The organism is Microbacterium sp. C5A9 (assembly GCF_022627955.1).
Taxonomy (GTDB): domain Bacteria; phylum Actinomycetota; class Actinomycetes; order Actinomycetales; family Microbacteriaceae; genus Microbacterium.
Window position 1 is genome coordinate 112655 of sequence record NZ_JABXGD010000004.1, and the last position, 225203, is coordinate 337857.

General features: G+C 69.8%; 211 protein-coding genes and 1 tRNA gene (2 of these 212 running past the window's edge). 73 read left to right on the plus strand and 139 right to left on the minus strand.

The features are described 5' to 3' along the window. Both HWD99_RS09155 and HWD99_RS09160 read left to right on the plus strand, forming a co-directional pair. On the plus strand, positions 1-238 hold the 3' end of the coding sequence (locus HWD99_RS09155; RefSeq protein ID WP_241795936.1) for a hypothetical protein. It extends 809 nt beyond the left edge of the window; only the last 238 of its 1047 coding nucleotides appear in the window; the start codon falls outside the window, past its left edge; the stop codon is at positions 236-238. Then, on the plus strand, positions 235-651 hold the full coding sequence (locus tag HWD99_RS09160; RefSeq protein WP_241795937.1) for a GntR family transcriptional regulator: 417 nt from the start codon (positions 235-237) through the stop codon (positions 649-651). Before HWD99_RS09155 ends, HWD99_RS09160 begins: the two co-directional genes overlap by 4 nt. A gap of 13 nt (positions 652-664) precedes the next feature. Here the strand turns inward: HWD99_RS09160 and HWD99_RS09165 are convergent, their stop codons facing one another. Beyond that, the gene (locus HWD99_RS09165; protein WP_241795938.1) at positions 665-1726 is read right to left on the minus strand and encodes an enoyl-CoA hydratase/isomerase family protein; all 1062 of its coding nucleotides are present in this window, start codon (positions 1724-1726) and stop codon (positions 665-667) included. Positions 1727-1848: 122 nt separating this feature from the next. Here HWD99_RS09165 and HWD99_RS09170 point away from each other — a divergent pair, with 122 nt between their 5' ends. Beyond that, positions 1849-3501, plus strand: a complete 1653-nt coding sequence (locus tag HWD99_RS09170) for an ATP-binding cassette domain-containing protein (protein WP_241795939.1) — start codon at positions 1849-1851, stop codon at positions 3499-3501. 81 nt (positions 3502-3582) lie between these two features. Here the strand turns inward: HWD99_RS09170 and HWD99_RS09175 are convergent, their stop codons facing one another. Beyond that, entirely contained in the window at positions 3583-4032 is a 450-nt protein-coding gene (locus HWD99_RS09175; RefSeq protein ID WP_241795940.1) for a hypothetical protein, read from the minus strand. A 145-nt stretch (positions 4033-4177) separates the two neighbouring features. Here HWD99_RS09175 and HWD99_RS09180 point away from each other — a divergent pair, with 145 nt between their 5' ends. Beyond that, positions 4178-5647: an HNH endonuclease signature motif containing protein gene (locus tag HWD99_RS09180; protein WP_241795941.1), complete on the plus strand. Its 1470-nt coding sequence runs from the start codon at positions 4178-4180 to the stop codon at positions 5645-5647. 130 nt (positions 5648-5777) lie between these two features. On the opposite strand, the gene HWD99_RS09185 is transcribed toward HWD99_RS09180, so the two are convergent. The 10 genes from HWD99_RS09185 to hemE form a co-directional block, all read right to left on the minus strand. Next, positions 5778-7103, minus strand: a complete 1326-nt coding sequence (locus HWD99_RS09185; protein WP_241795942.1) for a glutamate-1-semialdehyde 2,1-aminomutase — start codon at positions 7101-7103, stop codon at positions 5778-5780. A gap of 33 nt (positions 7104-7136) precedes the next feature. Beyond that, the gene (gene hemB, locus HWD99_RS09190; RefSeq protein WP_241795943.1) at positions 7137-8114 is read right to left on the minus strand and encodes a porphobilinogen synthase; all 978 of its coding nucleotides are present in this window, start codon (positions 8112-8114) and stop codon (positions 7137-7139) included. Beyond that, entirely contained in the window at positions 8111-8905 is a 795-nt protein-coding gene (locus HWD99_RS09195; protein ID WP_241795944.1) for a uroporphyrinogen-III synthase, read from the minus strand. Before HWD99_RS09195 ends, hemB begins: the two co-directional genes overlap by 4 nt. Continuing rightward, positions 8902-9915 carry a hydroxymethylbilane synthase gene (gene hemC / locus HWD99_RS09200; RefSeq protein ID WP_241795945.1) on the minus strand — a complete coding sequence of 338 codons (1014 nt, stop codon included), beginning with the start codon at positions 9913-9915 and terminating at the stop codon, positions 8902-8904. Before hemC ends, HWD99_RS09195 begins: the two co-directional genes overlap by 4 nt. An 8-nt stretch (positions 9916-9923) precedes the next feature. Continuing rightward, a complete protein-coding gene (gene hemQ / locus HWD99_RS09205) occupies positions 9924-10601 on the minus strand; it encodes a hydrogen peroxide-dependent heme synthase (protein ID WP_241795946.1) in 678 nt (225 codons plus the stop codon). 87 nt (positions 10602-10688) lie between these two features. Next, positions 10689-10994 carry a hypothetical protein gene (locus HWD99_RS09210; protein ID WP_241795947.1) on the minus strand — a complete coding sequence of 102 codons (306 nt, stop codon included), beginning with the start codon at positions 10992-10994 and terminating at the stop codon, positions 10689-10691. Continuing rightward, positions 10981-11388, minus strand: coding sequence for a phage holin family protein (locus HWD99_RS09215; RefSeq protein WP_194762451.1), 408 nt, complete (start codon positions 11386-11388; stop codon positions 10981-10983). Before HWD99_RS09215 ends, HWD99_RS09210 begins: the two co-directional genes overlap by 14 nt. 1 nt (position 11389) lies before the next feature. Further along, positions 11390-11812, minus strand: coding sequence for a hypothetical protein (locus HWD99_RS09220; protein ID WP_241795948.1), 423 nt, complete (start codon positions 11810-11812; stop codon positions 11390-11392). Between the two features lie 179 nt (positions 11813-11991). After that, positions 11992-13602 (minus strand): NAD(P)/FAD-dependent oxidoreductase, encoded by a 1611-nt coding sequence (locus tag HWD99_RS09225; protein ID WP_241795949.1) that lies wholly within the window; start codon positions 13600-13602, stop codon positions 11992-11994. A 17-nt stretch (positions 13603-13619) separates the two neighbouring features. After that, positions 13620-14642, minus strand: coding sequence for a uroporphyrinogen decarboxylase (gene hemE / locus HWD99_RS09230; protein ID WP_241795950.1), 1023 nt, complete (start codon positions 14640-14642; stop codon positions 13620-13622). Between the two features lie 63 nt (positions 14643-14705). Between hemE and HWD99_RS09235 the strand changes: the two genes are divergently transcribed. The 4 genes from HWD99_RS09235 (at position 14706) to HWD99_RS09250 (ending at position 17677) form a co-directional block, all read left to right on the plus strand. After that, complete coding sequence (locus HWD99_RS09235) at positions 14706-16013, plus strand: glutamyl-tRNA reductase (RefSeq protein ID WP_241795951.1); 1308 nt, start codon at positions 14706-14708, stop codon at positions 16011-16013. Positions 16014-16159: 146 nt separating this feature from the next. After that, the gene (locus HWD99_RS09240; protein ID WP_241795952.1) at positions 16160-16645 is read left to right on the plus strand and encodes a hypothetical protein; all 486 of its coding nucleotides are present in this window, start codon (positions 16160-16162) and stop codon (positions 16643-16645) included. 37 nt (positions 16646-16682) lie between these two features. Beyond that, a complete protein-coding gene (locus tag HWD99_RS09245) occupies positions 16683-17255 on the plus strand; it encodes an HhH-GPD-type base excision DNA repair protein (RefSeq protein WP_241795953.1) in 573 nt (190 codons plus the stop codon). Further along, positions 17252-17677 (plus strand): DUF1801 domain-containing protein, encoded by a 426-nt coding sequence (locus HWD99_RS09250; protein ID WP_241795954.1) that lies wholly within the window; start codon positions 17252-17254, stop codon positions 17675-17677. The genes HWD99_RS09245 and HWD99_RS09250 overlap by 4 nt, the downstream gene beginning before the upstream one ends. A 22-nt stretch (positions 17678-17699) precedes the next feature. On the opposite strand, the gene HWD99_RS09255 is transcribed toward HWD99_RS09250, so the two are convergent. The 4 genes from HWD99_RS09255 to HWD99_RS09270 all read right to left on the minus strand — a co-directional run bounded on the left by HWD99_RS09255 (position 17700) and on the right by HWD99_RS09270 (position 21185). Beyond that, positions 17700-18182 (minus strand): hypothetical protein, encoded by a 483-nt coding sequence (locus tag HWD99_RS09255; RefSeq protein ID WP_241795955.1) that lies wholly within the window; start codon positions 18180-18182, stop codon positions 17700-17702. Positions 18183-18238: 56 nt separating this feature from the next. Then, positions 18239-18991 carry a hypothetical protein gene (locus HWD99_RS09260; protein ID WP_241795956.1) on the minus strand — a complete coding sequence of 251 codons (753 nt, stop codon included), beginning with the start codon at positions 18989-18991 and terminating at the stop codon, positions 18239-18241. Positions 18992-18996: 5 nt separating this feature from the next. Beyond that, positions 18997-20382: a glycine--tRNA ligase gene (locus HWD99_RS09265; RefSeq protein ID WP_241795957.1), complete on the minus strand. Its 1386-nt coding sequence runs from the start codon at positions 20380-20382 to the stop codon at positions 18997-18999. A 113-nt stretch (positions 20383-20495) separates the two neighbouring features. After that, a complete protein-coding gene (locus HWD99_RS09270) occupies positions 20496-21185 on the minus strand; it encodes a GNAT family N-acetyltransferase (RefSeq protein WP_241795958.1) in 690 nt (229 codons plus the stop codon). A 91-nt stretch (positions 21186-21276) separates the two neighbouring features. Here HWD99_RS09270 and HWD99_RS09275 point away from each other — a divergent pair, with 91 nt between their 5' ends. Further along, entirely contained in the window at positions 21277-22740 is a 1464-nt protein-coding gene (locus tag HWD99_RS09275) for a peptide MFS transporter (RefSeq protein WP_241795959.1), read from the plus strand. A 59-nt stretch (positions 22741-22799) separates the two neighbouring features. Continuing rightward, positions 22800-24242, plus strand: a complete 1443-nt coding sequence (locus tag HWD99_RS09280; RefSeq protein ID WP_241795960.1) for an MFS transporter — start codon at positions 22800-22802, stop codon at positions 24240-24242. A 19-nt stretch (positions 24243-24261) separates the two neighbouring features. Here the strand turns inward: HWD99_RS09280 and HWD99_RS09285 are convergent, their stop codons facing one another. From HWD99_RS09285 to HWD99_RS09300, 4 genes are all read right to left on the minus strand, one after another. Continuing rightward, positions 24262-24657, minus strand: a complete 396-nt coding sequence (locus HWD99_RS09285; protein ID WP_241795961.1) for a hypothetical protein — start codon at positions 24655-24657, stop codon at positions 24262-24264. 37 nt (positions 24658-24694) lie between these two features. Further along, positions 24695-25618, minus strand: a complete 924-nt coding sequence (locus HWD99_RS09290) for a serine hydrolase (protein WP_241795962.1) — start codon at positions 25616-25618, stop codon at positions 24695-24697. Between the two features lie 179 nt (positions 25619-25797). Then, complete coding sequence (locus tag HWD99_RS09295; RefSeq protein WP_241795963.1) at positions 25798-27762, minus strand: M13 family metallopeptidase; 1965 nt, start codon at positions 27760-27762, stop codon at positions 25798-25800. 49 nt (positions 27763-27811) lie between these two features. Beyond that, entirely contained in the window at positions 27812-28369 is a 558-nt protein-coding gene (locus tag HWD99_RS09300; RefSeq protein WP_241795964.1) for a DUF1992 domain-containing protein, read from the minus strand. Between the two features lie 108 nt (positions 28370-28477). Between HWD99_RS09300 and HWD99_RS09305 the strand changes: the two genes are divergently transcribed. Continuing rightward, complete coding sequence (locus HWD99_RS09305) at positions 28478-29797, plus strand: MATE family efflux transporter (RefSeq protein WP_241795965.1); 1320 nt, start codon at positions 28478-28480, stop codon at positions 29795-29797. A 30-nt stretch (positions 29798-29827) separates the two neighbouring features. Here HWD99_RS09305 and HWD99_RS09310 read toward each other — a convergent pair whose 3' ends face one another. Next, on the minus strand, positions 29828-30487 hold the full coding sequence (locus HWD99_RS09310; RefSeq protein WP_241795966.1) for a TrmH family RNA methyltransferase: 660 nt from the start codon (positions 30485-30487) through the stop codon (positions 29828-29830). 69 nt (positions 30488-30556) lie between these two features. Here HWD99_RS09310 and HWD99_RS09315 point away from each other — a divergent pair, with 69 nt between their 5' ends. Beyond that, a complete protein-coding gene (locus HWD99_RS09315; protein ID WP_241795967.1) occupies positions 30557-31852 on the plus strand; it encodes an Nramp family divalent metal transporter in 1296 nt (431 codons plus the stop codon). Positions 31853-31968: 116 nt separating this feature from the next. On the opposite strand, the gene HWD99_RS09320 is transcribed toward HWD99_RS09315, so the two are convergent. Beyond that, a complete protein-coding gene (locus HWD99_RS09320) occupies positions 31969-34554 on the minus strand; it encodes a rhamnogalacturonan lyase (protein WP_241795968.1) in 2586 nt (861 codons plus the stop codon). A 146-nt stretch (positions 34555-34700) separates the two neighbouring features. On the opposite strand from HWD99_RS09320, the gene HWD99_RS09325 reads away from it, so the two are divergent. The 5 genes from HWD99_RS09325 (at position 34701) to HWD99_RS09345 (ending at position 37282) form a co-directional block, all read left to right on the plus strand. Then, entirely contained in the window at positions 34701-35003 is a 303-nt protein-coding gene (locus HWD99_RS09325) for a hypothetical protein (RefSeq protein ID WP_241795969.1), read from the plus strand. A 14-nt stretch (positions 35004-35017) separates the two neighbouring features. After that, positions 35018-35650 (plus strand): metal-dependent transcriptional regulator, encoded by a 633-nt coding sequence (locus tag HWD99_RS09330; RefSeq protein WP_241795970.1) that lies wholly within the window; start codon positions 35018-35020, stop codon positions 35648-35650. A gap of 87 nt (positions 35651-35737) precedes the next feature. Continuing rightward, the gene (locus HWD99_RS09335) at positions 35738-36547 is read left to right on the plus strand and encodes an HAD-IIA family hydrolase (protein ID WP_241795971.1); all 810 of its coding nucleotides are present in this window, start codon (positions 35738-35740) and stop codon (positions 36545-36547) included. A 1-nt stretch (position 36548) separates the two neighbouring features. Continuing rightward, positions 36549-37118 (plus strand): YdeI family protein, encoded by a 570-nt coding sequence (locus HWD99_RS18670; protein WP_241795972.1) that lies wholly within the window; start codon positions 36549-36551, stop codon positions 37116-37118. Then, positions 37115-37282 (plus strand): hypothetical protein, encoded by a 168-nt coding sequence (locus HWD99_RS09345; protein ID WP_241795973.1) that lies wholly within the window; start codon positions 37115-37117, stop codon positions 37280-37282. Before HWD99_RS18670 ends, HWD99_RS09345 begins: the two co-directional genes overlap by 4 nt. Positions 37283-37317: 35 nt before the next feature. Here the strand turns inward: HWD99_RS09345 and HWD99_RS09350 are convergent, their stop codons facing one another. After that, on the minus strand, positions 37318-38475 hold the full coding sequence (locus HWD99_RS09350; protein ID WP_241795974.1) for an anhydro-N-acetylmuramic acid kinase: 1158 nt from the start codon (positions 38473-38475) through the stop codon (positions 37318-37320). 116 nt (positions 38476-38591) lie between these two features. On the opposite strand from HWD99_RS09350, the gene HWD99_RS09355 reads away from it, so the two are divergent. Further along, positions 38592-38750 carry a hypothetical protein gene (locus tag HWD99_RS09355; RefSeq protein ID WP_241795976.1) on the plus strand — a complete coding sequence of 53 codons (159 nt, stop codon included), beginning with the start codon at positions 38592-38594 and terminating at the stop codon, positions 38748-38750. Here the strand turns inward: HWD99_RS09355 and HWD99_RS09360 are convergent. Together HWD99_RS09360 and pyrE are read right to left on the minus strand one after the other, a co-directional pair. After that, complete coding sequence (locus HWD99_RS09360) at positions 38719-39621, minus strand: ROK family protein (protein WP_241795977.1); 903 nt, start codon at positions 39619-39621, stop codon at positions 38719-38721. The two genes, HWD99_RS09355 and HWD99_RS09360, sit on opposite strands and share 32 nt — an antisense overlap. Next, positions 39618-40178, minus strand: coding sequence for an orotate phosphoribosyltransferase (pyrE, locus tag HWD99_RS09365; protein WP_042541265.1), 561 nt, complete (start codon positions 40176-40178; stop codon positions 39618-39620). Before pyrE ends, HWD99_RS09360 begins: the two co-directional genes overlap by 4 nt. 37 nt (positions 40179-40215) lie before the next feature. On the opposite strand from pyrE, the gene HWD99_RS09370 reads away from it, so the two are divergent. Both HWD99_RS09370 and HWD99_RS09375 read left to right on the plus strand, forming a co-directional pair. Next, on the plus strand, positions 40216-41064 hold the full coding sequence (locus HWD99_RS09370) for an exodeoxyribonuclease III (protein ID WP_241795978.1): 849 nt from the start codon (positions 40216-40218) through the stop codon (positions 41062-41064). Between the two features lie 5 nt (positions 41065-41069). After that, positions 41070-41894 carry a Cof-type HAD-IIB family hydrolase gene (locus HWD99_RS09375; RefSeq protein ID WP_241795979.1) on the plus strand — a complete coding sequence of 275 codons (825 nt, stop codon included), beginning with the start codon at positions 41070-41072 and terminating at the stop codon, positions 41892-41894. Here the strand turns inward: HWD99_RS09375 and HWD99_RS09380 are convergent. Next, positions 41891-42517, minus strand: a complete 627-nt coding sequence (locus HWD99_RS09380) for a dihydrofolate reductase family protein (protein WP_241795980.1) — start codon at positions 42515-42517, stop codon at positions 41891-41893. The two genes, HWD99_RS09375 and HWD99_RS09380, sit on opposite strands and share 4 nt — an antisense overlap. A gap of 12 nt (positions 42518-42529) precedes the next feature. After that, positions 42530-42970 carry a VOC family protein gene (locus HWD99_RS09385; RefSeq protein WP_241795981.1) on the minus strand — a complete coding sequence of 147 codons (441 nt, stop codon included), beginning with the start codon at positions 42968-42970 and terminating at the stop codon, positions 42530-42532. Between the two features lie 304 nt (positions 42971-43274). On the opposite strand from HWD99_RS09385, the gene HWD99_RS09390 reads away from it, so the two are divergent. The 6 genes from HWD99_RS09390 (at position 43275) to HWD99_RS09415 (ending at position 49884) form a co-directional block, all read left to right on the plus strand. Further along, a complete protein-coding gene (locus tag HWD99_RS09390) occupies positions 43275-44570 on the plus strand; it encodes a sensor histidine kinase (RefSeq protein WP_241795982.1) in 1296 nt (431 codons plus the stop codon). Next, a complete protein-coding gene (locus HWD99_RS09395) occupies positions 44567-45277 on the plus strand; it encodes a response regulator transcription factor (protein WP_241795983.1) in 711 nt (236 codons plus the stop codon). Before HWD99_RS09390 ends, HWD99_RS09395 begins: the two co-directional genes overlap by 4 nt. Before the next feature lie 25 nt (positions 45278-45302). Further along, entirely contained in the window at positions 45303-46499 is a 1197-nt protein-coding gene (locus HWD99_RS09400; protein WP_241795984.1) for a benzoate/H(+) symporter BenE family transporter, read from the plus strand. Between the two features lie 69 nt (positions 46500-46568). Then, on the plus strand, positions 46569-47789 hold the full coding sequence (locus HWD99_RS09405) for a hypothetical protein (protein ID WP_241795985.1): 1221 nt from the start codon (positions 46569-46571) through the stop codon (positions 47787-47789). 104 nt (positions 47790-47893) lie between these two features. After that, positions 47894-48790 (plus strand): ABC transporter ATP-binding protein, encoded by an 897-nt coding sequence (locus tag HWD99_RS09410; RefSeq protein WP_241795986.1) that lies wholly within the window; start codon positions 47894-47896, stop codon positions 48788-48790. A gap of 38 nt (positions 48791-48828) precedes the next feature. Then, complete coding sequence (locus HWD99_RS09415) at positions 48829-49884, plus strand: ABC transporter permease (protein ID WP_241796151.1); 1056 nt, start codon at positions 48829-48831, stop codon at positions 49882-49884. A 92-nt stretch (positions 49885-49976) separates the two neighbouring features. On the opposite strand, the gene HWD99_RS09420 is transcribed toward HWD99_RS09415, so the two are convergent. Next, positions 49977-53441 carry a bifunctional proline dehydrogenase/L-glutamate gamma-semialdehyde dehydrogenase gene (locus tag HWD99_RS09420; protein ID WP_241795987.1) on the minus strand — a complete coding sequence of 1155 codons (3465 nt, stop codon included), beginning with the start codon at positions 53439-53441 and terminating at the stop codon, positions 49977-49979. A 150-nt stretch (positions 53442-53591) separates the two neighbouring features. Between HWD99_RS09420 and HWD99_RS09425 the strand changes: the two genes are divergently transcribed. Next, on the plus strand, positions 53592-54500 hold the full coding sequence (locus HWD99_RS09425; RefSeq protein ID WP_241795988.1) for a LysR family transcriptional regulator: 909 nt from the start codon (positions 53592-53594) through the stop codon (positions 54498-54500). An 8-nt stretch (positions 54501-54508) separates the two neighbouring features. On the opposite strand, the gene HWD99_RS09430 is transcribed toward HWD99_RS09425, so the two are convergent. Further along, positions 54509-55150, minus strand: a complete 642-nt coding sequence (locus tag HWD99_RS09430) for a hypothetical protein (protein ID WP_241795989.1) — start codon at positions 55148-55150, stop codon at positions 54509-54511. A 150-nt stretch (positions 55151-55300) separates the two neighbouring features. Between HWD99_RS09430 and HWD99_RS09435 the strand changes: the two genes are divergently transcribed. Next, positions 55301-55888 (plus strand): nitroreductase family protein, encoded by a 588-nt coding sequence (locus tag HWD99_RS09435; RefSeq protein ID WP_241795990.1) that lies wholly within the window; start codon positions 55301-55303, stop codon positions 55886-55888. Positions 55889-55971: 83 nt separating this feature from the next. Further along, a complete protein-coding gene (locus HWD99_RS09440; RefSeq protein ID WP_241795991.1) occupies positions 55972-57477 on the plus strand; it encodes an amino acid permease in 1506 nt (501 codons plus the stop codon). 82 nt (positions 57478-57559) lie between these two features. On the opposite strand, the gene HWD99_RS09445 is transcribed toward HWD99_RS09440, so the two are convergent. Both HWD99_RS09445 and coaBC read right to left on the minus strand, forming a co-directional pair. Next, the gene (locus HWD99_RS09445) at positions 57560-59758 is read right to left on the minus strand and encodes an ATP-dependent Clp protease ATP-binding subunit (protein ID WP_241795992.1); all 2199 of its coding nucleotides are present in this window, start codon (positions 59756-59758) and stop codon (positions 57560-57562) included. 76 nt (positions 59759-59834) lie between these two features. Beyond that, positions 59835-61049, minus strand: coding sequence for a bifunctional phosphopantothenoylcysteine decarboxylase/phosphopantothenate--cysteine ligase CoaBC (gene coaBC, locus HWD99_RS09450; protein WP_241795993.1), 1215 nt, complete (start codon positions 61047-61049; stop codon positions 59835-59837). A 78-nt stretch (positions 61050-61127) separates the two neighbouring features. On the opposite strand from coaBC, the gene HWD99_RS09455 reads away from it, so the two are divergent. Further along, positions 61128-61829: an NRDE family protein gene (locus HWD99_RS09455; RefSeq protein WP_241795994.1), complete on the plus strand. Its 702-nt coding sequence runs from the start codon at positions 61128-61130 to the stop codon at positions 61827-61829. 51 nt (positions 61830-61880) lie between these two features. Here HWD99_RS09455 and HWD99_RS09460 read toward each other — a convergent pair whose 3' ends face one another. Continuing rightward, complete coding sequence (locus HWD99_RS09460; RefSeq protein ID WP_241796152.1) at positions 61881-62855, minus strand: GlxA family transcriptional regulator; 975 nt, start codon at positions 62853-62855, stop codon at positions 61881-61883. Positions 62856-62945: 90 nt separating this feature from the next. On the opposite strand from HWD99_RS09460, the gene HWD99_RS09465 reads away from it, so the two are divergent. Together HWD99_RS09465 and HWD99_RS09470 are read left to right on the plus strand one after the other, a co-directional pair. After that, complete coding sequence (locus tag HWD99_RS09465) at positions 62946-63107, plus strand: hypothetical protein (protein WP_241795995.1); 162 nt, start codon at positions 62946-62948, stop codon at positions 63105-63107. Between the two features lie 69 nt (positions 63108-63176). After that, positions 63177-63707: a hypothetical protein gene (locus HWD99_RS09470; protein WP_241795996.1), complete on the plus strand. Its 531-nt coding sequence runs from the start codon at positions 63177-63179 to the stop codon at positions 63705-63707. Positions 63708-63731: 24 nt separating this feature from the next. Here HWD99_RS09470 and HWD99_RS09475 read toward each other — a convergent pair whose 3' ends face one another. Further along, positions 63732-64949, minus strand: coding sequence for a glycosyltransferase (locus tag HWD99_RS09475; protein ID WP_308220706.1), 1218 nt, complete (start codon positions 64947-64949; stop codon positions 63732-63734). Beyond that, complete coding sequence (locus HWD99_RS09480) at positions 64946-66160, minus strand: glycosyltransferase (protein WP_241795997.1); 1215 nt, start codon at positions 66158-66160, stop codon at positions 64946-64948. The genes HWD99_RS09475 and HWD99_RS09480 overlap by 4 nt, the downstream gene beginning before the upstream one ends. A 120-nt stretch (positions 66161-66280) precedes the next feature. Between HWD99_RS09480 and HWD99_RS09485 the strand changes: the two genes are divergently transcribed. Continuing rightward, entirely contained in the window at positions 66281-66871 is a 591-nt protein-coding gene (locus tag HWD99_RS09485; RefSeq protein ID WP_241795998.1) for a hypothetical protein, read from the plus strand. A 52-nt stretch (positions 66872-66923) separates the two neighbouring features. On the opposite strand, the gene HWD99_RS09490 is transcribed toward HWD99_RS09485, so the two are convergent. Then, positions 66924-68495 (minus strand): HNH endonuclease signature motif containing protein, encoded by a 1572-nt coding sequence (locus HWD99_RS09490; protein WP_241795999.1) that lies wholly within the window; start codon positions 68493-68495, stop codon positions 66924-66926. A gap of 232 nt (positions 68496-68727) precedes the next feature. On the opposite strand from HWD99_RS09490, the gene HWD99_RS09495 reads away from it, so the two are divergent. Both HWD99_RS09495 and HWD99_RS09500 read left to right on the plus strand, forming a co-directional pair. Next, complete coding sequence (locus HWD99_RS09495) at positions 68728-69186, plus strand: MarR family winged helix-turn-helix transcriptional regulator (RefSeq protein WP_241796000.1); 459 nt, start codon at positions 68728-68730, stop codon at positions 69184-69186. Then, positions 69183-69839 (plus strand): hypothetical protein, encoded by a 657-nt coding sequence (locus tag HWD99_RS09500; RefSeq protein ID WP_241796001.1) that lies wholly within the window; start codon positions 69183-69185, stop codon positions 69837-69839. Before HWD99_RS09495 ends, HWD99_RS09500 begins: the two co-directional genes overlap by 4 nt. Here HWD99_RS09500 and HWD99_RS09505 read toward each other — a convergent pair whose 3' ends face one another. Together HWD99_RS09505 and HWD99_RS09510 are read right to left on the minus strand one after the other, a co-directional pair. After that, positions 69840-70250, minus strand: coding sequence for an MmcQ/YjbR family DNA-binding protein (locus HWD99_RS09505; protein WP_241796002.1), 411 nt, complete (start codon positions 70248-70250; stop codon positions 69840-69842). 76 nt (positions 70251-70326) lie between these two features. After that, a complete protein-coding gene (locus tag HWD99_RS09510) occupies positions 70327-73320 on the minus strand; it encodes a glycoside hydrolase family 38 C-terminal domain-containing protein (RefSeq protein WP_241796003.1) in 2994 nt (997 codons plus the stop codon). A 165-nt stretch (positions 73321-73485) separates the two neighbouring features. Between HWD99_RS09510 and HWD99_RS09515 the strand changes: the two genes are divergently transcribed. Further along, positions 73486-74517 carry a LacI family DNA-binding transcriptional regulator gene (locus HWD99_RS09515; RefSeq protein ID WP_241796004.1) on the plus strand — a complete coding sequence of 344 codons (1032 nt, stop codon included), beginning with the start codon at positions 73486-73488 and terminating at the stop codon, positions 74515-74517. Positions 74518-74530: 13 nt separating this feature from the next. Here HWD99_RS09515 and HWD99_RS09520 read toward each other — a convergent pair whose 3' ends face one another. Next, entirely contained in the window at positions 74531-75841 is a 1311-nt protein-coding gene (locus HWD99_RS09520; RefSeq protein ID WP_241796005.1) for a glycosyl hydrolase, read from the minus strand. A 210-nt stretch (positions 75842-76051) separates the two neighbouring features. Between HWD99_RS09520 and HWD99_RS09525 the strand changes: the two genes are divergently transcribed. Genes HWD99_RS09525 through HWD99_RS09540 form a run of 4 tightly spaced genes read left to right on the plus strand, consistent with a single transcriptional unit; the run spans position 76052 to position 82457 of the window. After that, entirely contained in the window at positions 76052-77353 is a 1302-nt protein-coding gene (locus HWD99_RS09525) for an ABC transporter substrate-binding protein (protein WP_241796006.1), read from the plus strand. Between the two features lie 3 nt (positions 77354-77356). Then, entirely contained in the window at positions 77357-78283 is a 927-nt protein-coding gene (locus HWD99_RS09530; RefSeq protein ID WP_241796007.1) for a carbohydrate ABC transporter permease, read from the plus strand. Then, positions 78280-79215 carry a carbohydrate ABC transporter permease gene (locus HWD99_RS09535; protein ID WP_241796008.1) on the plus strand — a complete coding sequence of 312 codons (936 nt, stop codon included), beginning with the start codon at positions 78280-78282 and terminating at the stop codon, positions 79213-79215. The genes HWD99_RS09530 and HWD99_RS09535 overlap by 4 nt, the downstream gene beginning before the upstream one ends. Before the next feature lie 5 nt (positions 79216-79220). Next, positions 79221-82457, plus strand: coding sequence for a GH92 family glycosyl hydrolase (locus HWD99_RS09540; protein ID WP_241796009.1), 3237 nt, complete (start codon positions 79221-79223; stop codon positions 82455-82457). 19 nt (positions 82458-82476) lie between these two features. Here the strand turns inward: HWD99_RS09540 and HWD99_RS09545 are convergent, their stop codons facing one another. The 7 genes from HWD99_RS09545 to HWD99_RS09575 all read right to left on the minus strand — a co-directional run bounded on the left by HWD99_RS09545 (position 82477) and on the right by HWD99_RS09575 (position 88998). Beyond that, on the minus strand, positions 82477-83442 hold the full coding sequence (locus HWD99_RS09545) for an endo-beta-N-acetylglucosaminidase H (RefSeq protein WP_241796010.1): 966 nt from the start codon (positions 83440-83442) through the stop codon (positions 82477-82479). A gap of 149 nt (positions 83443-83591) precedes the next feature. Next, positions 83592-85289, minus strand: coding sequence for a long-chain-fatty-acid--CoA ligase (locus HWD99_RS09550; RefSeq protein WP_241796011.1), 1698 nt, complete (start codon positions 85287-85289; stop codon positions 83592-83594). Between the two features lie 57 nt (positions 85290-85346). Beyond that, positions 85347-85946, minus strand: a complete 600-nt coding sequence (locus tag HWD99_RS09555; protein ID WP_241796012.1) for a hypothetical protein — start codon at positions 85944-85946, stop codon at positions 85347-85349. 551 nt (positions 85947-86497) lie between these two features. Continuing rightward, a complete protein-coding gene (locus tag HWD99_RS09560) occupies positions 86498-86950 on the minus strand; it encodes a hypothetical protein (protein WP_241796013.1) in 453 nt (150 codons plus the stop codon). An 11-nt stretch (positions 86951-86961) separates the two neighbouring features. Beyond that, a complete protein-coding gene (locus HWD99_RS09565) occupies positions 86962-88374 on the minus strand; it encodes a hypothetical protein (protein ID WP_241796014.1) in 1413 nt (470 codons plus the stop codon). A gap of 4 nt (positions 88375-88378) precedes the next feature. Beyond that, positions 88379-88660: a WXG100 family type VII secretion target gene (locus HWD99_RS09570; protein WP_241796015.1), complete on the minus strand. Its 282-nt coding sequence runs from the start codon at positions 88658-88660 to the stop codon at positions 88379-88381. Continuing rightward, positions 88660-88998, minus strand: coding sequence for a WXG100 family type VII secretion target (locus tag HWD99_RS09575; RefSeq protein ID WP_241796016.1), 339 nt, complete (start codon positions 88996-88998; stop codon positions 88660-88662). Before HWD99_RS09575 ends, HWD99_RS09570 begins: the two co-directional genes overlap by 1 nt. Positions 88999-89192: 194 nt before the next feature. Here HWD99_RS09575 and HWD99_RS09580 point away from each other — a divergent pair, with 194 nt between their 5' ends. Genes HWD99_RS09580 through HWD99_RS09595 form a run of 4 tightly spaced genes read left to right on the plus strand, consistent with a single transcriptional unit; the run spans position 89193 to position 93036 of the window. After that, on the plus strand, positions 89193-90353 hold the full coding sequence (locus HWD99_RS09580; RefSeq protein ID WP_241796017.1) for a PP2C family protein-serine/threonine phosphatase: 1161 nt from the start codon (positions 89193-89195) through the stop codon (positions 90351-90353). Further along, on the plus strand, positions 90350-92311 hold the full coding sequence (locus HWD99_RS09585) for a glycosyltransferase family 2 protein (RefSeq protein WP_241796018.1): 1962 nt from the start codon (positions 90350-90352) through the stop codon (positions 92309-92311). The genes HWD99_RS09580 and HWD99_RS09585 overlap by 4 nt, the downstream gene beginning before the upstream one ends. Next, the gene (locus HWD99_RS09590) at positions 92295-92627 is read left to right on the plus strand and encodes an STAS domain-containing protein (RefSeq protein WP_241796019.1); all 333 of its coding nucleotides are present in this window, start codon (positions 92295-92297) and stop codon (positions 92625-92627) included. The genes HWD99_RS09585 and HWD99_RS09590 overlap by 17 nt, the downstream gene beginning before the upstream one ends. After that, the gene (locus tag HWD99_RS09595; protein ID WP_241796020.1) at positions 92617-93036 is read left to right on the plus strand and encodes an ATP-binding protein; all 420 of its coding nucleotides are present in this window, start codon (positions 92617-92619) and stop codon (positions 93034-93036) included. The genes HWD99_RS09590 and HWD99_RS09595 overlap by 11 nt, the downstream gene beginning before the upstream one ends. On the opposite strand, the gene HWD99_RS09600 is transcribed toward HWD99_RS09595, so the two are convergent. Further along, positions 93029-93469 (minus strand): DoxX family protein, encoded by a 441-nt coding sequence (locus HWD99_RS09600; RefSeq protein ID WP_241796021.1) that lies wholly within the window; start codon positions 93467-93469, stop codon positions 93029-93031. The two genes, HWD99_RS09595 and HWD99_RS09600, sit on opposite strands and share 8 nt — an antisense overlap. Positions 93470-93684: 215 nt before the next feature. Between HWD99_RS09600 and HWD99_RS09605 the strand changes: the two genes are divergently transcribed. Then, positions 93685-94329 (plus strand): Pr6Pr family membrane protein, encoded by a 645-nt coding sequence (locus tag HWD99_RS09605; RefSeq protein ID WP_241796022.1) that lies wholly within the window; start codon positions 93685-93687, stop codon positions 94327-94329. A gap of 7 nt (positions 94330-94336) precedes the next feature. Here HWD99_RS09605 and HWD99_RS09610 read toward each other — a convergent pair whose 3' ends face one another. Next, positions 94337-95770, minus strand: a complete 1434-nt coding sequence (locus HWD99_RS09610) for an FAD-dependent oxidoreductase (protein WP_241796023.1) — start codon at positions 95768-95770, stop codon at positions 94337-94339. Between the two features lie 174 nt (positions 95771-95944). On the opposite strand from HWD99_RS09610, the gene HWD99_RS09615 reads away from it, so the two are divergent. Then, positions 95945-96346, plus strand: coding sequence for an apolipoprotein A1/A4/E family protein (locus tag HWD99_RS09615; protein ID WP_241796024.1), 402 nt, complete (start codon positions 95945-95947; stop codon positions 96344-96346). A gap of 79 nt (positions 96347-96425) precedes the next feature. Here the strand turns inward: HWD99_RS09615 and HWD99_RS09620 are convergent, their stop codons facing one another. Genes HWD99_RS09620 through dnaK form a run of 4 tightly spaced genes read right to left on the minus strand, consistent with a single transcriptional unit; the run spans position 96426 to position 100400 of the window. Then, complete coding sequence (locus HWD99_RS09620; RefSeq protein ID WP_241796025.1) at positions 96426-96857, minus strand: heat shock protein transcriptional repressor HspR; 432 nt, start codon at positions 96855-96857, stop codon at positions 96426-96428. 45 nt (positions 96858-96902) lie between these two features. Next, positions 96903-97886: a DnaJ C-terminal domain-containing protein gene (locus HWD99_RS09625; RefSeq protein WP_241796026.1), complete on the minus strand. Its 984-nt coding sequence runs from the start codon at positions 97884-97886 to the stop codon at positions 96903-96905. Between the two features lie 7 nt (positions 97887-97893). Continuing rightward, positions 97894-98535: a nucleotide exchange factor GrpE gene (locus tag HWD99_RS09630; RefSeq protein WP_241796027.1), complete on the minus strand. Its 642-nt coding sequence runs from the start codon at positions 98533-98535 to the stop codon at positions 97894-97896. A gap of 2 nt (positions 98536-98537) precedes the next feature. Beyond that, positions 98538-100400, minus strand: a complete 1863-nt coding sequence (gene dnaK / locus HWD99_RS09635; protein ID WP_241796028.1) for a molecular chaperone DnaK — start codon at positions 100398-100400, stop codon at positions 98538-98540. Positions 100401-100720: 320 nt separating this feature from the next. Here dnaK and HWD99_RS09640 point away from each other — a divergent pair, with 320 nt between their 5' ends. Together HWD99_RS09640 and HWD99_RS09645 are read left to right on the plus strand one after the other, a co-directional pair. Next, positions 100721-101650 carry an NAD(P)/FAD-dependent oxidoreductase gene (locus HWD99_RS09640; protein WP_241796029.1) on the plus strand — a complete coding sequence of 310 codons (930 nt, stop codon included), beginning with the start codon at positions 100721-100723 and terminating at the stop codon, positions 101648-101650. 50 nt (positions 101651-101700) lie between these two features. After that, the gene (locus tag HWD99_RS09645; RefSeq protein WP_241796030.1) at positions 101701-102399 is read left to right on the plus strand and encodes a hypothetical protein; all 699 of its coding nucleotides are present in this window, start codon (positions 101701-101703) and stop codon (positions 102397-102399) included. A 9-nt stretch (positions 102400-102408) separates the two neighbouring features. Here HWD99_RS09645 and HWD99_RS09650 read toward each other — a convergent pair whose 3' ends face one another. Further along, the gene (locus HWD99_RS09650) at positions 102409-102870 is read right to left on the minus strand and encodes a DUF3817 domain-containing protein (protein WP_241796031.1); all 462 of its coding nucleotides are present in this window, start codon (positions 102868-102870) and stop codon (positions 102409-102411) included. Between the two features lie 71 nt (positions 102871-102941). Here HWD99_RS09650 and HWD99_RS09655 point away from each other — a divergent pair, with 71 nt between their 5' ends. After that, complete coding sequence (locus tag HWD99_RS09655; protein WP_241796032.1) at positions 102942-103859, plus strand: helix-turn-helix transcriptional regulator; 918 nt, start codon at positions 102942-102944, stop codon at positions 103857-103859. Positions 103860-103864: 5 nt separating this feature from the next. On the opposite strand, the gene HWD99_RS09660 is transcribed toward HWD99_RS09655, so the two are convergent. Beyond that, positions 103865-105070, minus strand: a complete 1206-nt coding sequence (locus HWD99_RS09660) for an MFS transporter (protein ID WP_241796033.1) — start codon at positions 105068-105070, stop codon at positions 103865-103867. A 277-nt stretch (positions 105071-105347) separates the two neighbouring features. On the opposite strand from HWD99_RS09660, the gene HWD99_RS09665 reads away from it, so the two are divergent. Beyond that, positions 105348-106235, plus strand: coding sequence for a serine protein kinase RIO (locus HWD99_RS09665; protein WP_241796034.1), 888 nt, complete (start codon positions 105348-105350; stop codon positions 106233-106235). 25 nt (positions 106236-106260) lie between these two features. On the opposite strand, the gene speB is transcribed toward HWD99_RS09665, so the two are convergent. Genes speB through HWD99_RS09685 form a run of 4 tightly spaced genes read right to left on the minus strand, consistent with a single transcriptional unit; the run spans position 106261 to position 111873 of the window. Beyond that, a complete protein-coding gene (gene speB, locus HWD99_RS09670; protein WP_241796035.1) occupies positions 106261-107211 on the minus strand; it encodes an agmatinase in 951 nt (316 codons plus the stop codon). Positions 107212-107213: 2 nt separating this feature from the next. Next, the gene (locus tag HWD99_RS09675) at positions 107214-108851 is read right to left on the minus strand and encodes a thiamine pyrophosphate-binding protein (RefSeq protein WP_241796036.1); all 1638 of its coding nucleotides are present in this window, start codon (positions 108849-108851) and stop codon (positions 107214-107216) included. A gap of 14 nt (positions 108852-108865) precedes the next feature. Next, positions 108866-110554: an amidohydrolase gene (locus tag HWD99_RS09680; RefSeq protein WP_241796037.1), complete on the minus strand. Its 1689-nt coding sequence runs from the start codon at positions 110552-110554 to the stop codon at positions 108866-108868. Beyond that, positions 110551-111873 (minus strand): MFS transporter, encoded by a 1323-nt coding sequence (locus HWD99_RS09685; protein ID WP_241796038.1) that lies wholly within the window; start codon positions 111871-111873, stop codon positions 110551-110553. Before HWD99_RS09685 ends, HWD99_RS09680 begins: the two co-directional genes overlap by 4 nt. A 222-nt stretch (positions 111874-112095) precedes the next feature. Between HWD99_RS09685 and HWD99_RS09690 the strand changes: the two genes are divergently transcribed. Beyond that, positions 112096-113001, plus strand: coding sequence for an Lrp/AsnC family transcriptional regulator (locus HWD99_RS09690; RefSeq protein ID WP_241796039.1), 906 nt, complete (start codon positions 112096-112098; stop codon positions 112999-113001). A gap of 78 nt (positions 113002-113079) precedes the next feature. Beyond that, positions 113080-114492 (plus strand): MFS transporter, encoded by a 1413-nt coding sequence (locus HWD99_RS09695; RefSeq protein WP_241796040.1) that lies wholly within the window; start codon positions 113080-113082, stop codon positions 114490-114492. A gap of 24 nt (positions 114493-114516) precedes the next feature. On the opposite strand, the gene HWD99_RS09700 is transcribed toward HWD99_RS09695, so the two are convergent. The 8 genes from HWD99_RS09700 to HWD99_RS09735 all read right to left on the minus strand — a co-directional run bounded on the left by HWD99_RS09700 (position 114517) and on the right by HWD99_RS09735 (position 124560). Further along, positions 114517-115872, minus strand: coding sequence for an NtaA/DmoA family FMN-dependent monooxygenase (locus HWD99_RS09700; RefSeq protein ID WP_241796041.1), 1356 nt, complete (start codon positions 115870-115872; stop codon positions 114517-114519). Between the two features lie 27 nt (positions 115873-115899). After that, on the minus strand, positions 115900-117252 hold the full coding sequence (locus HWD99_RS09705; protein WP_241796042.1) for an NtaA/DmoA family FMN-dependent monooxygenase: 1353 nt from the start codon (positions 117250-117252) through the stop codon (positions 115900-115902). 46 nt (positions 117253-117298) lie between these two features. After that, complete coding sequence (locus HWD99_RS09710) at positions 117299-118135, minus strand: ABC transporter ATP-binding protein (protein WP_241796043.1); 837 nt, start codon at positions 118133-118135, stop codon at positions 117299-117301. Next, a complete protein-coding gene (locus HWD99_RS09715) occupies positions 118128-119000 on the minus strand; it encodes an ABC transporter ATP-binding protein (RefSeq protein WP_241796044.1) in 873 nt (290 codons plus the stop codon). The genes HWD99_RS09710 and HWD99_RS09715 overlap by 8 nt, the downstream gene beginning before the upstream one ends. Next, a complete protein-coding gene (locus HWD99_RS09720) occupies positions 118997-119911 on the minus strand; it encodes an ABC transporter permease (protein WP_241796045.1) in 915 nt (304 codons plus the stop codon). The genes HWD99_RS09715 and HWD99_RS09720 overlap by 4 nt, the downstream gene beginning before the upstream one ends. 1 nt (position 119912) lies before the next feature. Continuing rightward, positions 119913-120959 (minus strand): ABC transporter permease, encoded by a 1047-nt coding sequence (locus HWD99_RS09725; RefSeq protein ID WP_241796046.1) that lies wholly within the window; start codon positions 120957-120959, stop codon positions 119913-119915. Between the two features lie 76 nt (positions 120960-121035). Next, positions 121036-122568 carry an ABC transporter substrate-binding protein gene (locus HWD99_RS09730; RefSeq protein ID WP_241796047.1) on the minus strand — a complete coding sequence of 511 codons (1533 nt, stop codon included), beginning with the start codon at positions 122566-122568 and terminating at the stop codon, positions 121036-121038. A gap of 201 nt (positions 122569-122769) precedes the next feature. After that, positions 122770-124560, minus strand: coding sequence for an FAD-dependent monooxygenase (locus HWD99_RS09735; protein WP_241796048.1), 1791 nt, complete (start codon positions 124558-124560; stop codon positions 122770-122772). Between the two features lie 190 nt (positions 124561-124750). Here HWD99_RS09735 and HWD99_RS09740 point away from each other — a divergent pair, with 190 nt between their 5' ends. Continuing rightward, a complete protein-coding gene (locus HWD99_RS09740) occupies positions 124751-125584 on the plus strand; it encodes a DUF1684 domain-containing protein (protein ID WP_241796049.1) in 834 nt (277 codons plus the stop codon). A gap of 42 nt (positions 125585-125626) precedes the next feature. Next, the gene (locus tag HWD99_RS09745; RefSeq protein WP_241796050.1) at positions 125627-126565 is read left to right on the plus strand and encodes a cation diffusion facilitator family transporter; all 939 of its coding nucleotides are present in this window, start codon (positions 125627-125629) and stop codon (positions 126563-126565) included. A gap of 98 nt (positions 126566-126663) precedes the next feature. On the opposite strand, the gene HWD99_RS09750 is transcribed toward HWD99_RS09745, so the two are convergent. Further along, a complete protein-coding gene (locus tag HWD99_RS09750; protein WP_241796051.1) occupies positions 126664-127230 on the minus strand; it encodes a MarR family winged helix-turn-helix transcriptional regulator in 567 nt (188 codons plus the stop codon). A 105-nt stretch (positions 127231-127335) separates the two neighbouring features. Between HWD99_RS09750 and HWD99_RS09755 the strand changes: the two genes are divergently transcribed. Next, entirely contained in the window at positions 127336-128211 is an 876-nt protein-coding gene (locus HWD99_RS09755; protein ID WP_241796052.1) for a hypothetical protein, read from the plus strand. A gap of 150 nt (positions 128212-128361) precedes the next feature. Here the strand turns inward: HWD99_RS09755 and HWD99_RS09760 are convergent, their stop codons facing one another. Genes HWD99_RS09760 through dcd form a run of 3 tightly spaced genes read right to left on the minus strand, consistent with a single transcriptional unit; the run spans position 128362 to position 129635 of the window. After that, on the minus strand, positions 128362-128589 hold the full coding sequence (locus HWD99_RS09760) for a DUF2283 domain-containing protein (RefSeq protein WP_241796053.1): 228 nt from the start codon (positions 128587-128589) through the stop codon (positions 128362-128364). Continuing rightward, the gene (locus HWD99_RS09765; RefSeq protein ID WP_241796054.1) at positions 128582-129028 is read right to left on the minus strand and encodes a hypothetical protein; all 447 of its coding nucleotides are present in this window, start codon (positions 129026-129028) and stop codon (positions 128582-128584) included. Before HWD99_RS09765 ends, HWD99_RS09760 begins: the two co-directional genes overlap by 8 nt. A 1-nt stretch (position 129029) precedes the next feature. Continuing rightward, entirely contained in the window at positions 129030-129635 is a 606-nt protein-coding gene (dcd, locus tag HWD99_RS09770; RefSeq protein WP_241796055.1) for a dCTP deaminase, read from the minus strand. Between the two features lie 93 nt (positions 129636-129728). On the opposite strand from dcd, the gene HWD99_RS09775 reads away from it, so the two are divergent. Then, positions 129729-129802: transfer RNA gene (locus HWD99_RS09775), tRNA-Gly, on the plus strand. Between the two features lie 139 nt (positions 129803-129941). After that, positions 129942-130463 (plus strand): hypothetical protein, encoded by a 522-nt coding sequence (locus HWD99_RS09780; RefSeq protein WP_241796056.1) that lies wholly within the window; start codon positions 129942-129944, stop codon positions 130461-130463. Between the two features lie 714 nt (positions 130464-131177). On the opposite strand, the gene HWD99_RS09785 is transcribed toward HWD99_RS09780, so the two are convergent. Continuing rightward, positions 131178-132032, minus strand: coding sequence for an FRG domain-containing protein (locus HWD99_RS09785; protein ID WP_241796057.1), 855 nt, complete (start codon positions 132030-132032; stop codon positions 131178-131180). A gap of 466 nt (positions 132033-132498) precedes the next feature. Next, the gene (locus HWD99_RS09790; RefSeq protein ID WP_241796058.1) at positions 132499-133530 is read right to left on the minus strand and encodes a hypothetical protein; all 1032 of its coding nucleotides are present in this window, start codon (positions 133528-133530) and stop codon (positions 132499-132501) included. 273 nt (positions 133531-133803) lie between these two features. Between HWD99_RS09790 and HWD99_RS09795 the strand changes: the two genes are divergently transcribed. The 3 genes from HWD99_RS09795 (at position 133804) to HWD99_RS09805 (ending at position 138051) form a co-directional block, all read left to right on the plus strand. After that, positions 133804-135195: a hypothetical protein gene (locus tag HWD99_RS09795; protein ID WP_241796059.1), complete on the plus strand. Its 1392-nt coding sequence runs from the start codon at positions 133804-133806 to the stop codon at positions 135193-135195. An 85-nt stretch (positions 135196-135280) separates the two neighbouring features. Next, positions 135281-137110, plus strand: a complete 1830-nt coding sequence (locus HWD99_RS09800) for a long-chain fatty acid--CoA ligase (protein WP_241796060.1) — start codon at positions 135281-135283, stop codon at positions 137108-137110. A 17-nt stretch (positions 137111-137127) separates the two neighbouring features. Further along, entirely contained in the window at positions 137128-138051 is a 924-nt protein-coding gene (locus HWD99_RS09805; RefSeq protein WP_241796061.1) for a DUF1295 domain-containing protein, read from the plus strand. Here HWD99_RS09805 and HWD99_RS09810 read toward each other — a convergent pair. From HWD99_RS09810 to HWD99_RS09850, 9 genes are all read right to left on the minus strand, one after another. Next, complete coding sequence (locus HWD99_RS09810; protein WP_241796062.1) at positions 138017-138979, minus strand: DUF4862 family protein; 963 nt, start codon at positions 138977-138979, stop codon at positions 138017-138019. The genes HWD99_RS09805 and HWD99_RS09810 overlap by 35 nt on opposite strands. Further along, complete coding sequence (gene nagB / locus HWD99_RS09815) at positions 138976-139752, minus strand: glucosamine-6-phosphate deaminase (RefSeq protein WP_241796063.1); 777 nt, start codon at positions 139750-139752, stop codon at positions 138976-138978. The genes HWD99_RS09810 and nagB overlap by 4 nt, the downstream gene beginning before the upstream one ends. After that, the gene (locus HWD99_RS09820) at positions 139752-140435 is read right to left on the minus strand and encodes an N-acetylmannosamine-6-phosphate 2-epimerase (RefSeq protein WP_241796064.1); all 684 of its coding nucleotides are present in this window, start codon (positions 140433-140435) and stop codon (positions 139752-139754) included. The genes nagB and HWD99_RS09820 overlap by 1 nt, the downstream gene beginning before the upstream one ends. Then, on the minus strand, positions 140432-141376 hold the full coding sequence (locus HWD99_RS09825; protein ID WP_241796065.1) for an ROK family protein: 945 nt from the start codon (positions 141374-141376) through the stop codon (positions 140432-140434). Before HWD99_RS09825 ends, HWD99_RS09820 begins: the two co-directional genes overlap by 4 nt. After that, positions 141376-142323: a dihydrodipicolinate synthase family protein gene (locus tag HWD99_RS09830; RefSeq protein ID WP_241796066.1), complete on the minus strand. Its 948-nt coding sequence runs from the start codon at positions 142321-142323 to the stop codon at positions 141376-141378. Before HWD99_RS09830 ends, HWD99_RS09825 begins: the two co-directional genes overlap by 1 nt. 16 nt (positions 142324-142339) lie before the next feature. Beyond that, the gene (locus HWD99_RS09835) at positions 142340-143140 is read right to left on the minus strand and encodes an ABC transporter ATP-binding protein (protein WP_241796067.1); all 801 of its coding nucleotides are present in this window, start codon (positions 143138-143140) and stop codon (positions 142340-142342) included. After that, entirely contained in the window at positions 143137-145191 is a 2055-nt protein-coding gene (locus HWD99_RS09840; RefSeq protein WP_241796068.1) for a dipeptide/oligopeptide/nickel ABC transporter permease/ATP-binding protein, read from the minus strand. The genes HWD99_RS09835 and HWD99_RS09840 overlap by 4 nt, the downstream gene beginning before the upstream one ends. Position 145192: 1 nt before the next feature. Continuing rightward, complete coding sequence (locus tag HWD99_RS09845) at positions 145193-146098, minus strand: ABC transporter permease (RefSeq protein ID WP_374205462.1); 906 nt, start codon at positions 146096-146098, stop codon at positions 145193-145195. Between the two features lie 126 nt (positions 146099-146224). Next, a complete protein-coding gene (locus HWD99_RS09850; protein WP_241796070.1) occupies positions 146225-147820 on the minus strand; it encodes an ABC transporter substrate-binding protein in 1596 nt (531 codons plus the stop codon). Positions 147821-147948: 128 nt separating this feature from the next. Between HWD99_RS09850 and HWD99_RS09855 the strand changes: the two genes are divergently transcribed. After that, positions 147949-148671 (plus strand): FadR/GntR family transcriptional regulator, encoded by a 723-nt coding sequence (locus HWD99_RS09855; protein WP_241796071.1) that lies wholly within the window; start codon positions 147949-147951, stop codon positions 148669-148671. A gap of 63 nt (positions 148672-148734) precedes the next feature. Here HWD99_RS09855 and HWD99_RS09860 read toward each other — a convergent pair whose 3' ends face one another. From HWD99_RS09860 to HWD99_RS09905, 10 genes are all read right to left on the minus strand, one after another. After that, positions 148735-149541, minus strand: a complete 807-nt coding sequence (locus HWD99_RS09860; RefSeq protein ID WP_241796072.1) for an anti-sigma factor — start codon at positions 149539-149541, stop codon at positions 148735-148737. Beyond that, positions 149528-150085, minus strand: coding sequence for an RNA polymerase sigma factor (locus HWD99_RS09865; RefSeq protein WP_241796073.1), 558 nt, complete (start codon positions 150083-150085; stop codon positions 149528-149530). Before HWD99_RS09865 ends, HWD99_RS09860 begins: the two co-directional genes overlap by 14 nt. Positions 150086-150118: 33 nt before the next feature. Next, positions 150119-150598, minus strand: a complete 480-nt coding sequence (locus tag HWD99_RS09870) for a class F sortase (RefSeq protein ID WP_241796074.1) — start codon at positions 150596-150598, stop codon at positions 150119-150121. 215 nt (positions 150599-150813) lie between these two features. Beyond that, a complete protein-coding gene (locus HWD99_RS09875; protein ID WP_241796075.1) occupies positions 150814-151638 on the minus strand; it encodes a DUF4397 domain-containing protein in 825 nt (274 codons plus the stop codon). Positions 151639-151741: 103 nt separating this feature from the next. After that, positions 151742-152605 (minus strand): siderophore-interacting protein, encoded by an 864-nt coding sequence (locus HWD99_RS18675; protein ID WP_241796076.1) that lies wholly within the window; start codon positions 152603-152605, stop codon positions 151742-151744. After that, the gene (locus tag HWD99_RS09885) at positions 152602-153396 is read right to left on the minus strand and encodes an ABC transporter ATP-binding protein (protein ID WP_374205463.1); all 795 of its coding nucleotides are present in this window, start codon (positions 153394-153396) and stop codon (positions 152602-152604) included. The genes HWD99_RS18675 and HWD99_RS09885 overlap by 4 nt, the downstream gene beginning before the upstream one ends. 106 nt (positions 153397-153502) lie before the next feature. Beyond that, a complete protein-coding gene (locus HWD99_RS09890) occupies positions 153503-154567 on the minus strand; it encodes an iron chelate uptake ABC transporter family permease subunit (RefSeq protein WP_241796077.1) in 1065 nt (354 codons plus the stop codon). Beyond that, positions 154564-155622: an iron chelate uptake ABC transporter family permease subunit gene (locus HWD99_RS09895; protein WP_241796078.1), complete on the minus strand. Its 1059-nt coding sequence runs from the start codon at positions 155620-155622 to the stop codon at positions 154564-154566. Before HWD99_RS09895 ends, HWD99_RS09890 begins: the two co-directional genes overlap by 4 nt. Then, a complete protein-coding gene (locus HWD99_RS09900) occupies positions 155619-156554 on the minus strand; it encodes an ABC transporter substrate-binding protein (RefSeq protein ID WP_241796079.1) in 936 nt (311 codons plus the stop codon). The genes HWD99_RS09895 and HWD99_RS09900 overlap by 4 nt, the downstream gene beginning before the upstream one ends. 125 nt (positions 156555-156679) lie before the next feature. Continuing rightward, a complete protein-coding gene (locus HWD99_RS09905) occupies positions 156680-157411 on the minus strand; it encodes an alpha/beta fold hydrolase (RefSeq protein WP_241796080.1) in 732 nt (243 codons plus the stop codon). A 235-nt stretch (positions 157412-157646) separates the two neighbouring features. On the opposite strand from HWD99_RS09905, the gene HWD99_RS09910 reads away from it, so the two are divergent. Beyond that, entirely contained in the window at positions 157647-158999 is a 1353-nt protein-coding gene (locus HWD99_RS09910; RefSeq protein WP_241796081.1) for an MFS transporter, read from the plus strand. A gap of 12 nt (positions 159000-159011) precedes the next feature. Here HWD99_RS09910 and HWD99_RS09915 read toward each other — a convergent pair whose 3' ends face one another. The 11 genes from HWD99_RS09915 to HWD99_RS09965 form a co-directional block, all read right to left on the minus strand. Further along, on the minus strand, positions 159012-160904 hold the full coding sequence (locus HWD99_RS09915) for a helix-turn-helix domain-containing protein (protein ID WP_241796082.1): 1893 nt from the start codon (positions 160902-160904) through the stop codon (positions 159012-159014). Positions 160905-160943: 39 nt separating this feature from the next. Then, positions 160944-161753, minus strand: coding sequence for an enoyl-CoA hydratase/isomerase family protein (locus tag HWD99_RS09920; protein ID WP_241796083.1), 810 nt, complete (start codon positions 161751-161753; stop codon positions 160944-160946). Further along, complete coding sequence (locus HWD99_RS09925; RefSeq protein ID WP_241796084.1) at positions 161753-163018, minus strand: CaiB/BaiF CoA-transferase family protein; 1266 nt, start codon at positions 163016-163018, stop codon at positions 161753-161755. Before HWD99_RS09925 ends, HWD99_RS09920 begins: the two co-directional genes overlap by 1 nt. Continuing rightward, positions 163015-164358 carry an MFS transporter gene (locus HWD99_RS09930; protein WP_241796085.1) on the minus strand — a complete coding sequence of 448 codons (1344 nt, stop codon included), beginning with the start codon at positions 164356-164358 and terminating at the stop codon, positions 163015-163017. Before HWD99_RS09930 ends, HWD99_RS09925 begins: the two co-directional genes overlap by 4 nt. 154 nt (positions 164359-164512) lie before the next feature. Then, the gene (locus HWD99_RS09935) at positions 164513-165709 is read right to left on the minus strand and encodes a M20 family metallopeptidase (protein ID WP_241796086.1); all 1197 of its coding nucleotides are present in this window, start codon (positions 165707-165709) and stop codon (positions 164513-164515) included. Then, complete coding sequence (locus HWD99_RS09940; RefSeq protein ID WP_241796087.1) at positions 165709-166476, minus strand: ABC transporter ATP-binding protein; 768 nt, start codon at positions 166474-166476, stop codon at positions 165709-165711. The genes HWD99_RS09935 and HWD99_RS09940 overlap by 1 nt, the downstream gene beginning before the upstream one ends. After that, complete coding sequence (locus HWD99_RS09945) at positions 166473-168290, minus strand: dipeptide/oligopeptide/nickel ABC transporter permease/ATP-binding protein (protein WP_241796088.1); 1818 nt, start codon at positions 168288-168290, stop codon at positions 166473-166475. Before HWD99_RS09945 ends, HWD99_RS09940 begins: the two co-directional genes overlap by 4 nt. A gap of 3 nt (positions 168291-168293) precedes the next feature. Continuing rightward, a complete protein-coding gene (locus HWD99_RS09950; protein ID WP_241796089.1) occupies positions 168294-169337 on the minus strand; it encodes an ABC transporter permease in 1044 nt (347 codons plus the stop codon). A gap of 1 nt (position 169338) precedes the next feature. Then, positions 169339-170931, minus strand: a complete 1593-nt coding sequence (locus HWD99_RS09955; RefSeq protein WP_241796090.1) for an ABC transporter substrate-binding protein — start codon at positions 170929-170931, stop codon at positions 169339-169341. Between the two features lie 46 nt (positions 170932-170977). After that, positions 170978-172552 carry a hydantoinase/oxoprolinase family protein gene (locus HWD99_RS09960; RefSeq protein ID WP_241796091.1) on the minus strand — a complete coding sequence of 525 codons (1575 nt, stop codon included), beginning with the start codon at positions 172550-172552 and terminating at the stop codon, positions 170978-170980. After that, positions 172549-173655, minus strand: a complete 1107-nt coding sequence (locus tag HWD99_RS09965) for a DUF917 domain-containing protein (RefSeq protein WP_241796092.1) — start codon at positions 173653-173655, stop codon at positions 172549-172551. The genes HWD99_RS09960 and HWD99_RS09965 overlap by 4 nt, the downstream gene beginning before the upstream one ends. Positions 173656-173729: 74 nt before the next feature. Between HWD99_RS09965 and HWD99_RS09970 the strand changes: the two genes are divergently transcribed. Beyond that, positions 173730-175208, plus strand: a complete 1479-nt coding sequence (locus HWD99_RS09970; RefSeq protein ID WP_241796093.1) for a CdaR family transcriptional regulator — start codon at positions 173730-173732, stop codon at positions 175206-175208. Between the two features lie 41 nt (positions 175209-175249). Here the strand turns inward: HWD99_RS09970 and HWD99_RS09975 are convergent, their stop codons facing one another. The 8 genes from HWD99_RS09975 to HWD99_RS10010 are packed head-to-tail and all read right to left on the minus strand — an operon-like array spanning position 175250 to position 184384. After that, on the minus strand, positions 175250-176839 hold the full coding sequence (locus HWD99_RS09975) for an amidohydrolase (protein WP_241796094.1): 1590 nt from the start codon (positions 176837-176839) through the stop codon (positions 175250-175252). Continuing rightward, on the minus strand, positions 176836-178305 hold the full coding sequence (locus tag HWD99_RS09980) for an amidohydrolase (RefSeq protein WP_241796095.1): 1470 nt from the start codon (positions 178303-178305) through the stop codon (positions 176836-176838). Before HWD99_RS09980 ends, HWD99_RS09975 begins: the two co-directional genes overlap by 4 nt. Before the next feature lie 48 nt (positions 178306-178353). Next, the gene (locus tag HWD99_RS09985) at positions 178354-179382 is read right to left on the minus strand and encodes an ornithine cyclodeaminase (protein WP_241796096.1); all 1029 of its coding nucleotides are present in this window, start codon (positions 179380-179382) and stop codon (positions 178354-178356) included. Then, on the minus strand, positions 179379-180032 hold the full coding sequence (locus tag HWD99_RS09990) for an FMN-binding negative transcriptional regulator (RefSeq protein WP_241796097.1): 654 nt from the start codon (positions 180030-180032) through the stop codon (positions 179379-179381). Before HWD99_RS09990 ends, HWD99_RS09985 begins: the two co-directional genes overlap by 4 nt. A gap of 38 nt (positions 180033-180070) precedes the next feature. Next, positions 180071-180901, minus strand: a complete 831-nt coding sequence (locus tag HWD99_RS09995) for a MaoC family dehydratase N-terminal domain-containing protein (RefSeq protein WP_241796098.1) — start codon at positions 180899-180901, stop codon at positions 180071-180073. Beyond that, positions 180898-182127: a CaiB/BaiF CoA-transferase family protein gene (locus HWD99_RS10000; RefSeq protein ID WP_241796099.1), complete on the minus strand. Its 1230-nt coding sequence runs from the start codon at positions 182125-182127 to the stop codon at positions 180898-180900. The genes HWD99_RS09995 and HWD99_RS10000 overlap by 4 nt, the downstream gene beginning before the upstream one ends. Continuing rightward, positions 182124-183107 carry a hydroxymethylglutaryl-CoA lyase gene (locus HWD99_RS10005; RefSeq protein WP_241796100.1) on the minus strand — a complete coding sequence of 328 codons (984 nt, stop codon included), beginning with the start codon at positions 183105-183107 and terminating at the stop codon, positions 182124-182126. The genes HWD99_RS10000 and HWD99_RS10005 overlap by 4 nt, the downstream gene beginning before the upstream one ends. Further along, the gene (locus HWD99_RS10010; protein WP_241796101.1) at positions 183104-184384 is read right to left on the minus strand and encodes a hydroxymethylglutaryl-CoA reductase, degradative; all 1281 of its coding nucleotides are present in this window, start codon (positions 184382-184384) and stop codon (positions 183104-183106) included. The genes HWD99_RS10005 and HWD99_RS10010 overlap by 4 nt, the downstream gene beginning before the upstream one ends. 210 nt (positions 184385-184594) lie before the next feature. On the opposite strand from HWD99_RS10010, the gene HWD99_RS10015 reads away from it, so the two are divergent. Together HWD99_RS10015 and HWD99_RS10020 are read left to right on the plus strand one after the other, a co-directional pair. Then, positions 184595-185443 carry an alpha/beta fold hydrolase gene (locus tag HWD99_RS10015; protein WP_241796102.1) on the plus strand — a complete coding sequence of 283 codons (849 nt, stop codon included), beginning with the start codon at positions 184595-184597 and terminating at the stop codon, positions 185441-185443. Positions 185444-185528: 85 nt separating this feature from the next. Beyond that, a complete protein-coding gene (locus tag HWD99_RS10020) occupies positions 185529-187430 on the plus strand; it encodes a GAF domain-containing protein (RefSeq protein ID WP_241796103.1) in 1902 nt (633 codons plus the stop codon). 9 nt (positions 187431-187439) lie between these two features. Here the strand turns inward: HWD99_RS10020 and HWD99_RS10025 are convergent, their stop codons facing one another. The 12 genes from HWD99_RS10025 to HWD99_RS10080 form a co-directional block, all read right to left on the minus strand. After that, the gene (locus tag HWD99_RS10025; RefSeq protein ID WP_241796104.1) at positions 187440-187865 is read right to left on the minus strand and encodes a cupin domain-containing protein; all 426 of its coding nucleotides are present in this window, start codon (positions 187863-187865) and stop codon (positions 187440-187442) included. 24 nt (positions 187866-187889) lie between these two features. Beyond that, positions 187890-188663: an ATP-binding cassette domain-containing protein gene (locus tag HWD99_RS10030; RefSeq protein WP_241796105.1), complete on the minus strand. Its 774-nt coding sequence runs from the start codon at positions 188661-188663 to the stop codon at positions 187890-187892. After that, positions 188660-189529 (minus strand): ABC transporter ATP-binding protein, encoded by an 870-nt coding sequence (locus HWD99_RS10035; RefSeq protein ID WP_241796106.1) that lies wholly within the window; start codon positions 189527-189529, stop codon positions 188660-188662. The genes HWD99_RS10030 and HWD99_RS10035 overlap by 4 nt, the downstream gene beginning before the upstream one ends. 106 nt (positions 189530-189635) lie before the next feature. Next, on the minus strand, positions 189636-191210 hold the full coding sequence (locus HWD99_RS10040; protein WP_241796107.1) for an ABC transporter substrate-binding protein: 1575 nt from the start codon (positions 191208-191210) through the stop codon (positions 189636-189638). Continuing rightward, positions 191207-192172, minus strand: coding sequence for an ABC transporter permease (locus HWD99_RS10045; protein WP_241796108.1), 966 nt, complete (start codon positions 192170-192172; stop codon positions 191207-191209). The genes HWD99_RS10040 and HWD99_RS10045 overlap by 4 nt, the downstream gene beginning before the upstream one ends. Further along, a complete protein-coding gene (locus tag HWD99_RS10050) occupies positions 192169-193119 on the minus strand; it encodes an ABC transporter permease (protein ID WP_241796109.1) in 951 nt (316 codons plus the stop codon). Before HWD99_RS10050 ends, HWD99_RS10045 begins: the two co-directional genes overlap by 4 nt. A 13-nt stretch (positions 193120-193132) precedes the next feature. Continuing rightward, positions 193133-194260 carry an N-methyl-L-tryptophan oxidase gene (gene solA / locus HWD99_RS10055; protein ID WP_241796110.1) on the minus strand — a complete coding sequence of 376 codons (1128 nt, stop codon included), beginning with the start codon at positions 194258-194260 and terminating at the stop codon, positions 193133-193135. 274 nt (positions 194261-194534) lie between these two features. Next, positions 194535-195842: an MFS transporter gene (locus tag HWD99_RS10060; protein WP_241796111.1), complete on the minus strand. Its 1308-nt coding sequence runs from the start codon at positions 195840-195842 to the stop codon at positions 194535-194537. Between the two features lie 21 nt (positions 195843-195863). Continuing rightward, positions 195864-196796 (minus strand): amidohydrolase, encoded by a 933-nt coding sequence (locus tag HWD99_RS10065; RefSeq protein WP_241796112.1) that lies wholly within the window; start codon positions 196794-196796, stop codon positions 195864-195866. Then, on the minus strand, positions 196789-198084 hold the full coding sequence (locus HWD99_RS10070; protein WP_241796113.1) for an MFS transporter: 1296 nt from the start codon (positions 198082-198084) through the stop codon (positions 196789-196791). The genes HWD99_RS10065 and HWD99_RS10070 overlap by 8 nt, the downstream gene beginning before the upstream one ends. After that, positions 198084-199097: an amidohydrolase gene (locus HWD99_RS10075; protein ID WP_241796114.1), complete on the minus strand. Its 1014-nt coding sequence runs from the start codon at positions 199095-199097 to the stop codon at positions 198084-198086. The genes HWD99_RS10070 and HWD99_RS10075 overlap by 1 nt, the downstream gene beginning before the upstream one ends. Further along, a complete protein-coding gene (locus tag HWD99_RS10080; RefSeq protein ID WP_241796115.1) occupies positions 199094-200392 on the minus strand; it encodes a homoserine dehydrogenase in 1299 nt (432 codons plus the stop codon). Before HWD99_RS10080 ends, HWD99_RS10075 begins: the two co-directional genes overlap by 4 nt. 164 nt (positions 200393-200556) lie before the next feature. On the opposite strand from HWD99_RS10080, the gene otnK reads away from it, so the two are divergent. The 3 genes from otnK to HWD99_RS10095 are packed head-to-tail and all read left to right on the plus strand — an operon-like array spanning position 200557 to position 203251. Continuing rightward, a complete protein-coding gene (gene otnK / locus HWD99_RS10085) occupies positions 200557-201804 on the plus strand; it encodes a 3-oxo-tetronate kinase (RefSeq protein ID WP_241796116.1) in 1248 nt (415 codons plus the stop codon). Next, a complete protein-coding gene (locus tag HWD99_RS10090) occupies positions 201788-202444 on the plus strand; it encodes a class II aldolase/adducin family protein (RefSeq protein ID WP_241796117.1) in 657 nt (218 codons plus the stop codon). The genes otnK and HWD99_RS10090 overlap by 17 nt, the downstream gene beginning before the upstream one ends. A 12-nt stretch (positions 202445-202456) precedes the next feature. Further along, positions 202457-203251, plus strand: coding sequence for a DeoR/GlpR family DNA-binding transcription regulator (locus HWD99_RS10095; RefSeq protein ID WP_241796118.1), 795 nt, complete (start codon positions 202457-202459; stop codon positions 203249-203251). Here the strand turns inward: HWD99_RS10095 and HWD99_RS10100 are convergent. The 8 genes from HWD99_RS10100 to HWD99_RS10135 all read right to left on the minus strand — a co-directional run bounded on the left by HWD99_RS10100 (position 203248) and on the right by HWD99_RS10135 (position 207044). Continuing rightward, positions 203248-204123 carry a hypothetical protein gene (locus tag HWD99_RS10100; protein ID WP_241796119.1) on the minus strand — a complete coding sequence of 292 codons (876 nt, stop codon included), beginning with the start codon at positions 204121-204123 and terminating at the stop codon, positions 203248-203250. The genes HWD99_RS10095 and HWD99_RS10100 overlap by 4 nt on opposite strands. Before the next feature lie 87 nt (positions 204124-204210). Next, positions 204211-204384, minus strand: coding sequence for a CsbD family protein (locus HWD99_RS10105; RefSeq protein ID WP_053098095.1), 174 nt, complete (start codon positions 204382-204384; stop codon positions 204211-204213). A gap of 100 nt (positions 204385-204484) precedes the next feature. Next, positions 204485-204697, minus strand: a complete 213-nt coding sequence (locus HWD99_RS10110) for a hypothetical protein (RefSeq protein ID WP_241796120.1) — start codon at positions 204695-204697, stop codon at positions 204485-204487. Positions 204698-204747: 50 nt separating this feature from the next. Further along, positions 204748-205362: a hypothetical protein gene (locus tag HWD99_RS10115; RefSeq protein ID WP_241796121.1), complete on the minus strand. Its 615-nt coding sequence runs from the start codon at positions 205360-205362 to the stop codon at positions 204748-204750. Beyond that, positions 205359-205943 carry a DUF6286 domain-containing protein gene (locus HWD99_RS10120; RefSeq protein ID WP_241796122.1) on the minus strand — a complete coding sequence of 195 codons (585 nt, stop codon included), beginning with the start codon at positions 205941-205943 and terminating at the stop codon, positions 205359-205361. The genes HWD99_RS10115 and HWD99_RS10120 overlap by 4 nt, the downstream gene beginning before the upstream one ends. Then, on the minus strand, positions 205940-206335 hold the full coding sequence (locus HWD99_RS10125) for a hypothetical protein (protein WP_241796123.1): 396 nt from the start codon (positions 206333-206335) through the stop codon (positions 205940-205942). The genes HWD99_RS10120 and HWD99_RS10125 overlap by 4 nt, the downstream gene beginning before the upstream one ends. Further along, positions 206335-206523: a DUF2273 domain-containing protein gene (locus HWD99_RS10130; RefSeq protein ID WP_194762314.1), complete on the minus strand. Its 189-nt coding sequence runs from the start codon at positions 206521-206523 to the stop codon at positions 206335-206337. The genes HWD99_RS10125 and HWD99_RS10130 overlap by 1 nt, the downstream gene beginning before the upstream one ends. Then, positions 206520-207044, minus strand: a complete 525-nt coding sequence (locus HWD99_RS10135) for an Asp23/Gls24 family envelope stress response protein (RefSeq protein WP_241796124.1) — start codon at positions 207042-207044, stop codon at positions 206520-206522. Before HWD99_RS10135 ends, HWD99_RS10130 begins: the two co-directional genes overlap by 4 nt. A 213-nt stretch (positions 207045-207257) precedes the next feature. Between HWD99_RS10135 and HWD99_RS10140 the strand changes: the two genes are divergently transcribed. Further along, positions 207258-207830 (plus strand): isochorismatase family protein, encoded by a 573-nt coding sequence (locus HWD99_RS10140; RefSeq protein WP_241796125.1) that lies wholly within the window; start codon positions 207258-207260, stop codon positions 207828-207830. Between the two features lie 37 nt (positions 207831-207867). Then, positions 207868-208773: an SDR family NAD(P)-dependent oxidoreductase gene (locus HWD99_RS10145; protein WP_241796126.1), complete on the plus strand. Its 906-nt coding sequence runs from the start codon at positions 207868-207870 to the stop codon at positions 208771-208773. 68 nt (positions 208774-208841) lie between these two features. Here HWD99_RS10145 and HWD99_RS10150 read toward each other — a convergent pair whose 3' ends face one another. The 3 genes from HWD99_RS10150 to HWD99_RS10160 form a co-directional block, all read right to left on the minus strand. Beyond that, positions 208842-209657: a suppressor of fused domain protein gene (locus HWD99_RS10150; RefSeq protein WP_241796127.1), complete on the minus strand. Its 816-nt coding sequence runs from the start codon at positions 209655-209657 to the stop codon at positions 208842-208844. A 42-nt stretch (positions 209658-209699) separates the two neighbouring features. Continuing rightward, positions 209700-211982: a beta-galactosidase gene (locus HWD99_RS10155; protein ID WP_241796128.1), complete on the minus strand. Its 2283-nt coding sequence runs from the start codon at positions 211980-211982 to the stop codon at positions 209700-209702. Between the two features lie 61 nt (positions 211983-212043). Continuing rightward, positions 212044-212430 (minus strand): DUF4406 domain-containing protein, encoded by a 387-nt coding sequence (locus tag HWD99_RS10160; protein ID WP_241796129.1) that lies wholly within the window; start codon positions 212428-212430, stop codon positions 212044-212046. A 69-nt stretch (positions 212431-212499) separates the two neighbouring features. Between HWD99_RS10160 and HWD99_RS10165 the strand changes: the two genes are divergently transcribed. After that, the gene (locus HWD99_RS10165; protein WP_241796130.1) at positions 212500-213249 is read left to right on the plus strand and encodes a DeoR/GlpR family DNA-binding transcription regulator; all 750 of its coding nucleotides are present in this window, start codon (positions 212500-212502) and stop codon (positions 213247-213249) included. 6 nt (positions 213250-213255) lie between these two features. On the opposite strand, the gene HWD99_RS10170 is transcribed toward HWD99_RS10165, so the two are convergent. Together HWD99_RS10170 and HWD99_RS10175 are read right to left on the minus strand one after the other, a co-directional pair. Continuing rightward, positions 213256-213927: a GPP34 family phosphoprotein gene (locus HWD99_RS10170; protein WP_241796131.1), complete on the minus strand. Its 672-nt coding sequence runs from the start codon at positions 213925-213927 to the stop codon at positions 213256-213258. 109 nt (positions 213928-214036) lie between these two features. After that, the gene (locus HWD99_RS10175; protein WP_241796132.1) at positions 214037-214681 is read right to left on the minus strand and encodes an MIP/aquaporin family protein; all 645 of its coding nucleotides are present in this window, start codon (positions 214679-214681) and stop codon (positions 214037-214039) included. Between the two features lie 275 nt (positions 214682-214956). Between HWD99_RS10175 and HWD99_RS10180 the strand changes: the two genes are divergently transcribed. Both HWD99_RS10180 and HWD99_RS10185 read left to right on the plus strand, forming a co-directional pair. Further along, on the plus strand, positions 214957-215166 hold the full coding sequence (locus HWD99_RS10180; protein ID WP_241796133.1) for a multidrug transporter: 210 nt from the start codon (positions 214957-214959) through the stop codon (positions 215164-215166). Positions 215167-215284: 118 nt separating this feature from the next. Beyond that, on the plus strand, positions 215285-216373 hold the full coding sequence (locus HWD99_RS10185; RefSeq protein ID WP_241796134.1) for a LacI family DNA-binding transcriptional regulator: 1089 nt from the start codon (positions 215285-215287) through the stop codon (positions 216371-216373). Between the two features lie 94 nt (positions 216374-216467). On the opposite strand, the gene HWD99_RS18525 is transcribed toward HWD99_RS10185, so the two are convergent. From HWD99_RS18525 to HWD99_RS10210, 5 genes are all read right to left on the minus strand, one after another. Further along, positions 216468-220298, minus strand: a complete 3831-nt coding sequence (locus tag HWD99_RS18525; protein WP_274618139.1) for a carbohydrate-binding protein — start codon at positions 220296-220298, stop codon at positions 216468-216470. A gap of 96 nt (positions 220299-220394) precedes the next feature. Beyond that, positions 220395-221990 carry a family 43 glycosylhydrolase gene (locus HWD99_RS10195; RefSeq protein ID WP_241796135.1) on the minus strand — a complete coding sequence of 532 codons (1596 nt, stop codon included), beginning with the start codon at positions 221988-221990 and terminating at the stop codon, positions 220395-220397. After that, positions 221990-222991, minus strand: a complete 1002-nt coding sequence (locus HWD99_RS10200) for a hydroxyacid dehydrogenase (protein WP_241796136.1) — start codon at positions 222989-222991, stop codon at positions 221990-221992. The genes HWD99_RS10195 and HWD99_RS10200 overlap by 1 nt, the downstream gene beginning before the upstream one ends. Then, a complete protein-coding gene (locus tag HWD99_RS10205) occupies positions 222988-223881 on the minus strand; it encodes a family 43 glycosylhydrolase (protein WP_241796137.1) in 894 nt (297 codons plus the stop codon). The genes HWD99_RS10200 and HWD99_RS10205 overlap by 4 nt, the downstream gene beginning before the upstream one ends. Next, on the minus strand, positions 223878-225203 hold the 3' portion of the coding sequence (locus HWD99_RS10210; RefSeq protein WP_241796138.1) for a glycoside hydrolase family 36 protein. It continues 708 nt past the right edge of the window; the window shows 1326 of its 2034 coding nt (coding positions 709-2034); its start codon lies beyond the right edge, outside the window; its stop codon occupies positions 223878-223880. The genes HWD99_RS10205 and HWD99_RS10210 overlap by 4 nt, the downstream gene beginning before the upstream one ends.

The window sequence follows — 225203 nt, forward strand, 5'->3', positions numbered from 1 at the left end:
CGCCGAATCGGGCACGACGACCGCTCTGTCGATCGAGGGAGACGGAACCTACGAGGTCGCCTGGCGGTACGCGGAGTTCGCCACCGCCGCGGGGTGGGGCGCCCCCGCCATCGAGGTCTGCGCGTTCCTGCTCCTCTTCTTCGCGACCGGCATCCGGACCACCCGTCGGCGCTCGGCCCCGCTCGCACAGCAGGATGCCGAGGATCCGCTCCTGTCACTCACGGAGAGCGAGCGATGACCGCCCACCCCGACCGGACCACGGCCTCGGCCGTGACCCCGAACCCCGCCGAGGAGTCCAGCCCGGCCATCGACATCTACCGGCAGTTCCGCGGCCTCATCGTGTCCGGCCAGCTGGGGGCAGGCGAACGGCTCCCGACCGTGCGCCAGACCGCGTCCGACCTCGGGGTCGCCGCGGGGACCGCTGCCCGCGCCTACCGGCTGCTGGAACGCGATGGCCTGGTCGTGACCCGCACGGCGGCGGGCACCCGCGTCTCGGACTCGGCGGGCGTCGTGCCGCACGCCGTCATCCGCCAGATCAGGGACCTCGTGGCCGCCGCGGAGGACTCCGGCAGCGCGATCGAGGACGTGATCGACGTCCTGCGCGTCGTCGCACGGTCGTCGAGCGGCACTCCGGAGGCCGAGACGCGCTGACGCGTCCGCCGCCTCAGAACAGCGGATGCTCCGGCACGAAGCCGCGCGCCGCGGCGCCCGCATCCGGAGCGAGGTCGGCGAGGGTCCGCGGGTCCCACTGCGGATTCCGATCCTTGTCGACGAGCTGCGCGCGGATGCCCTCGACGAGGTCGGGGTGCTGCGTCACGAACCACATGACCCGGCGATACTCCCCTTCGAGCGCTGCACGCAGCCCCGACATGCCGCGGGCCTCGCGCACGGCGTCGAGCGTGACGGCGAGGCCGGTCGGCCCGAGGCTCTCGAGCAGGTCGGCGGTCGCGCCGGCATCCGGCTCATCCCGCCTGCGCAGACGCTCGACGATCTCGACCACCGTCGCCGCCGAGAACGCCTCATCGATCCACTCCCGCGACGCGGGGAGGGTCGAGGGATCCGGTGTCTCGTCGAAGAGCAGGACGATCTCGGCGGGCCCCGTCGGATCCGCGCGATAGGCGAGCGCCTCCCGCAGCGCCTCGAGGCGGTCCGAGGGCACGACGTGGTCGGCGAAGCCTGCGAGCACCGCGTCGGCGCCGTTCATGGTTCCACCGGTGAGTCCGAAGTACTCCCCGAGCCGACCGGGCGCACGACCGAGCAGCCAGGTGCCTCCGACATCCGGCGTGAAGCCGATGCGCGTCTCGGGCATCGCCAGCTTCGAGCGCTCGGTGACGATGCGGATGGCCGCGTGGCCCGAGAGCCCGATGCCGCCGCCCATGGTGATGCCGTCGGCGATCGAGACGATCGGCTTGGGATACTCCGCGATCATCGCGTTCAGCGCGTACTCGGCACGGAAGAACTCCGCGGTCTCGTCGGCGCGCCCCGCCGTGATCTGCGCGTGCAGGGCACGGACGTCGCCGCCGGCGCACATGCCGCGCTCGCCCTCGCCGTCGATGAGCACGATCTGCACGTCGCTGTCGGACCGCCAGCGATCGAGCGCCTCGGCGAGCAGGCGGATCATGTCGATGTCGAGTGCGTTGATCGCCTCCGGGCGGTTCAGCGTGAGCCGGCCGAGCGCCCCTTCTGTGCGGACGAGGACGCGGGGCGAGTCGGTGGTGTCGGTCACGCGTGCCAGGCTACCCGCTCGATCCGGTCTTGCAGAGGACCCGAATAGTGAGGTAAATGCGCGATCCGACCGCTTTTCCGGCAGGATAGACGGAACTGCCCATTTTCAAGGAGAGGTCGCGCATGCCCGACGGACAGGTGCTCGAGTTCACGCGCGTGACGAAACGCTTCAACGAGGTGACGGCGGTCTCCGACTTCTCCGCGCGGATCGAGCCCGGGGCGGTCACCGCGTTCCTCGGCCCCAACGGCGCAGGAAAGACCACGAGCCTGCGCATCCTGCTCGGCCAGGTGCGTGCGACGAGCGGTACGGCCACGATCGGCGGGGTCGCCTATTCGGAGCTGCGGAACCCGCTGCGCACCATCGGCTCCGTGCTCGAGGAGACCGTGTACCGCCCGCGCCGCTCGGCAGCACGCCAGCTGACCATCGCGGCCAAGGCCAACGGCATCCCGCTCTCCCGCGTCGACGAGGTGCTGTCTCTCGTCGGCCTCGAGAACGAGGCGGACGGCCGCATCGGCAGCTTCTCCCTCGGCATGCGGCAGCGGCTCAGCGTCGCCCACGCACTTCTCGGAGACCCGGGTGCGCTCGTCTTCGACGAGCCCGCCAACGGCCTCGACCCGGAGGGCATCCGCTGGATGCGTCTTCTCATGCGTCGACTCGCCGACGAAGGACGCACGGTCCTGGTCTCCTCCCACGTGCTGAGCGAGATCGAACAGGTCGCCGACAACGTCCTCGTGCTCTCGCGTGGGCAGCTGATGCTGTCCAGCGGCATCGAGACGCTGGCCGACCCGTCATCCGGCGCCGTCGTCGTCGACGCCGCCGATCGCGCCGCTCTCACGGCCGCCCTGTCGGCCGCGGGTTTCGAGGTCGAAGTCCTCCGCTCCGGCCTCACGGTGCGCGGCGGCGACGCCGGCACGGTCGGCGCGATCGCCGCAGACGCGGGCATCGCCCTGACCACGCTCGTGCAGCGCGGACCCACACTCGAGGACATCTTCATCGAACTCGTCCGCGGCGGGAAGCACGTGCCTCGCGCGATCGCCACCACGGCAGCCGTCGTTCCGCCCGTCATGGCTGAGAGCGACGCCGAGAGCACGACTGCTGACGTGGACGCCCCCGACGCGGAGGGCGAGAGCCCGGAGTCTGCGGAGTCTGCGGAGTCTGCGGGTGAGGGTTCTGAGACGGAAGGCTCTGAGGGCGAAGACGCGGTAGCCGAGGGCGCTGCTCCGGCTCCCGAGGACGAGGTGATCGCCGAGGCCGACGGCGCCGAGGCCCCTGCCGCTGGCGGAGCCGTCGATGTCGGCGCCGATGCATCAGCCGCTCAGCCGTCGTTCGATGACATCCTGTTCGGCACGGGGGCGGAGCGGACCGTCTCGGAGGAGGCTCCCGAGTCCGGCACCGCGGGCGCCGACGCACACGCAGGTCTCGACGTCTTCTCCGGCCTGCGCGAAGGCGACGTCACGGATGAAGCGGCAACGCCTCGTGCCGAAGACGAAGCGGCTGAGGACGAAGCTCGCGACGAGGGCTCTGCGGACGACGGCTCTAGCGACGACGGCTCTGGCGACGAGGGCGACGATCCGCGATCCGCGGCCGTCAGCTCGATGCTGGCCGCGGCGGCGCGCGCCTACTACGAGGACGAGCCGAAGCAATACCCGTACGGCGAGTCGGAGTCGCACGACACCTCCGGCGCAGAGGCGCCTGCCGAGAGCCACGAGGGCGAGCCGCAGGAGAGCGCAAGCGACGAGGGCGAGCACCGCGAAGGCGAGCACCGCGACAGCTGAGCCGCTCCCGCCCTCTACGAAAATGCCCTCCGCGCCGACAGGCGGCGGAGGGCATTCGCGTATCCGGAGCTGCAGCGGCGATCAGGCCGGTCGCGGTCGGATGACGGGGCGTCGGCGTCCCTTCGACGTCGATGTGGGCGCGGTGGCGACGATCTCCTCGACGTCTGCGGGCTCATGCGAGACATCGAGTCGCAGGGCCTGCGTCAGAGCGAGCCCGTGACGCGTCGTCAGGATCAGGCGACGGTACTGCTCGTCGCCGTCCAGGTCGATGACGACGCTCGGGCGCCGTCGACGGATCAGCACGAAGTCGACGCTGCCCGCCGCCTTCCAGGTGCCCGATGCGAGCACACCGGGGATGTGCGTGCCAGGGTTCGGCACGCCCCGCAGCCAGGTCCATGCGTCATCGATGAGCTGCACCTTGGTGATGGTGTCGCGCGCGATGCGCAGATTGTCTCGGTGGAAGCTCGCCGCTCGCTCGATCGGCGAGAGCACGACCTCGAGTTGCGTCTGGTCCAGCAGCAACGTCACCATGCGTCAAGTCTGCCAGCGAGGCCCTGCGAGTTGTCTGCTTCTTGCTCACAGGACGGCAACGATCCATTGTCTGTTCTCTCCATCGCGCTTCTCCTATTCCGATGTTCCGCTCGGCTATTCGAACAAATGTACTAGACTCGGACACATGATACGAACCACCCCGAGCGACCTCGAGCAGCGGATCGAGCTGCTCGACGCCTGGGTCGCGAAGCGGCGGCAGATCGCTGCTCTCGAGGCAGAGGCCGCGTCTCTCCTCGCGGAGCGGATCCGACTGAGTCAGGCCGATGGCGATGAGCATCCCCACCATCGCGACGCCATCCGACGGTCGATGATCGCCGAGTATTCGGCAGCGGGGCGGATGACTCAGGGCAGCGTCGAGTACGCCTTCACGGATGCCGGATTCCTCCATGCCGGCCATCCCGGGGTGCGTGAGGCCTTTCAGCAGGGCGCCATCACAGCCGCCCACGTCCGCGAGATCGTGCGTGCTGCAGGAGTGGTGCGCGAGGCCGTGAACAACGGCACCGCGGATGCCGACGTGTTGCCGCTCTACGACACCGTGGCCGTGATCGTCGCCGAGACCGAGACGCCGGCGCGCACACGGGCGCACCTCCGCGAACTGGCCGCCGTGCTCGCCGGCCTGACGACCGTCGAACGACATGAGCAGGCGAGGTCGGAGCGCACGGTCACCATGCGCCCGGCGGGTGACGGCCTCGCCGTGGTGACGGTCGTCCTCCCCGAGCATCTCGCGGTGGCGATCATGGATCGCCTGACGCGACTGGCCCGTGCGGTCATCGATGGCCGCGCCGACCGTGAACCCCTGCTCGAGCCGCTCGACGACGGCGAGAACCCGATCTATCCCAGCGACATCGCCCATGACGACCCCTCGCGTGACGACCGTGCGATCTTCGGAGACGGGACGTTCACGACAGACCCGACCTCCTCGAGTGGCGCGTCGTCGTGCGGTTCGTCCTCAGACGTCGACCCTCTCGTCGATCCCATCAACAGCCCTTTTGTCGAGCACATCCCCGCCGATGACCGAACGATCGACCAGGTGCGCACGGATCTGCTGATCGACCTGCTGCTGGCTTCAGATCCGAGCGCCGCGAACGGCTCCGGACTCGACAACATCGTCGCCCGCATCCAGGTCACGATCGCCGCCACGACCCTTGCGGGCTGCGATGACCGGCCGGCGCAGCTCGACGGGCACGGCCCCGCGCACCCCGACATCGTCCGCGACCTCGCGGGTCGCAACAGCGGGTGGTCGCGCCTCTTCCTCGACCCCGGCGGAACGGTGGTCGAGACCGACAGCTACTCGCCCACGGAGTCGATGCGACGGTTCCTCCGGGCGCGAGACCAGCACTGCCGATTCCCCGGGTGCAGGATGCCGGTGCATCGATGCCCGATCGACCACACCTTCGACCACGCGAAGGGCGGGAAGACCGAGGTTCGGAATCTCGCTCACCTGTGCGCTCGGCACCACGCACTGAAGCACCCCGATGTGGCCGACGACAGTCGATGGACAGCGCAACAGCTTCCTGACGGGACCATCGACTGGTTCAGCCCGCTGGGTCGCACCTATCGAGACTCACCACGCCGACGGGTGATGTTCGTCTAGACGCGCTGACCCGTGCGACGCTCCGCCACGACGGGAGCTCCGCCACGAGGGGAGCTCCGCCACGACGGATGCTGCGCCACGAGGGGAGCTCCGCCACGACGATTGCTCCGTCACGACGGAGCAAGGAGCCTCACGCCTGCGTCGCCTGGGCCGCCGCAGCGGCGGCGATCGGCAGAGCCGCCTCGATGCGCTGCAGCTCGTCCTCGCCGTGAGCCGCGGTGAGGAACCAGGCCTCGAACACACTGGGCGGCAGAGCCACTCCCTGCTCCCGCATGGCGTGGAAGAACGGCGCATAGCGGAACGTCTCCTGCGCCTGGGCCTCGGTGTAGTCACGCGGAGCAGATGCCCGGAATGACGGATTGAACAGGCTGCCGGCGTTCGCCACCGCGTGGGTCACGCCCGCGTCGGTCAGCGCCGCCGTGAGGGCCGACGCGATCCGCGCCGCCGCAGCGTCGACCGTCGCGTAGACCTCGGGAGTCGCGAGTCGCAGTGTCGCCAGGCCCGCAGCCACCGAGAGCGGGTTTCCCGACAGGGTCCCTGCCTGGTACACCGGGCCGAGCGGAGCGAGCAGATCCATGACCTCGGCGCGTCCACCGAGAGCCGCGAGCGGCATCCCCCCACCGACGACCTTGCCGAACGTGAAGATGTCGGGCAGGTACTCCTCGCCCGCGGCAGCCTGCAGACCCCAGAACCCCGCGGGGTGCACGCGGAACCCCGTCAGCACCTCGTCGATGATCATCAGCGCGCCGTGCGCATGCGCGGTCTCGGCGATGAAGCGATTGAAGCCGGGCAGCGGTGCGACCACGCCCATGTTCGCGGCCGACGCCTCGACGATGACCGCAGCGATCCGCGCGCCGTGCTCGGCGAAGACCGCCTCGAGGGCATCCCGGTCGTTGTAGTCGATCACGAGCGTCTGCGCGGCGATCGGAGCGGGCACTCCCGCGGATCCGGGCAGAGCCAGAGTCGCGACGCCCGAGCCCGCGGCGGCGAGCAGCCCGTCGGAGTGCCCGTGGTAGTGGCCGGCGAACTTCACGAGCAGATCGCGACCGGTCGCACCCCGCGCGAGGCGGATGGCGGTCATGGTGGCCTCGGTGCCCGTCGAGACGAGACGCACGCGCTCGATCGGACGCACCTCACCGAACCGCACACGATCCGCGATCAGCGCCGCGAGCTCCACCTCGCCCTCGGTCGGCGCCCCGAACGACAGTCCTCGACCCGCCGCGTCCTGCACGGCGGCGACGATCTCGGGGTGGGCGTGGCCGAGCAGCGCCGGCCCCCACGACGCCACGAGGTCGACGTACTCGACACCCTCGGCATCCGTCACCGCGGCGCCCTTCGCCGACGCGAGGAACCTCGGCGTGCCGCCGACCGAACCGTAGGCGCGCACCGGCGAGTTCACCCCACCGGGGATCACCGTGCGGGCAGCGGAGAACAGGTCGTCATTGCGGTCGGTCATGGGGTCCCTCCAGAACAACGGCGGGGCGGCGTGTCAGCCGCGCAGCCAGCGGGCGGCGTCTGTCGCCCAATAGGTGAGCACTGCGTCGGCGCCGGCACGGCGGATCGACAGCAGCGACTCCAGAATCGATGCACGGCGGTCGATCCAGCCGTTGGCCGCAGCCGCCTCGATCATCGCGTACTCGCCCGACACCTGGTAGGCCCAGACGGGGATGTCGACGGTGTCGCGGACCTCCCGCAGCACGTCGAGGAACGCCATCGCCGGCTTGACCATGACGATGTCGGCGCCCTCCTGCTCGTCGACGACGGCCTCGCGGACACCCTCGCGGCGGTTGCCGGGGTCGAGCTGGTATGTGCGGCGATCGCCCTTCAGCTGCGAATCGACCGCCTCGCGGAACGGCCCGTAGAAGGCGCTCGCATATTTCGCCGCATACGCGAGGAGCAGGGTGTCGGTGAAGCCCTCGGCATCCAGCGCAGCGCGGATCACCGCGACCTGGCCGTCCATCATCCCCGACAGGCCCAGCAGCTGTGATCCCGCCCGCGCCTGCGCGAGCGCCATCGACGCGTATCGCACGAGAGTCGCGTCGTTGTCGACCGCGCCGTCGGCGTCCAGCACACCGCAGTGCCCGTGGTCGGTGAACTCGTCGAGACAGAGGTCGGTCTGCACGACCAGCGCGTCGCCGACCTCGGCCGCGAGAACCTCGGTCGCGACGTTCAGGATGCCCTGCGGATCGTCTGCACCCGAGCCCTGCGCGTCGCGCACGGCAGGCACTCCGAACAGCATCACGCCGCCGACTCCTGCCTCCGCGGCATCGACCGCCGCAGCACGCAGCGAGTCGAGCGAATGCTGCACGATCCCCGGCATCGATCCGATCGGCACGGCCTCGGACAGTCCCTCACGCACGAACAGGGGCAGCACGAGATTGCGCGGCTCGAGCGAGGTCTCGCGGACCAGGCCACGGACCGCGGGAGACTGGCGCAGCCGGCGCAGACGCACGTCAGGGAAGCTCACGGCGCCAGCTCGTCCGACGCATGCGGAAGGGTGAAGCTCGACACGGCATCGATCAGCGCATCGACCGTCTGCCGGTCGGCCACGACCGTGATCGGGAGCCCTGCCCTGTCGGCATCCTTGGCCGTGCGAGGACCGATCGCCGCCAGCAGCGTCTCGTCGGGGATCTGCGGGAACTGCTCACGCACCTGCTCCGCCACCGAACCGCTGGTGATGAGGATCGCGTTGATGCGGCCGTTCTCGACATCGCGCTTGATGCGATCGGTCACCGGCACGCCCACCGTGCGGTACGCCACGACGCTGTCGACATCGTGGCCGGCCTCCTGAAGCATCACGCTCAGCACGGGCTTCGCGATCTCGCTGCGGAGCGCGAGGATGCGGCGACGCTCCTGCGTCTCGAGCGCGATGAGCTGCTCGGCCATGCCCGCAGCGGAGTTGTCCTCTTCGGGAACGATCGCGACCTCGTAGCCCACGGCCTGCAGCGCTGCCGCCGTGGTCTCACCGACCGCCGCGATCCGCGTCGAGCGAGGCACCACGGCGCGGTGCGCGAACATCACGTCGACCGTCGTCGCGCTCGTGACCGTCAGCCAGTCGTACTCTCCCGCGGCGAGCCGCCGCAGCGCGGTGTCGAGCGCCGCCTGATCGGTGGTCGGCGCGAAGTTGATCAACGGCGCCACGACGGGCACCGCTCCGCGGTCGCGAAGACTCGCGGCCACCCCGTCGCCCCACGGGCCACCGCGGGGTACGAGGATCCGCCAGCCGTCCAGCGGCCGGGTCTGCTTCGAATTCGTCATGAGGAATGCTCTCGGGAAACAAGGTCAGCCGCCCCTTGATCGAGCAGCCGACGGGCAACACTCAACCCGAGCTCGCGAGCCGCGTGCATCGGGACTGCACCATCGGCAGCATCCGCGTCATTGCCACTGCCGTTCCGTTGAATATACTCCCCGTTCAGGACCTCCGTGACGTCGAGCCCGATGCGCCGGCCCCCATCCGGGGCGTAGACGACCGTCCTGACGCGGATCTCGGCTCCGTCGAAAGACGCGTGGGCGGCCATCGGCGCCTGGCATCCCGCGTCGAGTCCTTCGAGCACCGCGCGCTCGACCGTGACGGCCAGGCGTGTCCGCTCATCGTCGAGTTCGGCGAGCGCTGCGAGCAGCTCCTCGGGGGCGTCCTCGCGGGTCTCCACGGCGAGCGAACCCTGTCCGGGGGCGGTGGGCCACTCCGCGAGCCCCAGCTCCTCGCGCCGCAGCGGCGAATCGGAGCCGAGCCGCGACAGCCCCGCCGCGGCGAGGATCACCGCATCCAGCTCACCGGAGGCCACACGCTGCAGCCGCGAGTCGACGTTGCCGCGGATGTCGACGACCTCGGCGTACGGAGCCCGGCGGCGGACCTGCGCGATGCGTCGCGGAGACCCCGTGCCGACCGTGCTTCCCGTGCCCAGCTCGTGCAGGGGCGTGCCCTCACGCGTGATCGCCACATCGCGAGCGTCCTCCCGCGCGGGCGTCGCCGCGATCACGAGACCTGCGGGGATCGCGGTCGGGAGATCTTTGAGCGAGTGCACGAGGAAGTCGCACTCCCCCGCCAGCAGCGCCTCGCGCAGGCGTGTGGCGAAGATCCCCTGGCCGCCGATCTCCGACAGGGAGGCGCGGTTCGTGTCGCCCTCGCTGGTGATCGGCACGAGTTCGACACGGCGGCCGGACACCTTCTCGAGGGCGGCGGCGACATGACCGGACTGCGCCTGGGCGAGCGCACTGCGGCGGGTGCCCAGCCGGATCGGGGTGGACGGGTTCATCGGAATCGTCATGGCGCGGCCTACTGCAGCACGTCCGCGATCTCGTCGAAACGGAGGCGGCGCCCCGTGTAGAAGGGGATCTCCTCCTTCACGTACAGACGCGCGTCGGTGTAGCGCAGGTCGCGCATGAGATCCACGAGCTCGGTGACCTCATCGGCCTCGAGCGGCAGCAGCCACTCGTAGTCACCCAGAGCGAACGCGGCGACCGTGTTCGCGATGACCCCCGTGAAGGCGGCACCCTTGCGACCGTGGTCCGCGAGCATCTTTCGGCGCTCCTCCTCGGGCGCGAGGTACCACTCGGGCGTGCGCACGAAGGGGTACAGGCACAGCCAGTCCTTCGGCTCGACGCCGCGGAGGAAACCGGGCACGTGCGCGCGGTTGAACTCGGCGTCACGGTGCACGCCCATGACGTTCCAGACCGGGAGGAGAGAACGGAGCAGCTCCGTGCGGCGCAGACGACGCAGGGCCTTCTGCAGGTCCTCCGCGGTGTCGCCGTGCAGCCAGACCATGAGGTCGGCGTCGGCCTTCAGACCCGAGACGTCGTAGAAACCGCGGACCGTGACGCCCGAGTCCTCGATGTAGGAGACGATCGTCTCGAGCTCGGTCGAATCGGACTCGGTGACCGGAACGTCGGGGTTTCGTCGCCAGACGGCCCACAGGGTGAAGCCGGACGGGTTCTCTTCGCGCTCATCGGACATGGATCCAGTCTGCCCCCTTTGCCGAGTGGTGGCGAATTACCCGGACCGCCTTGACAGCGCGGGCCGAGGCTCGGACCGGGGAGAGACTCAGCGGGAGAGCGCTCGGGCGATGACCCACACCGCGCCGCCGACCGTGGCGGCGACCGCGACGGCTGCGGCGACGGCCGCGACCGGGTTGCGGTCGGCGAAGACTCGCGCCTTCGCTGCGGCCCGCTTCGAGGCCTTGTCGAGCCGTCTCGGCACATTGCCCTTGACCTCGATGGCGGCGAGGGCGGCCTTCAATTCGGCGCGCGCGGATGCCACGGGGTCGACGATCCCGGCGGGGACGGCCGTCTTGGGCAGCGAGGTGAGACCCGCTGCCTTCTGGATCGAGGTGCTCTCAGAGTTCGTCATCGCCGGCTTCCTTCACGAGTCGGATGTCCTCGCCGACCGCCTGCGCGGGATTCTGTCGGCGGAGCACCTTGCGGAACTTCAGGATGCCGAGCAGCGCGAACAGCAGCACGGCGATGATCAGGATGCCGAGCACGGCGAGCGCCGAGAGCCAGACCGGCCACCACGACGACAGACCCGCGATGGCGAACACGAGGATCACCGGCACGGCCCAGAAGAGGAAGAACAGTGCGACGAGGAACCAGACCGAGCCGATGCCCGCGTCCTTCGCGGTCCTCGACACCCAGGTCTTCGCAGCGTCGATCTCGGCCTTGACGAGGTTGCCGATGAGTTCGGGCAGATCGCCGATCAGCGACAGCAGGCTGTCCTCGGCGCGGTCGCGGTATCCGCGGGGCATGTCAGTCTCCGGACTTCGCTGCGGTGGAACGTGCAGACGTGGACTTCTTGGTCGCGGGCTTGCTCGGGGCATCCTTCTTGGCTGCGTCCTTGGCCTCGTCGACGGCGTCCTCGGTCGCGTCGACGATGTCCTCAGCAGCCTTGCGGCCCGCGGCGACGGCGGAGTCGAGGCGCTGTCCGGCGGTCTTGTCGCCACCGCTCGCCGACTTGACGACCTTCTGCACGCCGGTCCAGATCGCGCCGGGCACGGCCGCGGCCTTGTCGCCGACGTAGCCCTTGACCTTGTCGACCTGCTCCTGCACCGGGTCGAGGTTCCAGACCTTGAGCCACTGCGTCTTGATCTGCTCGTAGCGCTCGCGTCCTGCGCGCGTCCCGAGTACGTATCCCACGCCGAGTCCTACGACGAGTCCGATCTTCCCCTTCATGGGGTCTCCTCACGTTGTGCCGGTGTGAACGCCCTGCGGCGAACCGGCGGCTCGGCGCCGCCTGCCAGGTGTCCAGCGTAACGCCGTATGCCGATTTCGGCATCTATAGGTCAGAGGGTTGACAGACCGCGGCGGATGAGGGTGGCTCCCCCGGCGCCAGAACGGCACGATCCGCCCCGTCAGTCCCAGAGGAGGGAACGTCGAAGACGATCGGCCTCCTGCTGCGCATCGGGCACGACCTGGGCGAGTCCTGTCCCCGCGAGCCAGGCGCCGACCGCCGCCAGCCCAGGCACGGCCTGCACCGCGGCGCGCGCTGCGGTGCGTCGCTCGCCGGAGCCGATGATCGATGCCGGCTGCGACTGCACGAAGCGTGATCGGTGCGACGCCACGACGTCTGCCTGCGACAGCGAGACCCCGAGAAGCGCGGATGCCTCGCGCACCGCGAGACGAGCCGCGGCGTCGTCGTCCAGGCTCGCGGTCGCCGGCGGCTCGCCCTGCGCGCCGAACGAGACGCGCACCACATGCCGATCGCCGGCCGCCCGTCGCACCCACTCCCACTTGGCCGTGGAATGGGTGAGGGCCTTGGCGGTGTGACTGCCCGGCACGGTCAGCACGCCGGTGCCCCGCGGCGCGCCGTCGAGCGCCGTCGGCGCGAGCAGCAGGGTCACGAGCTCGATCTCCGGCGACTCCGCGACATCCGTCGAGGCGAGTGCGGGGGCGACTCCGGCCAGCAGCGTCCGCGCTGAGATCTCGGGCGTCGCGATCACCAGGCCGTCGGCCGAGAGCACACCGTCATCCGCCTGGCCGGCGTCATCGGCCTCTCCCCCGGTCCGCGTGACCTGGCCCGGGAACTCTGCGGCCGCGACGCTCTCGATGGCGACGTTCTCGGTGGTGACGGCCCACGAGTCTCCGGACTTCGTGACCGATGCGACTCTGACGCCGGTGCGCACCACCGCACCGAGCTTCGCGAGATCGGCGACGAGTGCGTCGATCAGCACCGTCATGCCGCCGTCGAGCCCCTCGACCGCGGCACCCGGCGACTGGGCCCGAGCCGCGCGCGACGCGCTCTCGTCGCGCAGGGCCTGCACCGCTCCCGACAGCGATCCGACGCGGGTCAGCGCGGCGTTGAGTCCGGGGGCCGCCACGTCGACGTCGACGTCTTCGGGCGACGCCGAGTAGACGCCCGTGGTCACCGGAGCGACGAGACGATCGCGCACCTTCGCGCCCATGCGCGAGGCGACCAGCTTCCCCAGACTGTGGTTGTGACCGATCGTGAGCGGCGGTCGCACCCGGTCGAGGTACGCGCGCCACACGCCGGACCACCCGAGGATGCACCGGACGTCGTCCTGGAACGGGTTCCCGGGGATGCCGAGGATGCCGCCCACCGGCAACGGCGCCGCCCCGACACCCGGGATGCCGGCGAGCCACGCACCTCCCGCGGCGGGTGCCACGATGCGGTCGGCGATGCCCAGGTCGTCGATCAGCGCACGCACGCGCCCACCACGGGTGGCGTAGCTCTCCGCACCCGCATCGACCACGACGCCGTCGAGCTCTGCACGCTGGATCGCCCCGCCCACGGCCTCCGAGCCTTCCAGCAGCGTCACCCGCATGCCGACCTTGGCGCACTCTCTCGCCGCGATCAGGCCGCCGACGCCTCCGCCGACGACGATGACATGCGTCTGCGCGGCGCGTTCCGCGCGGGCTGCGAGCTCGGCGCGGGAAGACTCCGCGGCGCGCGTCTCGCCGGCATCTGCGGTCTCAGGGGCCATGTCTGCGGTCTCAGGGGCCATGTCTGCGGTCCTTCCCGTCAGATCGAGTGGACGAGCTCGACGATCCGCGTCAGCTGGTCGGGATCGGCCTCAGGCGGCACCCCGTGTCCGAGATTCACGATGTGTCCGCGCGCGGCACGACCGCGCTCGACCACGTCGCGCACGTGCGCCTCGAGCACGGGCCACGGCGCCGACAGCAGCGCCGGATCGATGTTGCCCTGCACCGACACGTCCTGGCCGAGGATCTTCGCGGCCTCGTCGAGCGGCATCCGCCAGTCGACACCGACGCCGTCGGCGATGCCGTCGAGTCGCATGTCGGCCAGGAACGGCCCGGTGCCCACCCCGAAGTGGATGCTCGGCACTCCGATGCCCTCGAGCGCCGTGCGCGAGTGGGGTGCCACGAAGGTGCGGTAGTCGGCGGTGCTGAGCGACCCGGCCCACGAGTCGAAGAGCTGCACCACGGATGCTCCGGCGTCGCGCTGCGTCTCGAGGAACCGTCGGGAGATCTGCGCGAGCCAGCCCGCGAGTCGATGCCAGGCGTCGGGGTCGGCGTGCATCATGCCGCGCGCACGCAGATGCTCCTTCGAGGGGCCTCCCTCGACGAGGTAGGCGGCGAGGGTGAACGGCGCCCCCGCGAAGCCGATCAGAGGCGTGTCGCCGAGCTCGGCGGTCACCAGGCGCACGGCCTCGGCGATCGCGGTGCCGTCGAGCGAGTCGGGGTCGATCGCGGTGATGCGGTCGACGTCGGCCGCCGTGCGCACGGGGTTCGCGAACACGGGGCCGCGTCCGGGCTCGATCTCCACCTCGACGCCGGCGAGACGCAGCGGGATCACGATGTCGCTGAAGAACACCGCGGCATCGACGCCGTGCCGACGGACCGGCTGCAGAGTGATCTCGGCCGCGAGGTCGGGGGTGAGGCAGGCGTCCAGCATGCGCGTGCCCACGCGCAGCTCCCGGTACTCGGGCAGCGACCGCCCGGCCTGTCGCATGAACCACACGGGGGCATGTTCGGGGCGGGGTCCGGTGAGGGCGCGCAGCAGCGGAGCGTCGGAGAGAGGCATGACTCCATCCTCCCATCCCGCCCCTCTGGCCGACCTGTGCGCGGGGAGGGGTAGAATCGATCCGTGCTGCTGTGTGTCACGGCGAGTCACAAGACCGCCTCCTTCGATTTGCTCGAACGCCTGAGCCGCACCCCCGATGACGTCGCCTCCACGATCGTGGACACCGCGTCATGCGTGCAGGGTGCGGTCGTTCTTGCTACCTGCAACCGCTTCGAGGCGTACGTCGAGATGGACGAACCGGTCACCGCGGCGGGCGCGATCGGCGTCGAAGCCGTGCTCGAAGCCGTCGAATCCGCCACCGGCATCCCCACAGCCGAACTCGACGGCGCCTACGACGTGCACTCCGGTCGCCGCGTCGCCGAGCACCTGTTCTCGGTCGCCTCGGGCCTCGAATCCGTCGTGTCCGGAGAGGGCGAGATCGCCGGACAGGTCCGCCGCGCACTGAAGTCCGCCCGCAAGGACGGCACCACCTCGCCCGAGCTCGAGCGCCTCTTCCAGCGCGCCAGCCAGGCACAGCGCAAGGTCAAGAACGTCACCGCCCTCGGTCGCGCCGGCCGCTCGCTCGTGCGTCTCGCACTCGAGCTCGCCGACAGCCGCATCGCCGACTGGGCTGCCGAGCGCGTCCTGCTGGTGGGCACCGGCGCCTACGCGGCCGTCACCCTCGCCACCCTGCGCGAGCGCGGCGCCGTCAACATCTCGGTGTTCTCGCCGTCCGGCCGCGCCGAGAAGTTCGCCGCGAAACACGGCATCCGTCCCGTCGCCGCCGACGACTACGCACGCATCGCCTCGCGGTCGAGCCTGCTGATCACCTGCACGACGGCCACCGAGCCGGTGCTCACGCCGGCACACCTGCAGGCGCCGACAGGCATCGCGGCCGCGGGATGCCCCGTCGCATCGCACAGCCAGCTGGTGGTCGACCTCGGCATGCCCCGCAACGTCGACCCCGCGGTCGCCGCTCTCGAAGGCGTCGCGCTGCTCGATCTCGAGACGATCAGCCTGCACGCCCCTCTCGACGAGCTGCAGGCGACGGATGCCGCACGCACCGTCGTTCGTGAGGCCGCAGACACCTTCCATGTCGTCGGGAGCCGTCAGAGTGTAACCCCCTCGGTCGTGGCTCTGCGGTCGCACATCTTCGCGCTGCTCGACTCGGAGATCGACCGAGCACGCGCCCGCGGCGACGAGGACGGCAGGGTCGAGCAGGCTCTGCGGCACCTCACCGGAGTCCTCCTGCACACGCCGACCACACGCGCGCACGAGCTCGCCGCGTCCGGCCGTGCGGGAGATTTCGCCGCGGCGCTGACCACGCTCTACGGCATCGAGCCCGCGGACGCCGCCCAGTCGTCCGACGAAGACACGGCCGCGACCGCCTGACGGGCGTCGCCCTCTCTGCACAGAAGCCCTCGACGGGGGCCTGTCCCCCGCACGCGCGATGAGGACGACGGCTCCGCCCGAGCCTCACTCCTGCTTCATATCGTCGAACCCATGACAGCGTCCGACGCTCGGCGCAGACTGGGAGCATGCTCGTGGACCCGAATGTGATCGGCATCATCATCGCCCTGTTCGCCTTCACCGCCACCGTGCTCGGCGGGGTCTCCCGCATGCTCGCGCGGCAGTCCCGCGGGCTGGATGTGCGCTTCGACAGGATCGATGACCGGTTCGCGAGTGTCGAGACGCAGATCACCGACCTGAAGACCGAGCTGAAGGGCGACATCGCGGACGTGAGAGTCGAGATCGCGGACCTCCGCACCGAACTGAAGACCGACATCGCCGCGGTCCGCACCGAACTCGCCGACGTCCGCGCCGAGCTCAAGACCGACATCGCCGCGGTCCGCGCCGAACTCGCCGACGTCCGCGCCGAACTCAAGAACGACATCGCCGCAGTGAAGACCGAACTCAAGGCCGATATCGCCGAGGTTCGCACCGAACTCAAGGCCGACATCGCCGACCTCCGCGTCTCGATCGCTCGCCTCGAGGGGCCGTTGCCGAAGCTGCAGCGCCTCTGACCTCTCGCCGCCGTGCGTCGAGTGACAGACTGGACTCATGGCCCTTCACATCACCGGAGACACCGCCGCTGACTCCCTGCTGACCGACAACCCCCTCGCTCTGCTGGTGGGCATGCTGCTCGACCAGCAGGTGCCCATGGAGACCGCGTTCGCGGGACCGCTCAAGATCGAGCAGCGCACCGGCGCCGCGGATGCCACGACCATCGCCGGCATGGACCCCGACGAGTTCCTCACCGCGTTCAAGGAGACGCCCGCGGTTCATCGGTTCCCCGGCTCCATGGCCGCGCGCGTGCAGACCCTCTGCCAGGAGATCGTCGACCGGTGGGGCGGCGACGCGTCGGCGATCTGGACCGACGGCGACCCGTCGGGAGCGGAAGTGCTGACGCGCCTCAAGGCCCTGCCGGGATTCGGCGAGCAGAAGGCGAAGATCTTCCTCGCGCTGCTGGGCAAGCAGTACGGATTCACCGGATCCGGCTGGCGTGAGGCAGCCGGGGACTACGGCGTCGAGGGGTCGTTCCGCAGCGTCGCCGACATCGTCTCGCCCGAATCGCTGACCAAGGTGCGCGAGCACAAGAAGGCGATGAAGGCCGCTGCCAAGGCGAAGGCATGAAGCCCACCGGCGACGACGTCGCCGGACTCATCGCCCGCTCCGCCCCCGCCGTGCGACGTCGGGATGCCGAGACGCTGACCGCGCTCATGCAGGAGATCACCGGACGCGAACCGCAGACCTGGGGAACGATCATCGGCTTCGGCAGCTGCCACTACCGCTACCCCACGGGAACCGAGGGCGACAGCGGACTGCTCGGCTTCGCGCCGCGCAAGGCGGCGACGACGATCTATCTGTTCGACGGCGTCGACGCCCACCGCGACGCTCTCGAGAGGCTCGGTCCGCACACCACCGGCGTCGGATGCCTCTACATCAAGGATCTCGAGCAGGTCGATCTCGACGTGCTGCGCGGCATCCTGGAACGCTCGCTCGCCTGGGTCGAGGCGGGCGGTACGGATCAGGTGCAGCTCACCGTCACCGGCTGACGGAGGCGGCGCCGCGGGCAGGTCAGCGCAGCACCTCGACCAGCGCGACCCAGGAGACGACGATCGCAGACACGATCGCCAGCAGACACCCGGCCGCCGCGAGGTACAGCCCCGCCGGATTGCCCAGCGCGACGAGGATGCCCGCAGCGAGATAACCCGCGATCGGCAGGAATCCGACCAGGTACTTGAGGGGCCGTGCCCGGTCAGCGGGATCGGTGTCCGCAGCGATCAGCGTCGTCGCGTGTATCTGGAACGCGGACGCGAGCACGGCGATCAGAATCGTGAGGATGCCGAGCCAGACCTCGTCGATGCCCGGGACGAGACCGAGCCCCGACACGGTGAGCGCGAGGACGAGCGCCGCTATGCCCGCGAGGAGCCGCGCGGTGAGAGTCCGCGACTTCACGATCTCGCCGATGTTGACGCTCGCGGCGACGATCACGAGGCCTGCCAACGCCGCTGTCGCGCCTGCCATCGCGACATTGAACTCGCTCCAGTGCTCGATCATGGGGTCAGCATAGGCCCGCACGGATCGGGGCGTGATCAGATCGGCGAGGCCGGGGTTCAGAGGTCTTCGGTGCCCGTGCGCTGCGTCGCCACCGCAGCACGGGCACGATGCCGGACAGCCGGAACCGCGAACAGAAGCACGATCGCCGCGATGATCCCCCGGACGATCCAGAGCCCCGGGCCCCAGATCACCTCGTAGGTGCCGGGGATGCCGAAGAACGCGGCGATGATCTGCGCTTCGGCGCTGCGCCCGACCTCACCGCTCGAGATCGACAGGCCTCCGACGATGCACACCACGCCGAGGGCGAGCAGGACGAGCGGCATGATCGCCGCGGCCGGTCGAGCCTCACCGCGCATGATCAGACCGATCGCCTTCACGAGCGAGACCAGGGGGAACACGAAGAAGAACCACACCAGGGCGCCGAGCATCACGCCGACGCCGATGAAGATCGGTACCCAGATCAGCATCCAGGGGCTCTCGTCGCCGATGAAGTAATCGGGGTCGCGCAGCATCGCGACCCCGAAGCCGAGCAGCGTTCCGACCGGGAGCACGACGAGCATGAGCCACGCCACGGGCATCGGCACCCGCTTGCGCTTCCCGAGGCGTGTCATCACGATCTGGATGACCAGCGCCGATGCGATCGCCGGGATTCCGAACATCGCGATGATCGGCGCTGCGCCGTCGTTCTCGCGCAGGTCGAGCACGGCGAGCAGCATCCAGCTGATCGCGAGCGCACCGCTCACGATCAGCGCGACCGGACGTGTCGCCGTCCGCCGCTCCGCCTGAACGCTTCCCCCCGGAGCATCCATGGGACTCAGGCGCCTTTGAGGCGCTCCGCGAGGTACTGGTGCAGCTCGTCGATCGAGACGCGCTCCTGGGCCATGGTGTCGCGGTCGCGCACCGTGACGGCACGGTCGTCGAGCGAGTCGAAGTCGACCGTGACGCAGAACGGCGTGCCGATCTCGTCCTGGCGACGGTATCGACGGCCGATCGCGCCCGCGTCGTCGAAGTCGACCGCCCACGAGCTGCGCAGGGTGTCGGCGACCTCGCGAGCCAGGGGCGACAGGCGCTCGTTGCGGCTCAGCGGCAGAACCGCGGCCTTCACCGGAGCCAGGCGCGGGTCGAGCTTGAGCACGGTGCGCACGTCGGTGCCGCCCTTGGCGTTCGGCACCTCCTCTTCGCGATACGCGTCGACGAGGAATGCCATCATGGCGCGCGTGAGACCGAACGACGGCTCGATCACGTACGGCGTGTAGCGATCGCCCGTGGCCTGGTCGAAGTACGTCAGGCTCTGGCCCGAGGCCTCGCTGTGGCTCGACAGGTCGTAGTCGGTGCGGTTGGCGACACCCATGAGTTCGCCCCACTCCTTGCCCGTGAAGCCGAAGCGGTACTCGACGTCGATGGTGCCGGCGGAGTAGTGCGCGCGGTCGTCTTCGGGCACGTCGAACTGACGCATGTTCTCGGGGTCGATCCCGAGGTCGATGAACCAGTTCCAGCAGGCCTCGACCCAGTGCTCGAACCACTCCTGCGCCTCGGCGGGCGGCGTGAAGAACTCGATCTCCATCTGCTCGAACTCGCGCGTGCGGAAGATGAAGTTGCCGGGGGTGATCTCGTTGCGGAACGCCTTGCCGACCTGGCCGATGCCGAACGGCGGCTTCTTGCGGCTCGCGGTGAGCACGTTCGAGAAGTTCACGAAGATGCCCTGCGCGGTCTCGGGGCGCAGGAAGTACAGGCCGGACTCGTCGTCGACCACGCCGAGGTACGTCTTGACCAGGCCGGAGAAGGCCTTGGGCTCGGTGTACTGGCCCTTCGTGCCGCAGTTCGGGCAGGGCACGTCGGCGAGACCGTTCTCGGCCTTGCGGCCCTTGCGGGCCTCGAAGTCCTCGATGAGGTTGTCGGCCCGGAAGCGCTTGTGGCACTGCAGGCACTCGACCAGGGGGTCGGTGAAGGTCGCCACGTGACCGGATGCCTCCCAGACGCGCTTGGGGAGGATGATGCTGGAGTCGAGGCCGACCATGTCGCCCCGGCCGCGCACGAACGTCTGCCACCACTGACGTCGGATGTTCTCCTTGAGCTCGGTGCCGAGGGGACCGTAGTCCCATGCCGACCGCGAACCGCCGTAGATCTCACCGGCCTGGAACACGAACCCGCGGTGGCGGGCGAGGGCGATGACCTTGTCGAGGCGGGACTGTTCGGCCACGGTGGCTCCAATGGTCGGCTGTGGGAGATGACCCGTGATCACGGGCACATCAATCTTATCCGCGCCGGATGGAGCGCAACTCTCCGACCTCGGGTCTCTCGAGCCCTCGAGGCTCAGGCCGAGAAGAGGTAGCCCTTCTCGACGTCGAAGCCCGCGAGGGTCAGCCCGCTGCCGAGCAGCCCCTCCATCTGCGCTCGCAGGCGCAGGCGCCACTCGTGCGCGGCATCGGGGTCGGACACCCTCATCGCCTCGATGTCGGTCGGGATCTCGAGCGTCTCGACGACGGACTCGGGATCCGGCTGCTTCGCGATGTCGGCGAGCGCCCATTCCACGTCGAGCCGATCGCTCTCGTCACCCGCGTCGCCGCCGCCGAAGATCCCGTAGCGGTTGACGGAGTATCCGGTCGCGCGAGCGCCGAGCACCGTGAGGAAGAAGTGCGCGTTGCGGGCGACGAGCGGGTCGAAGGTCCAGCTGATGCGTCCGACATCGCGTGAGAACGCCCACTGTCGCTGGTGCTCCTTGAGCTCCCGCCCCCACCCGCGGCCGCGGTACTCGGGCAGCAAGGCGGTGATGTGCGAGTGCATGGCCCGCCGCGCCGGAGCGCCGAAGAAGGCGATCGAGGCGCCGACCATGCGCTCCTCCCCCTCCTCGGCATCGAAGAGACCGACGACGTAGTTGCCCGACTGCTGCAGCGCACGCAGGGTTCCGGCGTCGATGACGCGCTCGGGGCCGCGGATCGAGTCCAGCAGGCTCTGCGCGTCGATGATGAGTTCAACGGTGTCGAGATCACGGATGGTTCGCACGACCCCAGTCTGCCCCTCCCGCGCGGGATTTCGGAATCGTGCGACGCGATCGGGCTGGGATCCGCGCCCTGACCGGGCGTACCGTGGGGGGATGGCATCAAGCGACACCACAGCCGAGAAGTCGGACACCCGGTTCTTCGGGCAGCCCTGGGCCCTCGTCCACGTCTTCGGTGTGGAGATGTGGGAGCGGTTCAGCTTCTACGGCATGCAGGGCATCCTGCTGATCTACCTGTACTTCTCGGTCACCGAGGGCGGGCTCGGCCTCTCCCAGGCCGTCGCCGGAGGAATCGTCGGCGCGTACGGCGGATCTGTCTATCTCTCGACCATCCTCGGCGCCTGGGTCGCCGACCGCATCCTGGGGTCGGAGCGGGTCCTGTTCCTCAGCGCGATCGTCATCGTCGCCGGTCACGTGGCCCTCGCACTGCTGCCCGGGTTCCTCGGCGTCGGAGTCGGTCTCGTCCTGGTGGCGCTCGGCTCGGGCGGCCTCAAGGCGAACGCCACAGCCGTCGTCGGCACCCTCTACAGCCCCGAGGACACGCGACGCGATGCCGGATTCTCGCTCTTCTACCTCGGCATCAACCTCGGCGCCTTCCTGGGTCCGATCCTCACCGGCATCCTGCAGTCGACCCTCGGCTTCCACTTCGGGTTCGGGCTCGCCGCGATCGGGATGACCCTCGGCCTGGTGCAGTACGCGTTCGGTCGTCGCGGGCTGCCCGACGAGGCCAGGGCGGTGCCGAACCCTCTGCCCGCGTCGCGGTACCCCCTCGTGGTCGGCGTCGCGGTCGCGGCGGTCGTGCTGATCACCGTGCTCGTGCTCGTCGGCGTCATCACGGCCGACAACCTCTCGACGATCGTCATCATCGCGACGGTCGTCGCCTCGATCGCCTACTTCGCGGTCATCCTCACCAGCCGCCGCATCGACCGCACCGAGCGCTCCCGAGTCTGGGGCTTCCTGCCGCTGTTCATCACGAGCGTCGCGTTCTGGTCGCTGTATCAGCAGCAGTTCACCGTGCTGACCGTGTACTCGGACGAACGGCTGAACCGCAACCTGTTCGGCTTCGAGATGCCGATCTCCTGGGTGCAGTCGATCAACCCCGTGTTCATCATCATCCTGTCGGGGGTCTTCGCCGCGATCTGGACGCGCCTCGGAAAGCGCCAGCCGTCGACGCCGGTGAAGTTCGCGCTCGGAGCCATGATCATGGGCGCCGCCTTCCTGCTGTTCCTGCCCTTCGCCAACGGCGCTGCCAACTCGACGCCGCTCCTCGCGATCGTCGGCATCCTGCTGGTCTTCACGATCGCCGAGCTGCTGATCTCCCCGGTCGGCCTGTCGGTCACGACGAAGCTCGCGCCGCGGGTCTTCCACACCCAGATGGTCGCGCTGTTCTTCCTGTCCGTGGCACTCGGCACGGCGATCTCGGGGTGGCTCGTGCAGTTCTACGACCCGAAGAACGAGGTCCCGTACTTCTCGATCCTCGGCGGCATCGCGATCGTGGTCGGCGTCGGGCTGCTGCTGTCGGCGAAGCCCGTGCTGCGGCTCATGAAGGGCGTGAGCTGACACCCGGCCCGCAGAGGGCGACGCGGCCGGGGCCTCCGGATCGCCGATAGCCTGAAGCGATGGGAGAGAACGACGATCGCGCACGCAGAAGGCTCTCCCGAAAGGTCCCCCGCTGGGCGACCGTCGCCGTGCTCGCCTTCGCCGGGCTCTGCTCGTCGTTCATGTTCACGCTCGTGGTGCCGTTGCAGGCGGAGCTGCCGCGGCTGCTGAACGCCTCGCGCGAGGACACCACATGGGTCGTCACGATCACCCTGCTGGTCGCCGCGGTCGCGACCCCGATCTCGGGCCGCCTCGGGGACATGTACGGCAAGCGCCGCGTCGTGATCGTGCTGCTGTCGCTGCTCATCGTGGGATCCGTCATCGCCGCACTGTCGGGCTCGATCGTGGGGGTCATCATCGGGCGCGCGCTGCAGGGCGCTGTCACAGGAGTCGTTCCCCTCGGCATCGCGATCATGCGGGACGTGCTGCCGCCCGAGCGGCTCGGCACGGCCGTGGCGCTGATGAGCGCCACGATGGGTGTGGGCGGCGCGATCGGGATGCCGGTCGCCGCCCTGCTCGCCGAGAACGCCGACTGGCACTGGCTGTTCTGGCTCGCGGCCGGTCTCGGCGTCGCCGGACTGCTGCTCGTGCTCGCCGCCGTTCCGGAAGACGTCCTGCGCTTCCCGGGCCGCCTCGACGTGCTCGGCGCGATCGGCCTCGCGATCGGGCTCACCGGCATCCTGTTGTTCGTGTCGCGCGGAGCCGAGTGGGGCTGGACGGCACCCCTGACCCTCACCTGCATCATCGGCGGAGTGGGCGTGCTGCTGATCTGGGGCTGGTATCAGCTGCGCACGAAGGACCCGCTGCTCGACCTCCGTGTCGCGGCCCGCCCCGCCGTGCTCTTCACGAACATCGCGGCGATCGGCATGGGCTTCGCGCTGTTCGCCTCGAATGTGACGTTCCCGCAGCTGCTCGAGGGACCCGTGTCCGCCGGCGCCGGCTTCGGACTCGACATGGTCACGGCCTCGCTCATCATCATGCCCGCGGGCCTCGTGATGATGGTCATCTCACCGCTGTCCGGCTTCCTCGAGCGCACGGTCGGGCCCCGCCCGCTCTTCACGGTCGGGGCGGGGGCGATCGTGCTCGCCTACGTCTTCGTGCTGCTGTGGTCGACCGAGGTCTGGCACATCCTCGTCGGCAACCTGCTGATCGGCGTCGGCATCGGCTTCACGTTCGCCGCCATGCCGATGATCATCATGCGCTCGGTGCCGGCGAACGAGACCGGCGCCTCGAACGGACTCAACGCCCTCTTCCGCTCGGTCGGGACCTCGAGCGCGTCCGCCGTGATGGGCGGCGTGCTCGCGGCGATGAGCATCGATGTCGGCGGGGTCTCGGTCCCCACCCGCGCGGCGTTCGACCTCTGCTTCTGGCTCGCGATCGCGGCCGGCATCGTCGCCCTCGTGCTGTCGCTGTTCATCCCGCGCCAGCGGTCTGCCGAGCAGCATCCGTCTCTCCCCGGGTGAACCGGGTCGGCACGTCGTCTCAGATCACGCGCGGATCGGGATCCGTCGGCCGCGGCTGACGGAGCCGCTCGGGAATCGGCCACGCGACGACGTACTTCGGCGTGGGCGGGCGGGTGACGTCGCCGAAGTCGTCGACCTTCACCACGATGCGGCCGTCTGACCCGTCGCGATCCGGAGTGACCTCGAGGATGCGGACGCGCAGCGGGCGCTCGGCCTCGCCGTCGAGCATCCACGGGTCCGCGAGCCACGCGATCCCGTGCTGGTCGAGGGCGTCCTCGGCGTCGAGCCATTCCGTGGCGCCGGCCACGATGCGCCCGAGCACGTCGACGGCGACCCAGCCGTCGCCGTCGGGATGGATCCATCCGAGCAGCTCGCCGTCGTCACGGCGGTGCGGGGTCCAGTCGTCGCGGGGCATTCCCCGATGGTACCCACCGCGGCGGGACCGGGGTCGCTCAGTGCGTGTACTCCATGAGCTCGACGCCCAGGATGCGGAACGCGTCGTGGGCGCGCAGCCGATGCGTGATCGACAGGTCGTCGAAGCAGACGATCAGCGAGTACGCGACGCCTGCCCTGGGGCCGCCGAGCACGCCCGCTTCGGCGCGCACCCCCCGGTCACGCCCGGTCTTGTTGATGAACAGCAGCCCGTGCGCGTCATGATCGTGCGAGAAGGGGTCGAGCCCCGTGGCCGCCGCGACGAGACTGAGGTCCTGGTTCAGGCTCAGCCATTCCGAGACCTGCGCGCTGACCGGCGCGTCGACGACCTGCGAGTTCACGAGGGCGGAGAACAGACCGGCCAGCTCCCGCGCAGACCCCACCGCCACCTGCGGCGCATCGTCGGGCCCGCGCTGATCGCGGAACCGGTCGAGCAGGGCGGTGCGACGCAGGCCCAGAGCCTCGATCCTGTCGCGGACACGGTCGTGGCCGACCCGCTGCAGCAGGGCGTTGACCGCGATCGGATCTCCCGACGTCGCGGCGAGCACCGCGAGATCTTCGAGCGGCAGAGCAGGGGCGTGCAGGTGCCGCCACACCCCCGCGGAGGAGACCGGAGCGACGGCGCTGCGCTCGACGATCTCGAGCGGGTCGAGGGACCCCGCCGCGAAGCCGGCCGCCACTTCGATCAGCAGGGGCACGACGCCGAGTCCGGCGACGGGCATGGTGACGTGGTCGTCACCGGAGAGCACGTGCACATGGTTGTCGAGGTCGACCACGTGCACCGACACCTGGGCGCCGGACTCGACGAGCTGTTCCAGTGCACGCGTCGTCGAGGTGAACGACCGACGGCCGGCGGCGGCACGACGCGGCAGCCGGCGGCTCGTCTGCTGAGAGCGGCGCAGCGAGGCCAGAGGTGGCCCATCGACAGGCTCGGAAACGCCCACGCGTGATCCTTCGGAGGGGGATTGGATTGGCGGGATGCTGCGGGGTCCATCCGCCGCAGCACGGATATCGTAACCCCCTCAGGTGAGGATGCCCTATGCGCTCCGGTATACGGTCATCTGATCGTCATACAGAAGGCACCAGGGCACCCCTCCGCGCCTGATCGGTCACGACGGCGGGATCACCAGATGGTGACGCGCGACTCCTGCGGCAGCCAGAGCGCGTCGGACTCGGTGACGCCGAACGCGTCATAGAACGCATCGATGTTGCGCACGATCTGATTGCAGCGGAACTCGTTCGGCGAGTGCGGGTCGATGGTCAGCAGTCGCAGAGTCTCGGCGTCACGGCTCTTCTGCTGCCACACCTGCGCCCACGACAGCAGCAGCCGCTGCACGCCGGTGTAGCCGTCGATGACGGGGGCTTCGCCGCCGTTGAGCGAGAGCTCGTACGCCTTGAGCGCGATCCCGAGCCCACCGAGGTCGCCGATGTTCTCGCCGATCGTCAGCGCACCGTTGACGTGATGCTCGGGGTCGAGTCCCTCGGGGACGAGCTCGTCGTACTGCGCGATGAGAGCCTTCGTGCGCTCCTCGAACGCCGAGCGATCGGCATCCGTCCACCAGTCCTCGAGCTTGCCGTCGCCGTCGTAGCGGCTGCCCTGGTCGTCGAAGCCGTGGCCGATCTCGTGGCCGATGACCGCGCCGATGCCGCCGTAGTTGGCCGCGGCGTCGCGGGAGACGTCGAAGAAGGGGTACTGCAGGATCGCCGCGGGGAAGACGATCTCGTTCATCGACGGGTTGTAGTAGGCGTTGACCATCTGTGGCGGCATGTGCCACTCGTCACGGTCGATGGGCGTGCCGACCTTGGCGACGTTGCGGTCATGCTCGAAGATCGCCGCGCGACGCACGTTGCCGAACAGGTCTGCACGGTCGATGACGAGGCTCGAGTAGTCGCGCCACACCGTGGGGTGACCGATCTTGGGCGTGAACGAGTCGAGCTTCGCCAGCGCGCGCTCGCGGGTCTCGGCCGTCATCCACTCGAGGTCGGTGATGCTGCGGCGGTACGCCTCGATGAGGTTGGCGACGAGCTCGTCCATCGCGGCCTTCGCCGTCGGCGGATAGTGACGCTCGACGTAGACCTTGCCGATCGCCTCGCTGAGCGCGCTCTCGGTGACCGAGACGCCGCGCTTCCAGCGCTCGCGGATGGTCGGCACGCCGGTGAGTTCGGTGCCGTAGAACGAGAAGTTCTCCTGCACGAAGTCGTCGGTGAGGTAGGGCGCTGCCGCATGCACGACCTGCGCGCGCAGCCACGCCTTCCAGTCGTCGAGGCGCTCGGCGGTGAGCAGCGAGCCGAGCCCTTCGAGGAAGCTCGGCTGGGAGACGACGACCTCGGCGAACGCCTCGGGGTGGGCGGGAGCGACGGCGTCGCGCCACGGCTCGAGGTCGACCCCGGCGAGATCCTGGATCTCGGCCCACGTCTTGAGGTTGTAGGTGGCGACCGCGTCGCGGCTGCGCACGTTGTCCCAGTGATGACCGGCGAGCTCGGTCTCGAGAGCGATCGCGCGGTCGGCGGTCGCCGCCGCATCCGGGATCTCCGCCAGAGTCAGCAGCCGCTCCAGGTGCGCGCGGTACGCCGCACGCGTCTCGGCGAACGTGTCGAGACGGAAGTAGCTCTCATCGGGCAGCGAGAGACCTGACTGCACGACGACGGGCAGGTAGCGCTCGGGGTCGCCGGGGTCGCCGTCGACGTAGAAGCCGATCAGGTGCGCGCGACCGTCGCGGTCGTAGGCACCGACCGTGCGCAGGAACGCGGGGATGCCGTCGATCGCGTCGATCTCGGCGAGCGTCTCGGCCAGCGGCGTGACACCGGCGGCCGCGATGCGCTCGGTGTCCATGAAGCTCGCGAACAGGTCGCCGATCTTGCGGGCGAGGGTGCCCTCGTCGGCGCCCTGCGATTCCTCGATGATCGCGCGGACGTCTTTCTCGGCCTGCTCAGCGAGCAGGTGGAACGAGCCCCACCGCGCCTTGTCGCCCGGGATCTCAGTGCGCGCGAGCCAGGCGCCGTTGACGTGGCGGTACAGATCGTCCTGCGGGCGGATGTCGGAGCTGAACTCGGTGGTCTCGAGGCCGGAGGGAAGCACGTCTGTCATGCGCCCAGCCTATGCGGCGCTCCGACATTCGGGCGGAATCACGCCACGATCATGCGGAGCGACGGATGCCGAGACGCCGGCGCCGCCGTGGAGGCTGCGGCGGCGCGTCCGCGGCGCGTTCGTCGAGCCGGGCCGCACGACGCTCGGCCCACGCGGCGACCTCGGCATCGATGTCCCGCGGCGCCGTGACCACGGGAGGCCCTCCCTGCAGCTGCCGCCGCGCCTCGATCACGCGTCGGTTGAAGTCCTCGAGCACCTCGCGCACGTCGGCCTCGCGTCCGAGCAGGTCGAGGTGCGCGTTGAGCTCACGGTCCTCGGTGCGCAGCAGGATCGCGGGCGGGCCCAGGCCCGTGAGGTTCTCCTGCTGGATCTTGCGGCGGATCCACCAGTCCGGATCGTGGTGCGTGCCGAGGCCCTCCAGCGGCTTGCCCGCGCCCGGCAGATCGTCGAAGTCTCCCCGACGGATCGCGATCTGGATCGCGGTCTCGATGAACGCGGCCTGGTCGACGGCCGCCGCGAACCCGGGAGGACCGACGGCGGTCTCCTCCTCGGCCTCACCCTGCTGCTGAGCGCGGTATCTCGCCGCGGCCTCTCTCGGATCCGTCATGACGCACCTCCGTGGCATCCGGTCACTCCAGGGTACGGCCGCTTCGCGCCGGGAGGCGCGTGCGGCCGCACCGGCATCGGCAGGCGTGTCAGCCAATAGGCTCGGAGGATGACCGAGCGCACTCTCAACCGCGAGATCCTGCGCCTCGCCGTCCCCGCCCTCGGCGCTCTGATCGCCGAGCCCGCGTTCCTCATCGTCGACGCCGCCCTCGTCGGCCATCTCGGCACGACCCCGCTCGCCGGACTCGGCATCGCGGGCGCCGTGCTGCAGACGATCGTCGGCCTCATGGTCTTCCTCGCGTACTCGACCACGCCGGCGGTCGCCCGGCTGTTCGGTGCCGGACGACCGGGCGAAGCCGTCTCGGTCGGCATCAACGGCATGTGGCTCGCCCTCGCGATCGGAGCGGTGCTCGCCGCCGCCGGCGCGGCGTCGTCGCCCTGGCTGGTGTCGCTGTTCGGCGCGAGCGATGCGGTCGCTGCCGATGCGAACGCGTACCTGGTGGTCTCGATGTGGGGCCTGCCTGCGATGCTGATCGTCTTCGCGGCCACCGGACTGCTGCGCGGGATGCAGGACACGGTGACCCCGCTGTGGATCGCCGGCCTCGGCTTCGGCGCCAACGCCCTGCTCAACGTCCTCTTCATCTACGGCCTGGGCTGGGGCATCGCCGGCTCCGCGGCGGGCACCGTCGTGGCGCAGTGGGGCATGGTCGGCGCCTACGTCCTCGTGATCCGCAGGCTCGCCGCCACGCACGACGCCTCGCTGCGGGCGCGTCGCGAGGGGCGCGGCAACACCGCGCGATCCGGCGGGTGGCTGTTCCTGCGCACGGTGAGCCTGCGGGCGGCGCTGCTGGTGACGGTCGCCGTCGCCACGGGCCTGGGCACGCAGGAGCTCGCGGGCTGGCAGATCGTGTTCACGATCTTCTCGGCCGCCGCCTTCGCACTCGATGCCCTGGCCATCGCCGCGCAGGCGCTGATCGGCAAGGAGCTCGGCGCAGGTGACGAACGGCAGGTGCACAGGGTGCTCAGACGCACGGTCGCCTGGGGAGCCTGGTTCGGGGTGATCGTCGGCGCGCTCATCGCCGCCCTCTCAGGTGTGCTCGGCATCGTGTTCACGGGTGACCCGACGGTCGCGGCCCTCGTGCAGCCGGCTCTCCTGATCCTCGCCGTCGCGCAGCCGATCGCCGGCGTCGTGTTCGTGCTCGACGGCGTGCTCATGGGCGCGAACGATGCGCGCTACCTCGCGATCGCCGGCGGGCTCAACCTGGTCCCCTTCCTGCCCGCGCTGTGGATCATCGCGGCGACCGGGGTCGACGGTGCCGCCGGTCTCATCTGGCTCGCGGTCGCGTTCTTCGGCATCTACCTTCTCGCGAGGCTCGCGACGCTCGGGTGGCGGGTGCGCTCCGGCCGCTGGGTCACCGCAGGCGCCTGACACCCGGCCGGCAGACGCACGCGGCGCCCGTCAGTCGGCGTATCTCCGGCACCACTCGTACATGATCACGGCAGCCGCAGCACTCGCGTTGATCGACCGGGTCGAGCCGTACTGCGTGATCTCGATATGGGCGGATGCCGCGGCGAGCGCCGCCTCCGAGAGCCCCGGCCCCTCCTGCCCGAAGAGCAGAACACAGCGCTGCGGCAGGTCGGCGCGATCGACGGGCACAGCACCCTCGACGTTGTCGACCGCGATGATCGGGATCCCCTGCGCCGCCGCCCATGCCGCGAACGTCTCGACGTCTTCGTGGTGCACGACGTGCTGATACCGGTCGGTGACCATGGCGCCGCGCTTGTTCCAGCGTCGGCGTCCGATGATGTGCACGGTGTCGGCGAGGAACGCGTTGGCACTGCGCACGATCGACCCGATGTTCATGTCGTGCTGCCAGTTCTCGATCGCGACGTGGAACGGGTGCCGCTGCGTGTCGAGGTCGGCGACGATCGCCTCCATGCGCCAGTAGCGGTAGCGGTCGATCACGTTTCGGGTGTCGCCCACCGCGAGCAGCTCGGGATCGTACTGCTCGTCCGTCGGCCACTCGGACTCGCCACCCGGCCAGGGGCCGACGCCGTAGCCGGGCTGAGGCGACGCGTCTCCGCTGTCCGTCGGGTTCCGGGCCGGCTGCGCATCCATCCGGCAAGCGTATCCGCCACCCCCGCCATCGATATTTAGGTGTACCGAAAAATCCGCTACGATTTCGGCATGCCTAAAAATTCCGTCGTCGACGATGCACCCGCCGGAGGAACCGCGCGGACCACCCCTCCGCGCAGTCTCTGGCTGCTCGGCCCCGCTCTCGTCGCCGGAGTGGCCTATCTCGACCCCGGCAACGTCGCGAGCAACATGACCGCGGGCGCCCAGTACGGCTACCTGCTCGTCTGGGTCGTCATCGCCGGCAACGTCATGGCCTGGCTGATCCAGTACCTGTCGGCCAAGCTCGGCGTCGTCACCGGGCAGAGCCTCCCCGAGGTCCTGGGCGCGCGCCTCACGAGACCGTGGGCTCGGCGGGCCTACTGGCTGCAGGCCGAGCTCGTGGCCATGGCGACCGACCTGGCCGAGGTCATCGGCGGCGCGGTCGCCCTGTACCTGCTGTTCGACATCCCGCTGCTGCTCGGCGGGGTGATCACCGGCGCCGTGTCGATGATCCTGCTGGCCGTGCAGAGCCGTCGCGGTGCACGCCCCTTCGAGTTCGTGATCATCGGGCTCATGCTCATCATCACGGTCGGCTTCGTCGCCGGGCTCTTCGTCGCACCGCCCGACCCTGCCGGAGTGGTCGGCGGTCTCGTCCCGCGCTTCGAGGACACCGGATCGGTGCTGCTCGCGGCATCCATCCTCGGCGCGACGATCATGCCCCACGCGATCTACGCCCACTCGTCTCTGACCCGCGACCGGTTCGGCTCGGCGGCAGCGCACGCCCCGACCGAGGCGGCGCGCACCGAGACGTCGCGCATCCGCCGCCTGCTCACCGCCACCCGCTGGGACGTCTCGATCGCGATGCTGATCGCCGGCACGGTGAATCTCGGCATCCTGCTGCTGGCGGCCGCCAACCTGGCCGGGGTCGAGGGCACCGACTCGCTCGAGGGTGCGCACGCAGCCCTCGCAGCCGGACTCGGCCCCGTGGTCGCCACCTTCTTCGCGGTCGGGCTTCTCGCATCGGGACTCGCGTCGACGTCGGTCGGCGCCTACGCCGGGGCGGAGATCATGCACGGACTGTTGCACGTGCGCATCCCCCTGCTCGCGCGACGCCTCGTGACCCTCATTCCGGCCCTGGTGATCCTCGGCATCGGCGTCGACCCCACGCTCGCCCTCGTGCTCAGCCAGGTGGTGCTGTCGTTCGGCATCCCGTTCGCGCTGATCCCGCTCGTCGCGCTCACCGCGCAGAAGCGCACTCTCGGCATCTGGGCCAATCGCACCTGGACCACCGCCGCCGGCATCCTCGCATCCGTGCTCCTCATCGCACTCAACGGCGCTCTGCTCTGGCTGGTGCTCACGGGCGCCTGACCCAGCCCGGCGCCTGACCCGCACAGCGCGCGCACAGCGCGCCGCGCGCACGGAGAACCGCCCCGAGCCGGCACGGGAAGGAGTCGGCTCGGGGCGGCGGTCTGTCGACGCGGACGTCAGCGCCTGCGGAAGGTCTCCGTCCAGACCGACGTGGCGCCGTCGGCGATGCGATACCCGCTGTCGGGAACGGCGACGACCGTCACCTCACCGGTGACACGCACCTTGCCGTTGCGCGAGGTGACCTCCTCGCCGTTCACGTAGTAGGTCACGCCCCTGACGTTCTTGGGCACCTGCACCTCGTCGTGCGCCGTGCCGGGGCGGTCCTTGAAGGTCGGCGCCTTCGGAGTCACGGCTGCGGTCAGCACGGGGACGTCCCCCCAGTCGAGGTCGCTCGCCAGGTAGTACGAGGTGTACGCCGGCTGGTTGTACGTCGTCTGCTGACGGGCGGTCTCGACCCGGTACTGCACGTCGTGCATCAGCGTCGTGAGCTTGTGCGCGGTCGGCTCGGTGGTCGTGAAGAACCGCAGCGCGCTCGAGTCCGCGGTGCGCACCAGCAGCTCCTCCCGCCAGTCGCCCAGCACGTCGGCGACGAGCGACGGGTTCCCCTTGGTGCCGTTGTTCGTGAGTGTGCCGGTCGCGGTCAGCACGGTTCCACGCGTCCAGTCGTCGATGGTCGGCGTCTGGGTGCCACTGCCGTTCACGAGCTGGGTGGTCATGTCACCGGCCCACCTGATCGACATGTTCGTCCCCGGGGTCTCGGGCTGCAGCACCTCTCCGGTCGCGCTCAGGAGACCGCTCCCTTCTGTGCCGCCCGGCATGCTCGACCACACCTCGATGCCCGGCACGTCGGGTCGCACGTCGCCGATCATGGCACGGCCGGTGTCGCGGCCCGAATAGGCGCCGAACAGGGTCTCGCCGGTCGCCGCATCGCGCATCGCCGACCCGTAGGGGGCACTCGTGGCCCCCTCGTGGGCGGTCCAGATCTCGAGACCGGGGCGGCTCGGATCGATGTCGGCCACGTGCAGCGCGTCTCCGTGGCCGAGTCGCACGTTCTCGCCCGGCGCGGCGCTCCCCTCGGGCAGCACGTCGAACGAGCTGTAGAGCAGACTGCCGTCGTCGTCGATCGTGGCCGAGCCGTAGACGAGCTCCTGCCTGCCGTCGGCATCCACATCGGCGAAGCTGAGCGAGTGGTCGCCCTGCGTGGTGATCGTGCCGAACTCGGGATCCGTGCCGTCGCGCCCGTGCGGCGAGTCGTTGAAGGGGTTGGTCATCGGCACGTGGCCGCTGTCGACCTGCCAGCGCTGACTGAGGTTCTCGCCGTCCCAGTCGAACGTCGTGACGGTCGTGCGTGTGTAGTAGCCCCGGGCGAACACCGCGGAGGGATGCTCGCCGTCGAGGTATCCGACGCCTGCGAGGAAGCGATCGACGCGGTTGGCCGGCTCGACGCGCGACATCGCGTAGTCGCCCCACAGCAGGCCGTCGTCGCCGCGCTCGGTCGGATACGGGATGGTCTGCAGCTCCTCGCCGGTCGCGCTGTCGAAGACCGTGAGGTACTCGGGTCCGTCGACGATGAAGCCCTCGAACTCGCGCAGCAGGTTGCGGTCGCTGCGACTCGGTGCGTACACGTCGATGAAGGTGTCGGCGAGCTCCTCGGCGCTCTCCCGCGAGAGCGGGTAGTCATGCGTGATGGGCAGGCCCCACGCCTCTTCGAGGGTGGCGGGCCACTGCCCCGAGACGACCTCGTCCCGATCGCTCCAGCCGAGGAACATCTCGACGAGGTGCTCCTCGTAGTCCGCGGCGCTCAGCCGGTAGTCGTCGTCGTTCGAGTAGCCGGCGGCCACGTCGGACTCGGGCATCGTGATGTACGACTCGGCCGCCACGGAGCCGTCGTCGGCGTAGCGCACGGACTTCGTGCCCGGCGCCGTCTTCAGCATCGTCTCGGAGCGACCGTCGCCGTCGAAGTCGTAGACGAGGAACTGCGTGTAGTGCGCGCCGGCTCGGATGTTCACACCGAGGTCGAGCCGGTTCAGCAGCGTGCCGTCGAGCTCGTACGTGTCGAGGTAGACCGGGCCCGTGTAGCCCCGCTGCGAGACGTCCTTCGAGTTGGACGGATCCCACTTCACGACGTACTCGTACTGCCCGTCTCCGTCGACATCGCCGACCGAGACGTCGTTGGCCGCGTACGTGTACGTCTCGCCCCTGGGCGTGACGCCGTCGGCGGGCTTCTGCAGAGGCAGGTCGTGATGCCCCTCCGCCCAGGCGGTGACGGATGCCGAGGCGGATGCCGTCAGCTCGACGCCGTGCACCACGGGCACGACGGAGTACACCGAGTCGGCCGAGCCCTCGGCGTCGTCGTAGTTCGCGCTGTCGGTGACCGTGGCGATCTTCTCGCCGTCCCGGTAGACCGCGAAGTCCGGGCCGCTCAGACCCGTGGCGGTCGCACCGCCGGCCTCGGTCGCGAGCAGGCGCCAGCTGAGGAAGACTCCCTCGGCGGTCGACACGGCGACCAGACCGCGGTCGAGTGCCTCGAGCTGAGGGGTCGCGGGGCCGGGGTCGTGGCGCCCGGTGGAGGCGGATGCGGGGGCAGCGCCGGATGCAGGGGCGGTGGTCGCAGCTCCTGCGCTCTGCGCGCCCCCGACGAGGAGGCAGCCGGCAGCCGTGACAGCCACGGCGGCGCGGAACGATCGGTGTCGGATATTCATCGTCGAAATCCTTCTCTGGGCTCGAAGCCCGCTCGGATAGCGTTTTCCCGTGCCCGGTCGAAGCTACCCGCACGGGGTGCGCCCGTCAAGGAATCCGCGCCGATTGAGACGATTCACAGGCAGCAGCGGCGATTAGGCTCGAAGTCATGTCTGCCGAACACGCGCGCCGCACCGTCCGCATCCTCACGTGGATCGGAATCGCGACCGGCGTGGTCGGCGGCCTCCTGGTCGCCTTCCCGACCGTGCTGCCCGTCGGAGGCCCGTGGGTGCAGCTCGCGCTGGGCGTCGCGACGCTCATCCTCGCCTTCCGTGCGCGCAAGATCGGGATCGCCGAGATCGAGGGTTTCGACGGTCGCCTCTCGCTCTTCGCGGCGCTGCTCGGATTCCTCATCGTGTTCTTCGCGGGCCAGGTCGCCTTCGGCATCCTCGTCGACGTCGCCAACCCCTGATCTAGGCTGGACCCGTGGCATCCCCGGCAGCAGACGACTACCTCAAGACCGTCTACGCGCACACCGAATGGCAGGATGCGCCGATCACCCCCTCGGTGCTCGCCGCGAAGCTCGGCATTGCCCCGTCGTCGGTGACCGAGATGGTCAAGAAGCTCGCCGCCGCCGGACTCGTCTCGCACGTCCCGTACGGTGCGGTGCGCCTGACGGAGGCCGGCACGCAGCGCGCCCTCGCGATGGTGCGGCGTCATCGGCTGATCGAGACCTGGCTCGTGCGGGAGTTCGACTACGGCTGGGACGAGGTGCACGACGAGGCCGAAGTGCTCGAGCACACCATCAGCGACCGTCTGCTCGAAGGCATCGACGCCCGACTCGGACGCCCCCGCTTCGACCCGCACGGCGATGCGATCCCGGATGCCGCGGGTGTCGTCGACCGCGAGCCCTTCGTGCTGCTCGCCGACGCCCCGACCGGGCATATCGGCCGCGTGCTGCGCGTCGACGACCGCGACCCCGAGCTGCTGCGCGCGCTGGAGGCGACCGGCGTCGTCGTCGCCGCGACCGTCACGACCACCACCTCGGGCATCGAGCTCGCCGGCGTCGAGACCGCGCTCCCCGAGGGCGCGGCCGGAGTGGTCTGGCTCAGCGCCTGAGCGCTGCCGCCCCGCCGCCCTGTCGCCTGTAGACCTGTCGCCGCAACCTGACACCTGCCCGTCACCGCGGGCCAATAGGCTGAGCACATGGCACACCGCGATGACATCGAATGCTGGCTGACCGACATGGACGGCGTACTCGTTCATGAGAACGACGCCATCCCCGGAGCCGCCGAGCTGCTGGCCGGGTGGGAGCAGAACGAGATCCCGTACCTGGTGCTGACCAACAACTCGATCTTCACGGCACGCGATCTGTCGGCCCGTCTGCGTGCGAGCGGACTCACCGTTCCGGAGGAGCGGATCTGGACCTCCGCGCTCGCCACCGCCGACTTCCTCGCGCAGCAGCTGCCCGGCGGCTCGGCCTTCGTGATCGGCGAGGCAGGCATCCTCACCGCGCTGCACGAGGCCGGGTTCATCATGACCGAGACGAACCCCGACTTCGTGGTCGTCGGCGAGACCCGCAACTACTCCTTCGAGGCGATCACCAAGGCGATCCGGCTCATCATCCGGGGCGCGCGCTTCATCGTCACCAACCCGGATGCCACGGGTCCGTCCGCCGATGGCGTGATGCCGGCGACGGGCGCGATCGCCGCTCTCATCACCAAGGCCACCGGCAAGGAGCCGTACGTGGTCGGCAAGCCGAACCCGATGATGTTCCGCTCCGCGCTCAACAAGATCGGCGCGCATTCCAAGAAGACCGGCATGATCGGCGACCGCATGGACACCGACATCATCGCCGGCATCGAGGCGGGCCTGCACACCGTGCTCGTGATGACGGGAATCAGCGACGAGGCCGAGGTGCAGAAGTACCCGTTCCGTCCCGACGAGATCGTCGACTCGGTCGCCGATCTCCTGCCGACCGTCACGGCCTCGATCCCGACGCTCGACGAGGACTGACGTGGGCGCACTCGACGAGGGCGAGCGGGTCGTCGCAGCGGATGCGGCGACCTGGCGCGCCTGGCTCGAGGAGCACCACGAGCGCACTGCCGGAGTCTGGCTGCTGAGCGTGCGCGGCAAGGACTCCGGCGGCGTCGGCTACGACGATGCCGTGCGACACGCACTGTGCTTCGGCTGGATCGACGGCCCGGTGCGCACGTTCGACGATCGGACCGTGGGCCAGTGGTTCTCGCCACGACGGCGCGGCAGCGGCTGGGCGGCGACCAACAAGGCGCGCCTCGTCGACCTCGAGGCTGCCGGCCTGCTCGCGCCGGCCGGCATCCGTGTGCTGGAGGCCGCCAAGGCCGACGGGTCGTGGACCATGCTCGACGGCCCGGAGGCGGGCATCGAACCGCCCGAACTGACCGCGGCACTCGATGCGGTTCCCGCCGCGCGCGCACACTGGGACGCGTTCCCGAAGTCGGTCAGGAAGTTCGGCCTGACACACATCGCGACGGCGAAGCGCGCGGAGACGCGTGCGGCGCGGATCGCCAAGATCGTGGCGGATGCCGCGGAGGGGAAGCGCCCATGAACCAGTCGGACCTGCTGTTCCTGGTGGTGATCCTGATCCTGCTCAGCACGCTGACGGTGTTCATCGTGCAGTTCGTGCGCTCGCGCCGTCGCGGCGGAGGAGAGGGCGGCGGTCGCGCGGGCTGGTGGGAAGGCCCCTGGGACGACGACGACCGCAAGCGCTGAGCGCCGCCGACCTCCGGGGGCATCCCCCGCCGACCTCAGCCCAGGGTCAGACTGCGGACGCGTGCGACCGGCTCCGGCATCCGCAGCGGACCCGCTCCCGGCGTGATCGTGCCGAGTATGCGCGGCTCACGCGCCCCGGTACCGCCGGGCGTCACGGCCGCGACGCCGTGCATCGTGCACCAGCCGATCAGGGCGAACAGGATCGCCTCCTTGCTGTCGACCGGCGCCCCGAGCTCGTCGGCCAGAACGACCTCGACGTCGGGGAGCGCCTCGCGCAGCCCCTGCATGATCAGGGGGTTGTGGCATCCGCCGCCTGACACCGCGAGGAAGCGGATGCCGGCGACCCGGACGTCCTGCGCGACCGTGCGCACCGTGAGCTCGGTCAGGGTGCGCACGAGATCAGCCGGCGCGATGCCGGGCCGCACCCGGTCGACATGCGCGCGCACGTAGTCGAGGTGGAAACGCTCTTTGCCGGTGCTCTTCGGAGCGGCCAGCGCGTAGTACGGGTCGGCCAGCAGAGCCGCGAGGAGCTCCTCGTCGACGCGGCCGGAGCGGGCGACCGCGGCATCCACGTCGTACCCGCGCTCGTTCAGCCCTTCGGCGACCACGACCGCATCGACGAGCGCGTTCGCCGGTCCGATGTCGTACGCCGAGAGCCCCTCGGGGCCGACGACGGTCATGTTGGCGATGCCGCCGAGGTTCACCGCGGCGGAGATTCCCGCACGACCGCGCAGAAGCAGTTCGTCGAGGAACGATACGAGCGGAGCACCGTGGCCACCCGCGGTGATGTCGCGGATGCGCACGTCGGAGACGACCGGTGCACCCACGCGCTCGGCGATCCACGCGGGCTGCCCGATCTGCAGCGTGCCGAGCGCATGGCCCGCATCGACCCAGTGGAACACGGTCTGACCGTGGGAGCTCACGGCGTCCACGCCCCCGACGGCGTCGGATGCGGAGGCCGCGACATCGGCGAAGGCCTGGCCGATCAGAGTGTCCAGCTCGCAGACCTCGGCGAGCGTCGTCGGCGCAGGGGGCAGCGCGGCGATCAGTCGCGCGCGCAGTGCGGGGTCGTACGGGACGCTGTCTTCGTGCAGCACGGTGCCGCGCAGCTCGCCGTCGGTCTCGTCGAAGTCCACGACCGTGACGTCGATGCCGTCGTGTGAGGTGCCCGAGAGCAGTCCGAGTACGCGCATGCGTGATCCTTCCGTCGCCTGGTACGAGCGTAGAGCGCTTTTGTTAGGGAGGCGAACTGAAACTGATGTCCGCGCAGCATTCTGCGGGCCTCGCTCGTCGTCGACAGAGTGAGCGCATGTGCGTGTCAGCAGAGATCGTCGCCATCGTCATCGGCGCGGTCGGCATCATCGTGATCGTGAGTGCCTGCATGATCGCCGGCATCTCGTGGGGCGTCCACCGGTCCCACGCGGACCGCGCCGGCGTCAGCGCAGGACGAGCGCCGCAGCGCCGATGAGCGGCCCCTCGTCGCCGAGGCCCGAGCGCACGACGCGGGTGCGACGCGAGTACTCGTGCGCGGCGCTCGCAGTGAGGGCCTGCTGCACGAGGTCGATGTAGTCGGCCGAGACCCGAGAGAACCCGCCACCGATCGCCACCATGTCGAGGTCGACGAGCGTCGCCGCATCGGCCAGAGCCTCGCCGACAGCCTTCGCCGACCGCTCGATGGCCGCACGGGCGACCGAGTCACCGGCAGCGGCGTCCCGGGCGAGGTCCTCACCCGTCGCCCCGCTCCAGCCCTGCTGCTGCGCCCAGGCGGCACTCGCGGGTCCTGAGGCGATCTCCTCGAGCGTGAGACCGCCCTCGCGGCGTACCTGCCCGAGGTGTCCGGCGTTTCCGGTGGCGCCGGGGATGTACGCACCGTTGACGACGAATCCTCCCCCGACACCCGTCGAGACGACGATAGAGAGAGAGGAACGGGCCTTCTTGGTCGCACCGAACCAGGACTCGGCGAGCGCGAGCGCCCCGCCGTCGTGTCCGAAGACGGTGGGCAGCGCACGACCGAGGAGCCCGGAGGCCGTGGTGCGCACCGCATCCGCGAGACCGTACCCGCGGGCTGCGGGCATGTTCACGGGGAGTATCTGACCGACGTTGCGATCGATCGGGCCGGCACTGCCGATGCCTGCCCCGACGAGCTCGGCATCGTCGGGAAGACGCGACAGCGCATGGGAGATCAGTGTCGCGATCGCGTCGTCGAGTGACGCGGGTGTGGCATCCCGGCCCGTCGCCCTGCGGCTGCGGCTTCCCCGCACGAGCACACCGTGCTCGTCGACGAGCGCGGCCTCCATCTTGGTGCCGCCGACGTCGACGGCCAGCGCGTAGCGGGTCACTGGGGGTCGAGTCCGAGGTCGTCGAGGTCGAAGGCGGCGCGCCACTCGAGACCCTCGGCTTCGATCGCGGCCTGAGCCCCGGTCTTGCGGTCGACGATCACGGCGACGGCGACGATCTCGGCGCCCTCCTTGCGCAGGGCCTCGACGGCCTTGAGTGCGGACTGGCCGGTGGTCGAGGTGTCTTCGAGCACGACGACGCGCTTGCCCTTGACGTCGGCCCCCTCGATCTGACGACCGCGGCCGTGGTCCTTCGGCTCCTTGCGGACGACGAAGGCGTCGAGCGGCTTGTCGGCGGCGACCGAGGCGTGCAGCACCGAGTTGGCGATCGGGTCGGCGCCGAGCGTCAGGCCTCCGACTGCGACGACGTCGAGGTCGCCGATCAGGTCGAGCATGATGCGGCCGATCGCGGGGGCGGCGCGGTGGTCGAGGGTGAGCTTGCGCATGTCGACGTAGTACGTCGCCTTCTTGCCGCTCGAAAGGGTGAAGTCTCCGTGGAACACCGCCTCGTCCTTGATCAGGTCGAGGAGGGTCTGGCGGTCTGCGTCGAGTGCGGTCACGGCATCCAGTGTAGGAGGCAAGCCCTAGGCTTGACGCATGCGCTTGGCCACCTGGAACGTCAACTCCATCCGCACCCGCGTCACCCGCACCGTCGAGTTCGCCGTCCGAGAGGACATCGACGTGCTGGCGATGCAGGAGATCAAGTGCAAGCCCGAGCAGTTCCCGTACGGGCCTTTCGAAGAGGCCGGATACCACGTCGAGGTGCACGGCCTGAATCAGTGGAACGGCGTCGCGATCGCGAGCCGCCTGCCGATCACCGACGTGCGCACCGCGTTCGACGGCATGCCAGGCTTCGCCAAGGGCCATGAGGGTCCGGATGCTCCGCTCGAGGCGCGTGCCCTGGGCGTGGTGGTCGACGGCGTGCGCGTGTGGAGCCTGTATGTGCCGAACGGCCGCTCGCTCGACGACCCGCACTACACCTACAAGCTCCACTGGCTCGAGGCGCTGAAGACGTCCACGGCTGCCGAGCTCGCAGCGAACCCCGACCTGCCGCTCGCTCTGGTCGGCGACTTCAACATCATCCCGTTCGACAGGGACAACGGAGACCCCGACATCGTCGAGGGCGTCTCCACGCACGTCTCCCCGCAGGAGCGTGAGGCGTTCTTCGCGTTCGCCGACGCCGGCGTCACCGACGTCGTGCGCCCGCTGATCCCCGAGGGCTTCACCTACTGGGACTACCAGCGGCTGAAGTTCCCGCGCAACGAGGGGGTGCGCATCGACTTCGTCCTCGGCTCCCGCACGCTGGCCGACGCGGTCACCGGTGCATCCATCCACCGCGATGAGCGCAAGGGCGAGCAGCCCAGCGATCACGTGCCGGTCGTCGTGGAGTTCGATCTCGGCGGCGGCGCTGAAGACGACGACGACCTGCCGATGATCTTCTCCTGAGCACCGTGCCCTTCCGTCTGATCGCGACCGACCTCGACGGCACTCTGCTCACCTCGGCATCCGAGGTCAGCACGCGCACGCGGGCGGCTCTCGACGCGGCGCGGGCTCGCGGCATCCACGTCGTGCCCGTCACCGCCCGCCAGCCGATCGGCCTGCGGGCGATCGCCGCCGGTGCAGGCTTCGACGGGTGGGCGCTGTGCAGCAACGGCGCCTACGCGACGCATCTCACCGAGGGGCGGATGCTGTTCGCGGAGGAGCTTCCGGCAGAGACGATCCGCTCGCTGGCCGAGGCGCTGCGCGCGAGCATCCCGGACCTGCTGTTCGCGAGTGTGCGCGAGGGGGGCGAGACCTTCGTCGCCCAGCACGGATATGCCGAGATCGCCGACCTGTCCGACCATAAGCGCGACCCGAAGACCATGGGCGGCGTGGCACTCGACGAGGTGGTCGCGGCTCCGAGCCTGAAGTTCGTGATCCGGCATCCCGAGCTCGCACCGGCGGCGCTCTTCGACGTGCTCCGCGACCTCGACCTGACCGGATTCGAGGCGACCCTCTCGGGCGCCCCGTTCGTCGAGGTCATGGCCGAGGGCGTCACCAAGGCCTCGGGCCTGGCGCGTCTGTGCGCCCATCTGGGTATCGATCGCCGTGAGGTGATCGCCTTCGGCGACGCGCTCAATGACGTCGAGATGCTGCGCTGGGCAGGGCACGGCGTCGCGATGGCCGGCGCGGATGACGTCGTGCAGGATGCCGCAGACGAGACCGCCGCCTCGAACGACGACGACGGCGTCGCGCGGGTCATCGAACGGATGCTCGGCGGCCTCCGAACCGACTAGTCCTCGAACGTGCCCACGGCCGGCACCCGGTCCGTGCGGCCGTAGCGCACCAGCATCACTCCCCCGTCATCCGCCACCGGCGGCTCGAGCAGCGTGAGAACCGAGGGCAGCGCCCCGTCGTCGAACACCTTCTTGCCCGCGCCGAGAAGGATCGGATAGATCCACAGGTTGAGTTGGTCGAAGAGCCCCTCGGCGAGCAGCGAGTGCACCAGGTCGATGCTGCCGATGACGTGCACCTCGTCGTGCCTCATGCGCAGATCGGCGATCTCGAACTCGAGATCGGCGCCGACCCGCACGCTGCCCTCCCAGTCGAGGGCGGGAGTCGCATCCCGCGTCGCGACGTACTTCGGCACCCGGTTGAAGAGACGCCCGATCTCACCCGACGGACCGTCGGCGTGATGGGGCCAGTATCCGGCGAAGATGTCGTACGTGCGGCGGCCGAGCAGCAGCGCGTCGAGGTTCTGCATCCCCTTCATGACCTCGGGGCCTACGCCCGATGACGGGTACCCGGCCTGCCAGCCGCTGAAGCGGAAGCCCCCGGAGGTGTCCTCGTCGGTGCCGCCAGGCCCCTGGGCGACGCCGTCGAGGGTGGTGAAGAGGTCGATCAGGATACGACCGGTCATCGGATTCCCCGGTCAGGCCGGGTCGCCCTGCTCGGCGAGGAAGGCGTCGGGACCCTGCTCGGCGGCCGCCGGGTCCATGTACATGAACTCGAGCACGTTGCCGTCGGGGTCCTCCAGATCGCGGGAGTACATGAAGCCGTAGTCCTGCGGGTCCTTCGGCTCGGTTCCGCCCGCGGCGAGACCCGCGTCGAGCACGGCATCCACCTCGTCGCGCGAGTCGCGGCTGATCGCGACGAGCACCTGCGCGGCAGTCTTCGGGTCGACGACCGACTTGTCGGTGAACGTGGCGAAGTACTCGCGGGTGAGCACCATGAAGAAGACGTCCTCGCTCCACACGACGCACGCCGCGTTCTCGTCGGTGAACAGCGGATTGATGTCGCAGCCGAGCGCCGTGTAGAACGCCTTCGAGCGCTCGAGATCGGCGGTGGGCAGATTGACGAAGACCTTGGTCACGGTGACTCCTCTGTCGATGCTGTCGCAAGCATGCTCGCCAAAGTTCGCCGCCCCGTCAAGGCCCTTCGAGGGTGTCGGACGTCGGGCGCGTGCGCATCGGCATGAGCACTCCGGCGCCGGCGGTGAACTCACCGATGGGCGGATGCTCGACCGCGAGATCTCCGCCCAACACAGAGATCGCCGCCCACCGCGGCGGACGCAGCACGAACCACGGCGCACGAAGCTCGACGCTCGCGGTCTGACGCCCGCACGATCCGTCGTGCGGGGGATGCCGCGGCGACCCCCGCGCCCCTACGGTGGAGGGATGCCCGCCGCGCCTTTCCTCCGCACACCCACCGCCCGCGAGCAGCGCGGCGATCTGGTGCTGGCCGCGGTCATGTTCGTGGGCGCGATCCTCAGCGCCGCGCTCTCGACCGTCGCCGAGATCTACGGCGACACGAGGGCCCCGGAGTGGACAGCGCTCGTCTACGCACTCGCGGTCACCGCGCCCCTCGGATGGCGGCGCCGCTGGCCCGCCGCGGTCGCGATCGCCGTCTGCGCGGCGTACTTCCTCGCCATCACGTTCCAGGTGCCGGAGATCTACGTCGGCAACATCGCGATGTTCGTGTCGCTGTACACCGTGGGCGCCTGGATGAACAACCGTCGGGCCGCGATGATCGTGCGCGTCGCGATCATCGTGGGCATGTTCATCTGGCTGCTGATCACGATGTACCACACGGCGATCGATGAGGCCGAGAAGGCCGAGGTCGCCGCAGGCCTCCTCTCGCCCTACCTGGCGTTCATGCTGATCCAGCTGCTGCTGAACGTGCTCTACTTCGCCGGCGCCTACTACTTCGGCGAGCGCTCGTGGAACGCGGCGCAGGAGCGCGCGGTGCTCGAGCAGCGCACCGCCGAGCTCGAGCAGCAGCGTGAGGTCACCGCGGCACAGGCGGTGGCTCTCGACCGCGTGCGCATCGCCCGCGAGCTGCACGACGTCGTCGCCCATCACGTGTCGGTGATGGGCGTGCAGGCGGGTGCGGCGCGGCTCGTGATCGATCAGGACCCGGCGAAGACGACGAGCATCCTGACCGGCATCGAGGGCTCGGCGCGCGACGCGATCCATGAGCTGCGGCAGCTGCTCGAGACCCTGCGGTCCCCCGGCGGTGAGACGACCGACGCCTCGTCGACCGTGAGCCTCGATGACATCGCCGACCTCGCGGCGGCCTCGACCGAAGCGGGTCTGCCCACCGACTACGCCGTGATCGGCGACCCGCTGCCGGTGCCCTCGCTCGTCGCCGTCAACCTCTACCGCATCGCCCAGGAGTCGCTCACCAACGCACGCCGCCACGCAGGCGCCGGAGCGACTGCGGATGTGCGGGTGCGGTACGACGAGCACGGCGTCGAGGTGGAGATCGTGAACACCGGTCGCACGATCGCGGCCCTCCGTCCCGGGCTCGGCCAGCTCGGCATGCGCGAGCGGGCCGCGGCATCCGGAGGCACGCTCGAGGTCACACCCCGACCCACGGGCGGTCTGCGCGTGCGCGCGAGGGTGCCGCTCGACGGGTCGACGCCGCGGACGACCCACGACTCCCTGATGACCGAGAGCAGCGCCACGCGATGACCGACACCTCCACGCCGATCCGCGTCCTGCTGGTGGACGACCACGCGATGCTCCGCGCGGGCTTCCGCACGATCCTCGACACCCAGCCCGACATCACGGTCGTGGGCGAGGCCGCCACGGGGGCCGAGGCCGTCGCACAGGCCGCGGCGCTGCATCCCGACGTGATCACGATGGATGTGCAGATGCCCGACATGGACGGCATCGAGGCGACCAGACGCATCGTCGCCGACCCCGAGATCTCCGCGGCGATCGCGATCATCACGACGTTCGACCGCGACGACTACCTGTACCAGGCGCTGGATGCCGGAGCCAGCGGATTCCTGCTCAAGAACGCCGGTCCCGAAGACCTCCTCGCGGCCGTCCGGGCTCTCGCAGCGGGCGACGGGATGCTCGCGCCCGAGGTGACCCGTCGGGTGCTCGCACGGTTCGCGACGGCATCCGCTCCGGCATCCGACGCCGAGCCGTCGCGGGTCCCCGCATCCGCATCCGCGTCCGCACCGGTGGTCACGCTGGCCGAACCGCTGACCGAGCGCGAGGCCGAGGTGCTCGCGCTGCTCGCGGATGCCCGGAGCAACGCGGAGATCGCGAGTGCGCTGTTCATCGGCGAGGCGACCGTGAAGACGCATGTCTCACGCATCCTGCAGAAGCTCGGCGCCCGCGACCGGGTGCAGGCCGTCGTGCTCGCGCACCGCATGGGACTCGCCTGACCCGGGTCATGGATACCCTCGGAGGGTGTCCGCTCCCGCGTCCTCCACTCCCGTGCCCGCCGCTCCGCTGTCCCGCCCGATCGTGGCGGGCATCGTCACGGCGCTCGTGGGATTCACCAGCTCATTCGCGGTCGTGCTCACGGGCCTCACCGCCGTCGGGGCGTCCTCGGCGCAGGCGGCCAGCGGTCTGCTCGCGGTCAGCCTCACGATGGGCCTGGCGTGCATCGTGCTGGCATGGCGGTATCGGATGCCGATCACATCCGCCTGGTCCACGCCCGGCGCCGCGCTGCTCGCCGCGACCGGCGTCGTCGACGGGGGCTGGTCGGCGGCCATCGGAGCGTTCCTCGTCACCGCGGCGCTGATCCTGCTCACCGCGATCTGGCCGGCTCTCGGCGCGCTGATCGCGCGCATCCCTCCCTCCATCGCGCAGGCCATGCTCGCCGGCGTGCTGCTGCCGCTGTGCCTCGCGCCCATCACCGGTCTCGTGACGAACCCCTGGGGCGTCGTCCCCGTCGTGCTCACCTGGCTGGTCTTCGCCCGTCTCGCGCCGCGCTGGGCCGTGCCGCTGGCGTTCGTCGCCGCCGCGATCGTCGTCGCGGTCTCCCTGCTGCAGGCGGGAGCGCCGGTGGATGCCGGTCTGCTGCTCCCCCGGGCCGAGTTCACCGCCCCGACGTTCACCGTCGGCGCGCTCGTCGGCATCGCGCTGCCGCTCTTCATCGTCACCATGGCCTCGCAGAACGTGCCGGGAATCGCCATCATGCGCAGTTTCGGCTACGAGGTGCCGTGGCGTCCCGCGATGCTCGTCACGGGGATCGGCACCGCCGCGGGCGCGACCGCCGGCGGCCACGCGATCAATCTCGCCGCGATCAGCGCTGCGCTCGCGGCATCTCCCGACGCCGACCCCGATCCGGCGCGCCGCTGGGTCGCCGGCGTCTCGACAGGGGTCTCGTACCTCGTGCTCGGCGGCTTCTCGGCGGCGTTCGCGGCTCTCGTGCTGCTCGCGCCCGACGCCGTGATCCCCGCCGTCGCAGGCCTCGCGCTGTTCGCCGCGTTCGGGTCGTCGGTGCAGCAGGCCATCGACGACCCGGGCGAGCGGATCCCCGCGGTCGTGACATTCCTGGTGGCGGCATCCGGCGTCTCGCTGCTCGGAGTGAGCGCCGCGTTCTGGGCGCTCGTGGCGGGGCTGCTCGTGCGCACGGTGCTGCACGCGGGGCGGCGCTGACCCGGCATCCGCTGCGGTGGGGCTGAGCGCCTCTTCGGCTCCGCCCCCTTCGGCGGTTAGCGTGGACGCGTGATCCCTTCGTCCGCCGCCTCCCCCTCGCCCGCGAGCGCCCCCGGTTTCTTCGACGCCCGTCCGCTCGTCGAGCCGGTGCATCCCGCCGAGGTCGACGCCTTCGCGCGGGCCCATCGTGCGGCGAACCCGACTTCGGGGGCGCAGATCGTCGGCTGGGTGTTCGCGATCGTCGGGCTGCTCTGCATCGTGCCCGTGATCGGCATCATGCTGATGGGACTCGGATACGCGATCGGCAGGGGCACCGGCGTCGCGGTCGGCCTGGTGCTCGCCGTGCTGCTCACCGCGGGTCTCCTCGTCGGCGGGATCGTGCTGGTGCGGCGGGCGAACCGCACCCGCACCCTCGCCCGTCTGCGTCTCTCGCGCTTCGCCGGGGCCAACGCGATGACCTACATCGACCGCATCGACGCCCCGCCCCTGCCGGGCATGATCTTCTCGATCGGATCGAGCCGCATGTCGACCGATGTGCTGCGCGGCGTCGAGCCCCGGTTCGTGGAGTTCGGCAACTACCAGTACACGACGAGCAACGGCAAGCAGACGCAGACCCACCGGTGGGGCTATGTGGCCGTGAAGCTCGACGTGCCGCTGCCGAACATCGTGCTCGACGCGCTCGGCAACAACACGCTCGGCAGCACCCTCGCCCTCGCGTTCAGCCGCGATCAGCGACTCTCGCTCGAGGGCGACTTCGACCGGTACTTCTCGCTGTACTGCCCGGCCGGATACGAGGCCGATGCCCTGTACCTGTTCACGCCCGACGTCATGGCGCGGTTCATCGACCATGCCGCGCAGCTCGATGTCGAGATCGTCGACGACTGGCTCTTCCTCTACGCTCGGCGCGAGGTGTCGACGCTCGACCCCGCGACGTGGGCGTGGCTGTTCGGGGCGGTCGGCGCGCTTCTCTCCAAGCTCGACCAGTGGGCGCGGTGGCGCGACGACAGGCTGCGACTCGCCGCGCAGCATCCGACGAGCCCCGGTGGGGCACTCCCCGGCGGAGCGCCCGGCACCCCCGGCATGCCTGCCGTCCCCTCCTCCGCCGCGCCGGGACTGCCGTTCGCCGCCCCCGCAGGCCTGCTCACCCCTCCGCCCGGTGTGGCTCCCCCGGGTCGACGACTCCGGCGACGCAGCCCCTGGCTGATCGTGGGCATCGTGCTCGGCGTCGTGTTCATCGTGACGACCGCGCCCTTCGCGCTGGGCATCTTCGCCTTCCTCTTCCTGGGCTGACGGCTCCTCCGCCTCCGGGGGGATGCGCGGCGGAGGCGCGTCCGTCGCGGATCTCCGCCACAGGGGGGATGCCGCAGCCGCCCCACCCTCCGTAGCGTGAGGGCATGACCACAGGAAAGCTCGTACTGAGCGGCATCACCAAGAGCTACGGCTCGCGGCGCGTGCTCGACGACGTCTCGTTCGAGGTGGCCCCCGGGCGCCTCACCGGGTTCGTCGGCGGCAACGGCGCAGGCAAGACCACGACCATGCGCATCGTCCTCGGGCTCCTCGCAGCCGACGGCGGATCGGTCACACTGGGCGGCACCGCGCTCACGAGCGCGGATCGACGTCACTTCGGCTACATGCCCGAAGAGCGCGGGCTCTACCCCAAGATGAAGGTCCTCGACCAGATCGTCTACCTCGCGCGCCTGCACGGATTCAGCAAGCCGGACGCCACCACACGGGCCACCGCGCTGCTCACCGAACTCGGGCTCGAGGAGCGCCTGGGCGACACGATCGAGTCGCTGTCGCTCGGCAACCAGCAGCGCGCGCAGATCGCCGCCGCCCTGGTGCACGACCCCGAGGTGCTGATCCTCGACGAGCCGTTCTCGGGCCTCGACCCGCTCGCGGTCGATGTCGTCGCATCGGTGCTGCAGGCCTCGGCCGCGAAGGGCGCGTCGATCCTGTTCTCCTCCCACCAGCTCGACGTCGTCGAGCGGCTGTGCGACGACCTCGTGATCCTCGCGGGGGGCACGATCCGCGCCTCCGGCTCGCGCGATGGGCTCCGCGCCCAGCACGCCGGCGACCGGTACGAGCTCGTCTCCGCCGGGGATGCCGGCTGGCTCCGCGCCGAACCGGGCGTGACCGTGGTCGACTTCGAGGGCGGATACGCCCTGTTCGACGCCGACGGTCCCGAGACCGCCCAGCGCGTGCTGCGCGCCGCCGTGGAGCGCGGCGATGTCGCGAGCTTCGCACCGAAGCATCCGTCCCTCGCCCAGATCTTCAAGGAGGTCATCCAGTGAGCACCCCCAAGAGCGCCGGATCCGGCGTGCAGGCGTCGATGATCTGGCTCGTCGCCGAGCGCGAGATCGGCTCGAAGCTGCGCAGCAAGGCCTTCCTGATCTCCACCGGCGTGCTGCTGCTCATCGCCCTCGCGGGAATCGTGATCGGCGGCTTCGCGAGCAAGAACACGAGCACCATGCCCGTGGCCGTGACGTCGGAGACGGCGTCGATCGTGTCGGCGCTGCCCGACATCGAGGTCACCGAGGTGACTGATCAGGCAGAGGCCGAACAGCTGCTGCGCGACGAGAAGGTCGACGCCGCGGTGCTGCCCGGCGACGGACCGACCGGCGTCACCGTCGTCGCCCTCAAGGACGCACCCAGCGGGCTCGTCTCGGCGCTCTCGCAGGCCCCGACGATCGAGATCCTCGAACCCGCGACCACGAACCCCCTGCTGCGCTACTTCATCGCGATCGCCTTCGGCATCGTGTTCATGGGCGCTGCCGCGACGTTCGGCGGCACGATCGCCCAGAGCGTGGTCGAAGAGAAGCAGACCCGCGTCGTCGAGATCCTGCTGTCGAGCATCTCGGCCCGCACGCTGCTGGCCGGCAAGGTCATCGGCAACACGATCCTCGCGATGGGGCAGATCCTCGCGCTCGCGGCGGTGGCGACGATCGGTCTGATAGCGACGGGCCAACGCGAGGTGCTGTCGACGCTCGGGGCGCCGATCATCTGGTTCGCCGTGTTCTTCCTGTTCGGGTTCATCCTGCTCGCGGCGATGTTCGCGGCGGCCGCATCGATGGTGTCACGTCAGGAGGACATCGGATCGACCACGACCCCGATCACGATGCTCATCATGGCGCCGTACGTGCTCGTGATCGTGTTCAACGACAACCCGCTGGTGCTGACGATCATGTCGTACGTGCCGTTCTCCGCGCCGGTGGGCATGCCGATGCGCCTGTTCGTGGGCGAGGCGCAGTGGTGGGAGCCGCTGCTGAGCCTGGTGATCCTGCTCGTGAGCTGCGTCGCCGCGATCGTGGTCGGCGCGAAGATCTACGAGAACTCGCTGCTGCGCATGGGCACGCGGGTGAAGCTCGGCGAGGCGCTGCGAGGCTGAAGTCGCTCGGATACCGCTCCATCGACGAAGGCCCCACCCCGCAGACATCTGCAGGGTGGGGCCTTCGTCGTTCAGATGGTCACAGACCGGGGTCAGATCAGGCCGTCGGACAGGGTCGTCGGGTTTCCGAATCGGTGGTTCGTGATCGACACGGCCTGCTCGTGCAGGAACGGCAGCATCTCGACCCGGCCGGCACCCGTGACCGTGTGCGACCACACCGCGACATCCGGCGTGCCGCCGAGAGCCTCGAACAGGGCCGAGGCGTCGCCGCCGACGAGACGAAGGCGCTTCCAGCTGTGCGCGGCCTTCGCCGACGCCTTCGCGTAGCCCTTGACCCAGGCCGCGTCCTTCGCGTGCGACACCGTCACACCGTGCGCGCGCAGCGCCTTCTCGACCCGCGAGGGCAGCGCCGGAGCCGACACCGTGAAGGGGCTGCCGCTGCGCAGAGCGGCGGCGATCACGCGGATGCCCTCGACGAGCGGGGCGTTCTCGGCGATGCGCACATCGGTCTCGACCGGACGGTAGCGGAACACGTTGCGCTCGACGCCGAGGCCCGACCGGTCGCTCACGGCACCGAACTCCTCGACCCATGCACGCTCGTCCGCCGCAGCCGCACGGTGCAGCCATTCGATCTCGACGGCGTCGAGGTCGGAGCCCGCCGCTGCCAGCAGCGCTTCGACGGGCGAGCTGATGGCGGCGCCCGTCGCGGCGGCCGGCAGCTCTGCGGAAGCCCAGTCGCCGAGCCCGAACAGGTAGTTCGGTCCGCCGGCCTTGGCGCCGGCACCCACGGCGGAGCGCTTCCACCCGCCGAACGGCTGGCGCTGCACGATGGCACCGGTGATGCCGCGGTTCACGTACAGGTTGCCGGCCTCGACACGGTCGAGCCAGGTCGCGACCTCGGCGGAATCGAGCGAGTGGATGCCGGCGGTGAGGCCGTAGTCGACGGCGTTCTGCAGGCGGATGGCCTCGTCGAGGTCCTTCGCGTGCATGATGCCGAGCACCGGGCCGAAGAACTCGGTGAGGTGCGTGGTCGAGCCGGGCGCGACCCCGATCTTCACACCGGGAGTCCACTGCCGGCCCTCGGCGTCGAGCTTCTTCGGTTCGACGAGCCAGCGCTCGCCCTTGTCGAGCGTCGTCAGGGCGGTGAGCAGCTTGCCGTTCGCGGGCTCGATGATCGGCCCCATCTGCGTCGCGGGGTCGTCGGGCAGCCCGACGCGCATCGAGGTGACGGCGTCGACGAGCTGACGCTCGAACCGCTTCGAGTCGGCGACCGAGCCGACCAGGATCGCGAGGGATGCCGCCGAGCACTTCTGCCCCGCGTGTCCGAAGGCGCTGCGTGCGACGTCGGCGGCCGCGAGGTCGAGGTCGGCCGAAGGCGTCACGATGATCGCGTTCTTGCCACTCGTCTCGGCGAGCAGGGGCAGGTCGGACCGGAATGAGCGGAACAGCTGCGCGGTCTCGTAGGCGCCGGTGAGGATCACCCGATCCACCTCGGGGCTGGCGACCAGACGCGTGCCGAGGTCGCGGTTCGCGAGGTCGACGAGCGCGAGCAGGTCGCGCGGCACACCCGCGGCCCACAGCGCCTCGACCATCACGGCGCCGCAGCGCTGCGTCAGCTTCGCCGGCTTGATGATGACACCGGAGCCCGAGGCGAGGCCCGCGAGCACACCGCCGGCGGGGATCGCGACGGGGAAGTTCCACGGCGGCGTGACCACGGTCACCTTCGAGGGCACGAACTCCGCGCCGACGATGTGCTCGAGGTCGAGAGCGCGCTCGGCGTAGTAGTGCGCGAAGTCGATCGCCTCCGAGACCTCGGGGTCGGCTTCGGCGATGGTCTTGCCTGCTTCGCGCGCCATGATCTCGATCAGCTGTGCGCGACGCGCGGCGAGCTCGTCGCCCGCCCGGTGGAGCACCGCGGCGCGCTCGGCGGCCGGACGCGCGGCCCACGCCTCGGCAGCTGCGGATGCGGCGGCGAAGACGCCGTCGAGCTCGTCGGCCGTCTCGACCCGGGCGAGGGCGATCGAGTCGAGGCCGAGCGTCGACGCGGTCGAGCGGGCGAGGATCTCGCGACCCCACGCGCGGTTCGCTGCGATCGCCGGATCGCTGTCCGGCTGGTTGTGGAATCCGGTGGTGCCGGCATCCGGTGCGGTCTCGGCCTCGGCCGCCCGGTCCTGCACGCGATTCGAGGCGGGCACGCTGCGGTCGGCCTCGAGGGCGGCCAGCGACCGTTCGAAGCGCTCCCGCTCGCGGGTCAGCAGCGTCGGGTTCGAGGCGAGCTCGAACACGGCGGACATGAAGTTCTCGGGGCTCGCGTTCTCCTCGAGGCGACGCACGAGGTACGCGATGGCGACGTCGAACTCGGCGGGGTTGACGACCGGCGTGTAGAGCAGCAGCTGGCCGACGTCCTTGCGGACCGCCTCGGCCTGACCGGTGGCCATGCCGAGGAGCATCTCGTACTCGACGGCGTCCGTGACGTTCCGCTCCTTCGCGAGCAGCCACGTGTACGCGATGTCGAACAGGTTGTGCCCTGCGACGCCGATGCGCACGGCATCCAGGCGCTCGGGGGTCATCGACCAGTCGAGCACGCGCTTGTAGTTCGTGTCCGAGTCCTGCTTGGTGCCGTAGGTGGCGAGAGGCCAGTCGTGGATCTTCGAGTCGACCTCTTCCATCGCGAGGTTCGCACCCTTGACGACGCGCACCTTGATGGGCGCTCCGCCCTTCGCGCGACGCGCTGCGGCCCACTCCTGCAGCTGCTGCATGGCGCCGAGCGCGTCGGGCAGGTAGGCCTGCAGCACGATCCCTGCCTCGAGGTCCTCGAGACCGGGCTGGTCGAGGATGCTGGTGAACGCCGCGATCGTCAGGTCGAGGTCGCGGTATTCCTCCATGTCGAGGTTGATGAACTTCGTCGTGCCGGTGGCCTCCGACGAGGCGGCGAGGCGGTAGAGCGGGGTCAGCTTCTCGACGACGTCGGCGACGGCCTCGTCGAACGACCACATCGACAGCTGGCTGACGACGCTCGAGACCTTGATCGAGACGTAGTCCACGTCCTTGCGGGCGAGGAAGTCGTAGGTGCCCTGCAGGCGGTGGCCGGCCTCGCGCTCGCCGAGCACGGCTTCGCCGAGGAGGTTCAGGTTCAGGCGGTTGCCGCTCTTACGCAGCTTGGCGATCGCCGGGCCGAGCTTCGAGGGGGTCGCATCGAGCACGAGGTGCCCGACCATGGCGCGGAGCACGCGGCGCGAGATCGGCACCACGACGCCGGGGAGCTTGGGCGCCCAGAAGCCGCCGGCCCTGATCGCCGCCCGCAGGTAGCCGGGGAGGAGCGAGGGGGTGAGGTCGGAGATCTCGGCGAGCTTGCGGCCGGCGACTCCGAGGTCTTCGGGCCTCATCACGCCGTCGACGAATCCGACGGTGAACGCCAGGCCGTTCGGGTCCTTCAACACCTCGGCGAGGCGCTGGGCTGCGGGTTCGACGGGGTGCGTCTCGCTCTCGGCGAGCCAGCGCTGCACGAGGGCGGCGACGTCTTCGGTACGCGGAGTGGTGTCGGCGGCGACGGTCATCGGTGTGGCCTTTTTTCGGGGGAGCGCACACCCGGGATTCGTGTGCGGCTCGATCATTCTGAGGCGCGCGGGTAGGCTACGTCTATCAACCGATCTGCACGTTTTCTGTTCGGTTTCACTTAACCTTCGAGCGAGACGGAGCCGCACCGGATGCTGGACGTCAATCGGCTCAGACTGCTCGTGGAGCTCTCGCGACGGGGCACGCTGTCGGCGGTCGCCGATGCCCTCTCGTACAGCAAGGCATCGGTGTCGCAGCAGCTCAGCGCGCTCGAGCGCGAGGTGGGCGTGCCGCTCCTTCGCCGCGTGGGCCGGGGCGTGCAGTTGACCCCGCAGGGAACCGTGCTCGTCGCCGAGGCGATCGGCATCCTCGATCAGCTCGAGCACGCCCAGGTGGCGGTGGCCGAATCGCTCACCGAAGTCACCGGCACCGTGCACGTCGCGGTGTTCCAGTCGGCCGCGCACTCGCTGCTCCCCCAGACACTCGACGCCCTGCGTCACGAGCATCCGGCCCTGCGGGTCGAGGTGACCGAGTGCGATCCCGAGACGGGACTCGTGGGCGTCTCGAGCCGCGACTTCGACCTGATCCTCGCCGAGCAGTACCCCGGTCACACGCGGCCGATCCACGGAGACCTCGACCGCGTGGTACTCGCCCACGACGCGATCACCCTCGCGCGGAGCCCGGACTCCAGCCCCGATCCCGACCCGGCGTCCGCACTCTGGGAGACCCGCGAGCTGCCGTGGGTGCTCGAGCCCGCGGGCACCGCATCACGCGCGTGGGCCGAGCAGCTCTGCCGCACGGCGGGCTTCGAACCCGACGTGCGCTTCGAGATCGCCGACCTCACCGCGCACGTGCGCCTGATCCATGCGGGGCTCGCCGTCGGCCTGCTGCCCGAGCTCGTCTGGGCGGGCGACACCCCCTCGGTCGACATCACCGCACTGCCCGCCGCTCCCCGCCGCGAGATCTTCTCGTCGGCCAGGCGGGTCTCGGCGGCAGCACCCTCGATCCGGGCCGTGCGTCGCGCACTCGCGGGGGCCGCGACGCGCATCCTCCCCGACTGACACCGCGCTCACGGCGTCGGCGTCGGCGTCGTCGTCGTCATCGGCGACGCCGCGAGCTCCGAGACGCGCGACACCGCCCCCAGCCGCCGCCACGGCGAGAGCGGCGAGAGCGGCGAGAGGGTTCGGCCTTCGCACCACCCGGCCGCGGCATCGTTCAGCCCTGAGACACCGACCCCCAGCTCGGCCTTCACCGCCTGCGCATCCGGCCAGAGCAGCACCGTGCGCGGGGTGAACGGTCCGAACGCCTGGACGTAGGCCGCCACGCATCGGATGGATGCCGACCCGGCGGCGACAGGCGCACCCCGGTGCTCGCATCCGCACCCGAATCCGCAACCGCCCTCGCATCCGCAACCGCATCCGCCCTCGCATCCGCTGATCGCCTCGCGCAGACCCGCGTACTCCACCGGGCGCGCGGCGAGCGCTGCTCGCACCGTCCCGAGCTCCCGCGAGGTCTCGACCGGCACGCCGAGCCGGTCGGTCAGCACGAGGACCTTCAGACACTCGAGCAGATGCTGGTCGGCGTCACCCCGACAGCGATCGTCGAGCGCATCGAGCACCGCGCTCGCGTACTCCCGCGAGAGCCCCGGCAGCATCTCGCCCATCGCGCCTGTCGCAGACGTCACTCGATGACACACCCGGGATGCTCGCATGCGAGAACCCTACTCAGTCGTGAAGGAGCGCATCGCCGTCATGTGGATACATTCCGGAATCTTGGGAATATGCGCTCGCATGCACCTGTTTACACTCGATGTAGCCCGGACGAAGGAGTCCGATCCCTCTCCTTCTCGAAAGGCACTTCCATGAGCACCCCTGTCGTCGACCGCACCGCCCCCACCGATCACCCCGTCCTCGACGTCCTCGCCGGACGGTGGAGCCCCCGCGCCTACGACGCGGAGAACACCATCGACGACGCCAAGCTCGACGCCGCCCTCGAGGCTGCACGCTGGTCACCGTCGGCGTACAACCTGCAGCCGTGGCGCTTCATCGTCGCCCGCCGCGGCACCGCCCTGTTCGACCAGGTCGTCGGCTCGCTCGTCGAGTTCAACCAGCTCTGGGCCTCGAAGGCGTCGGCCCTCATCGTCGCCATCGCCGAGACCGAGTCCGACGAGGGCAAGGCCATCAGCCATGCGGTCTACGACCTCGGCCAGGCCGTGGCGCACTTCTCCGTGCAGGCCCACCACGAGGGTCTCCTCGTGCACCAGATGAGCGGATTCGACCCCGAGGTCGTCCGCGAGTTCGCCGATCTGGCACCCCGGTTCGCCCCGATCACCGTGATCGCGGTCGGCGAGCTCGGCGACGCAGCGGGCCTTCCCGAGGGTCTGCAGCAGGGTGAGACGGCACCCCGCGTGCGCCGCCCGATCGCCGAGACGGTCATCCTCAGCGCCTGATCACCTCAGCCTTCTGAAGGGCGCCACCCGACATTCGGGTGGCGCCCTTCGTGCGTGGCCGACGCCGACCTAGAATCGAGCGCATGGCGATTCAGCGAAGGATCAAATCGGTCGAACAGTCGATGGCCGAGACACACGACGAGAAGCGCTCGCTGAAACGCTCGCTCGGTGTCTGGGACCTGGCCGTGATGGGCGTCGCCGTGGCGGTCGGCGCGGGCATCTTCTCGGTCGGCGCCGAGGCGTCCGCCCGCCATTCCGGCCCCGCCGTGATCATCTCGTTCATCATCGCGGCGGCCGTCTGCGGCCTGGCGATCCTCTGCTACGCCGAGTTCGCATCGTCGATCCCGGTCGCGGGTTCGGCATACACGTTCACCTACTCGACGCTGGGCGAGTTCCTCGCCTGGATCATCGGCTGGGACCTGATCCTCGAGATGCTCATGGCCTCGGCCGTGATCGCGAAGTACTGGGGCGTGTATCTGGGCGACGCGGTGTCGCTGTTCAACCTCGAGATCCCCATGACCCTGCAGCTCGGACCGCTCTCGTTCGACTGGGGGCCCGTGGTCATCGTCGCGATCTTCACCGTGCTGCTCGCCCTCGGCACCCAGCTGTCGAGCCGCGTCAACAGCGTGTTCACGGTGATCAAGGTCGCGATCGTGCTGTTCGTCATCGTCGTCGGCTTCTTCTTCATCAACGGCGCCAACTACACCCCCTTCGTTCCGCCGGCCGAGTCCGGCGCCGCCTCCGAGAGCGCGTGGACGCAGTCGCTCTTCTCGTTCATGACCGGCTCGGAGCCGACGATGTACGGCGTCTTCGGCATCCTCAGCGGCGCCGCCCTGGTGTTCTTCGCCTTCATCGGATTCGACGTGGTCGCCACCAGCGCCGAGGAGACGAAGGACCCGAAGCGCACCGTGCCGCGCGGCATCATCCTCGGCCTCGTCATCGTGACGGTGCTGTACGTGCTCGTCGCCATCGTGATCACCGGGATGGTGTCGTACACCGAACTCGCGAAACTCGAGGAGCCCTCACTGTCGAGCGCCTTCGAGCTGGTCGGCGCGACGTGGGCCGCCCAGGTGATCGCGATCGGCAGCCTCGTCGGCCTCACGACGGTCGTGATGGTGCTGCTCATGGGACTCGCCCGCGTGATCTTCGCGATGAGCCGTGACGGCCTGCTGCCCCGCTCGCTCAGCGTGACCGACGCCAAGCGCGGCACCCCGATCCGCATCCAGCTGATCGTCGGCGTCGTGATCGCACTCATCGCCGGCTTCACCGACGTGCAGGTGCTCGGCGACATGATCAACATCGGCACCCTGTCGGCGTTCGTGCTCGTGAGCATCGGCGTGCCGATCCTGCGCAAGAGCCGCCCCGACCTCGAGCGTCCGTTCACGGTGCCGCTGTCGCCCTGGCTTCCCTGGATCTCGGCGCTCGCCTGCTTCTGGCTGATGCTGAACCTCAGCACCGAGACCTGGCTGCGCTTCGGCATCTGGCTGGCGATCGGCATGGTGATCTACTTCGCGTACTCGCGACGCCACTCGATCCTCGGACAGGGGCTGGCGGCGGACGCGATCGCGGGCCGCGGCACGCGCATCTAGCGCCGCGCGGACAAGCAGGAGGGGCGGATGCCGCGGCATCCGCCCCTCCTGCATATCCGGGCCCGGTCCTGCTGGTCCCGACCTAGTCGTCGATCAGCTCGGCCTCGATCACGTCATCGTCCGGCTCGGGCGCGGTCGAGGTGAGGACGAGTCCGGTGCCGTCGACCGCCACATCGACGCGCACGGTGTCGCCGTCGTGCACACCGCCGGAGAGCAGCGCCGTCGCGAGCTTGTTCTGCACCTCGGACTGGATCAGACGGCGCAGCGGGCGGGCGCCGAACATCGGGTCGTACCCCCGCTCGGCGAGCCACGACCGGGCATCCGGCGTGACGGCGAGCGTGAGCCGCCGATCGCGCAGCCGATCATGCAGCTGGTCGATCGAGAGTTCGACGATCTGCGCGAGGTCGTCCTGACTGAGCGCCGAGAACATCACGATGTCGTCGAGGCGGTTGAGGAACTCCGGGCGGAAGGCCTGGTGCACGAGAGCCATCACCTGCTCGCGCTTCGCGTCGGGCGACAGCGTCGGGTCGATGAGGATCGGCGAGCCGAGGTTCGACGTGAGGATCAGGATGACGTTCGAGAAGTCGACCGTGCGACCCTGGCCGTCGGTGAGACGGCCGTCGTCGAGCACCTGCAGCAGCACGTCGAACACCTCGGGGTGCGCCTTCTCGACCTCGTCGAGCAGGATCACGCTGTACGGACGGCGCCGCACCGCCTCGGTGAGCTGACCGCCCTGCTCGTAGCCGACGTATCCGGGAGGGGCGCCGACGAGCCGCGAGACCGAGTGCTTCTCGCCGTACTCCGACATGTCGATGCGCACCATGGCGTGCTCGTCATCGAAGAGGAACTGCGCGAGAGCCTTGGCGAGCTCGGTCTTGCCGACTCCGGTCGGACCGAGGAACAGGAAGGATCCGGTGGGGCGACCGGGGTCGCTGATCCCCGCACGCGAGCGCCGGACCGCGTCGGAGACGGCCTTGACGGCATCCTTCTGCCCGATCAGGCGTCGGCCGAGTTCGGACTCGAGGTGCAGGAGCTTCTCGCTCTCACCCTGCAGAAGGCGTCCGACAGGGATGCCGGTCCATGCGGCGATCACGGCGGCGATGTCCTCGTCGGTGACCTGCTCATTCACCATGCGCGGCTCGGACGACACGGTCGCCTCGGCCTGTTCGGCCTCGGCGATCTCGCGCTCCAGGCGTTTGATGGTCTCGTACTCGAGCTTGGAGGCACGGGTGTAGTCGGCCTCGCGCATCGCGAGGTCACGCTGCGTGACGGCCTCATCGAGCTGCTTCTTCAGCTCGCCGACGCGGTTCAGGCCCTGACGCTCGCGAGCCCATCGGGCTTCGAGCTCGGCGAGCTCCTTCTCCATTCCGACGAGCTGCTCGCGCAGCGCGCCCAGGCGCTCCTTCGACGCGGCGTCCTTCTCGCGCTTGAGTGCGAGCTCCTCGAGCTTCATGCGATCGACCTGCCGCTTGAGCTGGTCGATCTCGACGGGAGACGAGTCGATCTCCATCTTGAGGCGCGACATCGACTCATCGATCAGGTCGATGGCCTTGTCGGGCAGCTGCCGCGCCGGCAGATAGCGGTTCGAGAGCGCGGCGGAGGCGACCAGGGCGCTGTCGGAGATCGTCACCCCGTGATGCGCCTCGTACCGGCCCTTGAGCCCGCGGAGGATCGCGATCGTGTCCTCGACCGTCGGCTCGCCGACGTAGACCTGCTGGAAGCGTCGCTCGAGTGCGGCATCCTTCTCGATGAACTCGCGGTACTCGTTGAGCGTGGTGGCGCCGATCAGGCGCAGCTCACCGCGGGCGAGCATGGGCTTGAGCATGTTCGACGCCGCGACGGATCCCTCGCCGCCGCCCGCGCCCATGAGCACGTGCAGCTCGTCGATGAAGGTGATGATGCGACCCTCGGACTCGGTGATCTCCTTGAGCACGCTCTTGAGCCGCTCCTCGAACTGTCCGCGGTACATCGCGCCGGCGACCAGGGCCGAGATGTCGAGCGACACCAGCTGCTTGTCCTTGAGCGACTCGGCGACGTCACCCGCGACGATGCGCTGGGCGAGGCCTTCGACCACGGCCGTCTTGCCGACTCCGGGCTCGCCGATGAGAACCGGGTTGTTCTTGGTGCGACGGGTGAGCACCTGGCTGACTCGCCGGATCTCGCTGTCTCGACCGATCACGGGGTCGAGCTTTCCCTGTCGGGCACGGTCGGTGAGGTTGATCCCGAACTGCTCGAGGGCGGACTGCTGGTCGTCGTTCTGTGCGCTCTGTGGGCCTGGCATGTGTTCCTCCTGGGAGACTCCTTCTGGTCACTTCTCTGGTCGACGTCCGAAAAAGTTGAGTGGACGTGACTCAAGTTTAGCGCACCGAGCGCACAGTATCCAGGATCACTCGGGCGACCTCGCGCTTCGCTCCCGCGGCAACGGCGACGACCTCTCCCCCGGCTCCGACGATCTCGACCTCGTTGTCGTGACGCTCGAACCCCTGCTCGGCATTCGCGAGATTCACCGCGAGCAGGTCGACCCCCTTGCGCTCGCGCTTTCGCCGGGCGCGATCCCGACGCTCGTCGGCCGACTCCGACGTCTCGGCGGCGAACGCGACGATCGTCTGCCCCTCGGGCGCGGCGCCCTCCGCCCGCGATGCCGCGAGCGCCGCCACCACGTCTTCGTTCTCCACGAGCTCGAGCCGCGTCAGCAGACCCTGCTCCTTCGTGAGCTTGTGCGCCGAGACGGAAGCCGGCCGATAGTCGGCCACCGCGGCGGCCATGATCACGATGTCCGCCGCCGACGCGGCATCCTTCATCGCCGTCGAGAGCTCGGCTGCGGTGCCGACGGCCACCACGCGGATCGAGGGATGCCGCGCCTCGGCCTGCACATCGCCCGACACGTTCGCCGCGACCAACGTCACGACCGCTCCTCGCGCGGCGGCCTCGGCGGCGAGCGCGACGCCCTGTCTGCCGCTCGACCGATTGCCGAGGAAACGCACGGGATCGATGGGCTCGCGGGTGCCGCCCGCCGAGATCGCCACACGCACGCCCGCCAGGTCCTGCGGAGCGACGAGCGCGAGGGCCGCCTCGACGATCTCCTCGGGCTCGACCATGCGCCCCGGACCGCTGTCGCCGCCGGCGAGCTCGCCGTCGGCCGGACCCACCAGGTGCACCCCGCGCCCGCGCAGGGTCGCGGTGTTCGCCTGGGTGGCGGCGTTGCGCCACATCTCGGCGTGCATGGCGGGTGCGAGCAGCACCGGCGCCTCGGTCGCGAGCAGCGTGGTGCCGAGCAGGTCGTCGGCGATGCCCGCGGTGATCTTGGCGATCGTGTTGGCCGTAGCCGGTGCGACGATCACCAGGTCGGCGTTCTGCCCGAGCGCGACATGGCGAACACGGGCGACGTCGTCGTGCACGCTCGTGGTGACGGGATGCCGGCTCAGCGCCTCCCACGTCGGGGTCCCCACGAAGCGCAGGGCGTCTTCCGTGGGCACGACGGTCACATCGTGACCCGCCTTGGTCAGCAGACGCACCAGGTGCACTGTCTTGTATGCGGCGATGCCACCCGTAACCCCGACGACGATGTTCACGGTTCGATTCTGCCGCAGCATCCGCGCCCGCGGGTCGGCGCCCGCCCGCCGTGGTTCGCCGCTCCTAGACTTGTCTCCGTGTGCACCGTGGTGATCGATGTGGCGGAGCGCGGGGCCGCACGGCTTCTCGCAGTGCGAGACGAGGACCCGCAGCGGGAGTGGGATGCTCTCGGCGAGTGGTGGCCCGACGCGTATCCCGGGGTCTCGGGCATCCGCGATCGCCGCGCCGGCGGAGCGTGGCTCGCCGTGAACCCGACGGAGCACCGCCTCGCCGTGCTGCTCAACCGCGCCGACGTGGTGGATCTCGCCGACGACGTCGCCGTGTCCCGCGGCTCGCTCGCACTGGAGTCGGTGGCGGGGCGCTCGCCGATCGCACCGCTGACGATGCACGGCTTCAACCTGCTCGAGGTGCGCCCGGAAGGATCGCGGGTGCTGAGCTGGGACGGTGCCGAGCTGCGGGAGACGCCGATCAGTGACGGCATCCACATGATCGCCCACGACGACCTCGACGATCCCGAGACCCCGCGTATCGCCGCATGGCTGCCCGAGTTCCGGGCGCTCGGGCCCGCCGCCGACAGCCTCGACTGGCCCGCCGACTGGACGACCCTGCTCGGCGCGTCCGCGCGGCTCGACCCCGAAGACGACAGGGCGATCATCCGCGACAACCGCCCGCACGGATACCCCACGCAGTCGCTGCTGTACTGCACGGCATCCGTCACGCCCGCCGGCGTCGACGTCGACTATCGCGCACTCCCCAGCCCCGGCCACTGGGACCACTGACCACGACGGACACCGGCGCCGACACCGGTGCCGACATCGATGCGCTCGCGCTCAGGCCGCAGACGACTCGGTCTCGTCGACGCACGAGAAGCGTGCCCGATAGGCGGTCGGCGTCGTGCCGAGGACGCGGGAGAAGTTCTGCCGCAGCACCGCGGCAGAGCCGAAGCCGCACTCGTCGGCGATCTGATCGAGCGCGAGGTCGCTGCGTTCGAGCAGTCGCTGGGCGTGCAGCACCCGCTGCCGAGCGAGCCAGGCCGCCGGCGTCGCCCCGTACTCGGCCTTGAACCGGCGGGCGAAGGTGCGCGGCGACATCAGCGCGCGTGCGGCGAGCTGATCGACACCCAGGTCGTCGCGCAGGTGTTCGACCGCCCAGTCGGCGACCGCCGCGAGCGAGTCGCTCGGCACGACGGGGATCGGCCGGTCGATGAACTGCGCCTGCCCGCCGTCGCGCTGCGGCGGCACCACCATGCGGCGGGCGATGCGGTTGGTCAGCTCTGCACCCAGCTCCTGGCGCAGCAGGTGCAGGCACGCGTCGATCCCCGCCGCCGTGCCGGCGCTCGTGATGATGCGCCCGTCCTGCACGAACAGCACGTCGGGGTCGATGTCGATCTGCGGGTACATCTCGGCCATCACGTCGGAGTACATCCAGTGCGTGGTCGCCCGACGCCCGTCGAGCACGCCGGCGGCCCCGAGGATGAACGAGGCGCTGCAGATGGTCAGCACCCAGGCGCCGCGCGCCACCGCGTCTCGAGCGAGGTCGAGCAGCAGCGGATCGATCTGCGGCCAGTACTCCCGCGGAACGGGGCAGAAGACCACGAGGTCGGCCTCATAGGCGAACGACAGATCGTGCTCGACGTTGATCGAGAAGCCGAGCTTCGATGTCACGACGCCCGGATGCGGGGCGATGACCCGGAAGTCGAAGTTCGGGACGCCGTCGTTCGACCGATCCAGACCGAACGCCTCGCACGCGAGACCGAACTCGAACGGCGCGAATCCGTCTTGGACGACACAGGCGACGGTCTTCATCATGGCTTCTCCCGACGATGGCAGTTTTCGTACGCTCGCAGTCTATTCTGCCACTCGTGGCTGATCAAGCGCGAACATAGCATTTCTGCCATGGTCATCCTCATCCTCCTCCTCGCCCTCTCCGCCTGGGCCATCGTCGCGACCGTGGTCGAGCTCCGCCGCGACGGCTATCGGCAGGAGCCCACCGACTGGACGCGCCTCGGCGGCCGCGACACTCTCGACCGCGCCGAATCCGGCCACACGTACCGCTGAACCATCACTGCGGCGGAGAGTCGTCGAGCCTGCTCACGCCGGGAGTCGCACGCCGCTACGCTCGACTGCATGAGCGAGCCGCAGCAGCCCCCCGCGCAGCCGTACGGAAGCCCCCCGCCGCACCAGGCGGGCCCGCAGTCCCCCGGCGCTCCGCAGTACCCGAGCGCTCCGCAGTACTCGGGCGCTCCGCAGTACCCCGGCACGCAGCAGCACCCCGGAGCCCCGCAGCACCCCGGCGCTCCGCAGTACCCGAGCGCTCCGCCGCACGCCGGCGCATCCTCCGCCGCCCCGACCGCCGGCCCCGGACGCCTCGCGTTCATCCTCGCCCTGGTGTCGCTCGGCCTCAGCCTGGTGGTGTCCGTCTCGTACCCGCTGATCTACCGCTGGGCCTACGACGCGGTCGCGATCGGCGCCTTCGGGACGATCGGCAACGGGCTGATCTTCCTCGTCGCTCTGGCCGCACTCCTGCTCGGCATCGTGGGCGCGAGGAGGCCCGGGTCGAAGCTGCTCCCCGGCATCGCGATCGGCATCACCGCCGCGCAGCTCGCCGGGATCCTGGTCTCGTGGGTGTCGAACCTGTTCTACGCCCTGCCGTTCTGAGCGACGACCCGCTGCGCCGACGGCTCAGCTCGCGAGCACCCTCTCGTAGATCTCGATCATCGCGGCCGTGCGCGATGACTGCCGGAACGCCTCGGAGACCTGCTGCACGGGCATCGGCGCATCGCCCGACGCGATGTCGGATGCCGCGCGACGCAGCGTGTCGATGAGACCGGCCCGACGCTGGTCTTCGGTGCCCGCGGCTCCGGGCACCGCCCAGAGGCCGCCGCCCAGCTCGGCGGCGATGTCGGGGTCGCAGATCACCGACGGCGTGCCGAGGGTCGCGGCCTCGAACGGCGTCATCCCCTGCGTCTCGAAGCCGATCGACGTCTGCACGAGCGCATCCGCCGCCGCGATGCGAGCGAGGGTCTGCGGGTAGCTGAGCGTGCCGGCGAAGCGCACGTGGGGCATCCCGGCGACGATCTTCTCGGCGGCTGCCCGCTGAGCGCCGCCGCCGATGATCTCGAGGTCGACGTCGACCCCCGATGCGACGAAGGCCTGGAGGAACGGCAGCAGTCGTTTCTCGGGACTCATGCGACCGAGCCAGACCAGACGCGGGCGGCCCGGAGCCCGTTCGGCGGGGGCCGCGGACAGGGTCTGCTCGCGGATGTCGTCGTCGATGCCGTTCCACACGACGTCGACGGGCGAGAAGACGCCGTGTTCTTCGAGTCGGCGGGCGAAGTGCGTCGAGGGGGCGGTCACGGCCGAGGCCCCGATCGCGATCCCGCGCAGATAGGCCCAGCCGTCGCGTCCGCCCACCGGTTCGCCGAGGGCACGCAGCGCGGACCGACGCCAGAGGTTGAGCACCGACAGCACCGGCCGGTGCAGCGGGGTGACCGCGGCGATGCCGACGTCGACCCGGTTGTGCATGGTGTGCACCACGGGGACCCCGTGCCGCGCCGCGAACCGATGGCCGATGAACGCGCCCCAGAAGTCGGCCTGCACGTGCACCAGGTCGACCGGCGGCCGATGCGTCATCGCCCTGTCGAGGAACCGATCGGTGGCACGGCCCGGCCAGCTCATGGAGTACTCGCGGTCGAGGGTGATCGGCATCGACGGCAGGTCGACGTCACCGACCCCCGCCGCGGAGGCGCGCGACCCGTGCATCCGGGGCGCGACGACCGTGACCGTGTGACCCGCGCGTTCGAGGAACTGCCGCTGCAGCCGCATCGAGACCTGTGCCCCGCCGAGCGAGTCGAGGTGCTGATCGCCGAAGAAGACGACGTGCATGGCGGTTCCCGTCACTCGGGGAGCGACTCGTCGCGGTACAGCGCCTCGAACGTGTCGAGGGTGCGGTTGATGTCGTGGATCGCCACGCCGTCGAGCGACGCCCGCTGCATGCGCTCGTATTCCGCGGGAGACGCGGTGAGCACATCGGTGAGGCGTGCGGCGAGCGCGTCGGCGTCGCCGGGCTCGAACAGGTAGCCGTTCTCGCCGTCGTGGACCAGGTGGGGAAGGGCGACCGCGTCGGCCGCGACGATCGGCAGCGCCGAGGCCATGGCCTCCATCGTGGCGATCGACTGCAGCTCGGCGATCGAGGCGATCGTGAACACCGAGGCCCGCGACAGCAGTGCACGGAGCTCCTCGTCGGTCGTGCGCCCGTGGAAGGTCACGCGGTCGGAGAGGCCCAACTGGTTGGTGAGGTTCTCGAGGTTCTTGCGCTGATCGCCGCCGCCGACGATGTCGAAGGTGGCGTCGAGCGCAGGATCGAGCTTCGTCAGAGCGTCGAGGATGACCTCGACCTGCTTCTCGGCGGTCAGGCGGCCGACGAAGATGATGCGGTTCTTCTCGCGGGGGGCGATCACCGGGGTGTACTGGCTGCGGTCGATGCCGCAGCTGACCGGGATCACGTTCTCGACGGCGACGGTGCGCTCGAGGAAGTCGGCCGCGCGACGTGTCGGTGTGGTGATCGCACGGGTGAGGGCGAACGTACGCTTCGCATCGCCCCACGCCCAGCGGAGCACGAGGTCGTCGACGAACTTCGGCATCGTGGTGTGGTCGAGGATGTTCTCGGCCATCACGTGGTTGGTGGCGATCACCGGGATGCCGCGCTCGTGCGCGATGCGCGAGAGACCGCGACCGATCACGATGTGCGACTGGATGTGCACGACGTCGGGCTGCACTTCATCGAGGATCCTGCGGGCGTAGTGCTTCACGCGCCACGGCCAGACGAACCGCAGCCAGTCGTGGGGAGCCCAGCGCACCGACGGGAGCCGATGCATCGTCATCGGCTCGCCCTCGATCACCTCGGTCCGCGCGGGAGTGCGTCGGTACTCGAGGTTCGGCGCGACCACATGCACGTCGTGGCCGCGCTGCACGAGCCCCGCCGCGAGGCGCTCGGCGAAGCGGGCGGCCCCGTTGATGTCAGGGGCGAACGTGTCGCATCCGATCAGGATGCGCAGCGGACGCGGCCCGGTCTCGGGAGCACTCGTCGAATCGGAGGGAGAGGAAGACATTCTGCCTTACGGTACGGCGGCCAGGGAGCCCGGTCGGGCGCTGGCCACTCTACCGGAGGGCCCTGACCGAGCGCCCGAGGCATACCGCCATCCCCCAGCCTCACCCTCTAGCGTGGAGGCATGCGACTGACTGCCGACGCCGACGCCCGACAGTGGATCCCCGTCACCGACTCGCTCGGGTGGAAGGGGCGACGGCATCGCAAGGCGGCGATCCGGATGCTGCTGGGCCAGGTGAACTCGGCGATGGGCGCGACAGAGCGCCCGGGTTCGAAGCTCGGAGCGTGGGCCATGAGCCAGGCGACTCCGATGCTGATGCGCCGTGCCGACGGCCGCGTGCTGGTCTGGACGTGGAAGGCAGAACCCGAGCTCGTCGTCGCGATGGCCACCGTGCAGGCGCTGACCCCCGAGGTGCGCATCGCGCGGGCCTCGATGCCGATGGACTACGACGACACCCAGTCGTTCACCAGCCGCTGGCTGGGCGCGGGCGAGAAGCTCGTGGTCGCGATGCCCCCTACGCCCTCTTCCCCTCCGTTCGTCACCTACACGTGGGACACCGGCACCCATCTCGTGACTCTCACGGCGGTGTGCAGCGACAAGGAGCGTTTCGGCACCCTCGATGGCGCGCTCGACGAGCTGGCCCGCAGCATCCGCGTCGCCGACGAACTCTCCGGCGGCGAATCGCCCGAGGTGCTGCGACTCGATCCGGCCTGACCGTCGCCCTCGCGCTCTCGTGATGCGCGAGGACACTCGGCGCACGCCAGCCTCAGATCTCGCCTCGCGCACCCCGCACCTTCTCTCGTTTCTGGAGGCTGAGTTTCAGGAGGCTGAGTTTCGGTGTGCGCCATCGTTGGTCGGGGTCCCACCACCTCGGCCCGCGGACCTGCGGGACGCCTCCTTCCATCCGGATGACCCATCCGGATGCGCCGAGCGATCGGTGGTGCCACCAACACAACGGCACACCGTTGTCCGTATGCGTCGGACCACCTCTGGCATGTTCCGTGACGTGGTGGATCTCGCACCAGGATGCCGGGACATGGCAGCCGGGGATCAGGCACTCCTTGTCGCGAGCGACGATCGCCCGCCGCTGATGCAGCGTGAACACCCGATCGGTGGTCGTGATGCCGATGATCCGCCCCTCATCGAAAAGGACTCGTTGGATCGTCCCGGCGCAGCCGACGTGCGCGGCGACCGAGACGGGCACATGTGCACCCGACCCGGGGATTGTCGCCCACCCTCCTGCGCCACCGCTTCGGCTCGTCGATCCGAAGCCGGCAGCGGCGGCACCGGCGGCCCCCGCGGAATGAGGGGCGAGGTCCGCCGCGTCGACATTCACCACGAGGACGGGTGCGGATCCGCCGAGCGTGGGCATCTCGTGGTGACGGGCGGCGATGGCGAAGACCATGGCGAGGGCGTCGTGCCGCTTCTGCGCCGCAGTGCGGTCATCGAGCACGCGCCGCGGATCCGAGTTGAACGGATCAGCACCCTCCGCATCCGCATCCGCATCGTCGGACGCAGGGCTACCGTCGCTCGGGGCGAAATGCACCCCGGGCATGGGCGCCCCCTCGCCTTTGGGGTTGAGGATCGCATCCAGGATCAGCTGGAACTGCGCCGCGACCTCCGGGGTCAGATACCCCCGGATCGCATGCACGCCATCCTTCAACCGGCCGATCGTGACGCCCCGACGACGCCGCGCTCCCTCATCCTTCGGTTCCTCACCGTCCGGATCGAATATCGACGCGAGATCCTCCGCGAGAGCCGTCAGGTCCTGCGCCGTCGGCGCAGGACCCGCCACACCCTCGCCACCATCCGAATCGGGTTCGCCATCCGCAACTGAGGCGCCCACGTCGAGGCCGTGGCCTCGCGCGCACCCCGCCAATGCGACATCCGCCGCCAACCGCTGCTCGACCGTGAGCCGATCCCACACCATTTCGATCGGCCCCGTCGCAGCCAGGAACCCCGTGACCCCGACCACCCCGTCCAGCAGCGCCAGCCGCATCTCCGACCACCGTGCCGGCATCCGCTCCCCCGCCAGACTCAGAGGTCGCCGCACCAGGTCGACGACCCTGTCGACCCTGCTCGCGGCACGCACATCCACACGCACGGTGCGCTGCAACAACTCGCGCAGCCCCCGACACCCCGCCGAATGCGGAAAGTCGACTACGTCGCCAGTCGCGACCGTCTCGACGATGACCGCTTCGGCACGTCGGAATACCGCCCCCGCACCCTGCAGCACGGTGACCCGCTCCGCATCCGACAACGCCGCGAGCCCGTCATCGGACAGCACTGCATCGAGGTCGGCGATGACCCGATCCAGAAGCTGTGCAGTGCTGTTCATACCCCTGAGTCAACACGCAGGCACCGACATTCACGGCCCGAAATCGCACCCAATTACCCCAGGTCAAAGCCATATTCCAATCTCTCGATACAGTGCGCTGACGAAGGCAGAGGACTACCGCGAGCAGCATGAGGGGAAGGCGAGGACGGTCGAGACGATGGGGTCGAGGACGAGAGTGGAGGAGGAGCGTAAAACTAGTGAATACAGGTAACAATGTAGTATCATCACGACCATGGAACCGCTCTTCGTCGACCGTCTGCTGCAGATCACCGATCTCTTCCAGCGCGACATGGCCCGCGCCTTCGAGGGCACCGGCCTGACGACGGCCCGTGTGCACCTGCTCTGGGTGCTGCAGCACGCCGGACCGTCGACGCAGCAGTCCCTGGCCCGGCTCTGCGAGGTCAGCCCGCGCAACATCACCGGGCTCGTCGACGCACTCGAGAAGTCGGGGCACGTCCGCCGATCTGCCCACCCGACCGATCGACGAGCGGTCCTCGTCGAGCTGACCCCGACCGCCGTCGAGACGATGACGCGGATGCAGGAGGAGCACGAGCAGCTCAATGCGACGCTTCTGAGCGCGATCGACCCGACAGACCGCCCCGCCGTCGAGCGCGGGCTGTCGGCAGTCGTCGCACATCTGGAGAGTCTCGTCACGGCGGCCGGAGCCACCGGGCCCGAGGGGGCGCGATGACCGAGCAGCTGCGGGCGGCCACTCCGCGGCCGACCCGCCTGGCCCGCATCCTCAACGTCCTCCATCGCGCATGGATCGCGGAGCTCCGCGTCTACTCGAGCATCGCGCGGGCTATCGCCCGTCGTCCGGCGGTCCCGCAGGGCGGCACCGGCATCGGCTACCACCGCCCCGTGCTCACGGTGCTGTTCATCTTCATCGGACTCTCGGCGGTCGAGATCCCGATCCTCGACCTCATCGTCCACCGGTGGCCCGCGGTGCGCATCACGCTGCTGGTGCTCGGAATCTGGGGCGTCACCTGGATGGTCGGACTGCTCTGTGCGATGCTCATGCGCCCGCACACCGTGGGTCCCGACGGGATCCGCGTCCGCAGCGGACTCGAACTCGATGTGCCGATCGGCTGGACCGACATCGCGTCGGTGGCGATCAGCCGTCGCGTCGACGAACCCAAACAGCCACGCATCACGGGGTCGGAGTACGCCGAGCGGATGCAGGACGAGACCAACATCGAGGTCGAGCTCGAGCGCCCGGTCGAGATCCGGCTGCCCGGCCTCGCGCCGAAGGGCGGGACGCATCGAGTCGACCGCATCCGGCTCTGGGCCGACGACCCTCGCGCCTTCCTCGACGCCGCCCGGCCGTTCCTGACAGAGCCCTGATCAGTCGAGCCCGCGCTCCTCGAGCCATCTCTTCGCCACGAGCACCGGGGCCCGCATCAGCCAGGCATCCGCGATGATCTCGGCGAGCCGGTCGCGCTCGACCGCATCGAGCTGCACGAGCAGCCCCGGGTAGCCATCGAAGTGCGGAATGGAGAACAGCCCGTTCGGCTCGGCCGCGAGCAGCGCCGCCTTCTCCTCGAGGCTCGCCACGCGCACGCCGACCACCGGGCCGTCCGGCCAGTCGAGCCCGAGGTCGGCGAGCTGGCGGAGATCCACCTTGCTGGGACCGCGCACCCACACGATCTGGCCACTCGGCAGGCGCCATGACGGCTCTCCGGTGTGACCGCCGACCTGCTCGGTCACACCGGGGAGAGCGAGAGCGATCTCGCGGACATCGTCGAGGGTGGCCATCCGCCCATCGTCCTCCCCGCGCGGCGACCGCCGCAATGGCACGTTCAGCGCGCGCGGGGCCGGACCGGGATCGCGCTCAGCGCACGATGCGCAGCGTCCGCACCTCGAACGGGCGCAGTCGCAGCTCACCGCCCACGCGCGCGTCGTCCAGAGCGTCTTCGATGAGCGACACCTCGCGGATCTCGGCGTGTGCGAACTCCGCCGTGATCGATCCGGTCGCCCGTCGCCCCAGCGCCTCGTAGAGACGCACGATCACGTCGCCGGACCCGTCATCGGCCAGCTTCACGCCCGAGACGACGATGCCGTCCCCGTGCACCGACACCAGCGGCTCGACCTCGCGCTCGCCGCGCACGACCGTCGCGGGACTGTTGAGCGCGATGCCCTCGGCCGTCGCGATCGCGGCATCCGCCCCGATCACGAAGCCCACCTCGATGGCGTGGTGACCGTGATCGGTGTCGGGGTCGGGGAACCGCGGAGCGCGCAGCAGCGACAGGCGCACGGTCGTGGCGACCGCGTCATCCGACACCTCGCGCGACGTGTCGTACCCGTAGATCGAGTCGTTCACGAGGGCGACGCCGAAGTCCTGCTCGCGCACCAGCACGAATCGGTGCATCGAGGTCTCGAACTTCGCCGCCTCCCAGCTCGTGTTCGTGTGCGTCACGCGCGACTGGTAGCCGAACTGCGTCTCGGCCTCGGTATGCGCGGCCTGGATGTCGAGCGGGAACGCCAGCTTGAGCAGCTTCTCGGTCTCGTGCCAGTCGATGTCGTTGCGCAGCGCCACCGTGCGGGAGCCGGGAGCGAGGACGATCGTCTGCTCGATCGTCGATTCCGAGAACGACCGGGTGACGGTGACGGTGGCGACACCGTCGATGACCGATGCGTCGATCGAGGCCACCTCGGTGAGGTCCTCGACGCTGTTGCGGTAGTACTTGTCGATGTCCCACGCGTCCCACATGTTCGGGAAGTCCTGGTGCAGCTGGAACAGGTTCGCCGCGCGCCCCTCGGCCACGGCCTCCCGACCGGATGCCCTGTCGACCGCCGAGACGATGAGCCCCTCCGCCGAGACCAGCACCGAGACGAGGTCGTTCTCGAGACGCCAGCCGCCGGCCTCCTCGGTGAGCGAGACGGATGCTGCGGTCGGCGCCTCGACGAAGGCGGCGCCCAGAGAGCGACCCCCTGCGACCGAGTTCGGCACGAATCGCAGCTCTCGGTCGCCCTGGCCGGCGAGCGATCGACGGGCGGCGTCCGCGAGATCCTGCGCGTCGGAGAGCACACCCGAGAGCACCTCGACGGCCTCGCGGTGCACCCACGCGATCGAGGTGCCGGGCAGGATGTCGTGGAATTCATGCAGCAGCACGATCTGCCACAGGCGATCGAACTCGGCCTGGGGGTATGCGGCCCCGGTGCGCACGGCATCCGTCGCCGCCCACAGCTCGGCCTCGACGAGCGCATGCTCGGCCCAGCGGTGCAGGGCCTTCGTGGCGTGCTGGCTGGTCAGGGTTCCACGGTGCAGCTCGAGGTAGAGCTCGCCGACCCACACGGCCGGGTTCGGGAGTTCGGCTCGTGCCGCGTCGAAGAAGGTGTCGGGGTGCTCCCACACGACCTGCGCGCTGCCCTCGAGGTTCTCGAGGCGCGCGGCCTTGCCGGTCATCTCGCGTGTGGTGCCGCCACCGCCGTCACCCCATCCGACCGGGGCGATCGACCGCGACGTCACGCGGTTCTCCTTGAACTGGCGCGAGGCCTTGGCGACCTCCATGCCGCTGAGCTGCGAGTTGTAGGTGTCCATCGACGGGAAGTGCGTGAACATCTGCGAACCGTCGATGCCCTCCCACAGGAAGGTGTGGTGCGGGAAGACGTTCTGCTGGTTCCACGAGATCTTCTGCGTGAAGAACCACTCGAATCCCGCACGGCGCATGAGCTGCGGCAGCGCCGGCGAGTAGCCGAAGCTGTCGGGCAGCCAGACCCCCTTCGACCGGATGCCGAACTCGCGCTCGAAGAAGCGCTGGCCGAACGAGAACTGACGCACGAGCGATTCGCCCGTGGGCATCACGGTGTCGGACTCGACCCACATGCCGCCCAGCGGAAGGAACCGCCCCTCGGCGACGGCCGCCTTCACGCGGGCGTAGACCTCGGGGCGATGCTCCTTGATCCAGGCGTACTGCTGGGCGCTCGACATGCCGTAGAGGAAGTCGGGCTGCTCCTCGATGAGCGTGGTCATCGACGACGTGGTGCGCGCGACCTTGCGGATCGTCTCGCGCACCGGCCACAGCCAGGCCGAGTCGATGTGCGCGTGCCCGACGGCCGAGATGCGGTGCGCACTCGCCTCGGCGGGGGCGGCCAGGGCATCGGCCAGCTGCGCGCGGGCGGCGGCGGCGGTCTCGGCGATGCGCTGCAGGTCGAGCACGTCGAGGGCGTCGTCCATCGCCTGCAGGATGCGCATGCGCCGCGGCGCGGTCGCCGGCAGTTCGGCCTGCAGCTCGAACAGCACCTCGAGGTCGAGGGACAGCTCGAAGACCTCGCGCTCGAACACGGCGAGGTCGATGCGGCGGGTGCGATACAGGGGGTCCGGCGAGGAGGTGCGGATGTCGCCCTCCTGAGTGGGGAGGAAGGGGTGGTAGTCGAGCAGCACGGGGTTGGCCGCCGCCTCGAGGTAGAGCTCGACCGGCTCATCGCCCTCGGCGGTCTCGGCGATCGGCACCCACTGGTTGCGGGGGTTGATGCTCTTGATCGGCGTTCCATCGGCGCGGTAGGCCAGTGCCTCGCACTGGAAGCCGGGCATGTTGATGTCGAACCCGAGGTCGATCACGGCCTCGACACGGCGGCCGGCCCACTCCGCGGGCACCCGGCCTGTCAGCTTGAACCACGTCGTCGACCAGGCCGGCCCCCACATGCTCGGCACGGACGCCGGCGTGAACGCGAGCGCCAGTCCTTCGGAGGGGCTGATCGGCTCCCCCGGAAGCTCGTTCACCTCGATCGCCAGCGGCACCGAAGCCGAGTGGATGGCCGGGCGGATGCGCTCGTCGAGCACGCGCGTGACGCGGCCGACGGTGAGCGAGGTGTCGTCATGCATGGGTGTGGTTCTCCGGGCTCGACGGTGAGGGGGGACAGCATCCACCCTCGGCGAGGAGGGGGATGCCGACAATGCTATCGGATTTACTAAAGCGATCTAGTATCGACCGTCACAGGCCGTCGCGCGGCTTCCGAGCGACTAAACCGATCAAGTAGGGTGAGGGCCATGACAACGGGCAAACGCGTGACGATCGCCGACATCGCGCGCATGGCCGGAGTGTCTCCCGGGGCTGTGTCCTTCGCCCTCAACGGGCGTCCCGGCGTGAGCGAGGAGACCCGTCAGAGGATCCTCTCCATCGTCGAGGAGAACCACTGGCAGCCGAGTTCCGCCGCGCGGGCACTCGTCGGCGCCCGCGCGAACACCGTCGGCTTCGCGCTCGCTCGACCGGCCCGCTCGCTCGGCTCCGAAGCCTTCTTCACCGACCTCATCGCCGGCATCGAGTCCCGATTGTCGGCGAGCAAGGTCAGCCTCCAGCTGCGCCTGGTCTCCGACATCGCCGAGGAGATGGAGGTGCACCGGCAGTGGCGGTCGTCGAGTCAGGTCGACGGCATCATCCTCATCGACCCGCGCGACGACGATCCGCGCAGCGACCGCATCGCCGCCCTCGACGCACGGGCCGTGATGATCGGCTCGAAGCCGTCTCCCGAAGGCGCCGTGCCCAGCGTCTGGATCGCCGACGACGAGGTGGCCGAGACGCTCTTCTCCTACCTCGCCGCGCTCGGACACACCCGCATCGCCTACGTCGCCGGACCCGCCGAGCTCGAGCACACGCGGCTGCGCGCCGAGGTGCTGCACGGCATGGCATCCGACGGCATCGCCGGCGAGGTGATCACCACCGACTTCTCCCCCGCTCGCGCCTCATCGGTCACGCGGGCGCAGCTCTCGGGGCGCCTGCGCCCCACGGCGATCGTCTACGACAACGACGTGATGGCGGTGGCGGGCCTCAGGGTCGCGCAGGAGATGGGTCGCTCTGTGCCCCGCGACGTCTCGATCGCCTCGTTCGACGACTCGGTGATCGCCGGGCTCATCAACCCCTCGATCACCGCGATGACCCGCGACACGTTCGAACTCGGCGAACAGGCGGCGACCCTGCTGCTGCAGCAGATCGTCGCAGGTGAGAACCTGCCCAGCGCCCAGGGCCCGACACCGACCCTCAGCGCGCGCGAGAGCACGGCTCCCCCGGCTCCTCCGGCCTGAGCGACCGGCGCGCTCAGGCTCCGACGACGGTGTTGACCGAGCCGTAGGGATCGACCGCGCTCGCGGACAGGTCGGGGCGGATCAGCCGACGGATGCCGCGCGCGGCGAGCGCCGCGTCGTCGCCGGCGGTCAGCGAGGTCACGAACGCCGGGTCGAGGCCGTCGGCGCAGGCATCCACCCAGGCCTGGAACACCGCGCCGCCCGGGCTGAGCGCCGCACGGCTGAGCGGCACCTCGCGCTCGTCGACCTCGACCACGATCGCGGTGTCGCGGACGGGAGCAGCGGTGCGGTCGCGCAGTTCGGGGATCAGCTCGGCGAACCGGCGGCCGATCGGCTTGGCCGCGCCATTCTGATCGATCAGGCCGAGGGAGTACTCCAGCTCGGGGAAATCCCCCAGCTCTCGGCTCACGTCGTGCGAGCACCACCAGGTCACGCCCCAGAGGTTCTCGGTGCGGAGGGCCGATCGCAGAGTCGCCTCGAGGAAGCCGGGCATCTCGCTCTCGTCGAGGCAGTTCGACGGTGCCCCCACCTCCTGCAGCCACACGGGTCGATCGAGATCGTTCGCGAAGGCGCGGGAGAGCTCGATGAGGTATTCGGCGTGGCGGTCCGAGGCGATCGAGCGCCCGCCGTATCGCTGCGCCGTGCCGTTGAAGATCCAGGAATGGATCGTCGTCATCGCCCCGAGTCGCGAGGCGTGCGCAGGCGTGAAGCCGTGCCCGTCCATGTACCAGACGGCGTCGTACTCGCTGTGCACGTGCGGCAGACCCGGCGCCGCACTCTCGGCGGCGGCGAGCAGGGATTCGATCCAGGTGCCGGCCTCGTCGATCGTGACGGGCCAGGGCGAGGGATGCGTGTGCGCCGAGAACTGGTTCGTCTCGTTGCCGAGCGTGAGCCCGAGGAAGTTCTCTGCGTCACCCAGCGCGCCGGCGAGCGTCGTGACGAGATCGACCTGGCCGCTGAGCGCCTTCGGGTCGGTGAACATGTTGCGGTCGTGCCAGGTGGAGAGCCAGGAGGGGACGAAGTCGAAGCTCGACAGGTGCCCCTGGATCACGTCGACGCTCGCATCGAGCCCGAACTCCGCGGCGATGTCGACCACGGCGCGCACGTCCTCGACCGCCGTGCGGCGGATCAGGGTGCGATTCGGCTGCAGCACCGTCCAGAGCGGGAAGACCCGCACATGGTCGAGCCCCAGCTCGGCGAGCGCGGCGAAATCGCGCCGCACGTCATCGGGCGTGAAGTCGAGCCACGAGTGCATCCAGTCCTTCGACGGCGTGTAGTTCGCCCCGAATCTCAGGCGAGCATCGAGAGCGCGGCGCTGCGTCATGTCTCCGGACCTTTCCGACAGAGCCCTCGGACGAGGACAGGTCGCACCACTATAACGCTTGAGTAGCGACCCGCCTACCACGATTTCGCCATAGGACAGGGCGAGGACACCGAGACCTTGACAGGGCGAGATTCGGATGGTTTCATCTGCTAAAGCGTTGTAGTCCGCCGAGCGGACACCGCCAATCGCCCGCCTCGAGGAAGAAGCACGATGAAAGTTCCCGCACGCATTGTCGCTCTGGCAACATTCACGATCGGCGCCCTGGCGCTCGCAGGCTGCACCGGAGGTGCCACCGGATCGGACGCCGCGGGTCCGATCGACACCTCCGGCGAGCTGAGCGGAACGATCCAGTTCCAGACCTGGTCGCTGAAGAACGAGAAGTTCACCCCGTACTTCGAAGACCTCATCGACGCGTTCGAGAAGGAGCACCCTGACGTCACGGTCGAGTGGCTCGACCAGCCGGGCGACGGCTACCAGGAGAAGATCCTCAGCCAGGCGAACGCCGACACCCTTCCCGACGTCCTCAACCTGCCGCCGGACATCGCCTACCCGCTGGTCGCGGCCGGCAAGCTCGTCGACATCGAGACGGCCGACCCCGATCTCACGTCGGCCTACAACACCGGCGCGTGGGACGCATACAGCCAGTACCCCGGCGTCGAGGGAACCTACGGTCTGCCCTGGTATCTCTCGAGCGACGCCTCGTGGTGGAACCTCGCCCAGCTCGCCCCCTACGGCGTCACCCAGGACAATCTCCCCACGACCGTCGACGAGCTGCTCACCCTCGCGCAGGACGTGGCCACCGAATCCGGCGGCAAGGTCCAGCTGCTGTCGTCGATCCCCGCGCTCGACACCTTCACGTCGGCCGGCATGGAGGTCATCGACGACGAGGGCGAGTTCGACTTCAACACGGATGAGGCCGCCGCGATCATCGAGAAGTACGCCGACGCCTACGCGGCCGGCGCGATGCCCGCGGAGGCCCTGACCGGTGACTACGGCGGAAACGCCGAGGCCTACATCCAGGAGAAGGTCGCCTTCACGACCGGCGGCACCGGCTTCACGACCGATCTCGCGAAGGACGCGCCCGCACTGCTCGAGAACACCGTCGCCACGCAGCGACTCGGCATCCCGCCCCTCTATGTGCAGGGCCTCAACATCTCGGCCGACTCCGACAACAAGGAGGCCGCTCTCGCCTTCGCCGAGTTCGCCACGAACGAGGAGAACCAGGTCGCGTTCTCGTCGCTCGCGGTCGGCACCGCGCCCGGCACGTCCACCGGAGGCGACGCCGTGGTCGAGAACATCTCGTCGTCGATCACCGATGAGAAGCAGCTCGCCGCGATCGACACCGTGTTCACCGCGATGGAGGATGCCAAGGCCATCCCGTTCCAGTGGACCTCCGACATGGCGACGTACATGACCCAGCAGATCGCTCTGGCCGTGAACGGCGAGGCGGACGCGAAGGGTCAGCTCGACAAGATCGTCGAGTACGCCAACGCGAACCGCGTGGATCAGTAAGCCATGAGCGCGGACACCGGCATCCGGAGTCGGAGGACGACCATGCGATCGCACAAGTGGTTCACGCCGTGGCTCCTGCTCGGCCCTGCCGTCATCTGGGTGCTGGTGTTCGCTCTCTGGCCGTTCCTCAACACCGTCTTCCTGAGCTTCACCGATGCGCGCCCCCTGCGGACTCCCGGGTTCGTCGGCGGGGCGAACTACGAGCGCATGTTCGGCGACGAGATGTTCTGGAACGCCCTCACGACCTGCATCATCTACGTCGTGGTGTGCGTGCCGCTGCTCACGATCCTTCCGCTGCTTCTGGCGCTGCTCGTGCAGAAGAAGCTCCCCGGCATCGCGTTCTTCCGCACCACGTTCTACTTCCCGGTCATCGCGTCGGTCGTCGTGGTCGCCCTCATCTGGACCTGGCTGTTCGACAGCCGCGGCATCATCAACCAGACCCTCGAGTTCCTCGGCGTCGTCGACAAGCCGATGGCGTTCCTCGTCGACCGCTGGCTTCTGCTCGGCTGCGCGATCCTCCTGACGGTGTGGAAGGGGCTCGGCTACTACATGGTCGTGTACCTCGCCGCCCTCGGGAACGTGGGCAAGGAGCTGCATGAGGCGGCGATGCTCGACGGCGCCGGATCCTTCCGACGCTTCCTGTCGGTGACGATCCCCTCGGTGCGCGGGGCGATGCTGCTCATCGCGGTCCTCATCGCCGTCTCGGCGATGAGGGTGTTCGCCGAGCTCGACGTGCTGTCGAAAGGCACCGGCGGACCGGGCGGGTACGACATGTCGCTCGTCATGCTGATCCGCCAGGTCGGCTCCGGTCTCAACGGCAACATCGGCTACGCCTCCGCCATCAGCGTCGCGCTGTTCGTGCTGACCCTGGTGCCGCTGGCCGCGATCGCGTTCATGAATCGTGAGAAGAAGGCGAAGGTCTCCGCATGAGCATCCTCACTCCACCCCGGGTCGCCGACGACGTCCGCCCCGAGGGGCGGGCGGATCAGCCCTCTCGCGAGCGCATCTTCCGCCGCCGGGGCTCCGGCGACTTCAGCACGCCCACGCTCGGCGGCCTGATCGGTCGATACGCACTGCTGCTGCTGGTGCTCGTACTCGTCATCGGCCCGTTCCTGTGGCAGCTCTCGACCTCGTTCAAGGGTCCGCAGGAGAACATCTACTCGTTCCCCCCGAACCTGATCCCGCGCGAGCCGACACTGCAGAACTACGTCACGGTCGCCGAGATCGTGCCCGTCTATCTCTACGCCTGGCACTCCCTGCTCGTCTCGGTGGGCACGGTCGTCAGCAACGTGGTGCTCGCGACGTTCGCCGGCTACGCCCTCGGATGCATGCGCTTCCGCGGCAAGTGGATCGTGATGGCGATCCTGCTCTCGACCCTGCTCTTCCCCGGCGAGGTGACCGTGACGAGCAACTTCCTCACGATCCGCGCGCTCGGTCTCGCCGACACCCTGTGGGGCGTGTTCCTTCCCGGCGCCATCAGCGCCATGAACGTGCTGCTCGTCGCCACGGCCTGTCGCATGATCCCGAAGGATGTGCTCGACGCCGCGACGGTCGACGGGGCCACGACGTGGCAGCGCATCCGTCACATCGTGTGGCCCAACATCCGCGGCATGGTGTCGGTGGTCGCGATCTTCGCCTTCATCGGCGCGTGGGACGACTATCTGTGGCCGCTCATCGTGCTCTCCGATCCGTCGAAGTACACGCTGACCGTCGGCATGGCGTACCTGAACAGCAGCTTCTCGGTCGACCCCCGCCTGATCGCGGCCGGAACCATGATCGCGCTCGTGCCGATCGTCATCATGTTCTCGTTCACGCAGCGCTTCTTCTTCCGGGGCGTGCAGGAGGGCGCGATCAAGGGGTGAGCGCCGTGCATCTCGCGCCTGCGGACGGCCCGGCCGATCCGCCGTCGTCGCGCCCCCGTGCGGGCGTGCTCGCGGCGCCCGTCTTCGCCTTCTCCTTCGACCCCTCGGCGGGTGAGCAGCGCATCGACGTGCCGGGGCTCACCGGCATCGACATCACCTCGCAGACCGTGCTGCACTGGGCGTTCTACGCCGACGGCATCGACGCGACTCTCGCCCCGCATGCGGCGCTCGCGGTGACGGTCGATGTGCGGGCAGACGACGGGTCGAGGCTCGGCGAGATCGCCGCCGTGCGGGACCGCTACGACTTCGCCCTCACTGCGGATGCCCAGTTCGCGGCGCGCTGGAGCCTGCCCGAGCAGTGGAACGCCGACACCGTGTCGCTGGCGCCGATGATGCTCGATGGTTCGGAGCCGCACACCGCTGTCACCATCGAGCTCGTCGTCGGCACCGCCTCGCTGGCCTCCGAGCCACACCTCCCGTCGCGCGTCACCGGCTTCGTGCAGTGCGCCGTGGAGGAGATGCCGGCGCCAGCCGTTGTGGACGAGGTTTCTCCGGTCGAACGCGTCGACACCCGTCGAGGCACTCACTCAGGGCCACGCTTCTCACGCGGCAACACGATCCCCGCGGTCGCCGTGCCGCACGGTTTCACGTTCGTCACACCGGCCACCGATGCCTCAGACACCCGCTGGCCGTACCGCCCCAGCATCCATGACGATCCGCCAGGGCGGCGACTCGAGGCGCTGCAGTTCTCGCATCAGCCGAGCCCGTGGATCGGCGACCGCTCCGTGCTGCAGCTCATGCCGTTCGACGGGCGCCCGATGTCTGGCCATGCCGAGCGCCGACGCTGGATCACCCCCGGGTCCGAGCGCGCCCGCCCGCACGAGTACTCGGTCGACCTCGGTGGATTGCGCGCAGAGATGACCGCGACCTCGCACGCCGCCGCGTTCCGCGTGCACGGCGCCGACCCCGACACCACCGTCGGATTCGTGATCGATCAGCCGACCGACGAGGGCCGACTCATCTGGACGGATGCCGGCGGCTTCGAGGGCTGGACGCCCGAGGGCCCCGAGGACTGGGGCAATGCTCCGCGCTGCTACTTCGCCGGCGTCGTGCTGCGGGGCGAAGGCGACGGAGCGTCGGGCCCGCGCGGGGCGCTCGACGACGACGGACGGACCCGCGTCGCCGGCTACGTCGGCGGACGAGGCTCGCTCGAGGTGCGGGTGGCGGTGTCGTTCCTGTCGGTCGATCAGGCCAGACGCAGCCTCGCGCTCGAAGCACCGGCAGCGGTGACCTACGAAGAGCTGCGAGCGGCGTCCGCAGCATCCTGGAACCGTGTGCTGGGGCGCGTGACCATCCCGCCCCTCCCCGCTGCGGAGGCGCCGTTCCGCCGACTGGCGGACGAGGAGAACCGGGACCGGATCGCCGCGGCCCTGTACCGGATGCACCTCTATCCGAGCACTGCGGCGGAGAACGCAGGGACCACGGATGCGCCCGCCGTCCGCTTCGCCGACGTGTTCGCGCCGCGCGAGGCGTTCGGCGAACGCGCCACCAGCGCCCCGATCGTCGACGGCGAGCTCGTGGTGAACAACGGATACTGGGACACCTATCGCACCGAATGGCCGGCGCTCGCGCTGCTCGACCCGGCGCTCACCGGCAGGCTGCTCGACGGGCAGCTCGCGCAGTACCGCCGCGGCGGCTGGATGGCGCGATGGAGCGCTCCGGGATACGTCGACAGCATGGTGGGAACGTCGAGCGACCAGATCTTCGCCGACGCCGCCCGGTGGGGCGTGGAGTTCGACCGCACGGAGGCGTTCGAGAGCGGCTGGCGCAATGCCTGCGAACCGGGACCCGACGCGCTGCGCGGACGCAAGGGCATCGCTCGCGGGCGGTTCACCGGATTCATCTCGTCCGACGTGCCGGAGGGCATGAGCTGGACCATCGAGAACGCCGTGAGCGATGCCGCACTGGCGCGGTTCGCCGCGCAACTCGCCGCCGACGTTGACTCTGCGCAGGATGCCGCCCGTTACCGCTCGTTCGCCCGCTACTTCGCGAATCGGGCGCTGTCGTACCGCACGCTGTTCGATGCGGACTCCGGCTTCCTTCGCGGCAAGGATGTCGACGGAGGGTTCGCCCCTGGCTTCGATCCGCGCATCTGGGGCGGCGACAACGTCGAGACGAACGCGTGGGGCATGTCGGTCGGCGCCGTGCACGACGGAGCAGGACTCGCGGCGCTGCATGGTGGCCGCGACGCCTTCGGTCAGCATCTCGACGCGCTGTTCGCGGAGCCCGAGACCGCCGACGAGCGATTCGGCGGGGCATACGGCACGGTGATCCATGAGCAGCGGGAGGCGCGGGCGCTGCGCTCGGGCATGTGCGCGATCTCGAATCAGCCCGCCCACCACATCCCGTTCATGTACGCGTTCAGCGAGCGGCCATGGCGCTCGGCGGCGATCGTCAATGAGCTGGCGGGCCGCCTGTTCGCGGGAGCGCACATCGGCCAGGGCTTCCCCGGCGACGAGGACAACGGCGAGATGAGCGCCTGGTGGCTGTGGGCGGCCCTCGGGCTCTACCCGCTCGAGCTCGCATCGGGAGTGCTGCGGATCGGGTCACCGCTGATCGACGACATCCGCGTGGATCGCGCAGACGGCTCCTCGCTGCACATCCGCTCTCACCGCAGCGGGCCGTCGGCCCACGTGCTGCAAAGCGCTCGCCTCGACGGGGTCGATCTCGCGCGGGCCGAGCTGCCGATCGATGGGATCGTCGGCGACGCCGAACTGGAGCTGATCTTCGGCACCGACCCGTCGGCTGCTCTGGAGCCGGGCGAACACGCACCGGCAGACGTCGCCGCCTGGTGCCGCGATCTGACGGCCGACGCAGCGGGCGTGATCGCGTCGGCATCCGTCGTCGATGCCGGGCGCCTCTTCGATGACGGAGATCCGAGCGGTTCGACCGGCGTCGTCCTGGCTGCCGGCGAATGGGCCGGATGCCGCTTCGCTGAGCCTCGCGTCCTCAGCGACCTCACCGTGACGATGGTGGCCGCGGCCTCGTCGTCGTTCCTGCAGTGGGAGGTCCTCGACGAGGACGGGAACTGGGCCGCGGCACCGACCACGCACGACGCAGGGCTTCCGGCAGATCGCACCACCCCGTTCGAGCTGGCGTCACGGGTCGTGACCCCGGCGATCCGCGTGCGAGCGGAGGCCGGGGTCACGATCCGTCAGATCGAGGTCTTCGACCTCGGGTGATCACTGCCCTCTCGGGAGATCACTTACCTCGGGTGACGGCCGGTGGTGTCGTGTCGCGGGGAGCCGCCCGGTACTCGGTCGCCTCTCCCCTGAGCGCTTCGGTGATGCCCGAGAGATACGCCGACTGGTCGGTCGCCGTGAGGTTGTAGGCGACGTACACGCCGTACCCGTCGGCGACGGTGCGCGTCGCGAAGTCGGCCGCCGTCGCGGCGCTCGTCTGGGAGAGGTCGATCGCGGCAGCCCCGCGCCGAGTGCGGTCGTCGAGCCCTGGCACGGTCGGGGCGTCGTAGGTCGGGTAGTACGGGTTCCACGCGAAGTCGAGCACGCCCTCGGCGTCGAACAGCGTGAAGTCGGTGGTCGTGTAGCTCGGCCCGATCGCATACAGGCTGATGATCTTGTCGGGGCCGAGACGATCGCGCAGCGCCGTGGCCAACCATCCGAACGATTCGGCGTTGGGCTGCGGCGTGCCATTCGCGCCGTAGTTCGTCCACTCGTCGTCGAAATCGATGCCGTCGAGGCCATAGGTCGTCACGGCGTCGGCGAGCTGAGCGGCGAACGCATCCGCCTGCGCATACGAGGTGAAGTTCGCGAAGCCGGCACCCTGATGGTTGCCGAGCACCGAGAGCAGCACCTTCGTGCCGTTCTCCTGCACCGGCCGGATCTGCGTGTCGGCATTGTCGAGCGTCTCGGTGACGCGCTCGTTGAAGTGCAGATACGCCTTCTCGCCGTCGTAGTTGATGTTGGCGGCGAAGATCATGGCCATGTCGATCGCGGCTTCGCCGGACTCCGCGAGCGTATAGTCGGCGACATTGGCTAAATCGTTCGAGTTCACCTCGACATAGACGGCGAGCTTCGGGTCTGCGGGCTCGGTGTCCTCCGCGGCAGCGCCTGCCACCCCGGTGAAGATGCCCGCCGCCGCGGTGGCGAGGACTCCGAGTCCTGCGATGCTTCGTCGCAGGCGATTCTTGCTGACGTTCTGATTCATGACCGATCGTCTCCTTCGGCGTCGTTGTCGAATCTGGTCGCGCCATCGCGACCCGCGGCCGACTATAGCGCTTAAGCACGGCGGGCGGAAGGATGACCGAGACGACGCGAGTGGTGAACGGCAGCGAACGGATGACCGTGACGGCCAGGTCAGTCGGCCAGCATCCGATCCCTCACCTGACGGCGCAGCACCTTGCCGATCAGGGAACGCGGCAGCTCGTCGACGACGGTGATGCGCTTCGGAACCTTGTAGGGCGTGAGCCGCGTACGGCAGAAGTCACGGAGCGCGCCGACGTCGAGTTGTGCGCCCTCTCGGAGCACGATCGCGGCGGCGATCTCCTCGCCCCCGCTCGCCCGCGGAAGGCCGACGACCGCGGCCGCGACCACATCGGGGTGCGCGTGCAGGGCATCCTCCACCTCACTCGGCGACACGTTGAACCCGCCGGTGATGATGAGCTCCTTCAGGCGGTCGACGATGGTGACGAAGCCGTCGGCCGAGACTTCGGCGATGTCACCTGTGCGCAGCCACCCGTCCGAGAGCAGGGCGTCGGCAGTGTCACCGGGTCGCCGCCAGTACCCCTGGAAGACCTGCGGGCCGCGGACGAGCAGCTCGCCGCGTTCTCCGACGGGCAGGTCGACATCGGCGTCCGACGGATCGACGACGCGAATCTCGGTGCTCGGGAAGGGCACCCCCACAGTGCCGGGGCGCCTGCTTCTGCCCATCGGATTGCCCAGCGCGACGGGCGAGCTTTCGGTCATGCCGTATCCCTCGACGAGCAGGCCCCCCGTCGCCTCCTCCCATCGCTGCACCGTCGCCACCGGAAGGCTCATCGCCCCGGAGATCGCGAAGCGGACCGTCGAGAGGTCGATGGTCCCGCGCGACGCCGCTCGAGCGAGCTGGTCGTAGATGGGCGGGACCGCGGGGAGAAACGACGGCGGACTCGTGCGGGCGGCCTTCGTGACGAGACCGAGGTCGAACGTGGGGAACAGCACCAGCTTCGCCCCGATGCTCATCGCGAAGGTGAGACACAGGGTCATGCCGTAGGCGTGGAACAGCGGCAGGACACCGTAGAACGTCTCCTCACCGTCGACCAGGCCCGGCACCCACGCCCTCCCCTGCATCGCGTTCGCGCGAAGGTTCGCGTGCGTGAGGATCGCACCCTTCGGCGTGCCCGTGGTTCCGCTCGTGTACTGCAGCAGCGCGGTGTCGCCGAGTTCGGGGCCGACGACCTTGCGTGAGAGAGCACGATGGTCGACGAGCTTCTTCCAGGCCAGCGCTCGCCGCGTCGTGGGCGTGCCCCTCAGCTTCGCCCGCGCGGCCCGCGCTTTGGGTACCGGCAGCCGCAGAAGCAGGCGCTGCGAGGCGGGCATCGCCTCAGTGAGGTCGACGCTCACGATGTGCTCGACCCGCAGGTCGGAGGGGAAGTCCGCGATCGTGTCGACCGTCTTGTCCCAGACGATCGCGACCTTGGCACCGTGATCCTCGAACTGATGCCGCAGCTCCCTCGCCGTGTAGAGCGGATTGTGCTCGACGACGATGGCGCCGAGACGGAGCGCGGCGTAGAAGGCCACGACGTGCTGCGGGCAGTTGGGCAGCACCAGCGCCACCCGGTCGCCCTTGTGCACCCCGAGACGCCGGAGCCCCTCTGCGGCACGCAGGATCTGATCGCCCAGCTCGCGGTAGGTGGTCACGGCACCGAAGAACTCGAGAGCCGGCCGACGGCCGAACGTCGCGGTGCTCGCCGACATCATCTCGGGCAAGGTCTGCGTCGGGGCATCGATCTCGGCAGGCACGCCGTCGGCGTACGAGTCGAGCCAGGGCCGAGAAGCGTAAGGGGAATCGGGCATGGCTCCATCCTGCCCCGGTCACCTGTGCCGGTCATCGGGGTTTCGCGGCCGGCACCCTCACGCAATCGCCTTCTTCATCGCCTCTTGCACCGCGCGGCCCAACTGCTCAGGACTCTCGAAGGTGAGCATGCGACGCCATTGGGAGATCGGCGTGAAACCTCCCCGCCGCTCGTTGCGTTCCGGCACGACCTCGATCTCTTGAGGTTCGTGGTCGAAAGCGGCACTCACGTCAACGCTGCGCACTCCTCGTTGGTACTGTCTGTAAGTCGCCAGCCCCAACCACTCCAGGAATTCTCGATCGGGCGGGTCGGCGCGCCAATCGCGTGCGGGATGAACGGTCGCGTTGGATTCCCGGAGTCCCTGCAAGATCGCCGATCCGAGCGCATCAGCGTCTGTCAAAGCAGCAACCACCTTTGGCAGTCCGAGCGATACGCTCGGCCCGTTTACACAGTCTGAGTAGACAAAAAGGAAAACGCGTCTATCTCGGTACAACATCACATTCACGTTGCGCTTCTTCAACGGACGACCTCTTTCCTGTGCGTACATGACCAGCTCATCAAGCACGTGGAGAAGATCGTCAGCGCTATCGAAGCCTTCCGATGCGCCCGCAAACGGCTGCACGAGAACACACCCATCAGCGAAACGGTCGACAGACACTATGCGACTAGCTCCGCGTCCATCTGAACCCCGAACCGCGACCGGGCGTCGCCTTCGTCATGGCATCCTGAATCTCGAGACCGAGATGCTCAGGATCAGTGAACTCTACGACTCTCTGTTCGTTCGCGATTCCCTCAAAGCCACCGCGCGGACCCAAATTGCGGTTAGGACGAATGCGCACCTGGTCAATGACATCGACAAACGACGCCGAAAGCCCGACCGAACGCACGCCCCTCGAATACTCGCCATAGGTGGCGGCCCCGTACCAGTCGAGGAACTCACGATCGGCTGGATCTCGACGGAGATCCCGAGCCGGAAGCATGCGCCGATTCGACGCCGTGAGCGCAGCTACTGCTGCGCGTCCCAGCTCACGCTCACTCGACATCGAAGGAAGCACCAACGGCAGGCCGTCGTACACCACGGGCCCGCCAGTCGTAGCGGAGAACGGCTGAAGGAGCACCCGTCCGTCGGGGACCAGAGCGACGCTCGCGATCCGGAGCATCACCGCATCACCTCCCTCGCCAATGCGCCCACCGTCACTCCCGTCGGAGTCACGCCGTCGCCCTCTTCATCGCCTCTTGCACGGCGCGGCCGAGCTGCTCGGGGCTCTCGAACATCACCGTGCGGCGCTCGTCGGACAGGGGCGTGAATCCGCCGCGAGGCCCGCCATTACGCTCGGGCGTGATCATGACCTCAGCGATGTCATCGTTGTCGTACGCCGCCCGCACACTCAACGTGCGCACACCTTTCATGTACTGCCCATATGTGCGCAGCCCGAGCCACTCGAGAAACTCGCGATCGGGCGGATCAACGCGGAGATTGCGATTCGGAAGCGGCCTCCGGTTGGAGGCATGGAGCGCCGCCACGATCGACGAGCCCAGAACCTGCGCGTCGGTCATACTCGCGATGACTGACGGCAGCCCGTCCCCGATACTCGCTCCCTCCCAGGTCTTCGAGTACGGCTGAATGAAGACACGACCGTCCCGTTGCAGTTCGACACTCACCGAGTGATCTCTCATCTCATAACCTCTACGTCCAACTTGACTCCTTGCTGCTCGGCATAGTTCATAACCTCGTCAATAGCCGCTTTCTGCTCTGCAGTCGCGCCTCGCGGCACGACAACGTAAAGCACCCGTTCCGTGATCTGCGCCTCCGCAACCTCGACTTTCGCGCGCTTGTCACCAACGAAGGCAGCCATCTTGTCGACGTATCGCTTCAGCAGACTCTTCAAGCGGGATGCATTCTGATAGCTCTTGGCCGCGAGATCCACCGTCTTGATGCTCGTGGCGATGCCGTGCTGCCAATCGAACTTGTCGATCGTCGGGAACCCCGGCGGCAGGTTGCCACCGAGACGCGTCTCGATCGCGAATCCGCGGGGCGACGGAGGCAGGGGCCAGGCCGAGTTCGACAGCCTGTTCGCGAGGTCGTCGAGCGCCTTGAGCGTGCCGGCGACCGGCGTGACCTCAGCTGCCCGCGGCGTCAGCGTCAGGATCTTGCGCAGGTTGTCGCCCACCGCATCCGCGCTCTTCCACACGAGCGATGAGCCGGTCAGCGTCGCCATGTTCAGCAGCCGCGAGATGATCAACGACATACGCGCGCCCGCGGTGAGCACAGCACCGTAGGCAGCACCCTGCATCGCCACCCCTGCGATGCCCGCGGTCGCCGCGGCGGCAAGACCCGCCGCGACCTCGATCGCGATGATCGAGGCGAGCATGAGGTTGACCTCGGTGATCAACTCGGAGCGCGCCGACTCGATATGGCCGGCGAGGTCGTCGCAGGCGGTCCCGATCGCGCGGCACTGAGCCGCCAGCTCGCTCAGGGTCTCGCCGAGCAGACGGCACACGCCGCGCGCGCTCTCGATCTCGGGCGAATCCTGCTCGTCGAGCGCCGTGATGCCCTGCGAGACGAGCATCCATCCCGCATCGAGCTCGTCGGCGGCGCGCGTCCACACCGCGCCCATCTCGCGCAGCCGGCCGGGGTCGCCGTCGGGCCAGATGAGCCCGCAGACGTCCTGCAGCCACTCCCATCCGGCGGGCGGATCCGCGATCGCACCACCCTCGGCGCTCGGCAGACCGACCGACATCGGCGCGCCGGATACGAATGACAGAGTCTCGGGCGGAAGCTCACCGCCACCCGTGACGTCGGAGTACGCCTCGGCCCTGGCGTGGTTGAAGCCCGCCTGCTGAAGCAGCGCGCCGACGTTCACGCTCGCGCGACTGAGCTGGTCGATCGCCTGCACCGTCTGGGGCGCGACGGCATCGTACGATTCCGCCCAGGCCGCGCCTGCCGGGTCGTGACCGGCGACCGCTCCCATGCCCGAGAGCGCCCCGGTGAGCCTCTCAGCCACCCGGCGCACGTCGCTCGCCAGGTGGTCTCCGAACGTCTCAGCCGCCGAAGCGTAGGCCGTGGGATCGACGCAGATCAGCATGCACTCACCCCCACATTGCGAGGTTCACGGATGCCGCAGCCGAGTAGTTCGCGTACGCGCCCTGCAGCGCCCCGCGCATCTCGTCGAGGGCCCGGGCCATGCGTCGCGCGTCGCCGCGCCAGCGCTCGTGCGCGCCCCGGTGGGCATCCGCCGTCTCACCCGCCCAGGCGATGCCCACCCTGGCGGCCGCGGCGTCGGCATCGTCGAGGGCGTCGACGAGGGCGGTGCTGGTGCGCAGCATGTCGTCGAGCATCTGCTCGGCGCGTGCGACGTGGAAGGCGAACATCAGCGAGCCCCCATCAGCCGGGAGAGCGCATCGCTGACCCCCGGCGACGCCGAGTCCGACACCTGCGCGTTCGCCTGCTCGGACGCGACGAGGTCTCGGGTCGCTTCCCTGATCGCCTCGACTCGGTCGTGCAGCTCGGCCGCACCGCCGGTCGCCACGTCGAGCCACCGGTCGAACGCCGCGCGGAACTGCGTGGCGGCAGGCCCCGTCCACCCGCACGCGAGGAAGTCGTCGATGTCGTGCCGCGCAGCCACCAGGCGCCCGTCGATGCGGTCGGCGACGTCGTCGAGCCGCCCCGCCTCGCTATCGAGCGCCCCGAAATCCCCCCGGATGATCATGTGGCGACGATAGCAGTCATACCGTCGTCATACGACGACGGTATGTGCTCCATTCCGGTGTCTTGGATCTGGGCCCAGCCCCTCCGAACCGGGCCGCCAGCGATATATCGGTTCGGTCCGAAACACCATGGATCCGCCCCCGCCGGCCCCTCCGCGATGGGAGGATGACAGCAGGACCGCGGGAGGGGAGCCCCATGATCGACGAACTCACGAGGCAGCGAGCACTCGACGAGATGAAGATCCTCGACACGCCTCGCGACGAGCGGGTGGACCGCATCGCACGGCTGGCCAAGGAGATGTTCGGCGTCCCCATGGTGAGCGTCTCGCTCATCGACCGCGATCGGCAGTGGCGCAAGACGGAGATCGGGCTCGGCGGGTCCGAGGCGCCGCGGCAGGATTCCTTCTGCGACTACACGGTGCGACAGGACCGCACGGTGATCATCGAGGATGCCGCAGACACCGAGCACTTCGCCGACAACCCGTTCGTGATCGGCGATCCACACCTGCGGTTCTACGCGGGCCACCCGCTGCACGCACCGGGCGGCGAGCCGGTGGGCACCCTCTGCGTACTCGACACCGAGCCCCACGAGTTCACCGACGAGCAGCGCGACCTGCTGCGAGACCTCGCGTTCTGGGTGCAGACCGAGCTCGCGAACGACGCCGAGCTCGACCACGCGGCCGTGATCCAGAGTGCGCTGCGCCCGCACACCCACCCGACCCTGCCGGGGTACACGATCGCGGGGGGTGCCGCATCGCGCGGTCGACTGGCCGGCGACTTCTACGACCTGAGCCTGCAGGGGCGCGCGCTGCGCATCACCCTGGCGGATGCCATGGGCAAGGGCACGGGACCCGCCCTGATCGCCGCCAGCGTGCGGGCCTCGTTGCGCACCGCCCCGGAGCGCACGATCTCACAGGCGATCGCCGAAGCGGACCGCCTGCTCGAGGAGGACTTCGCCGACACGTCGATGTTCGTGACGGCCGTGCACGCCGAGCTCGATCCCGAGAGCGGTGAACTGCAGGTCATCGACGCGGGCCACAGCCTCGCCTTCATCCTGCGCGCCGACGGTGCGTGGGAGCACCTGCGCTCCACGAGCCTGCCGCTCGGGATGAGCCTGGGGCTGCCGACCGCCGAGGTGCGCGAACCGAGGACGACGGTGCTCGGTCCCGGTGACGCGTTCGTCTGCTGCAGCGACGGGCTCCTCGACGTGCTCGACCCCGACGACCCCTACGCCCACGTGTACCGCGTGCTGACGACGCTCGGCCCCGACGGGGCGATCAGCGAGGCCCTGCGCCTGGCCGCGGGCGAGACGGCCACCGACGACGTCACCGTCGTCGTCGTGCGGCGGGACGCATGACCGCGCGCTTCGCCGCCATCCGCATCATCGCCCTGCTGTCGGTGCTGCTCGGCATCAACTACGTCACCTGGCGCTGGCTGGAATCGGTGAACTGGTCCGCCTGGTGGATCGCGGTTCCCCTGGTGATCGCCGAGACCTACAGCCTCATCGACACCTTCCTGTTCTGCCTCACCATGTGGAAGGCGAAGGAGCGGCCCGCACCGGTGTCGCCGCCGCAGGGCACGGTCGACGTCTTCGTCACGACCTACGACGAGCCGATCGAGCTCGTGATGACGACGGCCCGAGCAGCCAGACAGATCGCCTATCCGCACACGACCTGGGTCCTCGACGACGGCTCCCGCCCCGAGCTCGCGCAGGCGGCCCGCGACGCCGGTGTCGGGTACCTCACGCGCTCGGACGACTGGGTCGGCAAGCCCCGCCACGCGAAGGCCGGCAACCTCAACAGCGCGCTGTTCGAGACCGACGGCGAGTTCCTGCTGATCCTCGATGCCGACCAGATCCCCGATCCGCTGATCCTGCACCGCACCCTCGGCTACTTCGCCGACGACCCCGAGGTCGCCGTCGTGCAGACACCGCAGTGGTTCATGAACGTCGACGAGGCCGATCCGCTCGGCGCGCAGGCGCCCCTCTTCTACGGTCCGATCCAGCAGGGCAAGGACGGCTGGAACGCCGCGTTCTTCTGCGGCTCGAACGCCGTGCTCCGGCGTGAGGCGCTCATGCAGCTGGGCATCATCGGCTACGTGCGCGAGGTCACCGACAGTGCGGCCCGCGCGCTCCGCGCCTCCGAAGAGCTGATCGGCGCGGAGCTGCGCACGGCGTCCGACCCCGATCTGCGCCGCGAACTGTTCGCCATCGAGGTCGCGATCCGCACGGGTCGCCGCGACCTCGCATCCGGCTCTCCGGTGGCCGACGTCGCGGCCGCGGTGCGCACCGCCGTCGACAACGCGTCGGTCATCCTCGTCGCGAAGGATCTGGCCGGCATCCGCGCCGATCTCGCCGAGCTCGGGGCCCTGCCGATCCAGCACGATGCCGAGCTCGACGCGATCGTCGTCGACGAGGCGGGGCTCGCCGCGCTCGCGGCATCCGACCTCTCGCCCATCACTGCGATCGATGCCGTCAAGGCTCTGCTCGACGCGCTGCGACTCGACCGCGGCGACGAGGCGCAGCCCATCCTGCCGCTCGCGACCATCTCGGTGACGGAGGACATGGCCACCGCCATGCAGCTGCACTCGCTCGGCTGGCGCAGCGTCTTCCATCACGAGATCCTCGCCAAGGGACTCGCTCCCGAAGACCTGCGGACGATGCTGACCCAGCGCCTGCGCTGGGCCCAGGGCACCCTGCAGGTGATGCTGCGCGACAACCCGCTCGTCAAGCGCGGCCTGTCGATCGGCCAGCGGCTGATGTACTTCGCAACGATGTGGAGCTACCTGTCGGGGTTCGCCGCCGTCGTGTACCTCACGGCCCCGGTCGTCTACCTCGTGTTCGGTGTGCTGCCGGTCACCGCGTGGTCGGTGGACTTCTTCGTCCGCTTCCTGCCGTACTTCCTGGTCAACCAGCTCCTCTTCCTCGTCGTCGCGAAGGGCATCAGAACGTGGCGAGGGCAGCAGTACTCGCTCGCCCTCTTCCCGGTGTGGATCCGCGCATGCTGGACGGCCGTCGCGAACGTCGTGTTCGGGCGCCACCTGTCGTTCGCGGTCACCCGCAAGGACGGACGCGACCCGCGAGGTGTGCCGTGGCGCGAGATCTGGCCCCAGCTCACGGCGATGATCGTGCTCGCCGTGGCGCTCGTGATCGGTGTGACCCGCGTGATCGTCGGCACCGGCGACGGCACGGGAACCCTCGTCAACACCGTGTGGGTGCTCTACGACCTGCTCGTGCTCAGCGTCATCATCCACGCCGCCCGTTACCGCGGACCGGCCCGAATCCTCGAGGAGGAGTCCCATGGACATCAGCACTGACATCCGCGACGGCTACGCCGTGATCGCGCTCGCCGGGCGCCTCACCGCGACCGGCGCCCCGCTGCTGCGCAAGGCGGTGACAGACCTCGTCGGGTCGGGAGATTCACGGATCGTCATCGACATGGCGGCAGTGCAGCTCGTCGACTCGTCGGGCCTCGGAGCCCTGGTGGGGGCGTTGAAGAGCGCGAGGGTCGCCGGCGGCGACCTGCGCATCGCCGCCGTGCCGGATGCCGTGCGCACCGTGCTGCACCTCACCAACCTCGACCGCGTCCTGCGCGATCATCCCACGACGGAATCGGCGTTCGATGGGCAGTGAGCCGGGCTCCGCGCGCGTCATCGGAGCAGCCACTCCGGCCTTCGTCGACGAGGTGCTCGACGCCCTCGATGCTCTCTGGGCGGAGTCGGCTCACGTGGCATCCGAGGACCGCACCCTGTTCACCCTCGCGGTCAGCGAGGTGGCGACGAACATCGTGCAGCACGCGGAGGCCTTCGCGCATGCCGAGATCAGTGTCGACGTCGCCCTTCGGGTAGCACCGGACGAGCTTCTCGCCACCATCGTCGACACGGCTCATCCCGCGAGCATCGACTGGGAGAACGTGTCGATGCCGGATCACGAGAGCGAGAGCGGCCGCGGACTGGCCATCGCCACCGCCGCGCTCGACGAATTCGAGCACAGCGGCGGCAGCGCGGGCAACACCTGGGTGCTGCGCCGTCGGCTCAGCTGAGCCAGGCCGGCGCGCGACCGCGCAGGAAGGCACCGTCGAGAGAGAAGCGCCCGGCACCTGTGAAGGCCAGCGCGAGCGCGCCCGCTCCGAGCACGGCGACGAACTCGTAGCCGCCTTCGCCCACCCAGAGCCCGGCGGGGAGGTGCACGGCGACGAGCGCGACGATCATGTCGACCGCGAGCAGGATGCCGACGGGGCGGGTGAAGAGGCCGAGAACCAACAGGATGCCGCCGATGAGCTCGACGAACGCGACGACGGGGGCGGCGATCTCGGGCAGAGGGATCCCCATTCCCGCGAAGCTGCCGACGGTTCCGGCGATCGTGTACTCGAAGATCTTCTGCGCCCCGTGGGCGGCGAAGATCGCACCGACCACGATGCGCAGGACCAGGAGTCCCAGCGAAGGGCCGGCAGAGGGGGCGGTGGTGTTCGTCATGAGGAGATGTTCCTTCGTGGCAGGACACCGCGCGCCAGGCGCGGAGCAGGGGCTATCCCTGCTCCCACGCTAGGAAGGGCACTTTTCCATCTCCTGAATGCGGGACGCCTCGGAGCCCGTATCGGCAGCCTTCCGTAGACTCGCCGAATGGCGCGGTCCACGCGGCAGGGCCGAGATGGCGCGATCGACGCGACAGGGAAGGGGCGGAGTAGACGGTGAGGGCACGATCGGTGTTCGGCGTGCTGCGCCTGGTCACAGCCACCGTGTGCACCGTCGCCCTCGTGCACCGTCTCTTCTGGGGACTGAGCTCGCGCACGATCGCGGGCGAGAACTTCTTCGCCTACCTGACCGTGCAGTCGAACTGCGCGCTCGTCGTCGTGCTGCTGATCGGGGCGGTGCTCGCCTTCATCCGCGCCTCGGATCCGCGGTGGTTCACGGTCGCGCTGGCGCTCGTCCTCACCTGGACGATCACGGCAGGTCTCGCCTTCGCCCTGATCGTGTGGCAGGCGGGCCTGCGCGGCATCCGCGTCGATGTGCCGTGGTCCGACCAGGTGCTGCACTTCTGGCTTCCGGCGTGCACCGCCCTCGCCTGGGTGCTGACCCCCGGGCACCGCGGAGTCCCCTGGTGGGTCGTGCCCACGGCGCTCGCCTTTCCCCTGGCCTGGGGTGGCGTCACCCTGTGGCGCGGCCCGTCCGTGGGCTGGTACCCCTACTACTTCCTCGACCCGCGACAGGTGTCGGGCCCGATGGAGTTCCTCCTCACGAGCGGCATCGCGCTGGCCATCTTCGCGCTGGTCGCCACGGTGATCGTGCTCGTGAGTCGCATGCGGCGGCGGGGCCGGTCGCGACCCGAGGTGTGATGCGGACTCAGTCCGTCGCCGTGCGGAACGGCGCGAGCGAGGCGATCGCCGCCGCCAGAGCCTTCTGATCGTCGAGTTCGGCGAACTCCGCGGCCGCGTCTCCTCCGACGATCCCGATCAGGATGTTCTCGCCGGTGGTGGGGGCGAGGTCGACCCAGGTGCGGATCATCGCGTCGCCGTCGACGACGTGCCAGATCGACGGCGCGGGTGTCGCGTCGGCATCCGTTCCGGCGCCCGCATCGGCACCCTCATCGGCGCCGGGATCCGGGGCGGGGGCCGCGGCGAACAGCGGCTCGTCGAAGCGCATCCACACGGTCTCGATGCGCCCCATGCCGAGCTCGGCGATCGCTCCACGATGGCTGAACGGGAGGGCGGGCGCGAACTGCAGCCCCTCGCTCTTCAGCACGCCGAGCGGCACGGTGATCAGCACGCGATCGAACGACAGGGACTCCCCCGAGGCGATGCCCAGACTGACACCGGCCTCGTCGTAGGCGACCCGACCCACCGGAGACGACAGGCTCAGCCGCGCGCCCTCGAGCATCCCCTCGATCACCGGCGTGAGGTCGCCGAGCACCGCGGTGGCCTCGTCAGGCGGGAGCTTCGGGGGGAACCAGGTCGAGACGTCCGCGGCATCGGCCCCGGACCACGCGGCGATCGAGGCGAGGAGTGCGGCGAGGCCCGGCTCCGTCGGATCGGCACCCGCCGCGGTCAGCGCCTCGTCGAGCGAGGTGTCGGTCAGCCCCTCCTGCGCGGTGGCGATGGCGGACTGCACCGGCTCGGTCGTCACCGGCGCGACGTCGCCGTCTGCGGAGCGCCAGAGCGCGCCGGCGATCGACGCCGTGCGGACGTCGAGCGCATCGAGGCTCTCGCGCAGCGCGCCGTCGGATGCCCCGAGCAGCCAACCGCCCAGCTGCGCGGGGACCGGCCAGTTCGCGTCGTCGACGACGGAATGGACTCGTCCGCCGACCCGGTCGCGTGCCTCGAAGACCGTGACCTCGAGACCGTCCGCGACGAGACGTGCCGCTGCGGCGGCACCCGCGAGCCCGGCACCCACGATCGCCACTCGCTCGCCGTCATCGGCGGCACGACGGAGCAGCTCGGCGGCACGCTCGCCCGAGCGGATCGCGGCGGCCATCGTGCCGGGGGCCTCGACGTCGGTCGCCTCACCGGCGAGGAAGAGCCGGTCGTCGACGGGCTCGGCCAGCGCATCGCGCGCGGCGGCCTGGATGCCGACGGGCGTGAAGCTCGCCGCACCGAGGGAGAAGGGGTCGTTCGTCCACGAGCTCCGGGCGAAGGCGTCCGACGTGATGCTGTCGGAGGTGGGCTTCGGGGTCGGCGAGCGGTCGGGCGTGGGCGTGGGCACCGGCTCGGGCGTGCAGGAGGCCAGCAGGACTCCCAGGACGCCGGCTCCGGCGCCGATCAGCAGTGTGCGACGCGTCATCCTCATCGTGTCGCAACGATACCGCGCGCAGAGGGATGCGCGCGTGCGGCGACCCCTCCTGCACCGAGGTCGATCGCCTGCGCTCCGTCCCCAGGACGGCGAGATCGCGCAGGACCGCTCTGCGCCGCACGACGCAACACTGCCATTCTGGCGCGACGTTCGCAGGATGGAGTCATGACGATGAGCGAGCCGCAGGTCTGGACGTTGATAGGGGTGTTCGGCGCCGCTCTGCTGGGTGGCTTCACCCTCGTGACGACGCACTTCGGCAGGGTGGTTCGCGCAGAGGTCGGCCGTCTCGAGGGAACACTGTCCGGCAAGATCGAGGCTCTCGACGGACGAGTGACCGGTCAGATCGAGGCCCTCGACCATCGCCTCACCGGAAAGATCGAAGCCCTCGACTACAGGCTCTCCGGTCAGATCGAAATGCTCGACAACCGCCTCACCGGTCAGATCGAGATGCTCGACCACCGCCTCACCGGCCAGATCGACGCACTCGACGCCAAGCTGACCGGCCGCATCGACACCCTCGACAAAGAGGTCTCCGATATCGCGAACCGGTTCTTCGGGGCCCCCTAACGCAGGCGGGCCCAAGCGCAGGCAGACCCTAGTGCAGGCATACCCTGGTCCGGGCGGGCCGGCTCTCTCTCTCAGGGGATCAGTCCCGCCCGGCGCCGGGGTGCCAGAGCACGACCTCGGCTGATCTGCGGAGTCGCCGCCCGCCGGTCATCGGTATGACCCCCGCGGACCCGGCCGCGAACACGCGCACTCCGGGCCGGTTCTCGCGCTCGGCCCGCAGGGCGGCGTCGAGTTCGGCGACACGGCGCCGCAGCATCCGATTCTCGTCTTCCAGGTCGAGCAGCCGCGCGATGGCCGGGAGGCTCATCCCCTCGGACGAGAGCTGGGCGACCTCACGGAGCTGCTCGATGTTGCGCGTCGAGTAGCGGCGCGAGCCGCCCGAGGTGCGTCCGGGCACGACAAGGCCGATGCGGTCGTACTGGCGCAGCGTCTGCGGGTGCATCCCCGCGAGCTGGGCCGCGACGGCGATCGCGAACACCGGGGTGTCGGAGTCCATGTGCTGATCAGACATGTCTTCCTCCTCCTCCGGCGTTCGCGGTCGTCGTCTCGGTCATCGTCACCGACGCGCCTTCGCCATGAGGTCGGCGCGCGGGTTCTCTGCGGGTTCGAGAGACTGGAACTTCTCCAGCGCCTCGCGTGCGGCGTCGTCGAGGTGCGCGGGCACCGCGATCTGCAGCTCGGCGAGCAGGTCTCCCGTGCCCTTCGAGGTGGTGACTCCGCGTCCCTTGACGCGCAGGACGCGTCCGGACGGGGTGCCCGGTGCGACACGGAGCTTGACCGTGTCACCGCTGAGCGTCGGGACCTCGATGGTCGCGCCGAGCGCGGCCTCGGTGAAGGTCACCGGCACGACGACGCGCAGATTGAGCCCATCGCGGGTGAAGACCGGATGCGGTCGCACCGCGATCTGCACCACGACGTCGCCGTTCTCCCCGCCGTCGGGCGAGGGGCGGCCGCGTCCGCGGAGCCTGATCTTCTGGCCGTCGGCGACGCCGGCGGGGATCTTCACCTTGAACGGCTTGCCGTCCTCCCCCTGCAGGGTGATGGTCTCACCCTGCACGGCGGTGGCGAAGTCGAGGGTGGTGCGGGCCGTGACGTCGGCGCCCTTCTGTGGCCCGCCGAAGCCACGGAATCCGCCCGAGGTCTGCCCGAAACGGCCGGAGCCGAACGAACCGCCCTGCCCCTGGTTGAACATCGCGAAGATGTCCTCGAAGTCGGCGGACTGCCCGCGCCCCTGCTGGCCGAACCGGCTGAAGACGTCTTCGAAGCCGCCGCCGGACTGGCCGCCCGCGGTGAAGCGTGCGCCCGAGCCCATGGCGCGGATCTCGTCGTACTCCTTGCGCTGTTCGGCGTCGGAGAGCACCGAGTAGGCCTCGCTGATCTCCTTGAACTTCGCCTCGGCCTTCTCATCACCCTGATTGGAGTCGGGGTGATACTTGCGGGCGAGCTTGCGGTACGTCTTCTTGAGATCAGCGTCGCTGACGTCTTTCGAGACCCCGAGGGTCTTGTAGAAGTCCTTGTCGAACCAGTCCTGGCTAGCCATCGATCACCTACTCTGCGGGAACGGCGACGACGACCTTCGCAGGGCGCAGCTCGACGTCACCGAGGCGGTATCCCACCTCGACGACCTCGAGCACCGTGGTCTTGTCGGCGCCGGGCGTCGGCTGCTGGAAGATCGCCTCGTGACGCTGCGGGTCGAATTCTTCGCCCTTCTCGCCGTACGAGACGACACCGAGCCGCTCCACCACCGTGCGGACCTTGTCGGCGATCACGGCGAAGGGCGTGCCCTCGACGAGGTCGCCGTGCTGAGCGGCGCGAGCGAGATCGTCGAGCACGGGGATGAGGCCCTTGGCGGCCTCGCCCTTCGCGCGCTCGATCTCGACCTGACGCTGCTCTTCGGTGCGGCGGCGGTAGTTGGCGTACTCGGCCTGGAGGCGCTTGAGGTCGTTGAGCAGGGTCGACTCCAGGTCGGCGAGCACGGCGTCCTCCGCCGCGGCCTCGCCGGTCTGCGTCGCGCCCAGGATGTCGTCGACCGTCAGGTCGTCGGAAGCGCCGTCCACCGGCGTCTCGTCGGATCCTTCGGCGGCCGCGGCCTCACGCGAGTCGGGGTTCTGCGGCGAAGGGCCGGTGCCATGAGCATCCGACCCCTCGCTGCGAACCTCGTCGTCACCTTCGAAGTTCTTGTCCGTCATGATTACTTCTTCTCGTCCTCGTCGTCGACGACCTCGGCGTCGATGACATCCTCGTCGGAGGAGCTGTCATCGGCCGGAGCCTCGCCCGCGGCGTCGGCGCTCGGGGCGCCCTCGGCCTGGGACTGCGCGTAGATGGCCTCGCCGATCTTGCCCTGCGACTGGTTCAGCTTGTCGAACGCGGTCTTCACGGCCTCGTCGTCGTCGCCGGCCAGAGCCGTCTTCAGAGCGTCGACATCGGCCTTGACCTCGGTCTTGACGTCTTCGGGCAGCTTGTCGTCGTTCTCGGTGATCAGCTTGTCGATCGAGTACGCGAGCGTCTCGGCCTGGTTGCGGACCTCGGCCGCCTCGCGGCGGGCCTTGTCTTCCGCCGCGTGCTCCTCGGCCTCGCGGACCATGCGCTCGATGTCCTCCTTCGACAGCGACGAGCCGCCGGAGATGACGATCGACTTCTCGGTGCCCGTGCCCTTGTCCTTGGCGGACACGTGCACGATGCCGTTGGCGTCGATGTCGAACGTGACCTCGATCTGCGGGATGCCGCGGGGAGCCGGGGCGATTCCGGTGAGCTCGAACGTTCCCAGCGGCTTGTTGTCGCGGGTGAAGTCGCGCTCGCCCTGGAAGACCTGGATCGCGACGGACGGCTGGTTGTCGTCTGCCGTGGTGAAGGTCTCGCTGCGCTTGGTCGGGATGGCCGTGTTGCGCTCGATGAGCTTGGTCATCATGCCGCCCTTGGTCTCGATGCCGAGGCTGAGGGGCGTGACGTCGATGAGCAGCACATCCTTGCGCTCACCCTTGAGGACACCGGCCTGGAGGGCTGCGCCCACCGCGACGACCTCATCGGGGTTGACGCCCTTGTTCGCCTCTTTGCCGGTCTCGCGCTTGACGAGCTCGGCGACGGCGGGCATACGGGTCGATCCACCCACGAGCACGATGTGGTCGATGTCCGCGACCTTGATGCCGGCTTCGCGGATGACGTCCTCGAACGGCTTCTTGGTGCGGTCGAGGAGGTCCTTGGTGAGGTCCTCGAACTTCGCGCGGGTGATGGTCTCGGAGAGCGACACCGGGCCCGACTCGGTCAGCGAAAGGTACGGGAGGTTGATGCTGGTCGAGGTCGAGGAGGAGAGCTCCTTCTTGGCCTGCTCCGCAGCCTCCTTGAGGCGCTGCAGGGCGATCTTGTCACCCGAGACGTCGACGCCCGTGGTCTCCTTGAACTGCTTGATGAGGTAGTCGACGAGACGCTGGTCCCAGTCGTCACCGCCGAGGCGGTTGTCACCGGAGGTGGAACGCACCTGGATGGTCGAGAAGTCGTCGTCCTTGCCCACTTCGAGCAGCGAGACGTCGAAGGTTCCGCCACCCAGGTCGAAGACCAGGATGAGCTCGTCTTCCTTGCCCTTGTCGAGGCCGTACGCGAGAGCGGCGGCGGTCGGCTCGTTGATGATGCGCAGGACGTTGAGTCCCGAGATCTCTCCGGCCTCCTTGGTGGCCTGGCGCTCGGCGTCGTTGAAGTACGCGGGAACGGTGATGACGGCGTCCGTCACGGTGTCACCCAGGTAGGACTCGGCGTCGCGCTTCAGCTTCTGGAGGATGCGCGCGGAGATCTCCTGCGGCGTCCACTTCTTGCCGTCGACGTCGAACGTCCAGTCGGTGCCGATGTGACGCTTGACGGACGCGATGGTGCGGTCGACGTTCGTGACGGCCTGGCGCTTGGCGGTCTCGCCGACGAGCACCTCGCCGTCCTTCGTGAACGCGACCACCGAGGGGGTCGTGCGGAAGCCCTCGGCGTTGGCGATGACCTTCGGCTCGCCACCCTCGAGGACGCTGACGACGGAGTTCGTCGTACCGAGGTCGATTCCAACAGCACGTGCCATGTGATTCTCCTTTGTTGCTGAGGTTGATGTGGTCTGGAAATCCGGGGCGATCAGGAAAACCTGAGTCGCGATGACTCAACTGTACTCCGACCCTCCGACCCTGTCAAACAAAGTTGATATGAATCGGCTCAACTTTGCTCGACGGCGTCGATCCCGAGCGGCATCGTCGCATCTGGTTAGGCGACCCTCAGCTCGGAGATGGCAGACTGGATGCAGCGGACGGCTGCTCACGCGACGAGCACCCCGCCGGCGGCGCCGCCACGATCGGCGCTCCCGCGTCGGCCGCACGGGGACACCGCCCTTCTCGCCGGAGGATGCGCATGACTGACACGGATGCCTACGACGTGCTCGTAATCGGCGGCGGCCCTGCAGGGCTCTCGGCGGCGCTGAACCTGGGCCGATCGCTCATGCGGGTGCTCGTGGTCGACGCCGACCGCCCCCGCAACGCCGCCACCCTGAACTCCCACGGGTTCCTCACCCGAGACGGGGTGCCGCCGCACGAGCTGCGCCGGATCGCCCGCGACGAGCTCACCGCCTACCCGAACATCGAGGTGCGCACCCGCGTGCGCGTGCTCGAACTCCACCAGCAGGACTCCGTCTTCACCGCGTCGATCGGTCGCAAGGATCCGACCGAGACGGTCTCGGCGCGGTCCGTGCTGCTCGCGACGGGGCTGCGCGAGACGCTGCCCGAGGTGCCGAATCTGCGCGGCTTCTACGGCATCAGCCTGTTCAGCTGCGCGGCCTGCGACGCGTGGGAGCTGCGCGGGCGACGACTCGCGCTCATCGGCGAGACTCCCGACATCGCCGACCGGGCCCGACTCGTCTCGCGCTGGACCGAGAGCCTCACCGTGTTCACGCTCGGCGCCGACACCGTCTCGGCCGCCGATGAGGCCGAGCTCGCCGCGTCGGGCGTCTCGGTGCAGAGGCATCCGATCGCCGAGCTGGTCGGCGACCGAGGGCGCATCGAGGCGATCCGCCTGACCGACGGCACGGTGGTCGCCGTCGAGGGCGGATTCGTCCGCCCGGAGTGGGAGACGGACGTGTCGTTCCTGCGCGGCTTCGCGCCGTCGCTCGACAGCGACGGGCATGTCGTGACCGACCGCTCGGGCCGCACCGACGTGCCGGGGCTCTACGCCGCGGGCGACGCGGCGATCCCCGGGCCGCAGCAGCTGATCGTCGCCGCCGGCGCCGGCGCGCGGGTCGCGTCGGTCATGGTGCAGGATGCCGTGGGCATCGTCACGGCCCACTGAGCTCGGTCACGCCCTGAGCGGGACGTGACCGGCCGAGTAGGCTGACCGGCATGACGCGCATCCCGCAGGTCTCGTCTCTGCTCCGCCTGACAGCCGTCTCGGTGGTGGCCCTCGCGGTGCTGCCGCTCAGCGGGTGTCTGTATGCGCAGATACCGGCGAACGTGCCGAGCGGCGACGGCCCCGATCCGGTGCCCACCGCGAGCCCGTCCGCCCTGCCCTCCGACGAGCCGTCGGAGAATCCGGCGGGCGATCTGCCGTCATCGATGTCGTTCGCCGACGGCGCCGCTCTGCCGTCCACCGCCTACATCCAGTGGGGCGACGGGCTCATCGTCGACGAGGGGTGGAAGAGCGTCAAGCCCGACGACGGCAACGGCGGATGGACGTACGGCACGGTCGACGACACCTGCACGGCGCAGTTCTGGCAGGGGCTCATCCCCGACGTCCCGACGGTGCCGGGAGACGACAGTGCGAGCTCCGACGCCATGCTGGCCGTGATCCTCGGGGAGAGCGACGTCGCGGCGATCTCGACGGCGGCGACCACGGGCGCGTTCAGCTATCAGATCGGCGGCAATGCCGAGGTCGAGAACCGCCGCATCGTGGGCGACGCCGGCGACCGCCGGTGGATCATGGCCGCTCGTGCCTTCACGGCGACGGGCGTCGGGCTCTACACGATCGTCGACTGCACGGGCGGCGACATCGAGGCGACGATAGCCGAGGTCGCGGAGAAGAACGCCGTCGTCATCCAGTGACCGGCGCGGTCACTTCCCGCCGGGCGGGCCCACCAGCAGGAGGATGACGTAGAGCGCGACGATGCCCACCACGAGCAGGATCGCGAGCACCCACGGGCGACGCAGGAACCAGCGCATGAGGCGGTCGTACCACCGCGCATCACGGGGGTCGTCGGTCTGCTCCAGACGCCACACTCCGGTCAGCCGGCCGGTGCGCTGCAGCCAGATCTCCATCGGGATGGTCGCATAGGGGACGATCGCGCTCACCACCGCGAGGATCGCGACGCCCGCATGCCAGCGCTGGTTGAGCGCGACCAGCACGGCGGTCGCGGCGTAGGCGAGGAACACGAACCCGTGGATGCCTCCACCGACCGTGACGACGACGCCGGGGGCGCCGACCGCGCGGGCGATGATCGCCGAGATGAGGATGGTCCAGGTGATCGCCTCCGCGATCGCGAGGACTCGGAACAGGCGGCCGGGTGTGCGGAACACGGGACTCCTCGGGTGGGGTGTCCTTCCAGCGTATCCGGAATAGCCGTGGCCTCCTGAGCGTTGCCGAAGGCATGGTGACCGTCGACTCCGCAGCGCTCGGGCAGATCCTCGACTCCGTCGATCTGCGCATCGGCGTGGCGCGTCGCGTCGCCCTCACCGCCGGGGGCCGGCTGCCCCTCGCCCCGGGGTCGGCCACGCTCGTCTACATCGCGGACGGGTCGGTGCACGGGCATCCACCGCTCGGCAGCGCGTGCCGCCTCGACGTCGATCGTGCCTCGCAGGTCGTGGCTGTCGATGCACAGCCCACCAGCTCGACCCTCGTCGCGGGCGACGCGTTCCTCACCCTCGGTCGCACGCCGGTCGCCCTCGAGGCCGACCTCGCCACCGACCTGGTGGTCGTCGACCTCGAATTCTCCGACAGTGCCTCGATGATCGCCGCCGTGCTGCCCGACCCGATCACGGTCATGTCCTTCGACGCGCTCGAGCCGGCCGCGGCCGCACTGGCCGGCAGCATGGGACCCACTGATCCGCCGTCGTGGCCCGAACGCCAGGGCGACCCGGTCATCTGCCGCATGATGGCGAAGACCGTGCTGCTCAGCGTCATCCGCGCGTGGGCGGCGAACGGCTGCGCCCCTGAGGGCTGGCCCTCCGTCTCGAAGGACCCGTTCCTCGATCGCGTCGTCGAGGCCATCCATGAGCAGCCCGGTCGGGAATGGACCGTCGAGCGTCTCGCGAGCGTCGGGGCGATGTCGCGCTCGGTGTTCGCCGAGCGCTTCCGCAGCGCGATCGGGCGCTCACCCGCCGACTACGTCACCGAGGTGCGCATCGACGCGGCGAAGCGGATGCTGGCCGTCGGCCGATCGGTCAGCGAGACCTCCCGCGAACTCGGCTACGCCTCGGACGAGGGGTTCAGCCGCGCCTTCCGCCGACGCACCGGCATGACCCCGTCGGCCTGGCGCGCGACCCAGCTCACGGCCGTCCCCGCCTAGTCCGCTCAGGCGCGCGGCGCGGCCGCTGTGCTCATCCGGTTCGAGAGCCCGAAGAGCACGGCGCCCACCAGCAGGGACACCGCCCCGAGCACGTAGACGAACTCGACGCTGAGGGTGTCGACGAGCAGTCCCCCCACGCCGGCGGCGATCGTGATCGCGCCCTGGAAGCCGACCACGACCAGGCTTCCGCCGGCCTCGAGCCGGTCGGGCGTGCGGTGCCCGACCCAGGTGTTGATCACGAGCAGCCACGACGAGAAGAAGAAGCCCCACGCGACCACGACGACCGCGATGCCGATGACCGATCCCGAGAAGAAGATCATCGAGAGCACGGCGACCGCGATGACGAGCGGCGCGAACACCGCGAAGAACGCGAAGGTGCGGTCGATGAAGAACCCGAGTCCGAGGTTGCCGGCGAGACCGCCGACGCCGAAGAGGGCGAGCAGGAGGATGATCGTCGACGGCTCGACCTCGGGGATGCGCTCGAGCGCGAGCCGCACGTAGGTGTAGGCCAGGAAGTGCCCCAGCACGACGAGAACATGGCCGACCATGCCGAGTCCGATGCCCGGGCGGCGCACCGTGTCGACGAGGAGGCGGATGCTCGACGCCTGCTCCGCGGGCACCGACGGCAGCAGGAATCGCAGCGCCACGGCCAGCAGCACCATCAGCACCCCGGCGATCGCGAAGACCGTCTGCCAGTTCACGATCTCGCTGAGCATGACGCCCAGCGGCACACCGGCGACCGTGGCCAGCGAGACCCCGGCGGAGGTGAACATGACCCCTCGTCCGAGGTGCTCGGGACCCGCGAGCCGCGCCGCGACCGTGATCGACATCGCCCAGAACGCGCTGATCGCGGCACCGAGCAGGAACCGCGCGAGCAGCACGATGAGCAGGTTGGGCGCGATCGCGACGATGAGGTTCGATGCCGCTGCGGCGAGCGCCATCCAGACGAGCAGCGACCGGCGATCGAGGCGCGGGAAGATCAGGCCCACGGTCGGGGCGACGATGAGCCCGACGAGCGCGGTGACCGTGACGGTCTGCCCCGCCTGGCCCGGCGTCACGCCGAGCGCGTCGGCCATCTCGGTGAGCACGCCGTTGGGGAGGAACTCGGCCGTGACGAGCAGGAACCCCATCAGCATGAGCACGATGAGCCCGCCGTAGCGGATGCTCCCGGTGCGGCAGGTCGTCACGGGAACGGGCGCGGTCGTCGTCATGGTCCCAGGCTTCCAGGCGCGCGGCGTGCGTGCCCGACGCGGCGTCCTCGGCATCCGACCATTCGTCCGGATCGGGCCAGGGCGGCACGTGATCGGGTCTGGACAGCATCCGACACCACCCCCTAGGCTCGACGACGCACCGGGGTTCTCCCGGAAGGCCGAGCGAGAGGAGCTGACGACATGAACACCATCTCTGTCGCGCCCCTCGCCGACATCCTTCCTCTCGAGGCCTCCCGCTCCTGATCCGCGCGCGGCCTCCTACTCTCGGAGCCACACCGTGTCTGATCTCTTCGCTTCCTCGGAAGCATCCACCTCACCCTCCTCTTCTCGTCTCTTCGACGCCTCTCCGTTCGAGTCCGTCCCGACCTTCGCCGACGTCGAACCCGGCGACGGCCAGCGCTGGACCACCTGGCCGGCGATCACTCCGTCGGAGCGCGGTCCGCTTCCCTGGCCCGCCTGGGTCGTGACGAGTGCGGGCGCCCTCGACACCGAGCTCGGCATCCTCAAGACCGGCAAGGAGGCCGACGTGTTCCTGCTCGAGCGCGCCGTGCCGGACGACCCGGCGCAGCGCACCCTCCTCGCGGCGAAGCGCTATCGCGACAGCGACCACAGCAGCTTCCATCGCTCGGGGGTGTACTCCGAGGGCCGCAGCACCCGGAACACGCGCGACACCCGAGCGCTCGCCAAGAAGTCGGAGCACGGCCGCGCGGTCGCCGCTCTGCAGTGGTCGTTCGCCGAGTTCGATGCCCTGTGCCGCATGTGGGAGCTCGGAGCGCCCGTCCCCTACCCCGTGCAGGTCAACGGCACGGAGCTGCTCATGGAGTTCATCGGCGACGAGTCGGGGGTCGCCGCGCCGCGACTCGCGGCGGTGCGCAGCGATCGCGCCGAGTTGGCGGGTCTCTACGACCAGATCGTCGATCTGATGCGGGTCTTCGCCGCGGCCGGCTTCGCCCACGGCGACCTGTCGGCATACAACCTGCTCGTGCACGACGGGCGCGTGCGGGTGATCGACCTGCCGCAGATCGTCGACATCGTCGCCAACCCGCAGGGCCTCGACCTGCTGCACCGCGACTGCGTCAACATCTGCGACTGGTTCACCCGCCGCCGCGTCGAGCGCGACGCGGAGGAGCTCTTCGCCGAGATGCTCGCCGCGTCGTATGCGTGAGACGGCGTCGTGGGTGTGAGGCGTGTCAGCTGCGACCGATGCGGGCGGCGAGCAGCGACACGAGCTCGTACACGACGTGACTCGCCGCGATGCCGGTGATCTGCGCGTGGTCGTATGCGGGCGAGACCTCGACGACGTCGGCGCCCACGATGTCGCTGTCGCCGAGCGCACGGAGGATGCGCAGCAGCTCCCGGCTGGTGAGGCCGCCGGCCTCGGGGGTTCCGGTGCCTGGCGCGTGCGCGGGGTCGAGCACGTCGATGTCGATCGACACGTACAGGGGCCTGTCGCCGATGCGCTGCAGGATGCGGTGGATCCCGGCCTCGACGCCGTGCTCCTCGATGTACTCGCTCGAGACGATCGAGAAGCCGAGGCGTTCGTCGTCCTCGAGATCCTTCTTCGAGTACAGAGGCCCTCGCGTGCCGACGTGGCAGCTCGCGGTGAGGTCGATGAGCCCCTCTTCGCTCGCCCGGCGGAACGGGGTGCCGTGGGTGATCGGTGCGCCGAAGTAGGTGTCCCACGTGTCGAGGTGCGCGTCGAAGTGCAGCACGGCGACCGGACCGTGCTTCGCGGCCACGGCCCGCAGCAGCGGCAGCGCGACCGTGTGGTCGCCGCCGATCGTCACGATGCGCTGCACCTGTTCGCCGAGCGCGAGAGCAGCGCGCTCGACCTCGGTCACGGCCTCGGTGAGGTCGAACGGATTGACGGGGATGTCTCCGGCATCCACCACCTGCGCGACCGCGAACGGCGACACGTCCTGCGCGGGGTTGTAGGGGCGCAGCAGCCGCGAGGACTCGCGCACATGAGAAGGACCGAACCGGGTGCCGGGGCGGTAGCTCACGCCCGAGTCGAACGGGATGCCGACGACGGCGATGTCGGCGCGCGGCACGTCTTCGATCCTCGGCAGGCGGGCGAAGGTCGCGATCCCCGAGTAGCGGGGATTCGCGGAGGCGTCGATGGGGCCCACGTTGTCGGTCATGATCAGTCCTGTCTCTGCATGGGGATGTGCACGAGCTGTACGCCACCGGCCGCGATCGCGTCGCGGATGCTCGGTGCGATGTCGTCGGGAGTCTCGGCCCGTCGCCCCGTGGCGCCGAATGCGGTCGCCAGGGCCGCCCAGTCGGGCTGTACGAGGTCGACGCCGACGGGGGTCATGCCGCGGTCGATCTCGTTCTGCCGGATCTCGGCGTAGCCGCCGTTGTCGACGCACACGACGGTGAGGTCGAGGCGCTGTTCGACGGCCGTCACGAGCTCGTTGACGCAGAACATCAGCGCTCCGTCTCCGATCACGGTGACGACGGGATGCTCGGTCTGCGCCACCCTGGCGCCGATCGCAGCGGGAAGGCCGTATCCGAGCGTCGCATAGGTGGGCGTGTAGAGCAGGGAGTGCGGATGCGCCGAGCGCAGCACGCTGCCGAGCGCCAGGTACACGATCTGCGAGGAGTCACCGGCGACGATCGCGTCATCGGGCAGCGCCTCGACGATGATCTCGGCGAGCGCCACGGCGTCGGGGGCGGTCTCGCGCATCTCGGCGTCGATCGCGGTGCGCTCGTCGGTCAGCTCGCGCGGCGCGCGCGGATCCGTCGCCAGCAGCGAGAGCAGCTCCGCGGCCACCGCGGCGGCATCGCCGACGATGCCCACGGTCGCGGCGAGGTTCTTGTCGAGCTGGAGCGGCGAGATGTCGATGCGGATGACCGCGCCTCGCGCCTCCAACCGCGGAGCCCAGAGTTCGGCCTCCCCGAGCTTCGAGCCGATCACGAGAACGACGTCGGCGTCTTCTGCGACGTCGCGGGCCGCGGCGAGACGCAGGTTCGAGCCGAGAGAGAGCGGATGCCGCTCATCGACGACGCCCTTGCCGTTGAGCGTCGTGAGCACCGGGGCTCCGAGCCGTTCGGCGAGGGCGGTGACCTCGTGAGCCGCATCGACGGATCCTCCGCCCGCGACGATCACCGGGCGTTCCGACGCCGTGAGCAGGCGTGCCGCGTCGGCCAGTGCTGCGGGATCGCCCGTCGCCCGCGGAGGCAGCGTCCTGGGGCGGCGCGCCTGCGCGGGCACATCAGCCCGCGCTTCGAGCACGTCGAGGGGGATCTCGATGTGCACGGGGCGGGGGCGGCCGGTGCGGAACAGCATGAACGCGTCGTGCACCGCCTCGACCGCCTCGGCCGCGGTCGTGACCCTGCGCGACCACTCGGCGATCGCACCGACCATGGCCGTGGCATCCTTCGTCTCGTGCAGAGTGCCTACGTCGGCGAACTCCGACCCGAGCGGCACGCCGGGCGAGAGCACGATCATCGGCCGCGACTCGCAGAACGCCGTGCCGATCGCGCTCATGGCGTTCTGCAGGCCGGGGCCTGACGTCGTGATGACGACGCCGGGGAGACCGGTCTGCTGCGCCCAGCCGTCGGCACCGTAGCCCGATCCCTGCTCGTGGCGGTTGGTCACGGCGCGGATGCCCAGGTCGGCGAGCGGGCGGTACAGCTCGAGGTTGTGCGTGCCGGGGATGCCGAACACCGCATCCACCCCGTAGCCGCGGATCGTCTCGAGCACGGCACGACCGGCGGTGTCGGCGTACGGCTCGGCATTCGTCGGCGCGGAGGGGTGCGCGGAGTCGTCGGTCATGATCGCATCCTCGCTCATGCCGACGCCAGCGCCTCGGCGGTCACGTGGCGACGAGTGCCGTCGACCCAGGTCTCGCGCACCGTGATCGACGAGATGTCCTCGACCTCGACGGCGAGCGGGTCGTCGGAGAGCACCACGAAGTCGGCGTACTTGCCGACCTCGAGCGAGCCGAGGTCGTCTTCGCGACCGATCGACACGGCCCCCTCGATCGTGTGGGCGCGCAGCGCCGAGAGCGCGGAGACGCGCAGGTCATCGGGTCCGAGACGGTGCCCCCGACGGGTCACGCGGGTGACGGCCGTCTGGATGGCCTCGAGCGGGATCGGCTCGGCGACCGGAGCATCCGACGAGATCGTGAACGGCACGCCTGCGCGCTCGAACTCGCCGAGCGGGTTGAAGCGCTCGCCCGGAGTGCCGATGGCCTCCTCGACGCCCTCGCCCCAGTTGAAGTAGTGCTGCGTCTGGTTGACCGGGCGGATGCCGGAGGCGGCCATCCGGTCGATCTGCTCGGGCGTCGGCAGGCCGCAGTGCTCGATGCGGTGCCGTGCATCCGAGTCGGGGCGCTCGGCGAGAGCCGCCTCGATCGCCGACACGACCATCTCGATCGCCGTCGGCGACTGCGCGTGGGTCGCGGTCTGCAGGCCCGCCGCGTGCGCCCGGCTGATCAGCGCCGCGTACTCGGCGGGCTCGTGGTACAGCTGACCCGTGCGGCACGGGTCGCCCACGTAGCCGTCGGGGAAGTATGCGGTCCAGCCGCCGAGCGTGCCGTCGGCATAGAGCTTGATGCCGGCGAAGCTCAGGTGGGCGTTGCCGAACTGACCCACCAGGCCCATCTCGAGCGCCTCGTCGAGCAGGTGCGACAGCAGGTACATCGACACCCGCAGCTCGAGTCGGCCCGCCTCGGCGAGGCGCAGGTACATGTCGAACTCGCGGCGGGTGACCTGGCAGTCGCCGATCGACGTGACTCCCCCGGCGAGGAATCGCCGCGTCGCCGCATCCAGCTGCCGCAGGTGCTCCTCGGGCTCGTCGGCGAGGTGGAAGTTCGGACCGTGATGGCCGATCTTCACGCCGTGCACGCCGGTGAGGATGTTGCAGGCGGCGTCCGAGAGCTCGCCGGTCAGCTCGCCGTCGGCGTCGCGGAAGAACTCGCCGCCGTCGGGGTTCGGGGTATCGCGGCCGACGCCGTTCGTCGCGAGCGTGTACGAGTTGACCACGCCGCCGTGACCGGAGGCGTTCATCAGGTACACCTCGCGATCGGCCGCGACCTCGTCGAGCTCGAAGCGCGTGGGATGCCGCTTCTCGGCGAGGTTGCGCTGCTCGTAGCCGTAGCCGCGCACCGGGCGCCCGGCGGGAGCGCCGATCGCCGCGGCCTGCAGCAGCGCCACGATCTCGGGGATGCTGCCGGCCTTCTCGGGTCCGCAGTCGACCCAGGTCGTCAGCTGCCCGTACATCAGGGGGTGGGCGTGCGCGTCGACGAACCCGGGGACGACCACCGCGTCACCGAGATCGACGTGCTCGGGCACGAGACCGGCCCGCTCGGCGGCCGCCAGACAATCGGCCTGCGTGCCGATCGCGACGATCCGACCGCGGTCGGTCAGCATCGCGGTCGCCGCCGCGGCATCCGCGTCCACCGTGTGGATCACGCGCGCGGTGACGAGCTGCGGTGTCGTCTGGGCGGAGCGGTCGAAGGGGGTGAGCTTTCTCATGGCAGCCTGTTCGCGGTCGTGTCGGTGCGGGCGGTGAAGGATGCGGTGACCGGAGCCTCGTCGGAGTGCTGCGGCGCGAGGCGGGTGCACACGCCGGCGATCACGGCCATGCCGATGAACATCGCGATGACCGACCAGATGCTGCCGGTCCAGGCGATGAGCTGCGTCGCGAACCAGGGCGAGAATCCTGCCCAGAGCGCGGCGCCGACGCCGTACGAGAGCGCGATCGAGGTGTAGCGCGACTGCGGGCGGAACATCTGTGCGAGCAGCGCGGCGATGGGGGCGTAGGTCGCGCTCATCGCGATGCGCACGAGCGAGGCGAAGAGGAAGATCAGCGGCTCGACGCGTCCGGGCATGAGCAGCAGGAATGGCACGAACGTGAGGACCGAGCCGACCAACCCGATGTACATGACGTTCTTGCGGCCCCACTTGTCGCCCAGCCACGCGACCGGAAGCGTCACCACGAACTCGACGAAGGAGGCGAGGGTCATCGCGTCGAGGATCACCTGCTCGCTGATCGCGATCGGCTCGCCGGTGGCGTAGGCGGTGGCGAACGTCGTCGCCAGGTAGTAGCCGCCGGTCGAGATGGGCAGGATGCCGATGCCGAGCAGGATCGGGCGCCAGTTGGTGCGCAGTGCGAACGCGAGGGGCATCGACTGCTTGCGGCCCTCGACCTTGGTCTCGAACACCGGAGTCTCCTCGACGCGGTAGCGCACCCAGAACCCGACTCCGACCAGGACGATGGAGAGCAGGAACGGGATGCGCCAGCCGCCGTTCATGATGAAGTCGTCGCTGACACGCGACATGATCGCGAAGATGCCCGAGGCGAGCAGCGCACCGGCCGGGTTGCCGAGCTGCGTGAAGCCGCCGTAGAAGGTCTTGGACTTCTCGGGAGCGTGCTCGACGCTCATCAGCACCGCGCCGCCCCATTCGCCGCCGACCGCGAGGCCCTGAACGGCACGGAGCAGGATGAGCAGGATCGGGGCGAGGATGCCGATGTTCTCGTAGGTCGGCAGGCAGCCGACGAGCACGGTCGCCGCGCCCATCAGCAGCAGCGTGATGACGAGCGACGTGCGCCGGCCGAGCTTGTCTCCGATGTGACCGAAGATGATGCCGCCGAGGGGGCGGACGAGGAAGGCGACGGCGAACGTGGCGAAGGCCGCGGCCGTCTCAGCGAGCCGGTCGCCACTGGGGAAGAACAGCGGACCGAAGACGAGGGCGGCGGCCGTCGCGTAGACGTAGAAGTCGTACCACTCGATAGTGGTGCCGACGAAGGCGGCGAAGCCTGCGCGTCGCGCCTTGCTGTGGGTGGAGGTCATGTGTGGCCCGCTCCTTTGCGGAAGATGTCGGATAGCGAAGGATGCTACGGACGCACGGACGCGAGAACAAGGTCAGAAATCCAGCGTGACGGACGATTCACTGGAGTTGTGTTCATCGATTCGAGCATCATCGCACTACCCACCCGGTGTCCACACTTCTACACTGCACTTATGCACCCGCGATTGCGCGTTCGCGGGAATCTGACGAATGTGGGCTGAACCATGGATTTCGACGCCGAACTGATCCGCGCTCTCCAGGAGGACGGTCGGGCCAGCATCCGGTCGCTGTCGCTGCGCCTGGGGCAGTCGCGGGCTGCGGTCGCGGCCAGGCTGCGCACGATGCTCGAGGACCGCACTGTGCGCGTGGTCGCGGCCGTCGACCCGGTCTTCCTCGGCCAGCACGTGCTCGCGCACGTGTCGATCCGCACCGACGGCGAGGTCGAGATCGTGGCGGAGCACCTGCGCGACATGAGCGAGACCGTGCTCGTGTCGGCGGTCGGTGGCGCGCATGACCTCGTCACCGAGGTGCGCCTGGGCACGATGGCGGATCTGCACGACCTGCTCGCGCAGATCCGCGCGATCGACGGCGTGCTCGACATCAACACGATCATCTACTCGACCGTGGTGAAGGGGTTCTTCGTCTCGGAGTACCACGGCGATGTCACCCCTGACGCGGTCGACGAGGACCTGATCGAGCATCTCCAGTCGGACGGACGCATGAGCTTCCGCGCTCTCGGCGAGGCCGTGCGCCTGTCTCCGTCGGCTGTCGCGACCCGCGTGCAGCGCCTGATCGACGGCGGAGTGATCAAGATCAGCGCGGTCGAGGCGAGGGGCCTCGCGCACCGGCAGCTGTCGATGGGCGTCGGGCTCACCCTCAACCACGACGACGAGGCGGTCATCGACGAGCTGCGCACGGGGAGGGGCATCGATTTCGCCGCGCGCACTCTCGGCCGCTTCGACGCGGTGGCCACGCTGGTCGAGCCCTCGGCCGGAGCTCTGTACGCGAGTCTCGAGCGGTTGCGCTCGCTCGCCGGCGTCACACGCATCGAGTCGTGGCTGCACCTGGCCGTACTGAAGGAGGACTACGCCCGCACCCTGCGTGAGCCGATGGTCAGCGCCCGACGCTGATCGCCTCCGGCCGCAGCGCAGACCGGGCACGCGGCGCGCCGTCACCGTCCGTTCACCGCACGACGCCAGACTGCGAGCATGAGCGAATCCCCGCAGAGCGGCGCGGCGCCCGAACCCGCTGCGACGGCCAACAGCGGCGCGGTCGGCGTGATCGGCCTCGACCTGCGCGGCGAGACCCCGGCCCCGAAGAAGCAGGTCTACTCGTGGGCGCTGTGGGACTGGGCGACGCAGCCGTTCAACACGGTGATCCTCACCTTCATCTTCACGGCGCTCTACCTGACCACCGAGGCCTTCCTGCCGGCCGACATCGCCGCGCTGGGTGCGGACGACCCGATCCGCGAGGCCGCCGAGGCCGACCTCGCCTCGGGTCTGGGGCTCGGCTCGACGATCGCCGGCATCGCGATCCTCCTGATCGCCCCGGTGCTCGGACAGCGGGCGGATGCCGCGGGGCGCCAGAAGCTCTGGCTCGGCATCGGCACCGGCGCACTCATCGCGTGCATGCTCGGACTGTGGTTCGTCGAGCCGACGCCCACGCTCTTCTGGCTCGGTGTGGCGCTGATCTCGGCCGGATCGGTGTTCGGCGAGATCGCCGCCGTGAACTCGAACGCCATGCTCATCGGCATCGCGAACCCGAAGACGGTCGGGCGCATCTCGGGCCTCGGCTGGGGGTTCGGCTACATCGGCGGCATCATCGCGCTCGTCCTGGTCATCGTCTTCTACATGCTCGACTGGTTCGGGCTGCCCGAAGACGGCGGACTCCCCTTCCGGATCATCGCGGTCGGCTGCGCGATCTGGGCGATCGTGTTCTCGATCCCGATCTTCCTGAACGTGCCGGAGCCGTCGCTCGGACGCCCCGAGCGCAAGGTCGGGTTCTTCGCCTCGTACGGGCTGCTCGTGAAGGACGTCACCGGCCTGTACCGCAACCCCGACACCCGGCAGACCTTCTGGTTCCTGCTCTCGAGCGCGGTGTTCCGCGACGGGCTCGGGGGCGTCTTCGCGTTCGGCGCGATCATCGCCGGGCAGGTGTTCGACTTCGAGTTCCTCGACCTCGTGATCTTCGGCATCGCGGCGAACCTCATCGCCGGGGTCTCGACGATCATCGCCGGACGCTACGACGACCGGTTCGGCCCGAAGCGGATCATCCTCGTCTCGCTCGCCGCGATGGTCATCGCCGGACTCGCGGTGTTCTTCCTCGTGGATGCCGGAACGATCGTGTTCTGGATCGGCGGCCTGCTGCTCTGCGCGTTCGTCGGGCCCGCCCAGGCCGCATCGCGGTCGTTCCTCGCCCGCATCACCCCGGCCGGGCGCGAGGGCGAGATCTTCGGCCTCTACGCCACGACCGGGCGGGCGGCGAGCTGGATGGCATCCGGCGCCTGGACGCTGCTCATCGTGCTGTCCGGGTCGACCGCCTACGGCATCCTGGGCATCGTCATCGTGCTGATCGCCGGTTTCCTGCTGCTGCTTCCGGTGAAGGCGACGCAGCAGGCCTGAGCATCCCGAGGCACGGGTCGTGCGTCAGACCCTGACCGCCGCGTCCGCACGCGCGGCGGCGTAGCGGTTCTCGGGCGTCGCGAGTCCGAGGTTGCCGCGCAGCGTGTCGCTCTCGTACTCGGTGCGGAAGACGCCGCGGTGCTGCAGGATCGGCACGACCTCCTCGAGGAACCGGGTCAGCTGGGCCGGGTGGCCGGCGTGGATGTTGTACCCGTCGAGGCCGTACGCCTCGAACCACTCCTGCAGCCGGTCGGCGACCGTCTCGGCGGTGCCGACGAACGGACCGCGCTCGCGTCGCAGGCTCAGCTGCACGGTCTCGCGCAGCGTGAGCCGCTCCTCCGCGGCGAGCGCGACGATCCGCTCGGCCTGCGTGCGGAAGCTGTTCTGCGCGTACTGCAGCGCCTCCTGCGGGAACGGCGAGTCGAGGTCGTACTGACGGAAGTCGTGCCAGCCGAACGACCGGCCGAACTCGCCCAGCGCCTGCGCGAAGGAGTGATCGCTCGACCGGTAGTGCTGTTCGAGCTCGCCCGCCTCGTCGTCGGTGTCACCGATCACGACCCCGACGCCCGGCAGGACCACCAGGTCCTCGGGGCGGCGGCCGTACTTCGACACCGCTCTCCCCTTGATGTCGTTGTAGAACGCCTGCGCCCCGGCGAGCGTCGCGGCGTGCGTGAAGATGCCCTCGCCGACCTCTGCCCCCAGGTCGCGCCCCTGTTCGGAGTCGCCGGCCTGGAAGATGACGGGGGCGCCCTGCGGCGGGCGTTCGATGTTGAGCGGGCCCGCGACCGAGAAGTGCTCCCCGCGGTGGTCGAGGGTGTGCAGCTTCGACGGGTCGAGGAACCGCGCGGTCGCCCGGTCGCGCGGCAGCGCGTCGGGCTCGTAGGAGTCCCACAGCGCCTGCACGAGCTTGACGTGCTCGCTCGCCCGCCCGTAGCGGGTGTCGTAGTCGTAGTGCTCGTCGAGTCCGTAGTTGCCTGCGGTGCCGGCATCCCCGCTGGTGACGACGTTCCACCCGGCCCGGCCGTGGCTGATGTGGTCGAGTGAGGCGAATCGCCTCGCCACGTTGAACGGCGCGTTGTACGACGTGGTCAGCGTGCCGACCAGGCCCAGCCGCTTCGTGTGGGTCGCGATGGCCGACAGCAGCGTCAGCGGCTCGAGGCGGCTGAGGTAGTGGGGCGGCGAATCCGGGGTGATGTACTGGCTGTCGACGATGAAGACGAGGTCGAACTTCGCCTCCTCGGCCTTCGTCGCATGGTCGATGTACCAGTCGACGTCGACGCTCGCGTTCGCGGGGAGGTCGGGGTCCAGCCACAGGTTGTGGTTGCCCGGCCCTCCGGATCCGGTGAGCACGAGTCCGAGCTTGAGCTGCCTGACGGTCATGATGTTCTCCTCAGGGTGCGTGCGGGGTCAGATGTCGACGAGGGCGGATGCCTGTGCCGCCGCCGTGTGGCGGTTCTCGGGCACTCCCAGGCCGAGGTTGCCGCGCAGCGTGTCGCTCTCGTACTCGGTGCGGAAGAGCCCTCGACGCTGCAGGATCGGCAGCACCTCGGACGTGAAGGTGTCGATGTCGTCGGGGGTGCGCGCGCGCAGGTTCAGTCCGTCGGCGGCGCGGCCGAGGAACCAGTCCTGGATCGTGTCCGCCACGGTCTCGGGGCTGCCGATGAACGGCGACGGCGAGTACTGCGTGAACTCCTCCACGGTCTCGCGCAGCGACAGACCGCCCTCCGTCGCGCGTGCGACGATGGCCGCCGAGCGCGTGCGTCCGCCCTTCTCAGCCAGCGACGCGACATCCGGGAACGGCGCGTCGAGATCGTGCTGCGAGAAGTCGTGGGCCCCGAAGGCCCGCCCGAACGCCGCGAGCTTGCGGTCGAAGTCGTTGTCGGCCTCGTGGATCTCCCGCGCGAGGCGGTGGGCCTCGGCATCCGTCGAGGCGATGACCGGCGTCGCACCGACGAGGATCACGAGGTCGTCCCAGTGGCGGCCGTGCTGCGCGAGGCGGTTCTTGACGTCCCTGTAGTAGGCGCGGGCCGAGGCGAAGTCCTCCCCCGGCGCGTAGATGCCCTCGGCCACCTCGCCGGCGAGGGTCTTGCCCTCTTCCGAGATGCCCGCCTGGAAGATGACGGGCTGGCCCTGCGGCGAGCGCGAGAGGTTGAGCGGTCCGTCGACGCGGAAGTGCTCGCCCCGGTGGTTCAGCGCGTGCAGCCTGGTCGGGTCGAGGAACAGGTCGTTCTCGACGTCGGCGACGAACGCGTCATCCTCGTACGAGTCCCAGAGTCCGCGCACGACCTGCACGGCTTCGAGCGCGCGGCCGTAGCGGGTGGCGTAGTCGAGGTGCTCCTCGAGACCGTAGTTGCGCGAGGTGCCGGTGTCGAAGCTCGTCACGACGTTCCAGCCGGCACGGCCGTGGCTGATGTGGTCGAGCGAGCCGAACCGGCGGGCGAGGTTGAACGGCGAGTTGTAGGTCGAGCTGGCCGTGCCGATCAGCCCGAGATGCGTCGTGTGGGTCGCGACGGCCGACAGCAGCGTGAGCGGCTCGAGTCGGTTGAGGTAGTGCGCGGGATAGGTCGCGTCGATGAACTGGCTGTCGACGATGAAGAGCGCGTCGAACAGCGCGGCCTCGGCCTGCTTCGCCCGCGCGATGTACCAGTCGATGTCGATCGACGCGTTCGCCGGGACCCGAGGGTCCTTCCAGAGGCTGTGCTGTCCGGGGCCGCCGACCCCGTACACGCTGAGGGCGATCTTGAGTGAGCGTTCGGTCATGTCGGTCTCCTGTGTGGGTGTCTCGCGCAGTGCGATGGTGATGTCGTCAGCCGGCGTCGAGCACCCGGCGCAGGCGTGCCCGCTCCTCGCGGTCGATCGCGCCGGTGTGCAGGCTCGGGGCCGATCCGACGAGCAGTCGGGTGTACGGATGCTGCGGGTCGTTCACGATGTCGGCCGTGCGGCCGACCTCGACGACCTCGCCGCGGTAGAGCACCACGATGCGGTCGGTGACTCCGGCGACGGATCCGAGGTCGTGCGAGATGAACACGAGCGAGGTGCCCGCGGCGCGCAGGTCGTTCAGGATCTCGAGGACCGAGACCCGGTTGGCGGCATCGAGCGCGCTGACCGGCTCGTCGAGGATCAGCACACGGGGCTCTGTCGCGAGCGCCCTGGCCAGGAGCACACGCTGGCGCTGACCGCCAGACAGCTCTCCGGGGAAGCGCACCAGCAGGTCCTGAGGCAGTCGCACCTGCTCGAGTCGGAAGTCGATGCGGTCGCGGATCTGCTCTTTCGAGAGCCGTCGCTGCAGCCGCAGCGGTTCGGCGAGGGAGTCGCCGATGGTGAGGTCGGGGTCGAGAGCGCGCAGCGGATCCTGGAACACGTACTGCACGGCGCCCCGGCGACGGAAGTCCCGCCACTGCCGCGCGCCGAACGCGCTGACCTCCTCGTCGCCGATGCGCACCGTGCCGGCCTGCGCGGGGACGAGCCCGACCACGGCCCGCGCGATCGTCGACTTGCCCGATCCGGTCTCGCCGATGATGCCCACCGACTCGCCGACGCCCACGTCGAACGACGCCTCGTGGATGATCCGGGTCCGGTGCCGCCCTGTGCCGTACGACACCTGCAGCCCGTCGATCCGGATCGCGGTCGAGGACTCAGCCATGATGCACCCCCGCCGGCTCGCGGAAGCGGTCGAGGCCGTAGGTGTTGTGCTCGTCGATCAGCAGGCGGGTGTACTCGTGCTGCGGGGCGAACAGGATGCTCTTCGCCTCGCCCTGCTCGACGACCTCGCCCTGCCGGAGCACGAGCACGTCGTCGCACGTCTGGGCGATGACCGCGAGGTCGTGCGAGACCACGATGAGGGCGAGATCGTGCTGCTGTGTGAGGTCGGTCAGCAGATCGAGGATCTCGGCCTGCACCGTCACGTCGAGAGCGGTCGTGACCTCATCGGCGATCAGGATGCGCGGCTCGAGCGAGATGGCCGATGCGATCAGCACGCGCTGGAGCATGCCACCGGACAGCTCGTGCGGGTAGCTGCGGTAGATCAGCTCGGGGTCGCGCAGCCGCACGTCGTCGAGCAGCTCGATGGTGCGGCGCTTGGCTTCGCGGCGCCTCAGCCCGCCGCGCACACGCAGCGCCTCGACGATCTGCGGGCCGACCCGCAGCGAGGGGTTCAGGTACGACCCCGGGTCTTGGAAGACGGCCGTGATGCTGACGCCCCGCAGCTGCTCCCAGTCGCGGGCGCTGAGCCCGGCGATGTCGCGGCCGAACAGTTCGACGCGGCCCCCGGAGATGTGGAAGAGCCGGGGCAGGATGCCGAGGATCGCCCGGCACGTGAGGGTCTTGCCGCTGCCGGACTCGCCGACGATGCCGACGACCCTGCCGGGGCGCAGATCGAAGCTCACGCCGCGCACGAGCTCCTCGCCCGTGTGACGGTGTGCGATGCGCACGTCCTCCAGGCGCAGGATGCTCTCGGCTTCCGCTGCTGCGGCGCGTTCGATCTCGATCCCTTCGATCTCGATGGTCATGACGAGCTCCTTCCGACGAGGGCGTCCTCGGACGCGGCGGTGTCCGTGCGGCGGCGGCGCGCCGCATCCCGTGCGGCACCCCGCTCGGTGAGCAGCGTGCGCCCCGACTCCCCCGCCACGTCGCGGATGACGTCGGCGAGCAGGTTGAACGCCCACACCGACAGCATGATCAGCACGGTCGTGAAGATCGGCGCGTACGGTCGCTGCGTGAGATAGCCGAGGTCGCTGGCGAGCACGCCGCCCCACGACGGCGCGGGCGGCTGGATGCCGATGCCGAGGAACGTGAGGCTCGAGACGATCACGAAGCCGATGCCGAGGGTGTTGGCCGTGGCGATCGCGATCGGCGGCAGCACCTTCGACCACACATGCGTGCGGACGACCCAGCCGGTGCGCGCGCCCGAGAGGATCGCCGCCTCGACGTACTGCGACCTCGCGACGCTCAGGGTCGCCGCCCGCGAGACCCGGTAGAAGAGCGGGGAGACGAGGATGCCGACCGTGAGCATCGCCTGCGGGATGCCGTTGCCGAGCAGCGCCGTGACCGCGACGGCGAACACGAGGAACGGCAGCGCGATCAGGGTGTCGACGAAGCGCAGCGTGAGCCATTCGAAGACCCGGCCGAGGTAGACGGACAGGATGCCGGGGACGGCGCCCGCGAACAGCGCGATCACGGCGACCTGCACGGCGCCGAACACGCTGATGGGGGCACCGGCGAGGATGCGGCTGAGCACGTCGCGACCGAGGTAGTCGGTGCCGAGCCAGTGCGCCGCCGACGGCCCGGCGAGGATGTCGGAGGTGCCGAGGAGCGGGTCGTACGGCGCCAGCACGGGACCGGCGACCGCGAGGAAGGCGATGAAGACGAGGAACGCGGTGGCGAAGCGTCCGGCCGGCAGCGCGAGGATGCGACGGATCATCTCAGACTCCTCTCGCGGATGCGGGGTTCAGGCGCACCAGCACCAGGTTGACGATGAGGTTGAAGACCACGACCAGGACGATCGCGATCACCAGGACCCCCTGCACCGCGGGCACGTCGCCGCGGTTGGCGGAGTCGGCGGCGAACTTGCCGAAGCCCGCGAGCCCGAAGATCGCCTCGGTGACCACGGCGCCGCCGAGGAGAGCGGGGAACTTCATGCCCAGCACCGTGAGCGCGGGTCCGATGCCGTTGCGCAGGGCGTGCACGACGAAGATGCGGCGCGAGCTGAGACCGCGCATCCGGGCCCCGGTGACGTAGTTCTCGCGATAGGCCTGGATGAGGCCCACGCGCATCTGTCGGGCGAGGTCGGCGATCGTGTCGAAGCTGAGCGCGATGGCCGGGAGCCAGAGGTGCCAGAGCCAGAGGCCCACGCCGCCCTGCTCGATCGGGATGTACCCGGCCGAGGGGAACCAGCCGAGCGTCACCGCGAAGATCGCCACGAGCGCGATGCCGACGACGAACGACGGCATGACCGAGATGACCGTCGTGAAGCCGGTGATCGAGCGGTCGAGGATGCTGGTCGGGTAGGCGGCGGCGAGCACGCCGAGACCGAATCCGAAGACGACCCCGATGACGAGCGCGAGCCCGGCCACCGAGAGGCTGATCGCGGCACGCGAGACGAGGAGCTCGCCGACGGGTGCCCCGTTGAACCAGCTGTTGCCGAGATCGCCCTGCAGGATGCCGCCGAACCAGTGGAGGTACTGCACGAGGAAGGGCCGATCGAGGCCCCACTCGTGCTCGAGGGCGGCGATCTGCTCGGGCGTCGCTGACTCGGAGAGCTGCAGGTGCGCGGGGCTGAGGCCGCTGAGTCCCTGCAGCGCGAAGGTGATGAAGGTCGCGAACAGGAAGACGGTCGCGAACACGATCACCGTGTGGCCGATGAGGCGGCCCGCTGTCGCGAGGTGTGCGCCGGCGCGGAGCTGCGTGCCGGCGGCATTGGCCGTCACGGGTCCGGGCTTCTGCACGGGGGCTGAGGCGAGGGCGGTCATGCTGTTGTTCTCCTTTCCTGTTCTGTCGATCCGAATGCGGGCCCCCTGCAGTGCGGCAGGGGGCCCGCGGCATCCGCTAGTCGCTGACGGTGACGCCGGTCAGGCTGATCTGTCCCGGGATCTGAGGCAGATCGGAGACCTTCGGCGACTTCACGATGAGCGTGGGCACGCCCACCGTGAAGACCAGGGCGCCGCTCTGAAGCCCCGCACGTGTGGCCTCCTGCAGGTTCTCGGCGTAGTCCGGCGCGTCGAGCGGGGTCTCGCGGGCGATCTTGATCGCCTCGTCGAAGCCCTCCGGCACATACGGGCTCGACAGGTTCAGAGGACCGTCGGGACCGAAGTGCGCCGTCAGGGTCTGCACTGGAGACTCGCGACCGGTGGTGCCGTAGGTCGAGAGCACGAGGTCCTTCGCGAAGAAGGGCGTCGCCCAGTCGGGGGCCACCGTGATGTTGGCGGTGATGCCGACGGCGGCGAGTTGCGCCTGGATGACCTCGTTGATGACCGCATCCGCGCTGACCACGAAGTCGACGACGATCTCGCCGGGCTCGTACCCGGCGTCCGCGAGGATCTTCTTGGACTCCTCGGGGTCGTAGGGCCACAGGTCCTCGGACTCGTCGTCGTACGCGATGTACCCCTCGGGGAACGGCTGCGTGGTCGCGTAGCCGAGACCGAAGGTGACCTTCTCGACGAGCTCGTCGCGGTCGATCGCGTGGCGGACCGCGTCGACGACGGCGGGGTCGTCGAACGGCGCCTTGTTGATGTTGAGGCTGAGGTTCGACGCGGAGTACACGGGGTGCGTCGCCACGTCGAGGCCCGCGTCGATCGCGGCGTCGTACTGCGCGGGAGCCAGACCGTAGGCGAAGTCGTAGACCCCGGTCTGGATCGAGGCGACCAGGGTCGACGGGTCGGGAGCGGTCGAGAGCTCGACGCGATCGATGTGGATGTTGTCGGCATCCCAGTAGTCGGGGTTCTTCTCGAAGTAGATGTGCGACTCGGGCACGTACTCGGTGACCGTGAAGGGTCCCGCGCCGACGGGCCACTGGTCGAGCTTCGCCGGGTCCTCGGCGGCGACCGGGCTCGTGATCTGCGCGGTGCGCTTGCCCAGCAGCAGCGGGATCTGGTGGTCGACCTGGTTCAGGTGCACCGTGACGTCGGTCTCGCTGTCGGCCGTGACCGAGTCGATCGAGGTCAGATCGCCGAACAGCGCCGAGTTCTCCTGCGTCTTCGCCCGTTCGATGTAGAGCTTGACGGCCTCGGCGTTCAGCGGCTCGCCGTCCTGGAACACCAGTCCCTCACGCAGGTGGAACGTGACGGCGGTGCCCTCGTCGTTGTAGTCCCAGCTCTCGGCGAGACCGGGAGCCGCCTCGCCCTTCTCGTCGATCTCGGTCAGCGAGGCGTAGGCGAGGGCGGTCAGGTTGAAGCCGAATCCGGAGCCCTGCACGATCGGGTCCCAGTGGGCGGGCAGCGTCGCGGCCCAGCGCAGCACGGACTCGCCGTCGTCGTCTCCTGAGCTGTTCGACGCCGGAGTCGCCGCGCACGCGGTGAGCGCGAGGGCTCCCACGAGCAGCGCCGCGGCTGCGGTTCGAAGTCGGGTGAATCTGCGGGTCATGAGCTGTTCCGTTCTGCGGTGTCGGTCTGGTGTTCCGGGATGCGGGGGCGGGCGTCAGTGCCGATGTCGGTGCGGGTGCTGGCCATCCTGACGGGGGTCCGGTGGCCGGCGATAGGGCGCCGTCACAAAGGTTCCGGCGACGAAACCTGGCGTCACATGTCGTCGCCGGAGGACTCCGACGACGCGCGTCTCCGGCGCCGATCAGAGGCTCGCCGGAGCCGCGGTCGCCGCGGTCGCCGCGGTCACGAGCGTGTCCTGTGCCGGAAGCCGCCCGTAGACGCGATCGAGCACGGCTCCGGCATCGGCGGCATCCGCGCCCCGCCAGGCGACATGGTGGTCCGGCCGCACGAGAGCGAACGGAGCACCGTAGAGCTCGCGCGCGGCGGCATCCGGCAGATGGATGATCTCGAGTCCGATCGCCCGATCGCGCGCCGCCGCGGCGAAGCCGGCGACCGCCGAGACGTCGTCGGAGAGCACGAGCAGCGCCACGTCTGCGCCGATCCGGTCGTACAGCGTGACGCCGTAGGGGTCGATGATGCCGTTGGGAGCGCGGTGCCCCGGTCGTCCGCCCGGCACGTAGACGCCCGGATCCCAGGGCGTCTCGGTCGCCCCCTGATCGGGTTCGTACGCGATCACCGGGGAGTCGTCGTATCGCTCGTCGAAGTACACGCCGACGTCGCGGCGCTGCCCCTGGGCGAGGATCTCGCGGATGCGGTCGCGCCGCTCCTCGGCGGCGGGGGTGGTGTCGTCGTCAGCGGGGAAGCCGAGGCGCCGAGCCTCGTCGACGTTGCGCTCGGTGCGGTCCGCGCGTGCCTTGGCCGAGGCGCCGACGCGGGCGTTGTGGGGGCGGCGCTCCCGGTCGTAGGAGTCGAGCAGGGCCTCGCCGCCGGTGCCTCGCAGCACGGCCGCGAGCTTCCAGCCGAGGTTGAACACGTCACCGAAGCCCTCGCCGAGGTTGCCGCCGGGCGTGCGCACATGGGCGGCGTCGCCGACGAGCAGCACTCGGCCCTGCCGGAAGGTCTTCGCGAGGCGTGTGCTCTTGAAGTACGGGGTCACATCGACCACCTGCAGCGCGAGGTCGGAGCCGAAGGCGGCGCGGGCGAGGGTGAGCAGCTCTTCTTCGGTGGGTGTGTGCTCGAGCGGATACGGCCCCGCATACACGCGCCAGTCGGTCTCGTTGAGGGCTGCGAGGAAGCCCGAGTGGATGCCGTTGACGATCACGTTCACCGCGCTCGGGAACGGATCGCGTCCGGCATAGTCGCCCTCTGTGCGCACCACGAACCGGAAGTGCCGGTCGGTCGCATAGGCGCCGTCTCGCTCGATGCCGGCGAGCGTGCGCACGGTGCTGCGGGCACCGTCGGCCCCGACCACGTACTTGGCGCGGATGCGGCGGACCGCCCCGGTCTCGACGTGCTCGACCGTCGCGATGATCCCGTCGCACGCACCCGGGTCGCTCTCATCGCCCGAACCGCTCTCGAGGAGCGAGAGCAGCCGCCACCCGCCGGCCACCGGCACGTCGAGCTCGGCGAGCTGATCGAGGAAGGCCTGCTGCAGGGCGGTCTGCGGTCGTCGCAGCGACTCGGCCAGCGAGTACGGGTTCTCGGATCGGCCGGTGAACGCCGGGCGGCCCGTGGGCGTGCCCGGTCGTGTCAGGTCGTGCCCGATCAGCGAGGTGCGGAACGTCGTGCCGAGGTTCCACTCCGGTGGGAAGGTCCAGCCCCGGCGGATGCGGTCTTCGACGCGCCACTGCTGGAAGAACTCCACGGTGCGGGCGCTGTGTCCCATCGCCCCGGCACGGATCAGCCGGAACGAGGTCGCCGCGTCGACCACCGCCACATCGACCTTCTGCCGGTTGAGCTCGAGGGCGGTCGCGAGGCCGGACGGGCCGGCACCCACGACGAGCACCTCGACCTCCTGCGGCGGCGTGGCGTGCGCGAGCAGCACGGTGTCGACGTGCCGCTCTCCGCGGCTGATCTCGTTCTGGGCGACCATGGGAACCTCCGGGCTGGGTCGGGAATGCTGAACATCCTTCGCCTGAGCGCCGGTGCGTGCGGCCGTGACGTCACAGAACTACCGCAGGCGTCACGCAGCGTCACCGGGCGACACGGGCCGACCGCTGGCATCCGGACGTCGGGTGCCGATGGCTACTGTGGGCGCACCTCGAAACGGACCGGAGGCACCCATGACGATCACCACCGACGCCACCACGACCACCACGGCGACCAGCGCGGATTTCGCGCGGGAGTGGCAGCACTGGCATGACGGCATCGAGGCGCAGCGGCGGACCCCGCACAGCTTCCTCGCGTACACGAGCTTCAATCTGCTGAGCGAGGAGCCGCAGCGTTTCGACGACGTGCCGGGCACCTGGACGACGGGCCCCGAGGGTGTGGTGGTCCAGCTCGACGCCGGCCAGGTGCTCGACGTCGACGGCGTCACGATACGCGGGGTGCACCAGTGGGGCGTGATCGACGAGCGCACGTTCCACCGGGCGCGTTTCGAGGATGCGGTGATCGAGGTCTCCAAGCGCGGTGGACGCGACATCGTGCGGCCGCTGCATCCGGAGCATGCGCTGCGAACCGATTACGCCGGCACTCCGACCTTCGCGCCCGACGAACGATGGGTGATCGAGGGCGTGTTCGAACCGGAGCCGCTGCGCGACATCGACATCGCGGCGGCGATCCCGTCGATCGCGCACGTGCATGCGACACCGGGGCGGGTGCGGTTCTCGGTCGACGGCGTCGAGTCGGCTGTCACGCTGATCGGGCAGGGCCCGGATGCCGCGGTGCTGCTGTTCCGCGATGCGACGAGCGGCGTCACCACCTATGGGGCGAGCCGGACTCTGGCCGTGACGCTGCCGAGTGGTGGCGACCGCCGCGTGGTGCTGGACTTCAACCGCGCGAGGAACCTGCAGTGCGCGTACACGGACTATTCGCCGTGCCCGTTGGCGCCTGCCGAGAACTGGCTGCCCTTCGCGGTCGAGGCCGGCGAGAAGACGCCGCTCGCCCGGACGTCGTAGCCGCCTGCGCCCCGCGCCTCTGAGGCGGAGTAGCCTGACCGCGTGACGGTCATCATCGCTTTCCTCGCCAACATCCTCGTCGCGATCGCCAAGACCGTCGCGGCCGTGCTCACCTCGTCGGCGTCGATGGTGGCCGAGGCTGCGCACTCGTGGGCGGATGCCGGCAACGAGATCTTCCTCCTCATCGCCGACCGCCGCGGCGCGCGAGCGAAGGATGAGCGGCATCCCCTCGGATACGGCCGCGCCGCGTTCGTCTGGTCGCTCATCGCGGCATTCGGAATCTTCACGGCCGGCTCGATCGTCTCGATCATGCACGGCGTGCAGGAGCTGGCGGAGACCGGGCCGGTCGAGAGCCCCGCCGTCGCGTACACCGTGCTCGGCATCGCGTTCGTGCTGGAGGGGGCGTCGTTCACGCAGGCGATGGTGAAGTCGAGACGCCTCGCGCGCGAGCGGGGGTCGTCGACCTGGGACTATGTGCTCGACACCAGTGACACGACGCTACGGGCCGTGTTCTTCGAGGACATGGCGGCGCTCATCGGTCTCGTCCTCGCCGCCGGGGCGATCGCGATGCATCAGGTCACCGGGGTCGCGGCCTGGGATGCCGTGGGGTCGATCCTCGTCGGCATCCTGCTCGGGATCGTGGCGATCATCCTGATCGGGCGCAACATCGCCTTTCTCGTCGGCTCGAACGCGTCGCCCGCCCTGCGGGACCGGGTGGGTCGCGCGCTGCTCGGGTCGCCGCAGATCCAGCGACTCACATACCTGCACATCGAATACGTGGGACCGAACCGCCTGTTCATCGTCGCCGAGGTCGACCTCGCCGGTGACGCTCGGGAGCACGATGTGGCCCGTCGTCTGCGCGAGATCGAGCAGCAGATCGAGGCGCACCCCGTCGTCGAGACGGTGGTGCTGTCGCTCTCGGTCGACGACGAGGAGTCGCTCGCCTTCGGAGGGGGCAGCACCCCGTCGACGACGCGCTGAGCGGCCCGCTGATCCCGCACGCGTCCACACGGAGGGATAGGGGCACAGACGAGTGTCCGCCTCACATCAGCCCCGCGCGCTCCGCCCTCGGCGCGGACTCAGTTCCCCCAGTTGTCGGCGAGCTTGTTCAGCAGCGTCGCAAGCTGTTCGCGCTCGTCGTCGGTGAAGGCGGCGAGCGCCTTGTTGAGGGCTTCACGCCGCTCCCCTCGCATGCCGCGAGCGACCGTGCGCCCCTCGTCGGTCAGAGCGATGCGCGTGCGCCGTGCATCGTCGGGATCCGCCTCTCGTCGCACGAGACCATGGGCGACGCCCTGCTGCACGAGCCGTGAGGCACGCGGCTGGTCGACACCGATCGCAGCGCCGAGATCGCTGACGCTCAGAGGAGCGGATGCGGCGGCGAGCGCCTCGAGCATCCGCATGCGCGCCGGTCCGCCGAAGCGGCCGGACGGATCACTCGCCCACGGCGGGATCCCCGGCACACCCGGATGCCCGGCGTGACGATGCCCGTCGCCGTGATCGAAGTGATCGGGATGCGGCCCGCCGTGCCAACCGTGCGGCCCACCCATACCGCGCGGCCCCCGTCCTCGATCACCCGGGCGCCGTCCACGCAGGCGGGACAGGGCATGGGCGATGGCCTCGGCGGGGTCGTTCTCTGCGGCACTCACCCCTCGATTTTACATGCGACTTGACATGCATCCATACTCCATGTCACACTACATATACATGCATAGTGACAAGCACATGCTCCATGACATCTAAGGACTTCACCCATGAACACCTCTGACTCACAGAACACAGACACCCCGCAGAACGCAGCCTCCGCCCAGGCCGCAGACTCCACTCAGAACACGGACAGCGCGTCTCGTCCGTTCGGATTCTGGCTCAAGGCGGTCGACCGCCTGATGTCGGCCGAGTTCGCCTCGGCCTTCGAGGGCGAGCACGCGAGCCGCCGCGACTGGCGGATCCTGAACGTGATCGACGGCACGGCGCCCGCGCGTCGCCCGCTGAACGCCCACAAGCTGCACGATCTCATCGACCGCGGTTGGGTCATCGCCGACGGCGAAGGCTGGACGCTCACCGACGATGGTCGCGCGGCCAAGGAACGCCTCGGCGGCATCGTCGACAACATCCGCGCCACCGTCACCGACGCCGTATCGCCCGAGGACCTCGCGACCACCCTCGCTTCACTCGAGCAGATCGCCCGCGCCTTCGGGTGGGACGAGGAGACGCCGCTCCCCCGCGGACGCGGTCGTCGCCACGGATTCGGACCGCGCGGTTTCGGCCGCCACGGTTTCGGCCCCGAGCACGGCTACGGAACCGGGCACGGTTTCGGCGAGCGCGGCTTCGGCCGTCGCCACGGACGCCCGTTCGGACGCGGCCCGGCCTTCGGCCCGGACCACGGACCGGGAGCGGATGCCGACTTCGGCGATCGCGCCTGTGCGCACCGCGGCCACCGCGGCCACAACCGCTTCGCCGACGCGCACAGCGACCACCGCCACGACCCCCGCGAGGGCCACGGCGACCACGGCGACCACCGGGGACACGGCGGACACCGCGACCACGGCGACCACCGGGCCGCTCGCTCGGCGCAGCACGCCTATGAGCGCGGCTTCGATGCCGGCTTCGCCCGCGGTCGCGACGCCTGACGGCATCCGCATCCTTCACTCCCGGCGCCTCTCCGATTCCGATCGGAGGGGCGCCGTCTCCGTCGTTGCGGGGTCGAACGCGCACCCCGATCAGCCTGGACAGGCGCTTTTTCGACCCCGCCAGGGTGACCCACCAGGGGTCGGGGACGCTCAGTCGTTCTCGGAAGGCGCCAGCAGATCCGGCCGCAGCAGCCGCGATGCGCCGAGGATCTCGACGCCGAGCAGGTGCCCCTCGCGGTCGAAGTCGAGGATCAGCTCTCCCGAGAGGTCGTCCGGCAATGTCACCGGCACCTGCCGGGCCGCCTCGCCGGGACGGATCGGCCGGCCGATCGTCGCGTACGCCGCGTCGGCCTCCGAGTCGCACCTCAGGTCACCCACGCCACTCGGCCGCGGCGGGGGCGACGGATCCGGGATCGTCTCCGAACGCGAAGGTGATGGTGCCGAGGTAGAACGCAGCGGCGATCGCACCGACGAGGAGCACCACCAGGAACGCGAAGATCACGGCGGAGAGCACCCGATACCCACCGGACGTCGGAACCTCCGGAGCCACCGACGGCTGAGCCCAGTCCGCGGCGACCGGCGCAGGCTGGTCGCCCGTGAGGATCGCGGGCTTGGGCCGAGACCTGCGGGTCGTCGGCAGCATCGCCTCGGGAGGAGGCGGCGGGATCACGACATCGGCCGGCGGGATCACCGCATCCGGGATCGACGCCTCCGTGCGCGGTGGCGACAGGAGATCGTCAGGGATGGGCGCCTCCGGCGGCGGCGGGATGACAGCATCCTCCGACGGGATGTTCGGGTCTCTGCTGTCACCGCTCATGTCAGCCTCCTACGGCTCCGACGTCGGTCGTGCCGACGTTCGTCTTGTGGAAGTTCTGGAACGACCGGGATGCCGTCGGCCCGCGCTGCCCCTGGTAGCGGTTGCCGTAGGGACCCGAGCCGTACGGGTTCTCGGCCGGCGAGGTCAGGCGGAAGAAGCACAGCTGACCGATCTTCATGCCCGGCCACAGCTTGATCGGCAGCGTCGCGACGTTCGCGAGCTCGAGCGTCACGTGCCCCGTGAAGCCGGGGTCGATGAATCCGGCGGTCGAGTGCGTGATGAGCCCGAGGCGACCGAGCGACGACTTGCCCTCGAGGCGAGCCGCGATGTCATCCGACAGGGTCACCTGCTCGAACGTCGCGCCGAGAGCGAACTCGCCCGGATGCAGGATGAACGGCTCGTCGGGGTCGACCTCGATCAACCGCGTCAGCTCGGGCTGGTCGACCGACGGGTCGATGAACGGGTACTTGTGGTTGTCGAAGAGGCGGAAGTAGCGGTCCAAACGCACGTCGATGCTCGACGGCTGGATCATCTCCGGCTCATGCGGTTCCAGGCCGATCCGGCCGGCGGCGAGTTCTGCTCTGATGTCGCGGTCGCTGAGAAGCACGGCACCAGCCTACCCACCTGTATGCCGCCGACACTTTGGCCCTGGCCGATCGTGCGGGTAGGCTTGCGTTCACCCGCTCCTCGGTTCGGGTACGGGGCTGTAGTTCAATGGCAGAACTTCTGCTTCCCAAGCAGATAGCGCGGGTTCGATTCCCGTCAGCCCCTCCAAGCAGTTATCCCCAGGTCAAAAGTCATTTTGGTCGGCCACGTTCAATCCTCCATCACCTGAGTGCAGGCCTCCCCGTGCCATGGGCGTGCCAGTAGGAGGTTTGGACGGCCCCCCGAGCACCCTCGCTAGGCTCGTGCCGTGATCCTTGCCGCCGCCCCAGTGCCGCCGTCCCTCGACCCTACGGTGCTTGTTCTCCTGTCCATCTTCGGGGCGGCTGGCGTGACCGCGATTGCAGGGTTAGTGCTCGCCGGATGGCAGTCGCGCCGGGATCACAAGCGCTGGGTAAAGGAACACCGGTACAACGGCTTCACTCGCGCACTCGCACTGGCCGATAGATACGCTCGCTATCGAGGCGAGGGCGACGAAATGATGGCGCGGTCGGAGGCACTGGAAGCCAAGGCATTGGCTGGCGACGGCGAGGCAGCCGTGGAGATGCAGAACCTCGCCGCGGAAATGCGGGGAGTTGTTGAGCAACTTTCTCCCGTGCTGGAAGAACTGGGCGACGTAGCGGCGACTCTGGAAGTGCTGGGGCCGAATGACGTGCTAGACGCATTCAACGACTTCACCGACGCTATCCCGGGCGACGACAGCGAGGCACGAGGGCGAGCCAAGGACAAGTTTGTTGCCGCGGTGAGGCGCGCCCTCGCGATCAGGGCGTAGCGCGACTCTCTGGCGTCGTCATCTCCAGATGCAGGGCGGCTTCCAGTCGCGGCGGACGGGCTCGATTGACAGCCGCCGCGGTGAGGGCATCCATCGCGCCCGCCAGGACTGCATTTCCCTCCTCCGCGGCGTGCTGATAGATGAGCGCGGCGCGGTGGCCAGCGCGCACCATAGGTTCGCGCGTCGTGCCCCGGGCCTGGGCCGCGAGGGTGAGCCCTGCATGTCTGAGGTCGTGCACGTGGAACTGTCCGGGGGCGCCGGGCATGCGCCTCCAGGAAGTGATCGCCCGCGCGGACCGCACTCGCCTGGCCGCCATCCTGGACGACCTGGAAGTCATGCCGCACCTGCTGGTGCACGAGGACCGGGACCGGCTCCTCGCCGCCTACGAGGGCCTGATCTGGGAGCGCCTCACCCAGGTGGCCCCCGCGGCACGCGCAGTCGCTGAGGAGGAGCGTGCCGCCACTGAACCCGCCGCGTGGCGCGCGATCCTCGGGAACCTGGAGGAGCACGGCGAGGCCACCCACGAATCGCTGAGCCTCCTCCACCGCGCGGACCCGGACAGCTACCGGTTGCTAATGGACGGAACCGGGTGCACATCGACGTGCCCGGCTCCGACAACGGGATCCGCTACATGCTGGAGGACGTGGGGCGCGTCAGCGCGTAGATGGTTCACCCCAAAGACTGGGGCGGTCCGGGTCCTGGAAACGGGCCGCCCTACCGCGCTTTCCATTTACCGAAATCACGGAAGCCCGCGTAGTCCGGAAATAGTGTTTTAGCCGTGCGACTGTAAGTAAGGCGCAGGTAGGTCCTCAATTGCTTCTTCACAGCGGCATTGATGAAGATCGCGACGAACGGAAGCATGCGAGGCAGGCCGCGCTTCCTGTCCCCGGTTAGAAGCGACTCGACTTCGCTAGAGTCCCCGTCTGGCACGGGAATCCGCAAACTCGTCATCGGGCCACGGGCCGTTCCTGGATGAGCGCTCGCGAGAAAGTACCCTTCCTGCGCCCTTAACCTCGGGTTAGGCATGCTCGAACTCACCAGGAACGGCGTATCTAGACGGAGGCCCGCCTGACGTTTCGCGGAAAGGCCGCCAAGATCGCCCCACGTCGCGGGGGGGCTGCTCACGGTCTTGAACACGGTTTGGGGTTTGGTCCCCTCCGCGGCTTCGCGATACCAGGGCATGTTGATGGCGACCAACAGGCCCGTATTGGAGTGCGTCGCCGGAGGCGCTTCAGGGTCACGGGTGACATGCTCGGCGGCAAACCAGAGCGCGGTCACGGGATTGCTCGTGACGTCCACCATGCGCGTTGGGATACCGAAGTGTTGCAGATCCGCGAGTAGTTGCAGATCATCCACGAGGTGGCCACCCTCAACGCCCAGGCCCCAGCGGCGAGCCTCCGCCAGAATGAGGTCCTCACGCTCCCGAAGGGCTTCCTCAGTGACCGACTGCCCTTCTTTGACCAGTTGGCGATGCAGCGAAGAAGCCAGCGCGTAGTTGCAGTTCGCCAGCCCACGCCATGCAAACCGGTGATTGGAACCATGCGTGCCTACTCGGGCGATCGCAGTCATTACGTCAGACGCAGACTTGGGCTCGTAATACCACCCTGCGTCTTTCCACACTTGCCCGATCATTGGCACCCCCACCGGACCTTATCGCCTGCGGCAGGCGCGCGACAATAACGTGGACGGAACCTTTCATTGGGCCCTTGTCCTTGCACCAAATGCAACCCCAGGTAGACGCGCTCTGGAGCCGCGAGAGGACGCCTTCGGCCGGTGCGCCTTTTCTTACCTCGAAACCCCGCAAGGGTCGGCCATGGACCCACCGAGCGAGGCTAGAACCGTGCCAGTTTCGTGCCACTAGGAGCGATCACGTGCCACAACTTGACACCACTAGACACCATGCCCCCCCCCGCCTGCCCCGCCGCCTCGCGGGAGCCAGGAAGCGTGCAACCTGCTTCCCAAGCAGATAGCGCGGGTTCGATTCCCGTCAGCCCCTCCATGAGCCCCCTGCGGTCGCCGAACTCAGCAGCGGACGTCAGAGCTCGTCCCAGGGGAGGAACTCGACCGTCACGTCATCGCCGTCTACGGTGTACCTGCCGATGAGATCGGTCGTGTAGTCGGTCGTGCCGGTCCCCGACGAGGTTCCCCCCTCCGGGCGGTACCAGAAGATGACGTCGACCATGAATCGGTGGCCGGTCCGGAAGGTCACGTCGTACGGCGCCTGGATGACCCCGGTCGTCGATGGATCCTGTTGCCTGAGAAGCAGAGGACACACGACATCCGCCGCGGTCCCGGGTTCGACGCAGGCGTTCGCTTGCACGTTCGCCGCATCCAGCAGGGCCTTCTGCAGCGCCTCCGTTGCCGCGACCGAGAGTTCGGCCGTCGCTGTCGGCGGGATGGCTACCAGCTCATCGGGCGCGATGGTGAAGTAGGTACCCATGTCCGGGCCGGTCAGGCCGTAGACGGCGGGATACACCGGCACCGACTCCGACCGGGAGTTCGCAGACACTCCGGCGACGTCTTTCACGGCGAGCGCGAGTTCGGTGCCGGCGAGGTCGACCTGCTCCACGCCCGCGAGGGAGATGCTGTCCCGCACGGACACGGTGGCCTCGACCGTCAGCGGCGCGTCCGGGCGCCATCCCGGCTGCAGCAGCCAGTAGGCACCCGCATCCCTCGTCATCGTGAACGTATGGGTGAAGGTCTGTGAGGCGAGCTCCATCGCCGCCGTCACCTCCGCGGTGCCGCCCTCCCGCGTGGTCGTGGTGACAGACACCACCTCGATGCGCTCGGTGGCGGCCCCGAGCACCTCATCGGTCAGGTACGCCGCATCGATGCCGGATGCGTCCGGATCGACGATCTGCGCCGCGGTCGACGCATCACCGTCGGCGATCGCCGCGAGGTACGAGCGCACCGTCTCCGACGGATCGCTGGAGTTCGACACCAGCGCTGCCGCGGTCAGATACCCACCGACCGCGAGCACGACTGCACCCACCGCGATCCAGACGCGTCGACCGCGTCGTGCCGCGGGCGTCGTCGGCGAACTGCCCGTCGTCGAAGTTGTCGTCACTGGTCCGATCCCTGTCCCTGAGGTCCTCATCGAGCGTGTCCCGTCAGACTACGGCGTCACCCCGACGCCGACGGGAGGTTGCCGAGACGTCGGCTGACCGAGACAGTAGCGCCTTTCTCCCCCGCGGCATGCTCTCGCTTCCGCCCGACGCTCTCGGTACGCTGGCGGATAACCTGCGCGATCCGGAGGGGACGTGCGTCGGCGGAGGGGAAGAGAATGGGCAGTCTTGCGGATGTCACGGGTCGGCTGAAGAGAGCCGCCATCGATGCGTGGATGGCAGAGAACACCTACACGCAACTGGATGACAAGTACGTCACCTCGTACGGGCCTTCCGAGCAGTACGAGGTCTCTCGACCCTCGGAGTCCGGGCCGTACAGCTGCACCGTGACCTCCAGCCCCGTCTGGGGACTGGGGTACTCCGAAGAGCCCGAGGACACCGAAGCGCGGATCGACGGCATCCGCTCCCGGCTCCAGGAGGGCTGGGACACGATCGTCACCTCCATCGACGACTCGGTCGCCGACTGGGAGGAACTGCCCGAGGCCTCGTCGATGGATGCCGTCGACACCGCGTGTGCGAGCATCATCTCGAAACTCGGCGGCGCGACGATGAACGAGGCATCGTCGGTGATGACGGTCGGAGGCGACCTCGCCAGCGCCATGAGCCGGATGTTCCACGAGTCGGACTGCATCGCCAGCCCGGCCCTCAACGACTTCAAGACTCGGTACATCGACGAGGGCGGACTCCGGTCGCTCCGGTTGACCGCCATGGTGGAGGTCGTCCAGCAAGCGGCCCTCGCCGAGCAGAACGTCCTCCTCAAGGCCAAGGAAGACCTCGACGAGAGACTGGAAGGCCACGTCGACGCGTTCCGATCGCTCTCCGGTCGCGGCGGCGGAGACGCGAAGACCGTCCTCGCGGTCGTCGGGGCGGCGATCGCCGGCGTCGCACTGTTCGTGCCCTCGGGGGGAACGAGTGCGCTCGTGCTCGCGGGTGGGGGAATCCTCGTCGGCCTCGCCGACAAACTCACTCCCCCCGCGGCCGCCGCCGAGGAGAGCATCAGCTTCTCCGACGTCGACGGTGGGCTCTCCTCCCTCTCGTCGAGCCTCCGCGAGCTCTCTCGCGCGCTCTCCCGTGAAGAGACGTCGCTGCGGACGGCGCTGAACGAGACCGCCGATTCCGTGCGCGCGAACTCCGCTGCATTCATGCTGACCCCCGCCCCGATCTACGACCTCCTCCCCGCCGCCGACCTGCACGTCGAGCCGGCACGGGCCTACAACCTGGCGCGGTCGTACATGCCCAACGCCGCCGAGTACGCCCGCGGGCAAGCAGACCCTGTGGTCCAGTTGGGCACTCAGTTCGCCGAGACCACGACACGGCCCTACACGGTCGGCTCGAGCATGAACGGCCCCGGCAATGCCGTCATCTCCCTCACGACGATGACCAGCACCCTTCTGCAGGAGTTCGCCTACGACCTCGACAACGGTGCGCGCAACCTCGACCTCGCCATCCAGGACTACGAGACGTACGAGGCATCCACCGCGACGGATCTGCAGGCGATCGCCGAGCAGATCGCCTCCGGGTCCACGCACACGGGCGCTCAGGACGACGATCTCATCGCGCCGTCGCACGGCGCCGGCGGCGTCAGCATCCGACAGCTCATGGAGTGACGGCGCATAACGTCCCATCCGATTCTTCGTCGGCTCCGAACAGAAGCAGATGGGCCCGTTCCCGCGCGCCCGAGAGGAGCCCCCGATGATCGAGTCATCGACCCCGCCGCTTGCATCCCTCGACGGGTACCGCAACATCACCGACCTGCTGGTCGCGCGTGCTGCAGCGGCTCCTGATCACGTCGCCTTCGAGGTCGCGGGAGCGGATGCCATCGCGCCCTGGCGCCCGATCACGACCCGGGAGTTCTCCGACCAGGTGCGTGCCCTCGCCAAGGGCTTCGTCGCTCAGGGCATCCAGGCCGGAGACCCGATCGCCATCATGGCGCCGACCCGCTACGAGTGGGCCGTCGCCGACCTGGCCGCCTGGTTCGCCGGCGCCGTCGTCGTGCCGATCTACGAGACCTCCTCGCCCTCGCAGGTGGACGCGATCATCGCGGACGCCGGAGTGCGGCTCGCGATCGGCGGCACCGCAGAGCACGTGGCGCTGCTCGCGGCGGCGCTCGCGCAGACAGACGACGAGACCTTCGGCGCATGGAGCATGGATGCCGCGGCATCCGGCACCCTCCCCGAGCTCGTCTCGCGCGGCGTCGCCGTGACCGACGAGGCGCTCGAGGCCCGCCGGACGCTCGCCACCCAGGACGACCCCGCCACGATCGTCTACACCTCGGGCACCACGGGCGAGCCCAAGGGCGTCGTGCTCACGCACCGGAACTTCCTCGGTCAGGTGCTCAACATCGCCGCCGCCTACCGCGAGATCGTGAACGAGAACGGCAACACCGTCATCTTCCTGCCGCTCGCGCATGTGCTGGCGCGCGGGCTGCAGCTGATCTGCCTGGCGAGCGGCATGCGCATCGCGCACCTCTCCGACCCGTCGACGGTGGTCGCCACGCTCGACACGCTGCGCCCGACGTTCCTGGTCGTGGTGCCGCGCGTGCTGCAGAAGATCAAGGCGGCGGCCGCAGACAAGGCCGCAGACAAGCACCTCTCGGGCGTGTGGGCGAAGGCCGTCTCGACGGCCCTCGCCTGGGGCCGCCGAGAAGAGAAGATCGACGCCGGCCGACGCATCTCGAAGGACCTCGGCCTCACGCTGCGCCACCGCTTCTTCGACGCACTCTTCTACCGCCGCCTCCGCACCGTGATGGGCGGACGCGTCGGCTACATCCTGTCGGGCGGGGCCGCGCTCGACGCGGACCTGTCTCTCTTCTTCCGCGGCATCGGCGTTCCCGTCATCGAGGGCTACGGACTCACCGAGACGACCGCGCCGCTCACGGGCAACCTGCCCGGCCGCATCGCCTCGGGAACCGTCGGCTCGCCGCTGCCCGGCCTGACAGTGCGCATCAGCGACGAGGGCGAGGTGCTGGCCCGCGGGGTCGGCGTCTTCGGCGGCTACCGCAACCCGGCCCACGACGAGGGCGCCTTCGTCGACGGCTTCTTCCGCACCGGCGATCTGGGGCGCCTCGACGAGCGAGGCAGGCTGATCCTCGAGGGCCGACTCAAGGACGTGATCGTGACGTCGAACGGCAAGACGATCGTGCCGACCCGCTGGGAGAGCGCCGTCGAAGCCGACGCGCTCGTCTCGCACGCGGTGATGGTGGGCGAGGGTAAGCCCTACCTCTCGGCCCTCCTCGTCCTCGACCCGGAGCAGACCGAGGCGTGGGCCGCGGCGCAGGGCACCGTCATCCCGCCGATCGCCCAGCCCGACATCCGCGAGGTGACCGATCCGGCCCTTCGCGCTCACCTGCAGCGCGCCGTCGACGCCGCCAACGCGCTCGTGGCGCGCAGCGAGCAGGTCCGTCGCTTCAGCGTGGTGTTCGCCGACCTCGAAGACCGCGGCCTGGTCACGCCCACCATGAAGCTCAAGCGGAGCGTCGTGCTCGATCGCGCGGCCGTCACCGTCGAAGACCTCTACCTCTGAGAACCGGAAAGAACAGCATGTCCTCCCCCACCCCCACCAACGCCAAGTCCTCGCGGTCCTCGCTGATCGCGATCATCGTCGCCCTCGCCATCGGCGCGCTCGTCGCCGTCGCCGGCAGCCAGGGAGGCGCGACGCTGGGCGGAATCCCCCTGTTCGCGCTCGCGGTCGCCGCGGCCTACGCGATCCAGATCATCGCGTTCATCCCGGCGATGATCCTGCGCACCGAGAGGTTCTTCGACCTCACCGGCAGCCTCACCTTCTTCGTCATCTCGGCGGCGCTCGTGCTGCTGACGCCCATGCCCGACGCGCGCAGCTGGATCCTCGCGGCGATGGTGATGCTGTGGGCGGTGCGCCTCGGGTCGTTCCTGGCGATGCGCGTGCACAAGGCCGGGTCCGACGGCCGGTTCGACGAGATCAAGGGATCGCCCGTGCGCTTCCTGCAGGTGTGGGTGATCCAGGGTGCGTGGGTGTCGATCACGGCAGCCGCGGCCTGGATCGCGATCAGCACGGATGCCGGTGCGCGGCAGCCCCTCACCTGGCTCACCGTCGTCGGGATCGTCGTGTGGGTGCTCGGCATGGTGATCGAGATCGTCGCCGACGCGCAGAAGTCGGCCTTCCGCGCCGACCCGCGCAACAAGGACGAGTTCATCCGCACCGGGCTGTGGTCGCGCTCGCGTCACCCCAACTACTTCGGCGAGATCGTGATCTGGGTCGGCGTGTTCCTCACGGCCGCTCCCGTGCTCGTCGGCTGGCAGTGGGTCGCGCTGCTCTCGCCGCTGTTCGTGATCCTGCTGCTCACGCGCGTCAGCGGCATCCCGCTGCTCGAGGCCCGGGCCGAGAAGAAGTGGGGCGACCGCGCCGACTACGTCGCCTACCGCGAGAGCACGCCGTCGCTGATCCCGCGGCTCACCCGCCCGACGGTGCGGGAGACCGCGGCGTAGGAGCCGACCGCACGGCGTCGAGGTTGTCCGCGACGGTCCCGACGAGGTCGCGGACCGTGCGGTCCTGCGGGCGCCTGCTCACCTTCAGCCCGATGCGCTCCAGCGGCCCGGCGGCCGAGATCGCGGCCGCGACGTGCTCGGCGTCCAGCAGCGATCCCGACCGGGGATCCGCCGCGGCGAGCGGCAGATGCCCGTCCGACCACGCCGCGCCGTAGGGGCCGTCGACCGCCGCGGACCCAGAGAAGGTCAGCCCGGCGAGCAGCGCCGTGGCGGCGGCGTCGGCGATCTGGTCGGTCACCGCGTCGGCATCGCGCGTCTCGATCACGGACCGCCCCCAGTTGAGCCAGAGCTGCACGGGCGCATCGGCATCGCGGATCGCCGCGATCTCAGCGGCGAGGGGCAGGAAGCCCTTCTCCCAGGGATGAGTCGGCACCGCCGCGTCGCAGTGCTCGATCACGAGCTGCGCGCCCGACCAGTCCCACGCGGAGATCTCGGCGAGAGACGCGGCGAGCGCCGACCGATCGCCTCGCCCCTGCGGCGCGGTGTGCAGGGCGACGATCGTCACGGAGGCATCGCTGTCGCTGTCGATCCGCCGCACGTCATCGGCCAGCGCGCGGAGATCGGCGAGGGCGGCGCGACGTCCGTCGTCATCCGGAGAGGCGATCCCGTGACGCGCATCGGCACCGCACCTCTTCATCACCCACGGCAGCGCGGTCACCGCGAGTTCGGCACCGGCCGGCACGTGCCTCAGGAACCAGGCGGGATCGTGCGGATGGATGCCACCCAGCCATGGCACCTCCAGACCCGCGACTCCGGGAAGCGCGCAGAGGGCCGGCAGGAGTTCGGCCTCCAGGGCGGGGTCCCATGTCGTGTGCGCGGGCGAGATCGCGTAGGAGCTGACGAGCACCGGCGGAAGCGACCGGGTCATGACACGAGGTGACGATGGGTCCGGGTGTCGCGGTAGTAGTCGGCGAGCTCGAGCGACGACGCGGCCGCCTCGTCGACGAGCACCATGACGCGACGGTGGTGCTGGAGCACCGTCGCCGGCCACCGGGCGGAGACCGCCCCTTCGACGAGCTGCGCGACGGCCTCGGCTTTGGCGTCGCCGGTGGCGACGAGCACGATCCGTCGCGCCTCCATGATCGTGCCCAGCCCCTGGGTGAGGCAGTGCCGGGGAACCGTGTCGACATCGCCGTCGAAGAACCGGGCGTTGTCCTCCCGAGTCTGCGCGGTGAGGGTCTTCACCCGCGTCCGCGATGCCAGCGACGAGCCCGGCTCGTTGAACGCGATGTGCCCGTCGGTGCCGATGCCGAGGATCTGCAGGTCGACACCGCCCGCCGCGCGGATCGCCTCCTCGTAGTCCGCGCATGCCGCATCGAGGTCGTCGGCATCACCGTCCGGTCCGAGCACCGCGCCGGGGGCGAAGTCGACGCGGGAGACGAAGTCCTGATCGATCACCGTGCTGTAGCGGCACGGATGCCCGGGCGCCAGTCCGACGTACTCGTCGAGCATGAAGCCGCGGGCACGGGCCAGCGAGAGCCGCCCCTGCGCGACGCGCGCAGCGACGGCGTCGTAGATGCGCAGCGGGCTGGACCCCGTCGCGAGGCCGAGCACGGCATCCGGTCGGGCGGCGAACAGCGTCGCGATCTCGTCGGCGACGATCTCGCCCAGTTCGTCTTCGGGTGCGATGACGACGTCCATCAGTTCTCCTCGGTCAGGGCGGCGACGAACCACGACGTGATGGTCGCGGGGTGGGTGATCGCGGTGCCGACGCACACCGCGAAGGCCCCCGTGGCGGCCGCGGCGGCCGCATGGGCGGGGGTGTGGATCCGGCCCTCCGCGATGATCGGAAGGGTGCAGTGACGGGCCAGCAGCCCGATCAGCTCGAGATCCGGACCGGCGGTCTTCGGGCGCTCGGAGGTGTAGCCGGCGAGCGTGGTTCCCAGGATGTCCGCTCCGGCCGCCTCGGCGGCGAGCGCGTCGTCGAGCGAACCGCAGTCCGCCATGATCAGCGCATCCGTGTGGCGACGGATTCCCGCGACCGTCTGCGCCAGGCTCAGCCCGTCGGGCCGGGGCCTGCGCGTGCCGTCGATCGCGATGACGTCGGCGCCCGCATCGGCGACGGCCTTCGCGTGCTCGAGGGTGGGCGTGATGAAGACGTCGCCGTCACCGTCCTTCCACAGGCCGATCACGGGCACGGGGAGGTCGGCCACCGCCGCGATGTCGTCGACGCCCTGGACGCGGATGCCGGCGGCTCCGCCGACGAGCGCGGCCTGCGCGATCTGCGCCATGGTGCGGGGGTCGCGCATCGCCTCTCCCGGGTAGGCCTGGCAGGACACGACGAGCCCGGCTCGCAGGGACTCGAGGATGTCGGTGGATGTCATCTCGCCCTCCAGGCGGAAGCTGCGGCGCCGCGGAGCGGCGCCTCGTCGCCGAGCACGCCCGGCAGGATCGGGGTGGACTGGAGCCGATCGATGGCGTCGGCGGCGAACGCGCGGCGCATCGGCTCCCACCACGCGTCGCCGATGTTCGGCACGCCGCCGGTGATCACGATGCGCTCGGGGTCGATCAGGGTGGCGGCCCCGGCGAGCGCACGACCGACGGCGGATGCCGAATCGGCGAGAGCGCGCCGGGCCAGAGGGTCGCCGGTCTCCGCGGCGGCGGCGACACCTCGGGCGTCGCGCACGGCGGGGTCTCCGCCGAGGTGCAGGAAGTGGCGGTGCATCCCGATGCCCGAGCCGACGGCCTCGAGATGGCCCCGACGTCCGCACGGACACCGCAGGTGCTCTGCCCCGGGCGTCGGCATGTGGGCGATCTCGCCCGCGACGTGGTGCGCCCCGCGGACGGCCTCGCCGCCGAGCATCACCCCTGCGCCGACACCCGTGCCGACCGCGACGATCAGCGCGCTCGAGGCGCCGGCTGCCGCGCCGTGGCGGAACTCTCCCGCCGCGTGGGCGTCGACATCGTTCTGCACCACGACCGGCGCGTGCGCGTCGACGAGCGCGCCCAGGGCACGCCGCACCTCGTCGGCGAGTGGGGTCCCCGGCCAGTCGGCGAACGTGTCCGTCGCCGAGACGATCGTGCCGGTGGAGACGTCCACGACGCCCGCCGTCCCGATGCCCACGCCCGCGAGAGGCCGTGCGCCCGAGGGGAGCAGCCGCCGTGCGAGCCCGATCACGGTGGCGACGACGGCCGCGGGCCCGAGGGCCGCAGGCGTCGGCGCGGATTCCACGCGCAGCAGCACGTCGTCGCGGTCGGCGAGCGCGACCGCCGTCTTCGTGCCGCCGATGTCGACCGCCAGGACGACGTCGTTCTCGGCGATCATCAGGCGACGGAGACGGGAAGGATCCCCTGCTCGGAGAGGATGCTCCGGATGCGCGCGACCGTGTCGGCGTCGAGGGACTGCACGGTCACGGCCATGGTCGGATGGTCGATGATGCCGCGCGCGTGCATCGCCGCCTTGAAGGCGCCGACACCGGTGGCGTCACCCGACAGCCCGCTCGGCTGGAACACGATGTCGAACAGACGGTTGATGCGCTCCTGCTCGGTGCGCGCCGCATTCCAGTCGCCGTTCGCGGCGGCATCCCACAGCCGCACGTATCCCTCGGCCTCGACGTTCGCGAAGCCCGGCACCACTCCGTCGGCGCCGGCCAGAGCCATGGCGTCGACCACGAGCTCGTGTCCGGTGAGCAGCTGGAGCGGCCGACCGGCCGCGACGTTGGCCGCGATCAGGCGGCGGAACGAGACGTCGTCTCCCGACGAGTCCTTGACGCCGTGGATGACGCCTTCCGTGCCGAGCTGCACGAGCATGTCGATGCCGAGCTTCGAATGCACGCGGACAGGCACGTCGTAGGCCCACAGCGGCACGTCGATGGCCGCGGCGATCATGCGGAAGTGCTCAGCCACCTCGGTGACGGAGTTGAGCGTGTAGAGCGGTGCCGTCGTGACGATCGCCTGCGCCCCGGCGTCGACGAGGCGACGGGCCGTGGCGATGATGCGGGGTGCCGTCAGCTCGATCGCTCCGGCGATGATCGGCACCCGACCGGCGGCGGCGCGCACGATCGTGGTGAGCAGTTCGACGCGTTGGTCGTCGGTGAAGTAGGCCGTCTCGCCGGTGGATCCCAGCGCGAACAGCCCGGACACGCCCTCGTCGATCAGACGCTCGACGAGCCGCTCGAGCGAGGTGTGGTCGATCGTGCCGTCGGGCAGCAGAGGTGTGGCTACGGGCGGGACGACGCCGGCGAAGGTGGGGAGGGAGGGGGCAGCAGACATGGTGGTTCCGGTCGTTTCAGTCGGTGGTCTCGAGCAGTGAGGGTGCCGCCCCGAGGAGCGTGCGGGTGTAGTCGTCCGCCGGTGCGTCGAACACGCGGGCCGCGTCGCCGAACTCGACGACCCTGCCCTTGTTCATCACGGCGATCTCGTCGGAGAGGTAGCGGACGGTCTGGATGTCGTGCGAGATGAAGACCATCCCGAGCCCCAGCTGCTCCTTGAGGTCGGTGAGCAGGTTGAGGATCTGCGCCCGCACCGACACGTCGAGCGCCGAGGTGGGCTCGTCCGCGACGATGACCTGCGGGTCGAGCACGAGGGCGCGAGCGATCGCCACGCGCTGTCGCTGACCGCCGGAGAGCTGGCTCGGGAGGGCGTCCAATGCGGAGGCCGGGAGTCCGACCAGGCCGATCAGGTCGCGGACCTTGCGCGCTCGCGTCGACGGGCTTCCGAGGCGGTGCACCTGGAGCGGATCGAGCAGGGCGTCGCGCACCGTCATCCGCGCGTTGAGCGCGGTCGCCGGGTCCTGGAAGACGACGGAGAGGATGCGCCCGAGTCGCCGGCGCACCGCCGGTGTGAACGAGGTGACGGGTTCGCCGCCGAACACGACCTGGCCGCTCGTGGGCTTCTCGAGCCCGACGAGCACCTTCGCCGAGGTCGACTTGCCCGAGCCGGACTCGCCCACGATGCCCAGCGTCTGACCCCGCCGCACGGTGAGGGAGACGCCGGCGAGGGCATCGACGTGCTGGGGACGGAAGAGCGTCGAGGCGCGGGTCTTGTAGCGGACGTGGACGTCCTTCAGCTCGATGACGGGTTCGCTCATCGTCCTGCTCCGATCGCCGCGACGGGCGCATCGTCCGGATGCGCGGAGTAGTAGTGCTCGGTGCCCTCGATCCGCCGCCGTTCGGGGGTGACCCCCGCGAAGCGCTCGGGGTCGGAGGATCGCGGCGCGAACCGGTCGCCCGCGGGGAAGTCCCGCGGCGAGGGGACGACGCCCGACACCTGGTGCAGACGGTCGGACCCCGCCTCGATCGACAGCACAGCGCCGAGCAGACCCTGGGTGTATTCATGGACCGGCTGCGAGAGCACCTCCCGCGTCGTGCCCTGCTCGACGACCTGGCCGGCGTACATGACCGTGATCCGATGCGTCAGCTCCGCGACGAGCGCGAGGTCGTGCGAGACGAAGACCAGCGCGAAGCCGAGTTCGCGCTGCAGCCGCATCAGCAGATCGACGACCTGCGCCTGCACCGTCACGTCGAGTGCGGTGGTCGGCTCGTCGGCGATGATCAGTCGAGGGTCGCGCGTCAGAGCCATCGCGATCAGCACGCGCTGGCGCTGTCCGCCCGAGAGCTCGTGCGGGTACGACGCGAGCGTGCGTACCGGATCCAGACCCACGAGCTCGAGCAGATCCTCGGCCGTGCGGGTGCCCCCACGAGATGTGAGCTGCTTCATCTGCGAGCGGATGAGCATCGCCGGGTTCAGCGAGCTCAGCGCATCCTGGTAGATCATCGCGATGTCGTGGCCCCGCAGCGCGTTGCGCTGCTTCGGCGACATCTGCAGCAGATCCTGTCCGTCGAACAGGATGCGACCGCGGATGTCGGCCTTCGCGTCCAGCAGACCCATGATCGCGAGCGAGGTGATCGACTTGCCGCAGCCCGACTCGCCGACCAGAGACATGGTCTCGCCGGGGCGCACGGTGAAGCTCACATGATCGACCACGTCGACGTCGCCGTGCCGCGGGAACGAGATGCAGAGGTCCTGCACCTCGAGGAGCGGGGCCGCATCGCCCGTGTAGACGAGCCGATCGGTGCGCGACAGCTCGCGGTCGCGCAGCTCGGCGAGGCGCTCGGCGAGAGGCACCGCGGGGGCGACCGGCACCAGCACGTCCGGCACGCCGCTCGGCACGGACAGGTTGACGGCGGTGTCGACCGTGACGATCACATTCGTGTCGTCGGGGCCGGCGGCCGCCTCTTCGAGCTCGTGCGTCGACTCCTCGGTGTTCGCGGCGTCGGCGGTGACCCGCCGCGCACGCGGCGAGACCATCGCATCCGTCATCCCCTCGGAGAGGATGTTGAGGCACAGCACCGTGAGCATGATGAGGATGCCGGGGAAGAACGTCGCCCACCACGCACCGCTCATGAGCAGGTTGCGCCCCGCGGCGATCACGTTGCCCCACGACGGCTCGGGGTCGGGCACGCCCGCCTGCAGGAACGACAGCGACGCCTCGAAGACGATCGCATCGGCGACGAGGACCGTGGCGAAGACGAGCACGGGCGCCATCGCGTTGCGCGCGACGTGCCTCACGATGATGCGCGGTGTCCCTGCGCCCATGACCCGCACCGCCGAGACGTAGTCCTCGCCGTACTGATCGAGGATGTTGGCCCGGACGATCCGGGTGAGCTGCGGGACGTAGAGGAAGGCGATCGTGAGCACGAGCACCGGGAGGGACTTGCCGAAGACCGCGACGAAGACCGCCGCGAGCGCGATGCCGGGGAACGACATCACGACGTCCATGATCCGCATCAGGATCTCGGAGATCCATCGCGGTGCGGTGGCGGCGATCGTGCCGAGCACGCAGGCGGCGGCCAGGGCGACGAGCGTGGCCCCGAGGCCGATCACGAGCGAGTACCTCGCGCCGTAGACGAGACGCGAGAAGATGTCGCGGCCCTGACGGTCGGTGCCGAACCAGTGCTCGGCGCTCGGCGGCTGCACAGGGCTGCCCGACGCCAGCGGATCGAACGGCGCGACCAGGGGCGCGGCGATCGCAGCGAGGGCGATGATCGCCAGCACCGCGATGCAGATGAGGGATCCGACGGACAGGCCGCCGAGTCGGAGCCCCGGGGTGGAGAGTCGTTCTGTCAGTTTGCGTCGCATGTCACACCGCCCGGATTCGGGGATTGATCAGCACGTACAGGAGGTCCACGATGATGTTGATCACCACGAAGGCCAGGGAGACGGCGAGCGTCACACCCTGCACGAGATTGGGTTCGTTGTTGGTCACGCCGTTGAGGATGAGGGTTCCCATGCCGGGGATGGCGAAGATGATCTCGATCACCACGGCGCCCCCGAGGAGGTAGCCGATGCGCAGGCCGAGCACCGTCACCGGGGTGATCAGGGCGTTTCGCAGCACGTTGCGGCCGACCACGATCACGCGGGGGATGCCGGCTCCGAGCGCCGTGCGGACGTAGTCGCGGTCGAGCTCCTCGACCATCGAGGTGCGCACGACGCGGGAGAGCTGTCCGATGACCGGCACCGCCAGCGCGAGGGCAGGGAGCGTCATCCGCGCCAGCCACCCGGCGGGATCCGACCAGGGGTCGGGCAGCGGGCCGGATGCGGGGAGCACGTCGAGGGTGAGCGTGAAGAGCTGGATGAGGAGGATCGCGAGCCAGAAGGAGGGCGTCGACAGCGAGGCCACTCCGAAGATCCGGATGACCTGGTCGGGCCACCGGTCGCGGTACACCGCAGCGAGGACGCCGAGCACGAAGGCGACGATGACGGCGATCAGCAGGCCGAGGAAGGTGAGCGCGAGCGTGACGGGGAATGCCCGCACGACCTCGTCGATCACGGGGAGGCTGCGAGCCGAGTACGTTCCGAGATCGCCCTGGACGAGTCCGAACAGGAAGTCCACGTAGCGGACGAACAGGGGCAGGTCGAGGCCGTACTGCTCGCGGTAGGCGGCGAGCGCCTCGGGCGATGCGGTCTCCCCCAGCGCGGTGCGGGCGGGGTCGACGGGCGAGAACGACATCACGAAGAAGACGAGGAACGTGATGCCGAGGATCATCAGCGGCAGCTGCAGCAGCCGTCGGCCGATGAGGCGGAGCGTGTGGGACACGTGCCGCTCCTTCCAGGGTCAGGACGGGAGGGGTGGGGGTGCGCTCGGGCACGCACCCCCACGGTGAGGACGGGGCTACTTCGCCGCCACTCCGACGTCGAGGAACGACAGACCGGTCGTCGGGACCGGGGCGAACCCGACCAGCTCCTGGCTGCTCCACGCGGTGGGGAGCTTGCGGTGGAACAGCGGGTAGAGCACGGCCTCGTCCGAGATGAGGTCGTACGCCTTGTCCCAGGTGGCCTGCTGCTCGTCGCCGTCCTGCTCCACGGCGCTGTCGAGCAGTGCCCGCAGCTCGGCGTACTCCGGGGAGTCCGCCCAGTTGGTACGCGTCTGGGTCCAGACGTTCTCGCCGTACCACCAGTTCATGAGCAGGTCGGGGTCGACTCCGAAGACCGAGGGGTCTCCGGGTGCGACCGCCACGGTGTAGTCGCCCGAGTCGACCTTCTCGTACATCGACGCCGACTGGCCGATGTCCAGGGTCGTGTCGATGCCGATGGCGTCGAGCGACTCCTTGATCAGCGGCGCGACCTCCTTCACCCACCCGGTGTCGGTGGTGAGCAGCGTGATGGACAGGTTCTCGACGCCGGCATCCGCCAGCAGGTCCTTCGCCTTCTCGGGGTCGTACGTGTAGACCGTCGACGCCTCGTTGTAGTTCGGGTAGGTCTCGGGCAGGAAGGAGGTCGCGGGCGTGGCGTTGCCGAGCATCCCGGTCTCGATGATCTTGTCCATGTCGAGCGCGTAGTGCATCGCCTGACGCACGCGGACGTCGTCGAACGGCGCGGCCTTCGTGTTGAACATCATGAACAGCAGGCCGAAGGACTGCACGCTCTCGACCTCGGCGGATGCGGCGAGCGCGTCGACGTCGATGTACGGAACGTCCTCGATGGCCTGGACGGTGCCGGTCGACATGGCGGTCACTCGGGCCGACGCGTCGGAGAGGAGGTTCCAGTTCATGCCTGCGGCGAGTGCCGGGTGAGGGCCGTTGTAGTCGTCGTACCGCTCGAAGACGATCTTGTCCTCCGGCACGGCCGAGACCAGCGAGTACGGCCCCGAGCCGACGGGGTTGGTGCCGAAGCCCTCGGGATCGGCCTCGACCACGGCCTGGGGCACGATCTTCACGACGCCGAGGCGCGACTCGATCAGTGAGAACGGGTAGTCGGTCGTGATCCGCACGGTGTCCTCGTCGACCGCGGTGACGGTGTCGACGAAGTCGATGAAGGTGCGGAACAGCGAGTTGTTGTCGGGGTTCAGCACGCGCTCGTAGCTGAAGACGACATCCTGCGCGGTGACGGGGTCGCCGTTGTGGAAGGTCGCTCCCTCGCGCAGATCGATCTCGTAGGTCGTGTCGTCGATCTTCGTCGGCATCTCGGCGGCGAGGGCGGGCGCGGCCTTCTGCGTGACGGGATCGAGGTCGACGAGCCCCTCGAAGACGTGCCAGTTCGCCGAGACCGTGACGGCGCCCGAGGCGACCATCGGGTCGAAGCTGCCGTTCAGCGTGTAGGAGATTCCCGCTTCGATGATCGCGTCGGGGTCGACCTCGGCCGCAGCCGCGCCCGTGTCGGGATCTGCCGAGGCGCCTCCGCAGCCGGCAAGGACGAGGGATGCGGCGACGGTGCCGGCGATCACCATCGCGAATCGACCCGCGCGACGGCGGGTGATGTGTCGGTTCATGTGTGCTCCAGGGTGGTGGGGGGACATCTTGAGGACATCTGATGTCTGATGTACTCTAAACACAGGTTCGACCAGATCACAAGAGTGGGATGATCGGAGCGATTCAGTCGGGACGAGAGGAAGACCAGATGAAGTCCACCACGAGTAGGGCATCGCGGATGCGGCGCTCGACGACGGCGGATCAGATCAAGCAGCTCATCCTCGCTCGCGGACTCACCCCCGGCGACCCGCTGCCGACCGAGGCCGAGCTCTGCGAAGACCTCGACGTCTCACGCTCCTCCGTGCGGGAGGCCATCCGCACGCTGTCGACGCTCGACATCGTCGACGTGCGGCACGGGCATGGGACCTACGTGGGGCCGATGTCGCTGGACCCGATGGTCGAAGCCCTCGTCTTCCGCGGAGTGCTCTCCCCCGAAGGATCCCTGCAATCCCTTCGCGAGGTGGTCGAGGTCCGTCTCGCCCTCGATCTCTCGATGGCCGAGCGCGTGGTCGCCGCCGCGCGACTCGACGTCGACGGAGAACTCGACGAGCTCGTCGCCGAGATGGTCGACAAGGCAGGGCGCGGCGAGCACTTCCTCGAGGCCGACCGACTGTTCCACACCAAGCTCTTCGACACGATCGGCAACCGACTCGTCGGTCAGCTCGTCGGCGCGTTCTGGGATGTGCACACCGCCGTGCTCCCTCAGCTCGACATCGCTCAGCCGGAGGACATCCATCAGACCGCGAAGGCACACGGCGACATGCTCGCCGCAGTGCGCGCCGGTGACGTCGACGCGTACCGCACAGCCGTGATCGAGCACTACCAGCCCCTGCAGCGCGTTCTCGCTCAGGCCGGGACTGCGCGCTCCTGACCGACCGCCGAGCGGCGGCGGCCGAGAGCGCGCATCGCCGTCGAGGGGACGCCCGTCCTCCGCTCACACGAAGTCGAGTTCGCCTCGCACGATCGAATCGCCGGAATGCGCCGGGTCGCCGTCGACCGGCTCGAAGGAGATGTCGACCAGACGGTATTCGTCGAGGTCGACGCCCTCCGGCACGAGGAACGTGCCGGACGAGCCTTCGAGGACACCGAGGCTGATCAGCGCCTGCCCGTCGTCGCGGATGAGCCACACCTCGCGGTAGTCGCCGCCGACGACCTCGTCACCCTCGAGCGTCACCGTGAGAGAGCGGCGTCCGTCGCCGTCGTCATCGATCTCGGCCTGCCCCACGGCCGCGGGGTGGTCGGGGAAGGCGGCGAGCTCGGCCGACGCGATCACCGCGGACGAGGGCTGCAGTGCGCGGATGCCCCAGACGCCTGCGCCGATCGCGACGATCAGAGCCATCGACGCGGCGAGGATCCAGACGGTCGAGAGACGACGACGCGAGCGCCCGCGAGAGCGCTGCCGCGGACGCGCGGCAGCCGCCTGGAGTGCGGCATCCGCCGAGCCCTCCGCCTGTGGCACCGGCTCCGCCTCCACCCTCGGCGACGGGACCACGGATGCGGGGTCGGCAGCGACCGCGGCGCTCAGCCCGAGCTCGCCGTGGATGCTCGACCACACGTCAGCCGGCGGGGACTCCAGCTCGCCTTCCGCGACGCTGGACCGCGCCACGAGCGCCACCCTCGACATCTCGGCGACCTCTGTCGCACACTCTTCACACTCCGCCAGGTGGCGTGCGTCGGCGTCCGACGCCGCAGGCTCCCCCATCGCGATCAGGGCGATCTCCTCGTCGTCAAGATGCGACATGGTTCACCTCCAATCGATCGCGCATTCGGGCAAGACTTCGGCGGATATGGCTCTTCACCGTGCCGAGCGGCATCCCCATTCTGCGTGAGATCTCCTCGTGGGTCAGGTCATCGTAGAAGGCCAGTCGCATGACGGCCCGGGCATCGGGAGCGAGCTGCTGCAGCTCGCTCGAGAGAAGCAGAGTCTCGGACAGATCGATCGCGTCCGAGACGAGGGCGTCGGGCGGTGTGAGCCGCTCCATCTCCGCCTGCAGCTGCCGCACCTTGGCGCGCGCCTCGAAGGTGTCGGCGATCCGTCGGCGCGCGATCGTGATCAGCCAGGTCGACAGGCGCGCCTTGGACGAGTCGTAGCCGGCCCGCGAGTTCCACGCCGACACGAAGGTCCGCTGCGTCACGTCCTCCGCATCGCCGCGATCGCCGAGCGAACGCAGGGCGAGGGTGAAGACGACCGGCGACCACCGCCGGTACAGCTCCGCGAGGGCCTGCTCGTCGCCCGCGACGAAACGTCGATCGAGCGCCGCCTCGGCTTCGGTGGTCTCATCCACCCGGAGTCTCCTCTCCATGGTGATCACCCCGCATCATCGCGGGACCGCCACAGCCACCACGTTATCGCGGTAGTGACCGGTCGTGCTGTCGAACGGACCGCCGCACGTGACGAGCACCAGGGCGGTCGGACCGCCGCGGGCGAACAGCTCGTCGACCGGCAGCGCGGACTTCTCGTAGTAGGTGAGCGACTGGATGACGAACTCACGGCTCGTGCCGTCGTCCGCCGCGATGATGACGGACTCGCCTGCGGGCACGTCCCGCAGGCGAGCGAGCGGTCCGATCGGATAGTCGATCGCGTCGACGTGCGCGGCGATCAGGATCCGGCCGCTCGTGCTCACGGCATCCGCCCCGTATCGATACCACCCCGCCACAGCGGGATCGACCGGAAGCTCCATCTGGCCTGCCTCCGCGACACCCACGTCCGTCACCGGCATGTCGATGTCGAGCGCGGGGATGGCCAGACCCACGGGAGCGACGGAGGCGACCGGCGCGGGGAGGGCCCCCGGTCGCACCTCGACATCTCTCGTGGGCGTGGGAGGGGCGGGCGTGGGTGGTACGGGTGTGGGAGAGACGGGTGGTGGAGTCGTGGGGGTGGACTCCGCGGACGGAGGGGATTCCGCACCCGCCCCTCCCGGCGTGCATGCCACGAGGCACGCCGCGGTCGTCACGGCGCCCAGCGTCAGGATGACGCGGCGCGCACGGTGCCGATGCGACGTGCCTCGCGACATCAGCGCACCGTGGCCCGGCGACGGATGACGAGACCGGCGCCGATGGCTGCCGCGATCGCGAGAGCCACGACGCCCGCCGAGACGAGAACGGTCGTCGAGGCATCCTGCTGCGCGAGGTAGCCCGCGGTGCCCGAGGGAACGCCGTCGGGGTTCGAGTGCAGTCCGCCGATGGTCTGCGCGGCGATCGCGAGGTTGCCGTCTTCGGCGCTGCCCCACGCGTAGACGATCGTGTTCACGCCCTCCTGGATGGCGACGTCCGCCGGACCGATGACCGGGTCGGTCGTTCCGGCGAGAGCGACCGATGCCGACACCGTTCCGGCCGGAAGGTCGAGCTTCGCCTCGTTCGGGTTGGTGAGGCCTGTGATGACCGGGGAACCACCGGCGAGCACGTCGACCGCGGGTGCCGCAGCGGTGTGGCGCACGGTGAGGCGGCCCTGCCCCGGCGCGGTCTGCGCGGTGTCGTTCGTGAAGAGGTTGAGGCCGGGTTCTCCCGCCTCGGTGAGGTGAGCCACGGCGGTGTAGTTGGCGCCGGCCGCGAGGGTGAGCGTTGCCGGTCCGAGGATCGGCGCACTCGCATCCGCGGCATCCGGGGCGGTGACCGCCACCTCGTAGGCGCCGGCGGGAAGCTCGAGCGGGCCCGCGAGGTCGCCGGGGGCGAAGTCGTCGAGGGTGAGTTCGCCGTTCACATACACGTCGACCGGGGTGTCGGGGATCGCGTGCAGCACGGAGAGCTGAGCCACAGAGGTGGCGGCGGCGGCCGGCAGTGCCAGGCCGAGAGCGGTGATCATTCCGACGGCGAGGCCGGCGGCGACTGTCTTGCGCATCTGTTCCTCCTGAACCCGGACCGCCCTGTGCGGCCCTTCATAGGAGTTGTTCTCCGGGGCGCCGAGGTTTGGATGCAGAAGAGCGAAGTTTTCTCGACCTGACTCACCCGACGAGCGGACCGCCGACCTTCCAGTACCCGAGGAACGACACACGATCCTTCGCGATGCCGACCTCGGCCGTGAGATGGCGTCGGATGCGCGTGATGACGCCCGACTCCCCCGCCAGCCAGACGTACAGGTCGGTGTCGTCGCGCAGCTCGCCCGTCCGCCCCTCGACCCCGTCCCGCAGCGCACGCTCGATGCCGGACTCCGCGCCCGTGCCCCGCGCGACGACGTGGATGCGCGCGTTGTCGGGGGCGTGGGCCGAGACGATGTCGTCGGCGGGGTCGTCGCACTCGAGGAAGACCTCGGCCTCGGCATCGGGGGCCAGGGATTCGAGGATGCCGCGCACGGCCGGGAACGCCGTCTCGTCGGCGACCAGCAGGAAGCGCCGCGCGTCGCCCGGCTGCCAGTGCAGGCCGTATCCGGTCCAGCCCATGCGCGCGTCGGGCCCGTTCACCACGAGGTGATCGCCGGGCTGGGCCGCGGCGGCCCACGCGGAGGCCGGCCCCGCCGGTTCGTGCAGGTAGAAGTCGATGTCGATCTCTCCGGCATCCGCCCTGATCGCCGCCGGCGTGTAGGTGCGCAGCACGTTCCGCTCGTCTTCGGGCAGGGCCCGCCAGCGGGTGTACCAGTCGGAGGGGTGCGGAGTCGGCTCGTCGAGCAGGCCGAAGTCGGCGTAGCCGCCGTCGGGCAGGGGAAGCACGACCTTGATGCGCTGGTCCGTGCCCCAGTCGGCGAAGTTCCGCAGGCTCTCTCCGGCGAGCGTCAGCCGCACGAACCGCGGGCTCAGCATCGTGCGCCGACGCACCTCGACCGGGAACGCGCTGTATGCCCACGGGCGATCGGCGGTCACGGGCGCGCTCACGACCGCGCTCCCCTGTGGACGGAGCCGACCGAGGGCACGGATCCGCGCAGCGGCACCACGAGCGGTCCGCCGGTGACGGGATCGGGGATCACGACGTTCTCGAGGCCGAACACCTCGTGCACCCGCTCGCTCGTGATCACCTCGTGCGGCGGCCCCTCGGCGACGATGCGCCCGTCGCGCATCGCGATGATGTGGGTCGCGTAGCGGGCGGCGTGATTGAGGTCGTGCAGCACCGCGACGAGGGTGCGCCCCTGCGCGTTGAGGTGCGCGAACAGCTCCATGAGCTCGACCTGGTGCGCGACGTCGAGGAACGTGGTCGGCTCGTCGAGCAGCAGCAGGTCGGTCTCCTGCGCGAGCACCATCGCCACCCACACGCGCTGGCGCTGCCCGCCCGAGAGCGCGTCGACCGGACGCCCCGCCAGATCGGCGGTCCCGGTGGCCTCGAGCGCGTGCTGGACGGCGATCTCGTCGGCATCCGACCACTGCCGCATCAGGTTCTGGTGGGGATAACGGCCCCGGCCGACCAGGTCGGCCACGGTGATGCCGTCGGGCGCCACCGCGCTCTGCGGCAGCAGCCCCAGCCGGCGGGCGACCTCCTTCGCCGGGTATGAGCCGATCGTCTGCCCGTCGAGCACGACGCGTCCGCGCGAGGGGGCGAGCAGTCGCGACAGGCCGCGCAGGAGCGTGGACTTGCCGCACGCGTTCGGACCGATGATGACGGTGAACCCGCCGTCGGGAACCGTGACCGAGAGGTCGCGCACGATCTCGGCGCGGTCGTACGACAGCGTGATCGCCTCGGCCGACAACCGCGAGGACGGGACGGGGTCGGCGGACGGGACGTGGTCGGCAGACGGGACGCGGCCGGCGGACGGGACGTGGTCGGCAGGGAGGGGGATGTCAGGCACGGCGGCGGATCTCCAGGATGATCATGAGCACGAGGTAGGCGCCGCCGACCGACACGGTCACGACGCCGACGGGCAGGGCGGTGGGCAGCACGTGCTGCGCGATGAGGTCGGCCCCCAGCAGCAGCAGCCCGCCGAACAGGCCCGAGAGCAGGAGCGACAGGTGCGGGGTGCGGGCGACGAGGCGCCCGATCTGCGGTGCGGCGAGGGCGACGAACGCGACGGGTCCGGCGACCGTCGTCGCGGCGGCGACGAGCGCGACGCCGATGAGCAGCGCCCCGGCACGGACCGCCCCCGGCCGCACGCCGGTCGATGCCGCCATGTCGTCGCCGAGCCCGAGCTGACGGAGTCGCGGCACGAGCAGGAACGCCGCGACGGCGAACGGCAGCGCGCAGGCGAGAGCCCCCGCAAGAGGACCGGCCGTGACGCCGTTGAGCGACCCCGTTCCCCAGGCCGAGGCGAACATCGCCGTCTCGAGCTCGATCTGCAGCAGCATCCAGGTGTTCAGCGAGGCGAGGATCGACGACACCCCGATTCCGACGACGATGAGGCGGAACCCCTGCACGCCCCCGCGCGCGGACAGCAGCCAGATGACCGCCGCCGTCGCGAACCCGCCGAGCAGCGAGCCGAGGGTCAGCACCGGCCAGCTGCCCGAGACGAACACCAGCGCGAGCAGCATCCCGGTGAACGCGCCGTGGGAGAGGCCGAGGATGTCGGGGCTGGCGAGCGGGTTCCTCGTGACGGTCTGGAACAGCGCTCCCGCGATGCCCAGCAGCGCGCCGATCGCGATTCCGGCGACCGCCCTCGGCAGCCGCCAGTCGATCACGACGGTGCGGTCCATGGCGTCTCCGCCGCCGAACAGCACCTGCACCACCTGCTGCGGCGTGAGCGGATACGTGCCGATACCCAGCGCGAGCACACCCAGCACGCCCAGCGCGACGACGGCCACGAGGCCGGCGACGATGCTGCGCCGGCGCACCGGCACCCGCAGCGGGCCCAGGCGCACGATGCGCCGACGGTACCCGACGTCGGCGAGCGTGCCGAGACGCGACGAGCTCACAGCGCACTCGCCCTGCGTCGGCGGGCGAGCACGATCAGCACGGGAGCACCGACGAATGCGGCGACGATGCCGACGGGCACCTCGGCCGGAGCGATGATGATGCGCCCGAGCACGTCGGCGAGCAGCAGGATCACGGGTGCCAGCACGGCCGAGAGCGGGAGGATGAGGCGCTGATCGACGCCGAACGTCCAGCGGATCACGTGCGGCACCATCAGGCCGATGAACGAGATCGGACCGGCGAGTGCCGTGGCGGCGCCCGCGAGAAGCGTGACCGCGGCGATGACGCCGACGCGGATGCCCGCGACGTGGGCGCCCTGCGCACGGGCGACGTCTTCACCCAGGCCGATCGCGTTCAGGCCGGGCGCGAGGAGCAGGGCCACGACGAGCCCGGCGACGACGAACGGCACCACCGGCAGGATGACGTCGAAGCCGCGGCCGAGGAGCGACCCCGCGTTCCAGCTGCGCATCGAGTCGAAGGCCTCCGGATCGCTCAGCGACAACCCCGTCGTGATGCCCGAGAGCACGGCGCCGAGTGCGACACCGGCGAGCGTGAGCCGCAGCGGGTCGGCAGAGCCGCGCCCGGAGGAGCCGATCAGGTACACGGCCACGGTGACGACGAGCGCACCGACGAACGCGAGCCACACGAACTGGGAGACGTCGCGCAGACCGAGGAACGTCACGCCCAGCGCGACGGCGAGCGCGGCACCCGCGTTGACGCCGAGGATGCCGGGATCGGCGAGCGGATTGCGGGTGAACGCCTGGATCAGCGCGCCCGCCACCCCGAGTGCGGCACCGGCCACGAGGCCCGTGACGGTGCGGGGGATGCGCAGGTCGAAGACGATGTAGTCGGTCTCGGGGGTTCCGCCACCCTGCAGCGTGGTCCACACCGCCTGCGGCGAGAGCGGGTTCGCACCCACCGTGAAGGAGAGCACGACGGCGAGCGCAAGCGCGAACAGGAGGACGACGGATCCCCCGACCGCGCGCACCCCACGGCGCGGAGAACGCCGGCGTCGCGTGTGCGGCGCCGGCGTCTCGGTCAGGGGAAGAGCGGTCAACGGCTCTCTTCGAGGAAGGTCTCGATGTCGTCGAGCACGGTCTGCGCGCCCAGGGGCCCGACACCCGACACCCAATAGCTCGTGTCGACCGGCGTGACCGACGGGAAGGCGTCGGCGTTCTGGGTGATCGCCGCGGGGATCTCGGAGGCGTCGTCGACGTCGGCCACGGTCACGAAGACGTGATCGGCCTGTGCCGAGAGGATGTTCTCGGGCGAGAGGTCGGCCTGCAGACCGTCGGCCCAGTCCTGCTCGGGGATCGTGAACCCGACGCACTCGAGAAGGCTGCCCGAGAACGAGACCGGGCCGTAGAGGCTGAGGGTGGTCTCGTCACGGGGACGGATCAGCTGCGCCGTCTGCCCCTCGACTCCGTACTCGTCTGCCAGCGCCTCGCAGCGCTCGTCGACCGCCGACAGCAGGTCGGCGACCTCGTCCTCGCGGCCCAGGGCCTCGCCGATGAGCAGCGCGTTGTCGCGCCACGGGTCGGCCTGGGTCTCGATGAACACCGTGGGAGCGATCGCGGCGAGCTGCTCGTAGAGCTCGGAGTGCCGTGCCTCGGTGCCGAGGATCAGGTCGGGCTTGAGCGCTGCGATCGCCTCGAGGTCGGGCTCGGGCACCGTGCCGACGGGCTCGACGCCGTCGACGCCGAGGTAGGCCGGTGCGCCGGTGACGTTGCTGGCGACGGCGGCGCCGACCGGCTCGATGCCGACCGCGACCGCGGTGTCGAGCTCGAGGGGCTCGAGCGTCACCACGCGCTGCGGATCGTCGGGCACCTCGGTGGTCCCGCGTGCGTGCTCGACCTCGTGGGTGCCGGATGCGGCGGTCGCGTCATCCGTGGCCGCGGTGGGTTCGGCGGCGCAGCCGGCGAGCAGGAGCAGTGTGCAGGTCGAGGCGGCGAGGGCCACGGAGGCGCGGCGACGGAGGCGGGAAGGCATGGGGAATGACCTTTCGGGACCGGGGAGGGGGACAACGCCGAGACGATCGATGTTGGTTAGGCAACCCTAACAGGAACCCTCCCCCGGCGTCGCGCCCCGACCGGCTCAGAGCACGGCGACCCGCCTCAGAGCACGTCCGCGATCACGTCGAAGACGCGGTCGGGTGCCTCGAGCTGCATGTCGTGGTGCACGCCCGCGATCCTGCGGATGTCCCACCCCTCCCGCTCGAGATCCGCGGCCATCGCGTCGGAGAGCACGGCCGGCGACTCGTCGGAGAGCACGATCGTCGACGGAACGGCGGGCGGTGCGATCGCCACGGGATGGAACGCCACGTCGCGGAACACGCCGATGGCCATCGTCGAGTCGAACCGTCGCTGGCCCTCCTGCATCGACGCCCGGATGCTCTCGGGATACTCCGCTCGCTGCGACGCACTGCGTCGCGCCTGGCGCAGCCCGACGACACCCAGCGTGAGAGCGGGAAGCGCCCAGAACGCCCGTCCGGCGAGTCCGGTCGTGGGAAGCGAGAGCCCGAAGCCGGGATCGAGGTAGATCGCGTGCGCGGGCCGCAGACGCTCGACGGCGCGGACCAGCACCGAGCCGCCCAGCGAGTGGCCGACCATGGCGTCGAGACCCTGCGGCAGATTCTCGGCGACGTCAGTGGCGAGGTCCGCGAGCGTGTACGAGTCAGAGCGGTCGCTGCGCCCGTGTCCCCGCAGATCGACAGTCGTCACGGTGTACCGCCCCGTGGCGAGCATCCGCTCGATCAGCGGCTGCCACGTCGTGCCGTCGGCGCCGAGGCCGTGGATCAGCCCGACGCGCCGCTCGCCCGTGCCGGTGGTCGTCGAGTGCAGGTGCATATCGCCATTCTGCCCATCGGCGATCACTCGACCGCTGAGACCGCGCCGCAGGATGTGACCTCGCCCTCGGGCGTTCCTCATCTCCCCCGCATAGGCCCATCGCTCATTCCGAGCACTCGATCATGTGCCTCGCGCACATGAACCCGAGCCTTCCGCTCTGCCTAGCCTGAGGAGGATTCGCACGCGGACGCAGCCCGTCGCCGTGCGCGCCACCACCTCGACACACAGGAGTGCCATGGACATCGACATCGCCGACGACATCGACCGACCGGGCCTGGACCCTCGCGCGCAACGCCGTCGCGCGGTGATCGGAAGCTCGGTCGGAACCATCATCGAGTGGTATGACTTCACGCTCTACGGCCTGGCGTCGGCGCTGGTCTTCGCGCCCCTGTTCTTCCCCGGCGGGGGTGATTTCGCGGGACTCCTCGGAGCGTTCGCCACTTTCGCGGTCGGCTTCGGCGCGCGGCCCATCGGCGGGCTGATCTTCGCGCACTTCGGCGACCGCATCGGCCGCAAGGGCACCCTGCTCGCGACCCTGCTGATGATGGGAATCGCCACGACGATGATCGGGCTGCTGCCCACGGCGGAGACGATCGGCATCTGGGCCCCGATCTGCCTGATCATCCTGCGACTGTTCCAGGGAGCCGGCGCAGGTGCCGAGTTCGCCGGTGCCATGACGATGGCCAGCGAGTCGGCCGATACACGCAATCGCGCCTTCATCGCCGGGTTCCCCGGGGCTTCCGTCTACGTCGGGATGGCACTCGCCACCGCCACCTTCGCACTCATCAGCCTGCTGCCGGTCGAGCAGTTCCAGGCGTGGGGCTGGCGCATCCCGTTCATCGCCAGCATCGTCATCGTCGCGTTCGCGCTGTACTTCCGCCTGCGGGTGAAAGAGACCGCCGCATTCGAAGCCGCGGAGCGCGAGGGAGGGGTGTCGCGGGCTCCTCTGGTCACCGCCGTCCGCTCGCACTGGCGCACCCTCCTCGCCGGCATGGCACTCTTCGTGTTCGCACTGCCCTGGGTGTACGTCGTGCAGACGTTCTCGATCTCGTACACGACCGGAACGCTGTCCGTGAATCCCACGCACGCCCTCATCGGTCTCATCGTCGCCGAGCTCCTCACCATCCCGGCGACCCTCGGATTCGGACGCCTCGCCGATCGGATCGGACGCAAGCCCGTGCTGCTCGGTGCGGCGATCTTCGCGATCGCCTTCGCGTTCCCGATGTTCGCGCTCTTCGAGACGGAGAACTCGGCTCTCGTCGCGCTGGGTCTGATCCTCGGACTCGCGATCGTCCAGGGGGCGACGATCGGTGTGAGCGCGGCGATGCTGGCGGAGCTCTTCCCGACTCGCATGCGGTGGAGCGGCATCGCGATCTCCCGCGAGATCCCCGCGGCACTCGTGGGCGGCACGGCTCCGCTGGTCGCGACCGCGCTGGTCGGCGTGGCCGGCGGAGCCCCGTGGCTCGTCGCCGGCTACCTCGTGGGTCTGAGCGTGATCGGCCTCATCGGCATCGCCGTGCTCCCCGAGACCCTTCAGCGGACGGACGCACCCGGGAACGCCGAGGAGAGAGCCCGATCGCACGCCTAGGCGAGACGGCTGCTAGGCGAGGAGGGTGCGGCGCAGGCGCTCGAGGCGCACGGCCGCCTGCAGACGGAAGCGGAACTCCGCGTCGTCGGGGTCGCCCTCGAGAAGGGTCCAGATACGGTCGAGGCGCTGCTGCACGGTGTTGGTGTGCACCTGCAGCGCCGCCGCGGTCGCCTGTCGGCTCTCCGCGCAGTCGAAGTACGTGCCCAGGGTCTCGACGAGGGCGGTGCCCCGCCGGTCGTCCCAGTCGCGCACGGGACCCAGCACCCCGTCGACGAACGCGGCGGCAGCCTCGGGCTCACCCGAGGTGAGGACGTGATAGGGAGCGAAGTCGGCCGACCTCACCGTCGCGCCGCTGATGCCGAGAGGCACGAGGAACCGCAGGTCACGCATCACCCGGATGGCCGACGACCGCAGAGCGGAGACGTCATCGACGATCGTGCCGACGACCGCCGTGACGCCGGGCTCTCCCTGTCGATCGGCGAGCACCCGGCGCACACGCTCGGTCGCCACGACGGCGTCTGCGACCGTCCATGCCACGATCAGCCCGTGGTCACGGGCGGCGACCAGGCCGTCGTCGCCGACGGCCTCCGCCGCGACGATCAGCGCCGCGTCGCCACCGCGTACGTCGATCGCGGCGCACGCCACCACGACGCCCACCCCCTCTGCCGTCAGAGCGGATGCGTCGACCTCTCCGTCGAGCAGGTCGACGAGCAGCCGCGCGCGGCGCTCGGCACGGATCGCCGAGACGGCATCGCGCTTGAACGACACGAGAGCAGCCACGTGCGCGGCTCGTTCGAGCGTCGGGCGGGCGACGTCGTCGAGAAGAGAGTCGTCGTCGTCGGCGACCATGGCCCCGAGCACGCGGTCGACGCCGAGGATCGCGACGACCAGCCAGCGGCGCCCATCGGCGTCGATCGACACGGCCTGCCCGCTCGTCCGGCTCTGCCGGATCGCGTCGATGAGCGGCCTGCGCCGCGGCAGGCCGTCTCGCTCGTCCGTCGCTGCGTCGAGGGGGCGCCCGTCCTCGTCCACCGCGCGCACGCGACGATCGAGTCGATCGGACACCGTGCCGACGAGATCGATCAGGGTCGCGCCCGAGACGACGGCAGCCGTGAGCTCTTCGTGGATTCCGCTCACGATCTGCGTCGTGGCGAGATGGCGTTCGAGCTCTCGGTACGCCCCCTCGGCGTGGGCGCGGGCCGCAGCGCTCTCGGCGAGCACTCGGGCGCTGTGCAGGACGGAGGCGGCGTGGTCGGCGAACGCCGAGAGCAGCAGCACCTCGTCGGGGGTGAAGTCATGCGCGAAGCGGTTGCAGGCGAACAGCGCTCCGAGCACCTCGTCGCCGACGGCCAACGGCACACCGAGGAAGGACACGAGCCCCTCGCGTGCGACGGCGCCGTCGATCGCAGCATCGTGCGGAGCATCGGCCATCTGCGTGTACTGCCGCACCCACGCCGGTTCCCGCGTGCTCGCCACCAGGCTCGCCAGGCCGAACCCGGCGGGCACCAGCAGGTCGCGGAACTCGGGAGTCACCGTGCCGGCCGAGTACCGCACGCGCAGGTCGCCCTGCACATTGTCGACCTCCGAGAGGTAGGTGACGTCGGTGCCCATGAGCTCGTGTGCACGGTCGACGAGACGTCTGAGCACATCGGACACGTCCTGTAGCCGCACCAGCTCACGCGCCGTCGAGAAGAGCGCCTCGAGCTCGACCGTCCGCCGGCGCAGCCGCGCGGTCACCTGCTGCGATTCGCGCACCACGCCGAGCAGCTCCTCGACCTCGGAGCCGGCGAGGTCGGCCTCGGCCAGTAGTTCCGCGAGTCGTTCGGTGCGTTCGCCCGGCTGCGCGCGAGTCGCTGCGACGACCTCGCGCAGCAGCGCAGACGGGGTCGCACGAGTCTCGGCCAAGACGCCTCCTCGAGCAGCGGACACCGGGTTCTCCGCAGTCTACGAGAGCCTGGCCGCGGCAGCGGATGCCGCAGCCGCCCCATGCGAGGGGAAGTCCGCCGCTCGACGCTCGGCGAAGGCCGCCAGTCCCTCACGAGCGTCATCGCTGGCGAAGGCCTGTTGACCGAGAGTCGCCTCCAGACGGAAGGCATCCGCCTCGGGAAGATCTGCCAGCGCACGCACGGCCCGCTTGACGGTGGCGAGCGCGCTGCGGCTCTTCGCGAGCAGCTCCTCCGCGACGACGATCGCCTCGTCCCGCAGCGCGGCGGCCGGCGCGACGCGGTTGACGAGCCCGTACCTCAGAGCCGTCTCGGCGTCGATGCGTGCTCCGCGGAGCATGAGATCCATCGCGAACGCGTACGGGATCTGACGGATCAGACGCACGAGGGTGCCCCCTGCCGGCACCACCCCCACACCCGTCTCCGGCAGAGCGAACTCGGCACCGGCGGACGCGATGCGGATGTCGGTCGACAGCATGATCTCGAAGCCTCCGCCGAGGCACAGGCCGTTGATCGCGGCGATCACCGGCTTCTCGAGCGTCGAGTGCTTCTGGTGGGCGGCATCCCATTCGCTGATGTCGAAGCGCTCCTCCGTGAGCGCCGGGATGGATTCGCCCAGATCTGCCCCGACGCAGAAGGCGCGTTCCCCTGCTCCGGTGAGCACGGCCACGCCGATGCGCGGGTCGTCACGCACCTCGGCGAACGCCGCGCCGAGCTCGTCGTACATCGCCAGCGTCAGAGCGTTGAGCTTCTCTGGTCGGTCGATCGTGATGACGCCGATGTGGTCGGCGCGGTCGAGACGGATGCCCATCAGACCGTCCCTCCCGCGTGCAGCGCCTCGACGTCGTCGGCCGAGAAGCCGAGGAAGTCGCGGAGCACCGCGGCCGTGTGCTGCCCCATGTCGGGCGCGAGCCCTGCCGTGTGGGGAGGGGTGCGATCGAGCTTGACCGGCGACCCGAAGGTGCGCAGCGAACCGTGGCCGGGATAGTCGGTGTCGATGATCATTCCGCGGGCGGCGATCTGCGGGTCCTCCACCACCTCGCCGATGTCCTTCACGGCGCTGAGCGGCACGAGATCGCCCGCGAGCGCCTCGAGCTCGGCTTTGGTGCGGTCGGCGAACCAGCGCACGACCATGGGGCGCACCCTCTCGCGGTAGACGTCCGCGTCGAAGCGGATCGCCATGGCATGCAGGTCGGGATTCTCCGCCCAGTCCTCGGCACTGCCGAACGTCTCGCAGGAGATCCGCCAGAACTTGTCGGTGTAGCCGCCGAAGAACACGAATCCGTCGCGGCAGGGGAACAGCTCGTACGGTCGCACGAACGGATGCTCGTTGCCGAGGGGCTTCGGCACCACGCCGTCGGCCGTGTAGGCCACGACGGCATTCTCGGTGAGGGTGAGCACCGAGTCCTGCTGCGAGATGTCGACGAGCTGTCCCTCGCCGGTCTGCTCTGCATGCCGAAGGGCGGCGAGGATGCCGATCACCCCGTAGAGGCTCGCAGCGAGGTCTCCGATGATCGTGCCCACGCGAGTGGGGTCGCCGCCCGCCTCGCCGTTCATCGACCACAGACCGCCGGTGGCCTGGGCGCTGTTGTCGTACGCGGGACGAAGCCGATACGGCCCTGACTGTCCGTACCCGCTGAGGGCCGCGTACACCAGCCGCGGGTTCACCGTGCGCAGCCGCTCGTATCCGTGACCCAGGCGGTCCATGGTGCCGGGGCGGAAGTTCTCTACCAGCACGTCGGCCCGCGCCACGAGCCGGTCGAGCACTTCCGCGGCGCCGGGACTCTTGAGGTTCAGGGTCACGCCGAGCTTGTTGCGGTTGAACTGGGCGAAGAATCCGCTGAGCGGCTCCTCGCCCTCCCTCGGCAGCAGCGGAGGGAACGTGCGGGTGTAGTCGGGATCGTCGGGGTTCTCGACCTTGATGACGGTGGCCCCGAGATCCGCCAGGATCATCGAGCAGTACGGACCGGCCACGACCCTGGTCACATCGACCACCACCACTCCGGCGAGCGAGCCGGGTGCGGCCTCCACCCCTCCGAGGCTGTCGAGCAGAGCACGCGTGGAATCGTCGATCATCGAGCGGATCCTTCCGGGGAGGGGTCGGCGGCGCGCCGAGCGGCGCGACGCGTGAGTCGGTGGAGCAGGGCAGACGACACGAGGGTGATGAGCCCGGCGACCACGATGTAGAGGGAGATCGCCCAGGAGCCGCCGAACACCGCGAGCAGCTCGAGGTAGATCATCGGCACGAAGGCCGACCCGACGATGGTCCCGATCCCGAGGGCGAGGGACATGCCCGTGTAGCGGATGCGCACGTCGAACGCCTGCGCATACAACACCCCGAGCGTGCCGTAGGTGGCGCAGAAGCCGATCGTCGTGGCGAGGTAGGCGACGTAGGCCGCGGCGAGGCTGCCTGTGTCGATCAACCAGAATGACGGGAAAGCGAGCAGCACCGACACGACGGCTCCGGTGGCGAAGACCTTCGCCACCCCGAAGCGATCCGCCAGGCGCCCCGCCAGCGGAAGCCCGCCCAGCGCCAGCACCGAGCAGATCGTCGCGATCGTCAGCATCTCGGGCTCGGTGTGTCCCACGAACTGGGTGCCGTAGGTGAGGCTGAACGTGAAGAGCATGTAGAACACGGCTCCGATGACTGCGAAGCTCAGGGCGGCCAGGACGACCTGGGCCGGGTGCGTCCGGAGCGTCTCCCACAGCGGCACTCTCGCCGCCCTGCCGGCGTCGCGCATCTTCTCGAACTCCGGCGTCTCGGTGATCTTGAGACGGATGAACAGGCCCACCAGCACGAGCACCGCGCTGATCAGGAACGGCACGCGCCATCCCCACACCGCGAACGCGTCGTCCGGAAGCGCCACGAGCGGCAGGAAGACCAGCGTCGACAGGGTGAGGCCGAGCGCGAGGCCGACCTGCGGGAAGCTGCCGAGGAACGCGCGGCGTCGAGGCTCGGCATGCTCGACGACGAGCAGCACCGCACCGCCCCACTCGCCCCCCAGGGCGAAACCCTGCACGAACCGCAGCACCATGAGCAGGATCGGTGCGGCGACACCGATCGCCGCGTAGGTCGGCAGGAGGCCGATGAGGAAGGTGGCGACTCCCATGAGCACGAGCGAGATGACGAGCATCCGCTTGCGGCCGATGCGATCGCCGAAGTGGCCGAAGACGATCGAGCCGAGAGGTCGCCCGAAGTAGCCGACCGCGATGCCGCCGAAGGCGAGGATCGTCCCCACCAACGGGTCGTAGTCGGGAAAGAAGAGGCCGTTGAGGATGAGTGCCGCTGCGGTCGAGTAGGCGAAGAAGTCGAACCACTCGACGGTGGTTCCGACGACGCTGGAGGCGACGATCGTGCGGATCGACGACGGTGGTGCCGTGGTCGCTTCCCGTGCTGTGGTGGATGCCGAGGTCATGGTTTCCCTTCCGCCGGGGTCTGCGCTGACGCCGGGTCGAGCCAGCCTGACAGCGAGCACACCACTCGGGCCATGTCTGCAGCGGACACATCGAGCTTCACCCTGTGGTTCCGCGAGACATGGAACCGCCGTACCCACCGAACCGACGGATGTGTCAGCCGCGCGCGAGACGGCGCCAGGCGAGCTCGGCGAGGACCGATGCCTGCAGCGGCAGCACCTCATCGTCGAAGACCGCATGCTCGGAGTGCAGCGGCATCGGACCCGATTCCGGGGCGGCACCGACGAAGACGAGTGCCCCCGGCACCTCCTGCAGCACGTACGAGAAGTCCTCCGATGCCATCGACGGCGCCTCCAGTCGCGTCACGCGTTCGATGCCGACGAGCTCGTCGAGCACCGCCAGCACCTCGCGCGTCTCGGCGGGGTCGTTGTAGGTGACCGGATACGAGGCGATGAACTCGGCATCCAGCCGGCATCCGTGCGCTTCGGCTATCCCCGTGAGGAGCGCGGGGAGCTGTTCGCGCACCGTGTGCAGCGTCGCTGTCGACAGCGTACGGATGTTCGCCTCGAGGCTCACGGTGGCCGCGAGCACATTGCTCGCCTCGGAGTCGCTGCTGAGGCGGGTGATCGAGATCACCGCCTGATCGGTCGCCGGAAGGCGGCGGGCGGCGAACGCCTGCACCGCGAGGATGAGCTGCGCGGCCACGGGCACCGGATCGATGCCGAGCTGCGGGAAGGCGGCGTGGCCACCGGTCCCGTGCAGGGTGAGTCGCAGCGCGCTTGCGCTCGCCATCATCGCTCCTTCCCTCGTGACGAGCTGGCCTCGGGGGGTGGCGCTGTCGACATGGATCGCATAGGCCGCGACGGGGCGTTCTCCCGCCGCATCGAGCACGCCCTCGTCGATCATGATGCGTCCGCCCGCCTGCCCCTCCTCGCCGGGCTGGAACATGAAGACGACGGTGCCGGGAAGCTCCTCCCGTCGATCGACCAGCAGCCGCACCGCCCCGAGCACCCCCGCCATGTGCAGGTCATGGCCACACGCGTGCATCGCGCCCGATGTCGAAGCGAACGGCAGCCCCGTCGCCTCGGTGATCGGCAGACCGTCCATGTCACCGCGCAGCAGCACCACGGGTCCGGGACGTCCGCCGCGCAGCACGGCTGTGACGGACGAGAGTGACGACCCGGTGCTGATCTCGAGTCCGAGACCGTCCAGCTCGCGCAGCAGGATCTGCTGCGTCCGAGGAAGGTCCAGCCCGATCTCCACGACCTCGTGCAGCTCCCGTCGTACCGCGATCAGACGGTCGCGGATCACTTCGGCGGCGGCGTCGAAGGCCGTGTCGAACTCAGAATCCATCAGAACTGCATCCTCTCTCCGAGTACAGGAACCGCATCGAGCAGGTCCTGGGTGTAGGGGTCGGCGGGGTGCGCGAGCAGAGCCTCGGTCGCACCCGCCTCGACGAGCCTGCCGTGGCGCATCACGCACACCTCGTCGCTGATGTACCGCACGACCGCGAGGTTGTGCGAGATGAAGAGCATCGAGAGATCCAGCTCCTGCTGGACCTCTCGCAGCAGATTGAGGATCGCCCCCTGCACCGATACGTCGAGCGCGCTGGTGACCTCGTCCGCGATGAGCACCGACGGCTCCCCCGCGAGGGCACGCGCGATCGTGATCCGCTGGCGCTGACCGCCCGAGAAGGCACCGGGTCGCTCGCCGGCGCGGTCGGGGTCGACGTGCACCTGCTCGAGGAGTCGACGCACCCGCGCGACGCGCTCGTCGCGGCTCCAGCGTCGACCCGTCGAGCGCAGTGCCTCGGCGACCGAGTCGCCGACGGGCATGAGCGGATCGAGAGCGGAGAACGGGTCCTGGAAGACGAGCTGCATGCGGCGACGCGCGCGGCGCGCGGCGGAACCGCCGCCCACGGTCTCGACTCCGTCGACGCGGATCGAGCCGGCCTCGGGGCGGACCAACCCGACAGCCGCGGCCGCGATCGTGCTCTTGCCCGACCCGGACTCACCGACGAGACCCACGGTTCGTCCCTTCGGAACCGCCAGGCTGACCGATTCGACCACGCGGGTGCGTCCGTAGCGGACCGACAGGTTCTCGATCTCGAGCGCGTTCACACCGGCACCTCCTGGTCGTGTGCGGAGGCGCCGGACGGCTGGCGCACGCCGACCGGCCCCGCATCGTCGAGCGCCTCCGGCACGAGCTCGGGCGGGATCACCGGCAGCGGCTGCGTCCGGTCGCTGGTCATGTCGGGCAGACAGGCGATGAGAGCCTTCGTGTAGGGATGCTGCGCGTCTTCGCGGATGCGCTCGGCGTCGAGGGTCTCGACCATGCGTCCGTCCTTCATGACGATCACCCGATCGCAGAACGCCGAGACCAGGGCGATGTCATGCGAGATGAAGACGATCGCCGCGCCCGTCTCCTCCTGCGCGCGGTGCAGCACGCCCATCACCTGGCGCTGCACGGTGACGTCGAGAGCAGTGGTCGGCTCGTCCGCGATGATCAGTCGTGGTGCACCCGTGAGCGCCATGCCGATCATCGCCCGCTGACGCATGCCACCGGAGAACTCGTGCGGATACTGGGTCAGTCGGGTGGCGGCGTCGGGGATGCCGACCGCCGTCAGCGCGTCGGCCGCGCGGGCGCGCGCGGCTCTCGGCCGCATTCCCACGTGCACTTCGGGGACCTCGGTGAGCTGGCGACCGATCGTGAGAGCAGGGTTGAGCGACGTGAGCGGATCCTGGAAGACCATGCCCAGCTCGACTCCCAATCGGGCACGATCGGAGGCCGTGAGCGCCCCGGCCATATCGATGTCGTCGAAGCGGTGGGACGCCGTCGTGACGACGGCATCGTCACCGAGGAGGCCGGCGAGCGCCATCGCGGTGAGCGATTTCCCGGAACCGGATTCGCCGACGATGCCGACGATCTCTCCGCGGGCGATCCGCAGGTCCACTCCGCGCACCCGTTCGACGACGCCGCCGTCGGCGGCGCGGAAGGCGATGTGCAGGTCGGTGATCTCGGCGGCGGTGTCTCCGACGGGCGCCGCGGAGTCCCTGACCGACTCACGACGCCGCGAGGCGAGCGTCACTGCGCCGGCCGCCCGCGCGGCGACGGCACGGAAGCCGGCACCCCGTGTCCCGGCGACCGCCTCGCTCACCAGGGTGAAGACGAGTCCCGCGAGCACGATGGCGATGCCGGGCCCGACCGCGGCGAGCGGGTTGATGTAGATGCGCAAGATGCCCTCCTGCAGCATCCGACCCCAGTCGTAGGCCGGGGCCTGGACGCCGAGGCCGAGGAAGGAGAGTCCGGCGAACGAGAGCAGCGTGACGCTGGCGGTGGCCGCGGCGTTGACGAAGAACGGATTCGCGATGTTCGGCAGGACGTGCCTCAGCAGGATGCCGACCGGCCCGACACCGACGACGCGTGCGGCGCGCACATAGTCCCGTCCCGACACCGACGACGCGAGGTTGTACACGAGTCGGGCGAAGGACGGCACGCCGGCGAAGCCGATGGCGAGCATCGCGCCCGTCGCCGTCGCCCCCCAGATCACGGTGAAGAAGAGCACCATCAGCAGCCAGGGGAAGGCGAGCAGGATGTCGAGGAGGCCCGTGAACAGGCGGCGCGGGTGCTTCGGGAGGATGCTGGCCACGAGGCCGAAGACGACGCCGCCCGCGAGGGCGATCAGCGTCGATCCCAGGGTGAGCAGCAGCGTGAGCCGGGTCGCCGTGAGCACGCGGGCGAGGATGTCGCGACCCAGCTCATCGGTGCCGAACGGATGAGCGGCACTCGCACCGAGCAGACGGGACGAGACATCGGTGGTGTCGGCGGCCGGACCCCAGATCGAGGGACCCGCGAGCGCCAGGAACAGCAGCAGTGCACTGCCGACCAGGGCCGCGACCGACGTGGGGTTCAGGAGCTTCTTGCGCGCGGACATGTCTCAGCCCTCCGTGATCGACGAGCGCGGATCGATGGTGGCGAGGATCACGTCGACGACGAGGTTCACACCGAGCACGATGAGTGCGTAGACGATGACGACGCCCTGCACCATCGGATAGTCCTTCGCTCCGACCGACGACACCATGATCGTGCCGAGTCCGGGGATCGCGAACACCGTCTCGATGAGCACCGTCGCCGCGGTGAGACCGGCGAGGATCAGGCCGCCGACGGTGAGCGACGCGGTCACGATGTTCGGCAGCGCGTGCCGCAGGTAGACGAGTCGCCTCGGCAGGCGCTTGGCTCGAGCGGTGGTCATGTAGGTCGTGTCGAGCACTGCGAGCATCTCGACCTGCACGATGCGCACGAGATATGCCATCGGCCCGATCGCGAGAGCGATGACCGGCAGCACGGCGTCCGCCGGCTGACCCCATCCCGCCGCGGGCAGCCACCCGAGCTGCACCGCGAAGAGCGAGATCAGAGCCACCGCCACCAGGAAGCTGGGGACGGCGATGAGGATGCCGAGCACCGCGGAGAGCGTGATCGACAGGCCGCGTCGGCGACCCGACCTGGCGAGCACCGCGGCCCCGATGCCGGCGGGCAGAGCGGCGATCACGGCGATGACGAACGCGAGCACCGCGAGCAGCAGTGTCGTCGGGAAGCGCTGTGCGATGACGTCGGCCACGGGTCGCTGCAGTCGCACCGACGTGCCGAGGTCACCGGTGAGGAGACCGCCGATGAAGCGGACGAACTGCTCCCCCATCGGCCGATCGAGCCCGAGCTGGGTCCTCGTCGCCTCGACGAGCTGCGGTGTCGCGCTCTGCCCGAGGGCCGCACGCACGGGATCGCCGGGGACGAGGTACATGAGCAGGAAGGACGCGATGATGACCACGGCCAGCGACACGACCAGACGCCCGAGGCGGCGAAGCAGGAACGCGGTGCGCGGCGACAGCCCTCGACGCAGGCGGCGCTCCTCCACCCGCGCCGCCAGAGCGGCCGTGGTCGTCTCGACCACCTCGGCAGTCGCAGGAGGAGGAGTCGTCGTCATGTCAGCCCAGCATCCGGATCGAGGTGGGCTGGATGTAGTTCGGCTGGTCGAAGACCGCGCCCGACTGATAGGTGGGCAGGATGTTGTCGGTCACCGGGAAGACGTCGAAGCGGTCCATGAGCTCAGCCTCGGCGTCCTGCCAGATGCCGCAGGTCTCCTCCGGGCTGGCGCTGGATGCTTCCTCGACGAGGGCCGAGTACTCGGGGTTGTCGACCCACATGAAGTTCAATCCGCCGTCCGTGGGCATGGCGCCGTCGAAGAACGTCGAGAGCACGAGGGGTCCCCCCGGCGCGACCTGGATCCATCCGGTGTCCCAGTCGAACGTCGACCAGAGCTGCTCCGACCAGGCCGCCGCGTCGTTCGCCGCGAGCTCGGTGGTGACACCCAGGGCATCCCACGTCTCCTTCACGAGCTCCGCCGCGGGGGCGTGGGTCGAGGTCGGGGCGTTGTAGACGAACTTGACGGTCAGCGGCTTCCCGTCCTTGTAACGCAGGCCGTCGGACTCGAGCATCCACCCGGCCTCGTCGAGCAGCTCGCCCGCGCGGTCGACGTCGGTGTCAGGCAGCTCCCACTTCGGCCCGTCCGCCACGCACAGCAGTGGCGTCTTGGTGACGAGAGAGACGGGATCGAGCCCCTCTCCGTCGGCGATGACCGTGCCGACCTCGTCGCGATCGATCGAGATCGAGAGCGCCTCACGTACGAGCGGATCGGCGAAGGGGCGGCCCTCCTTCTCGTTGAAGAGCATCATGCCCACGGGGTTGCGCACTCCGACGTGGGTGAGTCCGGCTGCGTCGAGACGGGCACGGTCGGCTCCCGAGATCGTCGCGGCGTTGATCTCACCCGAGACCAGCAGGTTCGCCGCAGTGCTCTCGTCGGTGACGACACGAGCTTCGATCGCGTCGGGCAGTCCCTGGGTCTCGCTGGTGACGTCGTCGGGTCCCCAGGTGTAGTCGTCGCGCTTGGTGAACGTGTAGGTGTCCCCCGGCTTGACGTCGCTCAGCCCGAAGAGACCTGTGCCGTCGGTGGTGTCCGACAGCGCGGTCGGGTCGGCGAGACCCGCGTCGCAGACCATCAGGATGGTGCCCACGTTGACGGCGAGGAACGGCGAGTTCACCGTGCTCGTCACCGTCACGGTGCTGCCGTCGGCGACCGCCGAGACGTTCTCGTCGATGACCGAGCCGTACGAGAACGTCGCGTTCGCGGGGTCGGCGTTGTAGTTCAGGTTGTCGGCGACGGTCTGGGCGGTGAACTCCGACCCGTCGGCGCAGGTGATCCCGTCCTTGAGGGTGAAGACGACCTCGGTGCCCGTCTCCTCCCAGCTCTCGGCGAGCCACGGCTCGAACTCGCCGTCGGGCGTGACCGAGATCAGCGACTCGTAGGCGAGGCTCACGACGCCCCAGGTGTCGGGCGAGATCGCCTTCATCGGGTTGAGATCGCCGGGATCGTCGTTCACGGCGGTGACGAAGGTGCCACCGGAGACGAAGTCACCCTCGGCAGGGGCCTCGCTCGCATCGGGCGAGCCCGCACACGACGTCAGTGTCAGCGCGAGGACGGAGAGAGCGGCGGCCACGGGTACTGCGGTACTGCGTTTCATAGCGATCTCCTGATTTCGGGTGGGGGTGATGCTGCGGAGCGGTAGATCAGCGGACGGGCATCTCGGCCGACAGCCGGGCGAGAGGTCCTGCGGCTTTGACCGTCACGTTCACGGTCGGCAGCGTGGTGTACGGCACGTGGGTCTCGAGGACTTCGACGACCGACACCTGCAGCGGGTCGGCTCCGGCCTGGATCGCCTTCGCGATCGCGGCTTCGGATGCCTGTTCGATGGCGGACTCGCGATCGCCCATCGGGGCCATCTGGTCGGCCCTGCCACCGGCGAGCGAGATGGCCGCCCCGACCGCATTGGCGACGCCGCCGTGCTCGGGGCGCAGGATGCTGCCCGCGCTCGCGAGCCGGTCGGGGACGAGGAACCCTCCGCCGCCGACGACGACGAGCGGGATGTCCATCCGGCCGAGCGAGAGTCGTTCGACGGCCTCTTCCAGACGGTCTGCGACGGCGGCGAGCGCCCTCTCGAGGGCCTCGGTCACCGACGACGTCAGGGGCGGGAGCGTGCGACCGGCGACCGGGTTCCCGGCCAGCGCCGCCGCATCCGTCAGCGTGGGGGTGGACCCGCCGAACAGCAGCCCCTCCCTGTCGATGCGGTAGCCGACCGAGTCGGGTCCGACCCGACCGGAGGCGACGTCGATCACGGTGCCTCCGCCGATGCCGACGCTGAGGATGTCGGGCATACGGAAGTTGGTGCGCACGCCGCCGATCTCGCGCGGCAGCGTGGACTCGCGGGGGAAACCTCCCACGACCACGCCGAGATCGGAGGTCGTCCCTCCCACGTCGATGACGATCGCGTCGTCATGTCCTGAGAGATAGGCGGCACCGCGAATGGAGTTGGCGGGGCCGGAGCCGATGGTCAGCACCGGGTACTGCGCGGCGTAGTCGAGCGACATCAGCGTGCCGTCGTTCTGTGCGAAGAAGGTCGTCGCGTCGAGGCCCTCCTCGGCGACGACGGTCACGAGCGCCTCGGTCACCGAGCGGGCGACGCTGTACAGCGCGGCGTTGAGCAGCGTCGCGTTCTCGCGCTCCAGGAGCCCGGTGGGCCCGATGTCCTGGCTCAGGAAGACCCGCGTGTCCTGGCCGAGATGGCCGCGCAGGAGTTCGGCGACCTCGAGCTCCTGCTCGGGCGACGACGGGCTGAAGATGCCGGCCACGGCGATGGCGTCGAACTGTTCGAGCCCGTCGACGAAGCGCAGGATGCCGTCACGGTCGAGCGGTGCGATCGGCGTTCCGTCGACCATGTGACCGCCGCCGAGCATCGTCGATCCTGCCAGCACCATGCGCACGAGGTCGTCCGGCCAGCCGGTGAGGGGCGGGTACTCGGTCGCGGCCGGCGCGCCGAGACGGATCATCGCGACCCTGTCGAGCTGGCGACGCTGCACGATCGCGTTGGTCGCATGGGTGGTGCCGAGCATGACCCGGGAGACGCGGGAGCGGTCGTCGCCGATCGCGGCGAGGACGTCGCTGATGCCCGCGCGTATGCCGCCGGTGATGTCGTCGGTCGTGGCTCGCTTGGTCCAGGCGAGAACGCGGCCCTCACCGTCGAGCACGACGGCGTCGGTGTTGGTGCCGCCGACATCGACGCCGATCGAGAGATCACGGGCGGTCATCGGGACACTCCTTCGAACGGGACGTAGGGCAGGTCGTATCCGAAGGCGGCGGGGCCCGCCAGCTGCAGCCCCCTGGGTGTGCGCCAGATCGGATCGCAGGCCCAGGCGAGCACCGAGACACGCTGCCCGAAGCGGAGCATCTCTGTCGTGATGGCGTGACCGGTCTCCGCATCGATGATCGTGATGAGGTCGGGAACGCTCACCAGCACCTCGCCGTCCTCGAGCACGAGCAGATTCTCGTTCTGCAGCTCGAGGCGCTGCAGGCGTCCACGATCGGCGCCCGTGCCGGTGATGGTGACCGAGCCGCGCACGAAGCCGGCCACGGTGCGGCGGTCGAGGTCGGTGATCTTGCCCGTCATCAGCACTCGTGCATCGAGTTCGGCGGCGACCGCGGCGACAGGGGTGGACGACGACATCAGTGCGTGGCCGACCCGGATGGCCGCGCTCACCGTGCCTTCGATGACCGCGCCGCGCACCGTGTCGGCGGTCATCGGGTAGTGCGCGCCGATGCAGATCGAACCGCTCGCGACGGTGAGTGCGCGTGCGTGCCGCTCGAGCCAGTGCAGGTCGATCGTCTTCATCACCGAGATGTTGCCGACGACGTCGCTCTGCACGGCCCACTCGCACGGGACACCCGCGACGTTCATGGCGACCATGGCGGCATCGGGGAAGGCGCGGCCCATGCCGTCGGCGTCGAGCACCTGGAGTCCGAGTCGCGCGGCCCATCCGATGGGCTGGACACCGTTGCTGCCGCCGATCTCCGCCGCCATCAGGGTGGTGACCTTGCGACCGAGCAGCCGCTCGGCCTCGGCGAGGAGCGCGTGGATCTGACCGGTGGCGGAGAGCATCTCGATGCCGACGGTCGGAGCACCGATGCCCGACATCAGGATGACGACGTCGTCGGCTCCCAGGTCGTCGACCGTGACCAGGGGAACCGGGCCGTGCTCGCGGAGAGCGTTCTCGACCATGATCTGGGCGGTGTAGACGGCGCCGCCGCCGCCGGTGCCGAAGATGGCGGTGCCGACCCCGAGGGCGGCGATGTCGTCTGCCGTGATCTCGGTGATCTGCGCCGCGGGGGGTGCGGCGGGTGAAGTCTGGGCCATGTGTCTCACCGTACGTAGGCTTCTGATGCCGGACAATGTTTCGTGCATCCAGTGTTTCCGGGCATACTGTGCGCATGGCACAGTACTCGCTGCGTGATCTGCGCGACGACGCCGACCGGCTCGGCCTGAGACTGCATGCGGGTCCGGTCGACGACCGCCAGGTCGTCCGCGTCGATCTGGCGTCGATAGACCGTCTCGACGCCCTGGCGACCGGCACTCTCGCGATCATCGGCGGCGACGACCAGCCGCCGCCGTTCCGCGTCGACGTCGCTCTTCGGCAGGCGAGCGCGCGTCGCCTCGCCGGTCTGGTCTTCACCGCGCCGATCACCCTCGCCGAGACGGCCAGGGTGCTCGCCGATCGCGGCGGCGTACCCGTCTTCTCGGCGACGGGCGTCGGTGCGGCGGACCTCGCCAAGACCATCGACCGAGCGATCTCGGGGGGCGCGTCCGAGGCGATGATGCGCGGAGCACACGCCATCACGATCGCCACCGAGGTGGCCGCCACGGAGGCGAGCTCGACCGACAGCATCCTCTCCGCCGCCGGTGCGGCCCTGGGCACCGAGCTGTCGGTCGACGCCGACCCGTCCGTACCGTGGACCGACGCGGCTGCCGTGTTCATCGGCGAGGTGCCCATCGGCAGGCTGGTGGCCGCGCGCATGGACGGCGCCACCGAGGTCTCGCTGCCTGTGATCGCCTCGCTGCTCTCGCGCGTGGCCCAGAGACAGAACCGCGATCGGTACGCCCCGACCCAGTCCCGGGCCGACCTGCTGGTCGAGCTCGTGCTCGCGGACTCGTCGCGGGCTGAGGGATTCGTCGCCCAAGCGGCCAGACTCGGGTTGCCGCTCGCGCAGTCGCACGCGGTCGCATGGCTCGCTCCGACGCGTCCGACCGATCCCGACGCCCGTGCGCCGCGCAGCGTGCAGCCGGCCCTCGAGCTGTTCGCACTGCAGCTCGTCGAGTCGCGGGACGAGATGTGGCACGTCGCGTTCCTGCAGGACGACCTGATGCTCGTGTGCACCGAGGAGCACGGTGCGGGCGATCACCAGCGGCGCGTCCGCGAGGTCGCCATGCTCGTGCAGCATCAGGCACGCGACCTCGCCGGCGCCGACTGGGCGTACACGCTCGGACTCGGCACTCCTCAGCTCGGCGCGCTGGGCCTGCGACAGTCGGCTGCCGAGGCGCGCATCGCGGCCGAGTCGGCGATCGCCGCCGGGCGCCTCGGCGGTGTCGAGCTGACAGACGTCACCGGCCTGCGCCGGGTGCTGCTCGACCTCTACGCGTCGCCCATCAGCCGTGAGCTGCTGCACGACATCCTGCGTCCGCTCGACGATCTCGGTCCGGAGCGCGCCCTGCAGTCGGTGCGCACCCTGCTCGTCTACCTCGCCCATGAGGGCTCGCTCGTGCATGCAGGGAGGGAGCTGATGCTGCACCCGAACGGGGTCGGATATCGGATGCGTCGGATCCGCGATCTGCTCGGCATCGACCTCAGCGACCCCGACGCCCGCTTCGCCGTCGAACTGGCCTGCCGGGTGCGGCTGCTCGGCTCCGGCTGACCGATGACGCCTGCGCGACCGCGGACATGAGCGATCCTCCTTCAGCGCACGAACACCCGCTCGCCGCGGATCCACGTCTCGGCGACGCGCACGGCGGCGATCTCGTCGGCGGGCACGGAGAAGACGTCCCGGTCGAGCACGGCGAAGCTGCCGTCCAGGCCGGGCGTGAGTGAACCGACACCCGACAGCGGCGAGAGGAGGGCCGCGCGGGAGGTGTACAGGAGCAGCGCCTGCGGCACGGTGATCGCCGCCTCTGCTCCGAACTCGGCGCCGTCGTATGTGCGGCGACGCACGGCGGCCTCGACCGAGAGCATCACATCATCGGCTCCGCTCCACGCGGTCGCCGGACGGTCGGACGACAGCGCCAGCGCTTCGAGCCCGGCGTACAGCCGGGCGATCGGGTACGCGTCCGGCACCTGCTCGACCCGCAGCGCCTTCTCGTACCCGTCGTATTCTGCGAAGAAGAACACCGTGTGCGTGGCGATGCCGAAGGCCATACGCGCCGACCGCAGCCGCGCGAGGTAGGCGTCGCTGACGATGGTGGCGTGCTCGATGCGCACGGAGGGGATGCCGTCGAGCCAGGGCTCCTGCTCCTCGAAGAGCTCGACGACGCGGTCGAGCGCCCTGTCGCCCATCGCGTGCACGGCGAGCTGCACGCCGTTGCGGCGCGCCCAGTCGCCGGCCGCGAGCACGTCGGCGTCATCGACCAGCCGCAGGCCGTGGTCGCACGAGTCCGGGTAGGCCTCATGCACCCACGCCGTGCGGTTCGAGTACGCGCCGTCGAGCACGACCTTCACCCCCGCGATCCGCACCTGCCCCTCGCGGTCGTCGGCCACGAGATCCGCGAGCGGTTCGGCGGGGTCCCAGCCGGGATACAGGGCCACGCGTGTGCGCAGTCCGCGTGCGGCGGCGGCCCGGAAGGTCTCGAGCGGACGATCGATGCGCGACGACAGCAGGTCGCACACCGCGACGATGCCCCGCGACGACAGCTCCTCGCCGATGATCACGATCGCGTCGATCTGCTCGTCGCGGCTCGGCGCCGGGATGAACGCGGCCACGGCCTCGACGGCCGCGATCTCGGTCAGCACGCCATTCGGACGCCCGTCGACGTCGCGCTCGAACCGCGCCCCGTCGGGATCGGGGGTCGACGCCGTGATGCCGGCGATCTCGAGCGCCCTGGTGTTGCACACGGCCGAGTGCGCGTCGCAGCGCCACACCAGCACCGGTCGATCGGTCTCGATGCGGTCGAGGTCGGAGGCGGTCGGCATCCGACCGCCCGGGAACTTCGTGTCGTCGAAGCCGCGCCCGAGCACCCAGGCATCCGGGCCGGAGACGGTCGCCGCGTGGCGCCCGAGCGTCTCGACCAGCTCGTCGATGCGGGTGATCGCCGGGGGGAAGCACTCGACGGCCGCCGCCGTGCCCGCGAGCAGCGCGGGATGGGTGTGGCTGTCGAGGAGTCCGGGGAGCACCGTGCGTCCGCCGAGGTCGACGGCATCCGACTCGACGACGTCTGCGGCGTCTCCGACCCAGTCGACGAGTCCGTCGACGATGCGGAACGCCGATGCGAACGCCGTCTCGGAGGCGCCGGTGAACACCCGGCCGTTGATGAAGGTGAGGGCGCCCACGGTCACAGGGCCCGGTGGGTGAAGCGCCCGCCGAGCAGGGTGGCCGCGACCGGCATGCTGCGCAGCTGGTCACGGTCGCTCGCGTACGGGTCGCGGTCGCTGATCACCAGATCGGCCGGTTGCCCGACCTCGAGCGAGGTGCGCACGGATGCCGCGAGCGCCACGTCGAGCGGAAGCCTCTGCTCCGGGTGCCAGGCGTCGCGGTCGCCGCGGCTGCGGGCGGTGGCGGCGCTGAGCGAGATCCACGGATCGAGCGGGGCCACCGGAGCGTCGGATCCGAGGCGCAGCGTCGCCCCCGAGCGGTGCAGCGACCCGAACGCGAAGGCGCGTCCGGTGCGACCGGACCAGTGGCGGTCGGCGACGTCGCGGTCGTCCATGGCGTGCTCCGGCTGCACGCTCGCGATGAGTCCGAGCTGCGCGAAGCGGGCGAAGTCGTCGTCGCGCACGAGCTGAGCGTGTTCGATCACTCCCTTCATGCCGAGCTCCTCGAAGGTGTCGAGCACCTCGGTGTTGGCACGGTCGCCGATCGCATGCACCGCGGCCTCGATCCCGGCGCCGCGGGCGCGATCGAGCAGGCGCCGCAGCTCGGGGATCGGCACGCTCTCCATGCCGCACGCGTGCGGGTGGCCGGGGTCCATGCCGGGATACGGGTCCCAGCACCAGGCCGTGCGCGTGTTGAGAGATCCGTCGACGACCACCTTGAGCCGGCCGAAGGTGATGAGACCGGCCTCGTCGACGACGTCGCCGGTGCGGCGCCCCGCAGCGATGACGGATTCGAGCAGGTCCGGCCACACCGCGATGTCGGCGCGGAGGCTCGTCAGCCCTGCGGCGGTGCGCGCGGACCACTCCGCGATGTTGTCGGTCTTCTCGTACTCGACGATGCCGACGACTCCGCGTGCCGCGGCCGCATCGGCCGCCTCGGCGAACGCGCCCGCCGGCAGCTGAGACGCCTCGTCGAAGGAGTGCAGCAGGCCGATCCACGGCCCTTCCCTCAGCAGGCCGGTCTCGTCGATCTCGACGCCGAGTCGCACGGCGGCCGCGCGATTCATCCACCCGCAGTGCAGGTCGCCGCTCACGAGGACCACCGGGATGTCGGAGACGGTGGCTTCGAGAGCCGCGAGGGAAGCCGGCACCGGCCACAGCCCGTCGCGGAAACCGTAGCCCATCAGCATCCCGTCGGTGAGCGGTGCGCCGTCGGCACGCGCACGGCGCACGATGGCGAGCACATCGTCGGCGCTGCGCGTCTCGGTGAGGTCGAGCCGTCGGCGGCGGATGACGTGCTGGGTGAAATGCACGTGCGCGTCCCAGAACGCGGGTCCGATCCAGCGGCCGTCGCCCTCCACCACCTCGCCACGCGAGGGGACCGTGCCCGATGGTGCGACCGCGGCGATCAGCCGGTCTCGCACGACGACGTCGACAGGTGCTCCGCCGTCGTAGGGGCGGACACCGCGGAGGGTGAGGGTGTCGGTCATGATGCTCCTCTCGGCGCCCGTCGGCGCTCGGGGACGTGGGGAGAAAGGTCAGGCGACGGGCACGGGAGACGTCGCGAAGCCGAACAGGTCCTTCGGGTCCTCGGGCGCGGCGACGAGATCGATCGAGGTGTCGATCCCGGTGCCCACGAGGTCGGCGCGCAGGTGCCGCAGCGCCGAGAAGTCCTCGATCGCGAATCCGACCGAGTCGAAGATCGTGACCTGATCGTGGGCGGTGCGACCGGGCGCGGTGCCGTCGAGCACCCGCCAGAACTCCGTCACCGGGAAGTCGGGTGCGACATTCTGGATCTCGCCCTCGACACGGGTCTGCGGCGTGTACTCCACGAACACCGGCCCCCGATCGAGGATGCGCGGATCCAGCTCGGTCTTGCCAGGGCAGTCGCCGCCGATCGTGTTGATGTGCATGCCCGGTGCCACATCGGCGTCGGTCAGCACCTGCGCCACGGCCTTGTCGGCCGTGCACGTCGTGACGATGTCGGCGCCCGCGGCGGCCTCCGATGCCGATGCGCACACGGTGATGTCGAAGCCGCGCGGGCCGAGGTTGCGCACGAACTTGGCGGACGCCGCGGGGTCGACGTCGTAGATGCGCAGCCGAGAGACGCCGAGCACGCCACGGAAGGCGAGCGCCTGGAACTCGGCCTGACTGCCTGCACCGATCATCGCCATCGTCGTCGACTCGGGGCGTGCGAGGCGCCGCGCCACCATCGCCGAGGTCGCGGCGGTGCGGAGCGCCGTGAGCATCGTCATCTCGGCGAGGAACACCGGATACCCGTTGTGCACGTCGGCGAGGACTCCGAACGCGGTCACCGTCTGATACCCGCGACCGGGGTTGAAGGGGTGACCGTTGACGTACTTGAAGGCGTACACGTCGGGGTCGCTGATCGGCATGAGCTCGATCACGCCGAACGGCGTGTGATTGGCCACCCTCTCGCTCTTGTCGAAGGACTCCCAGCGGCGGAAGTCGGCTTCGATCGTGTCGGCCATCTCGGTCATGATGGTCTCGGCGCCGCGGCGCGCGATCCACTCGATCATGTCCTGCACCCCGACGAACGCGGTCATGCGGTCTCCTCCTGCGCACGCAGCGCCTCATGGTTGACGGCCGCGATGCGATCGGCGAGCCTCGGGTTCGCGTAGGGCCCGGGCTGCCGCAGCGCCTCGATCACCCGCGAGATGACCGCCGCCGACTTGTCCTGGCTCATCTTCTCCTTCGCCTCGATCCGGTCGACCCGCAGGCGGAACCCGACCGTACCGTGCACGATGCGCTCGGCGTAGGCCGTGTTCTCGAGCGTGCGGTGCATGAGGAAGGGGTTCGGCATCGGGCTCTCGAACCACGCGACCAGGCGATCCAGCACGGCGAGGTTCTCGGCATCGGAGAGGATCTCCGGGGTGCCGTGCAGGTGAGCGACCGCGAAGTCCCACGTGGGGACGGCCGGCGACGCCTCGTACCAGCCGGGCGACACGTATCCCTGCGGGCCGTAGATGATGACCATGGTCTCGTGCTCGCCGAGGCGGTGCAGACGCTCATCCGGACGCCCGACGTGACTGAGCAGCACGATGCCGTCGGCGTCCTCGTCGAGCAGCACCGGATAGTGCGACGCGACGAGACCCTCACCCGGCACGTGGCTGACGATGGTGGCCCAGGGGTTGTCGCGCACGAGGGCGCGCACCGTCTCGATGTCGTCGAGGGCGTAGTCGGGGTTGTGCCTCATGGCGGCTCCTGGTCAGTGGGCTGGCGTGGTCGGTCGGGTCAGGCCCAGGTCACTTCGGCGGTCGCGAGTATCACGTCGTCGCCGTCGACGGCCGTCACGCGGGTGCGGTCGCCGTCGGTCGTGCCTGCCAGGCGCAGCGGCCGATCGACCAGCACGGGGGCGATGGCACGCACCTCGAGTCGCGCGGGCTCGCGACCGGGAACCTGCCTCCTGACCGCATCCATCAGGAGGATGCGTGTGAGCGGACCGTGCACGAGCAGATCGGGAAGGCCCTCCACGTCACGCGCCCACTCCCGGTCGTAGTGGATGAGATGGGTGTTGAACGTGAGCGCCGAGAACCGGAACAGCTGCCTCGCGTCGAGGGTCAGCTCCTCGATCCATTCCGCATCGGCGGCGACCGACGGCTCGGGGTGAGGAGCACGGGCGGGAGCAGCAGGATCCGACGCCTCGAGGAACACATCGTGCCAGACGCTGCGTACCGCCGTCTCCCCCTCCACGGAATACTCGCGCTCGACGTCGACGAACACCAGGCGACCTCGCGACCCCCTCTTCTCGACCACCGAACCGAGCGTCGTGGTCTGCGTCGCCTCGTCACCGAGACGGATCCGGCGGAGGAATTCCGTGGTCTCCCCCGCATACATGCGGCGGGGCAGGTCTATCTCCGGCACCACACCGTCGCGAGCGGGTGTGCCGTCGGGGCGCAGGTCGGCGAACGGCGCGGCGAAGGGAAAGAAGACGCCTTCCCACGCGGGGGGCAGATCAGCGCCGTCGGCGACCACGGCATCGTCGGCCGCGAACGTGCCGCGGTACGCCTCGACGGTGGATGCCGTGATCCGTTCGGTGCGCACGACACGCGACACCGCGCTCACGGCAGGGCTCCGGCCGCGCGAAGCCCGGCGATGCGCGCCGCGTCGTATCCGGCGTGCTCGGCGAGCACCTGATCGGCGTGCTCCGCGAACCGGTTCGCGGTGCGGGCCGGGGTGGCCGGGGTCTCGGAGAGCTTGATGGGCTGGCCGAACATGCGCAGCACGCCCAGGTCGCCGTAGTCGGCCTCGACGATCATGTCGCGTTCGGCGGTGCCGGGGTCGTCGACCACCTCGCCGATCGTCTTGACCGCGGTGAGGGGCACGACGTCGCCGGCGAGATCCTCCAGCTCCTGCTTGGTGCGCGAGGCGAGCCACCCGGCGACGATCGGCTTGACCCGGCGCTCGTACACCTCGGTGTCGAACCGCTTGCGCATGGTGTCGATCTCCGGGTCGTCCTTGTGCTCGGGTGTGCCGAACAGGTCGCAGCTCGCGTTCCAGAGCTTGTCGGTGTACGCCCCGAAGAACACCTGCCCGTCCGCGCAGTCGAAGAGCTCGTACGGCCGCACCCATGCGTGGGCGTTGCCCTGCGGCGAGGCGACGGTGCCGTTGACGGTGTAGTCGACGACAGCGGTCTCGGTGAGCGCGACGATGCTGTCGACCTGCGCGACGTCCACGACCTGGCCGACGCCTGTCGCCTCGGCGTGCCGAAGAGCGGCGAGCGTGCCGATCACCGCGAACAGCGTGGCGGAGAGGTCGCCGATGGTGACGCCGACGCGCACCGGCGGATGCTCCGCGTAGCCGTTCATCGACCAGATGCCGCCTGCGGCCTGCGCCGTGTTGTCGAACGCGGGGCGCCTGCTGCGCGAGCCGGTGCGGCCGTAGCCCGAGATGGCGGTGTACACGAGACGGGGATTGATCTCGCGCAGCACCTCGTAGCCGACGCCGAGCTTCTCCATCGTGCCGGGACGGAAGTTCTCGACCAGCACGTCTGCGCCGCGCACGAGGTCCTTCAGCACCTCTGCGCCCTCCGGCGTGGCGAGATCGATGCCGATTCCGAGCTTCCCCCGGTTGTACTGGGCGTAGTACGCGCTGAACTCTTCATCGCCGTGGGTGAGATACGGCGGGAAGCCGCGCGAGACGTCCGGGTCTCTCGGGTTCTCGACCTTGATGACCGTGGCGCCGAGGTCGGCCAGCGTCTGGGAGGCGTAGGGACCGGCGAGCACACGGGAGAGGTCGATCACGGTGACCCCGGCGAGCGCGCCGGGGGCGGGGAGCGTGGTGTCCATCATGCGAACGTGGCCTCCTGTGCGGTGTCTGGGGTGTCGAGTCCGGCCGCCGCGAACGCGCGGGCCACGTTCGAGGCCGGGCGGACGTTGCGGATGCGCGAGAGCCACAGCGTGGTGGCGGCCAGGGCTCGGAGGTCGAGTCCGGTCTCGATGCCGAGGCCGTGCAGCATCCACACGAGGTCCTCTGTCGCGAGGTTACCGGTCGCGCCCTTGGCGTACGGGCACCGACCGAGCCCGCCGACCGACGAGTCGAACTCCGACACCCCCAGCCGCAGCGCCGCGTGCACGTTCGCGAGCGACTGCCCGTAGGTGTCGTGCAGGTGCAGGGCGATCGCGTCGACGGGGATGCCGGCGGCGAGGGTCTCGCCGATGATCGCCGCAGTATGCCCCGGCGTGCCCACGCCGATCGTGTCGCTGATGGCGATCGTCCGGCTGCCCGCCTCGCGGAGGGCGGCCGCGGCCTCGGTGACGGCTGTCGTCTCGACGGCGCCCTCCCAGGGGTCGCCGAAGGCCATGGACACGTATCCGCGAACGGGGATGCCCTGGGCGGTCGCGGCGGCGATGACCTCGACCGCACGGTCGATGGCCCCGGCGCGCGTGGTGTTGAGATTGGCCTGCGCGAAGGATTCGGTGGCACTGACCACCACCGACACCTCGCGGATGCCCGCATCGATCGCGCGCTGCAGACCGCGCAGGTTCGGCACGAGTCCGACGGCTCTCGCCCCGGTCGGCACCTCGAGCCCGGCGACGACCTCCTCGGCGTCGGCCAGCTGAGGGATCCACATCGGAGGGACGAAACTGGTGACCTCGAGGTCACGGCTGCCCGCCGCGTACAGTCGACGGCACAGCTGGGTCTTGATCGGGGCGGGGATGATGTCGGTCTCGGCCTGCAGCCCGTCGCGCGGGCCGACCTCGAACACGGTGACGCGCCGGGGCAGACTCTCGTCGGAGACGACGCGCGGCGCCGGGAGCACGCCGCTCACGCGCCCGCTCCGTCGCTCCGCAGCTCGTCGAGCACCTCTCGCGCGTACTCCACGCGGATGCGTCGGTCGGCGACGATACGCGCGGCGACGGCGCCGATCTCGTCGACATCGGCGCCGGCGCTCGCGGCGATCGTGCGGGCGTGCAGGGTCATGTGCCCGCGCTGGATCCCCTCCGCGGCGAGCGCCCGGCACGCGGCGAGGTTCTGGGCGAGGCCGACCGCAGCGATGACGCTGGCGAGCTCGCGAGCCGTCTGCACGCCCAGCAGCCTCACTGCGGCCTGGGCGGTCGGGTGCGCGCGGGTCGCTCCGCCGACGAGACCGACCGCCAGCGGCACCTCGAGCGTTCCGACGAGGTTTCCGTCTGCATCCTTCTCGAACTGCGAGAGCGCGGTGTACCCCCCGGCCCGGGCCGCGTGGGAGTGGCAGCCCGACTCGACGGCGCGTGTGTCGTTGCCGGTCGCGAGCACCACCGCGGTGATCCCGTTCATGATGCCCTTGTTGTGCGTGGCGGCCCGGTACGGGTCCGCCTCGGCGAAGGCGCTCGCCGCGACGATGTCGTCGACCACCTGCGGGCCGCCGAGGAGCTCGGCGTCGAACACGGCTCTGGCGCGGGTGAGCCGCCGCTCGGCCTTGTTGGTCAGGATGCGCAGCAGCGTGCGACTGCCGGCGAGCTCCGCGACACGCGGGGCGATCGCCTCGGCCATCGTGTTGACGGCGTTGGCACCCATCGCGTCGCGCACGTCGACGTGCAGGTGCACGATGACCTGGGTGCCCACGCGCGTCGGCAGCACTCGTACCGAGATGTCGAAGGCGCCACCGCCGAGGGAGACCAGCATCGGATCCTGTTCGTTCGCGAGGGCCAGAAGCTCGTCCTTCGCCTCCAACAGCGCGAAGCGGGTGCCGTGCGGCTCGGCAGCGTCCAGCACCTGGATCTGCGCGATCATCACATCGCCGGTGTACGAGGTGGTGAAGCCGCCGTGGCCACGTGCCATCCGTGCGGCGTTGGATGCCGCCGCCACCACGCTGGGCTCCTCCGTCGCCATCGGGATCAGGCGGTCCTGCCCGTCGATCGTGAAGTTCGTCGCGACGCCGACGGGCACGCCGATCATGCCGACGACGTTCTCGATCATGTGATCCGCCTGCGCGAGCGACAGTCCGCCGTCCGGGCGCAGCGCGTGCAGAGCATCCGCATCCAGCTCCGCACCCTGCGCGACGAGCGAGAGCCGCTCATCGGGCGTGTGGTCACGGAGTCCGGAGATTCGGCTGTTGATCGACATCGGCCACCTTCCTTCGGGACAGCGGCCGGATCATCGGCGCTGTGGTCAAGGACGACACTAGGAGCGCCGGGCGGGGCGGACGATGGGTGGAACACTCATCGCGAAGGCCTTGCTGTATGCGGTCGACACATCACCCCGGGTCACGAGCGAACCTAGACTCGCAGCACGCCCGCAGCGCGGCGGCGGCCCCCGATGCGCGAGGAGAAACCGATGCCCTACACAGACGACGCCGACGTGCGCCTCTACTACGAGGCCTTCGGTGATGTCGAAGCGCCCGTGCTCGTGCTCGTCTCGGGCGGTGGAGCGCAGCTGCTCAGCTGGGACGAGGAGTTCATGGGGCTCCTCACACGCGGAGGCGTGCGCGTCGTGCGCTTCGACAATCGCGACACCGGATTCTCGCAGCGCTTCGGCGGCGAGGACGACGTCGACGGCGGCTACGACCTGATCGACCTCGCCGAAGACGTCCTGCGCGTCCTGGATGATCTGGGAGTCGACTCGGCGCACGTCGCCGGTCACTCGATGGGCGGGATGATGGCGCAGATGCTCGCGATCGAGCATCCGGAGCGCATCCTCAGTCTCGGCCTGCTGTCGACCATCCCGGGGCAGTCGCGCCGCTACGTGCTGCACGGAGAGCGACCGGAGCTGGCCGAGAAGCCCGTGCGCATCACCCGTGAGCAGGCGGTCGGGTTCGCCGCCTCAGCCGTGCAGTCGGCCGCGCCGGGGCGCTACGACCCCCAGGTGGACTGGCACATCCGCGCCGCCGGGGAGGCGTACGACCGCGGCTACGCGCCTGAGGGCTTCTCGCGCCAGTGGGCGGCCCTGCGGCGAGCCCCCGAGCGACTCGAGTCGCTGAGATCCGTGACGACCCCGACCCTCGTCTTCCACGGCCGAGACGACGATGTGCTGCACTGGGCAGCCGCCGTCGACATCGCCGAGGCGATCCCCGGCGCCGAGCTGCAGGTGCACCCCGACATGGGGCACCTCATCCCGCACGAGCTGTGGCCCGATCTCGCCGCAGCACTCCTGCGCACCGTGGCGCGCGGTGAGGATCGCCGCTGAGATCCGCGATTTGAGGGCGGTGGCGCTCATGCTCGACACTGAAGTCACGCGCCGGCCGGCGCCGTCCTCCCCCGAAAGGACGAAGATGCCCGAGCACGACGACGCCATCGCCTCGCTCCTCGATGCGGCCTACGATCCCGATCTCGTCGGCCCCACCGGTGTCAGCGACGCCCTGCGGCGGCTCGGAGCGGACAAGACGCATGCCGCACTGCTCGCCGACCGCGTCGCCCGCACCCAGCGCGAGCTGTCGCGGCTGCGGCGCCGAGAGCATGAGCTGACCGCGCTCTTCTCGAGCGCGCGCGAACTCGCCGAGCTGCGCGACAGCGACGCGGTGCTCGCCCGTCTCGTGCAGCGCGCGCGGGAGATGATGGGGGTGGATCTCGCCTATCTCTCGGAGTTCGACCCCGAGACGTCCGAGCTCCGTGTGCGGGAGACGAGCGGCGCGGTGAGCGCGTCCTTCCAGCAGCTGCGGGTCCCCCCGGGCCGCGGCCTCGCCAGCGTCGTCGTCGAGTCCCGCACGGCGCAGTGGGCAGCCGATTACACCGCCTACACCGCCGATCGGCATGATGCCGGCATCGACGACGCCGTCTCCGCCGAGGGCCTCGTATCGCTTCTCGGCGTCCCGATGCTCTCGAGCGACGACGTGCTCGGCGTGCTGTTCGTCGGAAACCGCGAGAAGAAGGAGTTCTCCCCCGACGAGGTCGCGCTGCTGTCCGCGCTCGCCGATCACGCCTCGGTGATCCTCCAGACGACGCACACTCTTCGGGAGCTTCAGGTCTCGGAGGACTCCAGCCGTCGGACGCTCGAGAGCCTGACAGCGCACCTCGTCGAGCGGGACCGCGCGAACACCGTGCATCAGGAGCTCGTGCAGGCCGTGCTCGCCGGCGGCGGCTTCGGCCCCGTCGCCGAGACGCTCGCCTCGGCGCTCGGACGGGCTGTCGCGATCGTCGACGCGCAGGAGAACGTGATCGCCGCCGCCGGTCTGCCGCTCGCGCCGGGGATGCTCTCACTCGACGAGCCGGTGCGCGAGGCACTGGCCGAGAGCCGCAGCCACGGACACTGCGTTCCCGTGGCCGGTCGTGGCGTGCGTGCCGTCTCGGCGCTCACGGCAGGAAGTCGGCACTTCGGCGCACTGCTGCTCGGCGACGGGGCGTTCGAACTCGGCGCGGTCGACCTGCGTACGATCGAGCGCGCCGCGCAGGTGGGGGCCCTGCTCGAACTGCAGCAGGAAGCGGCATCCGGAGCGGACCACCGCGTGCGCAGTGAACTGATCGCGGATCTGCTCGACGACGTGCCGGAGCGCCGTGCCGATGTGGAGCGACGGGCACGACGACTCGGCGTCGACCTCGACACCCTCGACTCACTCCTGCTGGTCTCGGTGCCGGGCGACCAGCAGACGGCTGCGGCGCGAGCACTCGTGCGCCTGCTCGATGATCGAGCGCTCGTGGGCGAGTACCGCGGATTCGTCGTCGCCGCCGTCTCAGGACACCGCCGCGAGATCCACCCCGAGCGGCTGCGAGAGCAGATCGCGGCGTCGGTGCAGGACTCCGTCACCGTCGTCGTGCCGCCTGCCGCGAGGGCGACGCTGCCCTCGTCGTTCCTCGCTGCACGACGCACGGCGCGCCTGCTCGCCGCGCTGGAGCTCACCGATCTCACCGCGAATGTCGAGGATTTCCTTCCCTATTCCGCGGTGCTCGACACCGACGCGCACGGTCTGTCGACATTCCTCCGCGACACGATCGGCGCCGTCCGACGATACGACGGCGAACGCAACGCCGACCTGCTCGGCACACTGCGCGCCTTCGTGCGCAACAACGCGAGCCCCACCCGCACCGCCCGCGCCCTGAACTTCCACACCAACACGATCCTGCAGCGCCTCGACCGGCTCGACCACGTGCTCGGCGACGGCTGGCGAGAGGATGAGCGGATGTTCCGCATCGGCATCGCGGTGCGCCTCGACGAGTTGCGCGAGCGGCTGCAGCCGTAGAGCCCGGCGCTACCGCTCCGCCTCTGCGTCGAACTCCTCGACGCCCGTCTGGGGGAACGGATGCGGCCCCCGCGGACCGAAGACCAGGACGAGTTCTGCGACGGTATCCGACTCGTTGCGCACGCCGTGCCGCATACCCTCCGGTGCGTAGAACGCATCGCCGACGCCCAGCACGCGACGGTCATCACCGGCCATGACCACGATCTCACCGCGTGTGACGATGTACATCTCATCCGAGCTGTTCGGCGAGCAGCTGTCCGGATCGTCGTCGAGATGGTGATGCTGGCCCTCCTCCGCGCCGGGCTCGAGGCGGTACAGCATCACCGATGCGGGCAGCGATGTCGTCTGGCGGAAGTACCACTCGATGCCGATGCGCCCGTCACCGTGATAGAGCTCCCAGTCGTGGGCATTGTCGCCCCGTCTCTGCACGCGCATCGTCCCGCCCTTTCTCGCCCCCGGTCAGGAGCGGTACAGCACCGGCATGGATTCGAGCAGCTTCCGCGTGTAGGGATGCTCCGGCGCGTTCATGACCTGCTCGCCGGTCCCCTCCTCGACGACCTTGCCCTGATGCATCACCGCGACCCTATGGGCGATGTGATGCACGACCGACAGGTTGTGGGTGATGAAGAGGTAGGTGACGCCGGTGTCCTTCTGCAGCTGGACGAGCAGGTTGAGCACCTGCGCCTGCACCGAGACGTCCAGCGCCGAGGTCGGCTCGTCGAGCACCACGAACTCCGGTTCCGCGGCCATGGCCCGCGCTATCGCGATGCGCTGGCGCTGCCCGCCCGAGAACTCATGCGGGTAGCGTCCGGCGGAGTCCATGGGCAGACCGACGCGATCGAGCGAGTCCGCGATCCGTCGACGGCGCTCCTTCTGGCCGAGGCCCGCGGCGACGAGGGGTTCCGAGATCGATCTGGCGACGGTGAAGCGCGGATCGAGAGAGTCGTTCGGATCCTGGAAGACCATCTGGATCCGGCGGCGGTGACGACGCAGGGCACCGCCTCGCAGGTCGGTGACGTCGGCACCGTCGAATCCGATGGTGCCGTGGGTGGGCTTGCGCATGAGCAGGATCGCCCGGGCGAGCGTGCTCTTCCCCGAGCCGGATTCGCCGACCAGGCCGAGGGTCTCGCCGCGGGGCACGGTGAGACTCACGTCGTCGAGCGCGGTCATGGCGTTGTCGCCGTGACCGAACCGCTGGGTCACGTTCCTCACCTGCAGCACCTCGTCGGTCATGATGCCTCCTCCAGCACGGCCGGCACCTCGGCGAAGTCGTTCACCGCAGGGATCACGGCGAGCGGCGAGCGCACGGGGACGGACGGTCGCGGGATGCTCTCGAGCAGGGCCTTCGTGTACGGATGCTGTGGATCCTCGAGCACTCGACGGGCGGTGCCGGTCTCGACGACCCTCCCCCGGTACATGACGGCGACGCGCTCGCAGAGCTGGCCGATGACGCCGAGGTCGTGACTGATGAACAGCACCCCCATCCCGGTCTCGTCTCGAAGGCTCCTGATCAGATCGAGGATCTGGGCCTGTACCGTCACATCGAGCGCCGTCGTGGGCTCGTCCGCGACCAGCAGATCAGGGCCTGCGGCGACGGCGATGGCGATGACGACGCGCTGCCGCTGCCCACCCGACAGTTGATGGGGGTAGTAGTCGAGTCGCTTCTCGGCATCCGGCATCTGCACGAGGCGCAGGATCTCGAGGGCCCGTGCCCGCGCCTGCTTCTTGTCCGCCTTGCCGTGGATCTGCAGCACTTCGGCGATCTGAGGGCCGATGCGCATGCAGGGGTTGAGAGCCGACATCGGCTCCTGGAAGACCATGGATGCCTTCAGGCCGCGCACCTGACCCCAGTCGAGCTCGGTCGCGCCCTTCATGTCGGACCCTGCGATCTCCATCGTCGACGCGGCGACTCGCGCGGAGTCGGGCAGGAGCCCCATCATCGCCAGCGCGATGCTCGACTTGCCGCTGCCCGATTCGCCGATCACTCCGACGATCTCGCCCTTGCGGACCCGTAGCGAGACCCCCGACACCGAGGGCGGCGCTGTGCCGTAGGCGATGCTGAGGTCTTCGACGCGGAGTGCGTCTGTGGCATCGATCATTCGCGACTCGACTTTCTTCTGTCGGGGGTGAGGAGGAATACGAGGAGTGGCGGCCCGGACGCCTCCGGCGAGAGCATGCTCCACCGGAAGGCGCCCGGGCGGGACGTCACTGCGAGAGCCAGGCCCGGTCGAGAGCGGAGCGCGAGTAGAACGCGTCGTTCTCGTAGCCGTGCAGCTTGTTCGCGTCCCAGACCTCGAAGTAGACCGGAACTGCGGCCGGCACGACCTCGAGGACCTGTTCGGCGGTCTCCGTGGCGAGCTGATCCACGAGGTCGGCGTACTCCTCCGGTGAGGTCGCCGCCTTCGCCTGCTGGAGCAGGGTGCGGGCCTTCTCGGCGTCGGGGTTGCCGTCCCAGTGGTTGTACACGCCGCCCTCGAGCAGCACCGGCTCCAGGTAGAACACGGCCGAGGCGCGGGGGCTGCCGGGGATGGCGACCAGGTCGGTCCACGATTCGCCGGTCGTGAAGATCGGCGAGATCTCGGCGAGCGGCGTCGCCTTGAGGTTCAGAGTGATCCCCGCCTCGGCCAGCTGCTGCTGCATCATCTCGTAGACGGGGTGGTGAGCCGCAGCGACGTCGCCCATATAGCTGAGCGTGATCTCCGGACTCGGCTCACCGGCTTCCTCCAGCAGACGCTTCGCCTCATCGAGATCACGCGTGTAGTACGGCAGATCCGCGGTGTCGGGAGCGCCCGGATCACCGGCCGGCGGCACGAAGGAGACGCCGGCATTGCCGAGCATCGCGGTGTCGACGAGCGCCTGCCGGTCGAGGGCGAGCGAGAACGCCCGGCGCACGTTCACGTCTGCGAGCGGTCCCTCCTCGGGGTTGATGTAGATCGCGAGGTTCTGACGGAACGCGGCGTCACCGAGCGTGAAGCCCGAGCTCGCCGCCTGCTGGGCGAGGCTCCCGTCGATGAACGACGCTGCCTGCACGCTGCCCTGCTGCACCGCGGCGAGCAGGGTGTTCTCGTCGGGGTACAGCTCGAAGACGATCTTGTCGAGGGAGGGCTCGTCGCCCCAGTAGTCCTCGTTCTTCTCCATCGTGATCGAGACGCCCTGGTTCCACTCGGTGACCTGGTAGGCACCGGTGCCGGCCGTCGTGGTCTGGCGTTCCTCTTCCGTGGCGGTGCCGTAGCCCTCCTCGCTGACGATGAAGAAGGTCTGGCGTGCCGAGACGGCATCGAGGAACGTGCCGTCCGGCTGGCTGAAGCGGAACGTCACCTCGTGGTCCCCGGTGGCCTCCACGCTCTCCATGCTGCTGAGGTAGGTGGCATTCGAACCGCCGTCGGCCCGAGTCTCGAAGGAGTACACCACATCGCCCGCGTCGAAGGGGCTCCCGTCCGAGAACGTCACGTCATCGCGGAGCTGGAACACCCAGGTGAGCTCGTCCGGCTGATCCCACTCGGTCGCGAGCGCCGGTTCGACGGTGCCGTCGTCGTCGCGGGTGAGCAGCGTGTCGTAAGCGATCGAGTCGATCACCTCCGCGGCGATGGCCGAGGCGACCATCGGATCGATGCCTCCGGCCGAGGGCTCGGCGGGCACACCCCAGGTGAGGGTTCCGCCCGCGACGGGCTCCCCCGCATCCTGCTCTCCGGTGCCGGCGCCGCCGCCGGATGTGCATCCGGCGATCGCCAGGGTCACGACGGCGAGCGCCGCCGCCCCTGCCCAGTGTCGTCTGTTCATGAGGGCCTCTTCTCCGTTCGGGTGTGCTGCGTGGATGTCGTGGTGCGGTCGGGAGTCGGCTCACCGCCGCGGCGCTGCGCACGCCGCCCCAGTGAGAAGGCGGGTTCGCGGCGTGGGGCGAGGTAGTCCTGCATGCCGTCGGCGAGCAGGTTCCAGGCCGCGGACAGGAGGATGATCACCAGCGACGGCAGGATGATCAGCAGAGGCTGCATCTGCATGAAGCGCGTGAACTCGCTGATCATTCGGCCTGCCGACGGCTCGGGAGCCTGGACGCCCTGTCCGAGGTAGCTCAGCGCGGCCTCGATCAGCACGACCTGCGATGCGACCGAGGCGAACTGCACGAACAGCGGCGTCAGCACGTTGGGCAGCAGATGCTCGATGATCACTCGGGTCGGACGGACTCCGCTGAGCGTCGCAGCGAGCACGAAGTCGCGCTCTCGGAGGGCGATCACCGGAGCTCGCATCACCCGAGCGAAACCCGGAGCGAACACGAGCCCGAGGGCGAGGATCAGAGGCCATGGCCCGTTGCCGATCACGACGCCGACGACGAGGGCGACGAGGATCGCCGGCAGCGCGAGGATCGCATCGACCACGCGCATGATGACCGAGTCGACCCATCCACCGACGTAGCCGGCGACCAGCCCGAAGAACGTGCCGATCACCGCGCCGAGCAGAGCCGCCGCACCCGAGATGATCAGGCTCGTCCTCGCGGCGAGTGCGAGCCGGGTGAACGTGTCGCGCCCCAGGTTGTCGGTGCCGAGCAGGTGCTCGAGGCTCGGGGGTGCGAAGGCCGGTCCCGACGCCACGAACGGATCGTACGGCGGCCAGAGCGACATCCACCCGGCGACGATCAGGATGATGCCGAGGATGCTCGCTCCGCTCCAGAACGCGGGACCGAGTCGACGACGGGCCGGACGACTGCCGGTGACCTTGGCGAGGGCGAGTTCTCTTGTGACGGTCATCGCGTGTGCACCCTCACTCGGGGATCGATCAGCGGATAGAGCAGGTCGACGACGAAGTTGATGACGACGTAGACGACGCCGATCAGCAGCACGGTGGCCTGGATGATCGGATAGTCGGATGAACGGATGCCGGTGAGCAGCAGGGAGCCCATGCCGGGCAGCGAGAAGACGGCCTCGATGACGACGGTTCCTCCCACCAGCGCCGCGAGTTCGATGCCGATCACGGTCATCACCGGGATGAGTGCGTTGCGCAGGGCATGACGCCCGACCAGTCGGCGGGGCGAGGCGCCCTTCGCCCGAGCCGTGCGCACGAAGTCCTGGCCGAGGGTGTCGAGCAGGGTGCCGCGCGTGTACCGGGCGATGATCGCGGCGAGCACGATCCCGATGAGCAGAGCGGGCAGGATGAGCACCCCGATCGCGCGCAGCGGGTCGCCGGCCGCCCCCGAGTATCCGACGAGCGGCAGTCGCAGCGTCAGCGAGTTGACGAGGATCAGCACCGTTCCGAGGACGAACGGCGGTGTCGCCAGCAGCACGAACGACATGCCTCGCACGACGTTGTCGGGGGCGCGACGCCAGCGGGTCGCCGCGAGCACTCCCGCCGGGATGCCGAGGGCGGTGCCGAAGAGCGTCGCCATCACGGCGAGGGTGAGACTGAGCGGCAGTCGTGTCGCGATGAGGTCCGACACCTCACCGGGCACCGTGATGGCTCGGCCGAAATCACCCTGCACCACGCCGAGCAGCCAGACGAAGTACTGCGTGATCCACGGCTGATCGAGGCCCAGCTCGGTGCGCAGCGCCGCGAGCTTCGCGGGATCGGGGTTCGCGGGGTCCGCGAACGCCGCCAGCGGGTCGCCGGGGATGATCCGCACCATCGAGAACACCAGGATCGACAGGACGAAGAGCACGAACAGCGACGAGAGCACTCGCTGGAGGATGTATCGGGTCACCGTCGCCTCCCGATCAGACGAGCATGGAGTCGGCGGCCGCGAACTCGCTCAGATCGTCGGTCGACTCCCCGTCGAGGGCGAGCTCGGCGAGGACGCGGCCGAGTGCGGGGGTGAACTTGAAGCCGTGCCCCGCAGCGAGGCCCACGATGATGTCGGGATGCTGGGGCAGTGCGCTGAGCACGAAACGGCGATCCTTGGTGAGCGCGTACTGACAGGTGACGGTCCGCAGCTCCGGGCCTGCTCCCGGGATGACGCCGTGCATGAACCGGGTGAGCTGCTCGATGAGTTCCGGGGCGGGGACGAACGACCGGGCCTGCGGAGTCATCCGGTTCTCCGACACGTCGCGTGCCGCTTTGATCGTCGGCTCGCCGTAGGTGGGGAATCCGTAGTAGCACTCGTGGTCCTCCCAGATCCAGACCGGGAACACCGCGCGGTCGTAGTCCTCCGGTTCGGCAGGGCGGAAGTAGCTCACCTGCTCCTGCATGATGTCGAGAGGGATCGTCGCACCCAGCGGGTCGAGCAGGCTGTTGGTCCAGGCATCCGTCGCGAGGATCACCTTTCCGGCGCGGATGTCGCCGTTCGCGGTGTGCACGATCACCCCGTCGCCGTCCGGGGTGAGGCTCTCGACCGGTGTGCGGTCGCGGATGTCGGCCCCGTGCACGCGGGCGCGCATCTGCAGCGTGGCGACGGTGCGCGAGGCATGGGCGATCCCGGTGTCGGCGGTGTAGACGGTCTCGACGTTCTCGGGCACCCGGAACTGCGGCCAGCGCGAATGCACCTCGTCGGGCGAGAGCAGCTCGTGCTCGACCCCGCACTCGGTGAGCGCGGCGGTGAAATCCGACGCCGAGTACGGACCGTCGGTCGGCAGCAGGATCACGCCGCCCGTGATGGTCAGCAGACGCTCTCCGGATTCCTGCTCGAGGTCGGCCCAGTCGCGGTACGCGGACTGGGCGAGACGCACGTAGGCGCTGGAGCCGTAGGAGGTGCGCACGATGCGCGACGTGTCGTGCGAGGCGCCTCGTACGTGCCCGAGCTCGTACTGCTCGAGCGCGACCACCTTCGCTCCGCGACGGGCCAGGTGGTAGGTGGCTGCGCTGCCGAGCGCTCCCATCCCGACGACTGCGACCTCGAACGACTCCATGATGCTCCGTCTCTGACGCGACCGGTGCAGCCCACCGACCTGTTGTCGTTCAGTGTGCGGCTCGCCGCACGGCCGCGACTATGGGCCGATGTCCCATGTTGTGCGCGCAGGAATGTGCGTTCGATACGCGCAGAACGGCAATGTGTCACGAAGAAGTGGACGAGGTTTCCCCCGCGTTTCCGATCGCACGACGAAGCCCCCGCACGCTGTCGCGTGCGGGGGCTTCGCCGGTCTCGTGTCCCGTCGACGAGTTCGGGGACGATGCAGCGGGGGACTACTTCGAGACGAGCTCCGAGGGAAGGTCCTTCGCCGTCGAGATCGCGCGGTGCTGCCGCACGGTCATGGTGAGGATCGCGCCGACGATCATGATGCCGCCGGTGATGTAGAGCGCGATCGTCGCGACGCCGGTGGTGTCCTTCACGAAGCCGATCAGGTACGGGGCGGCGAAGCCGGCGAGGTTTCCGGTCGAGTTGATGAGTGCGATGCCTCCGGCGAGCGCGGTGCCGGCGAGCATCGAGGTCTGGAAGCTCCAGAAGATCGCGGGGATCGACAGTGCTCCGGCGTTCGCGAGGCAGAGTCCGATGATGCCCCAGACCGGATCGGTGCCCGCGATGATGCAGATCGCGAAGCCGGTGGCGCTGAGCAGGAAGGCCGCGGCGATGAACCGGCGGCGCTCCCCCGCCCGGTCCGAGAGGAAGCCGAAGGTCACCATCGACACGATCGCCGCGAGGCTCGGCAGCGCGCTGAGGAACCCGATCTGCACGGTGTCGGTGATGCCGAGGTCGCCGATGAGCGTGGGCAGCCAGAAACTGATCCCGTAGAGGGCGAAGTTGTACGAGAAGTACACGGCGGTGAGCAGCCAGATCAGCTTGCTCGTGAAGACCTTGCGCAGCGGGGTCTCGGCTTCGTCGACGCGCTCGGCGGCGAGCAGGGCGCCGAGGCGATCGCGCTCGGGTTCGGTGAGCCAGGTGACGGTGCGGTAGTCCTCCTGCAGGCAGAACAGGATGACGATGCCGAGCACCACGGTCGGGATCGCCTCGATGACGAACAGCCACTGCCAGCCCGCGTGGCCCCAGACGCCGTCCATGCCGCTGAGGATGAAGCCGGAGACCGGGCCTCCGATCAGGCCGGACGACGCGAGGGCGATGTAGAAGATGCCCCAGGCGCGACCACGTCGGCTGGCCGGGAACCAGTGCGCCATGTAGAAGAGGATGCCGGGGATGAAGCCGGCCTCGGCGACACCCAGGAGGAAGCGCAGCAGGTAGAACATCCACTCGCTGTCGACGATGAACATGAGCCCCGAGATGAGACCCCAGGTGATCATGATGCGCGCGATCCAGCGGCGGGCGCCGACCTTGGCGAGGATGAGGTTCGAGGGGATCTCGAAGATGAAATATCCGATGAAGAACAGGCCGGCGCCGAGGCCGTAGACCACGTTCGAGAAGCCGAGGTCGGCGCTCATGGTCGCCTGCGCGTAGCCGATGTTCACGCGGTCGAGGTAGGAGAGGAAGAAGCCGAGCATCGCGAGCGGGAGCACGCGCAGCATCACCTTCCGGAAGAGCTTGTCGTCGTTGACGGTCATGGGGGGGTCCTTGGTCTTGTGTCAGGAGGAGGGGTCGGGAAGGGGGCGGGGCGCGTACACGCGCTGGGCGGTGTCATGGAAGACCGCTCGCTGGGCGTCGGCGTCGAAGGTCGAGAGGATCTCCCGGTACCCGTCGACGAGACCCGGATAGTCGATGAACATGCCGTCGACGGGGAAGTTGCTGCCGAACATCACCCGCTCCGCACCGAACACGTGCACGAGGGTCTCGATCGGGCCGCGGTTCGCCTGCACGGTCCAGGGCGTTCCGGCGACGCAGAGCCCTGAGGCCTTGATCACGACGTTCGGCGCCTCGGCGATCCGCTCGAGGGCGGCGCGCCATGCGGCCACGGTCTCGTCGTCGCGGTCCGCGAGGACTCCCGCGTGGTCGATCACCAGGGTGGTCTCGGGGACGTCGTCGGCGAGGCGACGAGCCTCGTCGAGGTTCCACCACGGGGTCTGCAGGTCGAAGTGCAGGCCGTGCCCGGCGAGGCGCGCATAGCCGTCGCGCCAGGCGTCGTCGCTCAGCAGCGATCGCACGCCCGCCGCGGCCTCGGCGGGCGATGCCGCCCCACCCGGCTTGTGGCGCACGCTCTTCACGGTCGGCACCGCGGCGAGTTCGGCGAGCCGATCAGCGGCATCCGGAGCATCCAGCCACGCCTGCGCGACCATCGACCCCGGCACGCCCGACTCCTCGCGATACCTCTCGACCGCGCGCACCTCGTCGAGGCCCTCGCCCGGCACCCACTCCGCCTCCATGTACACCGAGGCGATGACGCCGGTGCCCGCGATGTCGCGCAGGTAGTCGGCGGGCAGGTAGTCGCGTTTGATGGGCTCGTAGTCGCCGTAGCGGTGCGCGACCCGCGCACCGGGAGCGAGCCAGGGGTGACGCCCGAGATCGAGATCCCACACGTGGTGGTGGGAGTCGATGATCGGCCCGTCGTAGAGCTCAGGCATGTGCGACCGCCTTGCGCACGCCGCGCCCCTCGAAGTCGATCGACAGCGAGCCGATCAGGTAGATCGCGGCGCAGACGGCGAGGTAGATGAGCACCGCGGTGTAGCCGCCGGTGAACTGCACGAGCAGACCCGCGACGATCGGCACGACGATGCCCGCCGAGGTGCCGGCGAAGTTCATGACGCCGCCGACGACGCCCACGCGCTCGGGCTTGGCCAGACGCCCCGGGATCGTCCAGTACAGACCGCCGAACAGGTTGAAGAAGACGCCGATGCAGAGCAGCGTCACGGCCGTCGTGGCGTCGTTCACGAACGGCAGCGCCACGAGCGCCATCAGGCTCAGCGCACCCGAGCCGCCGAAGAGCAGCTTGAAGGCGCGGTTGGGCGACATGCGCTTCTGCAGGGTGTCGGCCAGGATGCCGCTGAGGATCTCGCCCACGGCACCGCAGAGGAAGATGAGGAACGTCGCGAAGCCCATCGCGGCGAGGTCGAGCCCGCGCGCCTGGGAGAGGTAGGTCGGGCCCCAGGTGACCAGGCCCCAGAAGACCATGGCCCAGCCGATGCGTCCGACGACCATCCAGAAGACCGTCGCACGGCTCATGCCCGGCGGGTCCTCCTGCGCACGCTCTTCGGCGCCGCCCGAGCGGATGAGCTCCTCTTCGGCGCGGTTGACGAGCGGATGCTCCGACGGGTGGTTGCGGATGAACAGGGCGACGCCGATGCCGATCACGACCGTCGCCAGACCGATGATGACGAACGACCAGCGCCACGATCCCGTCGCGGTGATGAGACCCGTGACGACGAGTGCGCCGAACGCCGATCCGAGCGGTGCTCCGGAGTCGATGAGCGTCACGCCGGTCGAGCGGTGCTTCGCGGGCAGCCAGCGGGTGACGAGCTTGTTGGCCGAGGGCATGTAGGGCGCCTCGAAGGCCCCGAGTCCGAGCCGGCTCAGCACCAGCATGACCGCATTCACCGCGAGACCGGCGAGAGCCGTGAACGACCCCCAGATCACGGCGGCGATGCCGATGACGCGGCGCGGCCCGAACCGGTCGGCTGCGGCGCCGCCGGGGATCTGGAACAGGCAGTAGGTCCAGAAGAAGGCGGAGAGGATGAGCCCCTGCACGGCAGGCTCGAGGAGGAACTCGGCGCTGATCGTGGGCAGCGCCACCGAGAGCGACGCGCGGTCGATGCAGTTGATCGTGTAGAAGACGAAGAGCACGACGATGACCCACCAGCGGATCTTCGTGGGGCGTGCGGTGCGGGCGGCGGTGCCCTGGTCGACGGTGGTCATCAGTGGTCCTCGGAATGGGTCTCTGCGGATGGGGGATCGGTCGGGAGGGAGGAGAGGTCGAGCCGGTAGACGCGCGCGGCGGTGCCGTGGAACAGCGCGTCGAGCCCGGCGGCGTCGAGGTCGGCCGCCCCGGCGAGGATCGTGTCCATCACCTCGTCGAAGTCGGCGGCCGTGAGCGTGGCGACGGGCAGGTTCGAGGCGAACAGGGCGCGGTCGGCACCGAAGATCGCGAGGGTGTCGCGGACGACCGTCTCGTTCGAGACGCGATCCCAGCGGTTGGGGTGCAGGCCCAGTTCCGAGACCTTGACGACGGTCTGCGGCAGGGCGGCCAGGCGCTCCATGCCGTCGCGCCACAGACGCAGCCCCTCGTCGGAGCGGTCGAGCGGCAGCCCGCAGTGGTTCACGACCACGGGGAGGTCGGGGAAGTCCGCGAGCACGTCGGCCGCCTCGGCCAGGTGGTAGAACGGCACGCGCAGGTCCCACGAGAATCCGTGCGCCGCGAGGGCGGCGATCCCCTCGACCCATTCCGGGTCGTGGAGCGTGCCCGCCCCGGTCGCGCTCTCGCCGGCGCGGGCGGCGATCACGGGCTTCGAGCGGATGCCGCGCACGATCGACCGCGCCGCATGCGCGGCCAGCACCTCATCGCGGTCGGCCTGCAGGAAGCCGACGTGCGCGACGGCGGCGAGCGGGAACCGCCCGCCGGTGGCGTCGCTGAGACCCTGGAGGAAGTCGTCCTCGGCCACCTGCTCGCTGCGGCTGCGCTCGGCCTCGCAGTGCACGGTGCCGATGACGTTCCAGCCCTCGGTCGCCGCCCGATACTCGCGGGGCAGGAAGGTGCGGCGCATGGCGTTGTAGTCGCCGAGGAAGAAGTCCTCGTTGTACTCGTCCTGGATCCACGGCCAGTGTCCGTCGCCGGCGAGGTCCCAGAAGTGGTGATGGGCGTCGACGAGCCGCAGCTCGTACCCCTCGGGCAGGCGCGATCGGCGGATGCGGCGAGCGGCCTCGACGCTCACAGCCGCACACCCTCCACGAACGCGGCGCGCACGTCGTCCGCGACGCCGTCGAGGTCGGAGATCCGGATGAGCTCGCCCTCGGCGACGTCACGCACGAGGCGTGCGCCGGAGAGCAGGTAGTACGCGGCGGCGAGCGCGTCGTCGGTGTCGCTGAGCGCGTCGGCGCGGTCGATGATCACGGGGCGGACGCCGTCGATCTCGTGGTGGTGTCCTCGCACCTCGAAGGTCGTGCCGGCGACGAGTGCGGCCGAGGCCCGGGCGGCGAGCACGGTGTGGTGGCGCGGCTCGGCGAAGGGGGTCTGGCCCGTGGTCACGGCGTCGATCGTGAGGGGGGTCTCGACGCCCATGAAGTGGTACGGCCAGTAGATGCAGGCGTACTCGCCCGAACGCGAGACGATGTGCCCCTTGCCCGCGAGCAGCTCCCAGACCTCGGCGTCGCCGGTGGTGACGATCGTGAAGACCCCTCCGGCGAAGCTCGTCTCGCCGGGCAGGCGCAGCGCCGAGAAGACGTCGACCGCACGGTCGGTGTCGATCAGGCCGCCGTCGGAGCGGCGGGCGTAGATGTCGGCGAGCTCGCTGGGGCGCGCCACGGGATAGTGCATCCGCTCGACGTCGGCGGTCGCGCCCGAATAGAGGGAGACGACGGCCATCTCGCAGGAGTCCGCGGCGGCGGCGCGCTTGAGCGGAGCGACGATCTCGGCGCGGGCGGCGAGGGTCTCGGCGATGTCGTCCGCGAGGACCAGGTGGTCGCTCAGGCCCGCCGCGTCGATGCGCTCGCCCTGCTGGTCGAGGATGCCGGTGGCGGGGTCGTAGACCAGGTCGTACTCGCCGGACTTGCCCAGCGCGACGACGTGCAGGCCGACCTTCTCGACCCAGTCGAGCAGACGCAGCAGGTTCGCGGGCTGGTCGCCGTCGCCGGGGAGGTAGCCGACGCCGCGTTCGCGGGCGGCCTTCGCGAGCGAGACGCCGGCGACGCTCTCGATCTCCTTGCTCACCATGACCACGGGGATGCCGCGGCTGATCGCCTCGGCGGCATAGCGGTAGCCGGCCTCGACGCGTCCCGACGCCTCGACGAGCACGTCGATCTCGTCCCAGCGGACGTCGTCGTGCCCGGGGATCGGCTCGGCGTCGGGGAGCCCGCCGAGGTCGGCGATGAGGGTGCGCACGCCGTCGACGTCGGGGTCGATGAGCTGCGTCGCCGTCATCCGGTCGATCGATCGGAGCTGGGCGAGGAAGGTGCGGCCGAAGCCTCCACGTGCGCCGGTGAGAGCGACGCGGATAGGAGCGCGGGTCATCGGTGGTCCCCTCTGCACGGGACGTTCCGTGCGGTCATGCGGTGCCCGGGGAGCGGGTTCTCCCGTGGGCGTCGATCACTTTTCCACAGTCATACAGAATTATCAAATTTGTTCACATGGATTCACACGTGGTCAAATGGTGTCACCTATCCCGAGGAGGACGCGTGATCGAAATCGGCGCAGTCGCAGACGACTTCACCGGCGCGACGGATCTCGCCATCGCGCTGCGCGAACGAGGCTTCCGCGCGGTGGTGTCGATCGAGGACGCCCCTCTCGACGCACAGGAGCTGGGCGATGCGGATGCCGTCGTCGTGGCGCTGAAGACCCGCACCGCCCCGGTGGCAGACGCCGTCGCGCAGAGCGTCGCCGCCGTGCAGGCCCTCGAGGCAGTCGGCTCGCAGCGGTTCTACGTGAAGTACTGCTCGACCTTCGACTCCACCCCCCAGGGCAACATCGGCCCCGTGCTCGACGCCGTGCTGGACGAGCTCGGCGAGCAGCGCACGATCGTCGTCCCCTCGTTCCCCGACAACGGCCGCACCGTCTACCGGGGCCACCTCTTCGTGGGCGAGGAGCTGCTCGAGCACTCCCCCATGCGGCATCATCCGCTCACCCCCATGACACAGTCCCGGTTGCGCGACATCCTCGCCCCGCAGACCACCCGTGAGATCCACGAGGTCTCCGCGCCGACCGTCTGGGAGGGGCCGAGCGCCCTCCGCACCGCCCTCGCAGCCGAGTCCGCCGGCTACACCGTCGTCGACGCGATCACCGACGCCGATCTCGAGACCATCGCGACGGCGGTCTCGGACTGGCGCGTCGTGAGCGGCGGAGCCGGTCTCGCCCTCGGCATGACCGGCCCGCGCCCCGGCACCCTCTCGCAGATCGACGCCGTGCCCGGTCGACGCCTGATCGTGTGCGGCAGCGCCTCGGCGAAGACCCGTGCGCAGATCGCCCATGCCGCCGCGACCCTGCCCGCACGCAAGCTCGACATCGAGGCCGTCGCGAACGACCCCGAGCGGGTCATCTCCGACACCCTCTCGTGGCTCGGTCAGCTCGATGCCGCCGAGATCCCCCTCGTGTACACGGTCGGGTCGCTCGACGACATCCGCCGCGGATCCGACGGCAACACCGTCGCCGGCGGCATCGAGACCGTGCTCTCCGAGATCGTCTCGCGCGCGGCGCACGACCTGGGGGTCGCCCAGGTGATCGTCGCCGGCGGCGAGACCTCGGGCGCGGTCGTGCAGCACCTCGGCATCCAGCGGCTGCACATCGGCCCGCGGATCGCGCCGGGCGTCTGCTGGAGTGCCGCCGACTCCCTGCACGGCCCGCTCACCATCGCACTCAAGTCCGGGAACTTCGGTTCCGAGGACATGTTCACCACCGCCTGGAGGGCGCTCGATGACCTCACCGATTGACGCCCTGATCGCCGCGGGCGCCCGCGTCGCCGCCGCCGGGATCAGTCCCGGCAGCAGCGGCAACGTGAGCACGCTCGCCGACGACCTCGTCTACATGACGGGCACGGGGACCGACCTCGGTCGCCTGTCGGAGCGCGACATCGCCGTCGTCACCCGCGACGGGGAGTTCGTGCGCGGCGCGAAGCCCTCGAAGGAGCTCGCGCTGCATCTGGCCTTCTACGCCAAGAACCCCGACCACACGGCGGTCGTGCACCTGCACTCCCCGTTCGCGGTGGCGGCGAGCTGCCTCGAGCCCTGGTCCGACACGAGCGCGATCCCCCCGCTGACGCCCTACTTCGTCATGCGGGTCGGCCAGAGCCCGCTCGTGCCGTTCCGCGTGCCCGGCGACCCGGACCTCGCCGCTCAGCTGCTCGCGCTCCCACATCCCTTCCACGGCGCGCTGCTCGCCAACCACGGTCAGATCGTCTCCGCGCCGACGCTGGATGCGGCGATCGAAGCCACGATCGAGCTCGAAGAGGCCTGCCGCATCACGCTGCTGACCGATGGCCGGCCCCGACGCCTGCTGCCCGCCGAGGACGTCGCCGCGCTGGCCGCCCGCTGGGGCACTCCCTGGACCGAGAGCGCCACCCTCGTTCGCTAGGCTGACCACGACATGACGAAGCCCGCCTCTGCCGCATCGACGCCGCTCATCCCCGAGCAGCGCCGCGAGCTGATCGTCAAGCACCTGCGTCGCGAGGGCGTGCTGAGCTATCGCCAGCTGACCGACCTGCTGGGCGTCAGCCACATGACGATCCGCCGCGACATCTCGGTGCTCGAAGAGGCGGGGCGCGTGCTGGCGACCCCGGGCGGCGCGAAGATCGCGTCGCGTCTGGTCACGGAGCCCTCGCGGTTCGAGAAGGCCCGTCAGGACGTCGCCGAGAAAGACGGGATGGCCCGCCACGCGGCCTCCCTCGTCACCGAGTCGATGACCATCTACCTCGACGCGGGAACGACGATCCAGGCGATGCGTCCGCACCTCGAGAGCATCCGCGATCTGACCGTCGTGACGAACGACCTCGCGATCATCGCCGCGTTCCTCGACCACCCCACGGCCGACATCATCGCGATCGGCGGCCGCGTCGAGAAGGCGAACCAGTCGACGACCGGCCGACTCGCCGCCCTCACCCTGCACGAGCTGTCGATCGACATCGCCTTCCTCTCGTCGTCGTCATGGGATCTCCGCCGCGGCGTCACGACACCGACGGAATCGAAGATCGCGCCCAAGACGGCCGCTCTCGAGAGCGCGAGCGAGACGGTTCTCGTCGCCGGCAGCTCGAAGTACGGCACGTTCGGCCGCTACCGCGTGCTCGACCTCACCGATCTCGACATGATCGTGACGGATGCCGGCCTCAGCGACGCCACCGCCGCGGGCATCGAGGAGCTCGGCGTCTCGGTCGTGCGGACCTAGCCGAGCCCGCTGTCGAGGAACACCCCGACGCGGTCGCCGTCGAGCACGAACTGCAGCGCCTCGGCCGAGGGGTAGCGGGCGGTCAGCTCCTCGGGGGTGCCGCTGCCGACGGGCACCTGCACGGTCGCCGGGAAGACGCCGATCCCGCATCCGGAGTAGAAATCTCCGCCATAGGTCCAGTCGTTCTGGTCGAAGCCGTCGACCGGAGGGATCTCGGCGGTCTTGACGACGGCGATGCAGCGATCGCGCTCGTCATCCGGGTCGCGGGGCTCGGTCCATCCGGGGTAGCTGAACACCGTGAACCCGAAGAAGTCGGCGCCGAGCGTGTCGTCGTCGGCTCCGAACCAGCCTTCCGGGATGCGGTCCGACGCGTCCGTCAGACGCAGCGTCTCGACCTGCGGCGCTCCCGACGACGCCGACACGGCCGGGGTCGACGAGAGGGTGAATGTGACGACCGCAGCCACAGCCGCCGCTCCCACGACGGACGCCGCCCACCAGGTGGCGCGGCGTCGCGCGGCCTGCTCCGTGCGACGCGCAGCGGCGGCTTCGGCCTCGGCATCCGTCGGGTCCGCCTCGTCGTTCACGGCCCGCTCGATCGCCCGCAGGACGTCGGCGTCGTCGGTCGTCGCGGGCACGGAGCCGGCGACGACAGCCGACCCGCGCGTCTGTCCGGGTGCCGCCCTCGCTGCCCGCGCGGGTGCCGACTCCGATGCCGCTGACGATTCACGTGCGGGTGACGACACCGCCGCGCTCCGTGCCGACTCGAGCTCGTGCAGTCGCCGGACAGCCGCGGCATCCATGGCGATGTCGGCATCGCGCCCATAGGCGCGAGCCCGAAGCTCGCGCAGTTCTCTCTCGGCAGCAGCGTCCATCTGAGGCATCGTCTCATGTCGGGGTCGGCATACACGACAACGGGCGGGTGGGGCGTGACACCGCCCCACCCGCCCGTGCCGGGGGTCTTACTTCTTGAACGCGTCCTTGACGTTCTCGCCGGCCTTCTTGGCATCGGCCTTGACCTGGTCGGCCTTGCCTTCTGCAGCGAGCTTGTCGTTGTCGGTCGCGTTGCCGATCGCTTCCTTCGCCTTGCCGGCGATGTCCTGAGCGGCGTTCTTGATCTTGTCGTCGAGTCCCATGAGGAGCTCCTTTCGTGAGGGTGATCGTTGACGGCGGGAGGATTCCCGCCGTCTTATCGCCGTTGCTCTGCGCGACCGACGATAAGTCTGTGAGTGCGTGTCAGCCACGCACCTTGTCGAGTGCCTTCTTCGCGGCCTTGGCCGCCTTCTCGGCCTTCTTCTGCCGTTCCTTCTTGGCCTTCGGGTCGTTCCACATCCGCACGAGCTGATGCCGGACCGACTCGCCCTTGTTCACCTGCACGGTCGCCGACCGGCTGCCCAGGATGTAGGCGACGAAGGCGATGGCGCCGATGAGGAGGATCTTGTTTCGCATGATGCTGATTCCTGCTTCCTGATTCCTGGGTGACCCGACCGGCGGAGCGGTCAGGACAGCCGACGCTGATCGTGGGCGAGCCGTGCTCGCAGTCCGGTGTGGATCGAGACGAAGGTCTCGGTCTCGCGGCCGGTGAGCGTGGCGAGGTTCGTGAGGAGCCGGTCGACATGGTCGACGAGCTCACGCGGGTCGGTGTTCTGGCGCGGCGTGACGGCCACGTGCAGCACGGGCTGGCGACGGATGTCGTTCGCGGTGACCTGCGCCGAGAGGATCTCGTCGCGGGTGGCCAGCGAGTTCTTCACGGCATCCGACACGAACGACTCGGTGACCGTGACGCGTCCGAGCGGGTTCTGCGCTCCCGTCGAACGGAACACCGTCTTGGAGCGGCGGCCGGCGATGCTGATGAGGGCCACGACGAGCAGCACGATCACGACGACGATCGCCGCCACGGCGCCGATGCCGATCCACGAGAGGGCACCGCCCGCGATCGCCGTCGAGGCGATCGCCTGGTCGAGCCACGAGCGGGCTCCGTCGCCCGCCGACTTCCAGATGTCGGCGGCCGTCGGCCAGCTCATGATGGCGATGCCGAGCGCTCCGAGGGCGAGGAACAGCAGTCCGATGATGAGCAGCAGCGTGCGGTTCAGCGCACGATTGGTGTTGTTCACAGCTCGTCCTCCGTCTCGGTGGGGCGCTCGACGCGCACGCGGGTGCGCACGCTCCTGCCCAGTCGGTAGTTCTGCAGCTGCGCCTCGGCGGCGGACTGCACCGCACCGCGGTCGAGCGGGATGCCGGCGCCGGGGCGCACCGTGACGTCGACGCTGCGGTGGCCGACCCCCACGGTGATGTTCTCGCGGGCGAGCCCCGTCTCCTCGGAGAGGTGCTGGGCGAGCGCGCTCGCGATCACGCCGTTGTCGACGACGACAGCCCGATCACCGGCCTCGAGGGTGTGCTTCGAGAGTCGGCCGGGGGTGATGGCCAGCACGATGAAGACCAGGCCGATCAGAGCCAGCACGACGCTGCCTGCGATCACGAGGCCCGCGGGCTGTGCGGTGGGAAGCCCCACCAACCATCCGCCGGCCGCCGCGGGTCCGAGCAGGAGTGCCGGCTGCGCCGCGAGGCTCAGCACGATCTCCAGCCCGATGTAGGCGAGGGCGAGGATGAGGAGGACGACCGCGACGAACATCGCGACGGTGCGCGGTGAATGCGTCTCGCGACGCACGACGCGACGCAGTACCGGGGTGGTCATCGCACTCGTCTCCTTTCGGGAATGGTGGCACCGGTGATGGTGAGGGTGATCCGTGTGACGTCGCGTCCGAGGACGCCCGAGAGATCCTGCTGCAGCTGCTCCTGCAGCTGTCGGGCTCGTTCGAGGACGGGAACGCTCTGGGAGATCGCGACGGTGTCGTCGAGATCGGGAACGGGCAGCGGGGTCGCGATACGGACGGCGATCCCGCCGGGGTGTTCGGCGACATCGACCTTCACGTCACCGCGCGGCACACCGATCAGGGTCGCGGACGCCTGCTCGGTGACCGTGCGGTACACGCGCTCCTTGACGTCGACGCGACCCGGGACGGTGGCCTGTCCGGTGGCGACCCCCGCGGGGCCGCCACCGGTGGCGATGTGCTGGTCGACTCGCATCAGGAGGTGCGCCGCCCTGTGAAGGCGTCCGCGAGACCGCGGACGTCGATCTTGCCGGACATGATGCGTCCGATGATCGCGCCGACACCGGCGAACAGAGCCATGAGGAGGAAACCCCAGAATCCGAACATCAGTGCCGCGAGGGCAAGGAGCGCGCCGATCAGCGCGCCGGTCGTGGTCGGTGTCATGAGACTCGCGACTCCTCGTTCTCAGCGGTGTCGTCACCGGGCACGTGCACGTCGTTGACCTCGACGTTGACCTCGACGACCTCGAGGCCGACCAGTCGGGTGATGGCTCCGGCGACGGCGGCGCGCACGTTGTTCGCGACCTCCTGGATCGGCGCCGGGTACTCGACGACGATCGTGATGTCGGCCGCGGCCTGGGTCTCGCCGACCTCGACCTTGACGCCCTGCGCCAGGTCGGTCGCGTTGATCACGTCGCGGATCGCACCGAAGGCGCGTGCTCCGCCACCACCGAGCGCGAAGACACCGGCGACCTCACGGGCGGCGATGCCGGCGACCTTGGCGACCACGCCGTCGGCGATGACCGTCTTGCCCGCGGCATCCGCGTCGGCGGGGATCCGCGACGACGAGAACGACGACGAGCGGTCCACGCGGGAGGGGGAGCCCTGCGCCTTGGGCGCGGCGGGCGTCGGGGCCAGCTCCTTCTCGGCGGGAGTGGCGGCGGTGTTCTGATCCTGAGTTGCCATGACAAGTCCTTCGTCTCACGTATTGCCGGCTGCGAGACCTGGTGGCCTCACCGGGAGCGTTGTGGGTCGCTCACAGATAGGACGCACGGGGGTGGGGATTCGTCACACATTCGTCGGAACTTTTTTCTGACGGGTGCCGAGATGGCGGAGAACGTGCGCATCCTGACTGCCCGAGACCTGTCGCCCTGCCCCGATCGACGCGAGGATGAACGGATGAACAGTGCTTCCGCCACCGCCCTCCTCGTCATCGATGCGCAGGAGTCGTTCCGTCAGCGACCCGACGAATGGGCCGCCACCGCGAACCCCGCCGTCATCGCCCGCGTCGCGAGCCTGGTCGACCACGCGCGCCTGGTCGGCGACCCGGTCGCGTGGGTCACGCATTCCGAGCCCGGCAGCGGCGGCGTGTTCGACCCCACGCTCGGGTTCGTGCGGGTGTTCGCCGAGCTCGAGCCGCACGACGACGAGATCGCCGTGACCAAGACCACCGTGAACGCCTTCACGTCGACCGACCTGGAACATCGTCTGCGCGAGCTCGATGTGACGAAGGTCGTCATCTGCGGCATCCGCACCGAGCAGTGCTGCGAGACGACGGCCCGCATGGCGAGCGATCTCGGGTTCGAGGTCGAGTTCGTGACCGACGCCACGACGACCTCGGCGATCGAGGCGACCGGAGAGCTCTCCGCGGTCTCGGGTGAGGACATCATGCGCCGCACCGAGAGCATCCTCGCGGCTCGCGGCTTCGCGACCGTGATCCGCACGGCCGACCGGGTGGGCGTCTCGGCCTGAGGCCGAGCACCGCGGTCCAGCGCCTAGGTTGGAGGACATGTCCTCCTCCCCCGCTTCGCTCCCCCGTCTCGACGGTCGCACGATCCTCGTCACCGGGGCGAACGCGGGCATCGGCTACTGGTGCGCCGAGATCCTCGCGGCACACGGCGCCAGGGTGCTGCTCGGATGCCGGTCGGCTGAGCGCGCGGAGATCGCGGTGTCGTCGATCCGCACGCAGGTGCCCGGCGCGGATCTCGGCATCCTGCCTCTGGATCTCGGGTCGCTCGGGAGCATCGCGTCTGCCGCCGCGGCGCTGGACGAGAGGCTGGATGCGGTCATCTGCAACGCCGGCGTCAAGGCGGCCGATCGCGGTGTCCGCACGGCCGACGGCCTCGATCTGATGGTCGGCACGAACGCCCTGGGCCACTTCGCCCTCCTCGCGCAGCTCGCACCGGCGCTCGCCGACGATGCGCGCGTCGTGGCGGTCGGCTCGCTCGCGCACCGCTTCGCGGAGATCGACCCCGCGACGCTCGCCCAGCCCTGGACCGGAGCCTCACTGCGTCAGTACGGCCGGTCGAAGGCTGCGCTCATGGCTCTCACCTTCGAGCTCACTCGCCGATGGAAGGGGTCGGCGCGCTCGGCTCTGTGCGCACATCCGGGCTATGCGGTCGACCCGCTCACCCCGCCTCGCGAGGGCCTCGCGCCCGTCTCGGCCGTGGCGCGCGCGCTCGCCTCGCTCAGCCGGCCGCTCGTGCAGGGCAAGGATGCCGGGGCCGCGCCGATCGTGCATGCGGCGGTCGCCGCCGATGCCACCGGCGGCGACTACTGGGGGCCGGGCGGGCTGCTCGAGTTCCGTGGGGCGCCGACGCGGGTGCGCGCGAGCGAGCAGGTGCGATCGGCGGCGGTCGGCGCCGATCTGTGGAGCGTGGCCGAAGAGCTGACCGGCGTGCGCTTCGCGGTCTGAGTCCGACGTCAGGGGACCACGGTCCTCAGCGCGCGGGGTTCATGGCTCAGCACGCGGTGATCACGGGTTCAGTCCGCCTCGATGACGTAGGCGCCCGAGGCGTCGGTGAAGCGCCCTGTCTGTCCGGCCCTGGCCTCGCGCACGAACCCCGCGACCCACGGGAACCGGGCGACGAACGAGTCGACCGACCACACCTCGTGATTCGCCGCATCGTTCATGTAGGCGTCCGACTCGAGCCCCGTCACCGACCGCAGGTCGCTGCCCGTGAAGGTGACCCACCGCGGCGGATGCTCGGCGTGCAGCTTCGACAGGAAGACCGGCGCGTTGCCTGCGAGCCCCGGAGACGCGACGGTGTCGTCGCGGGTGACGTCGAGCAGAGCATCCGCGGAGCCGGCAGCGGCGACCAGCGCCTCCCAGCCCTGCGCCGACGCGAAACCGGCCTCGGCATCCGTGAGCAGGCGGAGCGTGCGCACGTGGCCGATCACCGTGCCGTCGTCGGAGCGCACCTCGTCGAACGACGCTCCCCAGCGTGACGGAGTGACCATGATCGCCGAGATCCGGGTGCCGGTGAGGAACGGCTCGGCGTTGCGCCAGGGCCTGCCGACCGGCGGAACCCGGCGGTTCTCGGCCACGTCGTCGCACACGATCCCGAGCGCGACCCGCGCCGCGCCCTGCTGGCCGTCGAGCACCTCGACGGCCAACTCGACGCGCTCGCCCGAATCCGTCGGCATCAGCGACACCCCTGAGGTCATCACCGTGATCGGGCCGCCGGCCGGGCGCTTCTCGACCACGCGGATCGCCCCGCCGATGCGGTCCTCCCACGCGATCGGGTCGGCGCCGAGCGCATCGAAGACGTGGCGGGGGAACTCGAGGCCGTCGGTCATCGGCCCAGTCTCACAGGGTGTCGACGGCCAGGACAACCGCTCTCAGCACTCGGCGACCCAGCGCGAGGAGACGACGACGTCGACACGGGTCACCGACCCCAGCCATCCCTCGGTCTCGACCCGCGCCCGAACCGCCGCGTCGAGGTCGATCACGCTGTGGGCGGCGATCGGCGCGATGTGCAGGGTGAGATCGGCGTCGACGGGGAGTTCCGTGACATCGATGCGCCAGGTCGATCCGTCCCAGAACCGATCGTTGATGACGACGCCGTCCGCCCGGAGCTGCGCGACATCGCCCTCCCAGTCGATCACGAGCTCGACGAGGTCGCCGGCCTTCCGCTCCGCCCGGGGGATCGGGGTGATCCGCCAGACGCCCGCCACCTCGTCGAACTGCGCGCTGTCGGGAGCCGCAGATCGTCCCATCGACTCCCCGTACCGGGCGGGCGGCTCTCCGGCGGGACGCAGCTCGGCCACGAGAGGGGTCGTCGATCCGGGTTCCGCGTCGGTGCGCGTGGCCAGCGGCACGAACTCCCCGCCGCGCCAGACGAGGGGCGACGGTTCGCGCTCCGCGCGCACGACCACCCTGCCGGATTCGCGCCAGACGGCATCGGTCGAGTCGATCAGGTCGCCGCCGAGGTACCAGAGCCGCTCGGCCCCCTCGTCGTCCACGACGAGGATGCGCAGGGCGTCGTCGACGACGATCACGTCGCCGGGGCTCAGATCGAGCGGCGCATCGGCATTCCGCTCCTGACCCCGCAGCAGCACACGCGAACCCGCGCCGAGCTGCACCCGCGCGGGGATGCCGTCGTGAGCGCGCAGCACGAGCGTCGGCGGCTCATCGCCCGAGCCCGTCGCGATGCCGGAGGCAGATGCGGTGGCCCATTCGAGACGGACTCCGGCGACGTCGATCCGCAGCGGCCAGCGGGCGATCACGCCGCTCGGGATGTCGATCGGACGGTCGGGGACGAGGAGGTCGCCGTCGGCGAGCGGGATGCGGAACTGCACCCCGGTCGATCCGGGGAGCGGTTCGTGCGGCTGATGCGTGTTCAGGAAGAGGAATCCGCGGGCCCCGTCGCTGCGCACGGCCCAGCGCAGCGAGTCGAGGTCGTGCACATCGACGGGTGCGCCGTCGGGAAGCGAGCTGAAGGTGTCGGCGAGGAACGGACCGAAGGCCGCGAGGAAGGCATTGTGATCGCGGAGCACGCCCAGGCTCGGACCCGGCCGCCCCGTCGCGCCGACGGCGGCCTGGAAGTCGTAGTCGAAGCGCGGGAGGTCGTTGGGGTATCCCGTCGCGAGGCTCTCCTGCAGCCCGTCCTCCGGGTTCACGCCTCCCGCGTACATGTAGAAGCCCTGCCACGCCGAGCCGTTGCCGATCTTCACGTTCGCGAGGGCGGCGATGTCCCGACCGCGTGCGATCGGACGCCGGTGATACGCCGTCGCCATGCCGCCGCCCAGCTCGCAGGTCGACGGCGGGAACTCCGGATCGATCGGCCGGATCACGATCTCCGCGCCCTCGTCGCGGAAGTCGCCGCCTACTCCCGGGTCGTCCCAGACGTGCGTGAACCGGAAGTGATCGCGGAAGCTGTCGTCCCAGGTCGAGCCCTGCCCGGCCCAGAAGCCGTCGGCGTACCCGCTGTAGAGCGGGAAGACCTCGTGTGCCGGGAGCACGGCACCGCCCCAGGCGGTCGCGGTCCACAGCGGCGCCGAGAGACCGGCCTCCTGCGCGAGGAACTTCAGGGTGGCGATGTGGTCGGGCTGGTCGTGCAGTTCGTTCTCGAGCTGGATGCCCACGATCGGCCGATCCGGCCCGCAGAACCGTCGCACCTCGTCGGCGATGCGGCGGTACCACTCGCGCACGAGGTCGAGGTACTCCGCGTCGTTCGTCCGCGCGCGGTCGCCCAGCGCCGCGACCACCCAGTCCGGGTGGCCGCCGTGACGCGCCTCGCCGTGGCACCACGGCCCGATGCGCAGGATCACATCGATCCCCACCCGCTCCGCCGTCTCGAGGAACGCCGCGACGTCGAGGTCGCCGTCGAAGCGCACGCGTCCCCGTTCGCGCTCGTGGTGGATCCAGAACACGTACGTCGAGACCGAGGTCAGGCCGGATGCGACGAGAAGCCGCAGTTCCTCCTCCCAGCGCCGACGCGGGACCCGGCTGAAGTGCAGCTCTCCGGTGACGGGGACGGTCGGAGTGCCGTCCACCTCGATCCAGCGGCTGGTGACCCGCAGGCGCTCGTGGGCGTCGTCGCTGTTGCTCATGACCGGTTCGATCAGCGGCGGGCGGTCATCCGTGAGCGTGATCGTCCGCAGGGTCGACGTCGCGGGCATGGTTCTCCTCCGAAGGCCGTGGCGAGTGTCATTCGAGCCTACGGGCGTCGGCGGCCCGGCTTCAGCGCGCCGGGATCTCGTCGATCGATCGATACACGGGCAGCCCGCGCTCGAGCGCGATCTCGACGTCCTTGTCCGCACCCGCGGAATCCCCGGGCAGGCGCAGCACGGCATCGCAGTGCTGCAGCAGCCGGTGCGCGGTCTCGTACATGACGTCGCCGTCGGCGGACTCCGAGCCGCCGGCATCCGAGCCGCCGGCATCCGTCCCGTCCAGGCCGCGGAGAATCGGCAGCGCGACCCATTCCCCGATCATCGGCACGTGGCCGAGCCGGTGGATCGGTGCAGCGGCCTCTTCGAGGCGCGCGAGATTGCGGGCGATGAGGTCAGGGTCGCCGCCGGTGCCCGAGCGGTAGGGGCCGGCGATCAGGATCAGGAGTGGAGTCGTCATGCGGAAGACTGTATCGTTAACCGTGCAAGAACGTGCAACTTCACGAAAAAGCAAGATCTGAGGAGTCGGATGCTGGGCGCACAGCGCAAGGACCTGCTGCGGGAGACCCTCCGCAGAGACGGCCGGATCGTCGCGAAAGACGTGGCGCGCGACCTCGGACTGTCCGAGGATTCGATCCGCCGCGACCTGCGCGAGCTCGCCGAGGCGGGAGAGCTGGTACGCGTCTACGGAGGCGCGCTGCCGATCGCCGCGGCCGACCGGCCCGTCGAGCAGCGCCTCGCCCTGTCGACCGACAGCAAGCAGCGCGTGGCCCGCCGCGCGGTCGAGCTGATCTCCCCCACGTGCACGATCGTGCTCGACGCCGGCACGACCACGCTCGCGATGGCGCGGATGCTGCCGCGGGGCGCCGATCTGACCGTCATCACACCGAGCCCGACGGTAGCGATCGCGGTCTCCGAGCACTCCGACGCACGCATCGTGCTGATCGGCGGCGAGCTCGCGCGATTCTCGATGGTCGCGAGCGGTCCGCTGGCCATGGAGGCCGTGCAGCATCTCGCCGCCGACCTGTTCTTCCTCGGCGTCACGGGCATCGATCCGGTGCACGGGCTCACCACCGGTCACCTCGACGACGCCGCGACGAAACGGGCGATCGCCGGGCGCTGCGCGCAGACGTTCGTGCTCGGCAGCGAGGAGAAGATCGGCGCGGCCTCGCACTTCCCCGTTCTCGACCTCGCCGCCGTCGCCGGCGTCGTGGTCGACCCGCACGACCGCAGCGCCGTGATCGACGCGCTCGCCGAGCGCGTGCCCGTGCTGCGCTGATCGACCTCAGGTGATGGTGGCGGCCACGATCACCGGGGTCATGGTCGCCACCAGCGCCGCGGTGATCGCGTCGTTCACGGCCTTGGCGACGGCATCACCCGCGGCGGACCCGGCGGTGAGGTCTTCGATCCGTCGCTTGAGGTCCCGCGACGAGACTCCACCGCACTCCTCGCGAAGGATCGCGTGGGCGGCATTGAGGTTCTGCAGGATCGACAGCAGCGCCAGATCGGCCTGCGACGGCGCGGTCGTCCCCGCGAGCACGGCAGCCAGGCGCGACCGGAGCACGTGCTCGGGCGCGGGGTCGGACTCGGGCGTGCGCGCCGAGCCCCAGCCGAAGAACCCGCGCTCCCCCCGCACCAGCACGCCCTGTACCACGAGCGACTCGACGACGACCTCGAGCGGGTCGAGCTTGGGCCGGGTCACGAGCGACTGCAGACGCTTGCCCCGCAGCGGCACCAGTCGCTCGAGCGTCGTGTCGAGGATCGGATTGCCGGTCGGCGCGGTCGACACGATGTCGACCACCGGGTACTTCTCCGCCGACACGGTGACGCGCCCGTGCAGCGCCAGGTCGACGATGACGGCGGCGACCTCGCCGTAGAGGCGGTTGACGCTCACCGCGCTCTCGATCCGTCCGTCAGGCCGGAGAAGCAGCATGTGGAGTTCTTCGACGATCAGCATGCATCCACGCTATGACGTGCTCTCGCGGCCCGGCATCCCCCGAACGGATGACTTCCGGATGCACGGACGCCGCGCCCTCCGAGGAGGACGCGGCGTCCGCGGAGAGGCCTCAGGCGCCGATCTTCTTGGCGTCGTCGGTGTTGAGCAGGCGGAAGAGCACGGCGGCGATGACGCCACCGACCACCGGGGCGACGATGTAGAGCCACAGCGAGGCCCAGTCGAAGTAGCCGCCGACCGAGAGCCCGAGAGCCACGGCCGGGTTGAAGCCGCCACCCGAGATCGAGCCGACGGTCGCCGCACCGACGAAAACCGTGCCACCGATCGCGAGGCCGTAGAACGAGTTGCCCTCGGTGTCCTTCGACGTCGCGGTGTTGAGCACGACCCATACGAGGATCAGCGTGAACAGCGCCTCGACGAAGAACGCCGGGCCGACCTCGATCACCACGGCCTCACCCCCGGAGGGCCAGACGGCGAGGCTCGCCAGCGCCGCGAGCGCGCCACCGACGAACTGCCCCAGGAGGTACGAGACGAAGTCGACGACGCTGAGGCCGCCCCGCAGGAAGACACCGACCGAGACGGCCGGATTGAGGTGAGCACCCGAGATGTGGCCCGTCGAGTACACGAGCACGGCGAGCGTGAAGCCGATCGCGAGCGGAGTCAGCGGACTCTCGCTGTTCACCGCCGCGATGATGGCGAGGACGAAGAGGAAGGTCGCGATCGCCTCGGCGACCGCCTTGCGAAGTGTTCCGGTCATGCGTGTGCCCCTTTTTGTGGATGTCGGTGGAGAGCGACGACCCCGTCGACCGCACACCCCGGCCGACACACCCTCCGTTTCGAGCCCGAATCTAGTGGTGGGCCGCGCTGCCCGTGCAGCGCCGCGCTGCATTCCTGAGTAAATGCTGAGTATGTGTCTCAGCATTCCGGTGTATGACGCGATGCGCGCCGGGCCCGACCTCCAGCCCCCCTCTGTCAGCGACCCGCTCTGTCAACCCCGTCGTGCCCCGATCCCGCGGTTCGTAGGGTCGTCTCATGAACCACGACCAGAGCCACGACGAGATGACGAGCGAGCAGAAGCGCCACGACCAGCTGACGTCCGCACCCGACGCCACGGAGGCCGATGCGGCGCCGCGTATCGACGTCTCCGAACACGACGGCACCACCCGCATCGACATCCGCCCGGATGCCGCGGTGCGTCCGGGGCCGGGCCCCGGCGTCGACACCGACGACACCGACGCCTGAGCGCCGGAGACGCCGAAGGCGGGACCGGTCCCGCCCCGGGGCAGGACCGGTCGGGACCGGGCGGAACTAGTTGCGCGTCCGCGACGGGCACGCCGCGAGTCCGGGGTAGATTGCCCTTGTGACCACCGCTCTCGACGACGACATCCCCGCGCGCCGGGGAACCTCGCCCGGTCCGGAGCGCGGCGGGGGCGCGACCCTCGCCGACGTCGCGCGACGGGCAGAGGTCTCACGCGCCACCGCTTCGCGCGTCCTCGCGGGACGGGCCGCCGGTAAGTCGGCCAGCCATGCCCGGGTGCTGGCCGCCGCCGAAGAGCTCGGCTACGTCGTCAACGGGCTCGCCCGGTCGATGATGGGCGTCGGCCGCCGCAGCATCGCGTTCGTGTCGAGCATCATGGTCGGCCCCACCTTCGCCACGATGGCCGGCGGCGCCGAAGACGTCGCGACCGCGAACGGTCATCTGTTCACGATGTGCACGACCGGCGGAGACGTCGATCGCGAGGCCGCACTGATCGAGACGCTCAGCGAGCAGCGGGTCGCGGCCGTCCTACTGGTCGGATCGACCCCCGCGACGGAGGAGTTCGAGCAGCGCGCGCAGCGGTATGCGACCACGCTCGCACGTGTGGGCGCCCGGCTGATCCTGTGCGGTCGCGCCGCGCTCCCGCACCACCCGCAGATCGCGTCGATCGACTACGACCACCGCGGCGGAGTGCGCAGCGGGGTGGAGCACCTCGTCGCGCTCGGGCATCGTCGCATCGCCTTCGTCGGCTCGCTCGACGACATGACAACTCCTCACCAGCGCTTCCTCGGCTACCAGGACGGGCTCGCCGACGCCGGCATCGAGTTCGACACCACCCTGGCCGTGCAGAGCGGCAACTCCTCGGATGAGGCGGCCGCCGCCACGGTCGCGTTCGTCGAGAGCCACCCCGAGGTGACGGCGATCGTGTGCCAGACCGACGTCATGGCGGTGGGCGTGTGTCGCGCGCTGCACGAGGCGGGCATCGCGATCCCCGCGCACATCTCGGTCGTCGGCTTCGACGACATGCAGCTCGTCGCCGATCTGACGCCCTCGCTCACGACGGTGCGGGCGCCGTTCCACGACGTCGGCGAGCTCGCCGGGCGCATCGCCGTCGGCGAGGCCTACGACGGCGCCGTGGTGCTGCCGAGCGAGCTCATCGTCCGCGGATCGACCGGCCCCGTGCGGGACTGAGCAGCCCGCAGCGCTGCTGCAGCGCTCCCACGGCACACACAACACGGCGGGCGGTGCGATCGGAGAGTTCCGACCGCACCGCCCGCCTCCGTCGTCAGTACGCGCCGAGATCCTGCCACGGGCCGTTCGGATCGCCGGGCTCCTGGTTCCTCGTCCACCACGTCGCTCGGAACGAATGCCCGTCATGCGCGACGACCTCGCCGCCGCTGTAGACGAACGAGGGCGTCCACGCGCGCACGCCCTCGCCCGCGGCGGCCACCGCGGCGCCCTGCTGCATCCACGAGCCGGTCGCGGTGCTGCCGGGCCTCTCGTTGCTCGTCCACCACTGCGCGGTGTAGACGGAACCGTCGTGCGACACCTCGTCACCCGTGTCGTAGACCGCCGCCGGGTCCCAGGCGGGCACCGCCGGGGCGGTCTCCACCTCGCCGAACACGATGAGCTCGGCCACGTTGAGGATCTGGCCGTTCACGAGCCGGATGTACCGGAACGACGCGTCGTCGGTCACCGCCCACTGCTGCCAGGCGAGCGTCTTCGCGGGAGCCGCCGGCGTCAGTCGCGTCCACGTCTGCAGGTCGTTCGATCCCTCCAGGCGCATGTCCGCGATGCGCGAGGTGCCGTAGCCGTCCTGACGCACGAGCAGCTCCGCGCCGCGGAGCGACACGGTCGTGTCGGGTCCGAAGTCCCACACGTTGCCGTAGGTGCCCGCGTTGAGCCGGGTGTCGGAGTGCGTCGCCGGGTCGCCGTCGAGCATCCTGGCCGTGTACTGCGTCCAGGCGGCATCGGCGACGCCGTCGGGACGCAGCACCGTCGCCTCCCGGAATGCGGAGTCGATGCGGCCGTCGTCGCTCGACAGGAACAGCGTCGATCCGTCGGTCGTGGCGTACACCGTGTCGGCCTGCCGCCCGTCCGGCGTCGTGAAGTCGAGCGCGAACCCGACGCCCGCCCCTGCCGGCGCGCTGCCGGGCAGAGCGGCACGCGCGACCCACCGCCCCGGCTCGGTCGAGGTGACCGAGGCGGGCACGCCGAGCACCGTCACCGTGACGTCCGTCGCGCCGGGGTCGCCGCCGATCGACAGCGTGACCTCGTCACCGGCGACCACGCGCCCGGCGACGGCGTCTGCCGACGACATCGACACCGTCTCCATCGAGCCGACGGCCTCGGTGCGAGCGCCGTCGATGCGGATCTCGGCGATGCTCCAGATTCCCGGATACGCCGGATCCGAGGGCACGCCCGGCTCGTCGACCTGGAACTTCACGAAGCGGAACGCCTGGCCACGCGCCTCGGCGCGCACGTCGACCCACTCCATCGCCGAGTCCTGGCCCGCGTTCGGATGCTCGGTGAGCAGCGTCCACGTGGATCCGTCGTTCGAGCCGTAGACGTTCGTGCCCTCGGCGCGGTTGGGGAACGTGTCCCTCGCCTGGAAGCCGAACCGGTCGGCCTCGACGCGGAACGCCGAGCCGAAGTCGAACACGATGCTCGGCACGCGCTGGTCTCCCCAGCTCGTCTGGTTGTCGCCGTCGGTGACGGCCGTCAGCTGGGCGGCGGTGAGTGGCGCGGCGTTCACGAGCGAACGGTAGTCGAGCGTGCCGTCCGCCAGCACGGGGTTCAGCACCACGAGCCCCGACACGGCCTCGCCGAGACTCTCGAGCAGGGCGGCGAAGGCCGCGGCATCCGCACCCTGCACTCCCTCCTCGGCATCCGCGCGCGCCTCGAGGAACCGCGTCCAGCTGGCCGAGGTGTGGTCCCCGCTCCCGCCGACGCGGCCGACCAGCTCGGCGATCGCCGCCTCGCGGCTCTCGGCGACCGTGATCGTCACGGGCAGGGCGGTCACCGTCGTGCCGTCGGATGCCACGAGGGTCATCTCCGCGGCGCTCGGCTGCGACGGCGTCCAGCGCAGCTCGTCGCCCTGCAGCGTCACCCCTGACGGGGCGTCCTGCAGCGAGAGCGTGACGGTCTCGCCGGCGGCATCCGTCGTCTCCACGGTGCGCGCCCAGGGCTCACCCGCGACGAGCACCGCGTCGAGCGCGGGAGCATCCGTGAACACCGGCGGCGTGAGCACGCCGTTGGCCTGCGCCCGCAGCCCGGCGACGTCGACCTGCGCGTCCGATCCGGTCGCACGCAGGAACAGGATGTTGTCGCCCACCGCCCCGGGAGTCTTCGTGAGCGCCAGATCGAGCCAGACGTAGCGCCACTCGCCACCCGTGTCCGGCACGACGATCTCGGCGAACGGCGTCTCCTCCGCGGTGCGCGATGCCTGCAGCCGCGCGGTGCCGTCACTGCGCACCTGCACGCCGACCAGCGACTGCGCGGCGGCCCGGTCGCCCCAGACCGCACGTCTGATCGCGAGGCTCGCGTCGTCGGCACCGGCGTCGAGCCGGATGAACGCGGCACCGTCGGCGTCCTCGTCGCGGGCGGCACCCGCACCGAGCGGGGTGCCGAAGGTGCGCACCGACAGCTCGGCGCTGGGCGCGAGCGGTGCGACCGACCCGTCGACCTCGGCGAGCTCCTCGGGGAAGGCGACCCAGTACTCGGCGCCGGTGTAGTCGGAGCCGCGGTCGTTCCAGAAGTTCTGCACGCCCGTGCCGTAGTAGTACAGCGGGCCGTCGCGCTGCTCGTAGAGCTCGGCGACGTGGGGCGCCTCGGCGGCGACATCGACGTCGGCCACGTAGCGATACTGCAGGTATGCCTCGCTGAGGGGATCCTGCAGCCGGCCGCGGTAGGCCTGCGAGATCGCGCCGCCCTCGGTCGCCGGGATGTACGGCACCTCCTCGCCCATCATGAAGGCGTAGAACGTGTCCGCGCCGTCGAGGATGCGGTGGTCGAGGAAGTCGTAGGCCGAGACGGCATCTGCGGCTTCCGACACCGTGCCCGAGCTCGGGTCGACCGTCGTCCCCTGCGCGTCGACGATGCGGGCGAGGGCCACGAAGAGGTCGACGTCGCCCTGACCGTGCGCCTGGTCGCGCAGCATCTCCCTGTGCTGCACGAACGCCGCACCGGTGGTGTTGCCTGCGGCGTCGGCGGGGACCTCGCGGAACAGCTGCTTCAGCGAGCCGTTGACGTCGCCGCCGTAGAGGTCGTGCTCGCTCTCGTACCCGGCGTTGACGGTGAACCACTCCACCCGCTCGGCGTAGAGGTCGGCGTCGTCGAGGAAGATCGCCGCCGAGATCATGCCGATCACGCCGTAGAGGTGCTGGTTCCACAGCCGGTTCTTCGAGAAGAGGAACGTGTCGAGCACCGGACGGATCAGGTTGTCCTCGATGCGCTGCTGGTCGGCATCCGTCCACCGCAGGTCGTACCCGTCGAGGTCGGCGTTCGCCGGCTCCGTGCTGCGGATCAGCTCGGCGGCGATCAGCATGTAGTACAGCGGCACGCCGGTGTGGATGTGCGCGTCGGCGAAGTACTCGTACTTGGCCGGGTCGAGGCTGCTCCACGTCCGCAGCCCGTGCAGGGCGTTCGCCCGGTACCGCTCGTCACCCGTGACGACGTATTCGAGCGCCTGGGTCATCACGCCGATGCTGTCGCGCTGCGCCATCGAGCGCATCCCGACGCTCGCGTAGGCGTCGTTCTTCGGGATGTCGACTCCGGGCTGCGCGTTCTCGACGCGGTAGTCGATCGCGGCGTAGCGGGTGTCGACCATCGCGTCGTAGTAGCTCGCCCACGGATCGACCCCGGCGAGCACCTGCGTGCGCATGTTCTCGAGGTTGTCGGCCGTGAAGCCGATGCCCGGGTGCGCGAAGCCGGCATCGCTGACGGTCTCGACGATCTTGGGCACGGAGGCGGCCGAGACGGCTGCGGGTGCGGTCGGGGATGCGCCGGCCGGGGATGCGGTGGCGGGCGGCGCCGCGAGGAGCGCCCCGCTGAGCGCGATCGCGGTGGCGGTCAGGGCACCGACGGTCTTGCGGATACTGCGTCGTTCGATCTTCATCGATCTCTCTTCCGTGACGGCGCCGTCGAGCGACGGCGCGAGGGCATGCACAAGCAGGGACTTCGCGACGGTCAGGGTGTGGTGGGAGTGGCGGGGTCAGTCCTCCCCCGCAGAAGCGGCGTCGTCCGCGAACCGCAGCGAGACGTCGCCGACATCCGTCGACCAGCCGCGACCGTCGAGGTCGTCGACGCGGATGCCGAAGAACAGGCCCGTGAAGCGCAGCCGGTCGCCGTGATCGTCCGACAGCGTCCAGGCGGGATGGACGCCGGGCACATCGACCCAGCCGTCGTCACCGACCTCGGCGACGGCGAAGCGCAGTGCGGGGCCGTCGAGCGTCGCCCGCATCCGCACCGCGCCCGCGGGCACCGCGACCGGTGCGGAGCGGCTGGTGCGCGACCCGTCGCGGCTGACGACGCGCACGTGCCGTCCGTGGTCGGCGTCCCAGCCGAGCTGCAGCCAGATCCAGCCGCTGCGGTCGTACCAGGCGATCACTCCGGCGAGCTCGCGCGTGCTCGTCGGGTCGCCGTCGATCGTGGCCTCGAAGACGGCATGGTGCTCTTCGACCCTGGTCACGATCATCGACTGATCGAAGACCGACGCCGGTGAATGACCGCCGCGCAGCCGCAGCCATCCGGGCCTCGCGGTCAGGTCGGCGACGTCGGGGGCGAGTGCCGCACGCAGGGTCGACCAGCGCCGCGAGTCGATCGCGGGTCCGTCGAAGCGCTCGACGAACCCGCGAGCGGCGGTCGCCTGTGCCGGGTCGCCGTCGATCTCGACCTGCACGGCCGCATGGTGTCCGCCGTGCGCGAGTCGCAGCCATCCCTCGTCGTCGAACACGACCCTCTGCAGGCTGGTCTCGCGCCCGAGGGTGCTGTAGCGCTCGCCGAGATGCAGCGTCGGCCGACTGGCGAGGTGCACCAGCATCCAGTCTCCGCTCGGCGTCTGCACGAGCTCGCCGTGCCCCGCCTTCTGCAGCGGGATGCCCGGCGCATCGCGGCTCGTGAGCACGAACGGCTGCGCGTCGCGCTCGTAGGGGCCGGTGATCTCCCGCGATCGCGCCACCGTGATCGCGTGGTTCCACCCGGTGCCGCCCGCGGCGATCAGCAGGTGATACGCGTCGCCGATGCGATAGAGGTTCGGGCCCTCGACCAGCGTCGGCTCCTGGTGGATCACCGTCGCGGTGCCGGAGGTGCGCTTCTCGTCGGGCAGATACTGCTCCAGCACGAGGCCGCCGAACGACGGATGCTCCGGCCGCTGGTCCCACTGCACCCCGACGATCCAGTGCGTGCCGTCGGTGTCGTGGAAGAACGAGAAGTCGAACCCGCGCGAACCGAGGTGCACCGGCTCGCTCCACGGGCCGTCGATGCTCTCGGCGGTCACGAGGTGGTTGTCGATGTCCTTGTCGTCGCCGTCCATCGACCGCACGACCGAGTACGCGAGCCAGAACAGCCCGTCGGAGTACGACAGGCTCGGGGCCCACACACCGCCCGAATCGGGCACTCCCCGCAGGTCGAAGCCCTCGTCCAGCGCATGCCCGCGGACCGTCCAGTGCACGAGGTCGGTGGAGTGGTGGATGCGCACCGCGGGGTGGAACTCGAAGGTGCTCGTGGCGATGAAGTAGTCGTCGCCGACGCGCAGGATCGACGGGTCGGGGTTGAAGCCCCGCAGGATCGGATTGTCGATCACGCCCATCACACGACCCCCGGCACCCGTTCGAAGCCGATGAACGCCTCGCCCGCGACGAAGCGGGCGACCTCGTCGATCACGTCGCGCCCGAGTCGGTGCAGCTCGTTGCCCGTGGCGCCCGCGATGTGCGGGGTGAGGGTGACGTTGGGCAGGCTCCACAGCTCGTCGTCGGCCGCGAGGGGCTCGGGCTCGGTGACATCGAGGATCGCGTCGATGCGCCCGGATCGCAGATGGGTCCGCAGGGCGTCGTGATCGATCAGCGAGCCGCGTGCGGTGTTGATGAGCACGGCCCCGTCGCGCATGATCGCCAGCTCGTGGGCGCCGATCATGTGCTCGGTCTCGGCCGTGGCCGGTGCGTGCAGCGAGACGATGTCGGACGCGGTGAGCAGCTCGTCGAGCGTCACCTTGAGCCCCCCCAGCGAGAGGACCTCCTCCTCCGAGGCGTACGGGTCGTAGACGAGCACCCGCAGATCGGTCGCCAGCAGCAGCTGAGCCACCCGCCGCCCGATGCGCGAGGCCCCGACCAGGCCCACCGTGCGCCCGTAGTTGCCGGTGTCGAGCAGGTCGGCCTCGCGGTCGACGAATGCCCTGCCCTCGCGGTAGATCTGCTCGGCGTAGCGTGCCCGCTTGCCGGCCAGGACGATCGTCGCCGCCGTGTACTCGGCGACGGCCTGCGCGTTGCCCTCTCCCGCGTTCGTGAACACGATGCCGCGGCGCGTAGCCTCGACCGTGTCGAGCACCGCACTGGCGGTCCCGCCCGCGAAGACGACGGCGCGCAGGTGCGGCATCCGCTCGAGCATCCCGCGGTCGACCCGCGGGCACCCCCAGCCGGCGAGCAGGATCTCGGCGGTGCCGAGCAGATCGGAGGCGTGGTCGCTCGCGAAGTCGGTGAGCACCTCGGCGGGCACGTCGACCAGTCCCGACAGGCGGGCACGGTGGGGTCCGAACAGGTTCTCGGCGAGCGTCGGCGGGTTCATCGCGACGATCGCGCGGGGTCGGGCGTTCACTTCGACAGCTCCTCGATGCTCCAGTCGTCGCGCCAGACGAGTGCGGCGCGACCCTCCTCGACGTGCAGCGGCAGCCAAACCGGGGCGGAGGCCGCCAGGTCGTCGCGATGCCAGCGGTCGCCGATGTAGACGTGCCCGTCGCCGACCGGCAGCACGACGCTCACCTGCGAATCGAACGTGCGGGTGCCCGCCGGCGCGATGTCCTGCCAGGGCGCCCACGGGCCCGCGAGCGCCGGCGCGGTCGAGTACTTGTTGTCGTTGAGATCCCAGCCCGTGAGGTCGGATCCGAACACGTAGTAGAGGCCGTCGTGACGCACGAGCGTCGGCGACTCGTACCCGATCTCGGGACGATCCTGCTGACGCAGCGTCGCGACGATCGACTCGACGCCGCAGTAGTCGTCGCGGAGCCGGTAGATGTGCAGTCCGTTGTCGCGGTCCTCGGAGAGCAGGTACCCGACGCCGTCCTCCTGGTAGACCCCGATGTCGCGGCTGAGGTTGCCGAGCGGACGTTCGCTGCCGAGGTAGTCGTAGGGCCCCTCTGGCCGGTCGGCGATGCCGTATCCGACCCTGGCGTCGGAGTAGTCGGCGCTCTCGATGTGCACGATGAGCACCCAGCGTCCGTCCGGCCGGCGCAGCGCCTTGGGTCGCTCGACGATGCGGTCGGGTGCCAGGTCTCCCGCGCCCGCGGCGAGCGCATCGCCGAGGTACTCCCAGGTCGCGAGGTCGGCCGACCGATAGCAGGCCACCGCGGTGAATCGGTCGCCGGCGGTCTTGTCCTCTCCCCAGGCATACCAGTGCGAGCCGACGCGCTGGACGCCGATGCCGTGCAGCTGCGCGATGCGCCCGCGGTCGTCGGCGAACAGCTCACCGGTGCGGATGGTGCCGCTCATGCACGGTCCTCCCTGACACGGAGCACGCGTGCGCCGAGTCCTGCCGTGGTCGCGATGCGGATGCCGGCGTCGATGCTCTCGACCGCCCAGCCGTCGGCGGCGGGACTCGCGTGCGCGGGGAAGAGGGTCTCGGCCCCGCCCGCACCGGGGATCGTGAAGGAGTTCGGCTCCTCCGACCTGTCCCACACGAAGAGCAGCGCCTGCCCCTGGTCGCGGAGTCCGAGGCAGACGACGTCGTCGTCCCACGCCGGCAGGCCGAGCGGCCAGAACGGCTCGGTCGTCGCCAGCCCGTCGCGCAGCTGCGAGTGCAGGGCGATCGCCTCGGTGACGAGAGCCCGCTGCGATGCGCGCAGCTCGCCCAGGAACCCCGACAGGTAGAGACGTCCGCTGAGGCCGGTGACGAGCGTGAACGCCGTCTCGGCATCCGTCATCCCGACCGCCGGATAGGCCCAGTTGCCCGCCTGCTCCGGAAGGATCGAGGCGGGAGCCGACGCCGCGATCGGCGGATACAGCCGGAAGTCCTGCTGGTCGGTGGTCGACTGCAGATGCGTGCGCGAGAGCAGGGCGTAGTCGGCGCGCATCGCGCCCGATGCGCAGTTCTCGATCAGGAGGCCCGGATGCCGCCGCTGCACGTCGTCGAGCCAGTCGCCGACGGCGCGGATGTGGCCGAGCAGACCGTCTCCGGCTGCGCCCGCCTGCCACTCGGTGCCCGCGCCGGGGTTGATGTTGTAGTCGAGCTTGAGGAAGCTCACGCCGTAGTCGCGCACGAGACGGTCGACCGTCTCGTCGACGTGCGCGCGGGCCGCGGGGTGGCGGAAGTCGAGGTGGTACCGGTCGTGCTCGCGCACGCGCACACCGAACCGGTGGAAGAACGCCTCGTCGGGCAGCGTCTGCGCGACAGTGCTGGTGACACCGACGACCTCGGGCTCGAGCCACAGACCCGAGCGCATGCCTCGGGCGTGGATCTGGTCGATGATGCCGCGCAGCCCGTGCTCGTCGAAGCGGCTCGCGGCCTCCTGCCACTCGCCGACCGTGTCCCACCAGTCCCCGATCGCGGGGTCGGCGAACCAGCCGGCGTCGATGCAGAACACCTCGACCCCCACCTCGGCCGCGGCGGTGATCAGCGGGCGCAGCGCCTCGGACGAGGGCTGCCCCATGAGCGTGTTCATGAAGTCGTTGTAGACGATCGGCAGGTCGGGGCCGTCGACCTGCCGGGCCGCCCGCCGGATCGCCCGGCGGTGCGAGGTCAGCGAGGCGATCGCGCGCTCGAGGCCCTGCGCCGACGCGGCGAGCGCGACCGGGACGGCGGTGAACTCGTCGCC

What these genes read in the sequence shown, in the direction of transcription:
- HWD99_RS09160 (WP_241795937.1), top strand. Translation starts at nt 235, where the DNA reads ATGACCGCCCACCCCGACCGGACCACGGCCTCGGCCGTGACCCCGAAC.
- HWD99_RS09170 (WP_241795939.1), top strand. Translation starts at nt 1,849, where the DNA reads ATGCCCGACGGACAGGTGCTCGAGTTCACGCGCGTGACGAAACGCTTC.
- HWD99_RS09175 (WP_241795940.1), bottom strand. Translation starts at nt 4,032, where the DNA reads ATGGTGACGTTGCTGCTGGACCAGACGCAACTCGAGGTCGTGCTCTCG.
- HWD99_RS09180 (WP_241795941.1), top strand. Translation starts at nt 4,178, where the DNA reads ATGATACGAACCACCCCGAGCGACCTCGAGCAGCGGATCGAGCTGCTC.
- HWD99_RS09185 (WP_241795942.1), bottom strand. Translation starts at nt 7,103, where the DNA reads ATGACCGACCGCAATGACGACCTGTTCTCCGCTGCCCGCACGGTGATC.
- HWD99_RS09195 (WP_241795944.1), bottom strand. Translation starts at nt 8,905, where the DNA reads ATGACGAATTCGAAGCAGACCCGGCCGCTGGACGGCTGGCGGATCCTC.
- hemC (WP_241795945.1), bottom strand. Translation starts at nt 9,915, where the DNA reads ATGACGATTCCGATGAACCCGTCCACCCCGATCCGGCTGGGCACCCGC.
- hemQ (WP_241795946.1), bottom strand. Translation starts at nt 10,601, where the DNA reads ATGTCCGATGAGCGCGAAGAGAACCCGTCCGGCTTCACCCTGTGGGCC.
- HWD99_RS09210 (WP_241795947.1), bottom strand. Translation starts at nt 10,994, where the DNA reads ATGACGAACTCTGAGAGCACCTCGATCCAGAAGGCAGCGGGTCTCACC.
- HWD99_RS09215 (WP_194762451.1), bottom strand. Translation starts at nt 11,388, where the DNA reads ATGCCCCGCGGATACCGCGACCGCGCCGAGGACAGCCTGCTGTCGCTG.
- HWD99_RS09220 (WP_241795948.1), bottom strand. Translation starts at nt 11,812, where the DNA reads ATGAAGGGGAAGATCGGACTCGTCGTAGGACTCGGCGTGGGATACGTA.
- HWD99_RS09225 (WP_241795949.1), bottom strand. Translation starts at nt 13,602, where the DNA reads ATGGCCCCTGAGACCGCAGACATGGCCCCTGAGACCGCAGATGCCGGC.
- hemE (WP_241795950.1), bottom strand. Translation starts at nt 14,642, where the DNA reads ATGCCTCTCTCCGACGCTCCGCTGCTGCGCGCCCTCACCGGACCCCGC.
- HWD99_RS09240 (WP_241795952.1), top strand. Translation starts at nt 16,160, where the DNA reads ATGCTCGTGGACCCGAATGTGATCGGCATCATCATCGCCCTGTTCGCC.
- HWD99_RS09245 (WP_241795953.1), top strand. Translation starts at nt 16,683, where the DNA reads ATGGCCCTTCACATCACCGGAGACACCGCCGCTGACTCCCTGCTGACC.
- HWD99_RS09250 (WP_241795954.1), top strand. Translation starts at nt 17,252, where the DNA reads ATGAAGCCCACCGGCGACGACGTCGCCGGACTCATCGCCCGCTCCGCC.
- HWD99_RS09255 (WP_241795955.1), bottom strand. Translation starts at nt 18,182, where the DNA reads ATGATCGAGCACTGGAGCGAGTTCAATGTCGCGATGGCAGGCGCGACA.
- HWD99_RS09260 (WP_241795956.1), bottom strand. Translation starts at nt 18,991, where the DNA reads ATGGATGCTCCGGGGGGAAGCGTTCAGGCGGAGCGGCGGACGGCGACA.
- HWD99_RS09275 (WP_241795959.1), top strand. Translation starts at nt 21,277, where the DNA reads ATGGCATCAAGCGACACCACAGCCGAGAAGTCGGACACCCGGTTCTTC.
- HWD99_RS09280 (WP_241795960.1), top strand. Translation starts at nt 22,800, where the DNA reads ATGGGAGAGAACGACGATCGCGCACGCAGAAGGCTCTCCCGAAAGGTC.
- HWD99_RS09285 (WP_241795961.1), bottom strand. Translation starts at nt 24,657, where the DNA reads ATGCCCCGCGACGACTGGACCCCGCACCGCCGTGACGACGGCGAGCTG.
- HWD99_RS09295 (WP_241795963.1), bottom strand. Translation starts at nt 27,762, where the DNA reads ATGACAGACGTGCTTCCCTCCGGCCTCGAGACCACCGAGTTCAGCTCC.
- HWD99_RS09300 (WP_241795964.1), bottom strand. Translation starts at nt 28,369, where the DNA reads ATGACGGATCCGAGAGAGGCCGCGGCGAGATACCGCGCTCAGCAGCAG.
- HWD99_RS09305 (WP_241795965.1), top strand. Translation starts at nt 28,478, where the DNA reads ATGACCGAGCGCACTCTCAACCGCGAGATCCTGCGCCTCGCCGTCCCC.
- HWD99_RS09310 (WP_241795966.1), bottom strand. Translation starts at nt 30,487, where the DNA reads ATGGATGCGCAGCCGGCCCGGAACCCGACGGACAGCGGAGACGCGTCG.
- HWD99_RS09315 (WP_241795967.1), top strand. Translation starts at nt 30,557, where the DNA reads ATGCCTAAAAATTCCGTCGTCGACGATGCACCCGCCGGAGGAACCGCG.
- HWD99_RS09320 (WP_241795968.1), bottom strand. Translation starts at nt 34,554, where the DNA reads ATGAATATCCGACACCGATCGTTCCGCGCCGCCGTGGCTGTCACGGCT.
- HWD99_RS09325 (WP_241795969.1), top strand. Translation starts at nt 34,701, where the DNA reads ATGTCTGCCGAACACGCGCGCCGCACCGTCCGCATCCTCACGTGGATC.
- HWD99_RS09335 (WP_241795971.1), top strand. Translation starts at nt 35,738, where the DNA reads ATGGCACACCGCGATGACATCGAATGCTGGCTGACCGACATGGACGGC.
- HWD99_RS09345 (WP_241795973.1), top strand. Translation starts at nt 37,115, where the DNA reads ATGAACCAGTCGGACCTGCTGTTCCTGGTGGTGATCCTGATCCTGCTC.
- HWD99_RS09350 (WP_241795974.1), bottom strand. Translation starts at nt 38,475, where the DNA reads ATGCGCGTACTCGGACTGCTCTCGGGCACCTCACACGACGGCATCGAC.
- HWD99_RS09355 (WP_241795976.1), top strand. Translation starts at nt 38,592, where the DNA reads ATGTGCGTGTCAGCAGAGATCGTCGCCATCGTCATCGGCGCGGTCGGC.
- HWD99_RS09370 (WP_241795978.1), top strand. Translation starts at nt 40,216, where the DNA reads ATGCGCTTGGCCACCTGGAACGTCAACTCCATCCGCACCCGCGTCACC.
- HWD99_RS09380 (WP_241795980.1), bottom strand. Translation starts at nt 42,517, where the DNA reads ATGACCGGTCGTATCCTGATCGACCTCTTCACCACCCTCGACGGCGTC.
- HWD99_RS09390 (WP_241795982.1), top strand. Translation starts at nt 43,275, where the DNA reads ATGCCCGCCGCGCCTTTCCTCCGCACACCCACCGCCCGCGAGCAGCGC.
- HWD99_RS09395 (WP_241795983.1), top strand. Translation starts at nt 44,567, where the DNA reads ATGACCGACACCTCCACGCCGATCCGCGTCCTGCTGGTGGACGACCAC.
- HWD99_RS09410 (WP_241795986.1), top strand. Translation starts at nt 47,894, where the DNA reads ATGACCACAGGAAAGCTCGTACTGAGCGGCATCACCAAGAGCTACGGC.
- HWD99_RS09415 (WP_241796151.1), top strand. Translation starts at nt 48,829, where the DNA reads ATGATCTGGCTCGTCGCCGAGCGCGAGATCGGCTCGAAGCTGCGCAGC.
- HWD99_RS09420 (WP_241795987.1), bottom strand. Translation starts at nt 53,441, where the DNA reads ATGACCGTCGCCGCCGACACCACTCCGCGTACCGAAGACGTCGCCGCC.
- HWD99_RS09425 (WP_241795988.1), top strand. Translation starts at nt 53,592, where the DNA reads ATGCTGGACGTCAATCGGCTCAGACTGCTCGTGGAGCTCTCGCGACGG.
- HWD99_RS09430 (WP_241795989.1), bottom strand. Translation starts at nt 55,150, where the DNA reads ATGCGAGCATCCCGGGTGTGTCATCGAGTGACGTCTGCGACAGGCGCG.
- HWD99_RS09435 (WP_241795990.1), top strand. Translation starts at nt 55,301, where the DNA reads ATGAGCACCCCTGTCGTCGACCGCACCGCCCCCACCGATCACCCCGTC.
- HWD99_RS09440 (WP_241795991.1), top strand. Translation starts at nt 55,972, where the DNA reads ATGGCGATTCAGCGAAGGATCAAATCGGTCGAACAGTCGATGGCCGAG.
- HWD99_RS09445 (WP_241795992.1), bottom strand. Translation starts at nt 59,758, where the DNA reads ATGCCAGGCCCACAGAGCGCACAGAACGACGACCAGCAGTCCGCCCTC.
- HWD99_RS09460 (WP_241796152.1), bottom strand. Translation starts at nt 62,855, where the DNA reads ATGAAGACCGTCGCCTGTGTCGTCCAAGACGGATTCGCGCCGTTCGAG.
- HWD99_RS09465 (WP_241795995.1), top strand. Translation starts at nt 62,946, where the DNA reads ATGGTCATCCTCATCCTCCTCCTCGCCCTCTCCGCCTGGGCCATCGTC.
- HWD99_RS09470 (WP_241795996.1), top strand. Translation starts at nt 63,177, where the DNA reads ATGAGCGAGCCGCAGCAGCCCCCCGCGCAGCCGTACGGAAGCCCCCCG.
- HWD99_RS09480 (WP_241795997.1), bottom strand. Translation starts at nt 66,160, where the DNA reads ATGTCTTCCTCTCCCTCCGATTCGACGAGTGCTCCCGAGACCGGGCCG.
- HWD99_RS09485 (WP_241795998.1), top strand. Translation starts at nt 66,281, where the DNA reads ATGCGACTGACTGCCGACGCCGACGCCCGACAGTGGATCCCCGTCACC.
- HWD99_RS09490 (WP_241795999.1), bottom strand. Translation starts at nt 68,495, where the DNA reads ATGAACAGCACTGCACAGCTTCTGGATCGGGTCATCGCCGACCTCGAT.
- HWD99_RS09495 (WP_241796000.1), top strand. Translation starts at nt 68,728, where the DNA reads ATGGAACCGCTCTTCGTCGACCGTCTGCTGCAGATCACCGATCTCTTC.
- HWD99_RS09500 (WP_241796001.1), top strand. Translation starts at nt 69,183, where the DNA reads ATGACCGAGCAGCTGCGGGCGGCCACTCCGCGGCCGACCCGCCTGGCC.
- HWD99_RS09505 (WP_241796002.1), bottom strand. Translation starts at nt 70,250, where the DNA reads ATGGCCACCCTCGACGATGTCCGCGAGATCGCTCTCGCTCTCCCCGGT.
- HWD99_RS09510 (WP_241796003.1), bottom strand. Translation starts at nt 73,320, where the DNA reads ATGCATGACGACACCTCGCTCACCGTCGGCCGCGTCACGCGCGTGCTC.
- HWD99_RS09515 (WP_241796004.1), top strand. Translation starts at nt 73,486, where the DNA reads ATGACAACGGGCAAACGCGTGACGATCGCCGACATCGCGCGCATGGCC.
- HWD99_RS09520 (WP_241796005.1), bottom strand. Translation starts at nt 75,841, where the DNA reads ATGACGCAGCGCCGCGCTCTCGATGCTCGCCTGAGATTCGGGGCGAAC.
- HWD99_RS09525 (WP_241796006.1), top strand. Translation starts at nt 76,052, where the DNA reads ATGAAAGTTCCCGCACGCATTGTCGCTCTGGCAACATTCACGATCGGC.
- HWD99_RS09530 (WP_241796007.1), top strand. Translation starts at nt 77,357, where the DNA reads ATGAGCGCGGACACCGGCATCCGGAGTCGGAGGACGACCATGCGATCG.
- HWD99_RS09535 (WP_241796008.1), top strand. Translation starts at nt 78,280, where the DNA reads ATGAGCATCCTCACTCCACCCCGGGTCGCCGACGACGTCCGCCCCGAG.
- HWD99_RS09545 (WP_241796010.1), bottom strand. Translation starts at nt 83,442, where the DNA reads ATGAATCAGAACGTCAGCAAGAATCGCCTGCGACGAAGCATCGCAGGA.
- HWD99_RS09550 (WP_241796011.1), bottom strand. Translation starts at nt 85,289, where the DNA reads ATGCCCGATTCCCCTTACGCTTCTCGGCCCTGGCTCGACTCGTACGCC.
- HWD99_RS09565 (WP_241796014.1), bottom strand. Translation starts at nt 88,374, where the DNA reads ATGCTGATCTGCGTCGATCCCACGGCCTACGCTTCGGCGGCTGAGACG.
- HWD99_RS09570 (WP_241796015.1), bottom strand. Translation starts at nt 88,660, where the DNA reads ATGTTCGCCTTCCACGTCGCACGCGCCGAGCAGATGCTCGACGACATG.
- HWD99_RS09575 (WP_241796016.1), bottom strand. Translation starts at nt 88,998, where the DNA reads ATGATCATCCGGGGGGATTTCGGGGCGCTCGATAGCGAGGCGGGGCGG.
- HWD99_RS09580 (WP_241796017.1), top strand. Translation starts at nt 89,193, where the DNA reads ATGATCGACGAACTCACGAGGCAGCGAGCACTCGACGAGATGAAGATC.
- HWD99_RS09585 (WP_241796018.1), top strand. Translation starts at nt 90,350, where the DNA reads ATGACCGCGCGCTTCGCCGCCATCCGCATCATCGCCCTGCTGTCGGTG.
- HWD99_RS09590 (WP_241796019.1), top strand. Translation starts at nt 92,295, where the DNA reads ATGGACATCAGCACTGACATCCGCGACGGCTACGCCGTGATCGCGCTC.
- HWD99_RS09595 (WP_241796020.1), top strand. Translation starts at nt 92,617, where the DNA reads ATGGGCAGTGAGCCGGGCTCCGCGCGCGTCATCGGAGCAGCCACTCCG.
- HWD99_RS09600 (WP_241796021.1), bottom strand. Translation starts at nt 93,469, where the DNA reads ATGACGAACACCACCGCCCCCTCTGCCGGCCCTTCGCTGGGACTCCTG.
- HWD99_RS09610 (WP_241796023.1), bottom strand. Translation starts at nt 95,770, where the DNA reads ATGACGCGTCGCACACTGCTGATCGGCGCCGGAGCCGGCGTCCTGGGA.
- HWD99_RS09615 (WP_241796024.1), top strand. Translation starts at nt 95,945, where the DNA reads ATGACGATGAGCGAGCCGCAGGTCTGGACGTTGATAGGGGTGTTCGGC.
- HWD99_RS09620 (WP_241796025.1), bottom strand. Translation starts at nt 96,857, where the DNA reads ATGTCTGATCAGCACATGGACTCCGACACCCCGGTGTTCGCGATCGCC.
- HWD99_RS09625 (WP_241796026.1), bottom strand. Translation starts at nt 97,886, where the DNA reads ATGGCTAGCCAGGACTGGTTCGACAAGGACTTCTACAAGACCCTCGGG.
- HWD99_RS09630 (WP_241796027.1), bottom strand. Translation starts at nt 98,535, where the DNA reads ATGACGGACAAGAACTTCGAAGGTGACGACGAGGTTCGCAGCGAGGGG.
- dnaK (WP_241796028.1), bottom strand. Translation starts at nt 100,400, where the DNA reads ATGGCACGTGCTGTTGGAATCGACCTCGGTACGACGAACTCCGTCGTC.
- HWD99_RS09640 (WP_241796029.1), top strand. Translation starts at nt 100,721, where the DNA reads ATGACTGACACGGATGCCTACGACGTGCTCGTAATCGGCGGCGGCCCT.
- HWD99_RS09645 (WP_241796030.1), top strand. Translation starts at nt 101,701, where the DNA reads ATGACGCGCATCCCGCAGGTCTCGTCTCTGCTCCGCCTGACAGCCGTC.
- HWD99_RS09655 (WP_241796032.1), top strand. Translation starts at nt 102,942, where the DNA reads ATGGTGACCGTCGACTCCGCAGCGCTCGGGCAGATCCTCGACTCCGTC.
- HWD99_RS09660 (WP_241796033.1), bottom strand. Translation starts at nt 105,070, where the DNA reads ATGACGACGACCGCGCCCGTTCCCGTGACGACCTGCCGCACCGGGAGC.
- speB (WP_241796035.1), bottom strand. Translation starts at nt 107,211, where the DNA reads ATGACCGACAACGTGGGCCCCATCGACGCCTCCGCGAATCCCCGCTAC.
- HWD99_RS09675 (WP_241796036.1), bottom strand. Translation starts at nt 108,851, where the DNA reads ATGACCGACGACTCCGCGCACCCCTCCGCGCCGACGAATGCCGAGCCG.
- HWD99_RS09680 (WP_241796037.1), bottom strand. Translation starts at nt 110,554, where the DNA reads ATGAGAAAGCTCACCCCCTTCGACCGCTCCGCCCAGACGACACCGCAG.
- HWD99_RS09685 (WP_241796038.1), bottom strand. Translation starts at nt 111,873, where the DNA reads ATGACCTCCACCCACAGCAAGGCGCGACGCGCAGGCTTCGCCGCCTTC.
- HWD99_RS09690 (WP_241796039.1), top strand. Translation starts at nt 112,096, where the DNA reads ATGGATTTCGACGCCGAACTGATCCGCGCTCTCCAGGAGGACGGTCGG.
- HWD99_RS09695 (WP_241796040.1), top strand. Translation starts at nt 113,080, where the DNA reads ATGAGCGAATCCCCGCAGAGCGGCGCGGCGCCCGAACCCGCTGCGACG.
- HWD99_RS09700 (WP_241796041.1), bottom strand. Translation starts at nt 115,872, where the DNA reads ATGACCGTCAGGCAGCTCAAGCTCGGACTCGTGCTCACCGGATCCGGA.
- HWD99_RS09705 (WP_241796042.1), bottom strand. Translation starts at nt 117,252, where the DNA reads ATGACCGAACGCTCACTCAAGATCGCCCTCAGCGTGTACGGGGTCGGC.
- HWD99_RS09710 (WP_241796043.1), bottom strand. Translation starts at nt 118,135, where the DNA reads ATGGCTGAGTCCTCGACCGCGATCCGGATCGACGGGCTGCAGGTGTCG.
- HWD99_RS09715 (WP_241796044.1), bottom strand. Translation starts at nt 119,000, where the DNA reads ATGACCATCGAGATCGAAGGGATCGAGATCGAACGCGCCGCAGCAGCG.
- HWD99_RS09720 (WP_241796045.1), bottom strand. Translation starts at nt 119,911, where the DNA reads ATGATCCGTCGCATCCTCGCGCTGCCGGCCGGACGCTTCGCCACCGCG.
- HWD99_RS09725 (WP_241796046.1), bottom strand. Translation starts at nt 120,959, where the DNA reads ATGACCGCCCTCGCCTCAGCCCCCGTGCAGAAGCCCGGACCCGTGACG.
- HWD99_RS09730 (WP_241796047.1), bottom strand. Translation starts at nt 122,568, where the DNA reads ATGACCCGCAGATTCACCCGACTTCGAACCGCAGCCGCGGCGCTGCTC.
- HWD99_RS09735 (WP_241796048.1), bottom strand. Translation starts at nt 124,560, where the DNA reads ATGGTCGCCCAGAACGAGATCAGCCGCGGAGAGCGGCACGTCGACACC.
- HWD99_RS09740 (WP_241796049.1), top strand. Translation starts at nt 124,751, where the DNA reads ATGACGATCACCACCGACGCCACCACGACCACCACGGCGACCAGCGCG.
- HWD99_RS09755 (WP_241796052.1), top strand. Translation starts at nt 127,336, where the DNA reads ATGAACACCTCTGACTCACAGAACACAGACACCCCGCAGAACGCAGCC.
- HWD99_RS09765 (WP_241796054.1), bottom strand. Translation starts at nt 129,028, where the DNA reads ATGAGCGGTGACAGCAGAGACCCGAACATCCCGTCGGAGGATGCTGTC.
- HWD99_RS09785 (WP_241796057.1), bottom strand. Translation starts at nt 132,032, where the DNA reads ATGACTGCGATCGCCCGAGTAGGCACGCATGGTTCCAATCACCGGTTT.
- HWD99_RS09795 (WP_241796059.1), top strand. Translation starts at nt 133,804, where the DNA reads ATGGCAGAGAACACCTACACGCAACTGGATGACAAGTACGTCACCTCG.
- HWD99_RS09800 (WP_241796060.1), top strand. Translation starts at nt 135,281, where the DNA reads ATGATCGAGTCATCGACCCCGCCGCTTGCATCCCTCGACGGGTACCGC.
- HWD99_RS09805 (WP_241796061.1), top strand. Translation starts at nt 137,128, where the DNA reads ATGTCCTCCCCCACCCCCACCAACGCCAAGTCCTCGCGGTCCTCGCTG.
- HWD99_RS09810 (WP_241796062.1), bottom strand. Translation starts at nt 138,979, where the DNA reads ATGACCCGGTCGCTTCCGCCGGTGCTCGTCAGCTCCTACGCGATCTCG.
- nagB (WP_241796063.1), bottom strand. Translation starts at nt 139,752, where the DNA reads ATGGACGTCGTCATCGCACCCGAAGACGAACTGGGCGAGATCGTCGCC.
- HWD99_RS09820 (WP_241796064.1), bottom strand. Translation starts at nt 140,435, where the DNA reads ATGACATCCACCGACATCCTCGAGTCCCTGCGAGCCGGGCTCGTCGTG.
- HWD99_RS09825 (WP_241796065.1), bottom strand. Translation starts at nt 141,376, where the DNA reads ATGATCGCCGAGAACGACGTCGTCCTGGCGGTCGACATCGGCGGCACG.
- HWD99_RS09830 (WP_241796066.1), bottom strand. Translation starts at nt 142,323, where the DNA reads ATGTCTGCTGCCCCCTCCCTCCCCACCTTCGCCGGCGTCGTCCCGCCC.
- HWD99_RS09835 (WP_241796067.1), bottom strand. Translation starts at nt 143,140, where the DNA reads ATGAGCGAACCCGTCATCGAGCTGAAGGACGTCCACGTCCGCTACAAG.
- HWD99_RS09840 (WP_241796068.1), bottom strand. Translation starts at nt 145,191, where the DNA reads ATGCGACGCAAACTGACAGAACGACTCTCCACCCCGGGGCTCCGACTC.
- HWD99_RS09845 (WP_374205462.1), bottom strand. Translation starts at nt 146,098, where the DNA reads ATGATCCTCGGCATCACGTTCCTCGTCTTCTTCGTGATGTCGTTCTCG.
- HWD99_RS09850 (WP_241796070.1), bottom strand. Translation starts at nt 147,820, where the DNA reads ATGAACCGACACATCACCCGCCGTCGCGCGGGTCGATTCGCGATGGTG.
- HWD99_RS09855 (WP_241796071.1), top strand. Translation starts at nt 147,949, where the DNA reads ATGAAGTCCACCACGAGTAGGGCATCGCGGATGCGGCGCTCGACGACG.
- HWD99_RS09860 (WP_241796072.1), bottom strand. Translation starts at nt 149,541, where the DNA reads ATGTCGCATCTTGACGACGAGGAGATCGCCCTGATCGCGATGGGGGAG.
- HWD99_RS09875 (WP_241796075.1), bottom strand. Translation starts at nt 151,638, where the DNA reads ATGCGCAAGACAGTCGCCGCCGGCCTCGCCGTCGGAATGATCACCGCT.
- HWD99_RS09900 (WP_241796079.1), bottom strand. Translation starts at nt 156,554, where the DNA reads ATGCCTTCCCGCCTCCGTCGCCGCGCCTCCGTGGCCCTCGCCGCCTCG.
- HWD99_RS09905 (WP_241796080.1), bottom strand. Translation starts at nt 157,411, where the DNA reads ATGCACCTGCACTCGACGACCACCGGCACGGGCGAGCGGCGCGTCGGG.
- HWD99_RS09910 (WP_241796081.1), top strand. Translation starts at nt 157,647, where the DNA reads ATGGACATCGACATCGCCGACGACATCGACCGACCGGGCCTGGACCCT.
- HWD99_RS09920 (WP_241796083.1), bottom strand. Translation starts at nt 161,753, where the DNA reads ATGGGCATCCGTCTCGACCGCGCCGACCACATCGGCGTCATCACGATC.
- HWD99_RS09925 (WP_241796084.1), bottom strand. Translation starts at nt 163,018, where the DNA reads ATGATCGACGATTCCACGCGTGCTCTGCTCGACAGCCTCGGAGGGGTG.
- HWD99_RS09930 (WP_241796085.1), bottom strand. Translation starts at nt 164,358, where the DNA reads ATGACCTCGGCATCCACCACAGCACGGGAAGCGACCACGGCACCACCG.
- HWD99_RS09935 (WP_241796086.1), bottom strand. Translation starts at nt 165,709, where the DNA reads ATGGATTCTGAGTTCGACACGGCCTTCGACGCCGCCGCCGAAGTGATC.
- HWD99_RS09945 (WP_241796088.1), bottom strand. Translation starts at nt 168,290, where the DNA reads ATGTCCGCGCGCAAGAAGCTCCTGAACCCCACGTCGGTCGCGGCCCTG.
- HWD99_RS09950 (WP_241796089.1), bottom strand. Translation starts at nt 169,337, where the DNA reads ATGACGACGACTCCTCCTCCTGCGACTGCCGAGGTGGTCGAGACGACC.
- HWD99_RS09955 (WP_241796090.1), bottom strand. Translation starts at nt 170,931, where the DNA reads ATGAAACGCAGTACCGCAGTACCCGTGGCCGCCGCTCTCTCCGTCCTC.
- HWD99_RS09960 (WP_241796091.1), bottom strand. Translation starts at nt 172,552, where the DNA reads ATGACCGCCCGTGATCTCTCGATCGGCGTCGATGTCGGCGGCACCAAC.
- HWD99_RS09965 (WP_241796092.1), bottom strand. Translation starts at nt 173,655, where the DNA reads ATGGCCCAGACTTCACCCGCCGCACCCCCCGCGGCGCAGATCACCGAG.
- HWD99_RS09970 (WP_241796093.1), top strand. Translation starts at nt 173,730, where the DNA reads ATGGCACAGTACTCGCTGCGTGATCTGCGCGACGACGCCGACCGGCTC.
- HWD99_RS09980 (WP_241796095.1), bottom strand. Translation starts at nt 178,305, where the DNA reads ATGACCGACACCCTCACCCTCCGCGGTGTCCGCCCCTACGACGGCGGA.
- HWD99_RS09985 (WP_241796096.1), bottom strand. Translation starts at nt 179,382, where the DNA reads ATGACCGCGTTCGTCGGGGTGCAGGACATGATCGAGTGGATCGCGCGC.
- HWD99_RS09990 (WP_241796097.1), bottom strand. Translation starts at nt 180,032, where the DNA reads ATGAGGCACAACCCCGACTACGCCCTCGACGACATCGAGACGGTGCGC.
- HWD99_RS10000 (WP_241796099.1), bottom strand. Translation starts at nt 182,127, where the DNA reads ATGATGGACACCACGCTCCCCGCCCCCGGCGCGCTCGCCGGGGTCACC.
- HWD99_RS10010 (WP_241796101.1), bottom strand. Translation starts at nt 184,384, where the DNA reads ATGTCGATCAACAGCCGAATCTCCGGACTCCGTGACCACACGCCCGAT.
- HWD99_RS10015 (WP_241796102.1), top strand. Translation starts at nt 184,595, where the DNA reads ATGCCCTACACAGACGACGCCGACGTGCGCCTCTACTACGAGGCCTTC.
- HWD99_RS10020 (WP_241796103.1), top strand. Translation starts at nt 185,529, where the DNA reads ATGCCCGAGCACGACGACGCCATCGCCTCGCTCCTCGATGCGGCCTAC.
- HWD99_RS10025 (WP_241796104.1), bottom strand. Translation starts at nt 187,865, where the DNA reads ATGCGCGTGCAGAGACGGGGCGACAATGCCCACGACTGGGAGCTCTAT.
- HWD99_RS10030 (WP_241796105.1), bottom strand. Translation starts at nt 188,663, where the DNA reads ATGACCGACGAGGTGCTGCAGGTGAGGAACGTGACCCAGCGGTTCGGT.
- HWD99_RS10035 (WP_241796106.1), bottom strand. Translation starts at nt 189,529, where the DNA reads ATGATCGATGCCACAGACGCACTCCGCGTCGAAGACCTCAGCATCGCC.
- HWD99_RS10040 (WP_241796107.1), bottom strand. Translation starts at nt 191,210, where the DNA reads ATGAACAGACGACACTGGGCAGGGGCGGCGGCGCTCGCCGTCGTGACC.
- HWD99_RS10045 (WP_241796108.1), bottom strand. Translation starts at nt 192,172, where the DNA reads ATGACCGTCACAAGAGAACTCGCCCTCGCCAAGGTCACCGGCAGTCGT.
- solA (WP_241796110.1), bottom strand. Translation starts at nt 194,260, where the DNA reads ATGGAGTCGTTCGAGGTCGCAGTCGTCGGGATGGGAGCGCTCGGCAGC.
- HWD99_RS10060 (WP_241796111.1), bottom strand. Translation starts at nt 195,842, where the DNA reads ATGACCGTCAACGACGACAAGCTCTTCCGGAAGGTGATGCTGCGCGTG.
- HWD99_RS10065 (WP_241796112.1), bottom strand. Translation starts at nt 196,796, where the DNA reads ATGCCTGAGCTCTACGACGGGCCGATCATCGACTCCCACCACCACGTG.
- HWD99_RS10070 (WP_241796113.1), bottom strand. Translation starts at nt 198,084, where the DNA reads ATGACCACCGTCGACCAGGGCACCGCCGCCCGCACCGCACGCCCCACG.
- HWD99_RS10080 (WP_241796115.1), bottom strand. Translation starts at nt 200,392, where the DNA reads ATGACCCGCGCTCCTATCCGCGTCGCTCTCACCGGCGCACGTGGAGGC.
- HWD99_RS10090 (WP_241796117.1), top strand. Translation starts at nt 201,788, where the DNA reads ATGACCTCACCGATTGACGCCCTGATCGCCGCGGGCGCCCGCGTCGCC.
- HWD99_RS10095 (WP_241796118.1), top strand. Translation starts at nt 202,457, where the DNA reads ATGACGAAGCCCGCCTCTGCCGCATCGACGCCGCTCATCCCCGAGCAG.
- HWD99_RS10100 (WP_241796119.1), bottom strand. Translation starts at nt 204,123, where the DNA reads ATGGACGCTGCTGCCGAGAGAGAACTGCGCGAGCTTCGGGCTCGCGCC.
- HWD99_RS10105 (WP_053098095.1), bottom strand. Translation starts at nt 204,384, where the DNA reads ATGGGACTCGACGACAAGATCAAGAACGCCGCTCAGGACATCGCCGGC.
- HWD99_RS10110 (WP_241796120.1), bottom strand. Translation starts at nt 204,697, where the DNA reads ATGCGAAACAAGATCCTCCTCATCGGCGCCATCGCCTTCGTCGCCTAC.
- HWD99_RS10120 (WP_241796122.1), bottom strand. Translation starts at nt 205,943, where the DNA reads ATGACCACCCCGGTACTGCGTCGCGTCGTGCGTCGCGAGACGCATTCA.
- HWD99_RS10125 (WP_241796123.1), bottom strand. Translation starts at nt 206,335, where the DNA reads ATGCGAGTCGACCAGCACATCGCCACCGGTGGCGGCCCCGCGGGGGTC.
- HWD99_RS10130 (WP_194762314.1), bottom strand. Translation starts at nt 206,523, where the DNA reads ATGACACCGACCACGACCGGCGCGCTGATCGGCGCGCTCCTTGCCCTC.
- HWD99_RS10135 (WP_241796124.1), bottom strand. Translation starts at nt 207,044, where the DNA reads ATGGCAACTCAGGATCAGAACACCGCCGCCACTCCCGCCGAGAAGGAG.
- HWD99_RS10140 (WP_241796125.1), top strand. Translation starts at nt 207,258, where the DNA reads ATGAACAGTGCTTCCGCCACCGCCCTCCTCGTCATCGATGCGCAGGAG.
- HWD99_RS10145 (WP_241796126.1), top strand. Translation starts at nt 207,868, where the DNA reads ATGTCCTCCTCCCCCGCTTCGCTCCCCCGTCTCGACGGTCGCACGATC.
- HWD99_RS10150 (WP_241796127.1), bottom strand. Translation starts at nt 209,657, where the DNA reads ATGACCGACGGCCTCGAGTTCCCCCGCCACGTCTTCGATGCGCTCGGC.
- HWD99_RS10155 (WP_241796128.1), bottom strand. Translation starts at nt 211,982, where the DNA reads ATGCCCGCGACGTCGACCCTGCGGACGATCACGCTCACGGATGACCGC.
- HWD99_RS10160 (WP_241796129.1), bottom strand. Translation starts at nt 212,430, where the DNA reads ATGACGACTCCACTCCTGATCCTGATCGCCGGCCCCTACCGCTCGGGC.
- HWD99_RS10165 (WP_241796130.1), top strand. Translation starts at nt 212,500, where the DNA reads ATGCTGGGCGCACAGCGCAAGGACCTGCTGCGGGAGACCCTCCGCAGA.
- HWD99_RS10170 (WP_241796131.1), bottom strand. Translation starts at nt 213,927, where the DNA reads ATGCTGATCGTCGAAGAACTCCACATGCTGCTTCTCCGGCCTGACGGA.
- HWD99_RS10175 (WP_241796132.1), bottom strand. Translation starts at nt 214,681, where the DNA reads ATGACCGGAACACTTCGCAAGGCGGTCGCCGAGGCGATCGCGACCTTC.
- HWD99_RS10180 (WP_241796133.1), top strand. Translation starts at nt 214,957, where the DNA reads ATGAACCACGACCAGAGCCACGACGAGATGACGAGCGAGCAGAAGCGC.
- HWD99_RS18525 (WP_274618139.1), bottom strand. Translation starts at nt 220,298, where the DNA reads ATGAAGATCGAACGACGCAGTATCCGCAAGACCGTCGGTGCCCTGACC.
- HWD99_RS10195 (WP_241796135.1), bottom strand. Translation starts at nt 221,990, where the DNA reads ATGGGCGTGATCGACAATCCGATCCTGCGGGGCTTCAACCCCGACCCG.
- HWD99_RS10205 (WP_241796137.1), bottom strand. Translation starts at nt 223,881, where the DNA reads ATGAGCGGCACCATCCGCACCGGTGAGCTGTTCGCCGACGACCGCGGG.